The sequence below is a fragment of the Pontibacter sp. FD36 genome (genome assembly GCF_015686655.1).
Lineage (GTDB): Bacteria > Bacteroidota > Bacteroidia > Cytophagales > Hymenobacteraceae > Pontibacter.
Window position 1 is genome coordinate 57,672 of sequence record NZ_JADPMP010000004.1, and the last position, 230,686, is coordinate 288,357.

Genomic DNA, 230,686 nt, shown 5'->3' on the forward strand with positions numbered 1-230,686 from the left:
AAGACCACTTTGCGAAGTACCAGTCGGCTATCCAGTCCCTGCGAGGCTGTGTTGGTTCTAACTGGCTGCTGGCGCAGTTGCTCCCTTGCCTGCTGGGGTGGCTGGCTGTTGCCGGCCATGCCCTGGGACTCCCGCTGATGGCCGTTTGTACTCGCCAGCAGCTGCGCATCGGCATTGCCCCAGCCTTTGCTGATAGCCGCCAACCGGTAGCTGCGGCCCGGATGCGTGGCAGAGCTTCTTTCATCAGACAACACCTTCATGGCAGCCTGCGCCTCCTCCAAACTAGCTCCCATCTTGCGAAGCACAAAGCCGGAAAACTCGTCCGCCTCCAGTTCATCAGCGTGGTTGCTGCCCTGCCGCGACAAGGTATGGCCGTTGAGGTGATGCCCGATCTCGTGCGCCAAGATGCTCACGCCCGCCCAGTCGGTATGCACGGCATTGTTGATGGCATCCAGGAAATGTTCGTTATAAAGAATGTAGCGTTTGCCATTGTAGATTACAGCAGCGGCATTCTCGATATTGGCAGAACGCACCTCAAAGCGTGGCTTGAGCCCGATCACGTCAATGATCTCACCGATCACATCACGGGGCGCGGCTTTGGTAGCGGCATAAGGCTCCGGACCAGGCGCTGTTTCTGCCACTGCTGCCAGCAACGGAGTCAGGGCCAGCAGCAAGGCCAGGCTTATTCTATTCAATCGATTCATATTTTTTCCCTTTCTGTAGATGGATGAACACAGCATATCTAAAACGAAAAATGGGCAGAAGCTGGTATACCCTTCCATGCAAGTACTTTGCCAGACTTGAGTGTTACGGTCCTCCAAAAAGGGCATTTTGGCAGCTGCATGAATTATTCCTAATTTTACCCGACTGATTTAGAGGCATGCTGCTAATATTTGTGATCCTTTACCTGCTCTTCAACATGGGGGTGGGCTTCTGGGCATCAAGACGGGTACACAATACCAGCGATTTCCTACTGGCAGGCAGGAGTCTGCCTTTCTATATTTCTACTGCTGTGGTGTTTGCCACCTGGTTTGGCTCCGAAACCCTGCTGGGCGCTTCCTCGGAATTTGCATCACACGGACTGCTGGGCGTAATTGAAGACCCCTTTGGTGCTGCGCTTTGCCTGGTGCTGGTTGGCCTCTTCTTCGCAAAAAAACTCTACCGCCTCAACCTGCTCACCATTGGCGACTACTACCGCATCCGCTTCAACCGCACCACCGAGCAGATCGCCGCTTTCTTTATGGTCATCTCCTACTTCGGATGGATTGCGGCGCAGATGGTCGCCCTGGGCATTGTGATGAACCAGGTGTTCGGGGTTTCCACAGCCGCAGGCATTATCATTGGCAGTATGATCGTGGTCGGCTATACTTACATGGGTGGTATGTGGTCGGTTTCGATCACTGACTTCGTACAGACTGTGATGATCATCGGGGGACTTATCTTCATTACTTATACCTTGCTGCAGCACATGCCGCTGGAGCAGATCACGGCTACCCTGCCCGACGGCTTCTTCCGGATGACACCCCCTGACCGAAGCCCTACTTCCTGGCTTAACTATATTGCCCTCTGGATCACGATCGGGCTTGGCTCTATTCCGCAGCAGGATGTGTTCCAAAGGGTGATGTCGGCAAAGTCGGAGAAAGTGGCGGTGGCTGCTTCGCTGGGCGCCGGTCTGCTATACCTGACGGTGGCTTTTATGCCGCTGCTGCTGGCTCTCTACGCCCGCACACTGCATCCTGAACTGCTGCAGGAAGACGCCCAACTGCTTGTTCCCGGCCTGATCATGGGGCTGGACTCCATGCTGATCAAGGTGCTCTTTTTCGGAGCGCTGATCTCGGCCATCATCAGCACAGCCAGTGGCGGTATTCTGGCCCCGGCTGCTGTGCTGAGTGAGAACATGCTGCGCCCGCTACTCGGCCAGCGAAGCGACAAGCAAATGCTGTTGCTGTCGCGCATCAGCGTGCTCGTGGTAGCGGCTGTCTCGCTGGGAATGGCGCTGCTGCGCAGCAACATTTATGAACTGGTGAGCGAATCATCCGCCCTGAGTCTGGTCTCGCTGTTTGTGCCGCTGGTAGCAGGCCTGTATTGGAAACGCACCTCTGCGCTGGCTGCCAATGTGTCTATCCTCACAGGTATGGCCGGCTGGTTGCTTTGCCTATACCTGCAAACGACCGTCAACCCGATGCTCTATGGACTGGGTGCCAGCATAGCCGGATTGCTCTTCGGCCAATTGATATCCCATCTGCGGGCTGAACCTATACCTGCTGAACCATTGGCCATAAAAAAGCAGGTATAGCCCAAAGGCCATACCTGCTATACCTATCGCTCTATACCTTATTTAAAAAAAGCCACTATACCGGTCGGTTTGGTCACGGTGATATACGCGGGCGACTCTATGTTTCCTACCGGTGTTTTGATCGTCGGCTTGATCTTGAGCGTCACATGCTCCCGGATATCCGTACGCTGTCCCAGCAGAGTAATCAACCTGGACAGGCCTGTGTAGTTGGGCAAATCTCCATCCGAAACCAAGCCTACGGGTGTCGCGATCGGCAGCAGGTTCAGGCCCTCCTGCAGCTCCATGGTTTCCTCGATAACACCTGTCAAAGCCTCTTCGCCATCCACTTCCAACAGCCATTTCATGCGCGTGATGGTCAGGTGACGTGCTTCCTCGCTTTGCTCCTGCAGCGTGACGTGCAGGGCCAGCGTTGAACTAAACTCCAGCGAGTTACTGGTCACGGTAGCCAACAGGCTGTCGCGCTCTTCGTGCGAAAAGCCACGGCGCTCCTGTATGCGCTGCTCTACATCGATCCCGTTGAGCTTTATGTCCCGTACGCTTTGCAGGCTGTACTTTGCTTCTGTAAAGGCTTTTATATCCTGCGCCTGCTTACAGGAATAGATGACCATTGCCAGCATCAGCAGCAAGGCCATGCTCCATATCTTATTCATGCTAAGATGTCCTAAATATTATCTGCTTCAGATAACGCTCACGGTTGCCTAAAGTGTTTCAAACGAAGCTTTTATAATACTAATTTAGTAAAGTTGATGAAAAATTAAAGCTTCTATACATAAAAACCAGGTATAGCCTCGCTGCTATACCTGGTTTTACTTATGATTTACCCAGTGTTGCTATATCCTAGTTGGCTCCAAGCGGCTGTTTAGGCTTGTGCACGTCCTGCCCTGTCTCCATAAATCGCTTGAAGTAGCGCAGATCGTTCTCCACCATTTTCTTAAGCATCGGGTTGAGCATCTTCGCAGCCAGTCCGCCCACCGACCCTGCCGGCGGGCTATAAGAAATCACGGCCTGCACAATAGTCCCCTGCCCATCAGGGGAGTCAGAAAAGCGCACTTCACCGGCATTGTCAAGTTCCGAGTTTGGCAGGGAGCGCCAGGCAATCAGTTCGTTTTCTTTCTCATTGATGATATCCGCATCCCATTCAATGGTGCCGACACCACCCGGAATTTTGGCTACCCAGTGTGAGCGCTGCGGACCGTTGGACTGTACGCTTTCCAGATGCTCCATGAACTTGGGCAGGTTTTCGAGCATGCGCCAGAACTGGAAAACCTCTGAGCGCGGACGCTGCACTGTGATGGTCTTGATGATGTCCACTGAAATGTCCTCGTTTTCAGCAGTATCACGGCCTATCATTTGGTTCATAGGGCAGTAACCGGTAAAGCCTCTGAAAAGCAGCAGCCCCCCCGCCAGCGTGGACAGCAAACCGGCAGTTCCTGACTGTCGCAGCCCCACAAGGGCCAGTGCCGCTCCACCCACTGCCGAGAGCACACGCTCCGGCCGGCTCACATTGATATGGCTCGACCCGGAAGCAGGTGGAAAAATATGCTCCGTGTGAAGCATTTTGGAGTAATTAGGTTTGTATGTATCCATAGTTTATTTGTTTTGTTCTATTCTGTTTTAATGGATACGTGCTTTAGGGCTATTATAGTTGCTGTGCTTGTGCTCCCGTGTGGTTTGGTAGTATCTCGTCACACAAATGAGACCCTCCACACTCTTAATATTATCATACACTGAAAGTTATATCTTATCCTCAAATTAAACATCCCATAAACGTATACCTTATATACCCCTCCTTATAGGATCTTACCAGAGATCTGCTTCCTGATCAGTGCCATGGCATTGTTCTCCTGCTACAGCTGTATTCCAAGCTTTTACTTCTTCTCTAATGAAAACATCATTACTTATCACCATCCTGTTTCTATTTCAATTTTTCACTTCGGCACAGGCCCAGCGCCATAATCAGCTGGCAGACTGCCAGCGGCAACCCGCTCCGACTGCCCAAAGCACTGCACAGGCGGCATTGACTGAGAACAAAGTGGCGGTATACTATGTCGTGGCAAGTGACGAAACCTACAGCCAGGCTGAATACGACGCGATAAAGAAAGCCACCCGGGAGATACAGGCTTGGTTTCAGGTAAATACCGGCGGTCTTACCTATACCTTTGCCTATGCAGACACCGTCCTGTTTTACCAGGCGAAGGAAAGCACCAGCTATTACCGGGAGGACTGGTGGGGTCTGCTGTTGGCAGAGATGGAACAATTGGGACACCCGATCTGGGAACCGGGTTTTGTGGTGAGCCTCTGGATCAAGTCAGGTCGGCCAGAAGGATTGGGAGGAGGCGCCCAGTCTTGTAATGGCTATTGCGGCGTGGCCATCACCGCAGTGGAGAATTTCCCGGAGTTCAATGATTTTGGGATCTGCCCTACTGACCCAACAGGTCTGATGTGGCCCTGCGTGCCACACGGCACTATGGCCCACGAGCTGGGCCATGCCTTTGGTCTTCCCCACCCCTACGAAAACGAAAGCACCCGCGACGTCGCTTATCACAGCATCATGCAGACGCATTGGAGTTATCCTGACAAAGCACCTGATTCTGAAAGCCCCTGGGGACTTCTCACAGTGGAACGCACCGCACTTTGGAGCAATCCCTTTTTCTACCAGGATCTTTCGCTTCGTCAGATTTACGACTCCCCCATTGTCAACCTGCCAGTCACCGGAGAGGCACCGCTAGTCAGTTTCCGTAGTTCGACGAAAGGCCTTGCAGTTAACCTGACCAACGAAACCAGAGGCGCCTGGCTCTATTACTGGACCTTTGGAGACGGTAGCGTGAGCAATGCGACGTCCCCGAGCCATACCTACAGCCAACCGGGAACCTACACAATCACCCTGAGGGCTTCGAACGAAAACGGGATGATGGCCATGCAGCGCATGACAATGCAGGTGGCGGAAGAGAAAAAACCTGTGGGCAAGCCCATTTATGTGGGACCCATCAAAATATACCCTAACCCAAGCACAGATGGCCGGTTTACCATCAGTTTCCCACCGTTTCCTTTTCCGGTACACCTCTCGGTGCACAATGCGATGGGGCGTCCCATTATCCAACATACCTTTTCCAGTACGTCACGCAATCTGCATCTGGACCTGAGTGATTTCGGCCGGGGCATTTACTATGTCCGGATTCAGTTTAAGGGAGCGTCTTTCACGCACAGACTGTCCGTCCTTTAAAGTGCATTTTGCGGACCTGCCTGGCGTGCACATCGTGCTCCGGACTGGTCGTCTGAATTCCTTTCACTGTGAAGGATCACCTATAAAAACAAAGAGGGAGCCCCGTGTGAGGCTCCCTCTTTGTTTTAAACTTCTTTCTGCTTATTTACCTCCGAACAGATAAGCTACAGAAACACCTAACACACGGTTTCTGGATTTGCTTTCGCCGGACTCTACTTCGTACAGGCTGGTCAGACCCAATCCGTAGCGTACGTCCAGGTTAAGTGCACCTGCACCCAGATTGTAGCCTAAGCCCACGCCAAAGCTTGCACCCAGTTCCATTCTGTTGTCTTCGTCCTCAAACTCGTAGCTGTCACTGCCTTTATTACCATCATACTTCATTGACATTTTGCCACTTGCCAAATACCCTACAGTTGGGCCACCTGTCACAAAGCCTTTTACTTGCTCGGAGCCAAATGTAATCTTAGCCAAAACAGGCACCTCGATGTAGTTACTGGTACCTTTCAGGTAAGCGTCGCTGTCACCGAACTTATAGCCTTTTTGAATAAAAAGAAGTTCAGGCTGAATCGACAGTAGCTCACTTACATTGAAATTAGCAACTACACCTACCTGCAAACCTGGCGTGTACTTCAGTTCATCTTCCAGTTCGTCCCCATCTCCATCTGACAGGCTAACTTTTGAGAATGTAGCACCTACGCGTGGGCCGAAAGAAACAGATTGTGCCATTGATGTAAATGCCATACCTACAGCAAACAGCAGCGTGAGTAAAAATTTGATTTTCATAAAAAATGTTGGTTTAAAATATGCGCAAAGCACATTATAAATATTCAAGTTTCAAAGTATATAATAAAAACTATATAGAATCTCTCCTTCTGATTTCTTTCTGCTCTGTTGTTTGCTGCTGACTTTCAATTAATAAGGAACAGAACGAGCCATAAAAAAAAGCCCCGGCTGATGGCCGGGGCTTTTCAATACGCTATAATGGTATGACTTATTTAAATTTGCCTTTCAGCATGGCCAGTTTTGCCGCAAAATCATTGGCTGGCTCCTCTTCACGTTTAGCACCACCTTTTTTGCCGCCGCCACCTGCTGGGCGGGCTGCATTCGGATCGCCTTTCATGCTCAGTGAGATGCGCTTGCGCGGCACATCCACCTCCAGCACGGTTACGTCTACCTTCTGCCCTACCTTCACCACATCATGCGGGTTGCTCACGAAGCGGTCTGACAGGTGGCTCACGTGTACGAGTCCATCCTGGTGCACTCCTATGTCCACAAAGGCGCCGAAAGCCGTGATGTTTGTCACAAGACCAGGGAGCTTCATGCCTTCGCGCAGGTCCTTCATCTCGTTCACGCCTTCTGTGAAGCTAAACGCCTCAAAGGTCTGACGCGGGTCACGACCAGGCTTGGCCAGTTCGCTCAGGATGTCCTGCAGCGTCGGTAAACCTACTGTATCGGTCACGTAGTTTTTCAGGTTGATCTGCTTGCGCAGTTCGTCTTTCTGCATCAGATCCTGCACGGTTACGCCCAGGTCTTTAGCCATCTGCTCCACAATCGGGTAGCTTTCCGGGTGCACGGCCGAGGCGTCCAGTGGATTCTTCGCATCGCGTATTCTTAAGAAACCTGCCGCCTGCTCAAAGGCCTTATCACCCAGACGCGGTACTTTCTTCAGTTCAGTACGCGTGCGGAACGGTCCGTTTTGATTTCTGTATTCTACGATGTTCTGCGCAAGTGAAGGGCCCAAACCTGACACATAGGTCAGCAGTTGCTTGCTGGCCGTGTTTACCTCCACACCCACTGCGTTCACGCAGCTCATCACTACGTCATCTAGCGAGTGCTTCAGGGCAGTCTGGTCCACGTCGTGCTGGTACTGGCCTACTCCTATGGACTTCGGATCAATCTTCACCAGCTCAGCCAGCGGGTCCATGAGTCGGCGGCCAATGGAAACAGCGCCACGCACCGTCACGTCTTGATCCGGGAACTCTTCACGGGCTACGTCCGATGCAGAATAGATGGAGGCACCGCTTTCATTCACCATCACCACCTGCACCGAAGCAGGCAGTTTCAGGCTCTTCACGAAGGCCTCTGTTTCGCGGCTGGCTGTACCGTTGCCAATGGCAATGGCCTCTACCTCAAACCGCGTCACCATATACCTGACTGCCTGGGCGGCTTCGCTTTCCTTATGCTGACCCGTGTGCGGGTAGATCGTTTCGTTGTGCAGCAGCTTGCCCTGCTTGTCTAGCACCACCGACTTCACACCGGTTCTGAAACCCGGGTCAAGCGCCAGCACCGTCTTCTGACCGAGCGGCGATGAAAGCAACAGCTGGCGTAGGTTGTCAGCAAACACACGGATCGCTTCTTCATCGGCACGCTTCTTTGAGGTCAGGCGTACTTCTGTTTCCATGCTCAGTTTGAGCATACGCTTATAGCAATCCTTGGCGGCAAGTTTCACCTGCTCCGAGGCCGCATTGTTACCTTTCACGAACATACGCTCGAGTCTCTCGAGCGCTTCCTCTTCATCGGGCTGGGCGCTGAGCAGCAGTACCATTTCGGTTTCGCCGCGGCGCATGGCCAGTATGCGGTGCGAAGGCGCCTTTTCAATCGGCTCTTCCCACTCGAAGTAGTCTTTAAACTTCTGACCTTCCGCTTCCTTGCCCATCATCACGCGGCTCTTGAACGTGCCCTTCTTCTCGAAAAGCTGACGCATGGTCGCGCGTGCCTCGGCATTCTCGTTCATCCACTCGGCCATGATGTCGCGAGCACCAGCCAGTGCCTCTTCGGTATCCTTCACCTCTTTTTCTTCGGAGATGAAATTGGCAGCCTCAGCAGTCACATCGATATTCTCCTGTTCAAAAATACGCTGTGCCAAAGGCTCCAGTCCTTTTTCGCGGGCGATGGTGGCACGGGTGCGGCGCTTCGGCTTGTAAGGTAGGTAGATGTCCTCGAGCACGGCCATGGTTTCGGCGGCCATGATCTGAGCCTCCAGCTCCGGTGTCAGTTTCTCCTGATCACGGATGGACTTGAGGATGCTTTCGCGGCGCTTGTCGAGTTCACGCAACTGCTCCAGGCGGTCGCGCACGGCAGCTACCTGCACTTCGTCGAGCGAACCGGTGGCCTCTTTTCGGTAACGGGAGATGAAAGGTACCGTAGCACCTTCATCGAGCAAGGTTGCCGTGGCTTCCACCTGCTTAATGGTGATGGAAAGCTCAGTGGCAATCTTGATTAAATGGTCAACGTTTAATTCCATGTATTTGGGTAAAGAGTAATCTAAACTATCAGGCGGGAAAAGCGCAGCGGAAGGTATAAACTAAGCCCTGCATGATTCGCCCGCACAATTTCCCCTGTTACGGGGTATACCTTCTTGCTTAAGGAACGTCAAATTTAAACGATATTGCCAGAAAGCGAAACATCTGAGGCCTGTAAATTAACCTCCGCCCTTAAAAGGCTGTCGCACTGTTTGCTTAATATTTTTATACCTTCGTAAGCTTGAGATTCCTGAAACACGATAAGATCAGCTTGTTTGCGCTGCTCAGCCTGCTGCTTTGCACGATGCAGAGCTGTGTGGTGCAGCGCATTGACCATACCCCCTACGCAGAGACCAATTACTACCGCCATACCTTGCAGGCGCTCGAAGAACAGCCTCCAGTTGCCAGGGAGGGGGACTCGCTACAGGTTGGTTGGGCCAAAGTAAATATCACTCCTCCCGTGGGAAGTCCACTGGCTGGCTACGGCAAACGCAAAGGGCTCCGGTATAGCACAGTGCACGACTCAGTGTGGGTTCGCACCTTTGCTTTTGACAACGGCCAGGCAGAGGTCATTTTTGTGGCCCTGGATATGCTCATTGCTCCGATGACGGTGGCTGCTGCGTTGGAGGAGGAATATGCAGCGCTGGGACTCAGTCCCGGACAGGTATACCTGAGCGCCACCCATACGCATACTAGCTTCGGAGGCTGGGGACAAAAGCTGGTAGGCCGGCTCATGGCTGGCAGGTATAGCAGGCAACTGGTGCAGCAAACAACCGCCCATATTGTGCAGAGCATACAGCTGGCCAGGCAGAACAAGCAAGCCTCCCGACTCGGATACGGCATCGCTTATGCGCCCCACCTGGTACGCAACCGCCTGACAGGTTCTTTAACGGGAAGAGATACAACCATTCGTTTTTTCAAAATAGAGCAGACTTCCGGTAAAAGAGCCGTTCTGGCCACTTTCGCAGCACACCCCACCATCCTGCCCTCTATGGACCCGGTGCTCTCGCGAGACTATCCGGGAGAGTTGGTGGACCAGCTGGAAAAAAGTGTGGACTTTGCTGCTTTTGCAGCTGGCGCGGTTGGCAGTCAGGCCGTAGTGGCACCCCACGGCGACACCTACGAGAGTACGGCTACCGTCGGACAGCAGCTGGCAGCTGCCATAGTGGAGAAGCTGCCGGCAGTTAAGCTTAAACCCACTGCTCCGCTCGGTTACGGAAGACATACCCTCCTGCTGCCCCGGCCGCAGTGGCGTCTCAATGCCAACTACCGTTTTGCTCCATTTTTGTTTAATGGGCTGTTAGGCCAATACCCGACCTATATTAATAGTATGCTGCTTGGCGATGCAGTGCTGCTTGGCGTACCGGCTGACTATTCGGGCGAGCTTATACCTGAACTGGAGCAACAAGGTCGGCCTGTAGTCGTGACCGGGTTCAATGGCGGGTACATCGGCTATATAACACCTGACCGGCATTATCATTTAAAGAAATACGAGACCCGCTCCATGAACTTTTATGGTCCGCAAAGCGGAAGCTATCTGACAGAGATTCTGGAAAAGATAATGCGCAGTTATCAGCCAGATGACGGACGAAACAACTGATCCGTAAAAATGTTTAATTTTTTTTTCAAAGAATTTTAGTCCAATATTCCAGTTATAGAACAACGCTTTATAGATAGATTATATCCTATTCCTTATTTTTTATACCCAATCGGACTTTATAAAATAATACAATACTTAGCCGTAATATCTTTGTAAAATTATCCCCTCCCGACTTCTCATTCCTTCACTTTCGCCCTTCGTAACACTCAAAACGCTTTCAGAACTGGCAGTTTCATACAGCCTGGCAAATTCCCCAAACAGAATCTCCAAAAGGTGCAAAAAGGCATACAATCAGCTATACAACGATGTTATGACGCACAAATCCTGATATTATCCAGCATCGTAAATGCATCAATGTCAGCGAAAAGCAGGAAAATGCCTACTTAGATTCTCCTGCTTTCGACAGATCACCCATACTTATATAATACAAAGCACGACACCAAAATCCAATCTACAACACCTAGTAAAGAATACCTTATGTAGCATTTCTAATTCTAATCTCTCCTCTATGAAACTAAAATTAACGTGCAATCCCCTGTATCTACTGGGATTGATTCTGTTATTGGCATCGGGCAATGTACGTGCCCAGTCTCCCCTCGACGTCGCCCTGCGGCACATCGACCAAACCAAGGCGGACTACAAGCTCAATGCCGCCGACCTCTCCGACTATGTGGTCACTGACCAGTATACCTCCAAGCACAACGGCATCACGCACATTTACCTCCGCCAGCGCCACCAGGGCATTGAAGTGGTGGATGCGAACATCAACATCAACATCGACCGTGAGGGCAATGTGATCAACATGGGCAACCGCTTTATACCTAATCTGCGCGGTGCCATCAAGGGCAATGCGGCAGCCCTCTCTCCTGAACGGGCCGCCAACGCAGCCGCCGCCGCTCTCAAGCTCACACCTAAGCAGACGATCAAATTAAAAGAGCGCAAAGTCCCTACCCCTAAGCTACCTGCCGCCGCCAAGGCCGTGGTGCTGACCGATGGAGGAATTTCGCTGGAGCCTATACCTGCCAAGCTGGTGTACCAGCCCATGCCAAACGGTGATGTGCGCCTGGCCTGGGAAGTGGACATCTACAACACCGACGCTCAGCACTACTGGAACATGCGCATCGATGCTGCCACCGGGCAGGTACTGAAGCAGCAAGACCTCGTCATTCACGACAACTGGGGACTGCCTGTGGTAACGGACGACCCGCACCAGAAAATGGCCATTGTAAAGCAGAACAGACAGGGCCGCGTAGCGACGAAAGCTGAGCGCCTGAAAGCACAGCAGGACTTCTATACCCAGGCTTTCGCACCGCGTAGCGTGGCTGCTGCAGTTGCCTCCAGCGGTACTTACCGCGTATACGATGCACCTTTCGAGACACCAAGCCATGGCGACAGAACCCTGGTGTCCGGCAAGGAAAACCCGCTTGCCTCTCCATTAGGCTGGCACAACGACGGCCTGTTGTCTTACACCATCACCAAAGGCAACAACGTGCACGCCTACGAAGACCGCCTCGGCGCCAATGCCGGCACCAGCCCGGACGGCGGCTTCGGCCTTAACTTCGACTTTCCGCTTGACCTATCCAAAGAACCGGATACTTATGTAAAGGCAGCCACTACCAACCTGTTTTACTGGAACAACATCATCCATGACCTGTTTTACCTTTATGGTTTTGACGAAGCCAGTGGCAATTTTCAGCAGAAAAACTTCTCTGGTGAAGGTATGGGACTCGACGCTGTAATGGCGGAGGCACAGGATGGCGGCGGTACCAACAATGCCAACTTCCTGACGCTGCAGGACGGCATACCTGGCCGCATGCAGATGTACCTGTGGACCTCTTCCGTACCTGCCAAACTGCTTCACATCACAGCTCCTTCCTCGGTAGCGGGCTCTTATACCGGGGTGCAGGCGGCTTTTGGTCCGGCGATTGATGAAAAGGGCGTATCCGGCAAGATCGTGATGGCTGACCCGGCAAATGGCTGTAACGGTGCTCCTGAGCTGCCGGCTGGTTCTGTTCCTTTGCCATTCAACAACCAGGCGGAAATCACTGGTAATATTGCCCTGGTAGACCGCGGCGACTGTTCTTTCATCTCCAAGGCGCTCAATGCGCAGGCTTCGGGTGCCACGGGAGTTATCGTTGTGAACAACATAGACGGTCCGGCCATGTCGATGGGCGGCGATGAAACAGGTGCGCTTGTGCTGATACCTGCTATCATGATCAGCAAAGCCGACGGCGATAAACTGAAAGCAGCCCTGGCACAGGGTCTGACCGGCTCCCTCCGCCTGGAAGGTGGCGTACCTCCGATGCGTGACGGCGACCTGGACAACGGTATCATCGCCCACGAATACGGTCATGGTATCTCTACCCGCCTCACCGGTGGCCCGAGCACGCAGTGTCTGTCAGGTGCTGAGCAGGGCGGCGAAGGCTGGAGCGACTTCTTCGGCCTGATCATGACCATGCGCGATGGTGACACCGGTACGCAGCGCCGTGGCATCGGTACTTATGTAATGTCCGAGGGTACGGACGGCAACGGTATTCGCCCTGCCCCCTACAGCACCGACATGGGCATCAACCCTTATACCTACAAGATGATCGCCAACCCGGAGATCTCTGTGCCGCATGGTGTGGGCTTCATCTGGGCGACGATGCTTTGGGATATGACCTGGAACCTGATTGAGGAGTATGGCTATGACCCGAACCTGCACAATGGCAAAGGTGGCAACAACATTGCCCTGCAGCTGGTCATGGACGGCCTGAAACTGCAGCCTTGCAGCCCCGGTTTTATTGATGCCCGTGACGCCATCCTGGCTGCCGACCGCATCAACAACGGCGGCGCCAACCAGTGCCATATCTGGAGAGCTTTTGCCAAGCGCGGTTTAGGTTACAGCGCCACACAGGGCAGCAACAACGACCTCACCGACGGCACCGAAGCTTTTGACATGCCTCCGTCTTGCGAGCCGCAGTTTGCCATTAAGCTGCAGGCCACCCCTTCTCCGGTGACTGACGGGGCGGAACTGACTTACAAGATCACCGTGAAGAATGAAACGGAAGGCGCTGTGAATAATGTATCGATCACCAATCCGCTGCCAGAAGGTACTGTGTTTGTACAGGAGTCAGGCACAGACGCCCCTAAGCTGACAAAAGGTGTGGTTACTTTCAAATCGGTGAAGATGGCGCAGGGTGAGACACTGGAGCGTACTTTCAAGGTGCGCGTGAACAAAGGCACCGGCACGACCGTGTTCTTCCACGATGACATGGAAAGTGGCGGCGGTAAGTGGAAGACAACCCGCGGCATTGGCCTGAGTGATTGGAAACTGAGCACGAAGAACCCACACAGCGGCACGAGCTCCTGGTTTGCTGTGGACCCGGACGCCTTCAGCGATCAGTACCTGATCACGGCGCAACCGGTTGCTGTAGGCGAAAATGCACTGCTGCGCTTCTGGCACAGTTATGCCACCGAAGACGGATTCGACGGCGGCGTCGTCGAGATCAGTACCAACCGTGGCCTCACCTGGAGCAACCTGGGCAGTAAAATGATCCAAAACGGATACAACAGTGAAATCCCGCTGCTCAACGCCTCCACCATCGTGGGGCCGGCCTTTACGGGCAACAGCGACGGCTACATCCAAACCGTTGTGGACCTGAGTAGCTACAAAGGACAAAACGTGCTGATCCGCTTCCGCATGGGCTCCGATGTACTCACGGGTGCTACCGGCTGGTATGTGGATGACGTGGACATTGTGTCGAACCCGACTGTGGTAACCAGCACGGCCTACGTTACCTCCCGGTTTGGAGGAGATGCCAGTGCGACCACCGAAACGCTCGTGCTGAAAGCAGGCAGTCTGTCGCAGAGCAGTGTGCTCACGGCCAAAGCTGCTGAAACACGCGAAATACTGTTCCCGAACCCGGCTCAGAACAGAATCAGACTGAAGCTGGCGGAGAAAGCAGCTGGCCCTGTGCTGGTCACCGTTGCCAACGCCCTGGGACAGCAGGTGGCACAACACGAAATTGCAGCTGAAGACGCAGGTAGCGGAGCAACTATACCGCTGGAGGATCTGACAAATGGCATCTATTATTTCACGGTACTAAATGGTGACAAGAGCAGTACCCACAAGGTGATCATCAGAAAATAATATTATAAACCCCGAGCAAAAGCCATCCCTCCATGGGGGTGGCTTTTCTCCTTTTATACCATACCGGAAGAATAAATACAATATATCATTTCCATATCACCCATATTCATATCATTGTATTAGAATAGTTATAAACAAATCCATAGCTTTTCAGGTTTAATATAATGTAGGGGCTATGTTCCTCTTTATGTGATACTTAAATATTTGATAATGGAAACGATTTTGCCTGATATAGCTAGTTTACTCTTTTTTCTAACCTTTACCATTTACTCTTTACTGGTGATTTTTATGCTGGTGTGGACCTACCATGATGCGGAAAGCCGTGGTGTGATGGGATGGCTGGTAGTAGTTCCGACTTTCATGACGGGTACCCTGCTGGGTGTAATACTTTGGCTGGTGTTCAGACCAGCTCTCAAACCAGAGCCTGTATGGGTAAGGGTTCGAGAATAAAATTTTCAGTGTGATTTAACTTGAATAGCAGCCGGGCAAACACCCGGCTGCTTTCATTTTCTGCCCATCTCCATTCACTAATCTGCGTTTTATAGACTATCAACCGGATTAAGTTCGTTAATTTGCAGTATAGCCTATGAACCTATGAAGTCAATTCGCTTACTACTATACCTGTCCTTGTTCGGCGCTTCTCTGTGGCTTAGTTCCTGCAACGACTGCGAAACAAAAGTAGCGCAGTTTGAAAATGGCAATAGCAGCTGGACCGTGTACAATGCCCGGGACAGCCTCCTCATGGTTGACAGTAACACACCGGATACAATTCGCGTGTTTCTGAACACCCGGGTTAACTCCGATCCTATACCTGGCGACGGATTTGGCCCGGCTGATGTGTGCATAGAGCAGTACTATACCCGCCGCACCAGTGTCATGCAGCACAATAACCGTCGCTTTCCAGCTCTGACAGTTGTAGCCGTGCGCATGCCTGACTCTATACGTGTGAGCCTGGTAGTAGCCGGCAGAGCTGAGCTTCGCATACCAGATGTCAACACACCAGACCATGCCACCCTTCCCGTTGGCGGCGTAACTTACCAGGATGTGTTCGATCTGACAAATCCGGATAGCACGGCTACCGGCGTGCGCCGCATCCTGTTCAATCGCGAGTTTGGCTTTCTGCAGGTGGCTTATTTCAATGGCCGCACCTTTACCCGATACGCACCTTAAGCCCTGCTCACCCTACCAGCCAAGTTGTAACAATAATTTTTGTAGCGGCTTGCAACGCTTTGCCTCCAAAACGAATCTTACCATTAGGTATGGCTATACCTGATATGCGACAATTAAACATTTACCATTACAATCAAATTTCACCCTAATGAAACACAGTATTAAACTTTTCGGAGTATTTATTCTGGCAACACTTCTTTTTACCTCTTGCAAAGACTGCGACACCACTACTACCCAATTTGACGAAAAAGATGTGGAATGGCTGGTCTATGACCGCAATGACACCATCCGTTTTCTGAACGAAACAGGTGACACCGTTACGTATACTAACACAGCGCTGATAGCGGAGCAGGTACCAGGCGAAGGCTACAACATCTCCGATAATTGCATCGGTCACTTTGATGTGCAGGCTTACAGCGTGATGGAGGATATTGCCAGAAGCAACACGAATACGAACGCTAGCCCGGGCATTGCTACTTATTTTCTGAAGCGTGAAAACAGCATGGAGGTGTCGGTAGCGGTGAATGGACGCGGCGAGTACAAACTGAACCCGGGCCAGCCCACCTACCCATCAGTTGAGGTAAACGATGTGCTGTATACCGATGTGTATGAAGTGATAAACAACGACGCAAGCAAGGCGACAAACGTAAAACGCATCCTGTTCACCAAGGAGCGCGGCTTCCTGAGCGTGGAGTTTTACAATGACAAAAAGCTGGAACTGATATTCTAGCCCCCAAAAAAGAACATGCAAAAGGCCCGGTGCGAACAACACCGGGCCTTTTGGCTTTATTCAAGTGATACAAATAACTTAGGCGTACTGGGCTACGCTGTCGTGGTTTATGTCGTCCAATACGTCCAGTACCTGCTGCACGTGCTCAGCTGGCTTTGACAGCGAGTTGAACACATACTGCACCTCCCCTTTCTTGTCGATCACGTAGATGGCGCGGCCCGGCATGATACCGAACTTACGCGGCACCCCATACAGGTTCCGGATCTGAGCGTCACAGTCGCTTAGCAGGGTAAAAGGCAGACGATACACCCGCTCAAAGCGTTTGTGGGCGTCGGCCTTGTCGTAGCTGATGCACACAATCTCCGTTTCCAGATCCTGGAAGGTATCATAGTGATCCCTGAATTCACAGGCTTGCTTGGTGCAATCAGATGAACTGTCCTTCGGATAAAAGTACAGCACCACGTTTTTCTTCTTCAACAACTCGTAAAGTCGGAAAAACCCTCCATCCAATCGCTGCAATTCAAAATCAGGGGCTTTATCTCCAATCTTAACTACTTCTCTACTCATAATTTAAAAAAGCTACTCTCTAAAAACCTTTCTGATACCGGAAGGTTCAATTTGCAAAGTTAATACACTTCTTACTACAAAAGCCATACCTGACCTTCAATAGTTTAGCATATATTTTTTGCACAAATTTGCAGCATGCCCCGAATCAGCGTCATTATACCTGTCTACAACGAAGAAAAATCTATTGCACACGTAATCAGCGACATACCTACCGAACTGGTACAGGAAGTGATCGTGGTGAACAACAACTCCTCGGACAGCACCCCTGAAGTTGCCCGGGCCGCCGGTGCCACTGTGCTCCACGAGCCCCTACCCGGGTATGGCAATGCCTGTCTCAAAGGTATAGCTTACGCAGCCAACAAGCCCACTCAGGAGCAGCCAGACATCATCGTGTTCCTGGACGGCGACTACTCCGACTACCCCGGCGAGCTGCCGCAGGTGGTACAGCCTATTCTGGAGGGAAAGGCAGACCTGGTGATCGGCTCCCGGGTACTGGGGCAGCGGGAGGCGGGGTCTCTGATGCCGCAGCAGATCTTCGGCAATTGGCTGGCCACTACCCTGCTGCGCTGGCTCTATGGCGTCCGGTATACCGACCTCGGACCTTTCCGGGCCATCCGCTTCAGCACCTTGCAGCAGCTGGGCATGCGCGACCGCAACTACGGCTGCACAGTAGAGATGCAGGCGCGGGCTGCGAAGCAAAAGGTAAGGTATGCAGAAGTGCCTGTAAACTACCGTAAGCGCATCGGGGTGTCGAAGGTATCGGGTACGGTGAAGGGCTCTGTGCTGGCCGGGTATAAGATTATATTGACTATATTTAAGCTCCTGTAGCCTAAAACCAGCGCCACCGCATGACAATCCCTCAGCTTCTTCTTGTTGCCGTGTATGGTCTTTGCCTGGCCTTCATCTTCTGCTACAGCCTGGTGCAGCTGCACCTCACTTACCTCTACTGGACCCGCCGGAAAACTATACCTGCACCCGAGGCTATACCTGACGAAAGCTTTACCTGGCCTGCCGTGACGGTACAACTCCCGCTCTACAACGAACTCTACGTGGTAGAGCGCCTGATTGACGCCGTGGCCGCCCTCGACTATCCCCGCCATTTGCTGCAGATCCAACTGCTCGACGACTCCACTGACGACACCAGCCTGCTCATTCAACAGAAAATAGCCCACTACGCCAGCACGGGTCTGCGCCTGGAGCATGTGCGTCGCCCTGACCGCAGCGGCTACAAAGCCGGTGCCCTGCAGTATGGCCTCCAGCAAGCTACCGGCGACTTCATCGCCATATTCGATGCTGATTTTGTTCCGCAACCCGACTTTCTCAAGCGCACTATACCTGCTTTCAGTCACGAGCAGGTAGGGGTCGTGCAAACCCGCTGGGGCCATCTGAACCAGGACTACTCGCTACTCACCCGGCTGCAGGCTTTTGGGTTGGATGCGCACTTTACGGTAGAGCAGGTCGGGCGCAACAGTGGCGGGCACTTTATCAATTTCAACGGTACGGCCGGAGTATGGCGAAAAAGCTGCATCGTGGACGCCGGTGGCTGGCAGTCTGACACGCTGACCGAAGATCTGGACCTGAGCTACCGCGCCCAGTTGCGGGGCTGGCATTTCCGCTACCTACAGGGTGTAGAAGCCCCCGCAGAACTGCCTGCTGCCATGGGAGCACTTAAGTCGCAGCAGTACCGCTGGACCAAAGGCGCTGCCGAAACCGCCCGCAAACACCTGGGCAAAGTACTACACGCCTCCATCCCATTTTCTACCCGTATTCATGCGGTCTTTCACCTGCTCAACAGCAGCATATTCGTCTGCGTACTGCTCACCGCCCTGCTCAGCCTCCCGATGCTATACCTGAAACACAGTGTGCCGGGGCTCGAACTGCTTTTCGCACTGGGCTCCCTGCTGATCATCAGTCTGCTTGCCCTGCTGGCCTTTTACTGGACCTCCCTGTACCAGCGAACAGGCTCAGTATGGTACACCACCAGGCGCTTTATACCTGAGTTTTTCTTGTTTCTTTCGATGTCTATGGGGATGTCGCTGCACAATACGGTGGCAGTGCTGGAGGGCTATTTGGGCCGTAAAACGCCATTTATCCGCACACCCAAGCACAACCTGCAGCACCGCCACGACTCCTGGCGCCAGCACGCCTATGCCATTACCAGCCTCCATCCGGTTACTGTGCTCGAGGGGCTGCTGGCATTTTATTTCGGATACGGTGTCGTGATGGGATTTCAGCTGCAGGATTACGGTTTGCTGCCTTTTCATGTGATGCTGATGCTCGGTTTTGGTGCCGTTTTCGTATACTCGCTCAACCATAGCCGCCGCGCATGACCCTTGCCCGAAAGCACATAGCAACTTATTCCTTGCTGGGGATATCGGCCCTGGTATACCTGGCGCTGGGCTATGCAACGCCACGCGAGAACTTCACGCAGTTGCTCCTCCTCACTTTGCTGGCTTTCGGCATTTACGCCTATGTCACCAACCAGAAGTTGAACGTATGGCACGGCATCGGGGCCGGGCTGTTTTTCAGACTGCTGTTCTTGTTTGCTATACCTGCACTATCCGACGATTACTTCCGCTTCGTGTGGGACGGACGGTTACTGCTGGCCGGTGAGAACCCTTACTTATACCTGCCGGCACAGTTCGTAGGCGAAGAGGCCCCTGCTATACCTGGCCTTACGGCTGAACTGTTTTTGCAGCTCAATTCCCAGCATTACTTTTCGGTATACCCACCAGTGCTGCAAGGTGTATTCTGGCTGGCAGCCGCCCTCCCGCCAGATAGCCTGACGGGCAGCATCCTGGTGATGCGGGTAATCATCCTGGCTGCCGAGACAGGCTCCATATTGCTTTTGCTCCGCCTGTTGCGCCGCATGGCCCTGCCCGATCGCTACGTGCACATCTATGCGCTCAATCCATTGGTGATACTCGAGCTTACGGGAAACCTGCACATGGAGGCGCTGCTGATCTTTTTCCTGCTGCTCTTCCTGTACCAACTGCATTACCAGCGCTACCTCATCGCGGCGGTGCCTTTTGCCTTGGCCGTCGGCAGCAAGCTCCTGCCGCTGATGTTCCTGCCCTTTGTGTGGCGCAAGCTGGGTCTGAAGCGTTTTATCAGTTATGGTGTAGTGATGACTGTTGTTCTGTTGCTGCTCTTTCTGCCCTTGCTTTCGTGGGAGGTGCTGCACAATATCTGGCAGAGCATCGATCTTTATTTTCAGCGTTTTGAGTTCAATGCCAGCGTCTACTACCTGCTCCGCTGGCTTGGCTACCAGCTGACAGGCTACAATCAGATTGCTGTGATTGGGCCTCTGCTTTCGCTGGCAACATTTTTAGCTATTTTGTCGATGGCCGCGGTGAAGAAGCTGGGCTCGGTGCGCCGACTGGCCGGCTACATGGCGGCGGCCCTCACGGTATACCTGCTGCTGGCCACCACGGTGCACCCTTGGTACATCACGACGCTTGTTGCGCTGACCACCCTGAGCCACTTCCGCTATGCCACTGTCTGGAGCTGCCTGGCTATTTTCAGCTACTCCGCCTACCGCACCAGTGCCTATACTGAAAATCTGTGGCTTGTGGCCCTGGAGTATACCCTGGTCGAACTTTGGCTGCTGGCCGAGCTATACCTGTACCGCCAACAGAAAAAACACGCCAACCTGCCCCGGCAAAGTGTTGTGCAAACGAAGTGATCTTTAAGCCTGATACTATTCACCAGCATGGAAAAGCTCTACCAGTACTTCGAAAGCATACCTCGCAGCAGGACCAAGACCCTTGTACTGGTATTGGCAGGTATCCTATGCATCACTTCGCTGCTCAACTTACTCTTCCTGTCTGACAAGCTTCGTGACGTGCTCGATAATCAGCTATACTTTGTAGGGATGGTGCTAGTGGTATACCTGAGCTGGCTTGTGTTTCTTCACTTGATACAGAAACGGGACCCGGTACAACCTGAGCACCTGAGTCTGAGAGGCCGGGATATTGCCAGCGGGTTTGCAGTGGCGGCGTTCCTATACTTGGCCGTAACGGTTGCATTGGCAATCGGTGCTTTACTAGGAACGGATGGCTTAGCGGTTCATGCTAAATTTGCGACTATCGGAGCTACTGCCAGAACCTTAGGCGTTTTCACGTTCAACATCATGCTCAATGCCTTTGTAGAAGAGCTGCTGTTCAGGGTATACCTTATACCACAGGCTTACCTGCTGCTTCGGCAAAAAATAGCTTCCAGGTTTGTGGCCCTACTGCTCGCCGTACTTTCCACACAGTTACTGTTTGCTTTGATCCACCTCCCCAGAGATCTTTTCCGGTTTGACGTTGCCCTCGCTACCATGATCAGTACCCAGGCGCAACTGTTTATGAGCGGATTGCTACTGACTTTGGTATACCTGCGCACCCGAAACCTCCTTTTTCTAACCATGTTCCATGCCTTTCTGAACTATGGGCTGCCTTTGGTGAGCACTGATTCGGATTTTAAGCTCTACTACATGATCGCTGCTTTTGCCGTTACGATTTTCTGGAGCAAGATACCTGGCTTAGTCCCAGTAACGAAACAGCAGCTTCATAATCATCAACTGTACTGAGCAGCTGCTATACCTCCGCCAATGCTGAATAATCTTATAAAATTAGTTGTCCCTGCTCCTGCTCAAATATTAACCTATGACTGGAGTTATAAACACAATGCCTATAATTGTTTGTCCATGAAACCTTACCACCTGCTCCTGCTCATCTCCCTCCTCTCCTGCCAATCTCCTAAGTCAACTGACGAGCGGGCTGCTGCGGAAAAGATCAACTCAGGTATAGCCGCCAGCGACAGCCAGAGCTATACCTCCGAAACACTGGAAGTACAAAAGATAGCAGACCAGGTATACCAACACTTGTCCTTCCTGGAAACCCAGAGTTTCGGCAAAGTACCCTGCAACGGTATGGTGGTGATCGATCAGCAGGAAGCCATCATTTTTGACACGCCGCCAACAGACCAAGCTTCCCTGGAGCTAATCGACTGGGTGGAGCAAACCATGGGTTGCAAAGTAAAAGCGGTAGTCGCCACGCACTTTCACGACGACTGCCTGGGCGGTTTGCGGGCCTTTGAGCAAAGGGGCATTCCCTCCTACGCCAGCCATAGGACCATAGCTTTAGCTAAAACCCACGATACAGCCGTGCCAAAGCACGAATTCGAAGAAGAGCTGACTTTGCAAGTCGGAGATGAAAAAGTACTGGTTATATACCCTGGCAATGGACACACGCACGATAATGTAGTTGGCTACTTCCCGAAGGCGGAAACTATGTTTGGCGGCTGTCTGATCAAGGAACAGGGCGCTGGCAAAGGCAACCTGGCCGATGCCGACACGGTGGCATGGCCACAAACGGTGGCGAAGCTGAAAGTTTCTTTCCCACAAGTGAAGCATGTTATACCGGGCCACGGCAAAGCGGGGGGACAACAATTATTCGACTACACTATTCGTCTGTTTGAGCAAAAATGATATATTGCTAGAGTAATATACTTGCCTATTTCTTTTTTGCGCCATGGGAAATTAATGGCTCAGTACTCCTCGGTGTTCAACATTAAGCTTTCGAATGCCTGTAGGGTATAGCGTTACTATGCTGACTTTCCGCATTACACAGCAGGTTGGTGACTTAAGCATTTTTACATGGTTTGCAGCAAACTACAGGCATATATGGAGCATCGACCGCTATACCAAACATGGCTTTTTAGTTGTCTCTTGGCACTGAACGTTTTGATTAGTTGCCAATCTTCCAAAAGCACAGTTAGTACGAATCAAGTCCGTAAAGGAGAGCAGTTACAGCATGTTACCGAGCTGACAGTCGATCAGTTTTTTCAGGTGTGGATGGCCAATCACTATCCGGTTAAGCTTGATATTAACTGCAAAGAGCTATACAAGGACGATGCCTATACTTATTTTGGCAAAAACCATATTACTATCATAAGCACCAAACCCCGGCTGTTCAAGGTCCATAACGATTCGCTGGCCCTACGATTTAGGAAATACCAGCAAGTCGATGGGCAGTTGATCCGAATTGAATTTTGGAGAAAGGTACTTGCGCCGGTTGTTGCTGCCGAAAGCCCAAATACCCCTTGCCGTAACAGTTCCACCTCATCAGGGTTTAAGTACCAGCTGCACGGGGACTCGATCATCATCTCAAGCGACCTGAAATATAAGTGCAACGGAAAAACTCTGCTTCAGAAAAGCTTTAAAGGCTATTACGATCTAGGCACCATGACAATGACCTTGGAATAATTTGATATTTATGGAATCATCCAACTACATACTGCTTTATGGCCCGCGACAGGAAGATGTAGCTAGTGCTGTTCAACAACTGACTGATCTTTACGCTGAGTCTGGTTTTACCGACGGAATTACAGTAAAGAAGTCAACTGTCAAAGAGGATCTCTATATGCTGTATTTTTCAAATCAGCCTGATTTTGAGAGATTCAAATATTTCGTGAATTACCTGACATACCCCGAAGTTGATAATTTCAAAGCGAAGGTTCTTGGGTACTGGACCGTAACAGCCGAAGATAATCTACCCCAAAAGTATATTGGTCAAAGAGCTTTAGTCTATGTATCAGAGCAGGATACAGAGGGCGACAATGTGTGTGCAGTCTTCGAGGGACATGAAAGTGCCATCAAAATGGGCTTCGCTTCCGGTGAGGAGTATCAGGTTTTAGGTGAAAAGGAGTTTTCTTTTTATGAGCCTCAATTTGAAACACAAGACTTTTCTCCATTGAAAACTTTCACCCCTGACGGAAGTCATCATCAGGAAGCAACTAAGCCTGGCTGCTCCCTGATGCTAGCTACTTTTCTGGCATTTGGATTTTTTTTATTGTGGATGATAAAGTAAAAGAACTACTCTTCCCCAATATCCCTCAACGGTTCCCTGAGGAAATCATTGAAAGGCTTCACCGCTTTGAATCCCTCCAGCACCGTGTTCATAAAATCCTTGCTGAGCACCACTTTATCTGGTAGCGGCATGGTGGCATTCCAGCTTTTGAAGCGGAGGTACTCGATGGCGGGATTGTCTTTGTCGTAGCCTTTTGGCGTGGTCTTGAGCTGCTCCCCTTGTATGTTGCCGAAGCGCTCCTTAAACGATGGCGCCTGAATGATGCGTTCCAACTCCTCCACGTTGTAATCAATCTCCTGACGCACCGCCTTCAGATAATCAGCAGGTGGCATCCACAGACCTCCAGCCAGAAAGGAATTGTTGTTGGCAGCCAGGTGCAGGTAGTAGCCCGGCAAAATAGACTTTCGTCCGCCTTCGGCTATGTAGGCTCCAAAATGATCTTTGTACGGTCGCTTGTCGTTGGAGAAGCGCACGTCTCGATAAATCCGGAACACCAGGTCTTTGCCCTTCTGCCCGATCGCCACAGGCTCGAAAAGCGCCATCTCCTCCATCAGTTCATCCAGAAAGCCCAGGTAGTTTTTGCGGGCGGCTTCGTAGCGGGGCTTGTTCTCCTGAAACCACTCGCGGTTGTTGTTTTGTGTCAGATCGGCCAGAAAGGCCAGTGTAGTTTTGTCTATTGTTGTTGCCATGGGCTGGTTTCGTCGTGCTTTTAGCGATGCATTGGGCTATTATACAGCCCTTCCGTCGGCTTTGTTTATGGCCATGCCGGATAAGCCAATTTATACCTTTCCTGCAAGCAAACCAATCTATCCTGTAAGTTGTTAAAACAGAGAGGCTAGCGTCTTATTTTTACCGCTTGCGTACATTTTAATACCACCGCTTTCTTTACGCCCATGGCACGCCTGCTTTTCATTGTTTCGCTGTTTCTGTACTCACTCTCGGGTATAGCCAGCGACTCTACGGAGGTATGGCTGCTGGTGCCGGATCAGAAAGAGCAGCTCCGGCAGGCCATTGCGCATTACCAGGACCTGAGCAATCGCACCTGGCATACCTTCCCCGATAAGCTGCTGCTCCGCCCCGGTGACTCCAGCCGGCACACCCCAGACCTGCGCGCTAATCTGCTCCTGACCGGCGACCTGGCCAGCTCTGACACCGCCGATAGCACAACGCTCTATACCCCTAAGCTTGCAGCGGCCGTCGTGCGGTTTCAGGCAAGGCACGCACTCGAAGCCGACAGCATTGTAGGGCCTCGCACCGTGGCTGCGCTTAATGTGCCACCCCTGCAGCGACTGCGCCAATTGCAGAACAGCCTATACCGCTGGGAAGCCTTCAGCCGCGACCTCCCACAGCCCTACATTATTGTCAACATACCAGACTATACCTTGCGGCTGATCGACCAAAACAGCGTGCAGCTATACCTGCGCACTATTGTAGGCAAGCCAACGCTGCCCACCATCGTCAACCATACCAGGCTGCATACGATTGTTTTCAACCCCTACTGGTACATTCCTAACTCGATTGCTTCCAAAGAAATCCTGCCCCTCCTCAAACGCAATCCCGGCTACTTAGAGAGCCGTGACATGGAGCTTTTCAGGCCCAAGTCGCTGGGTGGGTGGCAAAAGATAAGTCCCTGGGATGTGGATTGGAGCACCATAAGCGCTGCTGATTTCAATTACCGGATCGTACAGGTAACGGGGCCGCATAACGAACTGGGGCAAATGAAGTTTCTTTTCGATACTCGCGTGAGCCAGTACTTGCACGACACTAAAGACAGACACCTGTTTTCTCTTGAGAAAAGAGCTTTCAGCCATGGCTGCATCCGGCTGCAAAACCCTGAAGACCTGGCGCTATACCTGCTGCAGGAACGAAGCGGGCTATCAGACCATCGCATCGAGAAGGTCCTGGCATCCGAAAAGGACGAGCAGTTCATTCGACTCAAAAAGCCTGTGCCGCTAATCATTGTTTACATGACAGCCTGGGCAGACGAGTTTTCGGTCATTCAGTTTCGGGAGGATATTTATGGGTATGATAGGCTGGAGGAAATTGGGCTGGGGCAGTAGTCTTTAACCCAGCTCCGGCCAGTTTTCCTGCAGGTCTTCCAGCTTGTCCACATCCGAAAGGTAGGGCAGCAAGGTATGGCTCAGGTGCAGCCGCTCAATGTCGTACAGGGTATCAGGAAAAACATGCTCTGTGCTCCAGCGCTTGTTCTCAAAAAACGCAGAATGCAAGTGCTTCATGCCGAGCAGGTAGTAACCACCGTCTAAGGCCGGACCAATGACTACTTCGTGCGTCTTCAATTCTTCAAATGCCTGGCTGATGATGTCTGAAGTAAGTTGCGGACAGTCGCTGCCGATGATGACCACCGAGGTATAGCCTTCGGCAAAAGCCGCTTCAAAGGCCAGTTTCATTTTCTCGCCCAAATCACCTTCGGAGTGTTGCAGCTTCTTTTGGTAGTGCCTGGTGGGCCAGAGGTCGTCCTGTTCCACTTTTTCGGAGTAGTACACTACTTTATCCATCGGCAGGTGCTGGGTGATGTCGCGGGTGTGACGGAGCAGGTGCAGGTAAATATCGAGCGCCGTTTCGGGTCCCACACTGGCTGCCAGGCGGGTTTTCACCTTGCCCAGCTCCGGATTGCGGACAAAGAGCATCAACAGGTTTTTCTCAGTCATATACTTTCTCTCCTTTGCGCAGCCATACGCCCCAGGCGCGGGTATAGCCATGCACTTTTGTGGTTTGTCCCTGCTTGTCATAAACAGGCAGTCCCTGATTCACCCAGCCAAATAAGCCGCCATGCAGATTTCGTACCTGGGCATAGCCTGCTACCTGCAACTGCTCTCCCACCTTTTCGCTGCGATAGCCGACCGAGCAATATACTACGAGGGGTGTATTTGGGGGTACGTCATTCAGGTCAGAAAGGTCAAAGTCTTCAAAGCCCACATACCTTGCACCGGGCAGGTGGCTCACCTGGTATTCACTTTCACTGCGGGTGTCGAGTAGCAGAGGCGCTATACCTTGCCTCAGTTGTTGCTGCACTTGTATAGCCGAAATGGTATCCACATTGTGGCTGTAGAGCTGCCGGAGCATCAGGTTGTAAGCCCCATCGGAAGGCTGTTTGCAGGCCGATAGCAGCAGGCAGAGCATTAAAATCAGGTATAGCCGATGATGCCAGGTATAGCGCATAGGCAGCATGTCAGACAGTAGATCCGCCACAACTGGAGCCAGCCCCGGCTGTGCAACCGTAGCAATGCTGGTTCAGCACGATCTGCCTTCCGTCGAGCTGGGTCAGGTTAAAGTCGCGGATGTGCTGCGGTGCACCGGACTGTACTTTGAGCTCCAGCATCTGGTTGAAGTCGCAGTCGTACAGTGCACCATCCCAGCCAACTGAAACGGTATTCCGGCACATCACATTAGCCGCCGCCACGGGGTTGAAGGCCGTCACCAGCTTCTCCATGTAGCTGCTATAGTTTCCGCTTTCTATTAGGTAATCGAGGTAGCGGCTTACCGGCAGGTTGGTGATGCAGAACAGGCTATTGAATTCGATGTCGTAAGCGCTCCTCAATCGCCGCTTAAACTCCGCCTCCAGCGATTTCTGACTGGCTGGCAGAAAAGCACCCGACGGATTGTAGACCAGGTTCAGCTCCAGTTCGCTTCCCTCCTGTCCGTAACCGACTTTGTTAAGCATTTGCAGCGCTTTGATGGATTTCTCAAACACGCCATCACCACGCTGAGCATCGGTGCGGGAAGCCGAGAAGTATGGCAAAGAGGAAACTACCTGTACCCGATGTTCCTTAAAAAACTCCGGCAGGTCGTGGTATTTGGGGTTGGCCAAGATGATGGTGAGGTTGCAGCGCACGATGACTTGCCGCCCCATCACAGACAGCTGCTCCACAAACCAACGAAAATCCGGGTTCATCTCCGGCGCACCGCCCGTCAAGTCCACGGTAGTGAGTTGCGAGGATTTGGCAAGCGCATCAAGGCAAAGCTGCATGGTGGCACGTGGCATGATCTCTTTGCGGTCCGGACCGGCGTCTACGTGACAGTGGCGGCAGGTCTGGTTGCACATCTTGCCTACGTTGACCTGCAGAATGGTGGTGCCAGTAGGTCGCAAAGGGTATAGCTCGTGCTCGAGCAACTTGGTTCCGAAAAGTGGAAAATCGCCTTCTTCCGTTCCCGCATGCTGCAGCACCTCCAGTTGAAAAGCCGGGTTGGCAAACTGGTGCTGCTGCGCCTTCAGCGATTTAACAGGTATAGGCATGGGCTACATCGTCAGGTCCTTGATCTTATTCATCATCTGCACACCGTGTACCAGCGCAGCACCTCCTTTTATAGCGGCGGCCACGTGCACGGCTTCCATCATCTGGTTTTCGTCGGCACCTTTCTCCAGACAGTCAGAGGTATAGGCATCAATGCAGTAAGGGCACTGCACGGCATGTGACACGGCCAGGGCAATCAGGGCTTTTTCACGCTCGGTCAGGGCGCCTTCTTTGAAAACTTCGCCGTAGTAGTCGAAAAACTTGCGGCCCATCTCTGGCTGCAACTCACTGATGTTCCCGAATTTCTTCAGGTCCGCCGGATTGTAATACGTATTATCCATAGAAAAATAAAGTCTTATTTACCTTAAAGGTAACAAGAAACCAAGACTCCTGTTTGGTTAGCTCAGAATAGCGCTGAGTTGCCTGTGCAGATGATGGTATACGGGGAGGATATTCAATTGGCGGGACAGGTCAGCTCCGCTGCCTGCTTCGGTCTTTTCGTCGAGTACCGTCAGGCTACCCATGCTGGCCTGCATGCGGTATCCATAGAGTACGAGTTCGTTCAGCAGTTCGTCGGTTTGCCAGTTGAGCATGGCCAGTACCTCGGGGTCGAAGCAGTCAATGTGCAGGCCCACCAGGTAAGCGCCACCGTTTGTACCCGGTCCCACGACCATCCGGCCTTCGCTAAGGGCATCCTGGGCCAGCAGCAGGTCTGCCGGGGTCAGGTCTACACAGTCAGCCCCAATGCAGATTACACGCTGGTAGCCCATCGAGTAAACTTCCTGAAAGGCATTTGCCAGGCGCTCCCCGAAATTGCTTCCCTCCTGCCGCTCCGGGTAGATCACTACCAGCGGAATACCGGAGCCCTTGGCCACAAACAGGGTATGCTGCAACAGCAGGTCAGCCGCTTGTTTGTTCAGTTCAGGGCCATGCTCCTGCGTGAACGTTTTATAGCGGATCTGCTGCTCAGGAGTCTGGGCAAACAGCAAAATGACGGTATCGTGTTGGAGCGTATTCAAAAGAAAAATTTAAAATAAAGAGTTTTTACGTCTGGAGTGAAATCCCTTAGAAACTCTAATGGAAGGCAATTTAGTAAGAAACAATCTATAAAAAAGGGAATATTTGCGAAAGAAGTAACAATATCCGCAAAACCCCGCAAATAGAACTTTAGCAACACTTTATTTAACCCTTTTTTTATCAGTTTATTGTCTCTGGCAGCATAAATAGTCTATCAACCGTATATTTACAGCACATCTTACCTAGAATCTGAAACAAATGGCGATACAAACAATAAATCCTGCAACTAACGAAGTTATCAAAACATTTGAGGAGCATACCTCCGATCAGGTGCAGCAGAAACTGAAAGCAGCCGACGAGGCATTTCAGCAATGGAAAAACACCGGTTTTGAGGAAAGAGCCCGCCTGATGAACCGCTGTGCTGACATTTTGGAGGAGGAAGCTGAAAAGTACGGGCGCATCATCACATTAGAGATGGGCAAGCCACTGAAGGATGCCATATCCGAAGTACAGAAATGCGCCAAGGTATGCCGCTACTACGCTGAACACGCTGCTGATTTCCTGAAAGACGAAGAAGTGGAGTCCGGAGCAAGCCGCAGCCTGATCGCTTACCAGCCACTGGGTGTGGTGTTAGCCGTCATGCCTTGGAACTTCCCTTTCTGGCAGGTTTTCCGCTTTCTGGCTCCTGCCCTGATGGCCGGCAACGCAGGTGTACTCAAACATGCCTCCAATGTGCCGCAATGCGCACTGGCCATTGAGGAGATCATCCACAAGGCAGGTTTTCCGAAGGATGTGTTCCATACCTTGCTCGTTGGCTCGAAGGCGGTAGATGCGATCATTGAAAACCCCATTGTGAAGGCCGTAACTCTGACCGGCAGCGAAGGCGCTGGCTCCAAAGTAGCCGAAAAAGCGGGTAGCGAGATCAAGAAGACCGTGCTCGAACTGGGCGGTAGCGATCCTTTTATCATCCTCGAAGATGCCGACCTCGAAGCCGCCGCCGCTACTGCCGTAAAATCGCGCATGGTCAATACGGGCCAGAGCTGCATTGCAGCGAAGCGCTTCATTGTGGTGGAAGGTATAGCCGATGCCTTTCTGAAGAAGATGAAGGAGAAAATGCAGGCTCTCCGCACCGGCGACCCACTCACAGAGGACTGCGATTACGGTCCGCTTGCCCGCCAAGACCTGGCTGAGGAGTTGGAGCAACAGGTACAGGAATCCATCCAAAAAGGCGCCAAAGTCGTGCTGGAAGGCGGTCACGAAAAAGACTCTGCATATTTCAAACCGATGATCATCCAGGATCCGAAGCCCGGTTCACCCGCCTACGAAGACGAACTGTTTGGGCCAGTTGCCATTGTGTTTGTGGTGAAAGACGAAGCAGAAGCCATCCGGATAGCCAATGACCACAAGTATGGACTGGCCGGTACTGTTTTCACCAGTGACCAGGAACGTGGTCTGCGGGTCGCCCGACAGGTAGAGACAGGCGCCATGTTCGTAAACGCCATGGTCGCCTCCAGCCCTGAAATGCCTTTTGGTGGCATCAAAAAGTCAGGCTACGGCCGAGAGCTCTCCTACATTGGCATCCGGGAATTCACGAACCAAAAGAGTATCTGGGTGGGGTAAATCACGCATACCCCACCACCTTGTAAATTACAAAGCCCGTCACTTCGTGGATGATGCGGTGCCAGAGCCGGAAGGCGTCAGGATTAGGTATGAGCAGCTCGTCTGGGGTATAGCGGATTTCGGAGGTATAGAAATCGGTTGGAAAAATATCGGTGGCTATACCTGCTTTGTCGAAACAGGCTTTGGAGCGGCGCATGTGGAAGGCGGATGTCACGAGCAGGCAGCGCTGCAACTCCGGGTGTTTCTGCAGCATGTCACCGGTAAAGATGGCGTTCTGGTAGGTATTGTCGCTGCGGGTCTCGATGATGATGTCTTCCTGCGGTACTCCGGCCAGCGACAGGATCTCCTGTAGCATCTCCGCCTCTGGTCTGCGGTCCAGGGCAACAGTACCTATACCTCCCGTGATCAGAAACTTGTCCACCTTGCCCATGCGATAGAGCTTGAGCGGATGCAGAAAGCGGTCCGCTCCTTTATTGGTATGCACCCGGTCATCAGCAAAACCTATGGCCTGGGTCACGCCCGTCAGAATGATGGCCACGTCGTAATTTTCCACCTGCTCCAGCGGTACTGCTTCCAACTCCCAGGCCCGCATGGTTACGTTCGCCAGAAATGGATTCGAGAAAACCAGCAGCAGCACCGCAGCCGTCATCAGCATGATGCGTCGCCACTTGGCTGATCGAAGGAAAACAGCCAGCAGGAGCAGCACCGCAATCCAGATAATGGGCATCAGGAAATACTGCAGCAACTTCGAAAGGACAAAAAACATAAGGGTTTCAGGTATAGCAGACGCCGCAAAGGTATAAAAGGCATGCCATCCCTGAAAGGCTATACCTTAAAAGAGCCGCTTGAAGATCCAGAGCAGCAAAGAGAGTAGAATACTCACCAGGATCATACTGGTAATGGGCATGTAAAATTTGAAACTCTCCCGCTCCACCCGAATATCACCGGGCAGATTGCCAAACCAGCCCAGTTTGTCGCCGGCCAGCCAGACGATAAGTCCGATCACTACAATCACGACCCCGATAATGATAATGTATTTCCCAATTGGCTGCATTTTCTGACGCTTAATGGTATAATGCCTTAGTTTACGACAAAGCAAGTTTAGGGATTTAGAGCCTAAAAGCGTAAATTTGAATGTTAGAGTCACCCTAAAATTACCCTATCCCTTGAAAGTTTGCATTGCTGAGAAACCGAGTGTTGCGCGTGAGATTGCCCAGGTAATTGGAGCCAAAACCCGTAAGGATGGCTATTACGAAGGCAACGGCTACCAGGTCACCTGGACGTTCGGCCACTTTTGCACGCTGCGCGAGCCCGACGACTACCGCCCCGAGTGGAAGCGCTGGAGTCTCTACGACCTGCCCATGCTACCCGAAAGGTATGGCATCAAGCTGATGCAGGATAAGGGCGTGGTACAGCAGTTCAACATCATCAAAAAGCTGCTCGACAATGCCGAAGAGGTAATCAACTGCGGTGACGCCGGTCAAGAGGGAGAAGTTATACAGCGCTGGGTACTCACCGAAGCGAACTACCGCAAGCCGTTCAAGCGCCTCTGGATCTCATCGCTTACCGAGGATGCCATCCGCCAGGGTTTCGCCCGACTGCGCGAAGGCTCTGAATTTGACTCGCTTTACCAGGCCGGCAAGAGCCGGGCCATCGGTGACTGGCTTCTGGGTCTGAATGCTACCCGACTCTTCACGCTCAAGTATGCGCAGGGTCGTCAGACGCTTTCTATCGGCCGGGTGCAGACCCCTACCCTGGCTATGATCGTGAATCGCCATCACGAGATCGCCAACTTTGTACCGCAGCCATTCTGGGAACTCAAGACCGTATACCGCGACACCACTTTTTCGAGCACCAATGGCCGCTTTCATAAAGAGGAAGAAGGCCAGCAGATATTGGAAGCCATTCAAAAAGATGAGCTCACCATCACGGATATCGAAACCAAGAAAGGTACCGAGAGTCCGCCCAAGTTGTTTGACCTGACCTCGCTGCAGATCGAGTGTAACAATAAACTGAGCTTGTCGGCCGACGAAACGCTCAAGACCATTCAGAGCCTCTATGAGAAAAAGGTAGTTTCTTACCCGCGTGTGGACACTGTGTTTCTTCCGGATGACATCTACCCGAAGATTCCAGGCATTCTACAGGGCCTGAGCGGCTACCAGCAGGAAGTGGCGCCGTTGCTGCAGAGCAAGATCCGGAAAAGCAAAAAAGTCTTCAACAACAACAAAGTAACCGATCACCACGCCATTATACCGACCGGTGCACAAGCCAGTCTGTATGGTCGCGAGGCGGATGTATACGACATCATCACGCGGCGCTTTCTGGCAGCTTTTTACCCGGATTGTATCGTGAGCAACACGACGGTCATGGCAGAGTCGGCTGGATATACCTTCCGGGTGCGTGGCAAGCAGATCCTGGAGCCGGGCTGGCGTGTGCTATATGGTGCTGATGATGTAAAGTCGGATAGCAGCACGGGCAAGGATGGGAATAAAGAGGAAGAGGAAACAGCTGGTATCCTGCCCAACTTCGAGAAAGGGGAGCACGGTCCGCATGCTCCGCTACTTGATAAAAAATGGACGAACCCGCCAAAGGAGTATACCGAAGCGACCCTGCTCCGTGCCATGGAAACAGCTGGTCGGCAGATAGACGATGAAGAACTGAAAGAGGCGCTGAAGGAAAACGGTATTGGGCGTCCTTCTACCCGGGCAGCTATCATCGAAACGCTGTTTAAACGCCAGTACATCCGCAAAGACAAAAAGAAGATTATACCTACCCAGATGGGCATCGACCTGATCGGAGTGATCCGCAACCAGACGCTGAAATCGGCTGAGATGACCGGGCAGTGGGAACGCAAGCTGCGTCAGATCGAAGGTGGTTCTTTTAAGGCCGAGGCTTTTCTGCAGGAGCTGCAGGACTTTGTGGTGAGTCTGGTACAGGAGGTAAAATACGACAAAGCCACTGTGACGATGGAGGCGCAGCCAGAGCCTGCCCCTGCTAAAGGAGGAACTGCCAAAACTGGCAAAGAAAAAGCCGCTGCAAAAAAAACGAAAGCCGCCACGGAGGCTATACCTGGCAAAGGCCTTGGCGCATGCCCGGCCTGCGGCGAAGGCCACATCCTGAAAGGCTCCAAGGCTTACGGCTGCATCCGTTTCAAGGAAGGCTGCCGCTTTTTGATCCCTATCGAACAACAGGGCAAAACCCTGACCGACAAACAGGTTACAGCCTTACTTAGCAAAGGCAAGACGCCAGTGATCAAAGGATTTAAAGACGAACAGGGGAACAGCTTTGATGCCACGCTCAAGTTGGATGGCAACAAGCAGGTAGTGTTGGAGAAAGCGGAGAAAACACCCGAGGTTGATCCCTTTGCGACATGCCCACGTTGCCAGCAGGGCAGCATGCTTAAAGGCAAGAGCGCTTACGGCTGCAGCCGTTTCCGGGAAGGCTGCCAGTTTGTGGTACCTTTCGAGATGGGTGGCAAGCAGCTTACTGATAAACAGATCGGCACCCTGCTTACCAAAGGCAAAACCGGTAAGATCAAAGGCTTCACCTCTGCCAAGACCGGCAACAGCTTTGACGCTGCGCTTACCATCAACGACAACTGGCAGGTCGTATACCTGCTGAACTAACCAGCACAATGGCTATAGGTATAGTCAGCAGGCATACCATTTACTTCACTGAAAACAGTACTTCGCCGGTAGAGACATTCGTCCGGAAGTCAGTGGCCTGAATCCATAGGGTATAGTCGCCCTGTGGCAGGTTGTTTGCGTTCAGCAGCGTATCGAATTCGAGTATCTTCTTATCTGGTAAGGTGGTAAAGTTGATGTGGTCTGCATCGCCACCAACTGCACGCACACGTACCTGCAACTCCTTCACTTTGTCTTTGTCAGAGGCTGTCAGCTTTACACGAAGTCCTGACGACTTTGATAACTTTTGGTTATTGGTTGGATTTCGGATCGTTAGAGCAGGCTTTGAACCATCCGGCTGCAGGCTCCCATCCTCAAACACATCTTCACAGGCTGTCAAAGAGACAACCATCACCGCTGAAGCCAGCAATTTTGTAAACTTCATAAGATAGTAAATAGAGAAAATAATCTAAAGGCCTGCAATTTACTAAATCAATATAATTTACAAAAATCATAAAATAAAAAATATTCAATTCAACAACTTCCAGCTCAACCACCTACACCGCCCCAAACAAGGCCCAATAGGCTGATTTTAAAACCTCTAAATAAACTCTACTCATTCAATAAAAATTAAGTCACTTCCAATAATTCAATTCTACCTATATAAATAGCCTTTATTTATTAATAATTAAATACAATTTATAATTCTACAAACATTACCCATATGCTATGTTATGCCCATGGCATTGGGGCGCACTCTTATCCGGCTTTTCCATCAATAACTTATGCGCACTATAGCCGTAAAAAATACCGGTATGCCTTTTTTGGCGTGCCTAAATATTGTTCTTTTTTCAAACCTAAAAATTAAGAAAAGCTATGAGAAGCTATGAAAATTTGGGTAGCAACCCATACAATGACAACTATAGGTCTGAGAGCAGAGGCTCAGGCAGAAATTATTATTCAGGAGATTATGATCCAACCAATCGCATAAGAGGCTCCTATGGTAGCGAGTCATCAGGCAGAAGCAGCGATTCTTCCCGCATGGGTGGTTTCGGTAGCGGCCGCGACAGCTACTCCTCATCAGGATATGGCGGCACCTCATCTTATGGCCGCTCCGCTGGTAGCTCCAACTACGGCTCAGGTTCTTCTAACTACGGTTCCGGCTCAAACCGCCGTTACGGCAGCAGCGACTGGGATTCTTCTAACCGCTCTGGCGACCGTGATACATGGGACCGCGGCAGCGACGAAGTAAGATCCTGGTTCGGCGATGATGATGCTGAGCGTAGAAGAAGAATGGATGATATGCGTGATCGTGGCAGCGATAGCTACCGTTCATCAAACCGCGGCTACAGTGGTTCCTCTAACTACGGTGGATCTAACTACGGCTCGGGTTCATCAAACTATGGCTCTGGCTACAGCAGCGGCAACTACGGTTCCGGCTCATCTAACTATGGCTCAGGCTCGTCTAATTACGGCTCGGGCTCATCCAACTATGGTTCTGGCAACTATGGCTCTGGTTCTTCCAATTACGGTTCAGGCAATTATGGCTCATCGAGCTATGGTTCTGGCTATGGCAGCGGCAGCAGCTATGGCTCTTCAGGCTACAGCAGCAACCGCGGCTCCAGCGACTGGGATCGTGACAGAGACAGAGACCACGACAGAGGTTTCTTTGACCGCGCCGGTGACGAAGTAAAGTCATGGTTCGGTGACGAAGAAGCAGAGCGCAGAAGAAGAATGGATGAAATGCGTGACAGAGATCACGACAGCGACTACAACAGCCGCCAAAGAACACATACCAGCTACGGTAACACCTACAGTGGACCTCCGTACTCTTATGGTTCATCCTCTCGCAGAGATTACGAATGGTAATATGAAGGCATACGGCTTATTAGTCGATGACCTGATATAAACCATACCAAGTTTAGAAAAGCCCGGCCAATACTGGCCGGGCTTTTTGCATGAGAAAAATAGTACAATTTATATATATCCTCCATTGACCTGTTTTCCCCTTCTCAGTAATTTCACCCTGATTAAACCAACCCATTTAAACAGGTATTTCCTATGAAAAGACTCTTACTGATTCTGTGCTGCTTTGCGCTTATGTCAGGCACTGGCTTCGCCCAACAACTTGGCTTTAAAGGCGGTGCAACCTACACAACATTTACCGGCGCTGACACCGACAATTACAAGTACCGGGTTGGGTATACAGGTGGTATATTTCTGCAAAAGCACATCAACAACATGATGGGGCTGCAACTGGAGGCTCTTTATACCTCCAAGGGAGCCCGCCGCGAAATCTACTCAGGCAGCAATCTTCAGACAGCCGAGGTATTTAAGCTGAACTATATCGACATCCCTTTGCTCTTCCACGTATCAGCCAGTGGGGTGTTTTTTGATCTTGGTCCGCAGGTATCCTTTATCTACAATGCCAGTCATGTGCACGAAGCGCACTCCAGCAATGGCGATAAGATTGTCACCACCAAGCACAACATTTCAGACAACCCTTACACCATCGACTTTGCTTATGTTGGTTCTGTGGGCTACCGTTCTACCAATGGCCTGGGCCTGGAAGTACGCTACACCGGCGGTTTGAAAAAGATAGATGATGAAGGTGCCTTCGCAAATCGTGAGCGTCGCAATGCCGGCTTCAGCCTGATGCTAAGCTACCTGCTCGGCGGACGCTAAATTAACTATACCTCATTTGAGAAGCTCTCCTCATTGGAGGGCTTTTTTTGTTAAAGAGATGTGGGATCAGACCCTTTCCGCAACTAAGAAAATTCGTTAAAAAGAGCACTTCTAACTCTATCCATCATCCTTGGTGATTAAACTGATGCTACTGATAAAGGTATAGGGCACCCCTTACAAGCAGCCTTCCAGAAGGATAAAGTTGTAGAATGCAACAGCTCTGACCAGGTGATGATCAGTTGTAAAACTCCCTGGCTTGCTTTTCAGATCGCCTCAAAAAAAAACAAAACCCTCGCAAATGCAAGGGTTTTGTCCAATGTAGTTAATAGAAAAAATCTAGGTAGTAGTGGTTTTTTTAATACGCTTAAGCATCTTGCTCCAGGCTGTAGATGTGCTCATAACGTTTCATGTAGTCGCTTTGCTCAAGCACGTTCAGGTCTCTCAGAAGTCCCTCGCTTAAATCGTATACCAGACCGTACAGTTTCGGAGGATTGTCAGACTGCATGGCATTCTGGATGATAGACGTTTTGGACAGATTAAGCACCTGCTCAATAATGTTTAACTCCACCAGACGACGGTGCCGCTGTTCCTCATCCTTGATGCTCAGAAGCTCTGGCTCGTGCAGGCGTATCACATCCTTGATATTGCGCAGCCAGTTATCGATCAGTCCAAACTGTTTGTTGCTGGCCGCAGCCGCCACACCGCCACAACCGTAATGGCCGCACACAATGATATCCTTTACTTTAAGCACCTCCACCGCATACTGTAGCACCGAGAGCAGGTTCATATCGGTATGTACCACCATGTTAGCGATGTTGCGGTGCACGAAAATCTCGCCCGGGCCTGTGCCGGTTACTTCATTTATAGGGATGCGGCTATCTGAACAGCCTATGTACAGGTAACGTGGGGTCTGACCCTTAGCCAATTTGTTAAAGTAATCCGGGTCTTCGTTGAGCTTAAGCTCCACCCACTTTTTATTATTCTCAAATATTTTTTCCATAGTTTTATTTATTCCTAGTGCATATCCAGCACCTGTACTTCTTCTACATTTAGCACTTCCACAAATATACCACGTTCGTGCGCTGTTTTCTTGAATTCGTGTATAGCCTCCAGCACATCGTAGTCAATATACTCAGAATTCGCCCCATCGATGATCACATGGCTGTTATCCGGCAGCTTCTCCAGCGTCAGCACAATGCTTGCTTTGTTCAGGAACGACACGTGCTCGCTCAGTTTGATGCGAATCGTTTCTTTATCGCGGTGCTCTTCTTTGTGGAAGAAGTAAGGCGACTTGTAATTGGCCTTCAGGATAAAGAATACCCCCACAGCCAGACCGATCAGGATACCTACCAGCAGGTCAGTAAACAGGATGGCCACGATCGTTACTACAAACGGAATAAACTGTTCATGCCCTAATTTAAGCTGCCCTTTGAACAGGGTTGGCTTCGTCAGCTTATAACCCACCATCAGAAGCACGGCGGCCAATGCTGAAAGCGGTACCTGGTTCAGGAAGCCAGCCAGGAACAGAACAGACAGCAACAGGAATATACCATGTATAAAGGCTGACATCTTGGTCTTGCCACCAGCGGCAACATTGGCAGAGCTCCGCACGATTACGGCAGTCATTGGGATACCGCCCAGCATACCTGCTATGATATTACCGACACCCTGTGCCTTCAGTTCGCGGTTGTTTGGAGTGCGGCGCTTATGTGGGTCAAGCTTATCGACAGCTTCCACACTCAACAAGGTCTCCAGACTGGCAATGATGGCAATCGTAAACGCTACCACGTAGAGCGAGGGATTCGTAAACTGATCAAATGCCGGCAAACGAAGCTCATTCTGCAGCGCTCCCATACTGGAAATATCAGGTAAATTAACTAAGTGGGTACCTGCTACAGCCAGCTCAGGGGAATAGTTGAGGAACAAATAGTTGATCCCGACAGAGCCAATCACCACGATCAGGGCACCCGGCACCAGCTTAAAGAGCTTGATGCGCTTCATAAATGGCTGCTCCCATAAGATCAGGATTGCCAGCGAGATAATACCAATGATCAGCGCACCTAGCTGTATAGCAGTGAAGGCATGAATTATTTCAGAGAAAGTATTGCGTCCATCCGGCTGTAAGAAGTTCATTTCACCAAAGAAGTCATCATCGGCACCCATAAAATGCGGAATCTGCTTCAGAATAAGGATCAGACCAATAGCGGCCAGCATACCTTTGATGACAGAGGAGGGAAAATAAAGACCAATGACACCGGCTTTCAGGAAACCAAGCGCAACCTGCAATACACCAGCCAATACAACGGCCAGCAAAAAGGCTTCATACGACTGCAGGGTTTCGATACCGTTAAGCACGATTACTGTCAGACCAGCTGCCGGACCACTCACACTTAGGTGAGACCCACTAAGCCAGGATACCACAAGACCACCTACTACGCCAGTAATAATACCAGCAACGAGTGGAGCCCCAGAGGCAAGTGATATACCTAAACAAAGTGGTAAGGCAACAAGGAAAACGACGAGGCCAGCAGGAATGTCTTTACCCAGACTGGCAAAATAATCTGGTTTGGAAGAGATGTTTTTCATAATAAGGTGGAGAGTAAATATTAGGCGAGCATGTAAATTAAAAGTCCCAACTCACATCCCTGCGCTGACCAACAGGCCAGCTGCAGGAACATAAGTCAGAATACTCACCTTATGTCTACAAAAGTACGGGGGAGGTATTAAGCCAGTATTAAAACGGCATTAAAATGAAATTAAAATGCGTTTTTGGCCGAAATAAATCCGATTGCCTGCGGTAAACGCAAGGTCACGACTGTCCCTTCGTTTACACGGGAATCTATCGAAATGGAGCCTTTGTGGAGTTTTATGATGCTCTCTGTCAAGGGCAGACCGATGCCATGACCCGTAATATTGCGTACATTGTTTGCCCTGAAAAATGGCACAAATACATGTCTTAGGTCGTGCGGTGCTATACCTACTCCCTTATCTGCAACCTGCAACACGACCTCCCGCCGGTCAGCGGAAAGCCGCACGGTGCTGTACTCTCCTTTCGGTGAGAACTTGGCGGCATTTTCCAACACATTGACAATGGCGATCAGCAGCAGCGCGTCGTTGCCTTTCACGATCAGGCGGTCCTCATCATCAGGCAGGTTGTCAAAATCTATGTTGAACAGCGCCCCCGGATGTCGCTTTAGCGCCTGCTCGTGCGCCATCCACAGCAACTCGTCGAAACGCAACTGGGAGAGCTTGATTTTAGAGGTATCCACGCTTGCCTGCGCTATCTGCAGCAGGCCGTTTGACAGTTCAGCCAGGAGCCGGGCATCTTCGAGGGTGGAAGCCAGCACCCGCTGATACTCTTCTTTCTCGCGGGATTTCATCAGCGCCACCTCCAACTCACCGATCATGGCTGTAAGCGGCGTGCGCAGTTCATGGGAGGCGTTGGATACAAAGGTGCTCTGCATTTCAAATGCCATCTCCAGCCGGTCCAGCATCTTGTTGAAGGTCTGTGCCAGGTGCGACAGCTCGTCCTTGCCGCCTGCACTGCTCAGGCGCAGGTGCAGGTCAGAGGCACTGATCTTCTCTACCTCGCTCACCACTTTGGTAATAGGACGCAGCGCTTCACGGGCAAAAGCCCAGCCCGCCAGCAGCACCACTACCATCGACCCCAAAAAGCCCACGATCAAGATGACCTTAAGGTGCTGCAGCTTGCGCAGACTATAGGCATCCACGGAAGAAGAGAGCACGATAAATTCGCCCTCATTGTCTTCGTACAGTATGCCCACGACCTGGCGTTCATCATGTGCGTACTGCACCATGCCCTCCTGTTTCACACGCTCCAGCACCTCTGGCTCCACATCCAGTTCTCCATCTCCGTCTGAGAAAAACAGGCTGCCGTCCAGCCGGTAAATGCTCACCTTTTCATAAGGTAGCACCCTGTAGTACCGGATCTGATTGCTGCGGCGTGCCCTTTCGCTCACTTCGTCAGCCTCCAGTATATGGGCGGCCGTGTCATAGGCCCGGCCCTCGATGCGCTTGTAAAAGTCATCCTGCCGGTAGAGGGAGGTGAAGTAATAGATCACCAGCGAGAACAGGACCAGGATCAGGGCAAATATACCTGCAAACTGCAGGGTCAGTTTACTGCGAATGGTCATGCGTCGTCCTCCTTGAGCACATAGCCCATGCCCACCAGGGTATGGATCAGTTTACCAGGAAAGCCTTTGTCTATCTTTTTGCGCAGGAAGTTGATGTATACATCGATCACGTTGCTGCCCGTGTCAAAAGAGGTTTCCCATACGTTCTCGGTGATATCGACGCGTGAAACGACGCGACCACGGTTGCGCAGCAGGTAATGGAGCAGGGCAAATTCCCGGGCCGTCAGGTTGATGGGCTTTCCGCCACGGATCACCGTCTTGCTGCTTAGGTCCATTTCAAGGTCTGCGATGGAGAGCTTCTCCCCTCCCCCATTGTCGCCTGACCGACGGGTAAGGGCACGCAGTCGGGCCAGCAACTCCTTGAACTCGAAAGGCTTGGTGAGGTAGTCATCCGCCCCGGCATCCAGCCCGATGATCTTATCGTCTGTGGAACCAAGCGCTGTGAGCATCAGGATCGGCACCTGTGATTTTTTCTTCCGGATGGCCTGGCAAACTTCCAGCCCGTTCATGTGCGGCAGAATAATGTCCAGTATAATGAGGTCATACTCGTTTTGCATGGCCATCTTCAGGCCAAAATTACCGTCATAGGCCTGCTCCACTTCATACGACTGTTCTTCCAGACCCTTTTTGATAAAGGAAGCTACTTTGGGTTCGTCTTCTACCAGCAGTATTCTCATATTCCAGTCACCGTTTACGTGTTTACCCGGACAAGATACGACTAAAACGCTACTGAGCCGTCCGGCAGCTTGCAGTTGCGCCAATATCTGTATATTTTAGATGAAGACAAACAGTTTATGGCACACGATCATCACCATCACGGAGGCCACGGCCATCACCATCACCACGGAGGCGACAACATCAAGGTGGCTTTCTTCCTGAATCTGGGCTTTACCGTGATCGAGATATTTGGCGGACTCTGGATCAACAGCATGGCCATCCTTTCGGATGCGCTGCATGACCTGGGCGATTCGCTTTCACTGGGCCTGGCCTGGTACTTTGACCGCCTCTCGCGCAAAGGCAGCGATCAGCAGTACTCTTACGGGTATAAACGTTTTTCGCTCCTGGGGGCTGTTATCAATTCGATCGTTCTATTAATTGGCTCAGGTATCGTGCTTTGGGTTTCGATCCCGCGCCTCTTTAACCCGGAGCCCGTGCATGCACCTGGTATGATCGGATTTGCCATACTGGGCGTGCTGGTGAACGGAGCCGCTGCCTTGCGTCTCAACAAGGGGGAGTCGCTGAACGAGCGGGTGGCCATGCTCCATCTGATGGAAGATGTGTTGGGCTGGGCGGCCGTGCTCGTAGGCGGTATTCTTCTTTATTTCTTTGACTGGCCCATTATCGACCCGCTGCTTTCGTTGCTCATCACCTGCTTTATACTCTACAATGTCGTGCGCAACCTGCGCAAAGGTCTCCAGATTCTGCTGCAGGGTACTCCTGCCAATATCAGTTTGCAGGAAGTGCGCCGACGGCTGCAACTTCTACCTGAAGTGCGCTCCGTGCATGACCTGCACCTATGGACGCTGGATGGCATGAGCCATGTACTGACCATGCACGCCGTCGTAAATCAAAACCTGAACTTAGAAGAAGCGCATGGTGTAAAGCAGCGTATACGCGATACCATGCAGGACGCGCACATAGACCACGTAACGGTGGAACTGGAAATGCCGGGGCAGGAATGTAGCCAGGAGCACTGTACCCCTGACCTGCCTAGTTCTGGTTAAGAAGCACCGCCTGGCGCACCAGGTCGCTGAAATATTCTTCGTCTATGTCCTCGAGCGTACGCAGCTTGATGTGCGGCAGCTGCCCATTGCGGCTTACCAGGCGCTTGTTGGGGTCATCTAGTTCTTTTCCGCGGAAAAAGCCGAAATGAAGTCCGCTTCGCGAAGAGGCGAAGTAGCATACGGGGCCGTAAAAGAAATAGCAGGGATTTTCCCAGCGCACACACTCTTCCAGATGAGCAGCCGTCTGGCTGATGATGCGGCGTACTGCTTGCGCTAATAGCTGTTTCTCAGGTGTAAGTTTGTCGATGTACTCATCGACCTGGTTGGTGGATATCTTGCTTCTCATACAGGGTATGTATCGGCCTGAGTGGCCTGAGCCGTTAATTTACAGCTAAATATACATATCTTTTAATATTGGAGCAAAAAATCTATCATTGCTTATACAAGGCACTTCTTATTCTGTTCCAGTACACTATGCAGTTCCGGGTAGATAAGCCTGTCTTTCACAAATACTTATACCTCAGGTATAGGGTCAGGCCATTTCCAGATGCTGTAATAACCTTTCTTCTAATTCATCGAGCTGGCAGAAGCCGCTGGCGAGCAGTTCCGGCCCCATGCCTCCTTCCATGTATACACTGGGCAGGTTTGTAACCCCTAGCATCTCGACAAACTCAAACTCCTTTTCGGTTGCATCAATGATTTCCTCAGCTTCAAACAAGGTATAGAACAGGTTTTCCTGGATACCAAAAGGGCGGACCACATGGGCGAGCACCTGCGGATCAGCCAGGTTCAGGCCATCGGCATAGAAAGCGGAGTGCATGGCCCGCAGTATCTCAAGCGTGAGAGCAGGCCTGAGGCGACGCACCACATGCAGGGCGCGGCAGGCGGGTTCCGTGTCGTACACAAAGTCTTCCTGCAGAAACAGGCTGTAGTTAAACGGCAGACTGGTACGCTCCTGCACCCGGTGCCAGCTTACCGCCAATCGCTCCCGCTGCTCACGCGAAATGGGCTCGCGGGCAAACGGATGAAGCCCTCCGGCCACCACCTCTACTGTCAGCCGACCATGCCACAAGGCGCGCAAGCGACGGATCACGTGCGTGAAACCGTAGCACCAGGCGCACATCGGGTCGGTCACATATAGCAGTACCGGGTTGTAAGGACTGTTGGTCATAGGCAATTTTTACACTTCCCTTTGGTTTTACCCCAATGCCTGCAGATAGGTTCAGGCATAAATCATCTTTATGGTCATGCCGCCGTCTATCACCAAATGCTGCCCCGTGATAAACCCAGCTTTGTCGGAGCACAAAAAGAGCGCTGCTTCGGCGATATCCTGCGGCTCCCCTACCCGGCCGGCCGGGTGCTGCTCCTTATCCTCGCGGGTATGCTGCGGCTCATAACGGTTCTTCTCTTTTTGCCAGGGTCCGGTTTCGATCCAGCCGGGAGCAATGGCATTGACCCGGATGCGGTCAGGCGCCAGACTCACGGCCAGGGAATGGGTGAGCGCCTCCAGTCCGCCTTTGGAAGCCGAGTAGGCGAAGGTATCGGGTTCTGACATGAAAGCGCGTGTGCTCGTGATATTCAGGATGGCAGGATGCGCTGACTTGCGCAACAGCGGCAAACCATATTTAGCACAAAGCATGGGCCCACGCAGGTTTACCGCCAGCACCCTATCGAATTCGGACATATGCATTTCATCCAGATTGCCAATAAAAGGATCGGCTATACCTGCATTGTTCACCAGCACGTCCAGCTGACCGTACTCCTCCTCCACTTTTTGCATCAGGGAAACCACCTCCTGCTCGGCGCTCACGTCGCAGGGTATAAAGCTGGCAGTCAGTTGCCGGGCCTGCAGTCGTTGCAGGGCTTCCTGTCCTGCTTCCTCGTCCGCATCGGTTAGCACGACGCGGGCCCCCGCCTGCCCAAAAGCCTGGGCTATACCCAAGCCTATACCTTGCGCTCCGCCGGTAACCAGTACTACTTTGTTTGTATAATTTGCTGTGGCCATACGTTCTGTTTTATGTTGCTATACCTGCCTGCACCCAAAGGCAAACCCGCTGCCGGGCAGGTACTATACCTGGCCACGCAGCGGGTTTGCCTTGCTGTGCCCCTCGGCTTATCTTTTCTCGAGCTGGCGCTTGAGTTTATCTTCTACGTTCTTCAGCAACTCATACCAATTGTCACCATTGTCTTCAGCAAATGCGTCGGTGCCGGGTATACCTACACGCATGCTCAGTTTCTTGGCATCGGTCGCGTGGTTCGACTCTTCTTTGAAGTACACGTCCACAGAGTCTATCTTCTTGGCGTGGCGCTTCAGTTTGGAGATGGTGTTGCGAATATGCTGCTGTACGTCATCTGATATCGAAATGTCTACAGCCTGTACGTCAATCTTGATTCCTTCGAAATTCTCTGTATAATTCATGTTCTGTCTTATAAGTATGGTGTAAAATGGGAGGCTTTGTTCAGAGCATCCCGGTGCTGAAATTAAACGGTCGCCTGCCATTAAAGTTTACGCTGACAAAGTGCCTTGCGAAGCAACATCGCCCCGGCGCCGTTCGTTTTTATGCATAATCACCCAAGGTTTACCGTTATGCAAAACTTACCTATCAATTGGCTGACAGAAGGATTGCTTGACTTTGAATACAAAAAATACCGCTTGCTGGCCTACCTGCAGGCCGTCCGGTCCGAGTTCGGGCAACAGCGCCTCTACCCTGTCTTTTCTGACCTGATCATGCACTACCGTAACCTGCAACAGGTGCGCGAACATAAGAAGCTGGTTTACGAAGCCTTTCCGCAGCAAATTACCCGCGCTGATTTTGAGAAGCTGGAGCTGGTATATGAAAAGATCGTGGAGGACGACGAAACCATGGCCCAGATTGAAGAGGTGATCCAGTATGCCGCACCGCTTTTTCAGGAGGCAGTGTACCAAGGCAAGGAGCTGTATGACTTTATAGAGCGCCACATCGAAATCAATCCGGTGGGCATTACGCCGATGTACTTCAACGAGGGCTATCTCTTCCTGGACGCCTTTCCGGGCAAGGAAACGCAGGTGTATGTATACCGCATCACCGTTTTTGAGAACACCTATGAGAAGTACCGGGGCATCAACACACAGTTGGTCCGCACAGTGCGCCGCGGGCTGGCCCAGACGCACGAAAACCTGAAGGTACAGCTGGTCAAAGAAAACCAGGAGCTCCCTAATCCCGCTACTTTTGTGGTAGTAGCTAAAGTACCCTGCCCCCTCGACAGCGCCCTGCTTCCCATAGCCAAACGATCGCTGGTGAAGTATGTGACGCGCCTGGCAGCCTAAGTCAGACTTGGTGCAAAGGGTATAAATTTATACCTTCGGACTTCAGAAAACGAGAAATACACCATGGAGATCAACCTCACCCGCGTAGACCAGGACTATCACTTCGAAGCCAGAGGCGCAGCCAATGTCGCCATTAACATAGATGCCAACCCCGAAATTGGGGGCCACAACGAGGGTGCCCGCCCGATGGAGCTCATGCTGATGGGCCTGGGCGGCTGCAGCGCCATCGATATTATCAGCATCCTCAAAAAGCAGCGTCAGTCCATCGAAAGCTTTGACATCAATGTGAAAGCAGAGCGCCAGAAGGTAGAGGAGTTTAATCTCTTCAGCACCATTCACATTCATTTCAAGATCGGCGGTGAGTTAGACGAGGACAAAGTACGCCGCGCGATTGAGCTCTCACTGGAGAAATACTGCTCTGTAGCTGCGATCCTCTACAAGACTGCCACGATCACGCACTCATTTGAGATTGTGTAGTCAACAACACCCTCTCCCTTCATAGAGGGCCCTTATCCCAGAGGGGAATTGGGAACGATTGTCATCCCCCTGCCACCTTCGAAGGGGGACTTTTCTGTATCTGTCACACAGCAGGTATAACGCTGTAGCTTGCATTTTACTGAACCGGGTCCAACCACCCCTACCCCTCCTTATCCTTTAAGAGGGCCCCTACCCCCAGGCGGGGGGCTTCTGCTACTGAACTTACAGGTATAAGCCTTGTAGCATCTGTCACGAAACACTGGCAGGTATAGCAAAACTAACTCGCACGCTCACTATGAAACAAGTAGCAGCGCCAGGTGCGCCAGAATGACTACCCACTGTTTGAGCGTTCAGCGAGTTTGGGGAGTCTTGATTTTTTTGCTTACTTTTTTCATCAAGGAAAAAAGTAAGGCCCGCCCGGCCAGGGCAAAAGTTGCCCGCCGCACAGGCGAGACTATAGGACAAGTCACGTTGCTATACCTGCAACAGCAGCAGCTATTCCTATACCTACACCTATACCTGGGCCAGAGGCCCCACCATAGTAGACACGAGCGAGGACGCTCGCGCCATAGGGCCTTGAAGCTATACAGCAACAGTCGCATGCCTGCAAAAGGTAACCGCACTATACCTAACAAACCACCTTTCCCTCCACCAACCTCCCCTATTTACCGACGAATGGCTTATAGGCTATATTCGGCTATTCATATAGAAATGCGACGCCTTGGTATATTCCGTTTTCAGGAGTCAAAAACCCGGTTTTTCTTTACATCAGCAAGAAATTACAGAAGACCGGAAATATGAAAAGAGAACGTATACACCAACTCGAAAAAACTATGAAAAAGAGCCTGCTGCTCGCCCTACTGGGACTGAGCACGGTGCCGGCTCTCGCACAGGCTCCGCAGGCTGCCCCACAGCAGCAGGCCGCCTCAGGTATGGCCGTGCCGCGCGGCAACGCCACCATCGTGGGTATTGTGCAGGATGCTGACACCAAAAAACCGGTAGAGTTCGCTACGGTTGCCCTGATCAGCCTGGCCACAGGCAAGCCGATCGATGGAGCCATGGCCGACGACAAGGGCCGCTTCACGATCAGCAAGGTAGGCGTGGGTAAGTACAGACTGCAGGTGAGCTTCCTGGGCTATCAGCAGAAGCTGGTGGAAGACGTGATGGTAACTTCTGACAATGCCAGCGTGAACGTAGGCGCCGTATCCATTGCCTCTGACGCCAAAAAGTTGAGTGAGGTGGTGATTACAGGTGAGAAGCCACTGGTGGAAGAGAAAATTGACCGCACGGTATACAACGCTGAAAAGGATATCACCAACTCGGGTGGCAATGCGGCGGATGTGCTGCAAAAAGTACCTGCCCTTTCCCTTGATACAGACGGCAACGTGCAGCTGCGCGGTAGCTCTAACGTGCGTGTACTCATCAACAACAAGCCATCAGCCATCATGGCGGGTAGCGTGGCCGACGCCCTCAAGCAGATCCCGGCAGACCAGATCAAATCTGTGGAGGTTATCACCAGCCCGTCTGCGAAGTATGATGCGGAAGGTACAGCTGGTATCATCAACATCATCACCAAAAAAGACGGTGGTCTGCAGGGTGTGACCGGTTCGGTAGCAGCTACTGCAGGCACCCGTAACAGCAATGCCAACGCCAGCCTCAACATCCGTCGTGGCAAGCTTGGCATCAACGGCACCTTCGGCGGCAACATGTTTTACAATCACGGCAACATGAGCAACACCATCCTGGCTGGCAACACCACCAGCTTTCAGTATGGCAAGACCCGCATCAACGGCTCGTTCATGAACGCTCTGATCGGTTTTGACTACGACCTCACTCCGAAGAACAACATCTCGGGCAGCATCCGCACCAACGGCGGTACCTTCCGGATGGAGAATGACCAGGAGGTGAACAGCCGCGAAGGCAATACCCTGATCCAGGACTTCCGTAACGAGATCCGTAACCGCAACGAGCGCATTGGCACGGACTATAACCTCGACTATACCCGCACGTTCAAGAAGCCAGGTCAGGAACTTGCGCTCCTGTCACTCTACTCAGTTACCAATACCGACAACGACATTCGTCAGGACTACCTGAACGAAAGCGAAAACCCCTACCTGCTGAAGCGCAACCTGAACGAAGGCGCCAACAAGGAGCTGACCTTCCAGGCGGATTATACCCATCCGTTTGCCAACAAAACGATGCTGGAACTGGGTGCGAAATCTATTTTCCGTGATGTGGAAAGTGACGCCCTGTACCGCGACATCCTGAGCTCAGGAAACGAAACGCGCCGCACCGATGCCTTCTTCTACGAGCAGGATGTGTACGCTACTTACATGACCTACGGCTTCATGCTGAAGAAAAAGCTGAACGTGAAAATGGGTGGCCGTTACGAGTATACCGACATCAACGCTGACCTGCAGGGTGACAACGACTACGCACTGAACTATGACAACTTTATTCCGAGTGTGGCCCTGTCGTACAACTTGAAGCAGAAGCATACTTTCCGCGCCAACTTCACGCAGCGTATACAGCGTCCTTCGCTGTTCTATCTGAACCCATACGTGCAGGAGCAGACCTCCAACACCCGCGTGCAGGGTAACCCGAACCTCGACGCCGAACTGACTGACCTGTTTGAACTGGGCTACAGCACCTTCTTCAAGACAACATCCCTCAGCGTAACCGGCTACATGCGCCAGACGGATAATGCAATCGAAACGGTGGCTACCATCGAAAGAGAGACAGACACCAACGGCCTGCCGGTGGACGTGACCACCCTAACGTTCGACAACATCGCCAAGAACAAAACCTACGGGGTGAGCTTATTCGGAAATACAAAGCCGACCAACAACTGGACGATCGGTGGTAGCTCCAACATCTATTATGTAGACCTGAATGGCAAGTATGCCAGCAACAGTGGCTGGATGTACAACATCAACGCCAACTCATCTTATACCTTCGGTAAAGGTATATCGGCACAGTTCAACGGTGGTTTCAACTCCCGCCGCATCCAGTTGCTGGGTGAGTTTGCTGCCTTCTCGTATCACACCATCGCCATCAAGAAAGACCTGTTCGACAAGAGAGGCGGTATCAGCCTGGGCCTGGATAACCCGTTCAGAGAGAGCATGCGCATGCGTAACGACGTGCGTGTGGAGGAATCGCCTACCAACCCAAGAGCCTATACCCAGCAGATCCGCATCAACAACTTCAACCGTGGGGTGCGTGTGAGCTTCAACTACAACTTCGGTAAGATGGAGCAGCAGCGTCCGCCTAAGCGCAAGAAGAGCATCCGCAACGACGACGCCAAGCAGGGCGATAGCAACGGCATGAACTAAAAATTAACCCTCCCTTTAACCCAGCAAAAAGCCTCTCCGCAATGGAGAGGCTTTTTCATTTCCTGGCTACAGTAGTTTCAGTTTATTGCAACTAAGTCTTCTTATTTTTTGAATTGTTCAAGCCACTCAACTGCTTCCGCTTTGTCCGTAAACATGCGGGTGGGGTTCTTCGGCTTGTTCACATGTATATAAATATTGGCAGCCATCTTTACCATTGGTGAAGCCACCAAAATAGCACTGGCTGAAACACCTGTATTACCTTCGTCGGCCAGGTAGTCGCGTGCTTCTTTGGTAGAGTGCTTTACTTGCGTAATATCAAACAAACTGGGGTATACCTGCTCACCAATGTAGTTTAGCCGGTCCTGCACACAGATACGGGCTTTTGCCAGATCAAGCTCTCTCACCTCATTATAAATACAGTACAAGATTCCCTCTCTCAAACAAAGTTCGAGGCAATCCGTTTTAATTGGACTCTTTTCGTATTCTTTTTCGAAATTTGCCATTCAAATTTGAATTGGATCTAATGTTTGCATGTTCGGCTAGAGCAATAATGCAGGCATAACAAAACACATGGCAAAGATACGACATAATAACATCATTGATACGGTTGATTCCGTACTTTCTGTTTCTAAAAAAAAGGGGATCATCCACCTGCATGCTGAAGACCAAAACCTTAGCGGCCAGCACTTAACGTTGCATGGCAAGCAGGTGCTACACTTTGGCACCTGTGGCTACCTGGGACTGGAGCACCACCCGCAGGTAAAGCGCGGCGCCATCGATGCCATCGAGCGCTACGGCACGCAGTTCCCGATGTCGCGCACCTACATCTCCAATCCTTTGTACCGCGAACTCGAGGCTCTGATTAAGCAGCTGTACAACGCACCGGTCGTTATCTCTAAAAATTGTACACTTTCGCACCTCACCGTTATACCTAGTATCATACGCCAGTCGGACCTGGTTATACTTGACCACCAGGTACATGCCAGTGTGCAGGAAGCGGTGAAGAAGTTACTCAGCCAAGGCGTTACTGTGGAGATGGTACGCCACAACAACCTGGAGATGCTCGAAGACCGCATCAAAAAGCAGCGCGGCAAGTTTGAGCGCATCTGGTACATGGCCGACAGCGTGTACTCCATGTACGGCGACTTCGCCCCGATCAAAGAGCTCATCGCTATGGCTGAAAAATACGAGCAGCTATACCTGTACGTGGACGATGCGCATGGCATGAGTTGGGCTGGCAAACATGGTACAGGCTATGCTATGAGCCAGATGCCGGATGGTCTCTACCGTAAAATGATCCTGACCGCCAATTTGGGCAAGGCCTTTGGTGCCTGCGGCGGACTGTCGCTCTTCCCTAATGAAGAATGGTATAACAGGGTCAACAACTTTGGCGGTCCCCTCACCTTTTCGGTACAGATAGAGCCTGCTACGCTAGGAGCTGCCATTGCATCGGCCAAAATCCACCTGAGCGATGAGATCTATACCTACCAGCGGGAACTGCAGCGCAAGATCGCCTATTTCAACCACCTGCTCAAGCAAACCGATCTGCCCCTTGTACACGAAAGCGAGAGCCCGATCTTCTACATCGGCACCGGCACCATGGAAATGGGCAACCACCTGGTACAGGCCTTGTTGCAGGATGGGGTGTACGTGAACCTGGCTACCTTCCCGGCTGTACCGGCCAAGAACATCGGGGTGCGCATCACCATCTCCCTCACCAATTCAGACGAAGACATCGAAGAATTGGTACGCAAGCTGCAGCTGCATTTCCACCTGGCCCTGACTGCGACTAACCAGACGCAGGAGAGTATCCGGAAGGCCTTTAAGATGGCGCCGCCTGCTCAGTCCCTTGCACCAGCAGTTGCTCAGCCAACTTCTGCCAGCGGCATCAGCCTGCAGCGCTATACTTCCATCACCCAGATCGAGGCGGGGCTCTGGAACAAGCACCTGGGCCACAGGGCTATGTTTGACTGGGAAGGCATGCGCTTTCTGGAAGATTCGTTCAGCAACAACCCTGAGAAGGAAAACAACTGGGATTTCCGCTACTATACCGTGCAGGACCCGGAGGGGGAAGTGGTATTGATGACCTTTGCTGCTATTGCTTTGCTTAAAGAGGACATGTTTTCGCAGGCCTCCATCTCCAAAGCACTGGAACGCGAACGGGAGGCCAACCCTTATTACCTCACCACCACCGGCATTGTACTGGGCAGTTTGTTCACCGAGGGCAACCACCTCTACCTGGACCGTAACAGCCTATACTGGAAAGAAGCTCTGAAGGCACTGTTATCGGAGCTGAGCAAAGAGCAGGAAGCAAACCAGGCCAGCAGCATCCTGCTCCGCGACCTCGACGATCAGGATCCGGAACTGGATGAATTTATGGTGGAGCAGGATTTCGTGAAAATGCACCTGCCGGAGTCTTGTGTGGTTGAGGATCTGAACTGGACAGATGAGGATGGCTTCAGAAAGACGCTCTCCAAGAAAGGACGCGAGAACTTTGTGCAGAAGATCAAGCGCAATGAGCACTTCTACGACGTGGTGATCAAAGACCGGCTCGACGCCGAAGAGCTGCAGCACGCCATGGCCTTGTTCCGCAATGTGAAAAACAACAACTTCGCCATCAATAACTTTTTGTTTCCGGAGAAGATGTTTCAGCAGCTCAACGAAAGCAAGGCTTGGGAATTTATCGTACTCTATATAAAAGAGGAGTACTCGATCAGCCGCAAGCCGGTAGCCGTTGCCTTCTGCCACAGAAATGTCGCGAATGTGTATAGCTTTATGCTGATCGGAATGGATTACGAATACCTGATGACTTACGGGGTATACAGGCAGACGCTTTACCAAGTAATAAAGCGCGCCAATGCCCTGCAGTGCACACAGGTAAACATGGGGATATCGGCCACCATCGAAAAGAAAAAAGTAGGCGCAACTCCTTATCCGAAAGTTGGCTATTACCAAAGTAAAGACAACTTTGCATTGGAGATGATGGGTGCCACCTTTGCCATTGAAAAAGAATAGGACAATAACACCGGAAGCGGTGAAAAAACGAAGCGAGTGAAAGTACTAAAAGAGCGAATAGAGGAGATCATGTCCCTGATCACCGAGGTTGCCAGCGGAAACTTCGACTACCAGATCGAGACATCCGAAACGGGTGACGAAATGGATGCCGTGATTGCGGGGATCAACATGCTGGGTCAGGAACTTAAAAGCTCCACCGTATCACGGGATTTCATGCAGAGCATCTACCGGGGCGTGGTGGACATGCTCCTGATTCTCAATCCTGACTTTACGATCCGGTCTGTAAACGAGTCGTTGGAAGAAGCCCTGGGTTACCGGGAAGACGAACTGCAAGGCAAGCATTTGTCGGTGCTGCTTCCCAAAGACCATGTGCCGACGCTGGTGTCGCTGATGGAACAGTGCCGCTCACAGGACAAGTGCCTGAACAAGGAGTTGCAATTCAAAACAAAGCAAAGCCAGCCAGTGCCGGTTTCCTGCTCTTTTTCCCACATCCGCAACAGCCACAAAGAAGTAGACGGTGTGCTGATCGTGGCCAAAGACATCACTGAACTGAAGCAGAACGAGAAGGCTCTGCGCAAGGCCAAACGCAAGGCAGAAGCGGCCAACGAGGCCAAAAGCAATTTCCTCTCCAGCATGAGCCACGAGATCCGGACGCCGCTCAATGGCATCATGGGCTTTACGGACCTGCTGCTGGGCACCGAGCTGAACGACACGCAAAAACAGTACATCAACCTGATCAAATCGTCGGGCACCACGCTCACCAAACTGCTCAACGACATACTGGACCTCCACCGAGTAGAGCAGAACAAAATCTACCTGGAGGCCATCCCGTTTGAACTGCGCGAAAACCTGGAGGCCAGCCTAGGCCCGTACCGGCACCTGGCCGAGAGCAAGGGGCTGCGCTTTGACTGCTCCTTTGATCCTACTGTGCCGCAGTGGGCAATCGGCGACCCTACCCGCATCAACCAGGTGGTGATCAACCTGGTGAGCAATGCCATTAAGTTTACAGAACAGGGCAGCATTGAGGTGCTGTTTAAGGCCGAGCAGCTGCCCGATGATGAGCTGTTGCTCTACTGCTCTGTGAGTGATACCGGCATTGGTATACCTGCCAACAAGCAGGCCCTAGTGTTTGAGTCTTTTACCCAGTCCGACCAGTCTACCTCCCGCAAGTACGGCGGCTCCGGGCTCGGCCTGGCTATCAGCAAGAAGTTAGCCCGGCTGCTGCAAGGCGACCTGCAGGTGATCAGCCCATTGCCCGGCCAGAAGCAGGGTTCATTGTTCTGGTTTACGATCCGGCTTAAGCGCATGCAGGTCAGGCAGCCTGTGAAGCAGGAAGTGGAGGACGACAGCAGTTACAGGGTGCCTGCAGGCAAGCACCTGCTGGTGGTAGATGACAACGAGATCAATGTGATGCTGCTAGAGACGGTGCTCGAAAACTTCGGGGCAAAGGTAACTGCTGCTTTCAGCGGACAAGAGGCCATCGACCTGGTACGCAAAGACAAGTTTGACCTCATCTTTATGGATGTGCAGATGCCCGGTATCAGTGGCCTGGAGGCAGCACGTACCCTGCGTCAGGAAAAAAACGATACGCCGATCATTGCCTTTTCGGCCAGCGCCTACAGCAGCGACATCGAAAACAGTCTGGCCTCGGGCATGAACGACTACCTCTGCAAACCCTTCGAGCAAAGCGACCTCGTTGGACTGCTCAGAAAGTGGGTATAGCCTCTCGTTTCAAACGTATGTCCTGTTTCACCCGTAAAACAAGGTATAAGATTTATATAAATTTAAAGTCTAAAATACGATGAACGAAACAGAATATAGAACCAGAGGAAACTGGAACGAAATGAAAGGCAAGATCAAGCAGAGCTACGGCGACCTGACCGATGATGACCTGACCTACGACGAAGGCAAGCAAGACGAGTGGCTCGGCAAATTGCAGCAGAAGACCGGTAAGGCGAAAGGCGAACTCAAAAAATGGATCGACTCGCTTTAAGCTGACGGCTTTTTGACAAGTAAAAACACCCCGCAAAGGCTACGGCCTGCTGCGGGGTGTTTTTTTATATCCGCACATTCGTGCATCATGTTATAACAAATATTGCTTTTATATTAATTAAATATATCCTATATTCAACGAAACTAACCTATTCACCTTTAAACTACATGTTGAATTATGGGAAAAAAACTACTATCCATCATTTTACCGCTTATGGTGCTCTGGTCCGCCAGCGCCTTTGCCCAGGACAGGGCAGTAAGCGGTAAAGTGACAGAAGCCTCGACAGGCAATGGCCTGCCCGGGGTGAGTGTTGCCGTCAAAGGTACAACCATCGGTACAGCAACAGACGCGGAAGGTAACTACCAGGTCCGGGTACCCGATGCCAATGCCACCCTCGTGTTCCGCTACCTGGGCTATACCACCCGTGAGGCAGCGGTGGGCAACCAGAGCACGATCAATGTGAGCCTCCAGACCGACGCCCGTCAGCTTGACGAGGTGGTGGTAACGGCCCTCGGCATCGAGCGTAGCGAGCGCTCCCTCGGCTATGCCACGCAGCAGGTGCAGGGCGATAATCTGACCTTCACCAAAGAGCAGAACGTTATTGGCTCGCTAGCCGGTAAAGTGGCCGGTGTGCAGGTACAGGGCTCTTCGGGCGCCAGCATGGGCGGTACCCAAAAGATCAAGATTCGTGGTGTGAACTCTGTTGCCGGCGTGGATCAGCCGCTGATCGTAGTGGACGGCACTCCGATCTCCAACTCCAACTTCGCCGGTGCCGACCAGGCTGACTACGGTAACCTGGCACAGGACATCAACCCAGAGGATATTGAGTCGGTGAACGTACTCAAAGGTCCTGCTGCCTCTGCCCTGTACGGTATTCGTGGACAGTATGGCGTGATCATGATCACCACTAAGAAAGGCCAGAAAGGCCCAAAGAAAGTAGGCGTGCAACTTAACTCGGCCTTCTCTGTTGAAAGAGCCGTGAATTTTATGCCGATGCAGAACATGTATGGCGGTGGCTCCAGTCAAACCTGGCGCACCCTGCCAAACGGCGACAAATATGTAGACATATCTGTTGACGAAAGTTGGGGCCCGCGCATGGATGGCACTCCCGTTCGCCAGATCTTCAGCTTCTACCCACAGGATCCGGAGTATGGCCAACTAACACCTTTCGTACCGCATCCTGACAACATCAAAGACTACTACGAAACAGGTTATAACCTGAACAATGGCGTGGTCATAACAGGAGGCAACGAGAACAGCACCTTCCGCCTGAGCGTAAACGATACCCGCGTAGAGGGTGTGGAACCGAACACCTGGCTCAACCGAAACAACGTGGGCGTGAGCGGTAGCCTGGACCTGTCTAAAAAGCTGACAGTGTCGACCAACATCAACTATGCCCGCAACAATGCCCAGCGTCCATCGCAGGGATCGGAGTACGGTGCCCGCTACATGGTGCAGTGGTTCCAGCGTAACATCGACATGAAGCGCATGAAAAACTATGTGTATCCGGACGGTACTTTCCTGAACTGGAACCTGCGCCGCCCAAGCACTGCTACCGGCGAAATCACCAACTTCAACCCGCTGTACTGGAACAACCCTTACTTTGAGGCATACGAGAACATCAGCAACGACAACCGTGAGCGTGTGTTCGGCGACGTGGGCCTAACCTATCAGATCCTGCCTGACCTGAAAGTGAGCGGCTTTGTGCGTAACGACAGCTATACCCAGAACATCGAGACGCGCCAGGCTTTCGGCGGCAGAAGAGTACCCCAGTTCACTACCGGCAAATACCAGGGTCGTGAAACCAACTACGAGTTGCTGGCGCAGTACACGAAGCAACTGGGTGACTTCTCGCTCAACGTGAATGCAGGCGGTAACATCTTCGACACCCGCTACACGGCGCTTTACATGGGCTCGGTAGGTGGACTAGCCACACCAGGCTTCTACCACATCGACGGCTCCATCGACCGTCCTACTACCAACCAGACACTTCGCCGCAAGCAGATCCGCAGTATGTACGGTATGGCCTCTGTAGGATACAAGGATACCTATTTCATCGACGCCTCCCTGCGTAATGACATTTCCTCTACCCTGCCGCCAGACAATAACTCATACTGGTACCCATCGGTATCCGGTAGCATGGTGTTCAGCGAGTTGATCGACTGGTCGCCGCTTTCGTTCGGTAAGATCCGCGCCAGCTACGCACAGGCAGGTTCTGACCTGACACCTTATCGCACCACGCCTTTCTTCATTTCAGGCACGGTATACGCGGGTTCTCCGACTGTAAACACGCTGTCCGTACCTGATAACCTGAATAACCCGAACGTAAGACCTTCGTTCGCGCACTCTTATGAAGCCGGTCTGGACCTGCGCTTCCTCAATGGTCGTCTGGGTCTCGACGTGACGCTATACCAGCAGAAGAACAAAGATCAGATTCTGGAACTGCCTATATCAGGCACCAGCGGGTATAGCAGCACCACAATCAATGCCGGTCTGATCCAGAACAAAGGTATAGAGTTCGTGCTCAGCGGTACGCCGATTCAGACGAGCAACTTCACCTGGAACACGGCCCTGAACGCGAACCGCAACCGCAACATGGTCGTGGAGCTCCACCCGGATATTGACGTGCTGACGCACTACTCTACTACTTACTCTTCTGTGACCTCCTATCTCAACTCGTATGAGGGCCAGCCTTTCGGTAGCCTCGTAGGCCAGGCTTACCAGCGCGACCCTGCCACCGGGCAGAAGCTGATCGGCGCCAACGGCATGCCGCTGTATACCGATGCGACACACAACTTCGGCACCGTGCAGCCTGATGCGACAGGTGGCTGGCAGAACATCTTCCGCCTCTGGAAGTTTGACCTCTCTGCCATGATCGACTACCAGTTCGGCGGTCAGTTCTTCAGCCGATCTAAAATGCTGGCAGTGCGTACCGGTCAGGACCCGATCACGGTGGCGACTAACGACCGCGGTGCGAACGTGCGTGATCCGCTGGAAGAAGGCGGTGGCGTGAAAGTGGAAGGCATCTACGCACCAGGCACTACCGTGGGTGGTGTGGATGTGAGCGGACAGCCGGCCTCTAACTACGTGAACGCCCAGTCTTACTACAACACCGTAGTGGGTCGCCGTGTGTACGAAGAGTGGCTCTATGATGCTTCTTACATCAAGCTGCGTGAACTGCGCCTGGGCTATACCCTGGACAAGTCTATGTTAGGCCGCCTGCCGTTCCAGAGCGTAGGTGTTGCCCTGATCTCCCGTAACGTGGCCCAGCTGTGGCAGAAAGCTCCTGAGGGCATCGATCCGTCTGAGATCTCAACCGGCTCTCAGTCCATCAGCTGGTACGAGTCAGGTATGACCAACTCTGTGCGCTCTTACGGCATTAACCTAAACATTACTTTATAAGGAAGATGAGAATGAAGAAAATATATGCAGTGCTATTGTCGTGCTTTATGCTGGCAAGCTGCGACAAGTTTGATGAAGACATCAACATCAACCCAAACCAACCGAGCAATGCTTCCGGCACCCAGCTGATCGCCAATGCGGCGCTTTCGCTGTCGAGCCTGAGCTCCTCGCCTTCGGCCCAGTTCCATGCCCAGTACCTGTCCGAAACACAGTACCCGGGCGCTTCCCTCTACCCGGAGGGCGGCACCAGCTTCTACTGGATCTACCAAGGGCCGCTGATGAACCTGGAAACAGTGCTGACCTCAGATAACCTGAGCGCTACGGAAGGCCCGGTAAACAACCAGCTGGCGGTGGCCCGTATTCTGAAGGCCTACTATTTCTGGCACGTGACCGACCGTTGGGGCGATGTGCCTTACACGGAGGCCCTGCGAGGTTCCGAAAACTTCACCCCGAAGTATGACACCCAGGAGTCGATCTACAACAGCTTGTTTGCACAACTGGAGCAGGCTAATAACGAGATCACGGCCGGCAACATCTCCAACGACATCATTTACAACGGTGATGTGAACAAGTGGAAGCGCCTGGCCAACACCATCCGCATGCTGATGGCCCTGCGTCTGTCTGAGGTAGACCCTGCCAAAGGAGCCGCTGAGTTTAAGAAGGCCCTGGAAGCCGGTATCATGACCTCCAATGCCGACAACCTCGCATTCCGTCACCTGGCCGACGCCAATAACCAGAACTACTGGTTTGGGCAGGTATCGAATCAGAACCGGGAATGGTGGGCGCTGACTGAGCGACTCGTAAACGAGCTGAAGCCGGTAGAAGACCCACGCCTGCAGGTATACGGTGCCCCCGCCCGTACCTCGGGTGAGTATGTGGGCTTGCCATACGGCCGCGTGGAAGGTCTGCCAAACGTGACCAATTACTCGCTGCTGGGTCAGGCCATCTGGAAGCAGGACGCGCACATACAGCTGGTGACTTATGCACAGGCGCTCTTCGCCAAGGCTGAGGCTGCCAAGCTTGGCTGGATTGCCGGTGGCGATGCCGAGGCTGAAGCCAATTACAACAAAGCCATTGAGCAATCGCTGCTGCAGTGGACGGGAAGCGCAGCAGGTGCCTCTGACCTGTTGAGCCAGGAAGGTATGGCCTACGACGCGGACAATGCCATTGAGCAGATCGCGACGCAGCGCTGGATCCACCTGTTCATGCACGGCTACGAAGCCTGGGCCGAATGGCGCCGCACCGGCTACCCTGCCAACCTGGAGGAGCCAGACGGAGGCCGTGCCGTGCCACGCCGCAACAGCTACCCGGCCAACGAAGCCTTTAACAACGCCGCCAGCTACAACGAGGCTGTGCAGCGTCAGTTCAGCGGTCAGGACAACCTGTATGGCCGCGTATGGTGGGATAAGTAAGTTTAGATTGTTTGAGTGTGTTACAAGACGCCGCTCTCCTGATGGGAGGCGGCGTTTTTGTTTAAGCTGCTTTCAGCCATTCCAGCCCTTCGCGCTCAATCAGGAAGTACTGGGTGTCAAAAAACGGGGTCTGTTCTTTTACTCTGCTGTCGAGCTTCTCGTTGGTATGCTGCTGAAAGAAATCGGTGGAAGAAATGATCGCCAGCTGTTTCAGCTTGCTCTGCGAGATCATCCTGATGGAGATAGACGCCAGCCACCCCTGGTCATCCATTGTTAGCACGCCCATGCGCTGGTTGTTCACGATCAGTTTCTCTAGTCCCAGTTCCAACAGCACACGACCTGTTTCCTCTATCCCAAAGCGGTATTCATGGCTCTGCACCGGTCGCAGCCATCGCACAAGCAGCATTGCATACAACGGGTTGTGTATGATCTCAACAAAATCGGTTGAAAGGCAACATACCTGCTGCAGGTTTTCGGGTGGTGTAATGGTATGATGTTTCATCGGAATTGCACCTGTCAGCCAGATCGCAGGGCCTTAAAAATACAAATATCACTTTTCAGCAACCCTCTCTTATTGCGCCGTCAATTATTTTCATTTTTTGACTTAGCCGGACAATTACCAGAGACTCCTGCAGCGCAAATTAAACCAAGCGCACTTATTTCCCTACTTTTTTTGCACTATTTTTTTAACCCCGAAGCTACTGTGTATTTATCTCGTATTAAATTGAAGATTTAAATATATACAAAATGCAATAAACATGAAGATACTCAGAATTGGAAGCAGGGACGATGATGTCCGGAAATGGCAGTATTTTTTGGTTGGGCAGGGATATGACCTAGGTATAGCAGATGGCATTTTCGGGGAGAAGACCAAAGCAGCCACCATCATTTTTCAGCTGGAGAATAGCCTGCAGCCCGATGGCATTGTGGGTAACAAAACAACAGGTATGGCCATGACGCTGGGCTTCGGGATATTGGCCGATGACCGCACAGGTATACTGAGTGCTCACTGGCCACCGCGTCCTCCATTCCGGCCACTGCTCAGCCATGCCGACCGGGCCAAGGTATTCGGCTATTTCAATTATCTCCCCCACCCTATACCTGGCAACCCCGAAAACATCCGCATCACCGATGGCTGGGACCGCCGTCATATTATACCCGTGCAAGTGCCGCAGCTTATACCTGTCAAAGGCAGCGCCACAGTCTATTTCCACCGCTTCGCCGCCGACCAGCTCGTGCAGCTCTGGCGCGACTGGGAGCGGGCCAATCTGCTGCACCTCGTCCATACCTGGGAAGGAGCCTACGTGCCGCGCTTCATCCGGGGCAGTCGCACGGTGCTCAGCAACCACGCCTTCGGCACGGCTTTCGACATTAACTACGCCTGGAACAAGCTAGGTACCCTACCGGCACTTGTCGGGCAGAAGGGATCAGTACGGCAGCTCGTGCAGATCGCGCATCAGAATGGGTTTTACTGGGGCGGGCATTTTACGAGGCAGGATGGGATGCATTTTGAAGTGGCTTGGGTGGGGTGATAGTTTGCAATTCGCGAATTGCAAATTAGACTAAGCTATACTTAAAAAAATGTACTCGCAGTAGAAGCAGATAAGATTCAAAAGTTTTTCACTTGAACTAAAATCAGTTCGATTAGCAAAATATCAGCTTCACCTAATGTTAAAATCAGCAAAAAGCTATATATTTCAAGACAATTAATGTGACAACACGATCTTGCCCTGAATCCAAGCTCTGCAAATGAACCAAAACCCTGAACAGATTGCCCGCGACCAGATTGACGATTTGCTGATTGCTTCTGGCTGGGTGATACAGGATAAGAACAAAGTGAACTTGGCAGCTGCTACAGGTATAGCCATTCGCGAATACCAGACGGATGTGGGGCCTGCCGACTATGTATTGTTTGTAGATACGAAGCCAGTAGGCATTATTGAGGCGAAGCGTGAGGAAGAAGGCCACAAACTGACGGTGCATGAAGATCAGTCTATTGCTTATGCCACCGCTAAGCTGAAGCATATCAATAACAATCCGCTGCCCTTTGTGTACGAAAGCACGGGTTTGGTGACCCGCTTTACCGATTACCGCGACCCGAAGCCCCGCTCCCGAGCTGTTTTTACCTTTCACAGACCAGAGACTTTTCAGAAATGGATAAAGGAAGACAAGACCTTACGTGCCCGCTTTTACGATATACCTGAACTGGCAAAGGATAGTTTACGCGATTGTCAGGTAGAGGCGATTACGAACCTTGAGCAGTCTTTTCGGGAAAATCGGCCAAAGGCGTTGATACAAATGGCGACAGGCTCGGGCAAGACATTTACGGCGATTACTTTTATTTACCGACTGCTCAAATTCGCCAAAGCCAAGCGGGTGCTTTTTCTGGTTGATACCAAAAACCTGGGCGAACAGGCCGAGCAGGAGTTTCGAAAATTTTTGCCGCAGGACGATAACCGACTTTTCCCGGAGCTGTACGGACTCACCCGACTCAGCAGCTCCTTTGTGCCGGACGACAGTCAGGTTTACATCAGTACCATCCAACGCCTTTACTCTATTTTGAAAGGCACGCCACTCGACGAAAGAGACGAAGAGGAAAACCCGAACGAGGGCAACAAGTGGCAGCCCAAAGAGCCGATGCCGGTGGTATACAATGAGAAAATCCCGATGGAGTTTTTTGACTTCGTGGTGATTGACGAGTGCCACCGCAGTATTTACAACCTCTGGAAGCAGGTGCTCGATTACTTCGACGCTTTCCAGATCGGTCTGACGGCCACACCGGATAACCGCACTTTCGGCTATTTCAACCAAAACCTGGTCTGCGACTATGGCTACCAGAAAGCTGTGGAAGATGGCGTGTTGGTGCCTTACAATGTGTTCGAGATTGTAACCAAAGTAACGCAGCAGGGCGCGAAAATAGAATTGGGTGAGTATGTCAGCTCACGCGAAAAAATGACCCGAAAAGAGTTCTGGAACCAGCTGGACGAAGAGGTGGAGTATACCAACAAGCAGCTCGACGACAAGGTGGTGAACGTGAACCAAATCAGACTGATCATTAAAGCTGTGCGGGATAACCTGCCCACCATGTTCCCTGACCGCTATGCAGGGGAAGGTCGCGACCTGACTGATTTCGAAGTGCCTAAAATGCTGATCTTCGCCAAGAGCGACAGCCATGCCGATGACATCATCAACATTGTGCGCGAAGAGTTTGCCGAAGAGAACAAGTTCTGCAAAAAGATAACCTACCGCACCGAAGACCCGAAAGGCGTACTCACGCAGTTCCGAAACAGCTACTACCCGCGTGTGGCCGTGACTGTGGACATGATCGCGACGGGCACCGACATTAAGCCTTTGGAGGTGTTGCTGTTTATGCGCGACGTGAAGAGCCGTAGCTATTACGAGCAAATGAAAGGCCGCGGTACGCGCACCCTGAGTCTGGAGGACCTGCGGGCTTCGGGCACCCCATCGGCTAAGCTTACCAAAGACCATTTTGTGATCATCGATGCCATTGGCGTGGAGAAAAGCCGAAAGACCGACAGCCGACCGCTGGAGAAGAAGCCAGGACTCTCGCTGAAGCAGGTGCTGGAAGGTATAGCGATGGGCAATACCGACGAGGCCATGCTGACCACGCTGGCCAATCGCCTGATCAGGCTCGACAAGCAGATAAGCGAAAAAGAGAAAATGGCTTTTGCCGAAAAGGCCAACGGCTATACCTTGAACCAGGTGGTGAAGCAGTTGCTGCACGCGCACGACCCAGATACCCTGGCAGGTATAACAGAGCAGGTAAAAGCCCAAAACCCAGGTGCTGCACCCGCTACTATTGAAACTAAGATACAGGAGCAGCACCAGCAACTGGTGGAGCAGGCGGTAGCTGTTTTCAACGACTACGAGCTGCGCAATTTTGTGGTGGATATCCGCCGGAAGTACGACCAGATCATCGACCACATCAACCCGGACGAACTGGTGAACATCGGATGGGTGAAGGACAACAAGGCAGAGGCGGAAAACCTGGTAAACCATTTCAGAAGCTGGATAGAAGAACACAAAACAGAAATCGTAGCTTTGCAGCTTTTTTACGGTCAGCCTTACCAAAGGCGCGAGCTCAATTACAAAATGTTGAAGGAACTGGTAGAGGCGTTGAAAGCCGACAAACCTGCCATGGCCCCGCTCAACATCTGGCGGGCTTACGAGCAGCTGGAAAAAGTAGAGGGAAAGCCGAAGAACGAGATGATGGCTTTGGTGGCGCTGATACGGCGGGTGAGCGGTCTGGACGAGAAACTGACGGCTTACGACAAAACCGTGGATCGCAATTTTCAGGATTGGGTATTCCGGAAACAGGCAGGTGCTTTGAAGTTTAGTGAAGAGCAAATGCAGTGGCTCCGCATGATAAAGGATTATGTAGCCAACAGTTTCCGGATTGAGCGCGATGACTTTGACCTGAGCCCTTTTAACGCACACGGTGGTTTGGGTAAAATGTGGTCTTTGTTTCAAGAGAAGACCGACGAAATTATGAATGAATTAAACGAGGAGTTAGCAGCGTAGCATGATTGATAAAAGTATACTTCCTGCACATTGGGAAGTGAAGAAGTTGGGTGAAGTAGTTCAGGTACTAGACAATTTAAGAAAACCTATAAATTCTACTGAGAGGCAAAAAAGAATTGCCGATAAGAAGCAAGAAGAGTTATTTCCATACTATGGTGCGACTGGACAGGTTGGATGGATTGACGATTTTTTAACTGAGGGGGAATTTATACTTATAGGGGAAGACGGAGCTCCTTTCTTAGATATCTTTAAATCCAAAGCTTACTTAATCAAAGGAAGAACTTGGGTTAACAATCATGCACATATTTTAAAAGAAAAAGACTCCGTTACTCTTAACAAGTATATACTTCACTTCCTTAACTCAATTAACTACAGAGAGTTTGTAAACGGTACTACAAGATTGAAATTAACAAAAGGAAGTTTAATTGAAATTCCTTTTGTTCTCCCTCCCCTTTCCGAGCAGCAGGAGATAGTTTCAAAAATAGAAGAACTGTTCAGCGAATTAGACAAAGGCAAAGAGCAATTAGAAACTGCCCTGAAACAACTCAAGGTATATCGTCAAGCCGTTTTGAAGTGGGCTTTTGAAGTTGACAAGAATAGATATACAGCAACAACTTTATCAGAAATATCTGACAAAATCCAAATTGGTCCATTTGGCACTCAGCTACATAAAGAAGATTACATTGAAGGTGGGATTCCATTAATTAATCCCATGCACATCGTAGCCGGATTGATTAAAGCTGATAGTTCATATAGTATCTCTGTTGCAAAACGAGACACTTTACCTAACTACATACTCCGAGAAGGAGATGTTATAATGGGAAGAAGGGGCGAAATGGGAAGATGTGCACTAGTTACATCCAAAGAAGATGGCTGGTTTTGTGGCACTGGTAGCTTATTCGTTAGACCCAACACAGAATTAGTTGATCCTGAATTCTTATACTTTTATTTAAGCAACGATACAGTTAAAAAGTATTTAGAACAAAATGCTGGCGGAACAACTATGGCTAATCTGAACTTAAAAATTGTAAACAATATTCCTGTTCATCTTCCTAACCTTGAAGAACAACATCAAATCGTTCAGGAAATAGAAAGCCGCTTGAGTGTTTGCGACAAAGTGGAAGAGACTATAACAAAAGGTATACAGCAAGCAGAGACATTGCGGCAGAGTATTTTGAAGAAGGCTTTTGAGGGGAAGTTGGTTAAAGTCAGGAAGTCAGAAGTTAAAATGGCTTAATAGTCCGAAAGATTCTAATATCATTAAGTATAAAAATTACCTATTCTCAATAATGTGATTTCAACCTTATAAAAAGAAAATATGGCTTCAGCATTGGAACAGCTTAAAGAATTAGCAAATAATCGTCGCCATTTGGCTGATTTGCTTTCGAAGAGTAATGATAATTCGCATAAAATAATTGCGGAGCAGCTCTACGACAAGCAAGCTCACTTTATTTTTGAGTTACTCCAAAATGCTGAAGACGAGAATGCTACAGAAGCACATTTTGATCTTACAGATAACGAACTTGTTTTTAAACATAATGGTAACCCGTTCACTTTTAATGATATAAAATCCGTTTCCAATTTTGGAGACAATAACTTAAAAAAGTTAAAAGCTAATGCAATTGGCCGGTTTGGAATCGGGTTTAAATCTGTTTACGCTATTACATCTTCTCCTCAAATTCAATCCGGCGATTTCCATATTGAGATTAAAGATTATATAGTTCCATCCATTTTATCTACTCCTGAACCGAGTAAAGAAACAAAAATCAAGTTACCCTTCAATCATAAAGAAAAAGCCAAAGAATCAACATTTGATTTGCTTAAGGAAGAACTAAAAAGTTTTGGGCCAAGTCATTTGCTTTTTCTTAAGCATCTTAAATCAATTACAATCAACCTTAATGGTTCTATCATTCATCTTGATAAAAAGACCATTAGAGAGAAAACAAAATCGAAAAGTCTTCAGGTTGAAAGAATAAAGCTTTTCGAGAATCATAAGGTTTTAGAATTCCTAGTAGCTAAACGGGCCATTACATTTGAAAATAAATCACTAGAGGTACAGTTAGCTTTTAACCTAACCGGTACAGGTAAGAAAAGAGCCATTACTAAATTAAATAGCTCACCACTATATGTTTATTTTCCTACTGGCAAGGAAACTAATTTAAGTTTTCTAATGCATGCTCCTTTTGCTACAACTCCAGCACGAGATAATATTCTTGATGGAGAAGAAGGCAACAAAAGGCTACAGGAAGCGGCAGCTCAGTTATTTGCTGATTTATTACCTGAACTAAAGGAAATGAACCTAATCAATGCGACTCTCTTAAATAATTTTCCTGTTAACAAGGAAGAATGTAGTCGTTCAGAAATCTATAAACATTTTTACAATGCACTTAAAAATGTTTTATTATCCAAAAATGAATTAATACCATTAACAAATGGGGGGTTTGCGTCTGCTAATGATGTACTTTTAACAGGTAGTGCAGACCTGGCGGAACTACTAAGTCCTGCACAGGCTAAAAAATTATTTGGCAGAAAATATTGGATTGACAAGAATATCACTGAAAACAAAACCAAAGTCCTCCGTGATTTCTTTAATCGGGATTTAAATGTTCCTGAACCAGATTTTACAAAGTTTGCCAACGAACTTACCACTGAGTTTCTATCAGCACAAACTGATAAATGGATGGTAGAATTTTATAAAACGATTCATAAGTCAAGATTACAGTGGAAAGACACGCCAAAACAAAAAAACAATGCGGCTTGGATTCTTCGAAATAAGGCTATTATTCGTGATGAATTCAATAATCAAGTTGTTCCTTTTAGTAACACTGGGAAGCCTAATATTTACCTTCCCACTAAAGACAGATCAGACTATCTGACTATAAAAAAACGTATATCAGCTGTTAAGGAGGCTTTAAACTTTTTTGAAGAGTTGGGCCTTACTGCTCCAAAACTTTTAGACGAGGTAAATGAGTTTGTCATACCAAAATTTGAAAATGCTGAACCAAAATATTATACCTCAAAAGAATACCTAGAAGATTTAATTAAGATTGTAACAGCTTATGAAAAAGCACCTTCGGATAAAAAAACAATTCTGATCCAAGATCTTAAAGCCACTAGTTTTTTACTAGTTCAAGATAGTTATTCGAAGGATTATGCTTTAACGATCCCTGCATTATCCTATCTCCCAGATCCTTTACTAATTAGCTATTTCGAGCACAGTTCAGTGGACTTTGTAGCTAAAGAAATTCTTGAGCTTGAGTTAAGCCATAAACTTAATATTAGAAGCTTTTTAACTGACTTAGGAGTTTCATCAGTGCCACGCAGATTACCTTTTAAGGCAAATTTTTCTAACGAAGAAAAGAAAAGATTAAGATCTGCTTACGATGGATGTACTTGGGATAAAGATCCAATTGATTACTCTTTAGACGGCTTAAATGACATTTTTGAGTCAGGAATCACCTTTGAAAAATCAATTATCATTTGGGAACTCCTTTGTAATTCATTAAAGTCTTACACAGGCTGGAATAAGGAACATTTCTTTAAGGGTATTTATGTATATAAATACTACGGAGAAAAATATATTTATTTTGACGCAGCGTTCTTTAATCTTTTGCATGAGACTGCATGGTTAATCACTGATCAGGGTGAGTTAAAAGCACCTAAGGATACAACGCTCGAGGAATTACCTGCCGATTACAAAAATGAGTTAGATATTACTAGCACTTTAGCTAATCTCCTTGGTTTCAAGTTAGATGAAGTTAAAATTTTTGAAGAAAAAACTGGCTGTAAAGTTTTATCTAAGGATGAGGTAAAGGAGTATGAAGAATTGAAAAAGTTTAAACAAGAATGGGATGAAAAGCAAGCTAATACAAATAAGGATTCCTATAAGTTTGAACCCGAAATTGAAGCTGGAACTAATGTAGAAGCAGCTATTCCGTTAAGTGAAGACTTTTTAGAAAGTACTTTTACACTTCCAAACAACTCCTCTAGCGCAGACGGCTCTACAATTAAATCAGAAGATTTAGGAGAAGATAGTGAATACCCATCAAACGATGAGGAGGATATCGATGATGTTGATATTAATATTTCGGCTAAAACCCTAAAAGAAATTGGTAATTGGGGTGAGAAAGATGTAGAACAAATGCTTATTGTAGAATTTGCCGGTCATTCTGGAGTAGAAATAATAAACCTCAATAAAAAAGGAACAGGCCGAGGTTATGATTTTATTGTTAAAGAAAATGGGGAAATCATAAGATATGTAGAGGTTAAAACCTCGGTAGGGTCCATCACTCAGAAACATATAATTTCAGGTACCCAGTGGGAAAGTGCTCGCCAATTACATGATAATGGTGAAGGAGATTTATACTGGGTTTATTGCATATTTAATGCTGGCAAACCTACCAAACACACCAAAATTATTAAAAATCCTATTAAGCTTTGGCACGAAGGAAAAATTATCGCTGATCCAATAAACTTTGTAGTCAATTTGAAAAAGGGAGCGGTAATTTCAGAAAATTTATAATTCAAAATCTGTTTACTAAAGTACCTAAAATGGTACTTCAGTCTTTCTTAAACATATGAGCAACAATAACTCCGCTATAGTTTCTAAAGTATGGTCCTTCTGTAACACTCTCCGCGACGACGGCGTGGGCTACGGCGACTATTTGGAACAGCTTACCTACCTGCTATTCCTTAAGATGGCAGATGAGTATACCAAGCCACCTCATAACCGCCAGATGCCTATACCTGCCGAATACAACTGGGAAAGCCTGGTTGATCTGAAAGGTGCTGAACTGGAAGCGCATTATACCATCATGCTGCGCGAACTAGGCAAAGAGAAAGGTATACTGGGCCAGATCTTCACCAAGAGCCAGAACAAAATACAGGACCCGGCCAAGCTCTCCAAGATCATCGCTATGATCAACAACGAGCAGTGGCTGATGATGGGCGTGAAAGACAAAGGCGACATTTACGAAGGCTTGCTGGAGAAAAACGCCGAAGACACCAAGAGCGGTGCCGGCCAGTACTTCACCCCCCGCGCCCTGATCAAAGCCATGGTGGAATGCGTGAACCCGCAGCCGATGAAGACCATTGCCGACCCGGCTTGCGGTACAGGTGGTTTCTTCCTGGCAGCTTACGATTACCTGGTGGAGCACCATCAGCTGGATCGGGAGCAACGGCAGTTCCTGAAGTATAATACCTTCTTCGGCAACGAGATTGTGGCCAGCACCCGCCGCCTAGCCCTGATGAACCTGTTCCTGCACAACATCGGCGACATTGATAGCGACAACTTCATCTCCCCTGCCGATGCGCTTATTGCAGATGCTGGTGTGCGCTACGACTATGTACTGGCGAACCCGCCTTTTGGTAAGAAGAGCAGCCAAACCTTTACCAATGCGGACGGTGAACAGGAGAAAGAAGACCTGACTTACAACCGTCAGGATTTCTGGGCCACCACCAGCAACAAACAGCTCAACTTCCTGCAGCACATCCGCAGCATGCTCAAAACCACAGGTATGGCCGCGGTGGTATTGCCAGACAATGTGCTGTTTGAAGGCGGTGCCGGTGAATCGGTTCGCAAGAAGCTACTCGAAACAACCGACATCCACACCATTCTGCGCCTACCGACAGGTATATTTTATGCACAGGGCGTGAAAGCCAACGTGGTGTTCTTCGATAACAAGCCGAGCAGCAAAGACCCTTGGACGAAGGAAATCTGGGTATACGACTACCGCACCAACGTGCACCATACCTTAAAGAAAAATCCGCTCAAACTGGAAGACCTGCGCAATTTCATCACGCTTTATAACCCAGAGAACCGCCACAAGCGCACCGAAACATACCACCCGGAAACAAACCCCGAAGGCCGCTGGCGCAAGTTCACTTACGAAGAGATCATCGCCCGCGACAAGACCAGTCTGGACATTACCTGGCTAAAAGATAAGTCGCTTGCTGACTTGGATAACCTGCCTGACCCAGATGTATTGGCGGAGGATATTATTGAGAATTTGGAAGCGGGATTGGAGAGTTTTAGAACGATTTTGGTGGCGTTGGAGAAGTAGGGTTATGAAATAGTGTACTTTTACCAATTTCTAAGTATCATAACTCTTTACAAAGTCTTTAAATAAAGAAGCTTAGCTTCAATTAGCTAAGCTTTTTTATTTAAAGACTTTGTGTTAATTCTGGATTATGATCTAAGACAACATCAACTGCTTTTTTCAAATAGCTATTGAATTCATTTTCCTCAACAAACTTTAAAGGTGCATTTGATCTTTCTATTATATCACGAGCCTTAAAGTAACTTCTTTCAAGATGCTTATCAGTTGGCTTTGTAAGAAGTATATCAAATTTGATATTTTCTTTCTCTGCAGGTTCTTTCAAGAAGTTAAGAATCGCATTCCAACGAAATGCTTTATTTTCAAAAGTTTGCTCTTGTGCTAGATCAAAACCGATAGGTGTTATGAGATTCAACTTACCGTTTAGCCATCCATAATCAAAGCTTTCAGTGAAGTTCCCATTGGGATCATTGATTACTTTATTTACCCTTAACTTCGATTCAATAACCGGAGAAAACCTATCCTTGATGATCGTCTTCACTTTATCAAGAATGTACTTTTCATTTTTTATTAGATGAGTTTCTTCCTCATAATTCCCAAGGTATAGATTATAGTAATGCTCAACTAGAGACTTATTGTCACTTATACTTACTCCTTGTTTCACTTCATCAAAGAACAACGAACCAGAGCTAATTGTCAAAAAATTATTATTTAGTAAGCTTTCAAAGCTCTCTTGATAAATAATATTTGCATTAGGCTTCTTTGATAATTTACTAGCTGTTGACTTAAAAGATGATAAGGTGTTCTTGACGAATGATGTTGGGAACTTTGGATACAAAGATGATATACGACTTAGCTTAGAAGGATAATGGAATTCTATTCTCCCATCTGCTAACAGGAAAAGAATACCAATATTCAACACTTCCCCTGCAATAAAGGAGTGTCGGTATTTAAGAACTGTATATTGGAATGTACCTGTCATTAAGATATTAAATCGTTCAGCAAATTATGAAACTTTTGTTTATTATTAATAACATCCTGAAGATATGCATTGGTTTCTTCAAAGTCTTCAGTATTCATATTGTTATCATTTAGTACATTAAAAGCTTTATCAAGACAAGATGTTCTAAAACTTCTTAACAAATCCATGAATAATGAGAAATCTACATTATTACTCTTTCTAAGAAAATCAAAAAAAACATGGCTTGTTGAGCTAGTACGAAAAGGACCCCAATCTTGGATGTCATACTTACTAAAAACCCGATTTACATACAAACTATGCTCATGATCAATACAATAGTAATCATTACCATTGATAATTAAATTTGGCTTTCTAGTCCTAGTGCGATCAAAATTCATGATCAACACGTCAAATGCAAACACTGTTTCAGGGCTTAATTCTTTAATTAAACTTGTCTTTATTGAAACAGGAAGATCTGAATAGCCTTCATAATATTTGCATCCAAATACAACCTTTACTGTTAGCTCTTCTATACGTAATCTGTCTTCACCCTTTAATGTTTGAATGAAGGCCTGATTAAGATTAATTAATGCATATTCTGGTGTAGGAATATCAAACTCTTCCGCAAGACATGCTGCATACAACTCTTTATTATGCAATGGGACCTGCATTAAGTTTCGATTATCGAATAGTTTTATCACATACTCTTCAAGCCTTCCATTGTTGTTTATAGTTACAATCCAAGGACGTGATGAGCCATGCAAATCTCGTTCAACCTTAATTAGAGCATCAAATACAGGAATCAATTTCTTTGATTGGGTATGTCTATAGATTAATTCAAAGGTAATAGTATATATATTATATTAAAAGAAATCATTGAATCTGCAATACTTTATACCCTATCAGGTATAAAAATAAAAAAAAGGAGGTAATTTATACCCGATAAGGTATAAAAAATGAGAATAGGTGAATTCGTAAAGCAGAAAAGAAAGCAGGCCAAATTAACCCAACCAGAATTGGCGCTAAAAGCAGGTGTAGGTCTTCGATTTGTCAGAGAATTAGAACAAGGTAAGGAAACACTGCGATTAGATAAGGTAAATCAGGTACTTCAACTCTTCGGCTATCAAGCAGGGCCTGTACTTATGAATCGCGAAGAGTAGCTACAAACAAAAAAAGCACTTACCTCTCTACGAGATAAGTGCTTGATTTTCTGTGGGCCCACCTGAACTCCAACAGTTATATTTCCCTATACACAACAACACCATAATACCCATTTAAACAGCCTTAAAGGGCAAATAGCTATGTAAACAAAGGTAAAGCGATATAAACAAAAGTGGTTTTAGTTTCAGTAAAAGTTTCAGTATATTTGACAAAGCAAAACTAATCCCATGAATACAACCTATAAGCCTATCCTAAACAACAAGCCAAAGGCAGATGGTACTTATACCATCATGATAAGAATCACTACTGCTAAAAAGCACAAGTATATTGCTGTAGGGCACTCAGTAAAGAAGCAGGATTGGAATGCTGCAACTCAAAATGGCAGGTATGTAAAATCATCTAACATCCTTCATAAGGTAATCAATACAGCTATTGATAATAAACTAATTGAGCTTAAAACGCTAGCATCAGAACTTTCAATATCTAACTCACAAACCATTAGAAAAGCTGCTAAAGGGCATATATCAGAAGACTTCTTTGTTTTCGCAGAACGCAACCTTCAACTACTTAAGGCGGCAAAACAAATATCAACTTACAAAAAGCGGAAAAGCGTTGTAGAGGGAATAAAAACGTACATGAATGGAAGAAAATTATTGTTTAAGGATATAACTGTAGAATTCCTCGAAGACTATAATAAGCATCTGCACACTAACACGCAGAACAAAATAAATACCATTAATACCAAGTTCAGAACTTTGAGAGCTATCGTCTACGAAGGCATAAGAAAGGATTTAATGAAGCAGGCCGACAACCCATTTTTTAAATTCAGTCTTGTAAGGGAGAAGACAAAAAAAGACAAGTTATCTGCTACTGAATTAAAATCTATAGAAGATTTGAGTTTAGAAGATGGTTCTGCGCTATGGCATATTAGAAATTACTTCATGTTTGCTTACTTAAACTTTGGCATGAGGTTTAGTGACTTTGCAAGCCTGAAGTGGGATAACATCCAAAATGAAAACAAAACCAAGAGGTTAGTTTACCAAATGGGCAAGACTGGTGAGTGGAAAAACATACTGTTAAACAAAAAATCCTTATCGATACTAGACAAATATCTAGCAAACAGGGACAGGACTAATCCATACATCTTCCCCTTACTACCAGCTAAGTTTGATTCTCTCAGTGAAGAGAAACAACATAACCTTATTTCATCCAAAAATGCAGTTGTAAATAAGCAATTAAAGACTCTTGCAACTCAGGCTCGTGTAAAAACCAATCTTACTTTTCATATCGCTCGTCATACTTTCGCAACTCTTGCTCGTGATAAGGGATTAAATATAGTTCATATACAGAAAGCCTTAGGACATTCAAGCTTGATTATTACTGAAACTTACTTGGAATCCTTAACAGACAAATCGTTGGATAGCTTCAATGACCTAGTATACAACGATTAAAGACTAATACGCTATGGAGCTAGAAGTAAACTACGAAAAGCTTGTCAAGCACTTTGAGGTTGTAGACATGCACCGATATAAGATTGAGACTGTCAATATATCTAAAGAGCATTATAGACAAGTAAAATCTCTCACCACCAGATTCCACATAGATGATATAACTAATGAAATGTGTTACATACTACAGCAGTATAGAACCATAAAACATTACACAAAAAATTATCCCACACGTTTCAAAGAAGATGTAGCTTTTGTTAATGATGTTGAGAAAGCAATTGCTTTATATGAACAGCTTGGTTCTGATGATTTCGAAATTAGTGAGCTTAGAATTAAGGTAAGAAATAACACCACGTCTGAGGTCATTACTGAAACTTTAAAGGCTAGCTCAACTCTAATGTTTTTTAAGAGTGATTTGAAAGCAGGTCACGAACTAACCATAGAGTATCTAAGACGAATGTTAGACTCCTTTGCTCCAAGGATAACTACTGGTGAGTTTGTGAATGACAATAAAAAACTAGCATCTAATACCTTTGGTTTCCTTAAAGAAAACACTGAACTCAGTAATAAAAATATCTATGAAGTCATTAGCGAAATTTATGTAATTAGTGGTATCCAAGATTTTTTCAGGAATCAATCTGAAATAACTGACTTGATTAAAAAATGGGTTTCAAGAGCCTAGTTTTTTATAGTGTACAAAACCTACCCTTATAGCTCCCATTAATACCTTATAGCATAAACTACCCTCCCCTTATGCTACAGAGAAAGTCTAATTAAACTTAATCTAACAGCAAAAACAAGCCATATCCTGCTACTAGGACGGCCTACCCCCCCACGGGCACAAACACGGGGCACCTGCTTTACATCGTTGACAAGCTTTTTTGATTTCTGCAGGGACAACTTTTAGAACAAAGCACAAAATCCTGTCCTTTATCCAGCCTGACTTAAAATGGAGCTTTGCATAAAATAATTATAAAATTTATGCACATCGAGGTAATAACAAAACAAGAACTAGAAACACTCAAGCTCGACTTGAGCAGGTTAATTGAGCAAGAATTTAAGAAGTTAAACAAGGCTCAGTCCATTGATTACTGTCTTACCACTAAAGAAGCTTGCAAGCTACTTAATGTAACAGCCAAAACTTTACAGTCTTATCGTGATTGTAAGCTAATTAGCTTTACACAGGTTGGCTCCAAGATATTTTATACAAAAACAGATATTGATGAATTTCTCGACCGATTCAAAATCAAATCAAGGCTTGAGGTAAAAAGTAATTGAGGGGCTTAGACATGGTTATGAACAACAAAACGCTAAGCTCTACTAATAAGGAAGAACAAAACTACGGAAGTAAGCTAAAATACATGCTCTGTAAAGACATGTTAATACTTAACCTTATACCAAAAGTAAAGGGAACTGTATTTAATTTCAATGTATTTGAAAAGGACTTTAAGCCCGACACCATGGGAGTTTATAATATTGGTAATTCATATACACTTCATCAAATTAGAATTCCTGATAGTGGTTACAATTACAGTTTAAGTATTAACCGAAGCGGTGAACACATCGGCATGATACACTTGAATGGAAGAGGTTATAGATATGGGCTAATCAAACTTGAATTTGCCAATGAAGGCTTTTACCACGATAGTTTTGGGTGGCATCAGCACCATTTAAATATATGCGAATTACTTGGACTTAAACTAGGTAACATCTCAGTTCTTCATATTGCATTAGACTCTACAGGACTATTTGAATGGTATGAAACGAAGTATTTTAAATCAACAATGAACCCAACACTTCAAAATCCTGAATATGAACCATTTGGCAATATAAAGCCATTAAATTTAGCTGGTGAGTTTATTGTTGGCAAGCAAACATCTGGTAAGGTCATTGCACTTTACGGGAAAAGTCCTGAGATAAAACACAGTGGTAAGGATTATGTAACCAAGGCACATTTATTAAATGGCTTAGATTTAGGTAAGGGTATTGACAGACTTGAGGCAAGGTTGGGGACTAAATGGCTAAATAGAAATGGTATTTCACTAGAAGACCTTACAACACAAGAGGGACTTGAAAGAATATTTGCAAAAGCTATAAGCAGCGTAGGTTTTAAAAATTTGCTATTGCCTAAGGTGCGAGACCGTAATGACCACTACGATTATGTCCGTTTGCCCCTAATTTGTCCTACTACTTTCGACACTCCCCCCCTTAACAAAATAGTGAAAGACAAAGGACAGACAGGTAAGAGAAGTGAACGAGCTATAACTAATAGGTTCAAAGGGTTATTTGATGATTATATTGAGACAGGCAGGCTGCAAGTATTAAACTTCATTAAATTCTACATGTCTTGTGAAGAGAATTTTTTAGTAACTCAAGATGATATTTATCACAATCGAGTATTCGATGCAAACGAGCTAAGTATGGCTAAATACAGGACTCTAGTTAGACGTTATGTAAAAAGCTATACCAAGGATAGGAAGGTAATAAATAATGCTCTCTTGGGCCGCTTAAAAGGCATAGAGGAGAAGTTATTTAAAATTGATAATAGTGAGTTGGCATCAGAGATTACAATAGATAACTGGAAAATTCTTAGTGCTACATCCCTTACCTCTATATCTACTTCAGTATAAAAAGCTTTAAGATGGGTACTAATAAAAAATCCTAGTAGGTTGTGACTGAATTAACGTTCACACAACCCACTAGGATTTCTAGTTTCAATAAGAGCTAGACTATAGATTAACTTGTCTATAAGGCTACAGGATGCTCTAAAGGCTTCGTCTTACCTCTATTACTCTTATTTGCTTTATGCTCAAACACACCAGTTTCTACTATTGCCTTTCCAATTATCTCAATCACTGGAACTGAAACGCTGTTACCTATTAGCTTCATCCACCTAGCACGACTTTCAGGCAAAATGTAATTTGCTGGAAAGCCCTGTATTAAACATGCCTCTTCCTTAGATATTCTACGGTATTCACCTGTTTTATAGATTTCATTAATAAACCGTTCTTTATATTCATCTTCATCATTTGCACTTATGACTTTAGTCGTGATAAAGTCATTTGTATCACTTGCAACTAATGTAGGAAAGATATTAGAAGTAGGAAGGAAAATTCTATTTACCCCAAATAAACCAGTGCTTATTTTGGTGTTTTTAAAGTCATACCTAATCTCGATACAGGAAATTGCTTCTTTATCAATTAGTTGTTTCAAGGTTTTAGAAATAGAAATCTTCTTCTTCTTTATCTCTCTATTTATTTTCAAACTATCTACAACCAACACGTCATTTGATGTTAAACTAAGCAGGAATTCTTCATCCTCTGTTAAATCATCAATTTTAGAATCATTAATTCTGAAAGAGTATTCTTCTGGTTTTAGAATACCTTTTGCCACCAATTCATCTATCTCATTTTTTGTAACTGAGCTATCTAACTTTTGAAAATGCTTCAGAGCTAATGGATTACCATCTAAGCACCCATAAGCACTTTTTCTCCTGTTTTTAAGTAAGAGATAACAGATTTCTTTTTCTCTGTCTGTTGTATCAATAATATCCCATGAATGAACAGTAGAATGACCATTTCTTAAATCGTTAAATAAGAAATAATCATTAAATCCATTTCTACTTGATAAGCTCATACTTCGCTTACCAACGATGTTACCAAACAAATCTCTCTGAGCTACATCTTCCTCAACATGAATAGAATTATCAAAGTCTGTAATTATATCGCCTAGTCTTATCTTCTTCTCTAGAGGCGCAGGCAGTTTAAAATTATCGGCAAATTTCTTTTCCCGAAAACCAATTATATAAATTCTTATTCGATTTTGAGGTACACCGTAATTAAACGAATTTAAGACATAGTAATTTGCGAAATAACCTGCTTCCTTTATCCTTTGTAATATATAAAGGAGAGCTTCTTTATTTCTAGGGTCGACCAAGCCCTTTACATTTTCGAATATAAAGGCATCTGGTTTTGACTGGTTTAACAAATAAATAGTATCGTTCCAAAGTTGGCCTCTATCATCATCAAAACCAAGATTTCTACCAGCTATAGACCAACTTTGACAAGGGACACCAGCGGTAAGCAGGTTATGTGATGGCAAAGCTTTTATTTTGGTTATATCACCTAAATTATGCTCGGCACCTTCATTGAAATTAGTACAATAGGTATTTATTGCATCATTATTAATTTCACTAAAATTTATACATTTCCCACCTAAATTATCAAGGGCCATTCTGAACCCTCCGATTCCTGCAAATAGGTCAATAAATGTAAATTTACTCTTGCTCATTTATTCTATTTAAGTAAAATATCATCTTCTTTTTCAGGTGGTTCTATTTCGAGAAACTCTTTATAGATACGCTCCCTATACTCCTTACCTAACTCGTTTACTTCTTTTATAAAATTACTGTATGTTCCTTCCCCTCCTATTAAATCCCAAAATTCATTCCCAATTAAAACAGATTCATCATTATGCATGTCAAACCACCTCATAGGAAAGCTCCAGTTATAATCTTCTTTTTTACCATATGGATTATAAGGAAGAGCATAATAAGCAAAATCTACCTGCTTTGGGGTCATTGCCAATAACTTGAACATTTTTTCTTTACTAACCTTTGTCTGGTCACTATTTGGCAAAGGGGCTTTTAATTCAAAGGCATATTTAGTATCTGTTTCTTCATTATGAATGAAAATATCGCAAGTAACACTGACAGGTATTAGCTCACCTCCACCAGCTTTAATATATGCTAATTCTTTTTCCCAATCAGGCTTTTCTTTCGCTTTACCCTTAGTTTTATGCTCTAACCCATTAAGAACTTCTTGTATTCTCCGTAGACTCTCGCTCCCAACAGTCCCACTCACACTATGCCCCATCAAACATCCCCCATGGGCTTCTATAGCAACAACTCTAGCTAACCTCTCCCAAACGTTGCCGAAAGGAGTTACAAACCTTCTTTCAAAATGAGAACCTTTAAAGATTTCATCAGGTACAAGAGCAGCATAAAGAGGTTTAGCTGAACGATGTTTCTCTTTAATAAACGGGTCGTTTACTAGTACATTATTCATTACCCTATCCATCAGAGTAGTCACTACTTCTTTTATCGCTAAGGCGACACGGTCTTTTTTATCCATTCAGATTAATTGATGCTAGAAGTGGAATTAACAAAAGTTAGAACTAGACATGGTTAACATATATCTGCAACGCAGCGGAATCCATTATCTGTAATACAAGCACCTATATTATGAAAAAACTAGATAGTTTCAGCATAGTTTCAGCAAACAATTTTTTAAATAAAAAAAAGTCCTCATAACCTATTAATAATCAGATGATTATATAAGATTATGAGGACTTCAATTGTGGGCCCACCTGGAATCGAACCAGGCACCTACTGATTATGAGTCAGTTGCTCTAACCGAATGAGCTATAGGCCCGTTCCCTTAAAAGAATGTGCTTCCTTTGATTTGGGAGTGCAATTCTACATATTTGTACTGACAATTTCAAATACCAGACCAAAAAATTTCGTGGACCTGACTAGCATCAAAAACATCATCTTCGACCTCGGCGGGGTCATCATCAACATAGATTATTTTAAAAGCATACGCGAGCTGGAGCAGTACTGTGCCGAGGGGCACACCATCGAGTACAGCCAACGCGCACAGTCTCACCTCTTTGACCTCTTCGAGACCGGCAACAGCAGCCCCGAGGAGTTTCGCCAGCACCTGCGCGAAGCCTACCACCTCAACGCTACCGACGAGCAGATCGACGATGCCTGGAACGCTATGCTGCTCGATATTCCGGCCGAAAGAATTGAGCTGCTCCGCGAGTTGGGCAAGAAATACCGCATCTTCCTGCTGAGTAATACAAACGCCATCCACCTGAAGCGCTTCAACGAAATGGTGGCCCACAGCTTTACCATGCCGAGCCTCGACTCGCTGTTTGAGCAGGCCTACTACTCGCACCTGATCGGGCAGCGCAAACCCGATGCCATCGTGTTTGAGCAGATCCTGCAGGAGAACGGCTTGAAGCGCGAAGAGACTCTCTTCATCGACGACAGCATCCAGCACATCGAGAGCGCCAACAAGGTTGGCCTGCAGACGCTCTTTCTGGAGCCGCCGCTCACCATCAACCAGGTGTTCAAGGATGAGGTTTCCTAAGCAGCAAAACAGGTATAGCCTGCACCTGCTGCTCTTTGTGCTCACTCTGACCACGACGACCATCGCCGGGGCCGAATGGCGCTTCGGTAAGTTGTTCTTCTGGGGAGCAGAGGGCTTTTCGTGGACGGGTACTTTTACCTGGGCCGAACTGGCAGCCGGGCTATACTTCTCTATTCCTTTTCTGGGCGTGCTCACGGTACATGAGTTCGGGCATTACTTCACTGCGAAGCGCTACCGGGCCAACGTTTCATTGCCCTATTATATTCCGCTGTGGTTTGGCATCACGTCCACCATTGGTACCATGGGGGCTTTTATCCGGATCAGGAGCCGCATCTTCTCCCGGCAGCAGTTCTTCGACATCGGCATTGCCGGTCCGCTGGCGGGCTTTGTAGTGGCTATACCTCTGTTGTGGTACGGCTTCACGCACCTACCCGACCCTGATTTTATCTTCACCGTTCACCCGGAATACCTGCAGTTCGGTCAGGACTATGCCCAGTATGTGTACCAGGGCGAAGGCAATTTTTCACTTGGCAAAAATCTGCTGTTTTTGTTTTTTGAAAGGTATGTGGCAGACCCGGCGCTGGTACCCAATGCTTATGAAGTGATTCATTACCCACTGCTTTTTGCGGGATACCTGGCCTTGTTCTTCACGGCGCTCAACCTGCTGCCTATCGGTCAGCTGGACGGCGGCCACGTGCTCTACGGCCTGATCGGGTACAGACGTTTCAACCAGCTCTCTCCGATCTTCTTTAGTTTTTTTATTCTGTATGCCGGTATGGGCATGATCTCGCCGCACCGTGAGCCGCTCTGGGACGACAGCCTGCTGGTAGTACTGGCGCCCTTTGTGTTCTTTGCCTTCCGGGGTATTTTGCACGACAACCGCCACGGCCTGCTGGCCGCGCTGGGGATGCTGCTGGCACAGTACAGCCTGGCCGAGACCTTCCCGGAACTGGCAGCTTACATTTGGGTATGGCCGCTATACGTGCTCTACCTGTTCTTCGTGCTGGAGCCCGCCACCCCAAAACTGAGCTTTACCGCCTACCTGGTACTGATCGTAGTAGTTGTACAAGTGCTGATTGCCTCGCTATACCCAACTGCAGACGGCTACAGCGGCTGGCTGGTATTCGGTCTGCTACTCTCACGCCTCATGGGCATCTTCCACCCTTCCTGCCCGAACGAAGCACCACTTACGCCGGGACGGAAAGTGCTAGGTATATTGGCCTTTTTGATCTTCCTGCTGTGCTTTAGTCCGACGCCTTTTGTGATTGAGTAACCTCCCCCAGCCCCCTCCTAAAAACAGGAGGGGGAGTGTGCACGATTGTCATCCCCCTGCCCCCTTCTTCTTAGAGGGCCCCTACCCCCAATGGGGAATTTCTGTAGCTGCCAGTTCTCAGGTATAGCTTCGTTGTTTCAGCGACAGACTACACATACCGCTGACAGGTATAGCAAAACTAACTCGCACAGAACCTACGCAGCAAATAGCAGCGCCAGGTGCGCCCAAACGACTACCCACTGTTCGAGCGTTCAGCGAGTTTGGGGAGTCTTGACTTTTTTGCCTACTTTTTGTGTCAAGACAAAAAGTAGGGCCCGCCCGGCCAGGGCATACCCTGCCCGCCGCAAAGGCGAAGCAATGAAACAATAAACATTGCTATACCTGAAACAGCCGCAACTATACCTGGGCCTGAGGCCCCACCATACCCGTCACGAGCGAGGACGCTCGCGCCATAAACACTACACAATAGAAAAAGGGGCCATAAAGGCCCCTCTATAGCAGACACAAGTGTAAAGATCCCGAATCAAATCCGAAATCTCCGACCCGCGCCATTTCCAAAAATCAAATTACCCCTGATACCCGGTAATCCCGCCAAGCAGGTTCCTCACCTGCTTAAACCCCTGCTGCTGCAGAAACGCTTTGGCAGAAGCAGAACGCATACCGGACTTGCAGTGTACGATCACCTCTAGGTCTTTGTAATCCTCTATATCATCCAGGCGCTGCGGCAATGCTCCGAGCGGGATGTTCTGTGCACCTTCAATTTTGGATTCCTGATGTTCCCAGTCCTCGCGAACATCGATGATAACGGGCGTTTCCCCCTTGGCCAATCGTTCCTTGAGTTCCTCGGCCGTAATGTCTGTTGTGATCATAAGTTTATTAGGATGCGTTTGGTAGTAAATGTATGATGGTCGGTTTCAATTCGGATAGTGTATAAGCCCGGCGAAAGCTTTGGGGGGCGTACCGGTTCTTGCCATACCGTTGCTTTATGACGCAAAATCTCCCTTCCGGTTACATCGTACATCGAAAAAGAACGGTAAGGTCCGGAGAAATGTAAAATGCCGTTGCTGGGGTTGGGGTATACCTGCAGGCCAGCGTCACGTGCTTCCTCCTCCAGACCCAGTGCCTGACCAGCCATTACGGGACGCAGCATCACAGCGCCAGCGTTCACGCTGTCCCGCTGCCAGCCACCTACCACGGTATTGTAAAACAAACGGCCTGTGGCACCGGCATTGCGGTCAAAGCCAATGTTCAGGTATAAGGTAGCAGGCTGACTGAAGCCGACATAAAAGGTGCCCTCCACCGGAACCGGCTGGCTCAGTTCTATTTCATAAAAGGTGTTGAGCCCCTCGTTCTGTTGCACCGGAAAGGATTGCTCGTGGAGGGTGCGGCCCGGTCGTCCGTTGTCGTCAGCCCAGATGCGGAAGACGATAGACACGTTGTTATGCCGTACGCCCACCTGCGGAAAATGCACCCGGAAAGCTCGCACCTGGTCTGCTGTTGCCAGTTCAAAGCGCTGCGCCACCTGGGTGTTGCCATAGGTATAGAGACTGCTGTAACCGGCCTCTGCCGTGCCATCGTCCAGGGCGAAGTAGTCGCTGAAGATGGTACGCTGCAAGGTACTGTCATTGGCGCGCTGCCGGGCGTTCTGCTCTTTGGTATCGAGCCAAAAACCGTGCTGTAGCACAAAGCCTTCCGGATTGAGGTTGAGGTTGCTGATGCGCGGTGTGGCCGTGATCTGACGTTGTCGGGCCTGACCAGGTATAAGGGCTTCTTCGCGCAGGAAGGTGTCGGCTGGCGAAACACCTACTTGCTGTATAAAAGCACGCCAGGCAATCGCTCCCGGCAGGTCACCAAGGTTGTTCAGACTGGCAGAAATCTCATCGCGCAGGTATAGCTCGGGGTTAGCCACAAACTGACGGGCAGGTACGGCACTGTAATCCATGAGAGGTGACACGCTTTCGCTAATGCCGATGTCGCGGGTCGTGTTTTGTCCACGGCGACGGTTGCGGTCCAGCTCTACGTAGTCGAGGTTCCAGATGTCGCGGATGGCATTGCGGGTGCCCTCTGTACGGAAGCGGAACTGAAACTCGTCGTGCATAAAGCGCTGCTCCCTTACAGCCACCCAGGCCTGGGCAAACTCCGTTACCTGGCCAGGGGCAGTCTGTTGCCATACCTGAGTCCAGGTGCCATTGCTTTCTTTGAACTCCAGCCGCAGCACACGCGGGTTGTTCGTGTTCCGCTCCGGCGCACTCCCCTGCCCACCCGACTGCCAGTAAAAGCTCAGATATACCGAGTCGGCTGGCGTGAGCCCTGCTAACCGAATAGGCTGCGAAGTTAATGTATCGGTTGGTCCGCCGATGTTGCTACCGTAGGGGTTACCCTGCGCATTGAGCCCATCAAACGTAGCCACGTTGCGGGTAAGCGGTCGTAGGGCAAAGCGGTTGTTTACGTAAGCCCCGCCATTGATCCAGTAAGCCGGATCGGGCGTGGTGGTGGTACCGGAAAAATCGTCGAAAAAAGGTAGGGACAGGTGATTGCTCTCTGTTCGGAGTTGGTAAGGACTGCCGGCAGGTATACGCTGCGGGTCCTGCTGCAAGGGCATCAGGACTCCCTGAGCCGAGGCAAAAGAGCCACAGCAGAGCAGTACTAGCGTAAACAGAAACTGTCTTGTACCCATACCTTTGTTATATAAAATACGCCCGCCACGGTGAGTAGCGGGCGCATCTGTTAGTCTATACCTTGCACTGGCTCTTCGCCGGCTACCCAAAGGTCCACCAGCTCGCCTGTCCTGATCATGGCTTTCACGTCGGCGATCGGACGCTGACGAATGATAGTGCCATCCGGCTTGCCGCTGCCTGACACATAGATGATGTTGCCCAGCTGTAACTTCTGGCCAACCAGCAACACCGAAGCTTCGTCGAGCGGCATACCTACCACGTCCGGCACCTCAAATTCAGTGTTACCAAGGCCGTCACCCACGTGCAGGTCTACCACTGCACCCTTTGGTACCTGGTCGCCCGGCTGCACCTCCTTGCCATTCACAAACTGCTTTAGCACAGCACCATGCTGCAGGTCAGGCACATTGGTGATCTTGCCACGACGCAGGTTATAGCTTTTGAGGATTAGCTCCGCATTTTTAACCGAACCATCAATCAGCTTAGGCATCTTGATCATCGGCGGGTTTTTCATGTTGATGCTGATATAGATCTTACGGTTTTCCTTTACTTTGGAGCCCGGTGCAGGATCTTGCGTCAGAATCTCGAAGGGCTTGTACTCCGGATGATAACTCGAGTCGTTTACGAAATAGCGCAGGTTCTGTTCTTCCAGAAACACCTCAGCATCCGGCAACTGCATACCTGTGATCTTCGGCACCGAAATCGTCTCGCCATGGTTCGTAGCCGACGGCAGGTACAGGTAGAAGAATCCGAAGACCAACGCGGCCACAATCACTCCCATCAAGGCCAGGTGTACCAGCACCCCCACAAATGAATTCGTCTTTAACATTTAATTTTTTCGATTGCTAATTGCTTGCCCCTGTGGGGGCTTTTTTATTTTTGAATTAATGATTTGATGAATTAGTGAGTTGGATCTATTCCATTTTACTCTCTAAATTACAGCACTCTGCATTACTGACATTTCGAACAAAGTGAGAAATCTGGATAACTTCATGGCTTCCACAATAACTCAGATTTCTCATTGCATTCGAAATGATAGTTAGTGAATGACTGCCTAACTTCAAATGTTCTTCGCCTTATACCCTTCCAGATCCTTGGCGCGCTCATTTCTTTCCACACCAAACGTCAGAATGCGGTCGATGAACTCGTAAGGCTTATAGCCGTTGATGGCGGTCTGGTGGAAGATGCAGGTTGCCGGGGTCATACCTGGCAGGGAGTTCACCTCGATGATGATCGTCTCCACCTCGTCGTTTTCCAGCACGCGCACAAAGGCATCGATACGGGCATACCCTTCTATGTTCAGGATTTGGGCTACACGCTCCAGGTCTTCCTTCACTTTGTCAGATATCTTCTGACGGCGCTCCGGGTCCTGTGCATAACGGGCCGGGGTAATGTTTTGCCCCTCCCCTGCCAAAAACTTCTCTTCAAGCGATAGCACTTCGCCTTCGGCCAAAGCTTCCGATGCTTCGAACACCTCGTACTCCACGGTACCATCCGGGTTGTATCGGGTCAGCAAACCACCGGTGATCTCGAGGAAGTGCTTCGCTCCGTTTTTGCTGATGAGCGTTTCTACCAGGAAACCCTGCTTGTTCGGGAATTCCTCTTTGAAGCCCAGCGACAGTGTTCTGGCACATTCCGTATCCAGCTCTTCCATCTCACGGAAAATCAGCGTCGTGAAAGCATCCAGTTCCGCGCGGTTCTTGATCTTTTTCACAGCCGAGCTGCAGCCATCGTCCGCTGGCTTGGCAATGAACGGATAGCGGAACTCGGTTTCAAGACTCTGGTAGAAGGCCTCTTTGTCTTTCATCCAATCGTCTTTCCAGGCCATGCGGTGATGCGCTACCGGCACGCCGTGTTTGGCGAGGATCTCGTTGGTGTCGTATTTGTTGATCGTGATCTGCGAAGAACTGATACCGGAACCGTTGTAAGGTATAGCCAGCTTCTCGAGTTCCTGCTGCAGGGCACCGTCCTCACCCGGACGGCCGTGCAAGGCGATGAACACCGCATCGACCATATTCTGCAACTGACTATAAGTGAGGCGCTGCGGCTCGTCTAGGCTCTTGCCTGTGTACTTGCGGGTAATGCTTTCGGCTTCGCTGATGATCTCCTGCAGCACCGGATGCGGTTTGCCGCCGTGCTCAAAATGCTGGATTTTTTCTTTGATGTCGTCGGCATTGTCCTTCAGCATGATGTTGATCGGAATGCTGTACAGACGGTGCTCCTCGTTGCTGCCCGTCAGGAAGATTGGAAGTGGCTCGTATTTGGTAGACGAAGAAAGCTTTTCGTAAATGTTACGACCGCTCTCCACGGAAATGTGTCTTTCAGAAGAATAACCACCCATGATCACCCCTACCCGGATCTTGTCGTGGCGGTGGGCGTTCTCTTCTTGGATGGCATTATCAAGTTTCTTTAGCAGCCTCGTGAGTGTCACGGTGTCTTTACCAGACTTGAGGCGCTCGGCCACCGAGGTACGGATGATGTAGGTCAGGAACTGCGAAGGGTTGAGTCCGATCTCAGCCGCCTGATGAAAGAAGAACGACGAAGGCAGCATACCCGACGTCGTGTTCGGGTCATTCAGGAAGATGTTTCCTTCTTCGGTGATAAAACCATCGAGACGGGCGTACACGTTGAAGCCCAGATTGATGAACAGCTTGCTGCAGGCCTTACGGATCTCCTGAATCTGCTCGCTTGGCAAATTGATCGGGGTGATCTTACGCGCCAGACCCGGCAGGTACTTCGAACGGTAGTCAAACACCTCGCTTCCCTTCACGATCTCGGTCGGCGGCAAGGCGATCGGAGCGCCAGTCTCGTCCTGCACTACAATGCAGGAGAACTCGCGTCCGTTGATGAAAGCCTCCACCAGCACCTGCTGCTCATGCTCGACACTGGTCAGCACGATTGTTTCGTTATCGGTTGTGGCGAAGGTATGGTTGATATGGTTCAACAGTTCTTCAGGGTGGTAGAGGATGGTGCCGTCTTCGAGCACGACCGGCATGCCGATGCCCTCGCGGATGTCCACGAGCTGCTTCATGCTGGCCACCTGCTTCTCCTCACCCAGCGCCTGCCATTGCGCTTTGTAAATATTCTTGGTAAAGAAACTACGGTCCATGCCCTGCTCGAACAGGTCGTAATTGTGCTCCTTCACGATGGAAACACCAATAGATGAGCCCTGATGCGGTGCCTTGAGCACCAACGGCAGACCAAGGTCAGCTACCAGCGACTCGAACAGCTGCTCGCGGTTGTTAACATCTTTCCACTCAGCATACTGCACCTTGCGGTAGTCCGGCGTTGGGAAGCCATGCTGCTTGAGCATCTCCTTCTGCGCGGCTTTGTCTATACCTATGGAAGAAGGCAAAATACCTGATCCGGAGTAAGGAATGTGGTACCACTCCAGCAAGCCTTGAATGCTGCCGTCTTCTCCATAAGGTCCGTGCAGGGCCAGAAATGCGAAGTCGAAGTGATTTTTGAACTCGTGCGACAACAGGCGCTTACCGGCTTTCGCGATGATGCGGTCCTGCTCCTCAATGCTCAGCTCGCCTAGCGACTCCAGATAGATCTGCAGTCCGTGCTCACTTTCCGGCAGGGCCTCTACCGGTGGATAGAAATCGCGGATGGTGCCTTTGTAGATGTACTGCCAGTCCAGCAAAATGAAATTGCCGAGGCTGTCGGCAAATACCGGAACGGCTTCAAAAAGGGCTTTATCAAGGTTGTCGTACACGGTGCGGCCACCTGCGAAAGAGATCTCACGCTCACGGGACGGTCCGCCAAATATTATTCCTACTCTCATGGTATGCAAAGGTAACAAATACACTCAGTATTTTAAGGGGCAAAAGATACAGGATGCAATTGGAAATACATAGCGAAATCGGGATTTATGATACCGCTTATTATGATAACGATGTGGTTTGGGAAAAATTCAATGTTTAACCGGTGGTTAAGGGATTTAGCCTTGCTGGCAGCTCGTTTGTTTTATGGCGCGAGCGTCCTCGCTCGTGACGGGTATGGTGGGGCCTCTGGCCCAGCGTAAGGTATAGCTTCAGCTTTTGCAGGTATGGCAACTAGCTTTGTTTTATAGCTTGGCTTGGCCAGCCGGGCCCTACTTTTTTCCTTGATGAAAAAAGTAGGCAAAAAAATCAAGACGCTCCAAACTCGCTGAACGCTCAAACAGTGGAGCGTCATTTTGTGCACATGGCACCGCTGCTTGTTTCATTGTGAGCGTGCAAGTTAGTCTCTCAATGCGTGCCAGTGGTCTGTGTGGTTTGTAGTAGAAGCTACAATGCCTATACCTTTTAAGATAGCAGTAGCAGAAGCTCCCCTCCTTGGATAAGGAGGGGCAGGGGTGGTTGAATCCGGAATCTGAGAAAATCCTGCTAATCCTTTAATCCTGTAAATCCTGATTCAGACACCCCCTCCTGTTTTTAGGAGGGGGTTGGGGGGAGGTAATTCATACCCTTTTCACTATATTTGTACACCCAATTACGCATACCGGAAACAAAAACTCCGTAAAAACGAAAAACGAGTAAGACTAACGAAAAAGACAAATCATGAGAACTGTAGACGCGTATAACTTTGCCGGCAAGAAGGCGCTGGTCCGGGTGGACTTTAACGTTCCGCTGGATGCTGACTACCGCATTACCGATGACACCCGTATCCGTGCGGCCGTGCCGACTATCCAGAAAATATTGAACGATGGCGGTGCTGTCATTCTCATGTCACACCTGGGTCGTCCAAAAGCCGGACCGGAAGAGAAATACTCCTTGCGCCACCTCGTGGACCGTCTTTCACAGGAATTCAACACCACTGTTAAGTTTGCTACTGACTGCATCGGCCCTGAGGCAGCACAACTAGCCCAAGATCTGCAGCCAGGTGAAATTCTGTTGCTCGAAAACCTCCGCTTCCATAAAGCTGAAGAGAAGGGTGATCCGGAATTTGCGCAACAACTGGCCAGCATAGCCGATGTGTATGTGAATGATGCGTTCGGCACGGCGCACCGCGAACACGCCTCTACAGCTGTGATCGCGCGCTACTTCCCGAATGACAAAGTGATGGGCTATGTAATGCATGCCGAATTAGACAATGCCCGTCGCGTGATGGACAATGCCGAGCGTCCTTATACCGCCATCATGGGTGGTGCCAAGATTTCTGACAAAATTCTGATCATTGAGAAGCTGATGGACCGCGTGGACAACCTGCTGATCGGTGGTGGCATGAGCTATACCTTCGTGAAGGCTGACGGTGGACAGATTGGTTCTTCGCTGGTGGAGGAAGATAAAGTAGAACTTGCTGCCCGCCTCATCGCGATGGCCAGAGAAAAAGGCGTGAACCTGATGATCCCTGTTGACTCCATCATCGCTGACGAATTCAGCAACGACGCCAATGTAGATACGTCACTCAGCCACCATATCAAGCCGATGTGGATGGGCCTCGACATTGGACCGAATGCCCGCGAGCAGTATGCCGATGTGATCCGCAACTCCAAGACTATCCTGTGGAATGGCCCGATGGGTGTGTTTGAAATGTCGAACTTCTCTGTCGGAACCGAAGCCGTGGCTGAAGCAGTGGTAGATGCAACCCGCCGTGGTGCTTACTCGCTGATCGGTGGTGGTGACTCTGCTGCTGCTGTCAACCAGCTGGGCTATGCCGACCGCGTGTCTTATGTGTCGACCGGTGGCGGTGCGCTGCTGGAGTACATGGAAGGCAAGACCCTGCCGGGTGTGGCCGCCATTGAGCGTGACGACTATTAATCTAATAAAACTAACGCGCTAGTTAAACCGTCCCCTGACACCCTCGCTCACGTCCCGCGAGTGTGAGGCATTTAGTGGCGTCCCGCCACTTGTGTCAGAGGAACTGACCTTAGCGGCCAGTTGAACTTCCCGAACACTTTCGGGAAGTCCGCCTAATAACTCACACTCGCAGGACGCGAGCGAGGGCAGTAGGTATAGAACAAGCGAGAACCCTAATTAACTCAAGAAATCCCCCGCTGCTTTTCTGTAGCGGGGGATTTTGCTAAACAGCAGACAGCATCTGATCTCACAGTGCTTGCTGTTTCCAATGAATTTATACCTGATCACATTGGTCCTTTTTAAGCTCTGAAGGCCCTATAAATTCGATAAGAGCCAGAGACTAAACATGAAAATTTATACCCTATTGCTGGCGCTTTTGCTGGCATGTCCAGTTGCAGCTGTTGCCCAGAATCAAGAAAGTAATCAGCCACTGTTCAACTTCAAACGCGGTGTTGGTATTGTAACTCCGGACAGCTCCTTCTCGATCAACATGCGGTTTCGTGTGCAAAGCCGGGCCATGTATAACTCCGTTGCAAAGGACGATTTCGGAGTGTCAGAATATGAAATGCGAGTGCGACGTCTTCGTCTTCGCTTCGAGGGTTTTATGTACTCCCCTAAACTGACCTATAACATACAGCTCTCTTTCTCGCGTGGCGACATGGACTGGAGCATGCGCGACCAATCCAACATCAACACCAGCCCGAATGTGGTGCGCGATGCCGTGGTGTACTACCGGCCTAACGATAACTGGCAATTCGCTTTCGGACAGACCAAACTGCCCGGCAACCGACAGCGTGTGATCTCTTCCGGTGATCAGCAATTCATCGACCGCTCCATCGTGAATGTGGCTTTCAACGTTGACCGTGATTTTGGTTTCCAGGCGGTGTATAGCAATCAGTTCGGCGGTTTTCACTACATGCTCAAAGGTGCACTCACAGCTGGTGAGGGTCGTAATGTGTTCTCTACTGACAAAGGTCTTGCCTATACCGGGCGTTTGGAGCTCCTCCCCTTTGGCAAGTTCACCAACGGAGGTGATTACTTTGAAGGAGACCTGGAGCGTGAACCGACCCCAAAACTTTCCCTGGCAGGTGGTATGAGCCATAACGAAGGTGCCCGCCGCACGGGTGGCCAGATCGGTCGTGACCTGTACGAGCAGTCGGACATGCAAACCTATATTTTTGATGGCCTTCTCAAGTACAGAGGTATGGCCCTTTATGCGGAGTACATAGCGCGAGAGGCAGACAACCCGATTACGCTTAATGCTGCAGGCGATCGACGCCACATCCTGACTGGTCGTGGGCAGAACTACCAGCTGAGCTATATCTTCCCGAATAATGTTGAATTGGCTGGCCGTTACTCCCGCATAACACCCAATCAGGAAGTGCGCTCTCTGGAAAACACCGAAGAGGCCTACCTGGCGGGCGTAACCAAATACCTGCGGGCGCACCGCCTTAAGCTGCAGGCCAATGTGGGCTACCACTCCTTCAATCCTTTCCTGCCCGTAAACAACGACTATCACTGGACGGCTGGCGTGCAGGTCGAACTGGGGATATAAGCCACGAACAGGTATAGCAGCCTTCGGCTAATTAAATTGCGTATTCAGGATAATGTATGGAACTTGCAAGCCCTAACACTTGCTTATGGAAGAACAGAAAAACAATCCCCTGCACGGCAAAACACTGGAGCGCATCCTGGTGCAGCTCGTAGACTATTATGGCTGGGAAGAGCTGGGTTATATGATCAACATCAACAGCTTCAACAACAACCCGAGCATCAACTCCAGTCTGAAGTTTTTGCGTAAAACACCCTGGGCAAGGCAGAAAGTAGAGGAGCTCTACATCAGAACCTTCAGCTAGGACCTTACGAAAGCGATCGAAATGAAAGACTACAAAAAATATTTTATCATACCGGCTGCCCCTGAGGAGGTGTATGTGGCCCTAACCAACCCCAGCACCATCCAATTGTGGACAGGTGATCCTGCAGAGATGTCGACCGAGCCTGGCTCAGAGTTTTCGCTTTTTGAGGGTAACATCGTAGGCAAAAACCTGGAGTTTGAGGAGGGCAAAATGATCGTGCAGGAGTGGTACTTTGGCGAACAGACAGACAAGTCGATTGTTACCATTAAGCTGCACCCACACAAACATGGCACCTCCGCCGAGCTGCGCCACCTTAACATTCCTGACGAGGACTATGATGACATCGTGGAAGGCTGGAACGAAGCGTACTTCGGTGCGCTGATAGAGTTTTACGAGGATGTGTTCTAGGCTTTGAGTTTCCTAGAAGTATCCGCAATCCATGTGCATGAAGACGGCCATACCGTGCTGCACGACATCAGCTTTGTGCAGGGCGAGTATGAGAAAATTGCGATAGCTGGTGAAACCGGGTCCGGCAAAAGCACGCTGCTGCAAACCATTGCCGGACTGGTACAGGCCAGTGCCGGTCAGATCACGTTTGAAGGCAAACGGGTGATTGGTCCGCACGATAAGTTGGTACCGGGTCATGAAGGGATCGCCTACTTGTCGCAGCACTACGATTTGCCGCAATTTTTAAGAGTAGAGCAGGTGCTCCGCTACGCCAATATGCTGCAGGGCGATGAAGCTGAAACCTTGTATGAGGTATGCCGCATCAGTCATCTGAAGCAGCGCAAGACCAACCAGCTTTCGGGTGGGGAGCGCCAGCGCATCGCTCTGGCCCGCCTGCTCAGCACATGGCCCAGTTTGCTACTGCTCGATGAGCCTTACTCTAACCTCGACAAAGGCCACAAGGAATTACTCAAAGAGGTCATCCATGACATCACCGAGCGGCTTGCCATTACCTGCATCCTCATTTCCCACGATCCGCACGACACCCTCTCTTGGGCCGACCGCATTCTGGTGATCAAAGGCGGCCGGATCATACAACAGGGCACACCCGAAGAGGTATACCGCCACCCCATTGATACGTACACAGCTGGTTTGTTTGGCAGTTATAACCTTATACCTGCCGAGGTAGCTTTAGTATTTGCGGCCGGGCTAGGAATAGAACCTCAGGGCCGCGACATACTGGTTCGCCCGGAACACTTTCGATTTGTGAGCGAAGGCACGGGCTCTTTAACTGGCACCGTGCAAAAAATCACTTTCTATGGTGGATTTTACGACGTGCAAATACAACTCTCAGGCACCAGCGTCAATGTAAGAACACAGGCTATACCTGCCGCTATAGGCAAGAAGGTATACCTGACAGTTGATCGGGAGCAAATTAGCTTTGTCTGATCAGGAATAGACTCAGTCTACCATATTCCCATTCGACATTTCCCGCTCGCGCAGCACCCGCGCTGTTACCAGCAGCTGCCCTACATGGCGCATGCTGTGTTCGGCGGCGTGAAAAAGCAGGCCCATCACCGTGGACTCTACCTGTGCACGTCCTACCCTTCTGCTTTCGGTCAGGCTGCTTTCGTCGGTGTGCCTTAATTGGTCCATCGCTTTGTCCACCTGCTCATTGAACTTCTGAACCAGTGTTTCAGATTGCTTGTCCTCCCCTACCGGTTTGCCTTCGGCGTACAGATAGGCTAACTGTTGCTCGCTCAATTGTTCGCCGCGGGCATAGGCAAAGAGGCGCTCCAGTATACCGGTAAGGTGCTGTAGGTGGTAACCCACTGAGGCTACTCCGGCAGGTCGCTCCCAGAGCAGTTCATCCGGGAAGTCCTGCATGAAACTTCCGACTTCTTCGCGGGCCTGCAGCAGCGCATGGGCTACTGGTTGTAACAAGGCAGGCACATCAGGCAGCGGACCGCGCAGCCATACTTCGAGGTTTTTGGTCTGTGTCATAAGATCAAGGGCTTGTACATGAGCGATGTACGCAATCAGCAGCGAAAAAGCCTAGCTATTTTGCTTTTTCAAGTTGAAATTGATGCATGCACCTACTCAAACTTCAGCTTGCACCATCCGCGGATTATACCTAATATGCAGCCATCCTATTATAAACCCATACTTAACTGATATGCCAGCTTATATTATTGTAGATGTGGAGGTGAACAATCCTGCCGCTTACGAAGATTATAAAAAACTGACACCAGGCTCTCTGGAGCCATTCGATGGCAAGTTCATTGTACGTGGTGGTGCAGCCCAGAACCTGGAAGGCGACTGGAACCCAAGCCGCATCGTTGTGCTCGAGTTCCCGACCATGGAGCAAGCCAAAGCTTGGTGGTCGTCTGACGAATATGCCCCAGCCAAAGCCCTGCGCCAGAGTGCTTCCAGCACCCGCATGATCGCGGTAGAGGGAGTTTAAAATTTCCTGTCATTTCGACATTTGGGAGAAATCTGAAACATTACTCAGGCTTTGAGTTAATTCAGATCTCTCCTATTGTCGAGATGACAGATCAAACAAATTGTTCCTTATACTGAAATTGGAGTTAGAGACAGATTACGAATCTAACTTCTTTTTATCCCGCCGGTTCAGGTAATCGAGCGCCTCTGTCACGGATATAAGGTCGTTGCGGTCATGGTAGCAGCAAATGCGCTCCATCTCACCGGCGATGAGTCCGGCGCGGGTGTCTTCGAGCTTGCCTTGCGAGTGGGTCACTTCCTCTTGCCAAGGCATGGGCTTACCGGGCAGACTGTAAATGTATAGCGACGGGTGCTCCCGCAGTGCAGCTGTAATGGCTGTCATAAAAGCACGTGGCTGTTGAAAAGGAGCTGCCGTTACCACCATGCTTTTATAGCCCTGCTCCCTGGCATAGCGCACTGCCGAAGTCGCTTCGATCAGGGTATGGAGCATCGCTGTATCTTCGGGCACGGGGGGAACAGGTATAAGCTGCTCCGCTCCTATTCCGAGTTTTGTCATTTCCTCTTTCCATACCTCAAATCCGGGGTAGCCGCTCATGGCTTTAGTGCCGAGGCAGAGCACCTTGCCGGTGCGGCCGCTTTGCAGAAAAGACCGGGCTGTTTCAAAGGCTGCCTGCTGGTTGTCTTCGGTCTGGCCGAACAGAAACAAACCGTCTACCGGCTCGTCAGGTATCGTATCGCAAAGTGCGCGAATGATGAGTTCTTCTATCATAGCTCCGCTTATACGCAATGTAATTGTGCAAGGTATATCCCCACAAAATTGCCTAATTTTGTGCATGATCAAAAAATACCTGCTACCTCTCACCATCCTTTTACTTAGCAGCATCCCTGCCATGAGCCAAAGCAAACCTGAAACGCCTGCCGTTGTGAAACCGGTGGAGTTGCAACTGAAAGGCTACAACAGCCGCGACATTGATCTGTTTGCCAGCGCCTTCAGCGACACCGTGAAGGTATACCGTCAGCCGGGCGTGCTTACCTACCAGGGTCGCGACGAGCTGCACAAGCGCTACGGCGCCATGTTCGCCAGCACCCCGGACCTGCACTGCGAGATCGTGAACCGCATCGTGGCAGGCGACGTGGTGATTGACCAAGAAAAGGTGCAGCGAAAAAAAGGAGAGCCGCGCACCGACGCCATAGCCGTATACCGCGTAAAGGATGGCTTAATCGTAGAGGTGATTTTTATACCGCCTTACAATACCCAATAAATGACGAACCAGATAGACAGTATCATATTTGACCTGGACGGCACCCTGTGGGATGCTGCCCAGACTGTGGCCAAAGCATGGAGTGCCGCCCGCCAGAAAGTTGACTTTGAGATACAGGAGATCACACCTGACAAAATCCGTTCCATCGCCGGCACACAGCATAACCTGATCTTTGATATGCTATTCCCGCACCTGGACCAGGCTCAGCGCCAGGAACTGATGGAAGTGAGTGGCAAAGAAGAAATGGCCCATATCCGTGCGCACGGAGGTGACCTGTACGAGGGACTGGAGGAAACGCTGCAGTACCTGCACAACAAGTACAAGCTCTTTATCGTGAGCAATTGCCAGGACGGCTACATCGAGGCTTTTCTGGAGCGGCACGACCTAGGCAGGTATTTCGGTGATTTTGAATGCTCCGGCCGTACCGGTGACCCGAAGGATGTGAACCTGAAAGCCATCGTGGAACGCAACAACCTACAGGCACCTGTGTATGTGGGCGACACCCCCGGCGATCTGGATGCCAGTAAGAAGGCTGGTGTACCCTTTATCCACGCCGGTTACGGCTACCGCGAAGTGGATGAGTACGAGCACCGCCTGGAGCGTATCAGCGATCTGACCACGCTTTTCTAGCAGCTCCGCTATGATCTTTGAAGCCCAGCCTGAGGATATTGATGAGTTCTACGAGCTCTGGTGCCTGCTGCTCGATATGCATCAGTCCCATCATGCTGTATTCCGCTTTAAGCCGGGCAGTGAGCAGGCTCTGAAGGCAGAGTTGCTCCACCGCCTCAAGGACAAAAGCACCCGGGTATTTGTGTACCAGGATGCGGATACCTGGGCAGGTATGCTGGTGGCCAGCCTACGGCCTGGCTCGGCAGGCTTCAAGCTATCCAACAAAGGATACATTGGCGAGACGGTGGTGCGTGCCGGATATCGGGGCAAAGGCATCGGCAAGGAATTGTTTGAGGCCGCCCGCAAGTGGCTTAGCGACCAGGGAGCCGATCACCTCGAGCTCCAGGTGTCGGTGCAAAACCCAAAGGCCATCCGCTTCTGGGAATCATTGGGCTTTACCCCCTCTACACAGCACATGGTGCTGCCTCTGCAGGAGCCGGAAAATTCGAGAAAAAACTAAGCCGGAACCGAAAACTGAAGCCGGGGTGCTCCGTACTGCTAAGTAGGCGACACCCCATGTCGCCTTCCCCCTAACAGCTTCTACTTACGATTATCATGGTTCTAAAATTACGCACCCTTGCGCCCTTTCTGGCGCTTTTGTTGTTGCTCACAAGCGGCTGCGACAAAGAAAAAGAAGAAGAAATGCCGATCCCTGAGTCCCCTGTGTACAACAAAGAGGTGGCCTTCAAAATTTTTACGGAAACAGATTACAGTGAAGCCCGCTGGCAGGATTCTAAATTGAACCTGACCCTCAGGTTGCGCCGCATCAGCACCACATTGCCCAAAGACGAGATCGTGCTGGACACTACCTTCGGTTGGATGCCATTCCAGGAGCTGCCCCTCAGGACTACGCCCCTGCAGCTGGACAAACAACTGCGGGAAATTCATAAAGAGCAGGACCAGCTGGTGCTGGACGTAACCAAAGTCGTATCCATCAACGGTTACGAAACAGTGTTTCACTACGACCAGACATTGGACCACGACAAGCGACAGGAGACAGTAGAAGTCAAACTCTAGTTACTGGCACTTTAGCGCCGCAGTTCATATACCTTGTCGTATAGGGTTTCCGCTACCTTACGGAAAACTGAAAAACCAGCTGCTGTGGATGCTCGGTGCAGTTCGTGCTCGTGTCCGTCAATACCGCGCTCTACCCGGTATATATGCTCTTCCAAAACAGGCAATACTTTGGAGGAGCGCAGACGCTGGTACTGCTCTTCGCTTACGATGTTGCTGTCCTTGGCTTCCGCTATCACCAGCACACCGTCTGCTTTAAGTACCTGATAACATTCAGAGAGCAGATCCTGTAAGCTGTCCCCCATGCAGTCCAAAGTTTCGATAAGCGTGATCAGGTCATACTCGTAAGCATACACCTGCTCTTCGGTGGCCCACTCAAAGTGCGCATTCACGATATGCTTCTCTTTGGCAAGCAGATTAGCTCGCTCTACAGAGGAGATATACCTGTCAAAACCCAGAAAGGTCGATTTAGGAAATACGCGAGCCATCACCAGCGTCGAAGCCCCGTGGCGACCGCAGCCCAGATCCGCTACCAGTATACCTGTTTCCAGTTTCTCAGAAAGCCCTTCCACAGCAGGAATCCAGTTATGCAGCAGACTAGCCAGGTACTCCTCACTGAAAAACCGGCCAGATACATCTTCAGGCAATAAGTTAAATCCTTTGGCATGGCTACTTCCTGTTGGCAGTGTCACATCATGGGGTTTGCCATGCTGGTCTCCATTTCCTTTCAGGAAGCGGTTACCTATGTAATGGGGGCTGGTTGGGTCGGTCAGCGCAATGGCATGCGCCTCGGGTAGACAGAAGGTGTCGGCTTCTGGTTCGTGCAGGAGGTAGCCATCCGCAGCCAGGCTGTCCGCCCATCGCTTGACCAGTTTGATGCTAGCTCCGGCGCTTCGGGCAATCTGACCTACAGTCATAGGTCCTGCATTGACCATTGCTTTGTAAAGCCCCAGTTGGCTGCCCAGAAAAGACATCCTGACTCGCTCGGCAGCACTCAGGTCTTCCAGCACGTGATGAGCAAAATCCTCTACCCGCTCCGGCCTGACCTGGTTTCGATGTATTGTATTCTCTTCCATAGTAGTAGTGTTTAGTTTGAGGATAACACTCTAAAATTAAAATACTTACAACATAAAGTATTGTATGAATTTCGGAATAATTTGTGCAGACTAGAAGTTTTTGCGAATCTCTAACGGAGTCTGTCCGGTTTTGCGCTTGATGAAGTGACTGAAATGGGACTGGTCCTCAAAATGCAACGCATAGGCTATCTCGGCCATACTCATTTTTGTATGGCTGAGCAGCGTGCGGGCTTCCTGTAAGAGCCGGTTTTGGATCATTTCGTGCGGGGGCTTGCCGGTAGTACTTTTTACAACGTCAGCCAGGTGCTTCGGTGTGATATTGAGTAAGCTGGCATATTGCTGCACCTCATGCATTTCGCGGAAGTGCTCGTCGACCAGGTGCTGGAAGCCGCTTGTCAATTGCACGGCACGAGTAGCTTTCTCTTTGATGTAGACCGTGTACCTGGCTTTGTAGCAGTCACGGATGAGCAAGAGCAGGATATGAATATAATTTCGGATCAGTTGTGTTTTCTCCCTCGAATGGCCATTGTATACTTCTATGATGTCCTCAAAAGACCGCTGCAACAGTTTGCTTTCATATGAGGTGAGGCTGATGACATGCTCGGCATCCAGATCAAAGAATGGAAATTGTTCTGACAGGGCTCCCTGCATGACTGGCTCCATGAACTCCGTTGTAAATTCTATACAGAAGCCCCTGCAGTCTTTGATGTTAGTGGAAGCGTAAAGCACATTGGCCGGCACAATCACCAGATCATGCGGCATGAGCCAGCGGTGCTTATCATCAAGGCGTACATCGTGGAGGCCATCGAGGAGGAGGTAAATCAGGTTAAAGTTTCTCCGCAAAGCTGGAATCCCCAGCTTTGGGTCAACATGTTGGTGCCTTTCCTCCATACGCCCTGGCAGGAACTGAAGGCCCGGATCATAGGGCCGTGTATCGTGGTTTATTTTTCTTTCAAAGGCAGCAATTGTTTCAAAGGTCAATATTTCATTTCTGGGCACAAATACCTTATTAAATTTCCCTACTTACCCTCCATCGTCTATTTCGCCCGTAATGTGAAGGATGCTCCCCCTGCCTATCGCTCTTTGTTCTCACTTGACTCTGTTGCTCACTAAAAACGGCAGGGTTCCTCTATTTATCATAACATTATTTCACCCAAAAAAGTAGCAATTTTTATACATTTAGTTAAAGCATAGATCCGCTTTTGGGTGAATCGCACTGAGACACTGATATAGGGCCATAAAGCGTAAGTTAACAAAACCTGTAGCAGAAAAGGGAGCAAATTAATTGCATCAGAATAGCGTCAGAGCGAGCCAGCCAAATGCGCCGGCCAGTGCTCCCGCCAGGAGCGTGGGCAGCATATTGGCAGCTAGGATGGCCTTGTAGTTCTGGATGTTTGCCACTGATGCCGCCGCGATAATGTTGAACAGGCAAATCGCATTGCCCAGTCCGGCACCACTCAGCTGCAGCGTCAGCAGCACATTGGGATTGAGCCCCAGCACGGCGGCCGTCTCGAGTTGCGAAGCCCCGAACACGACGTTGGAAATGGTGGTGCTACCTGTGATGAAAGCGCCCATAATGCCCACAAAAGGTGCAAACACCACATAGACAGGTCCCAGGCCGCTTAACATTTCAGAGATGTACCGAACCATGGAAGGCTGCGTGACACCTGAGTGGATCATCAGTTGGGCAATGGCGATGGAAGGGAAAAGCACGGCAAAGACGGCCAGCATCTTTTTGAGTGGCTCTGCCAGGTATAGGGACTTACTCCGGTACAGCATCGCAACCCCTAGTCCCACCGCCGCAAAGGGCAGCAAGGGGGAGGCAAGTGGCCTGATGGCAGCTCGTATACTTGTACCGAACATATTTTCAAAGGCCAACTCCCAACCCAGCCAACTCCGCAACAGAGGAGAGAGCTTTGGCAACAACAGCATAACTGCGAGCAGCGCATAAGGCAACCAGGGCTTCAAATTAATCTTTAAATTTTTCTGCCGCAGGTATAGCACTGACAACCCCAGCATGGTCAGGGCGGCCAGCACGGTGGCAAGCTCGGCAGCTAGCCAGGCCAGCAGCAGAAAAGGCAAGGCGATGAACAGGTATAGCAACAGCACTTGCCTGCGGTGCTGCAAGTCACCATGGCTGCGTGTCACCATCCGGAATACCAGCCAAAGGATCAGTAGGCCAACGAGCACATTGATTCCTGCTGCCATCCAGGCGATATCGCGTATGGCAGCATCAGACAGACCCAGAGGAACTTGCAGGCCTGTGAGCAAAGGTGTACCGACGGCTCCGAAAATAGCGAACAAGCCATCGAAGAGCAGTACTACCGCCACCGACAGCACGGCATCAAAACCCAGGGCGATCAGTATAAGTGGCACAATGGCACCCGGCGTACCGAACCCAGCCACTCCCTCAAAAAAAGCGGTCAGCCCGATAGCCAGCAGAAAAAAGCGTAACTCCTTGGAAGGGTGTAATTGATCGAGCGAATGGGTGATCTGGTTGATCAGACCATTCCGGGACATGATGTTGTAGAGAAACGTGGCCCCCAGTACAATCATCAGAATATTGATGGTCGTGAGCAGCGACGCCCCCATTGCGGCCAGAAAATGTGCTACCGAAGCGCCCCAGTAAAAGAACAGGACAGTCGTAAAGATCGCCCCAACCAGCACCGCCACTTTCACTCCTCTGGTAAGGGAGAGCACAACCAGCAGCAGAATAGGCAACAAGGAGAGCAGGTAGGGCATCTTGTCGATCGATAGCGAAGGTATAGAGGTATAGCTTAGGCCTTTACTTCATTTTCCAATTGCTTCCCTTGTTCAAAGTCAGCAATATTTTGCAAGGTAACACCTGCTATACTTTCAAGGGCATTGCTGGTGAAGAAGGCCTGGTGCCCCGTGATCAGCACGTTGTTGAACGAGAGCAACCGCATGAACACATCGTCCTGTATCACCCGATCTGACAGATCTTCGAAGAAAAGATCGGCTTCCTCTTCATACACATCGATGCCCAGATACTTGATATGCCCACTCTTGAGTGCGGAAATGACCGCTTTGGTATCCACGAGCGCTCCCCGGCTGGTGTTGATGAGCATCACACCTGGTTTCATTTGGGTGATGGTTTCTTTATTGATAATATGGTGGGTTTGCGGCGTGAGCGGACAGTGCAAGGAGATAATGTCGGAGTTGGCGTAAAGGCTACTCAAGTCGGTGAATTCTATACCTATCTCGTCAAATTCATCCCGCTTTTCAATGTCATAGCCCAGCACGCGGCAGCCAAAGCCTTTCAGTATTTTTGCTGTCACAAGCCCGATCTTTCCGAGTCCGATCAGGCCAACGGTCTTGCCGTTGAGGTCGAAGCCCATCAGGCCATTTAGCGCGAAGTTGCCTTCTTTCACGCGGTTGTAGGCGCGGTGTGTTTTGCGGTTGAGCGTCAGTATGAGTGCCAGGGTATGCTCTGCTACCGAGTAGGGCGAGTAGGCTGGCACACGCACCACTTTCATACCCAGTTCTGCAGCTGCACCAAGGTCTACGTTGTTGAAACCGGCACATCGGAGCGCGATCAATTTCACTCCCTGCTCTGCCAGCAACTGCAGCACTTCGGCATTGGCGGTGTCATTCACAAATATGCAGACAGCCCCATTACCTTTGGCCAGCACAGCGGTGTTCTTGTTAAGCGGTACCTCCAGATAGCTGAGTTTGTGCTGGTGCGATTTGTTTGCGGCATTAAAAAAAGTGCTGTCGTATACCTTGGAGCTGAAAAAGAGTACGTTCATATCGCGGCGGTTTTGATGAGCAGGTATAAGACTATACGCAAAACCTCCGGTGGGTTATACCTGTTCTGCCGCCAGGTATAGCTTGCCACTCTCGGCGTACTTGATAATGCCTGTGTCCAGGAGTTCACGCAGCAATTCGGTTACCGCTTCGCTGTGTTTGGTTTCAAATTGCTGCACGAGTTCTTTCGGCAGCAGATTTTTGCGCTGCACGGCCTCCAGCAACTTCTGCCGCAAAGCCAGCTGCTCCTGCCCTTCCCGCTCCTTCTTGCGCTGCGCCAGGCAGTAGTCACAGATGCGGCAGCTCTTGTCACTGACTTCGGCAAAGTACTCCAACAGCAACTGTGTGCGGCAGCGGTCAGTGGTCTCTACATAGTGCGCCATTTCCTGGGCCTGCTTCATGGCACGATCGCGGAGTTGGTCCAGCTTTTTGTGGTTGAGCGGCAGATTGGCGGCATCCAGACGGGGCGCTGTGAAAACCAGCTGTGGTGCATCGTGCTGTGGCTCGTACACCAGCACCTGTAGCTTGTGCAGGTACTCGAGCTTGCGGCGCACCTCCTGCTCCGGCTTCTTAAGCTGCTCGGCCAATTTGCGCTCCGATATCTTCACAAAGCCCGTGAAAGCCTCGCCGCCATACATGCGCAGGATCAGGCGGAGCAGGGCATCGTGCTCGGCATTGGCCACTTGAAACTCGTAAAGCGCCATGTTGTCGAGCAGCAGGTATAGCCGCGAAGGACTGTAATAAGCTTCGTTGAGTTGCACGTAGCCCTCCCCTTCCAGTCGCTTGATGGCGTGGTGCGTTTCGAGGGCCGACAGTTTGTAGTTTTTGGAAAAAGCAGCCAGGTCGAAATCGAAACTGCCCATGAAGCCGCTGCCCACCGCAATTTGGTAATAATTAGCCAGGCATTGGTATACCCGCCGGATCAGCTCCATTGGCGGATGCGCCTCATTCACTTTCTGCAGCAGATCCTTGGTGTCGCTCGGGCCGTAAAGCAGCGTGGCATAAGCGTACTTTTCATCACGGCCGGCGCGACCTGCTTCTTGGTAGTAAGCCTCCAGACTCTCCGGCAGATCGAGGTGCACCACCAGTCTTACATCGGGTTTATCGATGCCCATCCCGAAGGCATTGGTTGCCACCATTACCCGTACCTTGTCCTCGATCCAGGCCTGCTGTACCTTGTTGCGCTCATCAAACTTAAGCCCCGCATGGTAGGCCGCCGCAGGTATACGCCGGCTCTGCAGAAAGCGGGCTATCTCAACCGTTTGCCGACGGCTGCGCACGTATACGATGGACTGCCCCGGCATGCGTTGCAGGATCTCAAGCAGGCGACCCACTTTGTCTTCGGTGTACAGGCAGGAGTACGACAGATTGGCCCGGGCAAAGCTCTTGATAAACACGTTTGGCTTTTTGAAAGCCAGTTTCTCCTGTATGTCTACGCGCACCTGTTCGGTAGCCGTAGCCGTGAGGGCCAGCACAGGTATAGCCGGCAGTGTTTCGCGCAGGGCAGCCAGCTCAAGGTATGGCGGACGGAAGTCGTAGCCCCATTGCGAAATACAGTGCGCCTCATCCACAGCCAGCAGGCTGACCTTCATACGCTTTACCCGCTCCTGAAACAGCTCGGTTCGCAAACGCTCCGGCGACAGGTATAGAAACTTGACATTGCCATACACGCAGTTGTCCATGGCAATGTCGATCTCGCGTCGGTTCATCCCTGAGAAGATAGCCACGGCAGATATACCACGCTTCTTCAGCTGCTCTACCTGGTCTTTCATCAGCGCGATCAGCGGCGTGACCACAATACAGATTCCCTCCATGGCCATGGCTGGCACTTGAAAGCAGATCGACTTGCCCCCACCCGTCGGCAACAGCGCCAGCGTATCCTGCCCCGCCAGCACCGAGCGGATAATATCTTCCTGCAGCGGCCTGAATTGGTCGTAGCCCCAGTAGGTTTTGAGTATGTGGTGGATGTCTTGCAAGGGTGTGTGCTTTACAAAGGCGAAGATAAGGCATATCGGCTAAACTAGCTGCCCGGCTTAAGGCAGGACTTTGAAAAATATGCCGATAGGTATAGCCGGTAGGTATAGCCGGTAGGTATAGCCGATAGGTATAGCCGATAGGTATAAAAAAAGCCCGACTCTAAGGAGGCGGGCTTTTAAGTGCGGTAGTTTCAGATTAAGCGGCAGCAGACTGACCATCTTCACGGTCTTCGATCACTTTTTTCAGCTTTTCGATTGCCTGCGCAGCACGCTCTTCGTCAAATCTATTGATGTTAAGCAGCATCTTTGTTTTTTCCTGGCGTGTGATCACCGGGTTGTTCAGCAGTCGGATGATTTCCTCTTTCTGCTTGGCTGAGGCGTATCGCACTCCAGCTACCTGCTCATCAACCTCGGCTTTCTCAGCCACAGGAGTGGCAGACGCAGCTTTCATGGTTGCCTTCTTCTCTGTTGGCACAGCTGGTTTGGCTGACGATTCGTTGCCGCCATAGTCCATTTCCTCCACCGGAGTTGGCTCGTAACCAGCCGCACGGATGATCCAGGCCAGAATGTTACGATAAGCCTTACCTATCGCACGCGTCTGCGCCATCGAGGCGATCGCAAATTCCTGGTAGTACTTCTTGCCCTGCTCTTTGTTAGAGCAAATCGCAAAACCGGCACCCACCACCTGCTGACTACGCAGGTCTAGCAGGTTTACCTTCGCCTGGTATTTAATTTCCTCGTCGGTGCTGATGTTCACCACATGCTCCACCACCGGCAGGATACCCAGACGAGATCCGGCGTACTGCCAGCCTTCTACGTTCACATACTCTTTCCCTTGTATATTTTGATATAACCTGTTCTCTTTTATAAACTTAGCCAGGTCAACAGCTAAGTGAAGCGTCTCATCAGATTTAGCTATATCATAGCTCTCAACCTTCGGCTTTCTCTCCACTTTTGTTTCTTTATTCACTTGACTCATACTTTCGTTAGTTTTCATGTTTTAGTATATATATCAAACATACCTGCTCCTGAAATGGTGCAAAAAAACTAAAAAAATATCCATTATAATCACCTGGCAATCAGGCATTTATAAAATAATTTTAGTCAGGTATATTTCCCCGAAACCAGCCTCTATTTTTAGCACAAAAAGGCAAAGGGGGGATATATTGTACGTGAAAACTGCAATTGAGGTAGTCGGGTGAACCGGAAGGCCAGTCAAAACAGAAGGCATGGGAAATATTTGCCCAGGCGATAGTCGCTTATAGCACTGTAAACAGCGGATCAGGTATAGCTTAGGCCCTTACTTCCTGCACGATCAAGCCGTCTTTCATGATCAGGGTGCGGTCGGCCATGGTAGCCAGCTGCTCGTTGTGCGTCACGATCACGAAGGTCTGGTTGAACTCGTCGCGCAGCTTAAAGAAAATCTCGTGCAGCTCCTGGGCGTTTTTGGAGTCGAGGTTACCACTGGGCTCATCGGCGAAAATGATGCGGGGTGAGTTGATCAGAGCACGGGCCACTGCTGTGCGCTGCTGCTCGCCACCCGACATTTCGGAGGGCTTGTGGTGCATGCGGTGGCTCAGGTTGAGCATGCTCAGCAATTCGGCGGCCCGTTCAGTCACCTCCAACTCCGGACGACCGGCCAGAAAGCCCGGCAAGCAGGCATTCTCGAGGGCTGTAAACTCGGGCAGCAGGTTATGGAACTGGAAAATAAAGCCAATGTGCCGGTTACGGAAACGTGCCAGTTCAGTCGGATTGAGGCGGGAAATGTTCTTGTCATCGAACATCACGTCGCCGCTGTCAGCCGAGTCGAGTGTGCCCAGAATGTGCAGCAGCGTACTCTTGCCGGCACCGGAAGCACCTACAATAGAAACAACTTCTCCGGCATGAATGGTCAGATCAATGCCTTTTAGAACTTCTAGCGAACCGTATTTTTTGTGAACGTTGACTACCTGCAGCACAGCTTAACGAATTGGTTTGAAAGTGTTGGACCTTCCAAAGCTACAAAACAAAAGGTATAAGTGCGGTACCTGCTCCCCAAAATTTAGCTTCAGCCTCCCGGTACGACCGCATCTAGGAGCTTGCTGTTCCTGTGCCTGAACTGCCCCCGGCACCAGCTGCTTTAGTTGAATCAGGCCGTTCGAGCACATCCTTGATGTATACTTCCTGCACGATCACCATGACCACTGCCAGCAACGGTGCTGCCAGAAAAAGTCCCAGCCCACCCTGCACGATGCCCAGCAGCACCTGGAAGAACAGCAATAGCGCCGGAGGCAGTGCCACTGTTTTCTGAAAGATAAGAGGCGTCAGCACATAGCCCTCTATACCCTGAATGATACTGTAGACCAGGAGTACCTGCAGCGCCATCTGCGGACTGTCCAGCAAGCCCAGCAGGATGGGCGGCACGCCGGCTATGATAGGCCCTATGTTCGGAATAAAAGCAAAGAAGAAAGCCAGCAGCGCCATCAGAAGCGCCAGTTCCAGCCCTATGATCGTAAAGCCCAGCCATACCGTCCCCCCAATAAGGCACATAGCCAGAAACATGCCCCAAAGCCACTGTCGCAGGGTATCGTAGCACAGGCTGAGCACCTCGTATACCCGGTTGCGCCTCATAACCGGAAACAGCTTCACAAAGCCTTTGGTATAGAGCAGCGGGTTTGCCGCCAGAAATAAGCCTGTGATCAGAACGATCAGTAAGTCAGTAATAATGCTCAGCGTGGAAGTGAACATATTAGTGACGCGCGAAAAAATGGCTTTGGACTCCGGTATCATCTTGCCCGTTCCATTTTCCACCTCGTGGAGCACCTGCTCCCCCCATGTGGTCTCCCGCAGTTTATCTTTCAGATCTTCCCAGGCCTGGGGTATGGAATCGCCCATTTCATTGACCTGCTCCCCGACCGTGGGTGCCACAATGAAGCCCAGGCCGACCAGCATCCCAAAAAGCAAAATGGTTACAATGGTCAGGCTGAGTCCTCTTCCAAAGCCTGTTTTAGCGCTCACCCACTCTGACAGGCTCGTGAAAAGTACCGCCAGCAGTATACCTGCGAACACCAGCAGTAGAAAATGGGTGAGCTGTATAAGCAGGTAAAAGGCTGCCGCCACCAGAAAGAAAATAAAAGCGGCCAGTGCAATTCGGCGAGCATATGTGTAAATGTCTTGCATGTAGCGTTTCTGAGGAATGCAATGTATCCATATCGGATTATGTATATTACTCAGAAACTATATCCATCGTTGCAAAGCAATCATTTGGGAATCTTTATTTATGCACAAACCAGCATCGCTCACAATGGCAAAAACATTGCAATTATTTGTTCCCGATAAACGCAACTTTATTCATAGCATCATAATTTTCTAAGCAGAGTTATGGCAGCAACACGAGGTTTCTGATAAGGAAAAAGCTGCTAAACTGAGTTGATAAGTACTGCATCTTATAAAATCCGGCCTGCCACCCCTATCATCTTTGCCGATAAAAAAGGAGTTTCGTCTTTGATTGCTACAAGATATAAAGCACAAACAGTGAAAACTATAGTGATGATTATAAATGAATAGTTATATTTACATATTCTAATAGCTTTCACTGCCTTAGAGTACTTTGCCAAAAACTGGATGAACCTATCAGGTTGGCTAATTTCAGTTTACGCTTGCAATCGTTATCCTCTGTCTGCAGAGACCAGATAAGGTAAAGGAGATTTTACGAAGCAGTATACACTATACACGTTATACCTTATGCCTACTATCACATTAGAAACGGTTATCGATGCCCCAATATCTATCTGCTTCGACTTATCCAGAAGTATAGACCTGCACGCTATCTCGACTCGCCATTCCGGCCAGCAAGCCATTGCCGGTGTTACAACTGGTCTGATAGGCTACAATGAAACGGTTACCTGGAGAGCGAAGCATTTTTTCCTTTGGCTTAACATAAGCAGCCGGATCACGGTTTTTGATCAGCCCCGCTATTTCGCCGAAGAGATGGAAAAGCGTTCCTTTATAAAATTCAAGCACGAACGCTATTTTGAGGAAACTGCTGAAGGCTCCATCATGGTTGATGTCTTTAACTATACATCTCCTTTCGGGGCATTGGGAATCATGTTAGACAAGCTGTTTCTGCAAAAATATATTACCGCTCTGCTCCAGAAGAAAAATAGGGTAATTAAGCATTTTGCTGAGACAGGCAGGTGGAAATCTGTATTAAAAGGGTATTCCAGCACTCCCCGGTCTTATCAGCCTAAACCTGACAGGCTAGTGTTGGCGCATGCCTGATTCCAGGTACATACAAGTAGGATAATCCCTGCACGTTAGACACCTCACTTCATTTAGGCATGTAATTGCTAACAAGGCTGCACCTGAGGATCCCGTCTGATAGCATGTAGCGTCTTGGCCAGCTATAGCGCTGTGCACTCCCGTTTATATTTTAAAAACCTATTACTTGAATTTAAGCCGATAAACGATTACTTTCGTGCGACCATTAAATTGAAAGCATGAACATACACGAATATCAGGCTAAAGAAATTCTGAAAAGCTACGGCGTTCGCATACAGGAAGGCATCGTGGCAGAAACGCCAGACCAGGCTGTAAAAGCGGCAATGAAACTGACCGAGGAAACCGGTACAGGCTGGCACGTGATCAAAGCGCAAATTCATGCGGGTGGCCGTGGTAAAGGCGGTGGTGTGAAACTGGCGAAGAACCTGGATCAGGTGAAGCAGATCGCAAACGACATCCTGGGCATGACCCTTGTAACGCATCAAACTGGTCCTGAGGGCAAACTGGTACAGAAAGTATTAGTGGCGCAGGACGTATACTATCCTGGCGAATCTGATCCGAAGGAGTACTACCTGAGCATCCTGCTGGACCGCGCCAAAGGCCGCAACGTGATCATGGCATCTACTGAAGGTGGTATGGACATCGAGGAAGTGGCTGAGAAAACTCCAGAGAAGATCATCAAAGAGTGGATCGACCCGGCTATCGGCTTGCGTCCATTCCAGGCAAATAAAATTGCTTTTGCATTCGGTTTGCAAGGCGAGGCTTTCAAAGAAATGGTGAAATTCATCACTAACCTTTACAAAGCGTATGTAGAGACAGATTCTTCAATGTTCGAGATCAATCCTGTGTTGAAAACTTCAGACAACAAGATTCTGGCTGTAGACGCAAAAGTTGACCTGGATGACAACGCCCTGTTCCGTCACAAGAACCTGGCTGCCCTGCGCGACATCACGGAAGAAGATCCGTTGGAAGTAGAGGCAAGCGAGTCGAACCTGAACTATGTGAAGCTGGACGGTAACGTTGGCTGTATGGTAAACGGTGCCGGTCTTGCGATGGCAACTATGGACATCATCAAGCTTTCTGGCGGTGAGCCTGCTAACTTCCTGGACGTAGGGGGTGGGGCAAACGCGCAGACGGTTGAGGCTGGTTTCCGCATCATCCTGAAAGACCCGAATGTGAAGGCTATCCTGATCAACATCTTCGGCGGTATCGTTCGTTGCGACCGTGTTGCCAATGGTGTAGTGGAGGCTTACAAGAACATCGGTGACATCAGCGTGCCAATCATCGTTCGCCTGCAGGGAACAAACGCTGAAGAAGGCGCCCGCATCATCGACGAGTCTGGCCTGAAGGTATACTCTGCCGTAGCTTTGAAAGAAGCTGCTGAAAAAGTGAAGCAGGTATTGGCTGAAGTAGGAGCTTAATCCCTATAATTCATAAAAACAGAAAGGGCTGCCAGTGATGGCAGCCCTTTCTGTTTTTATACAATCTCTAATTCTACATTGATGTTACCCCGCGTACCGATTGAGTAGGGACATACCTCATGTGCTTCGTCCACGAGCTCTTTTGCTTTGTCCTTCTCAAGACCCTGCAAGTGCACCTCCAGCTTCACTCCCAGTCCGTATTTCCCGTCTTCTGACTTGAGCAGATCCACATGTGCTTTCACAGTAGATTCGGGATTAAGGCGGATGTGATGCTTACCGGCAACCAGCAGTAGAGCACTTTGGAAGCAGGCCGCATAGCCCGCCGCAAATAACTGCTCAGGGTTTGACTTCCCCTTCTCCCCTCCCAGGCCCTCAGGTAATGAGAGTGCCATATCAATAACTCCGTCAGACGACGTCACATGGCCTCGGCGGCCTCCTGTAGCAGTTACCTCTGCCGTATACACTTTCTCCATAGCTTTCTGATTCTGTTTGCTTGATTCTAAGTATTATTTAATAACTCTCTATTTATCCATATTGTTTTAGGTATGAACTAATTATGTACTTATATCAATGCTATACCTGCGGAATCTGCCTTTCTGAATTATAATTATTGATCCTAAAATTTCCTTTTTAGCACATTGTTCCTATTTTTGCAACACGGAAAGCACCCGTAGTTCAACTGGATAGAATATCGGATTTCGGCTCCGAGGGTTAGGGGTTCGAATCCTCTCGGGTGCACATTTAATCAAACATTAACGCTGGTTATCTGATTGATAATCAGCGTTTTGTGTTTAAAACAGAGCCTTTTAATCAAACAAATCCTGAAAATGTTTGATTAAAAGGCTCTGTTGTTTGATTAAATTTTATTGCTCATAATTCAAATTGTCATATCTAAGACATTATTTAAAACCAGTTTTAAAGACCTTTCAGAGCAGTTTTACTACATCAAACAGAGTAGTTATCGAATCAATCCTCCGATTTTGTTGCTCTACTGTATGCTTAAAGGTGTAAATTAGATTAGTCTATGAGGACACATGGTATGAATGTCCATTCTATTGAGAACGTGACTATATTGATAGTAGCGATTTTAGCCGTTATCAGACATCTTTACTACTATTCCCTACCCTTTCCTTATATTTAAGCTTCTATGCCCATCATACACCTCGAAACACCTATCAATGCACCAGTAAAAGTGTGCTTCGACTTATCCAGAAGCATCGACTTACATGTTATCTCGACCGAGCATACGGGTGAGCGTGCTGTTGCAGGGGTAACATCGGGGCTTATTGGTCTTGGCGAATCCGTAACGTGGAGGGCAAAGCATTTCGGGGTTTGGCAGCATCTTTCAAGCAAAATCACCGAATATGAACGCCCCTTCTATTTTGCCGATGAAATGGCAGAAGGTGCTTTCAAGCGTTTCAAACATGAACACCACTTCCAAGAATCTGGTAACGGCATAACCATAATGCGAGATGTGTTTGACTACACCTCCCCTTTCGGTATTTGCGGTATGCTCGCTGACAATCTTTTTCTTAAGAGGTATATGACCCAACTGCTGGTGGAGCGAAACAGCGTGATTAAACACTACGCTGAATCTGGAAAATGGGAAAGCTTGTTAAAAGTTGACAGATAGTTGGTCTTGCCCAACTACAATCATCAACACCAGCAATACCGACAATATCACCACCACTATGCTGCATATTATAAAACAAGTTATTATAATGGAGATAAGTTTTGTTATTCCATATTAGAAAACAGCTTATGTTGCTCCAATTAAATCTATTGTGAACTCCCTTCCATTCAGGAATCCATTCAATCTACTAAGGGTCTGCTCTCGGATTTGTAAATCCCCATAATCAAACTCTTTATGGTGATTAGGACAGAGAACAATCAAGTTGCCTAAAATGCTCTGCCCTCCTTCGTTCACAGGTTTCACATGAGCGACCTCAACGTAATTCTGACCTGACTTTGTTCTGACTTCTGAACAGCAATCTGGAAACTGGCACTGATAGTTTGCTACCTGTTTAAGCAGTGATACAATTGTCTGGTCCTTCCGCAGAGTTAGTTCTATAACAGATACCATCTTCTCTGGTGTAACGTGCTGCATGCGACTGTTTAACTCTTCAAGTGCAGTAAGCAGCAAGTCCTCAGTCTTTGCTTCTTTTAGTTGTGCAAGTTCTAAACTGGCATTATCTGTAAACTCAACAAGAAGCTTACAGAACTGATGCTTAGATATATTCTGAAAAGTAACAAAATTGGCGCAAGCACTTTTGAACTCGCTGAATCCAGGCAGTTCATTAAGCAGTATAGGCTGTTCAAAATTGAAACCTGTTCCAAAAGCATTGTAGCGGTTTCCAACTCTCTTAACGCTGTCAATTCTGAAGGACGACCACAGGTAAAAGTCTGACCTCCTACTTTTGCCTCTTACCCCTACTATCATAAAACAATTTTCACCGACAGCTTTATTCACCATATGCCTCTTGGTGAAGAAAAATAAGTTGTCACGGATTTCAGGCTTGAGCCTTATAGATTTCACATCTTGGCTATCTGCATCAGGTAGGTAGCCCATCTTGTCAGCATTATGATATTGAATATAATATTGCTTCATTCTTATAGATTCATGCAGGTTATTAACATATTACTTATTCCAGTTTTACTTAAATATATTTGCTAACTTATAGCGCATATTATATATATTAAGCATAACATACATAATATGTTTTAATTTTGTTTTTTTGTAACTAAAACCTGAAACTGATGCTAAAACCAATAACGTTAATCGGGGAGCAGAAGAGAGTATTATTCTTGCCACCTACTGAACCGATTCAAATCAAAGGTGTTGCTGGAAGCGGCAAGACAACAGTTGCCTTATACCGAGCCAAACACCTGATTGATACACAGAGCAATCTGTTTCAGGCTGCCAAAGTTGCAATCTTTACCTATAATAAAACACTTGCTGCTTATATCAGAGCATTGCGACCACATGTATCTGGTGGCTATCAAAGAGATTCAGACGTAATAAATGAAACAACCCCAAGGGGCTTGAACGTGGAGGTGACAAATTTTCACCGTTGGGCATACCATTTCCTTTATAATAGCGGCTACAAAACAGTAAGCAATACTATTAAAGGGTATGAGCAGATAGACCTTATTGATAAAATCACATCCAATATTTCAGGTACATCCAGCGTATTAAAAAAGAAGACTGAGTTTCTCGTTGAAGAAATATCATGGATGAAAGGGAAACTGTTTACTTCTTTGGGTGATTATCTTGACGCAAAAAGAACTGGCAGAGGCACTGGTGACCGTGTAACAAAAGCAGATAAGGAAGTTATCTGGCAAGTTTACACTGAATATAACAAAGAACTCAAGAGGTTAGGCAAGGTAGATTTTGATGATTATGCAATTCTGGCTATTCATGCAATAGATAATAACCCCAATTTTATTCCTCCTTTCACACATCTAATAATAGATGAAGCACAGGATTTGAATAAAGCACAGGTTGTTGCGATGTCTAAAATTGTTTCATCCGAAACAAAAAGCATTTCCCTTATTGCCGATGCTGCTCAGAGAATTTATAAGAGTGGGTTTACTTGGGGTGAAGTTGGTTTGAATGTGCGAGGAGGTAGAACGATAGAGTTCAAAAAGAACTACCGTAATACTGTCCAGATAGTAAGAGCAGCACTATCACTCCTTGAAAAAGAGCAGGACAAGGATGAATTTACCAAAGTCGAAACGGCTCGCAAAGGGGAAACAAAACCTGTCGTGGGTTATTTTCCTGACTGGAACAGGCAAATGGATTACCTTCATGGGGAACTGGTACAGCTTAAAAAGCAGTATAAGGGAATTGTTATTCTGCACAGAAGTAGAAGTGGAGTAAGAAATGTAGAGCAGTTTCTACGCTCTAAAAATCATGCGGTCGAAATAATATTCAATAATGAAATTGATTATCAAAGCGATGCAATCAAGCTTTGCACACTATCCTCAATCAAAGGTTTAGAGTTTGAAGTAGTAATCGTTGTTGACTGCAATAATGATGTCATTCCGTATCCTTCAGGCTTCAATGATGAAGATGATGAATTTCATATCTCAACCGAAAGGCGTCTGCTATATACATCCATGACAAGAGCAAGGGAGAGGCTATACCTGCTGAGTAGTGGTAAACCTACAAGGTACTTCTCTGAAATAGATGATAGTTTAGTTGATATAGTTGGCAATGCACCAGAGCCTGCAAAGTATGAATTAAAGAAGTGGTGGGAATCACTTGATGATAACTGGAAATCTATTTTCCAAGCTCATGTAGAGATTAGTGAGTATGGTGGTGATTTCAGAGGGCATTACTATACTGTTTTAAATTGGATGTTAGACAGTTATGAAGGTTTCGAATCAGTATTTAAGTTTTACGAACATGTATTCGAACGCCCATTCCTTTTAAATAATAATTTTGACAAATTAGATAAGATATTAAAATTAAGGCACTTAGACCTTTTAGACCTAAATTTAAGCGACTTAACACCTGTTAGCTTTTTAAGTGAGCTAAAATCAATTTGTGCTTTTGGGAATAGAATATCTGATTTAAGCCCTTTATCTAACCTTTCAAAGTTAGAAAATTTAGATGTAGCAGATAATGTTCTGTCTTCAATTGATGCTGTTGCGAATCTTAAATCACTCACAATGTTAAGTTTTGCATCAAATTTCATTACAAGTCTACAGCCAATCAAAAACCTTCACAACTTAATATTCTTAAATGCTATCAATAATGGATTGACCTCATTAGACTATATTGAAAATTTAAAATCACTGTCAATTTTATGGGCATATGAAAATCACATTGTTAATCTTGCTCCCTTACAAAATCTCTCAAACATTGGCGCCCTGTTGATATCTGATAATGAGATTAGAACTATCAAACCCATAATGGATTTACCATTATACTCACTCTGGATAAAAGGGAACCCAATAGATAGAGGTGAATTGTATAACTTCAAAACTAAGCATACCAAGTGTAAGGTTGACATATTTAGAGATGAACCTGATGACCTACCCTTCTAAGAAAATGGATACCAAAATAAATTATAGCAGTTTTGAAGAACAGATATCAATCAGAAAGATTGAATATTTAGTGCATTTTACTCCGACTATCAATTTACTAAGTATCATTGAAAATGGTTATTTGTACTCCCGTACATACCTTGAACATCTGGATATAGAGCAGACTGATATTCTCGATTTTGTGGAGTTTACGGATGAAGTCAGGTATGATGATAAGAACTATATCAACCTGTCGCTATCATTTCCAAACTATTTTCTTCTGAACAGATTCAGAGAGAAAACGGCAAATGAACCTCATATAAACTGGTGTATATTGAAAATCGACCCGAAGTACATCTATCAGCGAGACACTCTGTTTGCTGTAACGAATGCTGCTTCCAGATGTGCAAAACATCAATACGGCATCAGTGGTGATTTGGAGAAGTTCCAGACGCTCTTCAGAGACAGCCTGTCTATCAGTGCCTTCTCAGGCAACCGTATCGTGTCGAGGGGTAGCTTAAAAGCCAAATACCCCACCGATGTACAAGCAGAGATATTAGTGAAGGATAAAATTAATTATGAGGACGTGCTTGCGGTATGCTTCAGGAATGAAAACGACCTTGCATCTGCTAAAGCGGCAATGTCTTTTCTGGATACGAGTAAATTTACCGTTGACGCATCACTTTTTACATCTAACAGAATTTAATGAAGCCTGAAACAAAGTACAAGGGGAGCATAAAGCTGGCAGCTATCGGAGATGCTTTGGGCTGGATAACTGAGTTTGAAAAATCAGCCGAATCTCTTAGTAAAAAATACAGCACAGACCGTATTGAAAAGTTCTATGACTGGCAAAAGAATGTAGGTGGCAGATTCTTAGGCTACACGGATTTTATTAAAGCAGGCTCCTATTCTGATGATACGCAGCTTATGCTGTCTGTAGCAAGAAGTATAAAACAGGGTGGCACTGTAGACCAGCATTATTTTTCAAAAGTTGAGTTACCGAACTGGCTACACTACGCCAGGGGAGGCGGTAGAACGGTCAAGAACGCAGCGGTCAAGATTTCAAGAAAGTCAGCGAAATGGAACAGCAACTTCTATTCTTTCAAAGTCAAAGATACGCTGGTTGACTATAGGGATAGCGGAGCCAACGGTGCTGCTATGAGAATCTTGCCTATAGCGTTAGCTAATCTTGGAGATACTGAAAAGATAAAGGAAGAGATATTTGGAAACAGCATTATAACCCATGGTCACCCGAGAGCGTTACTCGGGGCAATGATATATGGTTATGCAATAAACCAGATACTGCTTTTCAGACCTGAGCATTTTAACCCCCAAAGTTTCATTACACAGATTGGGGCTGATTTTCATCATAAATTCTCATTGGAGTTTCTTAACAAGGCTGACTATCAGCAGTGGCTAAAGGAGTGGAATAAAAACGGTCGGAATTTTAAAACGGAGTATATTAAAATTCTTGACGAAAGCCAGCAGTATCTGAGGGATGTCTACTATGCGTTGCAAAAGGATGTACCTGTAAAGGATACACTAAAACAATTGGGTTGCTTATCTCCTGAGACCAAAGGTTCTGGTACATCAACTGTATTAGCAGGCATTTACTTAACATGCAGATACCATAGCAAGCCATCTGAAGCTATCGTTGAAGCAGTGAATGCACTCGGCACAGATACAGATAGTATTGCCGCATTTACAGGAGGACTTATAGGTGCATTACACGGTCAACAATGCATTCCGCAGAAATGGCGTAAGGTGCAGGATGAAATCTATCTTGAAGAAGTTGCTGACACTTTACTGAATATTTCAGAGAGTAAAGATGAAAGACCTGTAAACGGGATAAAGTTTGAAGTGCATAAAAGCCTCAATGAAATCTCCAATGATGATTTTCAGTTGGAAGAAGTTGTTTCATTTAACCCACTTGGCATTGGAACGATTAATAAGATTGACCGACAGAATACTTTAACCAACGGCAAGTATAACCTTATCCTGGATGTTGAGTTTACAATTGGTCAGACTTGTGTATTTTCAAAAGTATTCGATTCAAAAGTTATAAATCAAACAGACAATAAGGAGGTCGATTCAAAAATTGATATCCAACATGTACTTAAAGTCGCAAAGCATAAACTGAGCGATAAAGAGTACAAGTCATTACAGAGTTACTTGGTTAAAAGAAATGACAACGGGTCTGAACTGCTTGAACTACTTTTGCTATTAATAAACAGATAGAATGCTGCAAATTAGGTCTTTACAACAACAATCTTAGAAAACATATCATGCCAGCCCTGATTGTTTTTTGACCACACCATTGTCAATGGACCTATCAACAAGGTAACTGATGACAACAACATGAAAAGCAGTGCAGCAGCATAATTCAATTCTTTTACTTCGTTACTGAATGGCTGCAACAATAGAACAAAGACTCCTATTAACATCGGGGCTATTAGAAACAATGACCTTTTGTAAGTGTCTATAATTGTAGGATTCGTTCTTGATTCTATTAGAACGGGTTTGATACCTATAATCTGCTTCCCTATTGTTCCACCATTATATTCTAAAATAGGATAATATATTAAAAAGAAGAAGCACATCCCGAGGAAGTTTTGTGCTTGTTCAAATCTATAAACATAAGCTTCATCAAGTTCAGAAATTGCATTGTAGAAGAGAATAAAAAATACTAAACTCGATATCACTACATCAATAACTCTGGCTCCAACCCTTTGCCAGAAAGTCGCATATTTCTGGTTCAAGGTTCCCCTGCTGCTGTTTATTATTACGCCATTTTTAGCCTCGAATTTCTCCTTACAATTTGGGCAGGTTGCTATAATGTGTTTATCAGATGGTATTCGTAATCCATCATTACAACCAAAACACCTAACTACCTTTTTATCTGCTGTAAACATTGATGGGTTACATCTTAAAGTTAATTTTCTAATTAAAATTCCCGATAAACAGAGTTTATTATTTTCTCTGAATACTTATTATCTACTTAATCCCTAAAATTTTAATCAGTCGTTGGATTCCTTTTTATCATCATCTATGTTTTTTGAAGTTTCTCTAAACTTAGCAACAAGTTCTTTCAACTTTTTAATATGATAATCTTCTAAAGACTCTTTAATAATAGTTTCCTCTTCTTCAATCATTTCTTTGGTAACAGGAATTTCTACTAATTTGAAGGCGTAAGAAAGTTTATCAGTAAGTATAAGTTTTCTCCTTATACTGGTTCGCAATTTAAATTCTTGGCTTAACCAATCGTTTAAATAGGAGTTGTTATCATAAATGGCTCCATAATCAGAATCTCTTGTTACTATTATTATATTCTTTTGAGTAGTTTCAGCGCATCGCATTATCCATTCCCAATTTATTGCGTCTCCAATAGAATTGTCAGCAGACTTCCTCGGTGGATAACCGAGCATAAACCTTTTTAATGCCAATCTCCTAATAGCGAAACGTTGTTCATTCTCTCGATTAAGATTTAGAGTACTGTTATTTGAAAATACTTTTTGAAGAGATTTATAGACAGGGTCATTCGAATTTGGATTAGCAAAAATATTTTCAATTTTTTGTTTCAATTTTTTCTGGTAACCATCAATAGCTTTCTTATTCTTCTGAATCATTTCAACAGCTTTTTCATCTGACAATATCGCTGGTACACTTAATCCACTACTACTATTCTTTTTAACCTCCGCAATAGACTCTAAAATAGCACTTTGCCTATTCTTCTTAAACTCCATTTCAATTTGACTTGAAGTTATGATAATCTCTTTGTGTTTAATGATTTCTTCCAGATACTTTAATGAAATATCCGTTCTTCTAATCCTGTAGAAATCAAGAAAAATGTTAGTATCTATAAAAATATAAGCGTCAAGTTTCTCTACCTTTCGTGCCATTATTTATTTTGTTTAATGCATTGGTTTATAGCTTACAATATAATACTATCTAAGTATAGTTATCTTGGAATTGTTTTTTTTAATTTTCATCAACATCATCTCCAAGGGAAGTGTCCATTATATAGCTTTATATAGTCTATAATATCTAATATTAAATACTCGCATGCATGTGAATATTAGATTTGTGAAAAGTACCCCTATTTACCCAAAGTAATCAAAACGAATACTTTCTTTACTGCTCACGCTCAAAAACACCAACGCTTCTGGTTAAGCGTAAAGGCACATTAAAAAGTAAATAAACTCAGTAAGTTATTCAAAGTAAATTTTTATATTTGTATAACGAGATATTTAACTAACCTACTCTATATGTTAATAGGCTACGCCAGAATTTCAACAGTTCTTCAGAACGCAGACTTGCAACATGATGCTCTTGCTCAGGCTGGCTGTGAGAAAATCTTCACCGATAAGATTTCGGGTACGGTTTCCCAAAGACCAGCTTTGACAAAGGTGAAAGAAATGCTAAGGAGCGGAGATACGTTAGTAATCTGGCGTTTGGACAGATTAGGAAGGTCGCTCAAGGATTTAATCGAGTGGATGAACTACTTAGAGCAAGAAGGCATAGCTTTGAAAAGCTTACAGGAGAGCATTGATACCAGTACAGCCACGGGGAGGCTGGTCTTCCACATTTTTGCTTCAATGGCTGAGTTCGAGCGGAATCTTATTCAAGAGCGTACCCAAGCTGGTCTCGCAGCAGCAAGAGCAAGAGGTCGTGTCGGTGGTCGCCCCAAAAAAATGAGCAAAGACAAAATAAGATTAACGGTGAAGCTTTACCAAGAGAAGCAACATACAATTGATGAGATTTGCCAGATGATGGGCATCTCAAAACCTACACTCTATAGCTATGTCAAAGAAGTCGCTGCTTAACATCATTCATCAGCGACCTACTATTTAATTCCTGTTGCAGATTAGTCCAGGCTGCTGCATCAGACACCCAATTAAGCTACTGTAACAGGTAGCTTTTTTTGTTGCCCCTCTTATAAAACCACAGGTAGCCTTATTTTATACAACTTAATGATATACTATACTCACTATACTATCACACTATTCACCAGGCATAAACTATTTTTAGCCAAATAAAAAATTTATTTATGTCTAATTATAGCATCATTACTATATTAACTACCTGATAATCATCATTATTATGTTGTTGTGCAAATATATATAATATGTTTGTATCTGATAATCAGTAAGTTATGATTGCAAATGCTTTAAATTACTTATACATTTGCAGTATAGAAATCAATAAATATTTACACATAACTACTAAAAAGCACATAGTTTACACAATGACAGATTTTGAAATAGCCGAGTCTTATCTCATTAAAGAATATTTGGAAGACATAGAATGCGATTACTCAATCAATGATGAGGATGATGAAGTATTAATAGCTATATATTCAAATGATTATGATGGTTTAGATTCCTTTATAGCTGCTAAAGTAGGTATTAGTGTAGAAGAACCTGAAAACCAAGAAGATATAGAGGGGTTAAGAAGTGGATACTTATGGGATTATTACATAAAAACATCAAAAGCCGCAGAATTGTTAGAAAACGATTTTAAATGTGAACTTAGGGCTGATTGTTTAAGAGAAGATGCTGTTGATTTGCGGTTCACAATAAAAATAGCTGACATTAAACAGAAGTATCTAATAGAATTAAGAAAGGATATAATATCTGGCATATTAGCTGATGAATAAGATATACTACGAAGCATGCATATCAATCATGATAGTTATGGCATATCAATACTTATACTTTATAGCTATTTAACGAAAGTCAGACGTCAGCATCAGGAGGTTCTCAATGTTTGTATGTGTAGGTAACATGTCTGATGTTGCCTACACATACATATTAAAGCTTCTGCCTACTCAGAAGTTATCTGGTCAGTATCCTTTTTCTTTCTGCCTCTGTAGCCCCCACGTTTGCTTCTCTTCTCCACCTTACCTTCTTTTGCCTGTGTGATTAGCGTTTCAATTTCGTTGAGGACTATCTTCTGATTAATAACGAACTTCTCTAACTGGCTTACCATTGCATCGAGTAACTCCTTATTTTGCTGCGATTGCTGAAGTGTCTCAACGATTGCGTCTATGTCTGTACCTTTCGCCATTTCTTTGTTACTATATATTGCTTTGATTATTTTTGCAATTATAACATTATAATCTCAAATCTTGAACGTCCTAAGTTTATTTGATGGCATCAGTTGCGCTCGACTTGCACTCCAAGAAGCAGGAATTAGAGTCGACAAATACTATGCAAGTGAAATTGACAGTGCAGCAATTGAGGTGTCAAAAAACAACTTCCCCGATATCATTCACATAGGAGATGTGTCAAAAGTAAGTTTCAAAGAAAATCGTTTGATAACTGAAAATGGAATCTTTGATACGGGTCAAATAGATTTGGTAATTGGCGGTTCGCCTTGTCAATCATTTTCAAAACGTGGCAATCAAAGAAATTTTGATGATAGTAGAGGTCGATTAATTTATGAGTTTGAAAGACTTTTAAGCGAAACTGATGCGCCCTATTTTCTGCTGGAAAATGTTATGATGAATAAGAGGCATCAGGATGCTATCACTTCTATCTTTAATGTTGAACCAGTCGAGATAAACTCCGCTTTAGTGACCGCACAAAATAGGGTCAGGCTGTACTGGACTAATATAGATGGGGTGGAAGTACCTGAGGATAGAGGCGTATTGTTGCAGGATATACTTGAAAGTGGCTTTTCTGAAAGAGACAAAGCTTATTGTGTTACCGCTACATACTCTAATGCTACTGCTCAGAACTACTTCATTAACAGGGAACGGCAGCTAAAATTCAAACATCCTGTTGAGAAATCAGGAAATCGTTACAGGTTGCATGATGGTACAATTGTCGACATTTATCCCGAAGCTGGCTTAAACAGAAACTATTACAGTCTACAATTATTGAAGCCTTACCTGTCAAAGTTGACTCCTGAGGAAGTGGAAAAACTGCAAGGTATACCTATCGGCTATACAAAAAGTGTAGCTAATCACTTACGCTATAAGTTATTAGGCAACGGATGGACTGTTCCCGTGATTTCCCACATACTCAAAAGGTTAAAACCTGACCATACTCCTTATAATATAAAGCATCTTCCTGAGCAGAAACGTTAAGCTAATCAGCTATCCATTTGCCAGTCTTGGAAGGTCTTGACCTTTCTATTCATAGTAGAAGGAACATCAGCAAAAGCCTCATACTCTACTCTGCTGATGCTTACCTTAACCGCCAGGGTAACATGGAGCCTTAGTACCTCATCATAGTATAAAATAAGCACACCTGCTGTGGGCTTGGGTGAACTGCCTGTTTTTTTAATATACTCGCTCATCACGTAATCGTAATCCTCATAGCTGGTAATACAGTCAAACACATCATGCTCTCTGCTGATGCATTCTATCACAGTTACTTTATGGTCACAATTTTCCGTGTTGATAATTAAGTCATTTGGAATCTTTAACCTATAAGCCTCAATTTCGGTGTCATATACCATGGGATTTTGATAGCTATTCATTTCCATCGCTCTTCCCTTCCACAATAATACCCATGCGTTCCTCTAATGCCTTGATGGCACTGGTGATAACCTGTTTCTTACTCACGTTCCTTCTAAGCTGTTTTTTCAGAATCATCTGAATCTGTAAAATCCTCAAATCACTGTCTTCTGATATCTTCAAAGAATGACTCTGGTTCTTTTGACTATGCATAATTCAATATTACTTTCTCTTATATATTAAAAGCCAGACCCCGTTTTATCTTCTTTAATAGATAGCTACTTGACCACCACAGGGTTTTTGTTTTTGATATATACTTTAAACAGGAAGAGAAAAAATGGAACATATATTAAAGAACGAACTGCTTTATACAGACGATAACCAGGTGGAGATATACCTAACTTACAATAAGGATAAAAACGCCTATGGTCTATACAGGCAGTCATCAGAGGGCAGCAAGAAATTAGATGCAGGCTATGTGTTCATCCATCCCTATGAAGATGAAAGGGCTGCTGCTCTGAGACAAACAGGTGATTTTGTATGGATTGACACTCAGCTAAATGAAACGAAAATGGACACTCTGGACCGAGTTATTGTCGAAGCCCTTAAGGTCAAGAACAGTACTTGCAATTGCATACCGCATGGCAACTTTTTTGAGTGTGACCTGTGCTTGGGTGGGGTTATATTCAACCACTATAACTTTAAGCTTTTACATGCAGATAAAGGGCTGATACTGTATGAGTATGATACACAGGAAAGCACCTATCACATAAGACTAACGGAGTGGGAGGAATTCATAAGCCACAAAGTAAATTATGTGTGGGAGAAGGAGGAAGTTGCGCAGGAACTGAGGTGGATTATAGACACTTATGAACAGCAGTATGTTGAACTGGAAGACCAGTTCCTTATTTGTGTTCTGGAACGTTCAGAAGATTCGCTTTCTGTCAGATTGATTCCTTATAGTGTATCCATCGAAATGGTAAGCAATTCAACAATGCCCACAGATGCTGATAGTTCTGTTATGAAGTTTAATGATTTCAGAAACCAGGGAAGAAAATAGTTTTGTGGTATCCAATAAGCAGGTATAGAACATTACGGCTGTACATGCTTATTTTTTACTTCTAATCATCAAAGTATCCGCTATAGTCACCTCCAATCGGCACAACCCCGAACCCATAACAATTCCTGCAACCGTTGCAAGTACACGAAGGACAGCGGTCATTCTTATCCACAAACATCCAATCTTCCTCTGCTATCACCACATCATCTAATCTCTTGCCAGAATGGTCAATTAGAAAATAATGACCATTTTCCTTAGCCCAAATACTGTCCGTATGGCTGTGATATTGCAGTAGGTCAAAGACTGGCTCAACGAAGATATCATCTGTAAGATGATTGTATATCCCGTATTTTCCATTCGCAAGGAACTTGACCAGTTGCTTTTCCCTGCTCAGGTGGCTGTATTTTAGTATAAGCATGTCCTGTATCATTTTTACTTATATATAATGGCAAAGCTTCTCTGGTGAATCGTTAAAGTGCTGGTAACAAATTCAGCTTATCGGAAAGATGTGAGTGGTAGTACTTAGCGGTGAAATAATACGGACAATATAATATTGCTGATATTATTTAAGCTTGTTTTTCCCATTGTGGTTTAATCATTATCTCATGTGAAATTCAAATGTAATAATGGCATTTTGTATATTATTGTTACTATATTGTGCTTACAAGATGTTTAGACATCCTCAGCCGTGTAGAGCAGCCAATGCAATTCAACAAACTTAAATGACAAGGAAGAAGATAATCAGTTTTATCGCAGTAGCTGCTTTTATAGGAGCATCTGTTTATTACTTCTACCCTGAGCAGAAGCTTCCTGCTGGTACTAAAATAGACAAACTGTTGGTGCTGAAGTCAGAAAGGAAGTTATTGGCTTATGCTGATGGTCAGCTAATCAAAACCTACACAATTGCTTTGGGAAGAAGTCCAGTGGGTCACAAAGAGTACGAGGGCGATAAGAAGACACCACAAGGGCTGTATACTATTAACGACAAAAATCCCAACAGTGCCTACCATAAGAACTTAGGTATTTCCTACCCTAACACTGATGATATAAAACACGCAAGGACATTAGGTAAGTCTCCTGGCGGAGCAATAAAGATTCATGGCTTGCAGAATGGCACTGGTTTCATTTCGAAATTTCATAGATTTTTTAACTCATGGACACTCGGCTGCATAGCGGTTACAGACGAGGAAATGGATGAACTTTATGATGCTGTGCCAATCGGAACGCCTATTGAGATAAGACCTTAACATTTTTCATAATGGAGATAGATGGCTAAAATTCATACCCTAAAAATCAGCAATTTCAGGAGCATCAAAGATTTTGAGCAGGTGTTCGGTCAGTCAAGCTTTGTGTGCATCATAGGTCGAGGTGACTCAGGGAAAACCACAATCCTCGATGCAATTTCCTATGTCCTGTGCGGTAGCTGGAACCTATCTATTTACGATACTGACTTTTACGATTGTAATGTTGACGAGCCTATTGAGATTGAAGCAACTCTTTATGATTTACCTTCGAAGCTTTTACAGGAAAGCAAATTTGGATTGTACATCCGTGGTATTGATATGACCACAGGCACTGTGCATGATGCCTTAGAAGATTCTCATGTAGAAGCATTAACAATCAGACTTACCGTAGGACGAGACTTAGAGCCGAGGTGGTGCGTTACGAACACCAGGCAAGAGGATATCGAAATAAGGGCAAGTGACAGGGCAAGCCTGAATATGTTTTTTGTTTCGGATTATACAGACAGGCATTTCTCTTGGAGTAAAGGTAGTCCACTGTATTCTCTTCTAAAGCAGGATGTCAACGCTTCACAAGAGTATGGGAATCCTATCATTGATGCGCTGAGAGATGCAAAAAGCAAAATAGACGACTACTCGTTCACCCAACTCGATTCTGTAATGTCTCGAATCCAGTCTTCTGCTGCTGATTTAGGAATTGATATTCAACAGGCTAACTCCACAATTGATTTAAAAGACATCTATGTGAAAGAGGGCAAAGTGACCCTTCACGAAGACAACATTCCCTTTAGGCTAAAGGGCAAGGGTTCCAGAAGGCTTCTTTCTATTGCAATCCAAGTAGAGGTCTCAAAATCAGGAGGTGGCATCCTTCTTATAGATGAAATTGAGCAAGGGCTGGAACCTGACAGGGCGCAGCATCTTGCTAAGACTTTAATGGGAAGTGATATGGGGCAAGTCTTCATTACAACCCATTCACGTGATGTGCTGGTTGAATTAAGTGCTGGCAATTTGTTCAGAATGTCTAAGGGTGCAAAGAGTTTGTTTCAGTTCAATGCTTCTCTGCAAGCTGTACTTAGGGCTAATCCAGAGGCTTTCTTCGCTAAAAAGGTCTTAGTGTGCGAAGGCGAAACAGAAGTTGGTATTCTGAGAGCAATCAACAGTCATGGGGTTACCAACGGAAAGGGCAGTGCTTCATTGAAAGGTGTTCGTTTTGCAACTGGAAAAGGTTCAACACAATTTAGTTATGCAGAGGGGTTCCTACATGCAGGATATCCAGTCTGTGTTTTCTGTGATTCAGATGTTCAATCAACTAAGAGTCAGAAAGAAGAATTAGCAGGCAAGGGTGTAGTCGTGATTGACTGTGAAGAAGGTCTTTGTATTGAAAAGCAAATATTTAAAGACCTGCCTTGGGCTGGTGTTCAAGAGTTAGTCAATGCACAAATATCCATATTTAACGGCTCTGTTGTGGACAGTATAAAGAGTAGATATGTAACGCATGGCGAACTGAAACCAAATTGGATAGAGATTGATGATTTCAACCTACGGTCTGCAACAGGAGCAGCAGCAAGTAAAAATAAGTGGTATAAGAGTATCAGTAACGGTGAAGAATTGGGTCATGTATGCTGTTCATATTTAGAGAAGATAGGTGACAAAAGGTTAAAAAGCATTTTCACAGACCTCATTAACTGGATTGAAAATGCTTGATTATCAAGAGTTCACTGCCAAAGATAAGAGCCTGCTCATTGCGCCTGCTGGCTATGGCAAGACACATACAATTGCCGAATCAATAAAACATACCGAAGGGAAGCAACTTATACTTACCCACACACATGCAGGAGTTGCCTCTATAAAGGAAAAACTCAAGAAGTCAGGGATTGAGAGTGGCAGGTACAACGTTGAAACCATTACAAGCTTCGCCCAAAAGTACGTGTTCTCTTTTTGTGATGCTGCTCTGATTCCAAGCCAGGAGGATAATAAAAGTTATTACCCCTTTATAATAAATAAAGCAACACAACTCTTACAATTGAAGCCCATTAGAAAAGTTATTATTTGCACCTATAATGGGCTTTTCGTGGATGAGTATCAGGATTGCACAGTTGAGCATCATAATCTCATTCTTGGGTTGTCAGACATCTTAACGACAAGGCTTCTCGGTGACCATTTGCAGGGTATTTTTAAATTTGGAAGAGGCTCACTTGTTGACATGAATAATGCAGACATGATGGGAGGTTTCCATACCAATAGCTTTGCACTGTCAGTTCCTTGGAGATGGATGCAGGGCAACAAAGAGTTAGGAAGCGATTTAGACATAATAAGAAAACAGTTATTAAACTCAGCGCAAATCGACTTAAATAGCTTTAAATCTATTGAAAAGATTATAACCAGTGATGTCTATTCAGATAAGCCTACTTATTTCCGCATCTCAAACTTGTTAAATCAAGAGCAAAGCTTACTTATAATACATCCTGATTCTAAAAACTTAAAAAAGAGGGTACAGTTTATCCAAAGGTTCAATAACAGGTGTCGTCTTATTGAGTCGATTGATAATAAAGACTTTTATTCTCTGTCTCGAACGGCAGATACCATGACCTCGGAAAATGCAGTTGTAGTCGTACTCGAACTATGTAAAGCTGTTTTCAATAAAACTGGCATCAGCATCTGGTTTAACGATAGAGGTGTAAAAAAGAAAACTAAACAAACTGATAAACTCATTATTCTGCCTATCGCAGCACTTTTAGAGAACCTGAAGAAAACTGTGTCATTCTCTAACGTTGCAGAAATTCTTAAAATGATAAGAAAGCTGCCTAATATCACTTGCTATAGAAAAGAACTGCTTAGTACTCTATGTAAAGCATTGGAAGAGGCTGAGTACAACTCAACTTCTGTTTACGACTCCATGGTTAATAATAGGAACATTCTCCGTAGAGTAGGTCGAAAAATCTATGGAACATGTATTGGTACAACTTTACTTACAAAAGGGTTAGAGTTTGATACAGTAGTAGTGCTAAATGCTAATGAGTTCGATTGCCCCAAAAATCTATATGTGGCTTTATCACGAGCGACTAAAAAGCTAATCGTTATCAGTAGCAGCAGCACCCTTAATCCATATTGAGTACGGATTATAACACTTCAGATTAATCTTGCTCTGGCGATAATCCCTCTATTCTTATAATGCCACAAAGTATAGCATTTTGTATATTGAAGCCTCAAATACAATTTGCACATGCCTACATTAAACTGGATAGGAAAAGATAAAGTCGTTAACCATCACAAAGAAGTACCTTTCAGAGTTTTAGAGCCACAGTACACATTCACCAACGGTGAAGTAACCACTGGTGGAGGCTCTGAGAATAAAATCATACACGGTGACAACTTAGAGGCGTTGAAGGCACTGCTGCCTGAGTATGAGGGTAAGGTAAACTGCATCTACATAGACCCACCTTACAATACTGGCAACGAGGGATGGGTGTACAATGACAACGTAAATCATCCCAAGATAAAGAAATGGTTAGGTGAGGTAGTAGGTAAAGAAGGAGAAGATTTGAGTCGACACGATAAGTGGCTCTGCATGATGTATCCTCGCCTAAAGCTACTCCATAAGCTTTTAGCGGATGATGGGGTAATTTTTGTATCAATAGACAACTATGAATACAATTATCTCAGCATTGTTTTAGAAGAGATTTTTGGTCGTCAAAATTTAATTGAAACCCTGATTTGGAAGAAAAGCTATGGGGGTGGCGCAAAGTCTAAGCATGTGGTTAACCTGCATGAATACATCTTCTTTTATGCAAAGGACATAACTAAAATAAGCAAACTTGAACTTCCCCCTGATGATAGTATACTAAAGTACTACAAGTTTAAAGACGAAAAGTACGACACCAGAGGACCTTTTAGACTTCAACCTCTCGCCACTACAAGTATGGATGAACGCCCAAATCTGCGCTACCCCATTCTTTATGAAGGTGAGGAAATTATGCCTGAGAAGCAGTGGCAGTGGTCTAAAGAAAGGGTTTATACTGCTTTGAACAATAATGATTTAGTTATTGAGAAGAAGAAAGGAAAATGGTCTGTAAACTATAAACAGTACCTTAATAATGAAGATGGTGAGCAAAGAGGTCGTAAGTTGTTTTCCATAATAGATGGCTTCTATACCCAACACGGCACTAATGAAATCAAAAGGCTCTTTGGTGATGGCAAGGCATTTAACTTCCCAAAACCACCAAAATTAGTAGAAGAACTACTGCGGTTGGCAACAGATAAACACTCCCTTGTTCTTGATTCATTCGCTGGCTCAGGAACAACTGCCCAAGCAACCTTGAACTTAAACAGTAGTGATGATGGGAACAGGAAGTTTATTCTTGTCGAAATGGAAGAATATGCAGATAAAATCACTGCGGAGAGAATAAGAAAGGTAATCAATGAAGATAAGAGTGGTGACTTTACTTTTTACACTTTAGGTGAGCCACTATTCAACGCTGATAACGAGTTGAATGAGAATGTGCCATTGCAAAGGATACAGGAGTACATCTACTACACCGAAACAGGTGAGTTTCTGAAGCATGCTTCTGTTAGCGATTGCCATTACCTGGACACGCATAACGGCATCTCCTACTATTTCTATTACAGCAAAGATGAAATGACCACGCTTGACTTGGACTTCTTAGGCACTATCACCACCAAGGCAGACCAGTACGTGATTTATGCCGACAACTGCCTGCTGTCGCCAGAGTTTATGGCTAAGCACAGCATCATCTTCAAAAAGATTCCACGAGACATTACCAGATTCTAATATGGAACTGAAACCATACCAGCAGCAGGTATTGAATGACGTTGACACGTACTTTGAATACTTAGAGAAAACAAACGACATCGCTGACTCATTCAACCAGTTTTGGCAGGATAAGTACGGGGAGGAAATTCTGTTCCAAGCGAACGGTATCGAGGCGTACAAGAACACCATCACTAATGTGCCTCACCTGTGCGTGAAAGTGCCGACAGCAGGGGGCAAGACGTTTATCGCAGCCAATGCGCTGCATGTAATATTTAGCCACTATGATATAGACAAGCCAAAGGCAGTCGTGTGGCTCGTACCATCCATTACTATTCTGGAACAAACCATCCGCAACCTGTCGGATGTGAAGCACCCCTATCGCCAAAAGTTGAACGCACACTTCGGCAGCAAGGTGGAGGTGTATAAGAAAGAAGACTTGCTGCAAGGTGCTGGATTCGACCCAATATCGGTGAAAGACCAGCTAAACATCTTCGTACTAAGCTTCGACAGCCTGAGAACCAAGAACAAAGAAGGAAGAAAGTTCTACCAGGAGAACGGTGCGCTGGCATCCTTTGCGCAGTTGCTGCTCGATAAGGACAACATTCTGGAAGGAACGGATGAAACGGCACTTATCAACGTCATACGGCAGCTAAACCCTGTGGTAGTGGTGGACGAGAGCCATAACGCTGAGTCGGCTCTGAGCGTGGAGATGCTCAAGAACCTGAACCCATCGTTCATTTTTGACCTCACGGCAACGCCACGGAAGAACAGCAACATCATCTCCTACGTGGATGCGCTGGCTTTGAAGAAAGAGAACATGGTCAAGCTTCCCGTGATTGTCTACAACCACAAGAGCCGAACCGAGGTGATTGAGAGTGCCATCAACCTGCAACGCAAACTGGAAGCAGATGCCAAAGCGGAAGAGGCTGAGGGTGGCAGGTACATCAGACCCATCGTGCTGTTCCAGGCGCAGCCGAAGACCAATGACGACAACACCACGTTCGAGAAAATAAAGAAGCTGTTGCTTGAGTTGCAGATACCAGAAGCACAGATAAAGATAAAGACAGCCAACATCAATGAAATCAAGGGCATCGACCTGATGTCCAGAGACTGTGAGGTGCGCTACATCATCACCGTGGATGCGCTCAAAGAAGGATGGGATTGCCCGTTCGCCTACATCCTTGCTTCGCTTGCCGATAAGTCCAGTGCGGTGAGCGTGGAGCAGATACTCGGTAGGATTCTTCGCCAACCGCACGTGATGCGCCATAAGTATCCGCTATTAAATATGTCGTTCGTGCTGACCGCTTCCGCTAAGTTCTTGGAAACGCTCGATAACATTGTGGCTGGTCTGAACAGGGCTGGATTCAGTGCCAAAGACTATAAGGTAGCAGATAACGAACAGGAAATCACCGATGCGCCAGAGCAGGCGAAAGGTCAGCCATTGGAGTTGCTGTTGATGCAGTCCAGACAGGATACACCACACACTGGTGCGAAGGATGAAGAGCAGGACATCGAGATAGAGGTCGACACCAAAAGTATTCATCTTGTTAGTCCTGAAACTATAAAGCCAAATGCAAATAAGATAGATGATACGATAGATATCATCACCGCACAGGCGGTAACAGCAGACAGGGAGATGGAGAGTCAGGTGCAGCAGGCTGTTGAGAACCCAACCGAATCCATTCCATCAATCCTGAAAGATATCGTGAAAACATACCCGATAAAGGAAATCTTCCGTGAAGATGCAAACGGCTTGATACTGCCACAGTTTACCGTGAAAGCACCGCTAAGCGGAATATTCGGTGACGTTGAAAGCATCACGTTCCATAAGGATATGCTGCTGAAGAACTTCAAGCTGAGCCAAGCCGACAGCATGATAGACTTTGACAACCTGGACTCCGAAATCTATCAGGTAGATGTAGTAGCCACAGGAAAGGAAAACAGCCGAGCGGAGTTCCGCAAGGTGGCAGCAAGCTTTAAGGAGCCGTTGATGGAGTATATCGTGGCGCAGCCGAAGGACGTGCAAAGAGAACGTCTTACAGCCCGTATGATGCAGTTAATCGGCAACATGTACCCAATATCGGATGCCGAGGTGAAAGGGTATCTGAGGCGTGTATTTGACAGTTTTGATGCGGAACGTTCAACTGATATGCTGCGTAACGAACTCTCCTACCGAGATAAGATAAGAGAGAAGGTTCGTCTACTTACCGAAGAGTATGCCGAGAAGCAGTTCCAGAATCAGCTTGACACCGACAAGATTGGTTTGAACCAGCATTTTAAGCTGAAACCGCAGATATCCCCATCGCAGTTGGCACCAGCTATCACCAAGTCATTGTATGAGCGTGAGGGGCATATGAACGACTTTGAGCAGCGTGTAATCAACGAGGTGGCGAACCTTGAGAACATTGCTTTCTGGCACCGCAACATCGAAAAGAAGGGTTTTTACCTCAACGGGTTCATCAACCACTACCCTGACTTTATCGTGCTGACAAAATCAGGTAAGATGGTTGTAATCGAAACCAAAGGAGACCATTTGGATAATGATGATAGCCGTAAGAAACTGAGTCTCGGTCAAGCTTGGGCGAACAAGGCTGGTGACAGGTACAAGTACTTCATGGTGTTCAACACCAATCCGATTGCTGGCGCACGTAGTCAGGATGATTTCCTGAAAATCCTTAGGGAGATGTAATTGAGTCTTTTTATTAAAAGTATTAGAATTAAGTATTTGTCTGTACTGTAGGAGAAGCGGTTGGCTAACGCTTCTCCTTACTTTTATACCAGTTGTAACCTATCAATCTTACCCATGAGAGACATTGATGATATTCACTTGCCTAAAAGTTCTTCGAATGAAGAGCAGGAAACAGTATCACGGAAGAAGTTTGAGAGTCTGTTCGATGAGAAACGTTTCATTTTAAAAGGTGAAGTTATTGATAATGGGATAGATTACAGATGTGAGATTATCCATAACTCCCAAAAGTTAGGGTTTGGGTTCAACTTTCAGTTGAAGAGTAAAGGTACTGCTGATGGAAATGCTGATGGTAGCTATAGTAAGTCTATAGAGACCTCTAACATAGAATATCTGATTAACAATGGGCAGCCAGCTTTTTACGGCTTCTACTTGGCTGATGAGGATAAGTTCTACTATGAATACCTTAATTACTTTCTCGGCTTACTGAACAAAAAGAATCCAGATTGGGAAGAGCAGTTGAGCCACACTCTGAGGTTTTCTAAGCTTATGGATTCAAAGGCAGTTGATGAAATTTACTCCATTGCATTGAACCATGGAAAAATGATGCGTGGGTTGAACAGTCGACTTGCTACATTGCCTTCACTGGTCCATTCAAGTGATAAAGTTGTTATCGGGTTAAATCAGCATGTAATGGATGATTCCGAAATACGAAAAATTGTTGAGGTCATTGGTTTTGAACTGATAAATGAGGGAAGATGGAAGGATATCATCCATATTCACAAGCAGGCATCTGGAAATATAGCCACAACTGCGAAGTATAACTTTGCCTTAGGGTTAGCTAACTATTACAATGGCAACCTATTCGATGCTTTGTCCTTCTTTAAATCAGCTAAGCTTAAATCCGAAGAACTACCAGAGTATCTGACCAATTATTTAGTGTATTTCGATTCGGCAATCAAATATGCGTTGACCTTGATTAGCCAAGAGGATTTTGAGAAGATAGTTCGAAGTTTACAGGGGGAGGATGAGTTAGGACTGTACGTCAGGTTAGAAAAAGCACGGTACGACTACGTTTCTTCAGGGGATGGTGACGATGTTAAGTATGAGCAGTTCAAAAAAGAATTACAAAGTATCATTTCCCACCCAAATTCGTCTGGTAGCATCAGGCAAATGGCAAAATGCGAACTACTTCTTCATGAAGGATACGAATTCAATTTTAACTATATACAGGAGGTTTTAGCAATAAACCACCGTGAAGAACAAACGGGTCCTGATGTAACTGTCAGGCTGGCTGCTGCTAATCTATTAATCAATTCCCGAAATCTGTGGTCAAAGCAAATGCAGGAACTACAGCAGGAGTCAATTAGTGACAAGAACTTCTTTACCTACTACTGTACAATTTTTAACCATATTCGGATTGAGTATCAGTTCGATGTATACTCAAGATATATCAATGTAGAAAAAGAAATACCCAACCACCCCTTACCACCATCTTCTGATAAAAAAGCAAAGTATGACAGTATGTTTAGTCTTCTTGAAAAGGCAGTAATCTACTTTGCTCATGTCGGTCATACTGAAAACATAATTATTGTTCTTTCTATAAGGTACGAATTGGAGCATTACTTGAACAGGAAGGAGGATGCCTCTATAACCATGGTAGAGTTGGAACGACTAACTGCTACTACTGATTCTGGTGCGCTTAAAGAGAAAATAGGCTCATTAAAAAATGGAGGTACTACCCACGAACGGTTCAAAGATTTCATTAGTGGTATTCTTGGAAAAGCTGATGCAGAAAGAGAAGAGTATAACCGTATGATTGAGGATATGAAGCGAATGGATGATGAGGAAAGGAGAAACAGCCAGTCATCAAAGAACGTTTATACTATTCAGTTGTTCCCTATTGGGTACTTCCAGTTTCCTATTGATGGTACAGAAGAAGCTTTTAAAATTTTGAACATTGGTAATAACGCTACTCGCTCGACCATACTAAATATGTTTTCCCAAAACGTTGTACCTACAGTCAACATTTATCATAACCCAATCATGGTCGAGGGTTATGTTGATGGTAATAACGTTGAGCAAGGGCTGGTAAATCTGAGGCGTATCTACGAGGTCAGAAAGGCATTCTTTAAAATGAAGTTTTATAGGATTGATTTCACCCGTAATGGATGATGATAATAGACGTTACTCGTCATCATCATCCAGTGATGCATCCATTTCAATACTCTTTTTATAGATTTTAATTATCCTTTGGTATTCTTCCCAAGCATCATCGACCCAACCCTCATATTTGTTTGTTGGATGTGCGAATAGACTGTCAAATAAACCTTGTATATCAAAATGAGGTGACGTGTATATCTCATGTTGTGAGTTTGGATTGTATCTTCTAAAATTGCTTTCAGACTGTTTCATATCTTATGTAATGTTATTTTAAATTATATATCCAGAATATAACATTACATATACCAATCATTTCTGACTTCTACAGCACACCCATCTACTTCAATTTTATACAAGTTAATACTATACTATCATTAACATAGAATAATTGATGATTTAGTGATTGCTGATACATCAAGAATGTATAGTGAAATCTTTTTAGGCTCGTGGTTTGAGTTTTCGTGATTGTAGAACAGCGATTATACTATGAATTCCACTGGTCATAATTATCACACAACAACGGACAGCAACCTATGAACACCATAAGTATATCCGAAAGCTGGTGTTTCGCATCCGCTCACCACCAACTGTTTCACTCCGCTTCGCTACGTTCATGGCTGAACCATTAACTGCAAAGTTTTTGGTTTATTTAAACTTAAAGAGGTATGCCCAAAAAAATCTACATCATTATTGATAGTATAATGGTTGATATGTGGAGTGGATTGAATGGGAAAAATGGGAAAAGAAAGTAAATGAATTTATACAAGTTAATGATATAATATATCTTATAGATTTATAACAATCACAGTAAGTAAATTTAAACAACCCACACCATCACTTGGAACTGTTGTTGTGTCGTCAGACGCAAACAACAACAGTGAGTGAACAAGGTGAACAGGAATCATAAATCATAGGTTAAAAACTTAAAAGACAGATATATGCAACATGTTTGTAATAAATAAAAAATGTTAGAGAAAGACGTGAAATAGTAAGTCCATTCTTAAAACAAAGACCTTTCATTTTTATATATGTATTAAAATCCAACATATAGAAATGATTAAACATGGTCAAAGATGTCCAGTATGCAAATTGTACTGGAATGATAATACAAAGAAGTGGCTGAAGAAACCACCACGTGAATCCTCAAAAGGTTCACACAAAGGGAAGTCTTATCTTCATCAACTGAACCAGATTCAGGGTTCAGCATCAAAATGGAAGTCCTATGCATGGCTTCCCATCAACCTAACCGTTGAGCAGATTCTGTCCGATGCCGAAAAGCTATGGGATGATAAATCCGACTTCTGCCTGGACAGGGCGTTGAGCCTGTCATCGCTCCTTATCATAACCCGAACAAAGGACAGCGAAAAACATAAGTTTGGCTACAAGAACGGCTACATCAACGTTTATGCGGATGATATGAGGAAATGGGTGTACAGCCGTTATGAGGTGTACCTCAGGTTCTTTGAGAAAGCTGAGTATATCATGCCTTACTTAAAAGGTAAGAAAGGTTATATGGCTTCCAATCAGGTGCAGCAAGGCTACTCTAAACAATATAAGTTCAATCCACTGCTACTTGTAAAGCAGGGTGATAAAAGAAAATATCACAGAACGGAATATACCACACCTCGTCTTCTGGTGAAACTTCATAAGCACAAGGTCTCGAAGCAGAACCTGATTAAGAACCTTCAAGTCAGAAGCATCATGGTGGACAACGTTTACAAGATGATTGAAGCACTTGATTTTGAGGCTTTTGAAAAGTGGTGTCTGGATAACCCATCGGAGTTTAGCTCACCAGACATTATGAACGATATGGTTGTAATAGTGTCCGAGATTAAGGAGGGGAAGATATACATCAACCCAAAGGATGGTTACGGTTTCCGATTCCACTCTCCTTTCACCAATCTCAAGAAGGTGATTCGAAAGTTCATCATGATTGATGGCGCACCAGCATCCGAACTCGACATCAGGAACAGCCAGTTCTTCTTTCTTGCTTGCCTTACCCTTTATCCAGAAGCCTGCACGGACATTCTAAAAAGCAGTGTAAACACAAGGGAGTTGAGGACTATTCTCCACACTTTGAGATTCTTCTACTATACGTATCCAGATTTCAAGGACTTCATTGATGCATCCTTAGAAGGAACTGTATATGATTCACTGGTAGACAGACTCAACTTAACAGGAAAAAACTATAAGGTAAGAAGAAATAAAGCGAAGGATTTATGTTTCGGTGCCTTGTTTAGTAAAAAAGAGCAGTGTGAGAACCTGAAGTCTTTACTCGTGTGGGAGTTTCCCAACCTGATTAGGGTATGCGAAATCATTAACGGTGGTGAGTATCCGCTGCCGATGCTACTCCAACGAATAGAATCGCATATGATAGTTGATACGGTAGCTGTGACAGCAGCAGACAACGTTGATGGGATTTATACAACCGTACATGATTCGGTACTGTGTGGGGCGTCTGACCTGCCGATTTTCAAGGCTCTGATTAAAGATGCTTTCGACACCGCTGGTTTACCGCAACCCATGGTGTCTATAAAGAACAACGGCAGCCAGGTGGAACATGAGATAGTGACTGAGCAGAAGGCTACAGCAACTGCCGAATTACCCGACACAACGCCATTAGATAAGCTACAGCAGCGTTTCGAGGCACAGTTAGCAACAGATAGCTTATAGGAAGTCAATAGCTGTTGAAAAGCCTAAGATTGACTATAAAGTAAAGAAGCGCAAAAAAGCGGTTGGGTATGGAATCGAATGGTGATGATTCCTAAACAATATAGCGAAATAGCAAAGAACAGACTACTCATCTGTTGGCTTCTGATTGTTGCAAGCACATGCTATATCTTACATTGAAAATAATTTTGTATTTCTTTAATAATATAGAATTCACAATAAGTGTGAAGCTTATCGTGGCACATAAGGAAAGCAGACAATTATAAATCATATAATTGTCTGCTTTCCTTATGTCTAAAAGAACTTTTTAGCTACTTCTTCTCTGAAGCGTTGTTCTTGGTATTGCATCTTTCAAACAGATTCATTTTCGAATGAACATATGACTATACCAAGCCGTTTGATACCACAGATGAACATAATTAATTCACACAAAAACAAAATGAACAAAACGGAGCAGCAGATTTTACAGGAAAACATTGACGTGTTAGTAAACAACAAAGTAGGCAGTATTACTGCACGTGTTTTGAAGATACCAACCAAGCAATATGTAACAGTGCATATTAATGACTTTAATCAACACTTTGGTTTATGGGCTACTGATATTGAAAAAGGCAGAAAGTTTATGCTTTATAGAAACTACAACAATGGCTCAACTATTACTTTGGAATGGAAGATGATAGGGGGTAATTATTCAAAACTTACTGGTGTATATATGAGCAGCGAATCAGCAACTGCTTCTCTGCCTATACAAAGACCTGACATCATAAATACTGGATATGATATGTTGAAAACGTTTTACCATAGAAAGAGGAAAATCAGTGTTGCGTTGGCTTGATGAACAGACAGAGGTTTACCCTTAAATAATAATACCAGCAATACCGACAATATCTGCCATTTTGCACGTTGATAATTGCACTGAAAATCTATCAATCACTATATTGCAGCCTGATTATTTACGTTTACGCATACACCCACAGTGGAAGAAACATTAACAGAGGAAGTAAAAGAGGTTAAAAGAACCTTTGCCATCGCAGAGGACTTGTTTGAAAAATTAGAGAACCTGGCATATTGGGATAGGACTACACAAAAGGACATACTTAACGAGGCGTTGGAACAGTACTTCGCAGATAAGGACGTAAAACCCATACCCGAGAAAAACCGCAAAGGCAAGCGTGGCAGGAAGCCAGCATGAATGCGAGACCTCAACAACGGTGAACTGGAATTAAACAGAATCTATCATGGCGACTGCTTTGACTTCCTGCCACTAATGAAAGAGAAGTCTGTGGACATGATTTTCACTGACCTGCCTTTTGGTACAACTCAAGCAAAATGGGATAAGCCACTCGACCTGGATAAGCTGTGGAGCCAGTATGAGCGTGTCATAAAGGATAACGGGGCTATTCTACTGTTTGCACAGGCACCCTTTGACAAGGTGCTGGCAGCAAGCAATTTGGAGATGTTCAGGTATGAGTGGGTGTGGGAGAAGACCCATGCCACTGGTCATCTGAATTCGAAGAAGATGCCCATGAAGGCGCATGAGCAGGTATTGGTCTTCTACAAAAACTTACCTACCTACAACCCTCAGAAGACAAGCGGTCACAAGCTGAAGAGCGTTAAGGTCACGAGCAGAAAGTCCATAGAGTCCACTATCTACAACAAACATGACAGACATGTGGACTACGCATCGACTGAACGCTACCCACGTTCTGTCGTCAAGTTCGCATCGGATAGGCAGAAGCTAAGTCTGCACGAGACACAGAAGCCTGAAAAGCTGCTGGAATACTTCATAAGGACGTACAGCAATGAGGGGGAGGTGGTGCTGGACACGTGCGCTGGCAGTGGTAGTCTGGCTGCTGCATGCATTAATACGAACCGCAGGTTTATCTGCATGGAGAAGGACGAGCATTACTACAATGTGTCAGTTGAGCGCATTGGCAGGATGCACGCTAATAAAAGTCATTGAAGCTTATATGGAAAGCAATAATCTCTGGTTGTATTCTGATAATCATGAGCAGTACAAAGTAGCGAACTCCATGCTATCGTTCGGTGCCGAGCAGTTCATGTCAAGCAAGCTTGTTTCAGAGATAGATAAGCTTACGGATGTAATGGCTGAGTTCGGGTCAGGGAGCATACCCGTTCATGTCCAGAAGGAAGTCATTATGCCCTTTGCATTCTCATATCTGATTGACACAATCAAAATAATTCTCTTTTTTGAGAATTATATGAAGTCCGAATTGCTCATAAAGGGCTTCTTAATCCATAAAATCATCGGCAAAGACGAGTTCAAACCTTTACAGAAGCAGCAAGAAAAGCGACCTGTAAAGCTTATCGAATTAAATGAAATTGAGTGCTTCACTGTAAATGAAAGCGACAAACACATCAGCCACAGAGGTGTGGCAGCGGTGACCTTGGGATTCAATCAACTGATTCGAAGGGATGCCTATTGTCAACATTACAAGTTTGATGACAACGTTCGTAAAATATTGGTAAGGTTAAACGAAAACAGGAATAAGCTTCATCTCTATGAAAGCATTGACTTTACTCTTTCGACATCATTCATAGGGGATATAAAACATCTGATTGATTTCGTAAGAAGCGTAACCTCACCTAAATGAAACTTTAACTCTTATCAAACAAAATTTTATGTGCGGAAGATACTCAGTTTTACCGAAAGCGAAAGGCAATTCACGTGTCGCAGAGCTTCTTGAGAAATCTATGAAAGAAGCCCATTACAACGCTGCTCCTTCTCAATCACTACCAGTGGTTACTATTGACAAGCCAGATACCATTCAGTACTTCTCATGGGGCTTACAGCCGTTTTGGGCGAAGGACTCAAAGTCAATAAAGCGTTCAATCAACGCACGAGCAGAGACACTTAGAGAGAAGCCATCATTCCGCAGCTTATTGAAGTCCAAGAGGTGCTTGGTGCCAGCAGATGGGTTCTTTGAGTGGCAGGTGACACCACAGGGCAAAGTACCACATCGTATCCTACTGAAGAATGAAGAGTTGTTCAGCTTCGCAGGTCTTTGGGATGAGTTTATAGATAAGTCTACTGGTGAAATTCTTCATACTTATACCATCATCACAACCGATGCTAATGATTTGGTGAAGCCGATTCATGACCGCATGCCTGTGATACTCTCACCAGAGGCAGAGGAACTTTGGTTGGACGAGCATGAGACACAGGATGATTTGCTGTCGCTTCTCAAACCTTTTGAAGCTGACAAGATGAAAGAATATCCCGTGTCTACGCTGGTGAACTCTCCCAAAAACAATATGCCTGAGGTTCTTAATTCGCTTTGAAAAGGTAGCATGGGAAACATCATCAGAGCAGTATGTACATGCGGATTAGAGTCCGATGAAATCTACCAAGGCATAGGCATGAGATTCTATGAAACTGGTTCCAGAACGGAGCCAGCGTACTGCGATTCATGTGGTATAGTGGTCGGCAGAGACATGAGCAAAAGTTACTCCAAGTGTCCTATATGCCGTAGGAAGGTCAGGTTCTATAAGGAGGGTGTAGAAGAAAGTTATGTTGAAAAAATTCCAGGTTTAGCTACGGACGGCTATCTGAACGAAAAAGAACAATGGCACTGCCCAAGGTGCAAAAGAGACACTCTTAGGTTTGAAAGCATGGGTCTGTGGGATTAGCTTTGTAAAACTACTTGTTGATTTCAATACCTACCGCACACACAACCTTGTTTAACAGCAGCAGGAACTCTTCAAAATCATAGGGGTAGGCATTGGAGCCATAGGAATTGATGTTAATAGTATCACTTTTGACCTTCAACTCCCACTATGTGCCATCCAGTATTTCGCTATTGTACCTTCTTTTCCAACCGCAGCATGTTAAAAACCCAACCAGCCTATCCCAATCCTCATTCATATTTATAGAAACTGACTTATCATACTCTGGCATAGGTAAGCCAATGTAATCGGAAATGATTAGGCTGGCGTTCTTTAAAATGATGCGATAGCTGTGGTCACGTCCGTAGCCACCAAGGTAGAAGTCAAATTTCATTCAGATATCAGTAGTTAGAATTAAAGTAATATAGCTTACCTTTTGTTATTAGAAAAGGTATAACTTCATGTATCTTTAAATCCTATGTATAAAAATCAGTTAGTTTAAGAATGGCAAACGAAGCATCATTCAATAACATTGATATCAGGGAATATATTGAAATCATAGTCGGTAAGTATGACTGGCAGGTATATTCACTATATAAAGAAACGTTGAATAAAATAGGTTGGGAGATAGAAGTCTCGGTTTGTAAAGATAAAGGTTTGCCAGTAGGTGATATCATAGAAGAGAGACAGTTTTACTATGAAACAGAAGCCGAAATGAATGAAGACTTTAGACTTCTTGATTCAATCGCTGTATTTGATTAGTTATTCACCTTGCTCTACTTCAATACACTTCTATATCGCTGCTTACATCTACACATACTGCTGTGAATAAATAAAACTAATATATTTAGCTTTTATTATTCTTCTTTACGTATTTGCTAACTGTTTTAGTATTCAAGGCTAAGAGTTAGACGATATGTGCAGCGCAAAGATTATCCCCATAGACTCACATCTATTAGAGTCACTTGATTTTGACTATTTCGGAAGCATTGAATTGCCCCTATATGCTTCTTTTGTATCAGCAGGTTTTCCATCCCCTGCCGAAGATAGCCTTGAAGACAAGATTGACTTGGGTAAGTATCTCATCCAGAACCCCACATCTACTTTCATGATGCGAGTGAAAGGCTCTTCCATGGTCGATGCCAACATCCATGATGGCGATATACTGGTAATTGACAAATCCCTGAAAGCTTCGGATGGCATGCCAGTAGTATGTTTTCTGGATGGTGAGTTTACGGTAAAGACCTTTAAGAAAATTGGCAACAAAGCTTATCTGATGCCAGCCAATCCAGCTTATAAGCCCATAGAGGTGACTGAAGAGATGGATATGAGAGTATGGGGTGTGGTGGTGTGGATACTTCATAAACCAGTAAGGCAATGACTTCGCTATTCGCCTTATGTGATTGCAACAACTTCTACGCATCGTGTGAGCGAGTATTCGACCCATCGCTGAACGGTAAGCCAGTAGTGGTGCTGAGTAATAATGATGGATGTGTTATAGCCAGGAGCAATGAGGCTAAAGCCTTGGGTATTCCCATGGGGGAGCCTTATTTCAAAATCAGGAATCTGGTGGAAAGCGGATACTTATCAGCCTACTCTTCTAACTATGTTTTGTATGGCGACATGTCGGATAGGGTAATGCAGACCCTATCTAATTTTACACCAAACGTGGAAGTATACTCGATTGACGAGTGCTTCCTTGACCTTGGTGATTTCTACGACATCGACCTTTTTTCCTACGCCTGGAACATAAAGCGAACGGTACAGCAGTGGACTGGCATACCAGTCAGTTTAGGGGTGGCACCAACCAAGGCTCTTTCTAAGGTGGCTAACAGGCTCGCCAAGAAGTCCACTAAAGCGAATGGAGTTCTTGTATTGACAGACCCTTATCATATCCAGAAAGCATTAGAAGCCACCAAAATAGAGGATGTGTGGGGTATTGGCGGACAGTACGCCAAATTCTTGAAGAAGCGCAACATCAATACCGCACTTGACTTCACCAAGCTATCAGATAATTGGGTAAAGCAGAACATGACCATCGTAGGCGTTAGGCTGTTGAAAGAACTGCGAGGCGAGTCTTGCCTGGAACTGGACGAGGTCGCACCACCCAAAAAGAACATCTGTACATCCAGAAGCTTCGGCAAGAAAGTGAATTCTTTTGATGAGATACAGGAAGCTACGGCATCCTATGCAGCCAAATGCGCCAGAAAGCTGCGCCAGCAGAAGAGTTGCGCCAACCTAATCACCGTGTTCATCCATACAAACCGCTTTTCTGAGAACGACAAGCAGTACTATAATAGCAAAACCATCTGTTTGCCTGTTGCCTCCAACTCTGACATTGAACTAATCCACTACGCCAATATCGCACTAAAGGAAATCTATCGGGATGGGTACTCCTACAAAAAATCTGGTGTGATTGTATCTGGCATAATACCAGAGAACCAAGTGCAACTTGACCTACTGGATACAGTGGATAGGGATAAGCATGCACGGCTTATGGGTGTGATAGATGGCTTAACGAATAGATTCGGCAGAAGCAAGGTCAGGGTAGCTACCCAAGGAGTTGATAACACTTGGATGCTCAAAAGTGACTTTAAGTCACCATGCTACACGACTCGAATTGACGAAATCCAGAATGTGTATGTCAGATAGGATTTGAACTTAGAACTACTAAGATTGACCAGCATCCATGCTTAGCTATAGCACTATACAATCCATTATCAATTTAGTTGTGCCTCACTATTCGGAGCCACTTTTTGTTTCACTTTCTCATTTACCTTTCTCAATAAGTCCTCAGTAGAATTTCTAACGTACTTTCGCAACACATCATTAGATTTAGAGCCTAACATTAACAATATGTCTCGCTCAGACCAACCATCTTGCCATAATCTTGTACAAAAGCCTCTTCTGCTGGAATGACTGGCTATCAATTTATGTTTCAGATGATAAGTAATAAATTCATCTTTCAATTTGTAACGGCAAATTGGTATTGGGATTTGGTTAATCTCATTTTTCTTGAAAAGTTCGCCACAAATTATCTTGATGTACTTGTTAAACTTAACAGAAGAAACCAAGTTAAGATTGTAATTATATTTTTTCAGAATTTCTTCAATTCTACTATCAAGTTTCAGAGGTATCTGGTAATTCCCCTTCGTTTTCTTGGTTTTGCCTTGGAGAAAACCATTTTCTATTTTCCAGTAGCTACGCTTAATGTCTGAGTATCTTAAGCCTGTCAAATTACCGAAAACACAAAGGTCAATATACTTTACGAACGGTGCCTCAACCTCATTTCTATAATTCCAAAGTAGTTCGAGTTCTTCTGAGGTCAGGTAAATAATCTCGATTTCTTCCTTCAGAACTTTGTATTTTTTGTACCCCTTGTTGATTACAGTTACCCCTTTATCATCTTCGAGCCACTGCAAAAATGCTTTCAGTCTTTTCACATGATTCCCAAAATTATTATTATAATACTTGTGTTCACTGTCGTACATTAGGTACTTAGCGTAGGAATCATAAAATTTATAGTCAAATACATTATATGTTAATTGAGTATTTGTCTTCTCTGAAAATTCTAACAATACCTTTATCCATACTTTAATATGTGCCTTTGCTGATTTACTCTTTGAATTGAAGGTATCTGGATATTCAGCCAAATAATTTCTGAACTCCAACTCTTCCACGCTTTCGTTTTTATACCCTTTTTTGCTGAGTTCTCTTTGTTTAACGAGTAGTTCGTTTATCTTCTCCTGGTATTCCTTAATCTGCTGTGGTATCTCTTCAGCTTCAAAATGATTATATAAATCAGGAATTATCCTGTTATAGCGTTCCTGTTTCTTCTGTATATTCAACTCAGCAGTACGCTCAAGATAACCTTTTTTAACCTGCACAAATTCTGGAACCCGAAGGCTTGCCGCAACCTGCTCGATAAGCTTTTGAGCATCCCTGATAGCTGAATTAAGGGATTCTGCTTCGGGATACTTATTGTAAACTAAACCATTCTTAGAATCGAATTTATATTCCTCAATTTTTCTATCCAGGCTAATGGCATTCGTCTTTCGGTCATAAGTATATCTGATGTAGATACGCCCAATACCCTGTTTATCGGGCTTTTGAAGATATGCCTTAGTTGAGTACATATATCTTGGATAAATAACAAATCATAAATAGCTTATTCAAAGGTATATAAACCCTCATTTTTAATCAAACATTAATCAAACATTAGTTTTAAAAGTGCCTTAAAACATCAATTTAAGCGGTTATGTATCGGGTTCTAATTCTCTCGGGTGCACAAGTACAATTTAGAGCGCTAGCTACTGTAGAAGTGGCTAGCGCTTTTTTGTTAGTTACCTGCCTAAATTAAGCAAATACACGCTGCCTAAATTATTCATCACTGCTAACACTTTACTAATATAATTATATCCGAGCCGCATATCCATAACGCGTCTTACAATTGCAAGGCCACAACAAGTGTATAATAAATTTAGTATATTTGTAAAGGGCATGTCTTCACCTGCTTTGTGTACAGTTAACTGAATATCATGCGCATACAAGCTGTCGTTCGGAAAGGGCACATAAAAGAGATGGACGAGCGAGAGGACCTGCTCTACTGGCTTGATTGCTCCCCAAGAGAAAGGATGAAGGCAGTGACCTTCATCATCTCCAGTACCTCAAGCCGGGGCAAAGGATGGACAAAACCATTGTAACCAGAAGAAAGCTCTCCCGTGATCCTAGCTAGCGTTTTGAGGAGTTCATCAGCCTGCTGAACAAGCACAGGATAGAATACCAGGGAGAAGAGGCTGCTCCTTTGCCTTCCAACCGGCCTGTATAACACATATACGTCAAATCAACCTTCTGCCGCTGCTTAGCCCCTTTGTAGAACCCTGCTCCCCTGCTCTCGATTTTTATACCCTACTAAGTATAGGTTTCCTATTTTATCTTATAAAGATACCCGATAAGGTATAATAATGCTCTATTTTAATTGACTTATACCCGATCAGGTACAAATCAATTATTTTCATTATCTTTATACCCGATAAGGTATAGACCATGTTACTACAAGAGTTTGTGAAGGAACGCCGGAAAGCAGCCGGCCTCACCCAGCCTGAGCTGGCGGCAAAGGCCGGCGTCGGCCTCCGCTTCGTGCGCGACCTGGAGCAGGGGAAGGAGAGCCTGCGTCTGGACAAGGTGAACCAGGTGCTGCAGCTCTTTGGCCATCAGGTTGGCGCGTTGCCCATCGACCGAAACGAATTGCTCCGATGAGAAAAGCAGAAGTCAAATACAAGGACAAGACAGCCGGCCGCCTCACACAGGATGAAACCGGGTACCATTTCAGCTATGAGGCGGCCTACCTCCGGTCAAAAAACCCGGAGCCTGTCAGCCTGACCCTCCCCCTGCGGGAAAAGCCCTATACTGACCGGGTGCTGTTCCCTTTCTTCGACGGACTGATACCGGAGGGCTGGCTGCTGGACATAGCCGAAAAGAACTGGAAACTGAACCCAAGGGACCGGATGGGGCTGCTGCTGGCCTGTTGCAAGGACTGCATCGGCGCCGTAAGCATTCACCCTTTGGCAGAGGAGGACAATTCATGAACAGATGCTTATACTGTTATCAGCCCTTGCCGGGAGATGAAGCGGACTTCCACCCAACCTGTAGCAAAAAACTCTTTGACCAGGCTACTCCCCCTATCCTGCCTTACACCGAAGCGCAGATGGAGGAGTTGGCAAAGCAAACAATACGCAGCCAGATTGCAGTGACCGGCGTGCAGCCCAAGCTCTCGCTGGAACTGAGCCCTGCAGAGAGAGAAGGTGAGCCTAAGCGCCTCACAATCGTAGGGTTGTGGGGAGGCTATATCTTAAAGCCCCCAAGCCAGCACTACAGGGAACTGCCGGAGGTGGAGGACCTGACGATGCACCTGGCAGCGATCGCTGGCATCGCGGTGGTGCCACATAGCCTGATACGCCTGCAGTCTGGCAGCCTAGCCTACATCACCAAGCGCATTGACCGCACCCGGCAGGGCAAGCTACACATGGAGGACATGTGCCAGATCACCGAGCGGCTCACGGAGGATAAGTACCGGGGCTCCTATGAGCAAATCGCCAGGGCCATTCTCCGATACTCGGCCAACCCGGGTCTGGATGTGGTCAACTTCTACGAGCAGGTGCTGTTCTCCTTCCTGACGGGCAATGCCGATATGCACCTGAAGAACTTCTCCCTGCTACTCCATCCAAGACTGGGCCCGGTTCTTGCCCCGGCCTACGATCTGGTGGCCACGACGCTGGTGAACCCGGCAGACGATGAGGATTTGGCGCTGACGCTCAACGGTAAAAAGAAAAAAATCAACCGCAAAGACTTCACTGCGGCCTTTAGCACTGCCAGGCTCAGCGAAAAACAACAGGAGAACATCTTCGGTAAAATGAAGAAAGCAAAACCAAAATGGCTTGCCTTTATTGATCTCAGCTTTGTGAGCCGGGATCTTAAGTCCAGCTACAAAGCTGTGCTGAAGGAGCGGTTTTCCAGGCTTGGACTCGAAGAGTAGGCTGAAAGGGGAAGAAGTTTTCAAAGGTGCCAACTCAACAGGAGGCTCCTCAGACCCTATCCATCACAGGCAGCGCTCCCTCCACAGTGGCTGAACAGGACCCTTAGGCACTCAGCTTCCTCAAATCCTCCGTGAAATGGTTCGAAATTTGTCCATTCAAGAGCACAAGTACAATTTAAGGCGCTAGCTACTGTAGAAGTGGCTGGCGCTTTTTTGTTAGTTACACAATTAAGTACCGCTATAGGAAATAGCTATTTACAGAAGAGATAACAAGTGCGATGACATAGATCAGGAGCAACCATCTGAAAAGCCTCTTTCTGCTAATGTACCGCTTTAGGATTGGGTAAAATAAGAAGTAGGCAAAGCCTGTTACTACTAGTATATAGAGAAGCGCTTTTAACACTTTTTAAAGTAAAATGATGAGATCACGTTTGGAGTGATCAAAGAAAAACATAGAGTGCCAAAGTTAAGAAATCAATTTACCAATCTCTACTTTTATACCTGCCGTACCTGGGGCTATAAGCAGGCAATCTTTCTTTTTCAGGCCAAACTTGATTGGTTTAGGCAAAGTACAGCACTATAAATAAGAGCCTTTGTTTCAGCCATACTGCTGCATGCGGCTGTGTCGCTGGTAGCGGTAGGCATGATCGGTTTTACACTTCGGTTCATTTTCATAAGGTATACGATAAGTGATTTGCGTTAAAATACTTTTGAGCCCAGGTATAGCTCCTGGAAAAAAATCAAACTATAGTGCTTGAGACAGTATTGCAGCAATGCTGTGTTTTTGCTATGTTGCATAAAATTTTCGGGGTGTAGCGTAGCCTGGTATCGCGCCAGCATGGGGTGCTGGAGGTCGTGGGTTCGAATCCCGCCACTCCGACAAAAGAGAAGCCTTCTACATATTATAGAAGGCCTCTCTTTTTTAGTATAAGGTGAAGCTACTTAGGATGGAATTTCACCCACCAGCATTTCTATACCTTTCTCTATCTGCTCCCGCAATTTTTCAGGCTTATCAGAAATAACACGCTCGGCTGTACCCTGCCATACCAGTTCGTTCTGCACCGGATCAACCAGGTGTACCGATACCGTGCCTACGCTGTAGCGCCCGACTTCTACCTCCCTGCTCTGCCAGGTGTAGCGTCGCTGTCCTATGTAGCGGGGCGGGTCAGATATGATATCAGTTTCCCTGGTTTGTACCTGCCTGTCTACCACTATCCCCAGGTTGATGAGCAGGTCAGCTTCTTCTGTCGTCGGAGCTTGCTTCAGGCCGCGGAGTTCCAGCTGTCGGGCCAATTCCTGCTTCAGGAAGTGCACATGCCCCTGATAGTCGCGGCCAGTCTTCTCTAAGTCGGTATCTACATCCATGAAGGCAAACTGACGGTAAGTGCTCAAACCGAAGCCGGGTGCCGGCTCGGAATGGATACTGGTAGAAGAGCTGCAGGCCGTGAGCAGCCAGAGTAACAGACAAGCAGTACTTAATATTAGTTTTCTCATTTCCGAAAGTTCTTGGATCATCACACACAGGAAATAATCTATATACGTAAGCAGTAATCTGAGAAGTATGCGTTGATTGCGATTTTTATATTTAACTTAGCACCTAGCCTGCTACAAGAACTATTCCGCGATGTAAAATTTCAGCATCGTTTAAACCATACGTCCATAAGCTACGTTTTGCCCTCCATGAACACAACGGCACAAGTACTCGAAAAAAACAAGGAACGCATCCTGGAAAAGTGGATGCAAAATCAATTGTCGGATGCGTCACTCCGTGATGATCTGATGACAAGTGATGAACTGCAGCATCAGTCAAAAGAAATGCTCGACGGTCTGCTCAGAGCAGTTTCCAAAGGAAACTATGACAACATTTATGACACGGAGTTTGAGCAGGTAACTGATACGCTCCGCGACATTTCCATTACAAGAGCAAGACAGGGTTTCAGTCCGCGTGAAACAGGCGCGTATGTACTGAGCCTGAAGCAAGCCATCATGGAAGTACTGATTGAGCAGCGTAAAGATGACCCTGCTACCCTCTACCAGGAAATCATGCAGCTCAACAACCTGCTGGACAACCTGAGCATCGTTACCTTCGAGACTTTCATCAAAGGGCGCGAAGAGGTTATTCTTCGTCAGACAGATGAAATAAGCGAGATATCTACACCTGTGATCCGGGTATGGGATGGTATACTGGCCCTGCCTATCATCGGAACCCTGGACAGCGCACGTACTCAGGTTGTGATGGAAAACCTGCTGCAGGAAATTGTGAATACAGGCAGTAATATTGCGATCCTAGATATCTCTGGCGTACCTGCCGTTGACTCACTGGTAGCACAACACCTGATCAAAACTGTAAGTGCGACACGCCTGATGGGTGCCGAGTGTATCATCAGTGGTATACGTGCCGAAATAGCGCAAACCATTGTACACCTGGGCATTGACCTGTCGAACATCAAGACCAAGGCCAGCCTGGCCAGCGCACTGCAGCTTGCCTTTAGCATGACCAACCTGGAGGTGCGCCGTGTAGATAGGAACAAAGGTTTCAAACTAACCCGCTAATACGATGGAAAGGATACCAGTTTTAAAAATGGGGCCTTTCCTGTTGGTGACTATACAGGTAGACCTCTACGACAGGCTAGCCCTGACGCTGGAGAATGACCTGATCAACATGGTGAGCCAGACCGGAGCACGGGGCGTTTTGATAGATATCTCGGCAGTAAGCATCGTAGATTCATTTATGGGTCGCATTTTGGGCAACATTGCCTCTATGTCGCGCATTATGGATGCTGAAACCGTAGTAGTAGGTATGCAGCCCGCTGTGGCCATTACACTTGTGGAGCTAGGCCTAACGCTGCAAGGTGTACATACTGCCCTGAATGTAGAAAAGGGCATGGAATTACTTAACACTAAACTAGGCGATAACCTGGAACTAGACGACGAAGAGGAGGAAGACCAGGATGATCGTAATGACTAAAGATACGATGGAGATCGTGCGCGAGCAGGATGTGGTTCCCTTCCGCAACCGTGTGCGCGAATTTGGCACCCGTATAGGTATGAGTCTGGTCAACCAGACCAAGCTGATCACGGCTGCGAGCGAACTCGTGCGTAATATGCTCAAGTACGCCAGCGGAGGCAAAGTAATACTCGAAATTATCAGCCACAATGCCAAAACCGGCGTAAGACTAACCTTCAAAGACGAAGGCCCGGGTATAGCTGATATCGCCATGGCCATGCGCGATGGCTTCTCTACCGGCAGGAGCCTCGGCCTTGGTCTGCCCGGCGCCAAACGATTAGTCAACGAATTTGACCTCAAGAGCAATCCGGGAGAAGGCACAACAGTTACTGTCATCCACTGGAAACATGGACGTTAATCAACACTACCGCTTCGCGATACCCGACCGAAGCTATGCTAGTCTCACCAAAAAAGACATTACCCGACTTGCTGAAAGCTTCGCCCTATCGGAAGGAGCCGTGGGCAAGGTCAATATTATCGTGTCCGAAATGCTCTCCAACCTGGAGAAGCATACGACGCAGGGTGGCGAACTGCTGGTGAAAGCCATCGGTAAACCCATCCATGGCATTGAGATCATCAGCCTGGACAATGGGCCCGGCATGAACAACCCGGACCGGATGCTGGAGGACGGCGTGTCTACCTTTGGCTCTGCCGGTGAGGGACTCGGAGCGATCAAGAGACAGTCTGACGTTTTCGACCTTTACTCACATCCCCAGGTAGGTACCGTGATCGTGGCCCGAATATACAAGTCAGCACGCTCCATCCCTCCAAGCAGACGCTACGACATTGGCAACATCATGGTCCCCAAGCCGAAAGAAGTAGACTGCGGCGACGGGTATGCTATCGTACATCACGAACGGGGCGTCTACCTGCTGGCACTCGATGGGTTGGGCCATGGCATGCATGCACAGGAGGCATCCCAACTGGCCGTCAAGACCTATTGCGAGAATCCTATACCTGATCCGGCCATGGCGCTGCAGGTAATACATACAGGTATCCGGCGTACACGGGGTGCAGTGGGTTTTGCAGCTAACATCGACATCAGCCAGAACATATTCAGTTACTGTGGCATAGGCAACATAGCCGGCAAGTTATTCTCTATGGAGAGTGCGCTGGGCAACATGCCTTATAAGAATGTGATATCGTACAACGGTATACTAGGTCACAACATTCCGGGCAATTTCAACAACCAAAAGCTGGAATGGAACCGTAACAAATTGCTCATCGTGCACAGCGACGGATTGAAATCGCGCTGGGACCTGAGTCGTTACCCTAACCTGCATCGGCACTTACCCACTACCATCGCGGCAGTTCTTTACAAAGACCATAGTCGCCAATCAGATGATACACTCGTACTTGTTTGTAAAGCCAAAGTCTAGCTGATGCCAAGGAGTTTTCTCAAAATAAACATTGCAAACGAACTGGACGTGGTGCTTGCCTACAAGCGGGCCATGCAGCTATCAGAAAAAACAGGTATGGCACAGGCCAACCAGACCAAGTTCGCAACGGCCGTGTCGGAGATTTGCCGCAACGTTGTAGAGCATGTGGGCAATGGTACCATACAGTTTGGCATTATCGGAGAAGCTGGGCATAACTATCTGGAGGCGAAAGTGTCGGATCGGGGGCGTGGCATCGGAAATCTGGATCATATTTATGAACGGGCCAGTTATGGCAGCAGTGCTACAGGGCGCGGCATGGGCATTGTGAACTCCCGCAAACTGGTGGATTTCTTTGAGATCAAGACCGAGAGTGAACAAGGTACTATCGTGACCCTCCGCAAGCGCATCCCCACACAGTCCCCTGTATTTACGAAAAGTCTGCAGGAACTCTGGCTACGTGAGTTTAATGACGAAGAGGGAATATCGCCTTATGCAGAGATCAAAAGGCAGAACATGCAGCAGCTTGAGCTGCTCGAGAAACTGCGACTTCGCAACCTGGAGGCAGAGCAGCAACTGCAGGAGATCAGGAGACTAAACCTGCAGCTTCAGCAGTCCAACTTTGAAATACAGTCGCTCTCGGAGGAGCGCGAACGCCGGAACCTGGAACTGCAAAAAGCTAATGCCGACCTGGATGCATTTGCCCATACCGTTTCGCATGACCTGCGGGCTCCTTTGCAGAACATCGGAGGCATCATCAACTTCCTGGAAAACAGTTTGCAGAACGGCAATAGCGAAGATGCCGCTTCACTGCTGCCGATCCTTCGGGAGCAGGCCAGCAAGATGGACAAACTGATTACAGGTATACTGGCCTATTCGCTTGCCGGCCACCACAGCCTGCACCGCCAGATCGTATCTATCCGGTCTGTCCTTTACAAAGTACTGGAGTCGCTCTATATTCCATCCACTTTTAAAATCATACTGCCGGATGAGCTACCTACCCTCTACACACAGGAGATTTACTTGTACCAGATATTCAGTAACCTGCTCGGCAACGCTGTAAAGTACCATGACAGACCGGAACAAGCTGTGATAGAAGTGCAGTACAGCCTCCGATCTGGCCTCATCTATCTGGCTGTGCAGGACAACGGCCCAGGCATAGCACCCGAAGATCAGGAGCAGATCTTTAGCAAATATGAATCGCTCGGGCACAACCTGACGCGTGCCGACAGCTCAGGTTTGGGACTTGCCATCGTAAAGCGTATACTCGAAGAAAAGCAGGGTGATGTGTGGGTAGAGTCTGATGGGCGTGGCACCCGCTTTGTGTTTACGTGGCCAGCCACTGAAGTGGTCACGGAGTCAGAAGAGGCCGAATAAAGCACAAAGCCTGTATACCTCGCGGCATACAGGCTTTGTGCTTTATTAAACTAAATTTCCCTAGTTATTGCGCTTCTGGAAAAACTCAGCCAATATCTCTTTTACATCGTGGTTGGTCAGTGCCTTGGAGTAGTGTTTCTTCACTTTCTTGAAGCTCTTGATACGCTCCAAATCATAAAAGCTTGCCGAAGAGGTCAGCATCAGAATGATGACATGATCGCCGGCATCCAGCCCCTTGCGCTGGTACTCCTCCAGAAACTCAAAGCCATCCATGGTAGGCATTTTGATATCGAGAAAGATCAGATCAGGGCATTTAGTTGCACCCTCTGACGTTTCGCTGCAGGCTTTGCTCAGGTAGTCAATTGCTTCTTTACCGTTCTTAAGCACCAAAATCTCTTTGGCTACCTTCATATCGGTCAACAGGCGCTTATTCAAATAGTTTGTGGTGTCGTCATCGTCTACCAGCAGCACTAGGTCAAGCATTTCGGATGCTTCCTTCATAGTCAGTCTTGTTATCACTCTCAAATTAACGGTACAGTACAACTAATACCTGCGGATGCTTTGGTCCTCGGTTGAGCTACTAACACATTGTAAACAATTAATGTTCAATATTGCTGCTCTTTGTGGTGTATATCACCATAGCGGCGCAAAAATACATTTTTGATTTTTAAGTATAAAGCTAATTCAGCGGTTATCGTGCCTAATTTTTCAGGCCATCACACCACCCTTTACTTTCACATAGCCTCTCTTTTTCTTCTTTTTGCTTTTGCCCCGCCACATCACAATGCCAGTTACCCACAGCAAGGCTGGCATCAGCCCCAGAAAGAACCATAGTATCCGGGTGATCCAGCCCCCTATTTCCCCGAAATGGATCGGCACAAACCAATTGCGGGTAAGCTGCCGGCCCAGGGGAGCAGTGTGCGGATTGTAATCATACACGACGTCTCCTGTGTATTGGTTCAGGTATACCATCGGGCGGTCCTGGGAACCGGCTTCCAGATCAGATGAAGCCAGGTAAGTCATATTGAGCGTACCCAAACTATCGGGCGCCAGTGTGAGCGTTCGCCTGACGTAGCTAGGGTATAAGGCATCCATCCTGTCGAGCGCCTGGAACACAGTCAGCGGTGCTGTACCATCCGCTGGGTAAGCCGACTGCAATGCTTTTACGTAAGGTGTCGGTTCCTTAGCCAGCGTCAGCTTATCGACCACCGTTTGGGTCTTCTCCTGAAACCCAAAATACACTCCGGTAACTGCGGCCAGGAAAAGCGGTACACTGAAGTAGAAGCCAAACACATTGTGCAGATCAAAGTTGCGCCGCTTGAAGGATGCGTTGGCTTTGAGGCGCAAGCCATCTTTCAGATTTCGTTTCTTGCGCGGCATCCACAGGTATAGCCCCGTCGTGAGCAGCACAAAGGCCAGCAACAGCGCACTTAGACCTGTAATCAACGCTCCGGTGTCGCCCATTGTCAGGTGGCGGTGCAGGTCAAGCACTGTATCCATCACGCCACGACGCTTTTCCAGTTGCCCCACATAGTTGCCGGTTGCTGCATCAAAAAAGAGAAACTGCTTATTGCCTTTTACTTTGACAATGTAATTTTCCAGCTCCCGTACTGGAAAGAATATGCTGGTAACCGAAGCACCGAACTCCTTTTCGGCATTGCGGATAACCAGTCGTACATCTACTGGAGCTGTTCCTGGTTGTGAGCTTTTATAGTGATCAGGGTATAGCGCCACCGTCAGCTCAGGCTGAAAAACGTAGAGCGATCCCGTCAAGCCCACGAAGGCTAGTACGGCACCCGCTGTCAGGCCGATCCAAAGGTGTAGCTGAAGAAGGAATTTGCGCATGTACCTGAACTTGAAATCGGCGGCATCGCCCTTTTCAGGACAATGCCGCCGATATACTTATTATCTGTGTTTCTATCAATTAAAATCTCACACCGACTGTGCCCTGCACTGTAGTAGGCGCACCTGGCATGATCACGGTAGCTGACTGTGAGCCTTCGTAGTACTTCACGTTGGTCAGGTTCTTTACATTCAGGGCTGCGTGGAAACGCTTGCTGTTGTAGAACATGGTGGCGTCGTAACGGGTATAGCCCGGCAGCATAAAACTGTTGGCATCATCCACCGGACGATCTTCTACATACGTAAAGCCACCGCCGATGCCCAGGCCTTTCAGCAGGCCATCCTGCAGTTCGTAAGTCGTCCAAAGGCTGCTGTTGTTATACCCCACTCCTCTGAAGCGACGGCCCACGGTACGGCGTGGATCGTCGTTGCTGAGAGCGTCTTTAGTCACACGGGCATCCGTGTAAGTGTAAGTGGCGATCACGTTCAGGCCTGGCAGCACCTCCCCTGTGATATCGGTTTCTATACCTTTACTCTGCACCTCGCCCAGCTGCACGCTGGCGCCGCTTTGGGTCGGGTGCGGCACTACCACATTCTGGCGTGTGATATCGAAGTAAGCAGCTGTCAGGTTCACGCGGTCGTTCAGCAAACCGATTTTTGTACCAGCTTCATACTGCACAGAGGTGATTGGCTTGAATGCCTCGCCTTCCAGTGTCTGCCCTATACCTGGCTGAAAGCCCTTCGAGTAGTTAGCATACACCGATACCGGACCGTATACCTCATACAGCACGCCCAGTCTTGGGTTGAAAGCCTTGTTTTTTTGCTTGGCCGTTTCGTCCTTCATGCGGTTCTCCTTCTCCTGTTCCCAGAAGTCGTAGCGGCCGCCCAACAACACTTTCAGGCGCTGGTTTATTGTGATGAAGTCCTGCAGGTAGAAGCCCAAAACATTCACGCGGTCCTGGTAATCCTGTGAGTAAGTAAGCAGTGAGTAATCCTTTGGTTTGGTATTGTATTGCGGGTTCAAGATATCCAGCACATCATAAGGAGCACGCTTTACCCAGATGTCAAACACGGAGCTGGAAATTTCTATACCTCCTACCGCTTTGTGCTCCACTAATGCGCCGGTATTGAAGTTGGCGTACAATTCATTTTGCGTAGCGATGTTGCGGTCATAGGTATCCTGGTCCTGATGCTGACGGTTGATACGGAAAGAGCCGTCTTTCAGGACAGTAGTCTGCTCTACCACGTCACGTGTCTCAGTGGCATAGTTGTAGTTGAACGCATGACGGAAGCTCAGTGCCTCAGAGAACTTGTGCTGCAGGTTATACTGGGCCATGCGGTTCGTAAACTCACCGGTGTTGCTTGGCTCAATCAGCACGCGGCTTCTTGATACGGGCGCAATCTGACCATTGACAGAGAAGATGCCGCGATCAGAAGGCTGGTCGTGGTTCAGGAATTCAGTTTCTACCGTCAGGGAAGTCTTATCAGAGAAATCGTATGTGATGGCCGGAGCGACGAAAATACGCTTGGTCTTCACGAAATCGCGGTAGCTATCAGCACGCTCATATACAGCATTCAGTCTGTATTTGAACGTTTTGCTCTCGTTAAATGCACCGCCCAGATCGATAGCAGGTCTCACCAAGCCAAAGTTGTTAGCCGTGATCTGGATGTCCTGGAAGGTATGGGCTGTCGGTTTTTTGGTAGAGATGTTCACCATACCACCCGGATCGCTCACACCGTACAGCACTGAGGCGGGACCTTTCATCACCTCGATCTGCTGGATGTTGGCACTCTCGCGGTAGGTACGCACCGTGTTGCGGAAGCCGTTCTTGAACACACTCTGCATGTCGGTACGGAAACCACGGATCTGGAAAATATCGGAGCGACCACCGAAACCTGTCTCCATACTTACGCCGCTCACATTGCGCATGGCATCCTCCAGGCGAAGCACCTGCAACTGGTCCAACGCACGACGCGATACCACCTGTACCGACTGCGGCACCGACTTGATAGGTGCTTCCATCTTAGTGGCTGTTGTGGCGGTGCGCTGCAGGTATTCACCGCTGCGGTGTGCCGTCACCTGCACTTCTCCGAGTGAATGCGAAGAAGCAGCCAGGTCTACATTCACAAAGGAAGCCTTCCCTCCTGCCACTTCCAACAATTGCTTTTGCAAGGTATAGCCTATACCTGAGGCCACCAGTGTGTAGTTGCCGGCAGGTATGTTTCTGATCAGGAATTTGCCTTCGTCATCTGTCGTAGAGCCATAAGAAGTGCCTTCCAGCCCAACGCTGATACCGGCTATACCTTCTCCTCTTTCTGACTGAATACGACCTTCAATACGGCCTGTGGTTTGAGCGAATGCCTGCTGCGCCAGAAGCACAAAGACAAATATGATAGTGAGTATGCGTTGCATGTATCTTTATTTAGATTAATTCTAACAAGCGCTGCAAAAGTAAGCACCGGATACATAAGAGAAAAGAGTTATTTAGATATTTTCTAAATAAGTGATGTAAATCATCTACCGTCTCCACTATACCTCAGTCTGTACATCCTTTTTACCCTTTTTTGAGTATTTAGAGAAGATCGCTGCCAATGGCAGCATGACAGAAACTGAAAGACAAAACTGAGAAATATGGATACTTATAACCTGAAACCGGAGCATATGCGGGCTCCTGCTCATCTCACCCGTGAGGAGATACAGAAAAGTCTGGATGAGTTGGACAGCAAAATAAAAGTGCTGAAAGGCCGGGTAAACGCCACCGCCGCCGACTCGAATCATACCTACCACGAGCACATTGCGGCACTCGAAGCCAAGCGCGAACTGATCGCCAACAAACTGAGTGATCAGGAAGACAGCCAAAGTAAGTGGCAGGGCTTGAAAGATGGCCTTGACAACCTCAAAAAAGATATGGATAACCTGTTTAAATAAAACAAAAAGCCCCGGCACTGTGAGAGTACCGGGGCTTTTTGCTTTACAGGCTATACCTGGCTTAACCAGCTACAGGCTCACGGAAACCAACCCATGTAAAGCGCTTGATCACAAACTCAGGGTTTGTAAAAGATGCATTGCCAGCTGGATTGCCGCCTGTCACGTGGAAGTCAGAGAAAGCCGCGTTCTGGTTCACATAGATGCCACCCGTCAGGTTGAAGCTCACCGGCGTACCCGCCAGGCTCATCTCATCCATGATCTTCTCTTTTGTCTCCTCATCTGTGGTATAAGCACCGCAGGAGATCGCACCGTAGTTCATCGCCATCTCTTTTGCCAGTTCAATTGACTGGTCTGTATCCTTGGTTTTGATAACCAGCGCAATTGGGCCGAACAATTCGCGGCTGAAGCTCTCCTTCTCAGTTGCATCCACCTCGTAGATCACCGGCGTGCAGGTACGTGCGTTTTCGAACATCGGGTTGCTGAAGTCGCAAGTGCTCAACACCTCTTTGCCTTTCACGCTGGCTGCCTCTTTCACACGCTCTGATGTGGCCGGGTTTTGGATGGCCCCCAAAATGTGTGGACCGGCTTTTGGATTGTTCACCAAACCGGTTACGGCATCAGCCAGTTTCTTCACAACTTCATCATACGGCATCATCTCCTCTCCTACTTTCACGCCAGAGGCTGGCACGAAGAAGTTCTGCGGAGCGGTACACATTTGTCCGGAGTAAAGGCTCAGCGAGAAGGCCAAGTTCTGCGCCACTTTGCCGATGTCCTGCACTGAATCCAGTATGATCGAGTTCACACCTGTTTTCTCTGTGAAAGTCACCTTGCCCGGCAGACTCTCTACATAGTTACCAAACTCCGTTCCACCGGTATAATCGATCAGTTTTACCTTCGGATTCTCAGCCAGTTCTTTTGTGATCAGATGATCGTCCGCATCTACACCAAGTTGGCAGATGTATGGGCTCAGTCCGTTTTCTACCAGCACCTTCTGTACCTCTGCCACTACAATCGCAATCGGCAATACGGCTTTCGGGTGCGGCTTTACAATCACAGGGTTACCTGTTACCAAGCTGGCATACATGCCCGGCACTGTGTTCCAGGTCGGGAAAGTCGAGCAGCCGATCACCAGGCCTATACCTTTCGGTACGGCACGCCAGCTCTTATTCAGCTTTAGGTTATACTTGCCCATCGGCTTCTCCCACTCCATGTTTTCCGGAAAGCGGGTCTGCTCTTCGTAGCCCGCTGCTATGGCCTCCAGCGCACGGTCAGCTGCATGCGGTCCAGATGCCTGAAACGACATCATATAAGCCTGCCCGGTAGTGTGCATCGTAGCGTAGGCAATTTCGAAAAACCGCTCCTTCATGCGCTCCAATGACTCTACTAGAATCGCAGCACGATCAACTGGCTTTACCTTGCGCCACTGATGGAAAGCCTCGTCGGCACGCGACACCAGCGTTTCTGCACTGAAATAAGGGTACTTTATGCCTAGTGGCTGCTGCTCATAAGGTGATTCTTCCTGACCTGCCCAATTTTCAGCATTATCATGCACCAATTCTGTAAATTTGTTGTTAAGGTGCTGCTTATACCTCTCACGGCCTTCTTTATCAGCGGTTTCGCCATAAATATCAGGCATCGGGTTTTCAGGATATTGCGCAAAAAAACGTCGCTCATGCAGGGCTTTCACGGCGTTTTCTATGATGGAAAGATTTTTATTTTTCAAATCCGAGGTCATAGTATTTATTTTATATAATTAAACACATATATTAGAATCAATTGTTGGAAAGTTACGTATTTTTTTAATACGCACGGGAAGCATCTTTAAATTTCGCCGTGTACTATGCGCTTTTGCTCTATACCTCTGCCTGCTCAGCGAAGGTTGTATTCACCTAATAGTTTAATATGATTTAATGTTTACCCAAGGGCCAGTGGTTTACCGCTGCATACTTTCTTTACTGTTTATAGCCCTGAGTTCTTCCCTGCTTGCTGCGCAGCATTTGCCTGCTCCAAAAGGTATAGGAAACGCGACTAAACCTCATACCGTTGTCTATAAGCTGAAGCCTCAGTCAGGTAATCAGCTACGCATGGCTACTGGTAATCCTATGCAAAAAGCCTTGCAAAAGGTAGGAGCCAAATCGGTTGAACAGAAGTTCCCGGGTAAAGCCCCCTCTCCTTTTGCCCGCAAAGCCCACGTGGATCTCTCGCTTATCTACGAACTGTCATACGACCCTTCACATAACCTCGAAGCCGTGCAGCAGGCCCTGCTGGCAACCGGTATGGTGGAGTATGTGGAACCGCTCTACGAACGGGTACCACTCTATCAGCCCAATGACCCGGCCTCCGACTCAACAAAAACAACGCAAGCTTACCTAAAACTGATACAGGCCTATGGTGCCTGGGCTGTACAAAAGGGTGATACCAACATTGTCATAGGCGTGCTCGATTCCGGCTTCCGCTTTAGCCATGAAGACATCAAAAATAAGATCAAGTTTAATTACGACGACCCAATAGATGGGATTGATAATGACGGTGACGGTCTGATCGATAACTTCTACGGCTGGGACTTCGGTGACAGGGACAATAATCTAACAGATGATTCCCCTTATAGAGGGCACGGCACGAAGGTAGCAGGTGTCGCAATTAGTGAAGCCGACAATGGTCTAGGAATAGCAGGCACAGGTTTTAATACCAAGTTTATGCCCCTCAAGGTTTTTCCGTCCACTTCAGTTGGCAGCTTTGGCGGCTATGAGGCTATTGTATATGCTGCAGACAAAGGCTGTAGTATCATCAACTTATCCTGGGGTGGCATGGGTTCTTCTCAGTATGAGCAAGACATCATCAACTACGCTGTGCTGGAGAAGGACGTCGTTATTGTAGCAGCGGCTGGCAACACCAACGCTTTTGTAGACATTTATCCGGCGGCATACGAGAATGTGCTGTCAGTAGGTGGCATCCATAATGATGTGAAGACAAATGGGCATACCTGGAACTACAGGATAGGCTTGTCAGCACCAAGTCAGAGTGTATACAGCACTACTTACAGCCGTGACAACTCCTATGGCACCGATACAGGAACATCACTGGCTTCTCCAATTGTAGCTGGTGCTGCCGCTTTGTTGCGCTCTCAATTGCCGCACCTCAATGCGGTACAGGTCATCCAACGATTACGTGCTACATCTGACGATATTTATCAATTGCCTGGCAACTCCCCTTACCATGAACTTCTTGGCAAAGGTCGCCTCAATATGAAACGAGCACTTCGCGACAAACAGGTAAAATCAGTTCGCTGCACTTCATTTAGCGTTGTCGATAACAAGGTGGCGCAGATCGGGGATACTCTGTCACTACACCTTAGCCTCACTAATTACCTCGACCCCACAACTGCCCTGAAGCTAAGACTTACTTCAACCTCACCTTTTATCAAAGTGCTCGAGGAAGACCTGAGTATTGGTGCCATGGCTACTTTGGCTTCACGTAATAATCACAACAAGCCATTCCGTTTCGTAGTGCTCCCGGATGCCCCCCATAATGCCATGGCTACTTTCAGACTTGGTTTTACAGATGGGGAATACAAGGATTTCCAGTATTTTCAGTTACCTGTCAACCCGGATTATATCACCCTTACGGCTAACAACCTGCATATCACCCTGAACAGCAAAGGCAACCTGGGGTATAACGGGTATAATTTCAGACAAGGCATCGGCATCACGTATAAAGGCAGCTCTTCCATGTTATTCGAGGGCGGACTACTGGTGGCCACTGCCCCTGACCGCGTGTCGGACAATGTCCGCAACGCCAGCTGGCAAACAGACAACGACTTTGTTTCTGTAAACTCCGTGCGGCTCCGCCACAACACAGACGATGCAGACCAGGAGATCACCGGGATGATGCGTGACAAATTCCCTACGCCAACACAGGCGGGTGTGCAGGTTAGCTATAAAGGAATGGCTTGGAGCGATACTGAAAACGCTGACTACATCATACTAGAGTATCGCATCCGCAATATTACACCGGACACGATCAAAACTCTGCATGCCGGTTTGTTTGCTGATTGGAATATAACCGACGCTTACATGAACGTAGCAGATTGGGACGAAACACTCAAAATGGGCTACGTATATAACATGGGCCAGGCTTCACCTTATGCAGGTATAAGTTTGCTATCGGTGACACCGCCTTCTTACTACGCAATCGACAACCTTTCTGGGGGCTCATCTACTTTTGCGATAGCCGACGGCTTTAGTACGCAGGAAAAATACAGAACACTGTCGGGAGGCGTGGCTCGAAAAAAAGCATGGGGCAGTGGCTATGGCAATGACGTGGCGCATGTTGTGGGCACGACGGCAAAGGGACTGGCCCCGGGGCAAAGCCAGTTGGTTTCGTTTGCCATTGTCGCTGGCGATGATTTGGAACAGCTTCAGGAAAATGCAAAAGCCGCTCTTGTAAAATACCAGGTCATGAAAGCGGGGCCGCCTCCGCTGGCTATCAGTGATACAGTTTGCATTGGCTCTTCGGTTAGTCTTTCGCCGGAGGGTGGCAAGCAGTTTAAATTCTATGCTGACGAAACCAAAACAAAGCTTCTGGGCGCTGGCAATAATCTCGAGCTGGCTGCCCTCGACACAAGCACGGTGCTATATGTCTGCAACGCCGACTCATTGTTTGACAGTCCGTTGGTACCTTTCCGGATCGTGGTAGCAAACTCTCCTGTAGCCGGTTTCAGCATTGCACAGCAACCGGAAACTTTGGAGCCCGGCACGAGCATTGACTTCCGTAATGAAAGCGAACATGGCAATAGCTGGCGATGGGATTTTGGCAACGGCGACACTTCTACTGAACAGCACCCTACATATAGCTATGACTTGCCTGGCTCTTATGATGTGGCCCTGATTGTAGCGAATGCCTATAACTGTGCTGAAGACACCGTCACAAGGCGGATAGAGATTAAGCAAAGCGAAACGGTAATACCGCCACTAGAAGCTCCTCAACAATTTGTAGTATACCCTAACCCGGCCGTGTACGAACTGTATGTCGCAATGCCTACGGCTGATGCTGCTCTTACTTTGTTTATGACAGACGCCATGGGCCGTCGAGTTAGTCCTAAGTTACGCAGCCGCCTGCCGCACGAGGCTATCTATGACCTCAGCGGCCTGGCTGAAGGTCTCTATATTGTTCAGCTTACGTATGAGCAAAATACGGTCACGAAACGTTTGCTGATCATGAGACCTTAAATAAAGTTGTTCCATCCTCCCATAACCAAGCTCAGGTTAATTTTTGTCAGCCTGCACGGCCCATGGTAGCAAGTTGCATAGAAATAAATATACATCCTTACTAAAACAAAACGCCCCGCTCTTTCGAGCGGGGCGTTTTCATTATCGACAGCTAACTGCTTATTACGCGTTAGTTGACTGTTTCTGCTGCAAACGGATCAGGTTAAGCGCTGAACCAGCCTTGAACCACTCAATCTGACCTTCGTTGTAGGTATGGTTTACCATGAAGGCATCCTGAGAACCATCTTTGTGCGTCAACACCACTTTCAGCGGCTGACCTGGTGTGAAGTTCTCCAGACCCAGGATATCGATGGTATCGTTTTCCTCGATCAGGTCGTAGTCAGCCTTGTTGGCGAAAGTAAGGCCCAGCATACCCTGCTTTTTCAGGTTAGTCTCGTGGATACGCGCGAATGATTTCACGATTACAGCACGAACACCCAGGAAGCGTGGCTCCATGGCCGCGTGCTCACGTGATGAACCTTCACCGTAGTTCTCGTCACCAATTACAACGGTACCGATACCGGCAGCTTTGTAAGTACGTGCAGTGGCAGGTACGGTGTCATAACCACGGGTCATGTCGTTGTATACCTTGTTGGCTTCACCGTTGAACGCGTTGATCGCACCGATCAGCATGTTGTTGGAGATGTTATCCAGGTGGCCACGGTACTTCAACCAAGGACCAGCCATGGAGATGTGGTCAGTTGTACACTTGCCCTGTGCTTTGATGAGCAGCTTCAGACCTTTAAGGTCAGTGCCTTCCCATGGCTTAAAGCCTTCCAGCAATTGCAAACGATCAGACTTCGGATCAACCACTACCTCTACGCTGCTTCCGTCTTCAGCAGGAGCTACATAGCCCGCGTCTTCCACGGCGAAGCCCTGAGGTGGCAATTCAATACCTCTTGGTTCGTCCAGCATTACTTCTTCACCATCTGCGTTGATCAGCTTGTCAACCAATGGGTTAAAGGTCAGGTCTCCGGCGATAGCGAAAGCAGTTACGATTTCAGGCGATGCCACGAACGCGTGTGTGTTCGGGTTGCCATCGTTACGCTTGGCGAAGTTACGGTTAAAAGAAGTAATGATAGAGTTCTTGCGTGTAGGATCGTCTGTGTGACGAGCCCACTGCCCGATGCACGGACCGCAGGCGTTTGCCAATACCACACCACCCATTTGAGCGAAGGTATCCAACAAGCCGTCACGAGCAGTTGTGAAGCGTACCAGTTCAGAACCTGGTGTGATGGTAAACTCAGCCTGGGCTACCAGTTTTTTAGTAACAGCCTGCTCAGCGATAGAAGCTGAACGGGTAAGGTCTTCGTAAGAAGAGTTCGTACAAGAACCGATCAAACCTACTTCCAGTTTAGCTGGCCAGTTATGCTCTTTTACAACAGCAGCAAACTGAGAAATTGGCCAGGCTGCGTCCGGAGTAAATGGTCCGTTTACGTGTGGTTCCAGTGTAGAAAGGTCGATCTCGATTAGTTGATCATAGAAAGCAGCCGGGTCAGCGTATACCTCGTCATCGGCACGCAGTTGGTCAGCTACCTCATCGGCCATCTGTACCACTTCTTCGCGGTTTGTAGCGCGCAGGTAGGCACGCATGCTATCGTCGTAAGCAAATACCGAAGTAGTCGCGCCGATCTCAGCACCCATGTTACAGATTGTACCTTTACCAGTACAAGACATAGACTCAGCACCTTCGCCGAAGTATTCCACGATCGCACCGGTTCCGCCTTTTACGGTCAGGATACCAGCTACTTTCAGGATCACGTCTTTTGGTGAAGTCCAGCCGTTCATCTTGCCGGTCAGTTTCACACCGATCACTTTCGGGAACTTTAGCTCCCAGGCCATACCGGCCATTACGTCTACGGCATCAGCACCACCAACACCGATCGCTACCATACCCAGACCACCAGCGTTTGGTGTGTGGGAGTCAGTACCGATCATCATACCACCTGGGAAGGCGTAGTTCTCGAGCACTACCTGGTGGATGATACCTGCACCTGGCTTCCAGAAACCGATACCGTATTTATTCGAAACAGAGGCCAGGAAATCGTATACCTCTTTGTTTTCGCTGTAAGCGTCCTGCAAGTCCTGGTCAGCACCAACACGTGCCTGGATCAGGTGATCGCAATGCACGGTAGAAGGCACAGCCACCTGCGGCTTACCAGCCTGCATGAACTGAAGCAAGGCCATTTGGGCCGTGGCGTCCTGCATAGCTACCCTGTCCGGAGCGAAGTCTACGTAAGACTTTCCACGCTCAAAAGACTGTGTCGCGTTACCGTCATAGAGGTGCGCGTACAAGATTTTCTCTGTCAGGGTAAGCGGTCTGCCTACTGCGTTACGGGCAGCATTCACGCGCTCGGCCATCCCGGCATACACTGCCTTGATCATTCCTAAATCAAATGCCATAGTTTTGCTATTGTTATTATTTTTAATGCTTCGTTGTGAAGTTTACAAATGTACGAAATATGCGTGTTTTAGCACAACATTAGCAGATAGGAATATAACATTTCCATACCTGATGTTGCTATTTGGGCTAAGTTTCGCTTTTCACGAATTCATCTAGTAATTTCGTGGCATGAAACTTACTTGTTTTAATACCCCAATGAAGCTGATTTTGTTGTTGGCTCTGTCCTTCACACAGCTTTTAACATCCTGTGGTTCTTCTACATCTATCGATAACACCATACATCCTGGTCCATGGCGCGTTGTGCTGCAGGCTCAAGGCCAAGAGATTCCGTTTATCATGGAAGCAGAAGAGCAGAACGGCAAGACCGTGCTATACCTGGTGAATGCTGACGAACGCATTTTGGTGGACGAAATAACCGAAGAAGGCGACTCGCTTAAAATCAGGTTGCACATATTTGACGCCGACCTGATCGCGAAAGTAGACGGTGACAAGATGGCTGGCCGCTTTACCCGAAACGACCTGAGCAAGCGCTATTCCGTGCCTTTTACAGCCGAACATGGCAAGAACAACCGCTTTAAGGAGAATCCTGCTCCGGCTACCTTTGACTATTCCGGTAAGTGGGAAGTAACCTTCACAAAGGCAGATGGCAAAACCTATCCGGCGATCGGGGTGTTTGAGCAGCAGGATAACCGCGTAACCGGCACCTTCCTGACCAACACTGGTGACTACCGCTACCTGGAGGGGCAAGTGGAAGGTGATCAGTTGAAGCTCTCAACTTTTGACGGCAACCATGACTATTTGTTCACGGCGCAACCAACAGCTGAGGAAACGCTGAAGGGTGATTACTTTGCAGGCCTGTATGACTTCGAAACCTGGACAGCTAAACGCAACGAAAACGCACAATTGGCCAATGCCTCTGAGCTAACTTACCTGAAGCCTGGCTACGAGTCGCTGGAATTTACATTCCCTGATTTGAATGGCAAGCAAGTATCGCTGTCGGATGAGAAATACAAAGGCAAAGTAGTACTAGTGCAGTTGCTCGGTTCCTGGTGCCCGAACTGTATGGACGAAACGCAATTCCTGGCGCCTTATTACAGTAAGAACAAGGACCGCGGACTTGAGATTATCGGTTTAGGTTTTGAGCGCACCAAAGGCTACGAACAAGCCGTGCCACGTCTGACTAAAATGAAGGATCGCTTTGACATTGAGTATGACCTGCTCTATGCCGGTCCGGCCGACAAAGAAGCTGCCGCGCAGGCGCTCCCAGCCCTCAACCACGTGCTCTCCTTCCCTACTACGATCTTCATCGATCGCCAGGGCAAAGTGCGCAAGATTCACACCGGCTTCTCTGGTCCTGGTACCGGCAAGTACTACGAGGAGTGGGTAGCGGACTTTAACAAGACGATGGACGAGCTGCTAGCGGAGGAGATTTAATTGTTGATTATTAATTGCTGATTGTTAGATGATCGGCAGGTATAGCAAAGGCCGCTACTGGTGAAGTAGCGGCCTTTGTGTTTTTGTATCTCCGCCTAGCACTATCATTACTTTATAGGTCTTCCATACAGTAACTTCGGGCTACCATTCATCCTGGAGATCTATGCTTAGGCTTGTTTCCGAAGCCGCACAATCCTAAAAGTTCCCCCAAAAGCTGCTGGCTCATTCAATTCCACCTGCAGCGAGGTATGGCGCACGATCTTGCCAATGCTGCGGTTCACATCAGAAAATAGCGTGCTGGCGACTTGGTTGAAGAGGCGGCGCAGCAGCGAAGGCTTCTGTCCATCAGGCAGAAACTTATCGAAGACCATGACCGTGCCGCCTGGCTTCAGCACCCGCTCTACTTCCATAATGCAAGCGATAGGGTCAGGTATAACAGCGATGATCAGGTGCAGGATCACCGCATCGAAACTGTTATCTGCATAGGCAAGCTGCTGGCCGTTCATCACATGGGCCTCGACAGGTATACCTAATTTGTCAGCACGAACTTTCAATTTTGTGATCATGCCGGGGGTGATGTCGTTAGCGGTGATGCGTGTATAGCCTTGCAGGTATGGGAGGTCCAGTCCGGTGCCGGCACCGATGATCAAAATGGCATCGTCGGGTTTAGCTTGCAGCAGCTCGATGGAACGCTGGCGGTGCTTGCGGAAAATACGGTCAGCGATCAGGTCATATATCGGCAGGTACAGGGTATAGCGCAGCCGGTTCCAGGTGTTCGTATTGAGACTCATTTTTCATAGGTTATTTTGTACGGTTCAAAATTACCTGATGTGTATACCTGTAGACTTACAGTTTTAGAAAAGAAGTTTATAAATATTTCTGCTTCTAACCTCACAGTGTCTTCAAGACCTGTGAGTGTCTTATTTGCTACAAAGCAAGGTATAGGAGGCATTATAAATTCTTACAGATCTAGGGGTAAGGATCCTCATCTTAATCATCAGAACCCTTGGGACAGGAGCCCTAAGTATAGATTCAAGCAAGTATAGGCTGCGTAGGCAACAAGACCCTCACAGGTCTTGGAGACACTGTGGGGTCACAGCAATCTAACCATCAACAATTATTTCTCCCGCTCGATGGTATAGGCGATGAGCTGCTCCAGGGAGGTGCGGGATGGGGAGGCCGGGAAGGTATGGAGAATAGCGAGTGCCTCGGCATGGTACTGGTTCATGGCCTCGATGGTATACTGTATACCGCCGGAGGTTTTCACGTAGTCGATCACCTGCTGCACACGCTTGTTGTCGCCGTTGTTGTTTTTCACGTTGTAGATCACGCGACGGCGGGTCATCCAATCGGCTTCGCGCAGGGCGTGGATCAGCGGTAAGGTCATCTTCTTTTCCTTGATGTCTATACCTACCGGCTTGCCGATTTCAGCAGTGCCGTAGTCGAACAGGTCGTCTTTGATCTGGAAGGCAATGCCTACTTTCTCGCCGAAGAGTCGGGCTTTTTCTATATCTTCTTTAGAGGCGCCGGCAGAGGCAGCTCCCACCGCACAGCAGGAAGCAATCAGGGAGGCCGTCTTCTGTCGGATGATATCGAAGTACACGGACTCGTCAATGTCCAGGCGGCGGGCTTTTTCGATCTGTAAAAGTTCCCCTTCGCTCATTTCCTTCACAGCATTCGACACGATTTTGAGCAGTTCGTAATCGTCGTTTTGAAGCGAGAGCAGCAGGCCTTTGGATAGCAGGTAGTCGCCCACCAACACGGCAATCTTATTTTTCCAGAGGGCGTTTACAGAAAAGAAACCGCGGCGGTAGTTGGCCTCGTCCACCACGTCGTCGTGCACGAGGGTGGCGGTGTGCAGCAGCTCTATTAAGGCCGCACCACGGTAGGTGGCATCCCCGATAGCGTCGCCACGAAAGAGCTTGGCCATGAAAAACACAAACATCGGCCGCATCTGCTTGCCCTTGCGCTTTACGATGTAGCTCATGATCTTATCGAGAAGCAGCACCTTAGACTTCATCGAAGTCCTGAACTTTTTCTCGAACAGCTCCATTTCCTGCGCAATCGGCGCTTGTATTTCCTTTAGGCTAATGCTCATGCGATATTCCGCAATATTACTAGGTGTGGGGGTCGTTTCCAAACAAGTATAGCAAATCGGCGTTTAAATAATCTTAGATAAGCCAGGCGGTATACGTAACCAACAGCACAGCCTCGTGCTGGTTTGCCGCATGCCTAAAATAACTATATTGCCTTCTGATAACACAGCAGACCGTTATGGCAGACACACTCAAAGTAGACTTCGTGGTATACCCGGAGCACGAGCGTCCTTTCACCGCTGACGCCACTTATACCCAGGACGGAAACAAAAAGCCAGTCGTGCTTTATACCCATGGTTTCAAAGGCTTCAAAGATTGGGGGCATTTCAACCTACTGGCAAACTATTTTGCCGAGCACGGTTTTGTGTTCATCAAATTCAACTTCTCTCACAACGGCACCAGCATCGACAACGATTCCGATCTGCACGACATGGAGGCTTTTGGACGCAACAATTTCAGCATTGAGCTGGAGGATCTGAAGTCGCTTATCGACATGGTGCACGACGAGGAAGGCCCGCTGGCACAGAACGAATTAGATCTCGACCGGATTTACCTGATAGGCCACAGCCGTGGTGGCGGGTCTGTTATACTTAAAGCCGCTGAAGACACCCGTGTTCGTGGTGTGGCTACCTGGGCTGCCGTGAATAATTTTGACCAGCGCTGGGACGAACTGGAGCAGGAACAGTGGAAAAAAGAAGGGGTACAGTGGGTTACAAATTTCCGCACAGGTCAGCAAATGCCCTTGTACTACCAGATCGTGGAGGACTACCTGGCCAATGTCGAGCGACTGGAGATTCCGAAAGTGATCCAGAAAATGCAGCAGCCCTTGCTCATCCTGCATGGCGAAGAAGACGAGACATTGCCCGTGCAGATGGCCCACGACCTCCATACCTGGAAACCCGATGCGGAGCTGCACCTGCTACCCGGCGCCGATCACTCTTTCGGGGGACAACACCCTTACCAGCAGGAAGAATTACCACTTGCAGCCAAAGCCGCTGCCGACCTGAGTATCGCCTTTTTTAACAAACATGCCTAATTTATACCTGCTCCTGGGAGGTAACCTCGGTGACCGCACGCTATACCTGTCCCAAGCCCGCGAAAGCATTGCCGCACAGGTCGGCCCGATCCTGCAAGGGTCCTCTCTATACGAAACAGCTGCCTGGGGCAAGACAGATCAACCCGCTTTCCTGAACCAAGTATTGGAGGTACAGACTACTCTCAGTCCGGAGCAAGTGCTACAAACGATCAATCAGATAGAGCAGGACTTGGGCCGCATCAGGCACGAGCACTGGGGAGCACGCGTTATAGACATCGACATTTTGTTCTATGACGAACTTGTACTACAATCGCAGCGCCTAACCATCCCCCACCCGCAGCTACACCTGCGCCGGTTCACTCTCCTGCCCCTGAATGAGATAGCACCGCATCTGCAGCACCCTGTGCTCAACATGCAGGTAACACAGCTTCTACAAAATTGCCCGGACGAACTTCCGGTTCATTTGTATATTTCAAGTCAATAGCTTGTCAGTTACTGAGAAATTTCACTGAAAATGCCTTACTTTAGCGCAAGATGCAGCTAGCAAAGTGAAATTTTACTTATATTGTGAGATAACTATACTTGCGATTATGCATGATTTGATGCGCTTGTGGTTCGCTTCTCCAGAATAGCTTATGAACGACCTCCTCACCATCATCACAAACGAAAAAAGAAGCCTTATGCGAGGCTTCCTGGTTATGTTTATCTTGGTGCTTCCCTTTACTTTTATTCCTGTTCTGTTCACGCAGCGCTTTACTGCAGAAACATTTAGCCAGCAATTGCCAGAAAAGGCCTTGGTTGCAGCACTAATCGCCGCGGCTATTATTATCCTGTTGCTACTCAACAATTACGAAAAGTTGCTGCAGAAGAAGCGGCTGTATGACCTCCCTGCCTTTTCATCGCTTCATTTCAACGGAGCTGTTGAAAAATACAACGCGATTGTAAAAGAAATTTCAACCTACCTGTTCGGCAAGGTAGGCAATTACTTTTTCAGGGTGAATATCACCAACCCAAGGCAGCATAATATTCAGGTTGAGCTCTCACCCCTCATCTATGTCGGTCAAGACCATGAGTTACTGGAACGCCTCATGCAAGAGCTACAGCTAAAGGAAAATCTATACCTGTCACGCGTGATCAACCTGCCCGAAGAGGAACTGCAACACAGCGACATCATCAGAAACGAACTCTTGAAACTGTCGGACGAACTAAGCAGACTTGGCGTAACACCGATGGCCGTAGACGAGAATGGGCAGTAAGCCATACCTAAGCGTCATCATTAAGCCAACTACTACCCATAAAAAAAGACCATTGCAGCAGTCGCCACAATGGTCTTTTTATGTTCTGCTTTAAGGTTTTATTCCACTGAACTCACCTCAGCCGTACGTTCGATCTTTTTAACCAATCCCTGTAGTACCTTGCCAGGTCCGCACTCTACGAAATGCGTCGCGCCATCAGCTACCATTTGCTGTACTGATTGCGTCCAGCGTACCGGAGCTGTCAGCTGGCTGATCAGGTTCTGCTTGATTTCCTCCGGATCAGTGTGCGGCTGAGCGTCCACGTTCTGATAGATCGGGCAGATACCTTGGCTGAAGGTCGTTTCTTTAATGGCTTTGGCCAGCTCCTCTTCAGCCGGCTTCATCAGCGGGGAGTGGAAAGCACCGCCCACAGGTAGTGGCAAGGCACGCTTGGCACCGGCTTCCTTCATCTTCTCGCAGGCGATTTCTATGCCTTTGTTAGAACCAGAGATCACCAACTGCCCCGGGCAGTTGTAGTTAGCGGCTACTACTACTTCACCTTCTATTGAGGCACATACCTCTTCTACTTTCGCATCGTCCAGACCAAGTATAGCCGCCATGGTAGACGGATTGGCTTCGCAGGCTGCCTGCATCGCCATCGCTCTTTTATATACCAGTCTCAGGCCATCCTCAAAGCTCAGCACCTTGCTGGCTACCAAAGCCGAAAACTCACCCAGTGAGTGACCAGCGACCATATCCGGATTGAAATCCTGTGCTACAGCCGCCTGCGCCACAGAATGCAGGAAGATAGCCGGTTGTGTTACTCTGGTTTGCTTCAGCTCCTCTTCGGTGCCGCTAAACATGATCTCTGTAATGTTGAATCCCAGTATTTCGTTTGCTCTATCAAACAACTGACGGGCAGTCTCATGCTGCTCATACAGGTCCTTGCCCATACCCACAAACTGCGAACCCTGTCCCGGGAAAACGTATGCCTTTTTCATGCTGATATTTTTGTATTGTTGATTGCTGGTTGTTGATGGATAAAATTGTTGAATTGTTAAATGGCTGCTTGTAGTCTTTGTGGGTCTGGTATATAGCTGTATACCTGGCACCGAGGCAAAAATCTTAAACACAGCCACACCTTGTCATCAGGCAAAAGCCCAACAACAATTTGACCACCAACAATTTAACAATTTAATAAGCTACAAACCGGGCCCTCTCTTCGGGGCTGGGCAACATACAGGCTTCGTTGCGTCCTGCTATGCGGTAGCGGTGCTTCGCGATGAAGCGATACACAAAATTGCGGAAAGATAAGGGAATAAACCTAAAATAGTAAAGCACCGACCACGGAAAATTGAGATGACGGGCAATGCGAAGAGCGGCCTCAGACTCGGTATAGAGCTGGCCGTTTTCAAAGAAAAGAATAGAATCAGGAAGCGGGTCAGGAACAAGCTGCTGTGGTACCAGCTGCTCCACCAATCCGGATTGCAAAGCGGCAAAATGCAGGTTCTGCCGCGTGTTATACTTTAAAGCGATCTGTATGCTGGCCTGGCAAAAGCCGCAGGTGCCATCGTAAAATACAATGGGTAAACCCTGCAGCCGATCCAGTTCATCTTTTGTCATTAGCGTACTATTTCTACCCAGCCTTTATACTTACTGCGGCTGCGGTTCGGGTCAATGGATATAAACTCAACCTCGGCCTCGTAATAGTAAACCCCATCTGTGAGGCGCTTACCATCGTTATCGGTGCCTGGCCAGTTGATATACGCATCTGAGTTGCTTTCGTATACCTTCACGCCCCATCGGTTGAAGACTTTGAAGGTAGTGGAGCGAATAAACGCAGCCCTCGGGTCAGGTCTGAACACATCGTTCTTGCCATCAGCGTTAGGCGTAATAATGTTCGGCAGCTCGAAGAAGAAACAGTTGTCTTTGCACTCTTCGTTGCTTGGTTCGCTCTCCTCTCCTGCCAGACTGGTGGCCGTCACGTAGTAGCAAGCTGCAAAAGACTCCAGCCCAGTGTGGGTAAAGGTGGTCTCTTTCGTCGTGGCGATGGCGCGATACTCCGTTTCACCTGGTCCTCTAAAGTATACCGTATAGAAGTCGATCTCGTCCGTACATCCATTTTCGATCTGTGGCACCCAGTTCAGCACATTCTGGTAAGGTGGCCGGGTCGGATTTGCAAAGAAAGCCTCGCAGTTGAGCACATCCAAGGTCAGTTCAGGCGGACAGATCACCAGCGGTATCTCCACGCACACTTCCTGGCTCAGGTTCTGCAATGGCTCTGGCAGACCGTCTATCTGGTAAGTGCCCTGGGTGCGTACCACATAGCAGTAGGTCTGGCCTCGCTCCAGTGGGGCGGCGGCAGTGCCATTGTCTGTAAAGGTGCCGCTGCTAGCTGATGCTGTTACGCTGCCTACCTGCACCAATTCATCCCCCACTACCCGGAAGATCTGGTGCTCCAGCACTTCATTACGCCACGGCACATTATAGGTCCAGTTGAGTGTCACACCCAGTTCGTCGCCTGTACTTTGTGCTTCTGCAGCCAGTCGCACACTGGAGGCGGATGTCGAATCGCGCAGCATATCTGCTGAAGCACCACCTGGCGTAGTGGTGCTGTAAAACTCGAGTTTATATCGGTAAGCATTTTCCTCGGTATTCAACCCACTGTTCACATACACTGTGTCGCTCAGTCTACGGGAGGTAAATACCCGCTGATAGGCTCCGCCTGGCTCCTGCCCTGCCTTACGGTATAGGCGATACTCAAATGGTGGATTCAGACGTTCGATTCCCGGCCCCGGCTGCGTCCAGCGAACGGTGATCTGTCCGTTAGTCACATCGGTGCGGTCTACTGTTACATTCGTGATGTAAGGTATGTCACGCTCTATCACAACACAGGCCTCCAGCGAAGCGATACTTTGTCCGCCGGCCGGTCTTGGAAACTCAGCATAGATCACATAGCAATACTCTGCGCCTGCTGCCAGTCCTTGCCCATTATTATCGTCCAAAAACTCTGTCGCATCTTTGCCTACCTCGCCTATCAGCACATAGCCCGTACTGGCAGGCACGCCAGTTTCACACGGGCCTGGTGTCCAGCCAGAAGGTCCTTCGCGCCTGTAGATCCGGATGGTGGCGGCATTCTGGCAGATATAGCTGTCCCAGGTCAGCCGCACGGTACGGTCCTGTCCGGTTGCCAGCAGGTTTTGAGGTGGCGGACCAATGACTCTGATGCGATAGGGCTGCAAGTCAGCCAGCTGTCTGGATGGCGGCGGCGGGTTATCCTCCGCTCTGAAAATGACTTGGTATGGGTTGGCGCGGACATCGTTGCAGGATGTATTCCATACCAGCTGTCCTGCTGCACGGCCTGGCTGGTTAACGGTCACATTGAAGGTGGCAGGTGGCAGAACACCACCAGTACCTGGCGCAGTGAGCGTGATCAGGTGACCGTCAGGGTCAGTAGCTGTGATGGTTGTGCGCAGCGTTTCGCCAGCCACAATACAGGTGTCGCGTGGCACCAGCACCGGCGGACGGTTACGGGCATCTACCACCAGGATCTGCATGTCGCGCACCACGGTACTGATCAGCACAGGCGCGGCGCCCGTGACACGCCACTCCTCTACTACAAATGCTACGTTATACTCTCCCAATCTGCAGGGAGCATCCCATGTTAATTGTCCGGTGATGGGATCGAGGGTAAAAGTAGAAGGTCCGGTGTTTGAGGAATTGCGGCAGTTATCCACGGTATGCGGATCGCGATAGCCGGGCACGTTAGTGATCGTTCCGGTTCCCTGGTTGCGGTGCTGCGGTTGTATCAGTCTGTATGCCAGGCTGTCTCCATCGTCATCAATAGCTCCTGGGTTGTGTACCCAACGCTCACCAGCTGTCGCCTCGTCAATAGGTGCCACGGTGAGCACCGGTGTGCTGTTCAGGCCACGGAGGGGGTTGATTGAAACAGTGGTCGTAATGGAAAAGGTGAGCTGATCGGTTGGAGCAGCCATGTTCAGGATGCCCCCGTTGCGGTTTTCCCCTACCCATGTGACAGGATAGGTACCGTTAGCCGCATAAATATACTCCCACACAAATACTTCACGGTCAACATCCGGCTTTACTGGTGTTACAGACTGCCGATCCACCCTTACAGTATTACCATCTCCCATTGAAATAAACACAAAAGGGTCGTCGGCTGGAGAGGCGGTTTTGGTGTACATCACCATGGTGAAGAAGAACTTCCGGGGATTTGGGTTGGGACCAGTGTCCCTGCGGGCAGTAATATCTCCCGCCCTGATATGTGTTGCCTGCGCCTCGTATGCATACCCCAACAACAACATCAATACCAACAGCACAATGCGGCCAGGCAAGCAACAGCTCAAGCGTAAACTATTTGGCATAAGCGTAGAGTTAGGTTTGGCGCTGAACAAAGGTAAAATGAAAACTGAATTTTTACCTTTTTATTATCAACAATCACAAGAAAAGTGGGTTTATAATATATGGTTTTCAGTCCTACGCATTGCAATTTAGATTGATTCAAAATATGCTATTTAATTGTTTTATACGGGCTCCGCTTGTACCTTTGGGCATTAAAAAGCATTCATTACTTAACCTTCTAACAAATACAGATGAATTGGTTTACTAAAACGTTTTCCAGTACAATCGGCCGCAAGATCATCATGTCTATCACAGGTCTTTTCCTGTGTTCTTTCCTGGTAGTGCACCTGATAGGTAACTTAACGCTATTCAAAGGTGATGACGGCGTGACATTTAACCTGTACTCTCACTTCATGGCGAATAACCCGATCATCCGCACCATGGAGATTGTATTGGTTCTGGGATTTGTGTTTCACATCTACGATGCGCTTGTACTGACGCGTCGTAACAAAGCAGCCCGCCCTGTTGGATACGCAGAGAATCATCCACAGGAGAACAGCACGTGGTCTTCCCGTAACATGGGCCTTTTGGGTACTGTGATTCTGGTGTTCCTGATCATTCACCTTTGGAACTTCTTCGTTCCAGCTCGTTTTGGTGCCGCTGGGGGCCTGGAGGGTGTTGTGATTGAGAATGTAGACTATGACAACCTTTACCTGAAGGTAGTGCAGTCTTTCCAAATCTGGTGGTATGTGCTGATCTACGTAATTTCCATGATCGCTTTGGCTTATCACCTGATCCACGGCTTCCAGAGCGCCTTCCAGTCACTGGGCCTGACGCACAAAAAATACACCCCGTTCATTAAGACATTCGGTGTTGTATTCTCTATAGCGGTTTGCTTTGGCTTTGCCATCATTCCGATTTATTTCTTTTTCGCTGCATAACATAAACTTTCATTAGTTGCTATGATATTAGATTCAAAAATCCCGGAAGGCGCCTTAGCTGAAAAATGGGATAAGCATAAATTCAATGTGAAGCTGGTTAACCCAGCCAACAAGCGTAAATACGACATCATTGTAGTGGGTACTGGTCTTGCCGGTGCTTCTGCTGCTGCCACACTCGGCGAACTAGGCTACAACGTGAAAGCGTTTTGCTTCCAGGATTCCCCTCGCCGTGCGCACTCTATCGCTGCGCAGGGTGGTATCAACGCCGCTAAAAACTACCAGAACGACGGTGACTCTATCTTCCGTCTGTTCTACGACACCATCAAAGGTGGTGACTACCGCGCCCGTGAGGCAAATGTATACCGCCTTGCTCAGGTGTCAGTGAACATCATTGACCAGTGCGTGGCGCAGGGTGTTCCTTTCGCCCGTGAGTACGGCGGTCTGCTGGCTAACCGTTCATTCGGTGGTGCGCAGGTATCCCGTACCTTCTACGCCCGCGGCCAGACCGGACAGCAGCTGCTACTGGGTGCTTACTCTGCACTGAACCGTCAGATCGCTTACGGTAAAGTAAAGATGTACCCACGCACCGAGATGCTGGACCTCGTAATGGTGGACGGCAAAGCCCGTGGCATTGTGGTGCGTAACCTGATCACAGGTAAAATTGAGTCGCACAGTGCACATGCCGTGGTGCTGGCAACAGGTGGTTACGGCAACGTATTCTTCCTTTCTACTAACGCGATGGGCTCTAACGCTACGGCGGCCTGGAGAGCGCACAAGAAAGGGGCTTTGTTCGCTAACCCTTGCTTCACACAGATTCACCCAACCTGTATCCCTGTATCCGGTGAGTACCAGTCTAAACTGACGCTGATGTCAGAGTCCCTGCGTAACGACGGTCGTGTATGGGTACCTAAGACTGTGGAGATCGCTCAGCGCCTGCGCAAGGGTGAGATCACAGTAAACGATATCAAAGAAGAAGACCGCGATTACTATCTGGAGCGTAAGTACCCTGCCTTCGGTAACCTGGTACCACGTGACGTAGCATCGCGTAACGCAAAACTGATGTGCGACGAAGGACGTGGCGTGGGTGCCTCTGGCCTGGCCGTATACCTTGACTTTGCTGATGCAATCCGACGCGAGGGTCAACCAGCGATCGCTGCCAAGTATGGCAACCTGTTTGACATGTACGCCAAGATTACGGATGAAAACCCGTATGAAAAACCGATGCGCATTTACCCTGCCGTGCACTATACCATGGGTGGTCTGTGGGTTGACTACAACCTGATGACAAACATCCCTGGCTTATACGCTACAGGAGAGTGTAACTTCTCTGATCACGGTGCAAACCGCCTGGGTGCTTCAGCCCTGATGCAGGGACTGGCAGACGGTTACTTTGTGATTCCTTACACTATCGGTGACTACCTGGCACAAACGCCTTACGATAAAGTAAGTGTTGATCACCCTGCCTTCAAAGAAGCTGAGCAGAATGTAAAAGCCACTACTGATCGCTTACTAGCTATCAAAGGTAACCGCACAGTAGATGACTTCCATAAGGCGCTTGGTTTGCTTATGTGGGATTACTGCGGTATGGCCCGTAATGCTGAAGGACTACAGTTCGCGAAGCACGAAATCCGCAAGCTGCGTGACGAGTTCTGGCAGAACGTAAAAGTGACTGGCGTAAACGAAGAGCTGAACCAGACACTGGAAAAAGCGCACCGCGTAGCCGACTTCCTGGAACTGGGTGAGCTGATGGTAGACGACGCACTGAACAGAAACGAGTCGTGCGGTGGTCACTTCCGTGAAGAGTACCAAACACCAGAAAACGAAGCCCTGCGCGATGACGAGAACTATGCTTACGTAGCCGCCTGGGAGTTTACAGGTGTTGGCAACGAACCAGTCCTGCACAAGGAAGAGCTGAAGTTTGAAAACGTGAAGCTGACGCAGCGTAGCTATAAATAATGGATAATTAATAATTAAGAATGAGTAATAGATCTGGGAAACAGATGATTGAAGTTCTTAATTCGTAATTCTTAATTCGTAATTAATAAAGAAATGGCTGGAAGTAATCCAAATGCTAAACCAATGGACCTCACATTGAAGATTTGGCGCCAAAAAGATAGAAATACTGCAGGTCAGCTGGTAACCTATCCGCTTAAGAACATATCTCCGGATATGTCTTTCCTGGAAATGCTGGACGTGCTAAACGAAGAACTTCTGGTAAGAGGTGAAGAGCCTGTTGCCTTTGACCATGACTGCCGCGAAGGTATATGCGGTATGTGCAGCTTGTTCATCAACGGCCGTGCACACGGTCCGGAGCGCGGTACTACTACGTGCCAGTTGCACATGCGTCACTTTAACCACGGCGATACCATCACGATCGAGCCTTGGAGAGCAGCAGCTTTCCCAGTACACAAAGACCTGATCGTTGACCGTTCTGCCTTCGACCGCATTCAGCAGGCTGGTGGTTATGTATCCGTAAACACAGGTGGTGTACCTGACGCAAACGAGATTCCTATACCTAAAACTATCGCTGACAAAGCGTTTGACGCAGCAACCTGTATTGGTTGTGGTGCCTGTGTGGCGGCATGTAAGAACGCCTCTGCCATGCTGTTTGTAAGCGCGAAGGTATCACAGTTGGCTATGTTGCCACAGGGCAAAGTAGAAGCTAAAACCCGCGCGGAAAATATGGTAGCCCAGATGGACGTAGAAGGATTTGGTGCCTGCTCAAACACAGGTGCCTGTGCGGCTGAGTGTCCGGTAGGCATATCGCTTGACAACATTGCGATGTTGAACCGTGAGTATCTTGGCGCTAAAGCAAGCTCTGAGAACGTATAGTTAGCCTGATTCTATTGAGCTTAAAAGGCGAGACAGGAAACTGTTCTCGCCTTTTGCTTTTATATTCGCACAAATATTCTGACATCTATACTTTTCTGTAAACCGTAAAGACTAGCGTCTGTTTACAGGAAAACACCTACACGATACTATGATCACCATTATAACGGGCACAAACAGACCATCCTCCAACTCCAGAGCTGTAGCCAATCTGTACTCAAAACTGCTGGACGAACGCCAAATAGCTAACCAAATACTAGACTTAGCTGACCTTCCGGCTGACTTTACAACATCAGCTCTTTACGATAACATTGGCACAAACCAAGCCTTTAACGACCTGAGCGCTCTTATTGGTGATTCAGAAAAGTTTGTATTCATCGTGCCGGAGTACAACGGTTCATTCCCAGGCGTCCTCAAGGCTTTTATTGATGGTCTTTCCTACCCTAACACTTTTCGCAACAAAAAGGCAGCTTTGGTTGGCCTCTCATCCGGAGTACAAGGCAGTGGCCTGGCCATGAGCCACCTGACAGATATTTTCAATTACCTGGGCATGCACGTATTGGCGCTAAAACCGCGCTTGGCTCAAATTGAGAAGAACTTCGATGGAGCTGCTATCACAAACGAGCTATACCTGGAACTACTAAAACAGCAGATTGATCAATTCATCCATTTCTAATAGCCAAGCTATACTGTAAGTGTAGGTATAGGTATAAAAAAAGAGCCCGCTTTGACAGCGGGCTCTTCACATTATTAGAAAACAGGATTAAAAATTAGTCTACATTATCATGTAGAAAGCGGTTATCACCTAGTATCTCGTTGTCATCGTTTAGGTTGAAACGGGATATGTTGCGTTCAGAAGAGTGTGCAACTGAATCCAGGGCAACATTGCGGCGCAGGTAAGCCGGTACGTCCAGCTTCTCTTTCATCGCTTCGCTCGTGGTCATGTCGGCGCTGAGCATTTTCAGGCGCTCACGGCGCTCAATTGCTTTTTGCTTCATCAGCTCACGCTCAGCTTCAAGGCGCTTTGCTTCACGTGTGGCATAGTCTTCTTGTTGCTGCGCACCAAAGCCGTTGCTGAACTCCTGCGTAGCAGAACCCTCTAGGTTAAAAACACGGCGCTGCGGTTGCTGCTGTACAGGCTGCTGTGGCTGTGGGGCCTGCGGCTGCTGGTACTGCTGTTGCTGAGGCGCTTGTGGCTGAACTGGCTGTTGCGGCTGCTCCACCACCGGGCGACGAATTTCGAACTGCTGCTGCACTGGTTGCTGTGGTTGTGGTGTCACAACAGGCGCTACCACTGGCTCAGGCACAAAGTTCACCATTTTAGGTTGCTCTGGCTTGGCTGGCTCTGCTACTTCAATTTTTTTTTGGCTATCCAGGTCAAACACCGTTTTCTTTGGCTCAATGATAACCTCTGCATCACTGGCAAAACCAGTAGCAATTACGGTTACACGAATACTCTGACCAAGTGAAGAATCGATACCGTGACCAAAAATTACTTCAGCTTCCTGCCCGGCTTTATCCTGGATATATTCTGTGATTTCAGTCAATTCGTCCATTTCAAGCTCAGCCTGCTCACCAGACATAATTGAAAGGAGGATTCTCTGAGCACCGTGGATGTCGGTGTTATTCAGCAAAGGAGAAGAAAGCGCCTCTTCAGCAGCACGCAGGGCACGGCCCTCACCTTCTGTAGTTGCAGAACCCATCACTGCAGCTCCAGAGTCTTTCATTACAGTCTTCACGTCTTCAAAGTCAACGTTCACTTCGGCTGTAACGGTGATAATCTCAGCAATAGATTTAGCGGCTGTTGTCAACACGTTGTCAGCTTTGGAGAAAGCCTCACGAATGGTCAGGTTACCGAACATCTCGCGCAGCTTATCATTGAGGATAACAAGGATTGTGTCGCAATTTTCACTTAGTTCTTTGATACCGTTCTCAGCGGCAGTCTTTTTCTTCTTTCCTTCGAAAACGAAAGGAGCTGTAACAATACCCACTGTTAGGATACCGAGTTCTTTAGCCACCTTTGCGATAACCGGAGCTGCACCAGTACCTGTACCACCACCCATACCAGCCGTGATAAACACCATCTTGGTATCGTTGCTTAGTAACTCGCGTATCTCTTCCTTGCTCTCCAGCGCTGCATGCTTTCCTTTCTCAGGGTTGGCACCGGCGCCAAGACCTTCAGTCAGGTTCAAGCCTATTTGTAGTTTATTTGGAACACTGCTGCTTTTCAGCGCTTGCATATCTGTATTACAGATCACGAATTCCACATCTTTGATACCTTGGCTATACATGTGGTTAACCGCGTTGCTGCCACCGCCCCCGACGCCAATCACCTTGATGATGGACTTACCGCTTGCCGGCAGGTCAAAACTGTACATTGATGTCATACTAAAATCTCCTGCTATTATGGGTTTCTAATAATTATGCTTCTTACTAATCGATGTCGTCCGACAGAAGTCCTTTAATTCTGTCGAGCAATCCCTTGCCGCTGCTTTCTTTGCTGGCGGTCTTTGTTGTTACCACTCTGTTATACTCTTCGTGCTGCTGCACCTCCACATGCTTCTCTTCACGCTGGTCAAGTGACTGGTAGCCAGCCAACACCAGCCCCACACCCGTTGCGTGCATCGGGCTCTTTACAGCATCGATCTTCGACTTGCCCAGGTGCTCGTTCGGATAGCCAATGCGGGTATCCATACCGGTGATGTACTCTACCAGTTGCACCAGGTTCTGAAGCTGAGCGCCTCCGCCTGTGATCACGATACCGGCTGCCAGGCTGTTGCTATACCCTGAACGAACAATTTCCGAGTAGATCAGTTCCACGATCTCTTCCATTCTCGCCTCAATAATATAGGCCAGGTTCTTCAGAGAGATCTCTTTAGGCGTACGGTCACGCAAACCCGGGATCGAAACAATCTCATTATCAGATGCTTCATCAGCAATCGCCTTTCCAAACTTCACTTTCAGCTGCTCCGCCTGGTTCTGCATCACCATGCAGCCCTGCTTGATGTCTGACGTAATGATATTACCCCCGAAAGGTAAAACTGCCGTATGGCGGATAATATTGTCTTTGAAAATGGCCAGGTCCGTTGTACCTCCACCAATATCAACTAAGGCTACCCCGGCTTCCTTCTCTTCGTCGCTTAGGACCGACATGCTCGAAGCAAGAGGCTCCAAAATCAGATTATCAATCTCCAGACCGGCACGGGCGATGCATTTGTTAATATTGCTGATCGCGTTCGACTGCGCGGTGATAATGTGGAAGTTGCCCTCCAGACGCACCCCCGACATACCTACCGGATCGACTATACCTTCTTCGTAATCCACTTTATACTCCTGCGGCATTACGTGGATGATCTCACTCCCCGGAGGCGTTACCAGGCGGTACATGTCGTTCGTCAGGCGGTTCACATCCTCAACCGTGATCTCATCATCCGTCATTTGGCGGGTAATGCTGCCATTGTGCTGCAGGCTTTTGATGTGCTGCCCGGCAATTCCCACGTTGACCACCTTGATGTTGATACTCGCCTGATCTTCGGCCTGCTGAACGGCTTTTCTGATCGCCTCTACGGTTTTGTCGATGTTGCTGACAATACCACGTACCACCCCTTCCGAGATGGCTTTGCCCATCCCCAGGATTTCCAGCTTTCCATACTCATTCTTCCGACCAACAAGTGCGCAAACTTTGGTTGTGCCGATGTCCAAGCCTACTACTATTTTGTCGTTCTGCATATGCTGTATATGTTATTCACAAATAATCTGATCTTCGTACTCCACATTGACTCTCTTATATTTATCCCAGCCCATCACGGGCAGCACTTCTTTATAAAAGACCATCAACTTTTTAAATTTCTGTTCCATGTCATTTGGCTTCCCAAACTCAATGGTGTGTTCCCCTACCTGTGGCAGAAAAGAAACTTTGCCCTTTTCATCGATATGCATCTGGGCTAATTGGGCTTTCCAAAACTGATCGGTTTCAATGAAACGCAGCAAGGAAATATAGGCCTGGCCTGTAGAGTCCTGAAAGAAATCCCTGCAGAATGGTCTGCCGGATTGGGTCTTCGTAATGGGTATTACACGAGCGGTGTATCGGTCGGACAGGGGCAGCATATTACCCTCTGCGTCGATGTAGACATCTTGATCTGGTCGTATAATTCTAGCTATAGGCCTATTCTGTTTAATACTTACTTTGATGTTGCCGTCGAGACCTTTATAAACCTCTGCTTCCTTCACAAAGCTATGTGCTTCGATGCGTTTTTCAAGGTTTTTCAGATCGATCTGCTGGTTGGGCAAACCTTCTAATTTTCGTTCACCTTCTCGGGTAAGGAGGTCTCTTACTTCCTCTTCCCCAATAAAGTAATTGTTGTACTCATTATCAATATTTATTGACACTTTCTCACACTTTTTTTCATTTTGGCGAGAAGATGCAAATCCTGCAAGAGCGGCGATCGTAACCACGCTACAACATGCAAAAATTAAAGATTTTATTTTACTATTCAAGCCCATTTCAGTTATTTTCTAAAATATTTTTTATAGGCTTTACTAATGTATCGATATCACCGGCTCCAACTGTCGCCAATACCTCAAAATCAGTGTTTTCAGCTAAATAAGCCGCCACATTCTCTTTATGCAAAAGTCTCTTTTTCGGGCCATTTATCAAGCCTAAAATCATTTCTGAAGTTACACCTTCAATTGGCTTTTCCCGTGCTGGGTATATATCCAGCAAGATCAGCTCGTCAGCAGCACTCAAACTCTGTGCAAATTCGGTTGCAAAATCGCGGGTGCGGCTGAACAAATGCGGCTGAAACACTACGGTCAGCTTTTTGTCCGGGTAAATGGCACGCAAAGACGTCATGAACGCATCGATCTCTTTCGGGTGGTGCGCATAGTCGTCAATGTATACTTTGCCCTGACCTTCATATACCACTTCGAAGCGTCGCTTCACACCTCTGTAACTTGCCAATGCATCACGCAACTTGTCTTCTGACACGCCCATAATCTGACCCGCTATCAGCGCAGCCAAGGCATTTTCTACATTGTGATATCCAGGCAAAGCCAACACCAAACGTGCTATGTTACTGATGGGTGTTTCCGCATCAAAACAGAAGCTGTATCCCTGTATCTCAAGCTGTTGCACATGTGCTTCGCCTTCCTTTAAGCCGTAGCGAATCACTCGCACATCGTCCTGTACTTTTTCAAGCAGACGTGGATCAGTGTCGCTATGCAAAATCAGATAGCCGCCGGGCTTGACCTGACTGATGAACTTCTGAAAGGTCCTGATCAGTTCCTCTTTGTCACCATAAATATCCAAGTGATCGGGATCAGCCGACGTCACGATAGCGATGTCCGGATATAGGGTCAGGAAAGAGCGGTCGTACTCATCTGCTTCTACCACAATCGTCTCCTGTTCAGCCGTACCTTTTCCGATCAGCAAGTTCGAATTCAGGTTGGTAGCTATACCTCCCAGGAAAGCAGAGCAGTCCACGCCACCTTCGTGCAGCAAATGCGTCACGATCGACGAAGTAGTCGTTTTGCCATGCGTGCCGGCTACGGCCACGGTATAAGCCGAACCCGTAATAATGCCTAACACCTCCGAACGCTTCTTGATGGTATAGCCCTTCTCTTTCAGGTAGGCCCACTCCGTATGCTCGGCAGGTATAGCTGGCGTGAGCACCACTAAAGTGGACTCCTTGTTCTCCAGTATTTCTTTTGGCAACTGGTTTACATCATCTTCATAATGCACCCGGATACCCTCCTGCTCCAGCGCCTCAGTGAGTGGGGTGCGGGTCTTGTCATAGCCCCATACCGGAAGCTTCCGGGCATTGAACCAGCGGGCAATGGCACTCATGCCGATTCCGCCGATGCCAAGGAAATAGATATAGCTATAGTCTTCCAGTCTCACTTGATCAACTTTAACAGTTCGTTTACAATATCGACAGCGGCATTTGGCCGCGCCAGTTTCAGGATGTTCTGCGCCAGACGGTGCTGCTCTGCCTCGTTTCCGGCCAGCTCCAGCGCGGCAGGTATCAGTTTTTGCTGTGCTTCGCCGTCACGCACCAATAAGGCGGCCTGCTCCTGCACCAGCGACATGGCGTTTTTGGTTTGATGGTCTTCAGCTACATTAGGCGAAGGCACCAGTATCGAAGGCTTGCCAGCCAGACACAGTTCTGAAATCGAAAGTGCCCCGGCTCTGGATACCACCACATCAGCGGCGGCATAGGCCAGATCCATCTGACGGATGAAATCGAAGGCACGTATACCTGCATCGGCATAAGGCTTCTCCAATTCCTGCGCCTGCGGATAAAATGCTCTGCCCGTCTGCCAGATCAGTTGATAGCCCGCTTCGGCAATTTGCTGCAGGCCAGCGGCTATACTTTGGTTTATGGTTCTGGCACCAAGGCTTCCGCCTAGCACCAGTATGGTTTTCTTTTCAGAAGTCAGTCCGAAGTGCAGCAAGGCCTCGCGGCGTTTGCCTTCGAGTTCCATAATGTCCTTCCGAACCGGATTGCCTGTCATCACCAGCTTTTCGGCCGGGAAGAAGGCGTCCATGTTGTTGTAAGCCACACAGATTTTCTGCACCCGCTTGGCCAATAGTTTGTTGGTTATACCTGCATAAGAATTCTGCTCCTGCACAAGTGCTGGTATACCTTTAGAGGTAGCTGCATACAGCAATGGCCCACTGGCATAACCGCCTACACCTACCACGGCATCCGGCTTAAAATCACGGATGATCTTGTTCGACATCCGGATACTGGAGATCACTTTCCATGGGAAAGAGAGATTGTCCAGTGTAAGTCGACGCTGCAGTCCGCTGATCCAGAGACCAACAATCTTGTAGCCAGCTTCCGGCACGCGTGTCATTTCCATACGCCCGATCGCTCCTACAAACAGGATCTCAGCATCAGGGTGCACCACCTTGATCTGGTTGGCGATGGCAATAGCCGGGTAAATATGCCCGCCAGTGCCGCCACCGCTGATGATGAAGCGATATGGACGCTGCTGATTAGGCATTGGCCGTCACTTTTGCGGTTGAACTAAATGACTCTTCTCCTTTCACGGTACGACTCACGCTTAGGATAATCCCAATCGATATACCTGTGAAAATAAGCGACGTCCCCCCCATACTCAGAAGCGGCAACGGCAGACCCGTAATCGGACCAAGCCCAACGGCCACGCCCATGTTGATCATGCCCTGCAGCACCAGACTGAAACTCAGGCCGGCTGCCAGCAAGCCTCCAAAGGCACCGTTGCTTTTCGTAACGGTCACCAATCCTCTGTATAGCAAGGCTAGGTATAAGAACAGCACCAAGGCGCCGCCCAACAAACCGTATTCCTCTAGTATGATTGCATATATAAAGTCAGAATAAGGGTGCGGCAAAATATCACGCTGGTCGCTGTTACCCGGGCCTTTGCCTACCACACCGCCAGTTGCAATGGCGATATAAGATTGTTCAAGCTGGAAAGCCGTCTCGGATTCGTCGAAGAAAGCCTCTACCCTACTGATGGCCGTACCTAAACGCTGACCGGCTGCTAGACCTACTCCGCCCAACATGGCACCTGCTAACACGAAAACTGCTAACGATTTCATTGGCACACGCCCAATGAACATCAGCAAAAGACTGGTCAGGAACAGCAACACCGCTGTAGAAGTGTTCGTCAAGGCGATCAAGGCGCAGATAAAACCTGTCCAGGCAAAAATCGGGATCAAGTTGCGCTTCCAGTCATCGAGGTTGTTTTGCTTTTTCGAGAGCATACTGGCCAAGTATGAAATCAGCGCCAGCTTCGCCAAATCCGAAGGCTGAAAAGTCTGGTTGATCACTGGAATGGTGATCCAGCGGGATGCTTCGTTGATGTTCGAACCAAAGAAGAAGGTATAGAGCAAAAGCGGCACAGATAGGATAAGCGCCACCAGTGATAAGCGGGAATAGTAACGGTAATCGATCTTGTGCGCCAGCCACATAAAGGCCAGTCCGATGAAGATCAGCGACGAGTGCTTAAAGAGGAAGTACTCCGTATTACCGTCTTTTTGCTTGTACGCCAAGGTACCGGTAGCCGAATACACGACTGCCATGCTGATAAGCGAGAACATCAGCACGATGCCCCAAAGCACCGCGTCCCCTTTCAGGTTCCGCTGTAACCATTGCTTGATCATATTACCTTTGGCTAAAAATTAAAAATCTTACTTTTTCAAAACTATCTTCTCTACGGCCTCCTTGAAGCGTTGCCCTCGGTGCTCGTAATTGTTGAACAAATCGAAACTAGCGCAGGCCGGCGACAAGAGCACCACATCACCGGGTGTTGACAGCAAGCGGCCCATGCGCACGGCATACTCCATGGAAGTGGTTTCCACCATCACCGGCACAATGCGTCCGAATGCTTCTTTCAACTTATCGTTGTCCTTGCCCAGACAAACCAGCACTTTCACTTTCTCCTTGGCCAGCTCGGTCAGCACGCTGTAGTCGTTCCCTTTGTCCACGCCGCCCGCAATCCAGATGATCGGCTGCTTTATACCCTCTAGGGCATAGTACACAGCTTCCACGTTTGTCGCTTTCGAGTCGTTGATGTAGGTGACTTCCTTTGAAACTGTGATCACCTGCAAACGGTGCTCAGCATTCTCAAATGTCTCCAGCCCTTTTCCGATCTGGCTGTCCTCCACGCCCATCAGCTTGGCGACTGCCACGGCGGCCATCGTGTTGTACTGGTTGTGCTTGCCGATCAGGGCAGAGCGCGAAGCGTCAATGTCGCCTTCAAAGAACTTGACGTTGACTTTTACATGCGTCCCTTCACATAGTACTTTCGTACCCTCCGTGTTTTGGAGTGAGAATGGGATTGTGGTTCCGCCAAAAGACGCAGAATCGAACGCATTACGGATAATATCATCATCGTTGTTGTAGATAAAGTAGTCCGCGCCGCTCATGTTCTGCGCAATGCGCAACTTAGAGGCGGCGTACTTGTTTAGATCATAGCCATACCGGTCTAGGTGGTCTGGCGTAATATTTAACAGTACTCCAATATGTGCTTTAAACTGGTACATGTTGTCGAGCTGAAAACTGCTCAGCTCCACCACGTAGTACTCGTGTTTATTGTCAATTACTTTCTCAGCTAGACTTTCGCCGATGTTACCGGCCAGCCCTACATTTATACCTGCGCTCTTCAGCAAGTGGTAAGTGAGCAAGGTTGTCGTGGTCTTACCATTCGTACCGGTAATGCAAATGAACTTCGCATCAGTATACCTGCCTGCAAACTCGATCTCCGATATCACCGGAATCTCTTTCTTGATCGCCTCCTGAATGATGGCTGCCTTGTCAGGTATACCCGGACTTTTGACGATTTCGGTCGATCCTAAAATACGCTCAAAGGTATGGGTACCCTCTTCGTAAGGTATAGCCGCTGTTGCCAGCTTGGCTTTGTATACCTCCTTGATCTGCCCCATGTCGGACACGAACACATCCAGCCCTTTTGCCTTTGCCAGCAAAGCCGCTCCTACGCCACTTTCTCCCGCTCCGAGTATCGCTAGTTTCATGGTTTGTTTTCGTTAGGTTTTAGCGCAGTTTCAGGGTTGCCAATGTCAAAATTGCCAGCATGATGCCCACAATCCAGAACCTAGAAACGATCTTGGACTCGTGGTAGCCGTTTTTCTGGTAGTGGTGGTGCAGCGGCGACATCTTGAAGATGCGTCGGCCTTCCCCGTATTTCTTTTTGGTATACTTAAAGTAACTCACCTGCAGCATCACCGACAGGTTCTCAATCAGGAAGATGCCGCACAGGATAGGTATAAGCAGCTCTTTGCGCACAATTAGGGCCATCACTGCGATGATACCGCCAATGGCCAAGCTGCCTGTATCGCCCATGAACACTTGTGCCGGATACGAGTTATACCACAGAAAACCCACACAGGCTCCCACAAAGGCTAGGGCAAATATGGTCAGCTCACCCGAGTTCGGGATGAACATGATGTCGAGATAATCCGCAAAAATGGTGTTACCCGATACCCAGGCAAAGATCGCCAGCGTAAGGCCGATGATGGCCGAGGTACCAGCCGCCAGACCGTCGATACCGTCGGTGATGTTGGCACCGTTAGATACGGCCGTGATTACCAGAATCACGAACGGGATGTACAGGTAGCACGACCAGTCTGCGAAAAGCGGACCCGCGAAAGAAAACAGATTGCAGTAATCGAGTTCGTTATTTTTGCGGAAAGGTATAGTCGTAATCATGGATTTGATGTCCACCCACTTGCTCGTGGCGTTCACGGCGGAAGTAGAACCATCGGTGAAGATGTACTGCCTTACGACAACATCGTCACTAAAGTATAGGGTCAAACCTACAATAATTCCTAAGCCAATCTGACCCAGCACCTTAAATTTTCCGGCCAGTCCCTCTTTGTTCTTTTTGAACACTTTGATGTAGTCATCGAGGAAGCCGATCAAGCCCAACCAAATCGTCGAAACGATCATCAATAACACGTAAATGTTATCCAGACGGGCAAACAGCAAGGTGGGCACCAGTATAGCCAACAGGATGATCAGACCGCCCATAGTCGGGGTGCCTTTCTTCTCCATTTGGCCCTCCAGCCCGAGGTCACGAATGCTTTCGCCTACTTGTTTGCGCTGCAGTATTTTAATCAGTCGTCCGCCAAACATCATCGCGATCAGCAAAGACGTCAGCGTTGCCATACCCGCCCTGAAGGAGATGTACTGGAATACACCCGCCCCTAATAGGTCGTACTCACGGTCAAGGTATGTAAAGAGGTGGTAAAGCATTTAATCTGTAATCGTTTCTCCTTTGTTTTTCAGTTTGTTTTATTTGCCAAGCTGTTGCAGGGCTTCCTGTAGCACTTGTTTATCGTCGAATGGGTATTTCATGCCCTTTATCTCCTGATAAGTCTCATGGCCTTTGCCTGCCACCAGTATGATATCACCCTTACCCGCCAGCATGCAGGCCGTGCGAATCGCCTCTCTCCTATCCAGCACACTCAGGGTTTTCTTGAAATCCAGCGGCTTTACGCCTTTCTGCATGTCTTCCAGTATCACCTGTGGCTCTTCGAAACGCGGATTATCGGACGTTAAAATCACCTTGTCGCTCAGGCGACAGGCGATGTCGGCCATCACCGGGCGCTTAGCCGCGTCGCGGTTACCACCACAGCCAACTATTGTTATCACCGTTTGCAACGGCGTGCGTATTTGCTGAATCGTGTTAAGCACGTTTTCCAGTGCATCCGGCGTATGGGCATAGTCCACTATACCGGTGATTTGCTCCTGCTCCGACACTATGTAATCGAAGCGGCCAGCTGCTGTATCCAAGCTCGAGAGTATAGTGAGCGCTTCCATAGGATCTTCCTCTAGCAGCACTGCCACACCATAAGCACCAAGTAAGTTGTAGGCGTTGAACGCCCCGATTAGTTTGGCCCAAATCTCATGACCGTCGATTTCCAAATGCAAGCCCTGCAATGTGTTGTCGATCAGGCGTGCCTTAAAGTCAGTTACTTTGCGGAGCGAGAAATAGCGCACGTCCGCTTTGGTGTTCTGCACCATCACCGGACCGCGCTTGTCGTCGGCATTGATCAGGGCAAAAGCACCAGCCGGTAGCATATCAAAGAAGGACTTCTTCGCTTTGATATACTCGTCGAAGGTGCCGTGATAGTCTAAATGGTCATGGGTGATGTTGGTGAACACGCCGCCGGCAAAGGTTATACCTGCCACGCGTTGCTGCACCATGGCATGCGAACTCACTTCCATGAAAACATACCCGCAACCGGCCTTCACCATCTTATCCAACAGCGCATTCAGCGACACGGCGTCCGGCGTGGTGTGCGTCGACGGAATCACCTCTTCGTCAATCTGGTTCTGCACTGTGGAGATCATACCCACATGGTAGCCCAGTTCGCGGAACAGCTTGTGCAGCAAAGTCACCGAAGTGGTCTTACCGTTGGTGCCCGTTACGCCCACCAGTTTCAGTTTGCGGGACGGATGGCTGTAAAACGCAGAAGCCATCAAACCCAAGGCCTGACCGCTGTTTTTTACCTTGATATAAGTAACATCCTCGGCCAGTTCAGCCGGTAATTCTTCGCACACAATGGCAACGGTCTTCGCCTCCGCGGCTTTCGCCATGAAGTCGTGCCCGTCTACCTGCACGCCGCGCATAGCCACAAACAGCACGCCTTGCTGCACCTGGCGTGAGTCGAAGGTAATCGACTCAACCTGCACATCCAGCGGGCCGTGGCTTTCCAGCACGGTTACGTCTTTCAATATGTCCTGCAATAGCTGCATTAGCTCAATACAATCGTAATTTTAGTCTCTTTGTTAATTTCGGTGCCCGGCTGCACGGATTGCTTTTGCACCCGCTTGCCCATCCCTTCCACACTTACCTTCAGGTGCTGGTTGCCCAAAATGAACAGTGCGTCGCGCAGCGTCATACCAGTCACATCAGGCACCTGACCGCCTCTTACGGGGTTCGGCTCAAACTTCAGCGAGCGCATTTGCGGTGTCACACGCACCCACTCGTCATCGCTTGTCGCCGTGGAGTGGTTGCTTACGCCGATCTTGTTCAATATCAGGCCCAGATCATCCAAACTGCCGGCTTTCACCTGTGGCAAACTGTCTTTGTTCGGCACTACACGGGCACGAAGCGGCTGGTGCATGGCCAAGTCTCGGGCATAGGCTTTGTCAGCCACTTCCTTAAACACCGGCGCGGCCACATCGCCGCCGTACACGTTCACGCCTCTCGGACTGTCAATGATCACTATGCAGCTGTACTTCGGATTGTCAGCCGGGAAATAGCCGGCAAACGAAGTCGAGTATAGCTTCACGTACTTACCGTCTTTCACCTTGCGGGCGGTTCCGGTTTTACCGGCTACTTTATAGTCGGCGCTCTTGATGTTCTTGGCGGTACCATTCTGCACTACACCTTCCAGCATGGCACGCACCTTCTTAATCGTCTCTTCTGAAGCAATTCTCTCGTTCAGCACACGCGTCTGAAATGTCTGGATCACCTGATCAGCGCGACGGATCTCTTTCACGATGATCGGCTGTACCTTCACCCCATTGTTTGCCACAGCATTGTAAAGTGCCAGTGTCTGCAGCGGGGCCAGCTTCATTTCGTAGCCGATTGACATGGAGGTTAGCGTTGTGCCATACCATGTCTTGTCGCTCGTGTTCTTGATGTAAGGCCTTGCCTCACCATCCATTTGAAAGCCCAGTGTGCTGCTCAGTCCGAACTTGTGCAGGTAATCCACAAAGGCCTGCGGGTTGTCACTGAAGTTATCCTGAATCAGTTTGGCCACCCCGATATTGGACGACTTCTCGAACACCTCCTGTGCCGTGATCTTGCCGTAACCGCCGATTTTCACGTCAGTCATGGTCGTATTTTTAATGCGGTATCTGCCATCTCCTGTGTCTACCGTATCGGTCAGGTCCACATCAGAATGTTCAAACAAAGCCAGCATAGAAGCCAGTTTGAAAGTTGAACCTGGCTCCGTACGTCCCTGGTTACCAACCGCATAGTTATAGTCTTCGATGTAACCGCCCTTGGTTCTACCTAAGTTGGCCATCGCTTTGATCTCGCCTGTCTTCACCTCCATCAGGATCACGCAACCATAGTCAGCGTTTTTCTCTACCAGTGCCTTGTAGAGCGCATTCTCGGCCACGTCCTGCAGGTTGATATCGATGGTGGTTTTAATGTCGTAACCGTTCTGTGGCGCCACTTCCGTTCCGTCGTAGATCGGTTTGTTACCGCCCGCTATACGCTCAAAAAGGGCCTCCCCATCGGTGCCCGCCAAATCGCCGTTGAAGCTGTATTCCAGCCCCGCGCCGTTTTTGTCCTCGTTTATAAAGCCGATGGTACGCTCAGCCAGCATACCGAAAGGCTTGAAGCGCTTCTCCACTTTCTCGAAGATCACTCCGCCTTTGTTCTTTCCAGCCCGGAAGATCGGCCAGCTCGCCATCATCTTCTTCTCCTGGTAGTTGATCTGGCGGCTGTTCAGTCTTATGTACCTCCTGCCGGCATGTCGCGCATTTTTGATCTTGCGGCGATAATGTTCCGGCGACTGGTCTTTGTAGAAGCGTGACAACAGCATGGCCAGCGAGTCTATACCTGCGTTGAAAGTCTCGGCCTGGGCAATTGCCGGGTCAAACGCAACGCGGTAAAACGGCAGCGACGTGGCCAATATACTCTCGTTGTCAGAGTAGATATTGCCACGGGTAGCCGGAACTGGCTGGTAGCGTATGCGACGCTCCTTCGAGATCTGCTTCCACTTGGTACCATCCAGCACCTGTATCTGCACAATCTTGTACACGATCGCACAAGCAAAAAGGCAGACCAATAGGAACACGATCCGTACGCGCAGTACTATTTCCTTCTTAATATTCATCTGCCGCAACTTCTACTTGGTAAGGTGGAGATGAACTTTCAACAAGGCCCAGCGGTGCCACGTTGCGCGCCACTTCAGACTGTTTGCTGGCGCCCATATAATCAGACTTCAGGGTGGTGTAATCCGCCCGGAGGTCTTCTGTCTCTACTTTGATCTTGGCTATTTTGCGGATGGTCTTCTCGGCATAGTGGGTGTTGCCGATGTAGAAAAGCGTAATACCTGTCAGGAAAAGCACATGCGGCAGGTACTTGGTCGGCACGCCCTCCTGAAACAGAAAATCAACGTTCGTGTACTTATCCAGCCACTTGAACAGGCTGAACCCCTTCTTCTTAGTCTTCACCTCCGGCTTCACCTCTTCCTCTGGCTTCACGCGCAGCGTGTTGCCCTTGGGCGCGGCAGCTGTCTTAGTCATAAGGTTAGGAGCCATAGTTAAGTTTAGGTTACTACACTGTTGTTAATTCTATTTCTGCATTCGCTATCTCTTCTCTGCGATTCTTAGTTTGGCGCTGCGTGAGCGACTGTTCTCAAGCAATTCCTGTTCCGAGGGCACAATCGGCTTTCGGTTGACGGCGTCGAGTGGCTTTTTCTCGTTTCCGAACAGGTCTTTTTCCACCTCTCCGAAGAACTTGCCCTTGGCGATGAAGTTCTTCACGAGCCGGTCTTCGAGTGAGTGGTATGACATCACCACCAATCTACCGCCGGGCTTGAGCACTTCGGCCGCCTGCTCCAGCATTTCCTCGAGCGCCTTCAGCTCGTCGTTTACTTCTATGCGCAGCGCCTGAAACACTTGCGCCAGGTATTTATTCTCCTTTCCACGCGGGGTGCAGGAGCTGATCGCTTGTTTAAACTCCCCGATCGTCTCGATCGGGTTGCGGGCACGTTGCGATACGATCACACCGGCCAGTGTCTTGGCGTTTTTCACTTCGCCGTAAATTCCGAAGATCCTGTGCAGCTGCTCCTGGCTGTAGGTGTTCACCACCTCGCTGGCCGGCATACCTGATTCAGGATCCATGCGCATGTCAAGCGGACCATCGAAACGAGTCGAAAAACCGCGTTCGGCTTCGTTGAACTGGTGCGACGATACGCCTAAATCAGCCAGAATGCCATCCACTTCTTTCACCTTGTAGAGGCGCAGGTACTTTTTCAGGTCCCGGAAGTTGGCGCGCACAAACGTGAAAGCCGGGCTGTCGATTTTTTTCGACTGCTCCTCCGCGTCGCGGTCCTGGTCAAATGAGTAAAGCTGACCTGTCGTCAGCTTGCTGGCGATTACGCTAGAGTGACCACCGCCTCCAAACGTCACATCGACATACACGCCATCTGGTTTGATCGCCAGCGCGTCTATGCATTCCTGCAGCATAACCGGTCTGTGGTACTCCATTAAATCAAAGGCGCTTCCGCCGGTTTATCTCCTAAAAACTTCTCGGCCAGTTGTGAGAAACTCTGCTGGTCCTTGATGAGGAAGTCCTCATACTTGTCAGGGTTCCAGATCTCAACACGGTTTCCCAAGCCTACCACAATCGCCTCTTTCTCCAGATCGGCGAAACGGGCCATGGTGCGGGGCACGATGAAACGGCCGGTGCCGTCCAACTCGATCTCCGTGTTGCCACGGAAGAAGTTGCGCTGAAACTGGCGGTACTCCTCATTAAACTCATTTAGACCTGCCACCTTATCATAGATCGTCTTCCACTCCGATTTCGGGTAAAGCACGAGGCAAGGCTCGAAGCCTCGTGTCAGCACCACATGATTGCCAGACGCCTCCGGCAGGTTGGATTTTATCTTCGCAGGTAAAACCAACCTTCCCTTTGGATCAATCTTGCATTCGTATTCGCCAGACAGGAAGTTCATGTATATGACAGTTGAGTCCGTATAGTTTTCGGAGTATACAAATGTAACGATTCACCAAAACACCGCAACCACAATCTCCCACTTTTTACCACTTTGTGGATAAATTACGGTTATCCACCCCACTTATCCACATTATCCACATTTCGGACCTTCATTTTGCGGATAAGTTTATTTGCATAAAATATACTAGTTCGTTAATATACGAGAGACTATATATTATAAAACACTGTAAGACAAGACATTAACACAATAAGCAGACCTAAACTATTGCTCTCCGAAGGCATTTTTGTCAAAAGTGGGACAAAGTGGAGAATGTGGTAGAAAGTGGGACGATATCCCGAGAGTGGATAAAGTTTGTGGTAAAAGTGGGGAGTTTATCCGTATATTTGCACTGTGAATCAGACCATCCGCCATACGGTTACGCTACTCCTGACCCTGAGCATTTTGCTGGGCTCGTTTGGCGTGGCTTTGAGCGAACAACTCTGCCTGATGACTGGACTGAAAATGTCGGCCATGCAGGAGCAAGCGGATGGTTGCTGCCAAGAGCCTAACACACAGGAAGCTGCCGAAGATGATTGCTGTACAACAGAACTTTCCTTTGAAAAGCTGGAGCCGGTCTCTTCTATCAAAAGTCTATCGCTCGAGATTCCTGTTTTCTTTGCGGCTGCATTCACACCACTTTTTACCACTTGGGCGCCGGAGCCAGCCACCGACCAACGGATTCTTACTTACTCCGATAGTTCTCCCCCGCTCTACGGCATTCAACTACTCCATCGGCTACAAATTCTTATCGTCTAGGATTTCCGTTTGCATAAAATCCTGCATTGGCTAAAGGCCTATGCACAAACCTGCATTCAGAAATTTTAATCAATAAAGAATATGTATTCTAGCATACCTGTGCGAACTATCAGCCGAATCTTCGGCACGTTTGCACTCCTTATTACTATACTTATACCTGCCGCCGCCCAGCAACTGACGGGCACAGTGGTAGACCAATCCAGCAAAATACCTCTGATAGGCGCCAACGCCGTGTGGAAGGGAACGTCTAAAGGCACTGCTACTGATGCCAGCGGAAACTTCACACTGCAACTGACCGACGCCATTAGTCCCCAGATCATCGTGTCTTACCTGGGCTACAAGCCCGACACGATTGATGTCAGCGGCAAAACAGCTGTTATCGTGGCACTCACACCTACCAGTTCCTTAAGGGAGGTAGTGGTGGAAGGACAACAGACGCGCTACTCCGCCCTCACCCCCACCAATTCGCAGATCATCACAACACGTGACCTGGAAAAATCGGCCTGTTGCAACCTGGCGGAGAGCTTCGAAACAAATGCCTCCGTGGAAGTGACGACCACCGACGCGGTTTCGGGTGCCAAGCAAATCCAAATGCTCGGGCTGGACGGCTCCTATACCTTGCTGACCACAGACAACGTGCCGGCCCTGCGCGGCCTTTCAACCCCCTACCGTCTCAACTACCTGTCTGGCACTTACATTGAGTCTATTGACATCATAAAGGGAATGGGCTCGGTGCTAAACGGCTACGAATCGATTTCGGGGCAGGTGAACGTAAAATTGAAAGACCCTGAGAAAAGCGAACGGCTATACCTGAACCTGTATGGAAACAGCCTCGCTAAGTTCGACGCCAATCTGAACGTGTCGGCGCAGGTAAGCCCAAAGTGGAGCACGCTCCTGATGCTGCACTCCGACCACCTGGGCAACCGTGTGGACCGCAACAAGGACGGCTTTATGGACCTGGCACTTGGCACGCATCATAATGTATATAACAAGTGGAAGTATACCCATGGCGATTGGGTATCAGAGTTTGGGATAAATGCCCTGCGCGAGACGAAGCTAGGCGGACAGATGGACTATGAAAAAGGCGAAGCAATTGGACCTGAGCAAAACTATGGTACCGAATCCGAAACGGATCGTCTGTCCTTTTACAATAAGACCTCCTATACCTTCAAGGGCAAGCCTTACCAGAGTTTGGGTTTTATTTCATCAGGTGTACACCACAAGTTTAATTCACTCTATGGCCGCCGCACATACAATGGCGAACAGAACACAGGCGATCTGCGCTTCATTTTCCAGTCCATCATCGGGCATACGGGCCATACCTACAAGGTGGGTGCCAGCTTCCTTTACGACGACTATACCGAGCGACTGGAGCAAACCAGACTGAGCCGCACCGAACAAGTACCGGGTATTTTTGCAGAATACATCTTCAACAATTCCGAAAACCTAACTGTAGTGGCCGGCGCCCGCACCGACTTCCACAATCTCTACGGCACTGTATTTACGCCTCGCCTTAATGTAAAATACGACCTGACACAGAATACCATTTTCCGGTTAGCGGCAGGCAAGGGCTTCCGGGTTGCTAACCCTATTTCGGAGAACACGGCTGCGTTGGTCAGCAACCGCGCCTTCACCTTCCGGGAAGAACTGCAGCCGGAGAAGGCTTGGAACCTGGGTGGCTCCTTTACACAGTATTTTGAGTTGGGCAGTCGTCCGGGCGCTTTCATCACCGACTTCTATTACACCACTTTCCAGAATCAGGTAGTGGCTGACATGTACAGCAGCGCCAACCAGGTTGAGTTTTACAACCTGCAGGGCCGCTCCTTCTCTCGCAGCTTTCAGGCGGAGTTGCAATATGAGGTGCTGAAGGGCTTTGACGTAAAGACGGCCTATAAATACTACGACGTGCAGACCACCTACAACGGCGCGCTGCAGCAGCGCCCGATGATTCCGCAGCACCGCTTCTTCGTGAACCTCGGCTTTGCCACACCATTCGATAAATGGCGTGCCGATCTGACCACACAGTACTTCGGACAAATGCCATTAGCCTACATGGAAGGCCATAGCGGTACAGCGAACGTGCGCCAGTCCGATGCTTTCTATACCTTGAATGGGCAGGTGTCGCGAGCCTTCAAGCGCTGGGAACTATACCTGGGCGGTGAGAACCTGTTGAACTTCCGTCAACCAGATGCGATCAGAGGGGCAGATAATCCCTTTGGTGCCAACTTCGACGCCAGCATGGTGTGGGGGCCAATTACCGGCAGGGTCATCTATGCAGGTATGCGCTTCAAGATCGAATAGCGGCACATCATTTGCACTGCTCCAGCGGCTCTAATAGAAACCAAATCATTATCATACATCTAACTTTCACCAATAACAATTTCACATTATGAAAATCTTCAGAAACATCGGATTAGCACTTGTTATGTTCTTCGCTACGTTGAGCGCACAGGCCCAGAACGGCAATGAAAAAACAGTTCAAATTAAAACTTCAGCTGTGTGCGGCATGTGCAAGAAGAGCATAGAAAAAACGATGGCTTATGAGAAGGGCGTCAAAAAATCGAACCTGGACGTGGATTCCAAGATGCTGACTGTTACCTATGACCCGAAAAAGACCAACGAAGACAAAATCCGTAAGGCAGTGAACGACACAGGCTACGACGCCGACGACAAACCAGCCACGCCACGTGCCTACAACAAACTGGACGATTGCTGCCGCAAGGAAGCTGGCGCGCACTAAAAGCCGCCCATACCTTAAAATCAAAAAGGGTAGCTGACACCAAGTCGGCTACCCTTTTGCTTTATACAGCTGCCACCACGGTAGGTAGGGCTTGTCATGGTGCTCGTAGTGATAGCCGAAGAAGTAACAGCTCACAAAGGCCCACAGGTGGTTTTTGGCCTGTGTACCTGATTTGTGCTTGTTCTCGGGGGCATGCTCACCGCGATGCGGCAGGTAGGTTCCGAAGTAGAACAGCTGGAATGTAGCCAGTATAGCGGGCATCATCCAGAACATGATTACATTCTCGAGCAGAAAAAACAGCTGCAGCACATTATAGGTAATGGCCATCAGCACGATCTGCCACCATGTGATGTAGTTCTTCAGAAAACTGTAGTACCAGGGCCAGAAAGAGCCGTGGTGGTAGTCTGGGTCTTCCTCTGTGGCCACATGCCTGTGGTGCTGGTGATGCTTAGGCAGGAGCCGTGGGTACCAGTTATAGGCGAAGAGAAAAGCGGTGACAGTGCCGATCATGCGGTTCAGCTTTGGCCGGCCGGGAGCGACAACGCCATGCATGGCATCGTGGGCAGTAATAAAAAGGCCTGTGTACAAGTGCGTCTGCAGCAGCATGAACAGATATGGCAAAGGCGATGCAAAGTCAACCGGAAAGCGCAACAGGTATACGAGCAGGCCAGACCAGCACACCACAATAATGGCTGCGATGGTGACCCCTCTGTTGTCCCTATGGATTGTCTTTGCCATTTGATTATTTAAAGGCTGGATATTAGCTATACCTACATTGAACAGTCACGCTTCGGATATACCTGTTCTTTGCAGGCCATCCCTATACCTGATTATACCGCTTCCTTTAGTAAGGTATCGCGCACCTCCTCCATCAGCCACATGGGTGTAGAAGTTGCGCCGCAAATACCCACTTTGTCGCCGTCGGCAAACCACTCGGGCTGTATTTCTTCTACCTTCGAAACAAAATAAGTAGCCGGATTTGTGTCTTTGCATACCTGATAGAGCACTTTGCCATTGCTCGACTTGGTGCCCGACACGAAGATAATCTTATCAAACTGAGCGGCAAACTTGCGCAGGTCTTTGTCTCGGTTCGATACCTGCCGGCAGATGGTGTCGTTGGCGTCCACTTCGTAGCCCTTTTGCTCGAGCGTGTCCTTTATGTTGTAGAAGCTGTTGGTGCTTTTGGTGGTCTGGCTGTAAAGTGTGATTTTGGGCGGCAACTCATGTTGCATCAGTTCGTCCAGATTCTCGAACACCACCGCTTTGTTGCTCGTCTGCCCCAACAGGCCCATCACCTCAGCATGCCCGTGCTTGCCGTAGATAAAAATGCGCTCGTCTTTGTCGTAGGACGTTTTAATCCGGTTCTGCAGCTTGAGTACCACGGGACAGGAGGCATCGATCAGGGTCAGGTTATTCTGCAGGGCCACGTGATAAGTTGCAGGCGGTTCGCCATGGGCTCGAATCAGGACAGCCTCGTCGCGCAGCTTCCCCAACTGGCCATGGTCGATGATGCGCAGACCGCGCTTCTGCAGGCGCTCCACCTCCACGTCATTGTGCACGATATCACCCAGACAGTAAAGATACCCTTGCTCATCGAGCAGGTCCTCAGCCATCTGGATGGCATAGACCACGCCGAAGCAAAAGCCTGAGTTAGAATCGATCGTGACTTGAAGGTTCCGCATATACCTTTATACAGCCAAGCGTTGATATTGTTTAACGGCGAAGCGCTGTTTTAAGCCCTCGTACATCGAAATTGTCGACAAAAGCATCAGCATGGAGTACATCGAGTCCTCCACAGGTATAGACACAATGCGCAGATTCAGGTTGTGGCTGTTGTTATACCAAACTATCGGCAGGTAAGTCAAAACGCCATTTACAAGCAGGAACGGAACCAAGTGCACCATGTAAGCCAGGTAAAAGCGCCCGAGTCTTTCTGTGTTGAAATAGTAATAGTGCGCCCCCAGCATAGCGGCCAGCAAGGTAAAGGTGATGGAAGTATAGAGCTTTTCTAAATTAAAGACTGCTAGAAGTAAGAGCACAGGTATAAGCGCAAAGGTGATCGCCTTAGCATAAGGCTGCAGCAGGTCTTTGGTAATGTAAGCATTGAGACAGTCGTAGATAAAGACGCAGGCGTAAGGCACCGTGATGAAGAAAAGTACCTCCTCGAGCGGCAGGCTAAAGATGTAGATCCCTACCAGATACTCCGGGTTGAAGCCCCATACGCCAGCTTGCGTGAAGATTTCGTCCCAGATGATAAACAGGACAGCATTGATGATGATTGCCGGCCACAGGTATGGCCAGTTTTTATAAAATGCCACTTTCCTGTCGAAGGAGAGCAACAGCGGAAACAGGATGGTGAAGATGTTCAAGTACAGGTATAGCGGCATGTGGCTTATATAGGTATGCTTTTTATTTTTCGTTTTTCCTGCTCGGTGCAGTGGTCTTTTGTCAACATAAAATCCCGGATATCGCGGGCCATGTCATTAGACAGGCCGGACTTCGGATGGCGCTCCAGCCCAGCAATAATCTTTGCTTTGTCGTCTTCCAGGTTACTGCTCATATTCAGATAGCGTGGCACGTAATGCTCTACTGTGAAGCGCAGAAACCTGATTTCCGGATTGACTGCATCGAGTTGAACGGCCTGCTCAAATATCTCCGAAGAGCGCTGCAGGTGCTTCATTTTCATGTAAGGATTCCAGACATGTTTTGCCATAATGGCTTCCGAAACTGCCTTATAAGCCAGCACCACAGGGTTATTATCCTCATAGTCGCTCATCAGCTTGTGAAACTCCCTGCCAGCCTTGCTATTCTGACTAGCCTCCAGGAACTGCACACGCAAATCAGGCAACTTGTAAGACTTGGTGTTATCGGCCAGAGCCGTAATGTAAAAAAAGAGTAAAAAGGGTAATATCAGTAAGCTATTCTTCACGATTCAGATGGCGTTTAGTTGGTACCTGAGATAAGAGCCCAAAAGTAAGGCAAACTTTGTGTTATCAGGTACTCTTACGCGCTCATTCAAGATATGGGTTGCCGGCAGCCCTCTGATTTTGTGGAAAAGCTTGAGGTAATACACATAGGCAAGGTATACGCCCATACGGGCAGAACGCGGCAAACCGAGTATTCCGGCGTAAGCATCTTTGAAGTCCTGCGCAATGTCGGCTTCTATTTCTTCTTTGCTGGCGTTGTTGAACGTGCGGATATCGACAGCCGGAAAGTATACCCTCCCACGGTCCTTGAAATCACTCTGCATGTCGCGCAGGAAATTCACTTTCTGGAAGGCTGCTCCCAGACTACTTGCCGGTTTCTTCAGCCGCTCAAACATCTCCTGATCCCCTTCGCAGAACACCTTCAGGCACATCAGCCCCACCACTTCAGCCGATCCGTAGATGTACTCTTTATACAGCGCCGGGTCGTACACATGATCTTCGAGGTCCATGGCCATGCTGTTCAGAAAGGCTTCGATGTACTCCCGGTCAATCTTATACTCATTCACCACGCACTGAAAGGCATGCAATACCGGGTTCAGGCTTATACCTTGCTCAATGGCCTCAAAAGTCTGTTTGCGGAACTCGCTGAGCAGTTTGCGTTTGTCGAAGTCATGAAAGGTGTCCACAATCTCGTCGGCGCAGCGCACAAAGCCATAAATGGCATAGATAGGCTGATGGAATTTGCGGTGCAGTGTCTTGATACCGAGCGTAAAGGACGTGCTATACGCCTCCGTTATCAGTTTGCTGCAGTTCAGGCAGGTTTCTTTAAATAGATCCATAGTTTTATCTGGAGCGTTACTTACTCATTATTTCTTGTTTAGCCAGCGCGTATTCCTTCGCCACTTCTTTTGCCACCACCTGTCCTGAGATAAGCGACGGCGGCACTCCCGGGCCCGGTACCGTCAGCTGACCGGTGTAGTACAGATTTTTCACTTTTTTACTCTTTAGGCTAGGCTTGAGCAGGGCAGTCTGCATCAGCGTATTGGCTAAGCCATAGGCATTGCCTTTGAAGGCATTGTAGTCAGAAATAAAATCGCGGTGGGCGTAACTACGCTTGTATACCACAGCACCGCGCACATCCTGCCCGGTCAAATGCTCCAGGCGGTCCATGATGATGTTGTAGTAGCGTTCCCGCAGCTCTTCTGTGTCTTCGAGGTCAGGCGCCACAGGCATCAGCACAAACAAGTTCTCGCAGCCATCCGGGGCCACGCTGTCATCCGTAACTGACGGAGCCGACACGTAAAACAGTGGCTTGGCCGGCCATTTAGGATCTGTATAGATTTCGTGGGCATGGGGCCCGAAGTCTTCGTCAAAGAACAGGTTGTGATGCCGCAGGTTGCCAAGCCTTTTTCCTATGCCCAGGTAGAAAATCAGGCAGGAAGGTGCCATCACCCGCTTGTCCCAGTAGTCCTCTGTATAACTACGATAGGCCGGGGCTATAAGGTGGCGCTCCACGTGGTGGTAGTCGGCACTGGCCACCACCACTTCTGCCTCAAATGTGCCCGAAGCGGTGCGGACGCGACGGGCTATACCTTGTTCTACCTCTATTTCCTGCACATCCTGGTTGTACAGGAAAGACACACCTTTCTCCTCTGCCAGCTGCACCATCCCTTCGATGATCTTGTACATGCCACCCATCGGGTACCATGTTCCGAGGCTGATATCGGCGTAGTTCATCAGACTGTATAAGGCAGGTGTGTTTTGCGGCAGCGCACCTAAAAACAGCACCGGAAACTCCATCAGTTTGATAATCTTATCGTGGGAAAAGAAACGGCGGATGTGTGCGTGAATGGATTGGAACACATCCATGCGGAGCACATCCATTAGCAGCTGCAGGCTCATGAACTCACTCACCGAACGACCCGGTTTGTACACGAGTTGGTTTATACCGACTTCATATTTATAGGCAGCCTGCTCCAGAAATTTGTTTAGTCGGGTGGCACTTCCAGGCTCCCATCTCTCGAACAGGGCTTTTAATTCTTCAAGTGATGCAGGCACATCTACAAAATCATCTTCACCGAAGACCACGGTATAAGACGGGTCGAGGCGCACGAGATCATAGTAATCGGAAACGGATTTGCCAAATTTATTGAAGTACGACTCAAACACGCCGGGCATCCAGTACCAGCTCGGCCCCATGTCGAAGGTATAGCCTTCGGCCTCGAAGCTACGGGCACGGCCTCCCGGTGTGGTGTTTTTCTCCAGCACTGTTACTTCATAGCCTTGGTCAGCCAAACTAGTGGCGGCCGAAAGACCTGAGAAACCGGCACCGATCACGATTACTTTTTTTGACATCATTTAGAAATTTACTAAAAAAACTGGTTTAAGTTGTTTTTAGTCGCCATAAACCTGCAGCATCCTTTTCAGCTCCTTCCGGGCGATGTGGATGCGATTTTTCACCGTGCCGATCGGAATATTTAGTTTCTCGGCAATCTCGAGGTATTTGAACCCGATGTAATACATCATAAAAGGCGTACGGTGCTCTTCATTAAGCTTGGCAATGGCAGCCTTGATATCGCTCATGACGAAAGCGGCTGTGCCTTTGTTAACCGTCACAAAGCTATCATCAGTGTTCAGGTACTGCAGGTACTCTGTACTATCGATATTGCTGCTACGCTTCGTGATCTTGTTGTAGTTATTGATAAACGTATTGCGCATGATCGTGTAAAGCCATGCTTTCAGATTAGTGCCAGCGTTGAATTTCTCCCGGTTCGAGAGTGCCTTGAGCAACGTTTCCTGCACTAAGTCTTTCGCGTCGTCCGCATTGCGGGTAAGGTTCATGGCTACCGGCTTCAACGAACCAGCTGCCAACTGAATGTGATTGGAAAATTCTAACGCTGTCATGATGTTTAACTTTTTAATAAAATAACTAAACAATTATACGACTACAATTAATAAAGGTCAAATTTTGTTTAATATTTATTTTAAATACTTAAACAATAAACTCACCTCATATCAATCATAAATTGAACTTCTGAAAACAAAAAGGGCCAAACCCTTTCGGATTTGGCCCTTTTTGTTGAACAATAACAGCTATATTATTTTGTTTAACTCATTAGCTTTTCTGCGTCAACATGCGAATAAAATCTTCGATGCAACTGAGGCGGTGTGTGTTTTGGGGAAATGTCAGGAAATCGTGCTGCACCTGGTAGCCATACAGGTATATCTGCGTAGCCGGGAAGGTAGTAGCGAGTTTATCTATGTAGTCCTGCACCTGATCGCGCTCAGGTATGATCGTCATGACTGTACAGATAATATCAGGTTTCAGCTGATTATAGGTAAGCTGCAGATCCTTGAAAGGCAGATTCTGCCCAAGGTAGAGAACCTGCTGATGATGCGACCTGATCAGGTAATTCATATAGAGCAGTGCGATTTCGTGCAGTTCGCCTTCCGGCAGGTATAGCAGGTAAGTTGGCTCTCCCTCTTTGCGCTTCACCACCTGTCCGTCTATTGCCACGATCAGCTTCTGACGCACCAGGTTACTTACAAAGTGCTCATGCGCAGGTGTTATGTTATTTGTCTGCCACAGAATGCCGATTTTATGCAGAAAAGGATACACCACCTGCAGCATCGCCTGATGAAAACCTACCTGCAAAGTCACCGTGGAGAAGGATTTGTCAAACTGCTCTTCGTCCATGTCAATCATGGCCGTCACCATGTTGGTGATATGATGCGAAAGCGATGATGCCTCCTGTTCCGCCAATTGCTGCACCGTCAGCTTTAGCTGCTCAGGGCTCATCTTGGCGATTTTGGAGATTTTAAACCCTTGTTCGTTCAGGAGTGAAATATTGAGCAGGGTCTTCAGGTCGGCATCACTGTAGTAGCGAATGTTGGTGTCGGTACGTTGGGGACAAAGCACATTGTAGCGCTGTTCCCAGATGCGGATGGTATGAGCCTTGATGCCCGAAAGGTGCTCTAGCTCTTTGATGGTGTATTGCGCCACGTCTGTTCCCCTTGTTGTTGTTTCTGAATGATTGCGTATGCATCCCTGAAATACCTGGGCGCCACCCACAGCATGCCGTAAGACTCGGAGCCATCACGCCCTTTGTGCTTATGATGCACTTTGTGCGCCATGTTTAAGGCTTTCAGGTAAACATTAGACGTACTACCAAAAAGCCTGATGCGCCTGTGGATGAAAACATCGTGTATCAGGAAATAAGCTACACCATAGAGCGTAATCCCTGCTCCTATCCAAAAGCGGTAGTCAATGGGGTCGCTGCCGAACACAAAGAACAGCATCGCCAAGGTACCGTAATAGGCAAAAAACAGGTCATTCCACTCAAAAGCGTGCTTATGATGTGTATGATGGGACTTGTGCAGGAACCACAGAAAACCGTGCAGCACATACCTGTGCATGGCCCAGGCCACACCTTCCATTGCCACAAAAGTAATCAACATGATCCCAAGGCCCATCAGCATACTCATCAAACAACAAGTTTAACAAATGGTTTTGAAACTTTAACAGAAAATTACCAGGTCAGCTCCTCCTTATTCAAAAAGGCCGCTATACCGCGCTGGCAGTCTTCGCTGCCACGAGCCACGGCGTTCATTTCGGCCGCATACTGTAAGCCGTCCTCCAGTGACATCTCCTGCACCCGGGCGATCATCTCTTTGGTCACCTCCATGCTCTGGCGGGAGTTTTCTTTGCAGAGTTTCTGAGCGAAGCTAAACACACGCTCCTCCAGTTCATTGGCAGGCACCACGTAGTTTAGCAAACCGAAGTGCTGCGCTTCCTCCGCCGTGATCAGGTCGCCGGTGAGCAGCAGCTGCTTGGCGCGGGCCTCTCCTATCTTGCGAAGCAGGAACACCTTTACGATAGCAGGTATAAAACCGATTTTCACTTCGGTGTAGCCAAACTTAGCCTCCGGTACGGCAAAAGTGAAGTCGCAGATCGCCGCAAGACCGCAACCGCCTGCTATGGCATGACCATGCACCTGGGCTATTACTACCTTCTTTAAGGTATAGATCAGGCGAAAGAGCTCCATAAGGTGGGTGGAATCGGCCAGGTTGTCGTGGTAGTCGTATTGCTGCAGGCGCTGCAGGTACTCCAGGTCAGCACCGGCGCAGAATACTTTGCCTTCGGCCCGTAGCACGATCACTTTACAGGTTTCATCGTCTTCTGCGGCTGTGAAGGCTCGTTTGAGTTCCGAGACCATTTCAGCATTCAGCGCATTACGTTTCTCAGAACGGGCCAGGGTGATATATCCAACACGCTCCTTCACTTCGTAGTGCACAAAGTCCAGGGTTTGCGTGATAGGTGGTTGAGTCGTGTCAGTCATGATATAGTCTTCTAAATTATAATTCTACATACCGGTGTGCCGGTTTCAGATAATACGCGAGTTAATCGGTAATGCTCGAAAAAGATAAGCAAATTCAGTGAATGTCGCGACAAAATGAGCACAAATTCTTAGTTCTTACATTTCATTTATACTTGGTTATTTGTTGATCGATCGCATAACATAACAACTTCCTGATCCTAGTCTAACCGTCACTGACTGCCACACAACACAAATGCCGCAAACCCGTAAAATTAATTTGCTAACGAACGTTAGGTTGTTTACATTTGTTGTTATCTATATAAGGAGTATACTTTGAGCAGGAAAGAACAGATAGAGCAAACGGCTACGGCCTTATTCAAGACCAGAGGTTTTTCGGCCACGTCCATGCGCGACCTGGCTAATGCCTTGGGTATAGAGGCGGCTAGCATTTACTCCCATATCCGTTCGAAAGAAGAGATTCTGCAGCGGGTATGCTTCCGGATGGCAGACGAGTTTTTTGGAGCTATCGAGGCTGTGAAAGGCGATTCCACCAGCGCTACCGAACAGCTGAAGCGGGCCATTTCGGCTCATGTGCAGGTGCTGACCCGCAACACAGAAGCCTCTGCCGTGTTTTTGCAGGAGTGGCGTCACTTAAGCGAGCCATACCATACGGAGTTTCTGGCGCTGCGCGACCGGTACGAGAACTATTTCCGCGAGATCATCCGCCAAGGTATAGCCAGCGGAGAGTTTCAGGTGCCGGACGAGAAGTTTGCCGTACTCACTATTCTTTCTGGTCTTAACTGGATCCATACCTGGTACAAACCAGACGGGAAGATGAAGCCGGCCGAGATTGCCGAAAACCTATCAGCCATGTTGCTGAACGGTTTAAAGACGAACCTTAACTAGTTTACCTATACTAACCCTAGCCGGACTGTTCCACCTTAACAGTCCGGCGCTTTTACTGAACCTTAAAACTGAAAATATTATGTACGGAGGAGGAAACGTTTTCGAAGCTACCAAATTCGACGACCTGCAGACGGAAGATCCTGCAAAGCTGGCCGAATTTGAAGCACGCATTGCTCGTGGCGAGAAGATCGAGCCAAACGACTGGATGCCGCAACTATACCGCAAGCAGCTGATTCGCATGATCGAGCAGCATGCGCACTCTGAGATCATCGGCGCTTTGCCGGAAGGCACCTGGATTACCCGTGCCCCGGGCTTCCGTCGCAAGATGGCTCAGATGGCCAAGGTGCAGGACGAAGTAGGCCATGCACAATTACTCTACTCTGCGGCCGAGACTTTGGGCAAAACCCGTGAGCAGATGCTGACTGACCTAATCAACGGCAAGAGCAAGTACTCGAACGTGTTTAACTACCCGGCCTTCACGTGGGCTGATTCTAACATCATCTCTTGGCTGATTGACGCAGGTGCGATCGTAAACCAAATGGCAAACGCCAAAGGCTCTTACGGCCCTTACTCGCGTGCGCTGGAGCGTATCTGCGCCGAGGAAGCTTTCCACTTGAAGTACGGACACGACGCCGTGGTACACATGGCAACCGGCACTCCGAAGCAGCGTGAAATGATTCAGGCTGCCTTGAATCGCTGGTGGCCGCCGATCATGACGTTCTTCGGTCCGTCTGACAAAATGAGTACACACACCGAAACACTGATGCGCTGGAAAGTGAAGATGGCCTCTAACGACGAGTGCCGTCAGCAGTTCCTCGACATGTACGTGCCGAAGATCTGGGAGCTTGGCCTGACCGTGCCGGATCCTAACCTGAAGAAGAACATGGAAACTGGCCAGTGGGAATACACCGAGCCAGATTGGGATGAGTTTAAGCGCGTGATCAATGGCGATGGCCCTTGCAACGCCGAGCGTCTTGCCGTACGCCGCACCGCTGAAGAGCGCGGCGCATGGGTTCGCAGAGCCCTCCTCAACCCGAAAGCAAAGTATGTGAAACCGTTGGCATAGCCAATGAAAGTTTAACTAACAAAACTATGTCCCTGACATCACTAGACCCAAGAGTAACCCGACTGAACCTTCCGGAAGAGGCCCAGCCCATTGAGCCGAAACCGGAGTTGGATCAGTTTGAAACATACGAGGCCTTTCACCAAAAGAAAGAAGGCGCTGCCCATACCTATGTTGGTCCGGTACATGCTCCGAACGAGGATGTGGCTTTCCTGTTTGCCAAAGAGCAGTATAGTCGCCGCTTTGCTTGTGTGGGACTCTGGATTGCGCGTACTGAGCACATTCAGGTAACACCTTATGCCGGCGATGGTGAGAACGTGTATGAGATGATGCACGTGGAAGAGCCAGCAGAGCGCAGCGAAGAGGCGGAAGCTTACGAGATCTTCCATCTGAAGAAGCGCGGCAAAGCCCATACCCATGCCGGCCGTGTGATGGCGACTTCTTATCAGGGGGCGCTTCAGGAAGCACGCACCCAGTTTGGTGAGAAAGGCCCGATTGTAAACGTGTGGGTAGTGAAGTCGAAACATGTACTGCAGTCAGCGGAAGAAGACAAGGACATGTGGACCACCATACCTGAGAAGAAGTACCGCGAAGCCATTGACTACAAAGTGATGGACAAAATCACGAAGTATAAAGAAGAACACAAAACCACTGCGCAATAATGAACGAGCTAGCGATAAAAGACCTGTTATACAAACTAGCAGACGACCAACTGATACTTGGCCACCGCAACTCCGAGTGGACTGGCTTCGGCCCGATCCTCGAAGAGGACATTGCTTTCTCGTCGATGGCGCAGGACAAAATCGGCCATAGCCTTGCTTTCTATACCTTGTTGCAGGAGCTAGGTGAAGCTGATCCGGATACGGTTGCCTTTACCCGCAACGCCAACCAGTTTCATAATAGCCAACTGGTAGAGCTGCCCAACGGCGAATACGATTTCAGTTTGATCCGCCACTTCCTATACGACAATGCTGAGATTATCCGCTTTGAAATGCTGAGCCAGTCGAGCTATGAGCCGATTGCCAAAGTTGCCACCAAGCTGAAGGGCGAAGTGAAGTACCACGTACTGCATGCCAATACCTGGATAAAGAACCTGGGCTCGTCTACTGAAGAAGCTATCCTGCGTTTGCAGTCTTCCCTAAACGAAGCTATACCCTATGCACTGGGTATGTTCGAGCCGTCGCAGTACGAGCAGGAACTGATAGAGGCAGGCGTATACGCTGGCGAGGAGGCGGTGAAAGCAGAGTGGTTAAAGCGCATCCAAGCAGTTATTGAAAAGACAGATCTAAAGTTACCGGACCTTGCCACAGTAGAACCAAAACTGGGCGGCCGCTACGGCGAGCATACCGAGCATCTACAGCCACTACTGGATGAAATGGCGGAGGTGTTTAAGATCGACCCGACAGCAGAGTGGTAATATAATAATGGAGTTGACGAAAGAGAACATATTGACCCTGCTCGAGGAAGTGAAAGACCCTGAGATACCGGTATTGTCGCTGGTGGACCTGGGGGTGATCACGGGTGTGGACATTTCTGATGAAGACCATGTGACGGTGAACATGACTCCAACTTTCGCGGGTTGTCCTGCCATGGACTACATGAAGAAGGATGTCGAGCGTACACTGGAGAAGCATGGCATCACCAATCACACCGTCATTATGTCTTTCGACCAACCCTGGGATAGCAATAAGCTTTCAGAAAAAGGCCGTCGACATCTGAAAGAGTTTGGCCTGGCACCGCCTCCTAAGTATGATTTAATTCTGGACTTAGACATTCTGGAGCATGTGAAGTGTCCTTACTGCGATAGTGAAAACACTGATCTGCGCACACCTTTCGGCCCGACCCTCTGTCGCTCCATGCACTACTGCAACGACTGCCGGCAAATGTTTGAGCAATTCAAGCCGCTATAAAGATTTTACTTAGAAAATAGAAATGGCCTATCGAAAACGACAGGCCATTTCTATTTTGCTTGAATATTCAAATTAGACTTCTATCAAAAGGATTGCCGAGATTCTCCTCGCAGTGACTAAGCGATTGATCAGGCCGCGACCTGGCTTCACAATCATAATTCATATTAACTAATTCAGGATTTAACGCACGAATACTTACATCAACCCTACTCACCTCTCTTAAACATCATCACTCCTTTGCCGTCTAGTATCAGTTCCAGCCACTCTTCACTCACCTTATACCTTAGCTCCCTATCATTCAATAACTTCAACATCTGATTCTCTACCTCCATATCCGGACAAGCCATTCTAGTTGCGGCGATGGGGCCGAAGTTGATTCTGTCAGCAATCGGCTCAAGTGTGCCTGTTATTCTATTACATCCCGTACTCCCCGAAACCCTGCCCTCGGCAAGCGATATATCCAAGGTTGGCTGGTTCTGCCCGAAATCCTTTGGATTGATGGCTTTCGCCTGCAGTTCTGCCAGATGCCAGGTGCCATCAAGGCGGGAGTCCCGGAGGTACATACCACATCCTCTGTATTCCATGTCATCTTTCAGTACAGTTACGGTATAAGGAAGCTCTCGCCCTGACATCGTGTTAACGCAAGTTTCCTTGATCAGCCGGATTTCGAGATTGCCTGTAACAGTCTGTACCCTGTACACAACTCCCTCACCCGCTTCTGGCTCTTCAGCAACCGGAACTGGTGTCAGCACACTGCCATCCTCTTCGTCGAGCACCCTGAACTCAATCATTTTATCTAAGTCAACTTCCAGGGACCAAAACGGTTCGTTTCCAATGGCGGCAAATTCTATCCCACGTTCGTATTTCTCACGCCACAGTTTAGGACTGTCCTCTGGTTCATCCGGGTTTTTCCGGCGTAGGCGGTAGGCATCAGCAATTTGTGATTCTATGCGGTTGCCTTCGTTATCAAGCATAACCAGTGCTTCACCTTCTAAGGCAAACTGGTTGTTACCAGTGCCCTGCTTATTTAGCTGAACTCTCCCATTGCCTACACCCCAAGTACCAGACTGCACAAATGGCGTTGCGCTCCGGCCTTGGTACACGAGGCGTTCCCGATAGGTACTATCAGGGTTGAGATCCAGGGTATAGTCAATACCCGGACAGTCGGCACAAGGTATAGTTCCTACCCAGGAACCCACGGCTGCCTGCGCGACCTCAACGTTCGACATCTCCGCATTCGACTGCGAGACGGAAGTTGGGGCAGTTGAACAGGCAGCAACAATGCACAGCAAGAAAATCCCGATGGGGAGCAACAGTTTAATAGTGTTCATTATTCTTCTTGAACAGGTATAGAAATTTCTACGAGGAATAGTCCGGCACAGGTATAGGTGAAAACGCAAAAGCGCTTACGGAGCATTACACCTGCGAAACTACCAAATTTATCGGGAGTACATGAAAAAAGCCCCGTCGCTACCAGATTTGGTAACGACGGGGCTTCTGTACAGGTATAGCTATACCTTATATGTTGGCCATTTCGCCTTTTACAAAGTCTACCAGACTCTTGATGTACTCGGTGCTGAAGTCGAACTTAATGCCAGCGGCTTCATATACCTCGCCAATCGACACAGTGTAGCCTAAGCTAAGGGCACGCTTGTAGGCGGCCAGTCCTTCAGTAGGATTCTCTTTGTAGTTTTTCCAAACAGCAATAGCTCCCAACTGTGCCATAGCATACTCTACATAATAGAACGGCACTTCGTAGATGTGCAGCTGCTTCTGCCAGATGAATGGCTTATACTTCTCCAGTCCGCTCCAGTTCACTTCGAGGTGATTGAAACGTTCAAAAATGTTGAGCCATTCCTGATGACGTTCTTCCTGAGTATGGGTCGAGTTTTCATATAGCCAATGCTGGAATTTGTCCACGGTAGCTACCCACGGGAAGGTCTCGAGCACGCTCTCCAAATGAGTGCGCTTGGCGCGACGCAACTCGTCTTCGTCAGTAAAGAAAGTATCCCAGTAGTCCATCGAGATCAATTCCATCGACATGGAGGCCAGTTCGGCTACTTCTGATGGTGGGTGTTTGAAAGCGCCCAGCGTCAGGTCGCGCGTCAGGAAAGAGTGCACCGCATGGCCACCCTCGTGCAGCATCGTGATCACATCACGCAAACTGGAAGTGGCATTCATAAATATGAACGGTACGCCAATCTCGTCCAGCGGATAATTGTATCCACCCGGTGCTTTGCCTTTTCTTGACTCCAGATCCAGGTGGCCCATCTCGCGCATAGTAGCCAGGCAGTCACCCAAGTAGGTGTCGAGGTTGTAGAACACCTGGATTGTTTTCTCCAATAGCTCTTCACCAGACGTAAACGGTTCCAGCGGTGCTTTTCCGCTTGGGTCTACGTCAAGGTCCCATGGACGCAGATCGGCTATACCTAGTTTTTCTTTGCGCTCACGGTCTATACCTGTCAGCACGGGCACGATCGTTTCCTCAATGGACTTGTGGAAATCAAAGCAACCCTGTGGGGTATAGTCGAAGCGGCCCATGGCAGCGAACATGTAATCGCGGTAGTTGTCAAAGTCGGCGTTTTTGGCCAGCTGTGTGCGCAGTTTCAACAGCTCGTCGAAGAGGTCATCGAGTTTCTGACGATCCTGTGTGCGGCGCTCCTGTATGGCACGCCACGCTTCTTCACGCACTGCACGCTCGTTGCGCTTTAGTCGGTCTGCGGCTCGTTGCAGGGTCATCTCCTCCCCGTCCAGCGTTACGGTCATGGCGCCTGTTATGGCGGCATACTGTTGCTGCTTGGTACTGATTTCGGTGTTCAGCGGAATATTTTCTTCACGGAAGATCTCCAGGGCACGCTCCACACCACGCAGGTAGATACGGTATTTATCTTTGTCGAGACCGGCCACATAAGGCGAGTGCATCAACTTGAGGTTGAGCTCGTGGTCGTAAGGGGCTATTTGGGGTTCTATCTCTGATACGAAATACTGAAAGGCTTTCGTGATATCCTCGTTCTGTGTGTCGCAGGTCATGCGGATGTAGCGCCAGCCAAGGTCTTCGGAGAGCACGCTCTCGAGTTCGCTGCGGTCTTTCATCCACTTTTCCAGCTCCTCCACCGAGTTGATGGCACGGCTTTTCAGTTCTTCAAAATATGGCTGTATGGTTTCCCAAGTATCTATTTTAAAGTCTTCGGACAGGTAAACCCGCTTCTTTCGTTCGGGCACTTGTATCATAGCTTCTGTTTTACTCATTGATGGTTCTGTATAAGAAAAGGTAATATATACACTTCTCCTGAAAGTGCAAAAAAAAGCTGCACTATATCTTTATTAAAGATAGTGCAGCCTTACTGAAGTTATAACAGGTATTATTATCCTATTTCGATGACCACATTGGCAGTCAGCGGATGGCCTACGCAATTGAGCACATAACCTTCGTCCAACTCAGCGTCAGAAAGGCCTTCGCGTTCGTCCAGATGCACTTTTCCGCTCAGGCATTTGCCGCGGCAGGCGGTGCACAATCCGGCCTGGCAGGAGTATGGCAAATCCACGTCCTGGTCAAGCGCCGCTTCCAGAATGGTCTGGTCTGGCTCCACAGTCACGCTGTACTCGGCGCCTTCATAAATGATGGTTACGGTCTGGGTGGTTATCTCACCGTCGTCATCTGAAGAGGATACGTCGCCGTGGTGCTCCTGCTCGTGTTGCTCTACCAGTTTGTTACTCACAAAGCTCTCCCGGAAAATGCGATCAGAAGGTACGTGCAGCACGTTTAAGGCCTTGCGCACCTCTTCCATCATCCCCTCAGGTCCGCACATATAGTAGAGGGCGTCAGCTGACTTAGCCAGTTGCCGGCGCTCCAGTATTTTGAGTATCACACTTTGGTTCATGCGGCCGCGGTAGTCGCAGGCATGTTTTGGCTGACTGTAGATATACTCCACGTGCAGGCGCTCAGGGTGTGCGGCCTGGAGTTCCTGCAGCTGCTGCTTGAAAATCACGGAGTCTTCATCGCGGTTACCGTACAGCAAAGTCACCTTCGTGTTCGGCTCCTCGCGCAGGGTTGCTCTGAGCATAGACATCAGCGGGGTAATACCGCTGCCTGCCCCGAACAGGATAATATGGCGGCTCTTATCTGCCTCTGGCACCAGGTTAAAATTACCAAGCGGCTCCATTACCTCGATTTCTTGCCCAACTTCCAGATTATCAAGCAAATAATTGGAAACCAGACCGCCTTCTACACGTTTAACAGTAACTGACAGGCGACTGCCCTCATTCGGAGCGCAGCACAGTGAGTATGAACGGCGGACTTTCTTTCCGTCTATCGGAATGATAAGTGTCAGGAATTGCCCTGCCTTGAATGGAATCGGTTTTTTATCGGGATGTTCTAAGTGTATCGTAATCGCATCTGAGGTTTCGCGGGTTATCTCCACGACCTTCAGCGTGAAATAGGGGCTACTCATATCGTTTTATTAATAGTCTTTTAGGGGGAAACATGGTTTCAAACTGAAAGTTACGACAATCTGGGCTGTTGCGTGAAAATTTAGGCGAATTTTTAAAACCGATTTCACGAATCACGTATTATAACCAAATCATTAACAGAATGAACGGTGAATGAAAAAAAAGCTGCACATTTGTAACATAGTACATACAAGTGCCGTGGCCGGGAAATAACTAACCCCCACATTCCGTTCTTTACCATACAATTACTGAAAACACCAATGCTCTACAAACTAACTCTCAAAAACTGTGAAAAAACCGTAATGGTGGATGACCGCACTTACGAGTATATTCAAAACAATGCCTACCTGCAGCAGATTGAGTTTCTGAAGCACCTGCGTATTCACTCCAATGGTTATGCCTTCTTTCAGAAGAACTGGCCGTTGAAAAATGGCAAGTACCGCAACGAAACCATTTACCTGCACAAAATGATCGGCGAACAGCTGATCGAGAAGCCGGAAAGCAATATCAAGCTTTATGTGCACTTCAAGAACGGCAACAAACTCGACTGCCGCCTCGAAAACCTGGAGTGGGCTCCGCTTTGCAAGATCGTGCGTAACACATCCAAAACGGAGAACAAGTTGGGTGTACGCGGTGTGCACAAAGAGGCACAGAAATACCGCGCCATCATTCACCATAACAAGCAACGCATCAACCTCGGCACCTTCGACACGCTGCAGGAAGCTGCGCAGGCTTACAGCAAAAAGTCAGAAGAGCTTTTTGGCAAGACCAAAAGCCTGAAGACACTCTCCAAGTATGTAGAAGAAGTAGCATAATTCTTCTTATACTTGCATGACGGTATACCCACCGTCATGTTTACTCATGCTGAATACCGAAAAGAAACTTAGCGACATTCTAAGACGGCACACTGTTGCTTTTGGGCCCGTACTCGATGCGGACCTGAACGGCGAACACGTGTGCCGTCTTGATTTTACGGCGACCAACAAACTGTTGGAGCAAACTGACCTGCGCAACACTGGGGCTTTTAACGAAGCCGTGAACCAGATGCTGCAGGAACAGAAAGCCACCATCGGCGTGGGCGGCTACATGGAAAACCGCTTTATCTACCGCCGCAGTCAGCACTTTGATGTGGCTGAAGAGAGTCGCGACCTGCACTTAGGTATAGATGTTTGGCTACCCGCCGGTACCGCCGTGTTTGCCCCGCTTGATGGCAGGGTGCACAGCTTCGCCGACAATGCTAACTTCGGCGACTACGGCCCGACTATCATTCTGGAGCACGAACTCGAGGGCGTGACATTCTATACCTTGTATGGCCACCTCAATGTGTCTTGTTTAGCGGGATTGACGGTAGGACAAGAAGTCCGCAAAGGCGACAAGATTGCCGAAGTGGGGCCATACCCTGAGAACGGTGACTGGCCTCCGCACCTGCACTTTCAGGTGATGTGCTCCATGGACGGAAAGCAAGGAGATTATCCGGGTGTGGCACGGCTCTCGGAAAGAGCTGTGTATGAAGGCCTTTGTCCTGACCCCAACCTGATTCTGAACTGCCGCCATCTGGCTTAGTTTTGGCTTTGCCCCGGAAATTAACCAAATTTGAACTCTGGCACCTTCTTATAGGTGCCAGAGTTTTACTTTTTAACACAAATCTCTCCGCATGTTTGACCTTTTTAATTTTGAAGCTTACAGCGCCAACATCACCAATTTTGTCATGCTTTATGGCATGCGTCTGGTGGCTGCCATCATTACCCTTTTAATCGGCCTTTGGGTTATCAATTGGCTTAATCGAATGGTATTTAACCTGATGGTGAAGAAAGATGTGGACGTATCGCTGCGTCCGTTCCTGAAGAGTGTGCTTGCCGTAGTCATGCGCGTACTCTTGATCATTCTGGTGATTGCGCAACTGGGTGTCGAGATGACTTCGTTTATCGCCATACTTGGCTCAGCAGGCCTGGCCATCGGTCTGGCTTTGCAGGGTAGCCTTTCTAACTTTGCGGGCGGTGTGCTGATTCTTACCATCAAGCCTTTCCGTGTAGGCGACTACATTGAAGCGCAGGGACAGGGAGGCACCGTGGACATGATCAATATTTTCAACACAGTATTGAAGACGCCTGACAACAAAACGATTTTCATACCCAATGGTCCTTTGGCAAACAGTGTGGTCGTGAACTTTACCATTGAGAAGACCCGCCGCGTGGAGCTCAAGTTTGCCGTCTCGGTGAACAACGATATCGGTAAAGTGCGCCAGATTCTGCAGGACCTGATTTCAGCAGATGAACGCGTACTACCCGACCCAGCGCCCGTTATTGTCGTAACCGATTTTGCCGAGCATTCCCTGACATTAAGCGTGCGTACGTGGGTAAACAAAGAGAATTTTTGGGCCTTCTTCTGGGACATGAACGAACGGGCCAAGTCAGCGTTTGAAGAGCAAGGTATCCAAATGCCAGTACCTCGTAGAGAGATGGTGGGAGGCAGCTCAAACAATGGGCAGGCTCCGAAGGCTGTGCCGCAGGTATAGTTTAGGTATAGGTTTTTGAAAATGGAAACGGCAGCTCTGAGATGGGCTGCCGTTTTTGTTATATATACTAAGCTGCTTTTTGCTAGACTAAATATTTAATAAGCATTTCTTTTAATCAAATTTGATCGCCCTTACCGGCTTAATGCGCGCAACCATAGCAGCAGGGATCAGGATGGCAAGCATGGTCATTACGAGGGTGATAACGTTGAGGGCGATAATGATGGCAAAGTTCCAGCTAATAGGGACAGTGTCCATGTAGTAATTTTCGGGGTCAAGCGGAATGACCTGGAAATAGTATTGGATAACGCAGAAGCCCAATCCAATGACATTACCCCAGAGCATACCTTTGAGCGTCAGGCTGAGGCCTCGGAAATAGAAGATTTGCCGTATCTGAGCGTCAGTGGCGCCGATGGCTTTGAGCACACCAATCATGCTGATGCGCTCGATGATCATGATGAACACCGTGGACACCATATTGAACGTTGCCACGAAAATAATCAGCACCAGAAAAATGACCACGTTTTTGCGCAAGAGTTGTAGCCAGTCGAACAGCTGGGCGTGCCGGTCGGTAATTTTTTCGAGCTGTAAGTCATAGTTCATCTGGTCGAACACCTGGTCGGCTACCAGGTCAATCTGTTCAAAATCTTTGAGCAGAATCTCTACGCCCCCCACCAAAGTATCGGGCCAGTTATTAAGCTCGCGAATCAGTTGCAAGTCACCAATGACAAACACCTCGTCAAACTCTTCCAGTCCTGTATTGAATACCCCCGCTACTTTGAGTTTTCGGGCTCGGGGCGGGTTTTGAATGAAATAGAAAATCGCCTCGTTCCCCACTTTCAGGCGGAGTTTGTTGGCAATTTTCCGACTGAGCATGACGTCCTTGGAGGAGGCAGTGTCTGAGAAAGAAACTACACCTCCTTCGTCCAGGTTAGCCTGCATAGCACTCAAGTCATAGTCTTCGCCCACGCCTTTCATCACAACGCCCAACACCTCGTCTTCGGTTTTGATGATAGCCGTTTTGCGGGCGAAACCCTGAATGTGCTGTATACCCGCTATTTCTTCGGTGCTGTTTATACCTGTGGCCGTGCTGATCGGAGCACCTTCAAAGGAATTGTTCGTGTCGTACTTGCTGATTTGCAGATGCGCCCCGAAGCTGAAAATCTTATTTCTGATCTCGTCACGGAAGCCTTCCAAAATCGCAAATGACACAATCATGATGGCAATGCCTGCAGCTATGCTTATAATTGCTATTTTTGTCACAGACGTGGTGAAAGAACCAGCCTGTACTTCGGAAATCTTATCAGATATGAATTTGGATACGTTCACTCGCTTGCGTCTAAACTGCCTTAAAGATAGGTATGAATTTTGACTTAGAGCCTGTTAAAGTTTCGTTTTTGCGAGCGAATCTCCAAACACGGCCCTGAAAAAAGAACACTGATGATACAACCACTTGCTATACTTTGCAGTGCCCTGTTGCTCAGCTTCAATAGCTGCACACCCAAACAGGCACCTGCCACCGCCGCTGAGCAAAACGCCCCGGCCACTGAAGAACCCTCTCAAGTTCCAGCCAGAAAACCATTAGCCTTGGGTGCCGAACAACTCGACCGCTACCTGAAACACCTCGAAGGCAAAAGAGTAGGTATGGTCGTGAACCAAACCTCTATGGTGGGCAACACCCATCTCGTAGACACGCTGATTAGCCGCGGCGTGGAAGTGACCACCATTTTTGCGCCAGAGCACGGTTTCCGTGGGGAGGCTGATGCAGGTGCGCACATCAAAGACGCAAAAGACACCAAAACGGGTCTGCCGATTATCTCGCTTTACGGAAGCAACAAGAAGCCATCGAAAGCTCAAATGCAGAACCTTGATGTGCTGGTATTCGATATTCAGGACGTGGGCACGCGCTTTTATACCTACATCAGCACCATGCATTATGCCATGGAGGCCTGCGCCGAAAACGGCAAAAAGATGCTCGTACTGGACCGCCCGAACCCGAACGGCCATTACGTAGATGGGCCTGTTTTGGAGATGGAGCACAAATCCTTTGTGGGCATGCACCCGATTCCAATTGTGCACGGCCTCACGGTGGGCGAGCTGGCCGAAATGATTAACGGCGAGAAATGGTTGGAGGGCGAAAGAAGCTGTGACCTGACTGTGATCAAGATGGAGAACTACGACCACACAATGGCATATGACCTGCCGGTGCGTCCTTCCCCGAATCTGCCGAATGCCCAGTCCATCGCGCTATATCCTTCCATCTGTTTCTTCGAAGGCACGAACGTGAGCGTGGGCCGTGGCACGCCTACTCCGTTTCAGGTGATAGGGTCACCTTTCTACCAGAAGAAAGATTACTCGTTTACCCCTGTGAGTACCCCAGGCGCCACTGATCCACCGCACAAAGGCGTGAAGTGCTACGGTATGGATTTGACTGACGTATCGCATGCACAGCCGTTCACGTTGAAGTACCTTTTGGAGATGTACAACAACTCATCGAACAAGGAGAAGTTCTTCAACAACTTCTTTGAGAAACTGACAGGCACCTCTGAGCTGCGCAAACAGGTAATTGCAGGCAAAACCGAAACAGAGATAAGAGCGAGCTGGGAACCAGAACTGTCAGACTACAAGGTGCTCCGCAAAAACTATTTGCTATACCCTGATTTTGAATAGAACCATGCCTGAATTACGCATTGTCTTCATGGGTACGCCCGATTTTGCGGTGCCTACCCTGCAAGCACTCGTTGAACACCAGTATAGTGTGGTAGCCGTAGTTACTGCTCCTGACAAACCAGCGGGTCGCGGCCAGAAGATACAGCAATCGCCTGTGAAGGAGTATGCTATGTCGCAAGGTATACCTGTCCTTCAGCCGACCAACTTGAAGTCGGAGGCTTTTCTGGAAGAACTGCGCAGCTACCGAGCCAATCTTCAAATTATCGTGGCCTTCCGAATGCTACCCGAAGTGGTGTGGGCTATGCCGGAGCTGGGCTCATTCAATATACATGGCTCCCTGCTACCGCAGTACCGCGGTGCCGCGCCTATCAACTGGGCCATCATTAACGGCGAGAAAGAAACGGGCGTGACTTCTTTCTTCCTGAAGCATGAAATCGACACCGGCGACCTGATTTTTCAGGACCGAATGCCGATTCTGGAAGAAGACGATTTCGGCAGCATGTACGAAAAGCTGAAGTACAAGGGCGCTGAACTAGCCGTGCGCACCGTGCAAGCCATCGAACACGGCGAAGTGAAGCCCCAGCCTCAGCAAACAACTGACGAAACGAAGCACGCTCCGAAAATCTTCAAAGAGACCTGCGAGATCAATTGGAATCAACCTGCCCATCAGGTGCGCAACTTCATCCGTGGCCTCTCCCCTTATCCTGCAGCGTGGACTCGCTTAGATGGCAAGACATTCAAAATTTTCAAAACAGAAGTACTGGAAAACTCCGCTTATACGGATGCGCCTGGGCAAATTATGACTGATAACAAAACATACCTGCATGTGCAAACCGCCGATGGTGCTCTGACTATTTTGGACCTACAGATGGAGGGTAAGAAGCGCATGCCGGTGCAGGATTTGTTGCGGGGCTATAACTTTAAAACAGAGCAAGCATGATTGCCATTGTCGTCGCCATAGCCGAAAATAACGTTATCGGTAAGGACAACCAACTGATCTGGCACCTCCCCGCCGACCTACGCCATTTTAAGCAAAAAACCATGGGCCATCCTATGATCATGGGCCGCAAGACCTTTGAATCCATCGGCAAGCCCCTCCCCGGCCGCACAACCATCATTGTAACGCGTCAGGAAGACTATCAGGCAGAAGGCTGTATCGTAGTGAACTCGGTAGAGGAAGCTCTTACTAAAGGCAAAGAGCTGGACAGCGAACAAGTGAGCATAGTTGGCGGTGCTGAAATCTATAAGCAAGCCTTGCCCTACGTGGATACGATCTACCTGACTGAGGTGCACCATACCTTTAATGGGGACACTTTTTTTCCTGACTTGAAGAAAGAGGAGTGGCAGGAAGTTAGTGCGGAGAGTCACGAGCCTGATGAGAAGAACAAGTATGCCTATACCTTTAAAGAGCTACGCCGCACAGGTATAGCCGCACAGGTATAGCCGCACAGGTATAGCCGCACAGGTATAGCCGCACAGGTATAGCCGCACAAAAAAGGAGCGCCTTCTAGCGCTCCTTTTTTGTGATGAGACTAAGTTAGAACTTAGCGCAGAATGTAAATCTTGCCATAACCGTTAACGAAGCCCTTATCTCCTTTTTTCCAGATGTGCTTCATCTCCTCAGTGTCTTTAGGCATTACCACTCGGTACAGGTACACACCATTGGCTAGCTTGTCGCCATACATGTCGGTACCATCCCAAGCATATTCGGTTTTATTATTACCGATACGAATCGGCCCGATTTCTTCCCGCATAATCTCCTTTACCACTTTACCAGTCACAGTCATGATCTGGATTTTGAACTGATCTGGAATTACGCCACCTGTCAACGTGAAGATAAACTGCGTTTTGGTGGAGAAAGGGTTCGGGTATGGGTAGAAGTTGGTAATTTTTGACTCGTTCTCTACTTCGAAATTGATTCGGTAAGGCGAAACTCCTGAGGCTTTACCTGTCACGTCCTTACCCCTTACCTCCAAAGTGTAGATACCATTTTCTAAATGTTCTGGCTTATACTCAAATCGAAAATCATTCTTCTGGTCGGCTGGAAAAACACGCAACTCGCTTGACTTTGCAGTTTCTTTTATATCTAACGATACGCCTGTTGCATTGTTAGTTAAATACACTTCCATTGCATCTGCGTTCTCAAGATAGATATGCTTGTTCTCGTCCTTCACAGTAATACTAATAAGCGGGCTTGGAGCTACAAGTTCTCCATCCATAATGTGTACGCCGTCAAAGGCTACGTCCATGATTGGATGAAGCTTTGACTGTACAGCGAAGTTCACTTCATAAATGTTGTTCTGAAACTGCTGCTCCGGCTGCAAACGAGGATTCACATACATGCTCAGTTTATAATTACCATCAAGTTCAAGAGATGACATAGTATAGTTGAACATGGCCGTCTTATTCCCTTCCAATGCTTCAATTTTGAACTGTGATATTCTTGGCTCTATCCCTTCTCCTGTTAAGGTTACTTCCACAGTGATTGAGTCGCGGAAAGCATACGGCGTGACATTTTGGAAAGCCATCGGTACATTAATGGTACCTCTTTCAGCCTGTGCTGTTATAATTTCCTCACTTACTTTAACTAAATCTGGCCTGATCACACCTTCTGGAGCAGCTTGGTAATAAACCATCCATTGTTTGAGCTGTGGTGCCGTACGGTCCTCAATGTCTGTCAATTGAGCTTGTAATTGTAAGTATGGATACTTTGTTGCACTTACTTGGCTAAGATCAAACATTTTTGATGTTACTGCATCATTTAATAGTTCTCGATTACCTTCCTCATCAAAACCATACACGCTCAGTTTATATTTATCGTCGCCTAACCTATTCTTCTCTATATTATGGTGCAGGCTACTCCAGCTTAAGGCAGGCCCTATAGTTGTAGAAGTGATATAGCCTTGCGTATTTGTTGTTTCCATCAAGTAACGTAAAGCAATCCCTTGTGCAGTCGGAGGTATATCACTGCTTAAATCGGCTCCTAATTCTTGAATGGACCCAATAGCAGCCCCCTTTTGGCCTATTATGGCTAATGGGTAACCTGTTTTTATATCATCAATTAGCTTAGACCCTATATTACTGAAAGCTGCTTTCAGTTCAGGAGTAAATAAGTCGAAAGGAACCTTATTTACAGTAACAGCTACTACATATTGCCCCTCAGGAATAGCATTCAAAAAACGTAGCATATTTGCCCTGATTGTAGGATTGTTGAGATCTCCAAATTGGTAAAGATTCCACATGAATTTGCAAGGTGAAAATCCCGGAACTGTCACATGGTTCAGATTCTTACTATCAAGTACAAAGAAAAACATTCTTGGTACAGATGAAGCTTTGAAATTACCACAAGCTGCGTCTATTTCAGATACTCCATTTATATAGATTCCATGTGGAGGCATATCAAACCTTACATCCCCTCCTACAGTTCTAATTTCAAAATTTTTAGTAATAGGGCTGAACTCGATTTTGTCTTGTGAATTTAAACGAAGCCCATCCATCTCTGCTTCCTTATACTGACCTGCATGGCTCTGAGACCACCCTTCCTCATTGCCTTTTATGTACCTAAAAGAACCATTTACCCAGACAGTGTCCTCTCCCTGCTCAAATTGGTCAAATCGAGCACGCCAAAAGAAAACAGTGCTGTCGGCGCCAGAATTCTGAATTGGAAGATTTACCTCCCATGCAGGAATTACGCCAGGACTTGCCTGGTGCGTTAGCTTCATATTTGATTTAAAATTGTCGGCGGTATCTAGTTCAAAATAGACTCCTTTAGGCTCTGTTCTTAGTTGTGTTGACTGAACTACTAAGTTAACACTCGGACTATTCACGATTGAGTAATTCATCGGTGCCAGTAATGAAATTCCTGAGCGTGGTAGGAAATGTGATATCACTAGCACATTGTTACTTTCATTCAACTCATCAATTAGACCTGTGTCGTCAAGAGTTACCTCAAACCTGTTCATGCCTGCCCCGGTTGAATCTGTGTTAGGAATTGACAACTCGAATTTCTCTTTGTAATAAATAGGTTTAACTTTGATAGAAACAGGATCTTGTGCAGTGCCATTTGGCAGAATACGTTTTACACCAATGCTAACCGAGTCATTAATAGCTTTCCCGAGATTGATGGTATTCACACTAAGTACAAATTTCTCAGACACGGCTATCGCAATTTCACCGGTTTGATCCTTAACTGTAGCAGCGTTATTTGCAAATGCATAATCAGGTTTGCTCGGTGTATACAATCTTACTGCAGGATCTCCCTGGAGCACCATTTGTGTCATGGTGGCTACATGATCCCCCCTTTGATAAAGGGAACTTGATGTGATATAACTTTTAATAGTTTCTTTATGAACATCCCCAATTGTACGTCCATAAAACTGGTTATCGGCAAAAGCAATCTGATAGAATCTATTAGAAAATTCATTCAGAGGCCCATCACCCCCAATGTAAGACTGTGCCATAAATGATATTGCCCCCCGGTCTGGAGTAATCAACCAGTCTTCGCCAAAAGATATCTTGTTATGAATAAATGCATCTCCGCTGTAACAACCATTCATTATGATAGCGGGGTACTTACCTTTATTTCTATATCCATTAAGATTAGACGATGCGAAGCCTATCTCAATGTCGGTAACATCTATCGCACTATGTCCGAAAAAAGTAAGTAGTGATAAACCAGCATTCACTTCATCAGAAACATTGACGTAAGTAGTGTAATCTCTAAAATCTCTTCTGTACTTTTCAATTACATTAGCTCCTAATAGTGGACCTTCTGCAATAAGCCTATAATTCGTCAGCCAATTTGCATATTTGTTTTGCTGTACTTCATTCGCTCCCCCACCAAGTTGTAAAATATTTTTTCTCCAAGCTAAACCATCTGATAAGGCCTCGTGCTCCTTTACTTTATTCAGATATGCTATTATATTTTCAGGCGTTGTGGCAGACAAACGTCCTGTAGGAACCCGAGGTTCATATCGATTATTCCTAAAGTCAGATGAAAAGAACACATCAGATGAAGGAATCATGCCTGTTGGCACTAAATCCATTTCATGCACGTTTGGGTGCCGGTCTCCTATATGGTAAAAGCTGTATTTATTGTTATGAATACTTCTATAGTCATCCCAAGCGTACTTCAGGCCTTTCCCAATAATAAAAAGCTGTTTTTCCCGATCCGAGGTAAGCATATAGGTCATAAACTTACGAACAGCATTGGACGAGAATTCACCGTAGTGAAATTGATCTACAACTTGATCCACATGAACCAAGAGCGTATCATACCCTCCACCAACAGCAGATGCTCTGTAGGCAGCATATTCAACTGGAGCTGGCCTGGATGTTCCTCCAGCCTTCATTAAACGTTTATTCGTCAGAATAATGTAGTTATGCGCATTCGCATCAATATTCCTAAAACGCATCGCCTCAGCTTTACCCACTGCTTTGAAAGCCTTAGCAGTGTTTGCTAGCAACACTTGCCGAGTTTTGTTTTCCGTAGGAATTATTACTCCTTTCGCCCCGCCATTTATATGACCTTCTATACGAATCGGATTATAAGGATCAGTAACATCATACGCAACGGTTGACGCTAGGCTACCACTAAGTAGATAAAAGGGGTTAGCTGAACGTGTAGAGTCCGTATGAAATAGCATAGAATTACCTGTCACTATACTTTTCTGTGCAAACGTCACGGTTACATAAGACAGCGTTACATCGTTTGTCTGTGTGGCGTCAGGTAAAGTCTGCACCCTAATTTTGCCATCTGCGTAAATATCACTGTACTCAATATTGCCTTTAACTTTTTGAAAATTGTCCCCTGTTATCTCAAAACGAGTCAAGGCTCTGGTGGCCCCCGAGGGCGTCACAATATTTAATACTCCTCCATGCAAGTTAGCATTAACACCTCCAATTACAGCTTCAAAACTCGGCTTAGGCCCTGACGCTTCTGAATTGGTAAGCGAAGGAATATCATAATTTTTAGCAACTCTGGCAGCAACTGAGGTATAACCCTCGCCCTCGTCCATCCAAGCTAGCAGCGCATTGATTGTACCATGCTTTTTCCCATAGTAGTATCTATCCACAAAATATCGTGTCACCTTCCGCAACACATACGGCTCAGGCGTCTTCCCTGCCGGCGAAGGGTTGACCTGTTGCATGCGCTTCCCACCAGCAGAATTCACTGTCAAGAAATAAGCGGCCGTATCGGTATAAAGACTATATAGCTGATGCGGCTGATGCGCAGGGTTCTTGTACAGGTCCTGATCTAACCTACCGTCATTGCGCTCACCGTAGAATTCGATGAAGTCCTGCGTATCGAGGCGGCCATCAGCCTCACCGGCTACGTGGATGGCGACCTCTTTTCCTCTTCTGAAAAGTTGGAAGTGCTGTGGACTGGTGCCAGCTAGGCCCAAACTATCCAGAAATCCATAGCTTAAGCGATGAAGTCCTGTGTTAACAACTTTCAGCTTATAGTAAGTTTTGTTATAATCAATCCATTCGTTGCCGTAAGGTGTTGGGGACTGTGCAAATGCTACAGACTGCAGGCCTACTACGAAGGTGCATACAAACAAAAACTGCTTAATGAGTCTACTTATATTCATCGGCTGTAATACTTAAAACCGTATATTTTTAATTGAAAGAATAACCTAAAGAGATGATGATGGAATAAAGCCCGTTTGCATTGGCTGTGTTTCCATCGTTACCGCTCACGCGTGATAGAGCCAAGTCTATGTTTAAACCGTTGTTCTCAAAGCCCACACCGAAGTTTGGCTGTACTTTAGAGGACATGCTTCCATTGAAATTGCGGAACTGCTGGTAGTTATTAATGCCTCCCCGCACGAATACTGTATTGGCATAGGCGAGTTCCATGCCCACATGCGGGTCCACGGAGGCGAAGTCAGACTTGAGCAGCACGTTACGCTTGCCATCAAAAGTGAAGTCAATGTCAGTGGCCAGTAAACCTGTAAACTTATCAGAGAAAGTGAAGTTCTTGGCAACTCCCAGCACTAAGCGGGGCAGCGTAAGTTCGGCCGTACTTTCAGGCAGGTCATTACCTGTCTGCTGATAGGTTGCTTCCAGTGCTTCTACATTATGGGTCCAGGCCGTGAAGGTAGTGGTTACGTCTTTGGCCATCACACCAAATTGCCATGTACCGCGGCGCAACTGGGCGCCCGCATCAAAACCGAAGCCCCAGGCATTGGCAAACTCCCCCACATTTCGGTAGATAATCTTGGCGTTTACTCCCAGTGTTAAGCCTTGTATCAGGTTACTTTTACGAGCATAGGATAACAGCATGGCATAGTCCGCCACCGAAAAAAAGCGAATGCTGTCGTATTGGATGTAGCCGTACTCGTTTTGAAGGCGACGGGTGTCCACAATGTCGTCTACGCCAAGGCGGATAACTGAGACAGCAAGGGCACTACTCGAGTCGATGGGCATGGCAAAGCTGCCGAAGTCATTCTTGGCGATGCCTGCGAAGAGTTCTGAGTGCATCAGGGCGATGTTGTACTTATTGCGCAGTTGCAGCAAACCCGCTGGATTCCAGAATCCGGCTGTGGCATCATCAGCAACTGCGACCTGCACATTACCCATGCCAAGGGCCCGAGCCCCCACCCCGATATTTAAAAATTCATTACTATACTTTGGAGTAGCTACCTGCGCCTGGGCAACACCGCTCACAAAACATAGCACTAGCAATAGAACCGAAAGGGTAAATCTGGTCATAGGCACAGGAATACAATCTCAAATGGGCTTTTAAGAACTATTAAAAAAAATTCAGGCTTAGTTTACTACCCGATCAATGGAAGCAGTTTTGCCTCCTAACACCATGAAAAGCGAATAAGTTGATTTAAAACGACATATTTTCGCATTCAAAAATAATCATTTTTATCCACAATTAGCTGCCGCTTAAACCCTTTGAAAAAACTTTCGTAATTATTTTTAAACAGTACCTTGTTTTACATAGTACCTTTTAATAACTTTGCTTCAACATTAAACGGAATCATCATGAAAGTAGAAAACACACAAGTGCAGATGCGGAAGGGAATTCTGGAGTTCTGCATACTGGAGATTATCTCTCGTGGTGAGGTATATGCGTCCGATATGTTGGAGGAGCTGACAGCTGCCAAGATGATAGTAGTGGAGGGAACTCTTTATCCTCTCCTTACTCGCCTCAAGAACGCGGGGCTTCTCGACTACAGTTGGGTCGAATCTACCTCTGGGCCACCCCGCAAGTATTACACACTTACCGAGACCGGGCGCTCTTTTCTGGATCAACTCCGGGAAACATGGGGCGAACTGGTAGCTTCCACCGAATTCATCATCCACAACAAGAAAGCGCAGCAATCATGAAAAAGAACATAAACGTCAACCTGCAAGGCATTATCTTCCACATTGAGGAAGATGGGTATGAGCAACTTAGCCGCTATCTTGCTTCTATTCGCCACTACTTTTCGAGCTACGAAGGACACGAGGAAATTGTAGCTGATATCGAGGCACGCATAGCGGAGATTTTTTCAACGCGTCTTTCTCCTGGCAAACAGGTCATCACTATAGAGGATGTACAATCACTGATTGCTCAAATGGGCGATGTGACCGACTTCGAAATACTGGAGCCAATGGAAGAGGAAATGCCGCATGCCAAACAAGCATACAGAGCCGGCGCTCCTGAACCGGAGTACGCCGAAGCTGGAGGAGCGGCAGCCGCTGCTGCAACTGCCCGTCCAAAGCGCCTGTACCGCGATGCAAGCCGCAAAGTTATCAGCGGTGTATCTTCAGGTATAGCGAATTATCTGAACGTAGACCCGGTATGGATTCGCCTGATCTTCGTGTTCCTGGTAATCGGTACGCCTATTACTGATGGTATCTCAGGTTCCTTTGGTCTGATCCTGTACATCATCCTTTGGATCGCACTGCCAGTAAACTACTCCCTGCCTGAGATCACAGTCAAAAAACTGTTCCGTGACCCGGATGACAAGAAACTGGCAGGTGTGGCCAGCGGAATTGCCAAGTATTTTGGTGTTGATGTGGCAGTTATTCGCATCCTGTTCCTGGCCCTGATTTTTGCGGGTGGTTTTGGTATACTGGCTTACATTATCCTCTGGGTAGCGGTCCCGGAGGCGGCCAGCCTGACCGAACGTATGCAAATGCAGGGAAATCCGGTTACGCTGGCCAGTATTGAGCACACCCTGAAAGAGAACCTCAACATGAAGGACCATGATGGAGAGGAAAGCACTGCCGCCAAGGTATTGCTCCTTCCTTTTCGCATCATCTCACAGATAATCAACTGGCTAGGCAGAGCATTAGGCCCTATTCTAGCGGTACTTATCACACTGATCAGAGTGGCTGCCGGTATCACGTTGTTGTTTATTTCGCTAGGCCTTACTGTGGCTCTCTTCACTTCCCTTTTTGTGTCTTTGGGCATAGTAGATGGCGACACGGCGTTCATGATGGGTGATTTTCCGGCCTCCGTTCTTTTGGAGGGCTTTCCCCGGCTCGGATTGGTGGCTGGTTTTTTTGTAGGACTTATCCCAATACTATTTCTGATCCTGCTGGCAATCGGCCTTTTGGCGAAGCGCTTCTTTATGCGCCCACTGGTGGGTTGGTCTTTGTTCGGCATCTGGCTGATCAGCTTGTTTACCATGATCGCATTCATCGCGGCTCATGCTGAAAACTTCCGTCGCTCAGGTGAAGTGGTAACAACTCAGTCCTTCCCAGTTGGGCCATACCCTACGATCACGCTGGATGGGTATAACACGAACTCTTCTTATGAAAACCGCATCTATTTCGATGTGCAGGGACACACTGGTTCGAATCTGGAAGTGCAGCAACGCCTGCAGGCCAAAGGCAAGACGGAGGCTGAAGCACAGGAAAATGCACGCATGGTAACCTACCGCGTGGTACAAACCGACTCTACACTCCGTTTCGACGACAGCTTCGAGTTTGCTTCCGGGGCGGCTTACCGCAGCCAGCGCATGGACGTGACCTTGCTTATACCGCAAGATAAGCAGCTACGCCTGACCAGCAACTTCCTGCGTATGGTGCCAAGCAGCGCCTTCGAAGAAGAGTATAGCCGAGAAAAGACCCTGCGCAACCTGTGGCAGGTAAAAGGCAACCTGCTTGCCTGTATCACCTGCGCATCCGACACGCTAGACGTAGCCGACAGCGATTTCACTTACAATGCAGCCGCTACGATGGGTGCTGGCGGAAGCGTGCTGA

Annotated in this window: 205 protein-coding genes and 3 tRNA genes (2 of these 208 only partly in view); 113 read left to right on the plus strand and 95 right to left on the minus strand. The window is 48.0% G+C overall.

The window, feature by feature from the left end:
- Positions 1-704 carry the 5' portion of a membrane-binding protein gene (locus I0P70_RS06530; protein WP_230392039.1) on the minus strand. 214 nt of this gene lie to the left of the window's left edge, so only the first 704 of its 918 coding nucleotides appear in the window; its start codon is at positions 702-704; the stop codon falls past the left edge of the window.
- Between the two features lie 176 nt (positions 705-880).
- Between I0P70_RS06530 and I0P70_RS06535 the strand changes: the two genes are divergently transcribed.
- Complete coding sequence (locus I0P70_RS06535) at positions 881-2,296, plus strand: sodium:solute symporter family protein (RefSeq protein ID WP_196115777.1); 1,416 nt, start codon at positions 881-883, stop codon at positions 2,294-2,296.
- 38 nt (positions 2,297-2,334) lie between these two features.
- Here the strand turns inward: I0P70_RS06535 and I0P70_RS06540 are convergent, their stop codons facing one another.
- On the minus strand, positions 2,335-2,946 hold the full coding sequence (locus I0P70_RS06540; protein ID WP_230392040.1) for a hypothetical protein: 612 nt from the start codon (positions 2,944-2,946) through the stop codon (positions 2,335-2,337).
- A gap of 187 nt (positions 2,947-3,133) precedes the next feature.
- Positions 3,134-3,883 (minus strand): YgaP-like transmembrane domain, encoded by a 750-nt coding sequence (locus I0P70_RS06545; protein ID WP_196115780.1) that lies wholly within the window; start codon positions 3,881-3,883, stop codon positions 3,134-3,136.
- 295 nt (positions 3,884-4,178) lie between these two features.
- Here I0P70_RS06545 and I0P70_RS06550 point away from each other — a divergent pair, with 295 nt between their 5' ends.
- Positions 4,179-5,519, plus strand: coding sequence for a PKD domain-containing protein (locus tag I0P70_RS06550; RefSeq protein WP_196115782.1), 1,341 nt, complete (start codon positions 4,179-4,181; stop codon positions 5,517-5,519).
- 141 nt (positions 5,520-5,660) lie between these two features.
- Here the strand turns inward: I0P70_RS06550 and I0P70_RS06555 are convergent, their stop codons facing one another.
- Positions 5,661-6,302 (minus strand): porin family protein, encoded by a 642-nt coding sequence (locus I0P70_RS06555; RefSeq protein ID WP_196115784.1) that lies wholly within the window; start codon positions 6,300-6,302, stop codon positions 5,661-5,663.
- Between the two features lie 208 nt (positions 6,303-6,510).
- Entirely contained in the window at positions 6,511-8,763 is a 2,253-nt protein-coding gene (locus I0P70_RS06560) for a Tex family protein (protein WP_196115787.1), read from the minus strand.
- Between the two features lie 239 nt (positions 8,764-9,002).
- Here I0P70_RS06560 and I0P70_RS06565 point away from each other — a divergent pair, with 239 nt between their 5' ends.
- The 5 genes from I0P70_RS06565 (at position 9,003) to I0P70_RS06585 (ending at position 16,393) form a co-directional block, all read left to right on the plus strand.
- Positions 9,003-10,361, plus strand: coding sequence for a neutral/alkaline non-lysosomal ceramidase N-terminal domain-containing protein (locus tag I0P70_RS06565; RefSeq protein ID WP_196115797.1), 1,359 nt, complete (start codon positions 9,003-9,005; stop codon positions 10,359-10,361).
- A 508-nt stretch (positions 10,362-10,869) separates the two neighbouring features.
- Positions 10,870-14,493 (plus strand): T9SS-dependent M36 family metallopeptidase, encoded by a 3,624-nt coding sequence (locus I0P70_RS06570; protein ID WP_196115801.1) that lies wholly within the window; start codon positions 10,870-10,872, stop codon positions 14,491-14,493.
- A gap of 210 nt (positions 14,494-14,703) precedes the next feature.
- A complete protein-coding gene (locus tag I0P70_RS06575) occupies positions 14,704-14,943 on the plus strand; it encodes a hypothetical protein (RefSeq protein ID WP_196115804.1) in 240 nt (79 codons plus the stop codon).
- A 144-nt stretch (positions 14,944-15,087) separates the two neighbouring features.
- Positions 15,088-15,663: a hypothetical protein gene (locus tag I0P70_RS06580; RefSeq protein WP_230392041.1), complete on the plus strand. Its 576-nt coding sequence runs from the start codon at positions 15,088-15,090 to the stop codon at positions 15,661-15,663.
- A gap of 148 nt (positions 15,664-15,811) precedes the next feature.
- Positions 15,812-16,393 carry a hypothetical protein gene (locus tag I0P70_RS06585; RefSeq protein ID WP_230392042.1) on the plus strand — a complete coding sequence of 194 codons (582 nt, stop codon included), beginning with the start codon at positions 15,812-15,814 and terminating at the stop codon, positions 16,391-16,393.
- Positions 16,394-16,471: 78 nt separating this feature from the next.
- Here I0P70_RS06585 and I0P70_RS06590 read toward each other — a convergent pair whose 3' ends face one another.
- Positions 16,472-16,960, minus strand: a complete 489-nt coding sequence (locus I0P70_RS06590; protein WP_196115807.1) for a peroxiredoxin — start codon at positions 16,958-16,960, stop codon at positions 16,472-16,474.
- A 135-nt stretch (positions 16,961-17,095) separates the two neighbouring features.
- Between I0P70_RS06590 and I0P70_RS06595 the strand changes: the two genes are divergently transcribed.
- The 7 genes from I0P70_RS06595 to I0P70_RS06625 all read left to right on the plus strand — a co-directional run bounded on the left by I0P70_RS06595 (position 17,096) and on the right by I0P70_RS06625 (position 23,814).
- A complete protein-coding gene (locus I0P70_RS06595; protein ID WP_196115809.1) occupies positions 17,096-17,788 on the plus strand; it encodes a glycosyltransferase family 2 protein in 693 nt (230 codons plus the stop codon).
- A 20-nt stretch (positions 17,789-17,808) separates the two neighbouring features.
- Positions 17,809-19,290 (plus strand): cellulose synthase family protein, encoded by a 1,482-nt coding sequence (locus tag I0P70_RS06600; RefSeq protein ID WP_196115812.1) that lies wholly within the window; start codon positions 17,809-17,811, stop codon positions 19,288-19,290.
- Entirely contained in the window at positions 19,287-20,645 is a 1,359-nt protein-coding gene (locus I0P70_RS06605) for a hypothetical protein (RefSeq protein ID WP_196115814.1), read from the plus strand. The genes I0P70_RS06600 and I0P70_RS06605 overlap by 4 nt, the downstream gene beginning before the upstream one ends.
- Before the next feature lie 27 nt (positions 20,646-20,672).
- Positions 20,673-21,533, plus strand: a complete 861-nt coding sequence (locus I0P70_RS06610; RefSeq protein WP_196115816.1) for a CPBP family intramembrane glutamic endopeptidase — start codon at positions 20,673-20,675, stop codon at positions 21,531-21,533.
- Positions 21,534-21,650: 117 nt separating this feature from the next.
- Positions 21,651-22,433: a subclass B1 metallo-beta-lactamase gene (gene bla, locus I0P70_RS06615; RefSeq protein WP_230392043.1), complete on the plus strand. Its 783-nt coding sequence runs from the start codon at positions 21,651-21,653 to the stop codon at positions 22,431-22,433.
- 240 nt (positions 22,434-22,673) lie between these two features.
- A complete protein-coding gene (locus I0P70_RS06620) occupies positions 22,674-23,210 on the plus strand; it encodes a hypothetical protein (protein WP_196115818.1) in 537 nt (178 codons plus the stop codon).
- A 10-nt stretch (positions 23,211-23,220) separates the two neighbouring features.
- A complete protein-coding gene (locus tag I0P70_RS06625) occupies positions 23,221-23,814 on the plus strand; it encodes a hypothetical protein (protein ID WP_196115820.1) in 594 nt (197 codons plus the stop codon).
- A gap of 5 nt (positions 23,815-23,819) precedes the next feature.
- Here the strand turns inward: I0P70_RS06625 and I0P70_RS06630 are convergent, their stop codons facing one another.
- The gene (locus I0P70_RS06630) at positions 23,820-24,503 is read right to left on the minus strand and encodes a DUF2461 domain-containing protein (protein ID WP_196115821.1); all 684 of its coding nucleotides are present in this window, start codon (positions 24,501-24,503) and stop codon (positions 23,820-23,822) included.
- A 204-nt stretch (positions 24,504-24,707) separates the two neighbouring features.
- Here I0P70_RS06630 and I0P70_RS06635 point away from each other — a divergent pair, with 204 nt between their 5' ends.
- Positions 24,708-25,874 carry a murein L,D-transpeptidase gene (locus I0P70_RS06635; protein WP_196115822.1) on the plus strand — a complete coding sequence of 389 codons (1,167 nt, stop codon included), beginning with the start codon at positions 24,708-24,710 and terminating at the stop codon, positions 25,872-25,874.
- 3 nt (positions 25,875-25,877) lie between these two features.
- Here the strand turns inward: I0P70_RS06635 and I0P70_RS06640 are convergent, their stop codons facing one another.
- Genes I0P70_RS06640 through I0P70_RS06660 form a run of 5 tightly spaced genes read right to left on the minus strand, consistent with a single transcriptional unit; the run spans position 25,878 to position 29,086 of the window.
- Positions 25,878-26,483, minus strand: coding sequence for a TIGR04282 family arsenosugar biosynthesis glycosyltransferase (locus tag I0P70_RS06640; protein ID WP_196115823.1), 606 nt, complete (start codon positions 26,481-26,483; stop codon positions 25,878-25,880).
- Positions 26,476-27,024 (minus strand): rhodanese-like domain-containing protein, encoded by a 549-nt coding sequence (locus tag I0P70_RS06645; RefSeq protein ID WP_370583185.1) that lies wholly within the window; start codon positions 27,022-27,024, stop codon positions 26,476-26,478. Before I0P70_RS06645 ends, I0P70_RS06640 begins: the two co-directional genes overlap by 8 nt.
- Positions 27,005-28,069, minus strand: coding sequence for an arsenosugar biosynthesis radical SAM (seleno)protein ArsS (arsS, locus tag I0P70_RS06650; RefSeq protein WP_196115824.1), 1,065 nt, complete (start codon positions 28,067-28,069; stop codon positions 27,005-27,007). The genes I0P70_RS06645 and arsS overlap by 20 nt, the downstream gene beginning before the upstream one ends.
- A gap of 3 nt (positions 28,070-28,072) precedes the next feature.
- On the minus strand, positions 28,073-28,408 hold the full coding sequence (locus I0P70_RS06655; protein WP_076422597.1) for an arsenosugar biosynthesis-associated peroxidase-like protein: 336 nt from the start codon (positions 28,406-28,408) through the stop codon (positions 28,073-28,075).
- Between the two features lie 57 nt (positions 28,409-28,465).
- Complete coding sequence (locus tag I0P70_RS06660; protein ID WP_196115825.1) at positions 28,466-29,086, minus strand: DUF2064 domain-containing protein; 621 nt, start codon at positions 29,084-29,086, stop codon at positions 28,466-28,468.
- Between the two features lie 256 nt (positions 29,087-29,342).
- On the opposite strand from I0P70_RS06660, the gene I0P70_RS06665 reads away from it, so the two are divergent.
- Positions 29,343-30,704, plus strand: coding sequence for an NAD-dependent succinate-semialdehyde dehydrogenase (locus tag I0P70_RS06665; RefSeq protein ID WP_196115826.1), 1,362 nt, complete (start codon positions 29,343-29,345; stop codon positions 30,702-30,704).
- Position 30,705: 1 nt separating this feature from the next.
- On the opposite strand, the gene I0P70_RS06670 is transcribed toward I0P70_RS06665, so the two are convergent.
- Positions 30,706-31,470, minus strand: a complete 765-nt coding sequence (locus I0P70_RS06670) for a YdcF family protein (RefSeq protein ID WP_196115827.1) — start codon at positions 31,468-31,470, stop codon at positions 30,706-30,708.
- Between the two features lie 66 nt (positions 31,471-31,536).
- Positions 31,537-31,758 (minus strand): DUF2905 domain-containing protein, encoded by a 222-nt coding sequence (locus I0P70_RS06675; RefSeq protein WP_196115829.1) that lies wholly within the window; start codon positions 31,756-31,758, stop codon positions 31,537-31,539.
- A gap of 112 nt (positions 31,759-31,870) precedes the next feature.
- On the opposite strand from I0P70_RS06675, the gene I0P70_RS06680 reads away from it, so the two are divergent.
- On the plus strand, positions 31,871-34,330 hold the full coding sequence (locus tag I0P70_RS06680; protein WP_196115831.1) for a type IA DNA topoisomerase: 2,460 nt from the start codon (positions 31,871-31,873) through the stop codon (positions 34,328-34,330).
- 40 nt (positions 34,331-34,370) lie between these two features.
- On the opposite strand, the gene I0P70_RS06685 is transcribed toward I0P70_RS06680, so the two are convergent.
- Entirely contained in the window at positions 34,371-34,772 is a 402-nt protein-coding gene (locus I0P70_RS06685; protein ID WP_196115832.1) for a hypothetical protein, read from the minus strand.
- 431 nt (positions 34,773-35,203) lie between these two features.
- On the opposite strand from I0P70_RS06685, the gene I0P70_RS06690 reads away from it, so the two are divergent.
- Together I0P70_RS06690 and I0P70_RS06695 are read left to right on the plus strand one after the other, a co-directional pair.
- Positions 35,204-36,196 (plus strand): SWFGD domain-containing protein, encoded by a 993-nt coding sequence (locus I0P70_RS06690; protein ID WP_196115833.1) that lies wholly within the window; start codon positions 35,204-35,206, stop codon positions 36,194-36,196.
- Between the two features lie 192 nt (positions 36,197-36,388).
- The gene (locus tag I0P70_RS06695) at positions 36,389-37,012 is read left to right on the plus strand and encodes a porin family protein (protein ID WP_196115834.1); all 624 of its coding nucleotides are present in this window, start codon (positions 36,389-36,391) and stop codon (positions 37,010-37,012) included.
- Positions 37,013-37,376: 364 nt separating this feature from the next.
- Here the strand turns inward: I0P70_RS06695 and I0P70_RS06700 are convergent, their stop codons facing one another.
- From I0P70_RS06700 to I0P70_RS06715, 4 genes are all read right to left on the minus strand, one after another.
- Positions 37,377-38,012 (minus strand): carbonic anhydrase, encoded by a 636-nt coding sequence (locus I0P70_RS06700; protein ID WP_196115835.1) that lies wholly within the window; start codon positions 38,010-38,012, stop codon positions 37,377-37,379.
- Positions 38,013-38,026: 14 nt separating this feature from the next.
- Positions 38,027-39,598: a SulP family inorganic anion transporter gene (locus I0P70_RS06705; protein ID WP_196115836.1), complete on the minus strand. Its 1,572-nt coding sequence runs from the start codon at positions 39,596-39,598 to the stop codon at positions 38,027-38,029.
- Positions 39,599-39,768: 170 nt separating this feature from the next.
- The gene (locus I0P70_RS06710) at positions 39,769-41,166 is read right to left on the minus strand and encodes an ATP-binding protein (protein WP_196115837.1); all 1,398 of its coding nucleotides are present in this window, start codon (positions 41,164-41,166) and stop codon (positions 39,769-39,771) included.
- The gene (locus I0P70_RS06715) at positions 41,163-41,843 is read right to left on the minus strand and encodes a response regulator transcription factor (protein WP_196115838.1); all 681 of its coding nucleotides are present in this window, start codon (positions 41,841-41,843) and stop codon (positions 41,163-41,165) included. Before I0P70_RS06715 ends, I0P70_RS06710 begins: the two co-directional genes overlap by 4 nt.
- Before the next feature lie 117 nt (positions 41,844-41,960).
- Here I0P70_RS06715 and I0P70_RS06720 point away from each other — a divergent pair, with 117 nt between their 5' ends.
- Entirely contained in the window at positions 41,961-42,890 is a 930-nt protein-coding gene (locus I0P70_RS06720; protein WP_196115839.1) for a cation diffusion facilitator family transporter, read from the plus strand.
- Here the strand turns inward: I0P70_RS06720 and I0P70_RS06725 are convergent.
- The 4 genes from I0P70_RS06725 to hpf form a co-directional block, all read right to left on the minus strand.
- A complete protein-coding gene (locus tag I0P70_RS06725) occupies positions 42,877-43,236 on the minus strand; it encodes a DUF1801 domain-containing protein (RefSeq protein WP_196115841.1) in 360 nt (119 codons plus the stop codon). The genes I0P70_RS06720 and I0P70_RS06725 overlap by 14 nt on opposite strands.
- 186 nt (positions 43,237-43,422) lie before the next feature.
- On the minus strand, positions 43,423-44,061 hold the full coding sequence (locus I0P70_RS06730; protein WP_196115843.1) for a DsbA family protein: 639 nt from the start codon (positions 44,059-44,061) through the stop codon (positions 43,423-43,425).
- 51 nt (positions 44,062-44,112) lie between these two features.
- The gene (locus I0P70_RS06735; RefSeq protein WP_196115845.1) at positions 44,113-44,895 is read right to left on the minus strand and encodes an SDR family NAD(P)-dependent oxidoreductase; all 783 of its coding nucleotides are present in this window, start codon (positions 44,893-44,895) and stop codon (positions 44,113-44,115) included.
- Between the two features lie 108 nt (positions 44,896-45,003).
- Positions 45,004-45,309 (minus strand): ribosome hibernation-promoting factor, HPF/YfiA family, encoded by a 306-nt coding sequence (gene hpf, locus I0P70_RS06740; RefSeq protein ID WP_196115847.1) that lies wholly within the window; start codon positions 45,307-45,309, stop codon positions 45,004-45,006.
- A 168-nt stretch (positions 45,310-45,477) separates the two neighbouring features.
- On the opposite strand from hpf, the gene I0P70_RS06745 reads away from it, so the two are divergent.
- The 3 genes from I0P70_RS06745 (at position 45,478) to I0P70_RS06755 (ending at position 50,006) form a co-directional block, all read left to right on the plus strand.
- Entirely contained in the window at positions 45,478-46,197 is a 720-nt protein-coding gene (locus I0P70_RS06745; RefSeq protein ID WP_196115849.1) for a hypothetical protein, read from the plus strand.
- 63 nt (positions 46,198-46,260) lie between these two features.
- Entirely contained in the window at positions 46,261-46,674 is a 414-nt protein-coding gene (locus tag I0P70_RS06750) for an OsmC family protein (RefSeq protein WP_196115850.1), read from the plus strand.
- A gap of 833 nt (positions 46,675-47,507) precedes the next feature.
- Positions 47,508-50,006, plus strand: coding sequence for an outer membrane beta-barrel family protein (locus tag I0P70_RS06755; RefSeq protein WP_196115853.1), 2,499 nt, complete (start codon positions 47,508-47,510; stop codon positions 50,004-50,006).
- Positions 50,007-50,107: 101 nt separating this feature from the next.
- Here I0P70_RS06755 and I0P70_RS06760 read toward each other — a convergent pair whose 3' ends face one another.
- Positions 50,108-50,410, minus strand: a complete 303-nt coding sequence (locus tag I0P70_RS06760; RefSeq protein WP_196115855.1) for a hypothetical protein — start codon at positions 50,408-50,410, stop codon at positions 50,108-50,110.
- Between the two features lie 166 nt (positions 50,411-50,576).
- On the opposite strand from I0P70_RS06760, the gene I0P70_RS06765 reads away from it, so the two are divergent.
- The 5 genes from I0P70_RS06765 (at position 50,577) to I0P70_RS06785 (ending at position 59,828) form a co-directional block, all read left to right on the plus strand.
- Entirely contained in the window at positions 50,577-53,021 is a 2,445-nt protein-coding gene (locus I0P70_RS06765; RefSeq protein ID WP_196115857.1) for a bifunctional aminotransferase class I/II-fold pyridoxal phosphate-dependent enzyme/GNAT family N-acetyltransferase, read from the plus strand.
- 36 nt (positions 53,022-53,057) lie between these two features.
- Positions 53,058-54,743, plus strand: a complete 1,686-nt coding sequence (locus tag I0P70_RS06770; protein WP_196115860.1) for a response regulator — start codon at positions 53,058-53,060, stop codon at positions 54,741-54,743.
- A 79-nt stretch (positions 54,744-54,822) separates the two neighbouring features.
- A complete protein-coding gene (locus I0P70_RS06775) occupies positions 54,823-55,014 on the plus strand; it encodes a CsbD family protein (RefSeq protein ID WP_007652002.1) in 192 nt (63 codons plus the stop codon).
- A gap of 177 nt (positions 55,015-55,191) precedes the next feature.
- The gene (locus I0P70_RS06780; RefSeq protein WP_196115862.1) at positions 55,192-58,416 is read left to right on the plus strand and encodes a SusC/RagA family TonB-linked outer membrane protein; all 3,225 of its coding nucleotides are present in this window, start codon (positions 55,192-55,194) and stop codon (positions 58,414-58,416) included.
- A gap of 11 nt (positions 58,417-58,427) precedes the next feature.
- Positions 58,428-59,828 carry a SusD/RagB family nutrient-binding outer membrane lipoprotein gene (locus I0P70_RS06785; protein WP_196115863.1) on the plus strand — a complete coding sequence of 467 codons (1,401 nt, stop codon included), beginning with the start codon at positions 58,428-58,430 and terminating at the stop codon, positions 59,826-59,828.
- Between the two features lie 61 nt (positions 59,829-59,889).
- On the opposite strand, the gene I0P70_RS06790 is transcribed toward I0P70_RS06785, so the two are convergent.
- A complete protein-coding gene (locus I0P70_RS06790; RefSeq protein ID WP_196115865.1) occupies positions 59,890-60,330 on the minus strand; it encodes a hypothetical protein in 441 nt (146 codons plus the stop codon).
- A 256-nt stretch (positions 60,331-60,586) separates the two neighbouring features.
- On the opposite strand from I0P70_RS06790, the gene I0P70_RS06795 reads away from it, so the two are divergent.
- The 5 genes from I0P70_RS06795 (at position 60,587) to I0P70_RS06815 (ending at position 70,432) form a co-directional block, all read left to right on the plus strand.
- Positions 60,587-61,360: a M15 family metallopeptidase gene (locus I0P70_RS06795; RefSeq protein WP_196115867.1), complete on the plus strand. Its 774-nt coding sequence runs from the start codon at positions 60,587-60,589 to the stop codon at positions 61,358-61,360.
- Positions 61,361-61,577: 217 nt separating this feature from the next.
- Complete coding sequence (locus I0P70_RS06800; RefSeq protein WP_196115870.1) at positions 61,578-64,370, plus strand: DEAD/DEAH box helicase family protein; 2,793 nt, start codon at positions 61,578-61,580, stop codon at positions 64,368-64,370.
- A gap of 1 nt (position 64,371) precedes the next feature.
- Positions 64,372-65,607 carry a restriction endonuclease subunit S gene (locus tag I0P70_RS06805; protein ID WP_196115872.1) on the plus strand — a complete coding sequence of 412 codons (1,236 nt, stop codon included), beginning with the start codon at positions 64,372-64,374 and terminating at the stop codon, positions 65,605-65,607.
- Between the two features lie 81 nt (positions 65,608-65,688).
- Positions 65,689-68,892, plus strand: a complete 3,204-nt coding sequence (locus I0P70_RS06810) for a sacsin N-terminal ATP-binding-like domain-containing protein (RefSeq protein WP_196115875.1) — start codon at positions 65,689-65,691, stop codon at positions 68,890-68,892.
- 55 nt (positions 68,893-68,947) lie between these two features.
- A complete protein-coding gene (locus I0P70_RS06815; protein ID WP_196115878.1) occupies positions 68,948-70,432 on the plus strand; it encodes a class I SAM-dependent DNA methyltransferase in 1,485 nt (494 codons plus the stop codon).
- A 100-nt stretch (positions 70,433-70,532) separates the two neighbouring features.
- Here I0P70_RS06815 and I0P70_RS06820 read toward each other — a convergent pair whose 3' ends face one another.
- Both I0P70_RS06820 and I0P70_RS06825 read right to left on the minus strand, forming a co-directional pair.
- A complete protein-coding gene (locus tag I0P70_RS06820) occupies positions 70,533-71,408 on the minus strand; it encodes a DUF3037 domain-containing protein (protein WP_196115879.1) in 876 nt (291 codons plus the stop codon).
- Positions 71,408-72,193: a HipA family kinase gene (locus tag I0P70_RS06825; protein ID WP_196115881.1), complete on the minus strand. Its 786-nt coding sequence runs from the start codon at positions 72,191-72,193 to the stop codon at positions 71,408-71,410. Before I0P70_RS06825 ends, I0P70_RS06820 begins: the two co-directional genes overlap by 1 nt.
- Before the next feature lie 150 nt (positions 72,194-72,343).
- Here I0P70_RS06825 and I0P70_RS06830 point away from each other — a divergent pair, with 150 nt between their 5' ends.
- From I0P70_RS06830 to I0P70_RS06850, 5 genes are all read left to right on the plus strand, one after another.
- Positions 72,344-72,547, plus strand: coding sequence for a helix-turn-helix transcriptional regulator (locus tag I0P70_RS06830; protein ID WP_196115883.1), 204 nt, complete (start codon positions 72,344-72,346; stop codon positions 72,545-72,547).
- 228 nt (positions 72,548-72,775) lie between these two features.
- Positions 72,776-73,999: a site-specific integrase gene (locus I0P70_RS06835; RefSeq protein WP_196115884.1), complete on the plus strand. Its 1,224-nt coding sequence runs from the start codon at positions 72,776-72,778 to the stop codon at positions 73,997-73,999.
- A 13-nt stretch (positions 74,000-74,012) separates the two neighbouring features.
- A complete protein-coding gene (locus tag I0P70_RS06840; RefSeq protein ID WP_196115886.1) occupies positions 74,013-74,678 on the plus strand; it encodes a hypothetical protein in 666 nt (221 codons plus the stop codon).
- Positions 74,679-74,977: 299 nt separating this feature from the next.
- On the plus strand, positions 74,978-75,274 hold the full coding sequence (locus I0P70_RS21585) for a helix-turn-helix domain-containing protein (RefSeq protein WP_196115888.1): 297 nt from the start codon (positions 74,978-74,980) through the stop codon (positions 75,272-75,274).
- 17 nt (positions 75,275-75,291) lie between these two features.
- Entirely contained in the window at positions 75,292-76,626 is a 1,335-nt protein-coding gene (locus tag I0P70_RS06850; protein ID WP_196115890.1) for a hypothetical protein, read from the plus strand.
- Between the two features lie 115 nt (positions 76,627-76,741).
- Here the strand turns inward: I0P70_RS06850 and I0P70_RS06855 are convergent, their stop codons facing one another.
- The 3 genes from I0P70_RS06855 to I0P70_RS06865 all read right to left on the minus strand — a co-directional run bounded on the left by I0P70_RS06855 (position 76,742) and on the right by I0P70_RS06865 (position 79,428).
- Positions 76,742-78,286: a DNA cytosine methyltransferase gene (locus I0P70_RS06855; RefSeq protein WP_196115892.1), complete on the minus strand. Its 1,545-nt coding sequence runs from the start codon at positions 78,284-78,286 to the stop codon at positions 76,742-76,744.
- A gap of 5 nt (positions 78,287-78,291) precedes the next feature.
- A complete protein-coding gene (locus tag I0P70_RS06860) occupies positions 78,292-79,128 on the minus strand; it encodes a TdeIII family type II restriction endonuclease (RefSeq protein ID WP_196115894.1) in 837 nt (278 codons plus the stop codon).
- Between the two features lie 226 nt (positions 79,129-79,354).
- Positions 79,355-79,428 (minus strand) — tRNA-Ile (locus tag I0P70_RS06865).
- Between the two features lie 90 nt (positions 79,429-79,518).
- Here I0P70_RS06865 and I0P70_RS06870 point away from each other — a divergent pair.
- Together I0P70_RS06870 and I0P70_RS06875 are read left to right on the plus strand one after the other, a co-directional pair.
- Positions 79,519-80,151 carry an HAD family phosphatase gene (locus I0P70_RS06870; protein ID WP_196115896.1) on the plus strand — a complete coding sequence of 211 codons (633 nt, stop codon included), beginning with the start codon at positions 79,519-79,521 and terminating at the stop codon, positions 80,149-80,151.
- Positions 80,138-81,424 (plus strand): site-2 protease family protein, encoded by a 1,287-nt coding sequence (locus I0P70_RS06875; RefSeq protein WP_230392044.1) that lies wholly within the window; start codon positions 80,138-80,140, stop codon positions 81,422-81,424. The genes I0P70_RS06870 and I0P70_RS06875 overlap by 14 nt, the downstream gene beginning before the upstream one ends.
- Positions 81,425-81,990: 566 nt before the next feature.
- On the opposite strand, the gene I0P70_RS06880 is transcribed toward I0P70_RS06875, so the two are convergent.
- The 4 genes from I0P70_RS06880 to I0P70_RS06895 all read right to left on the minus strand — a co-directional run bounded on the left by I0P70_RS06880 (position 81,991) and on the right by I0P70_RS06895 (position 87,886).
- Entirely contained in the window at positions 81,991-82,293 is a 303-nt protein-coding gene (locus I0P70_RS06880; protein WP_007654834.1) for a rhodanese-like domain-containing protein, read from the minus strand.
- On the minus strand, positions 82,290-84,101 hold the full coding sequence (locus I0P70_RS06885) for a T9SS type A sorting domain-containing protein (RefSeq protein ID WP_196115898.1): 1,812 nt from the start codon (positions 84,099-84,101) through the stop codon (positions 82,290-82,292). Before I0P70_RS06885 ends, I0P70_RS06880 begins: the two co-directional genes overlap by 4 nt.
- 50 nt (positions 84,102-84,151) lie before the next feature.
- Positions 84,152-84,928: a PASTA domain-containing protein gene (locus tag I0P70_RS06890; protein WP_196115900.1), complete on the minus strand. Its 777-nt coding sequence runs from the start codon at positions 84,926-84,928 to the stop codon at positions 84,152-84,154.
- Positions 84,929-85,159: 231 nt separating this feature from the next.
- Positions 85,160-87,886 carry a D-alanine--D-alanine ligase gene (locus I0P70_RS06895; RefSeq protein WP_196115902.1) on the minus strand — a complete coding sequence of 909 codons (2,727 nt, stop codon included), beginning with the start codon at positions 87,884-87,886 and terminating at the stop codon, positions 85,160-85,162.
- Between the two features lie 757 nt (positions 87,887-88,643).
- Here I0P70_RS06895 and pgk point away from each other — a divergent pair.
- The 5 genes from pgk to I0P70_RS06920 all read left to right on the plus strand — a co-directional run bounded on the left by pgk (position 88,644) and on the right by I0P70_RS06920 (position 93,133).
- The gene (pgk, locus tag I0P70_RS06900; protein WP_196115904.1) at positions 88,644-89,843 is read left to right on the plus strand and encodes a phosphoglycerate kinase; all 1,200 of its coding nucleotides are present in this window, start codon (positions 88,644-88,646) and stop codon (positions 89,841-89,843) included.
- A 385-nt stretch (positions 89,844-90,228) separates the two neighbouring features.
- Complete coding sequence (locus I0P70_RS06905; protein WP_196115906.1) at positions 90,229-91,437, plus strand: porin; 1,209 nt, start codon at positions 90,229-90,231, stop codon at positions 91,435-91,437.
- 85 nt (positions 91,438-91,522) lie between these two features.
- A complete protein-coding gene (locus I0P70_RS06910; protein WP_196115908.1) occupies positions 91,523-91,738 on the plus strand; it encodes a VF530 family DNA-binding protein in 216 nt (71 codons plus the stop codon).
- Positions 91,739-91,759: 21 nt separating this feature from the next.
- Positions 91,760-92,146 (plus strand): SRPBCC domain-containing protein, encoded by a 387-nt coding sequence (locus I0P70_RS06915; protein ID WP_196115910.1) that lies wholly within the window; start codon positions 91,760-91,762, stop codon positions 92,144-92,146.
- 3 nt (positions 92,147-92,149) lie between these two features.
- Positions 92,150-93,133, plus strand: a complete 984-nt coding sequence (locus I0P70_RS06920; protein WP_196115912.1) for an ABC transporter ATP-binding protein — start codon at positions 92,150-92,152, stop codon at positions 93,131-93,133.
- 12 nt (positions 93,134-93,145) lie between these two features.
- Here I0P70_RS06920 and I0P70_RS06925 read toward each other — a convergent pair whose 3' ends face one another.
- Positions 93,146-93,688 (minus strand): DinB family protein, encoded by a 543-nt coding sequence (locus tag I0P70_RS06925; protein ID WP_196115914.1) that lies wholly within the window; start codon positions 93,686-93,688, stop codon positions 93,146-93,148.
- A 172-nt stretch (positions 93,689-93,860) separates the two neighbouring features.
- Between I0P70_RS06925 and I0P70_RS06930 the strand changes: the two genes are divergently transcribed.
- Positions 93,861-94,148 carry a DUF1330 domain-containing protein gene (locus I0P70_RS06930; protein WP_196115916.1) on the plus strand — a complete coding sequence of 96 codons (288 nt, stop codon included), beginning with the start codon at positions 93,861-93,863 and terminating at the stop codon, positions 94,146-94,148.
- Between the two features lie 135 nt (positions 94,149-94,283).
- Here I0P70_RS06930 and I0P70_RS06935 read toward each other — a convergent pair whose 3' ends face one another.
- The gene (locus tag I0P70_RS06935) at positions 94,284-94,916 is read right to left on the minus strand and encodes a YdcF family protein (RefSeq protein WP_196115918.1); all 633 of its coding nucleotides are present in this window, start codon (positions 94,914-94,916) and stop codon (positions 94,284-94,286) included.
- 121 nt (positions 94,917-95,037) lie between these two features.
- Between I0P70_RS06935 and I0P70_RS06940 the strand changes: the two genes are divergently transcribed.
- The 4 genes from I0P70_RS06940 (at position 95,038) to I0P70_RS06955 (ending at position 97,095) form a co-directional block, all read left to right on the plus strand.
- Positions 95,038-95,409, plus strand: a complete 372-nt coding sequence (locus tag I0P70_RS06940; protein ID WP_230392045.1) for a nuclear transport factor 2 family protein — start codon at positions 95,038-95,040, stop codon at positions 95,407-95,409.
- Positions 95,410-96,039: an HAD family hydrolase gene (locus tag I0P70_RS06945; RefSeq protein ID WP_196115922.1), complete on the plus strand. Its 630-nt coding sequence runs from the start codon at positions 95,410-95,412 to the stop codon at positions 96,037-96,039.
- 10 nt (positions 96,040-96,049) lie between these two features.
- A complete protein-coding gene (locus I0P70_RS06950; RefSeq protein WP_196115924.1) occupies positions 96,050-96,538 on the plus strand; it encodes a GNAT family N-acetyltransferase in 489 nt (162 codons plus the stop codon).
- A gap of 95 nt (positions 96,539-96,633) precedes the next feature.
- Positions 96,634-97,095: a hypothetical protein gene (locus I0P70_RS06955; protein WP_196115926.1), complete on the plus strand. Its 462-nt coding sequence runs from the start codon at positions 96,634-96,636 to the stop codon at positions 97,093-97,095.
- Positions 97,096-97,106: 11 nt separating this feature from the next.
- Here the strand turns inward: I0P70_RS06955 and I0P70_RS06960 are convergent, their stop codons facing one another.
- From I0P70_RS06960 to I0P70_RS07000, 9 genes are all read right to left on the minus strand, one after another.
- Positions 97,107-98,168 (minus strand): methyltransferase domain-containing protein, encoded by a 1,062-nt coding sequence (locus I0P70_RS06960; protein ID WP_196115928.1) that lies wholly within the window; start codon positions 98,166-98,168, stop codon positions 97,107-97,109.
- 90 nt (positions 98,169-98,258) lie between these two features.
- Positions 98,259-99,011 carry an AraC family transcriptional regulator gene (locus I0P70_RS06965; RefSeq protein ID WP_230392046.1) on the minus strand — a complete coding sequence of 251 codons (753 nt, stop codon included), beginning with the start codon at positions 99,009-99,011 and terminating at the stop codon, positions 98,259-98,261.
- Between the two features lie 447 nt (positions 99,012-99,458).
- Positions 99,459-100,910, minus strand: coding sequence for an L-lactate permease (locus tag I0P70_RS06970; protein WP_196115931.1), 1,452 nt, complete (start codon positions 100,908-100,910; stop codon positions 99,459-99,461).
- A 35-nt stretch (positions 100,911-100,945) separates the two neighbouring features.
- Entirely contained in the window at positions 100,946-101,938 is a 993-nt protein-coding gene (locus I0P70_RS06975) for a 2-hydroxyacid dehydrogenase (RefSeq protein ID WP_196115934.1), read from the minus strand.
- Between the two features lie 54 nt (positions 101,939-101,992).
- Positions 101,993-103,912 carry an ATP-dependent DNA helicase RecQ gene (locus I0P70_RS06980; protein ID WP_196115936.1) on the minus strand — a complete coding sequence of 640 codons (1,920 nt, stop codon included), beginning with the start codon at positions 103,910-103,912 and terminating at the stop codon, positions 101,993-101,995.
- A 57-nt stretch (positions 103,913-103,969) separates the two neighbouring features.
- Positions 103,970-104,131 (minus strand): hypothetical protein, encoded by a 162-nt coding sequence (locus tag I0P70_RS06985; RefSeq protein WP_196116313.1) that lies wholly within the window; start codon positions 104,129-104,131, stop codon positions 103,970-103,972.
- Complete coding sequence (locus I0P70_RS06990) at positions 104,109-104,909, minus strand: hypothetical protein (RefSeq protein ID WP_230392047.1); 801 nt, start codon at positions 104,907-104,909, stop codon at positions 104,109-104,111. The genes I0P70_RS06985 and I0P70_RS06990 overlap by 23 nt, the downstream gene beginning before the upstream one ends.
- Positions 104,910-105,204: 295 nt before the next feature.
- Positions 105,205-105,870, minus strand: coding sequence for an ABC transporter ATP-binding protein (locus tag I0P70_RS06995; protein ID WP_196115939.1), 666 nt, complete (start codon positions 105,868-105,870; stop codon positions 105,205-105,207).
- 112 nt (positions 105,871-105,982) lie between these two features.
- On the minus strand, positions 105,983-107,071 hold the full coding sequence (locus tag I0P70_RS07000; protein WP_196115941.1) for an AI-2E family transporter: 1,089 nt from the start codon (positions 107,069-107,071) through the stop codon (positions 105,983-105,985).
- 564 nt (positions 107,072-107,635) lie between these two features.
- On the opposite strand from I0P70_RS07000, the gene I0P70_RS07005 reads away from it, so the two are divergent.
- Both I0P70_RS07005 and sucC read left to right on the plus strand, forming a co-directional pair.
- A complete protein-coding gene (locus tag I0P70_RS07005; RefSeq protein ID WP_196115945.1) occupies positions 107,636-108,172 on the plus strand; it encodes an SRPBCC family protein in 537 nt (178 codons plus the stop codon).
- Between the two features lie 218 nt (positions 108,173-108,390).
- Positions 108,391-109,593 carry an ADP-forming succinate--CoA ligase subunit beta gene (gene sucC, locus I0P70_RS07010; protein WP_196115947.1) on the plus strand — a complete coding sequence of 401 codons (1,203 nt, stop codon included), beginning with the start codon at positions 108,391-108,393 and terminating at the stop codon, positions 109,591-109,593.
- Positions 109,594-109,649: 56 nt separating this feature from the next.
- Here sucC and I0P70_RS07015 read toward each other — a convergent pair whose 3' ends face one another.
- Positions 109,650-110,066 carry an organic hydroperoxide resistance protein gene (locus tag I0P70_RS07015; protein ID WP_196115950.1) on the minus strand — a complete coding sequence of 139 codons (417 nt, stop codon included), beginning with the start codon at positions 110,064-110,066 and terminating at the stop codon, positions 109,650-109,652.
- 191 nt (positions 110,067-110,257) lie between these two features.
- Here I0P70_RS07015 and I0P70_RS07020 point away from each other — a divergent pair.
- Both I0P70_RS07020 and I0P70_RS07025 read left to right on the plus strand, forming a co-directional pair.
- Positions 110,258-110,331: transfer RNA gene (locus I0P70_RS07020), tRNA-Arg, on the plus strand.
- Positions 110,332-110,740: 409 nt separating this feature from the next.
- Positions 110,741-111,226, plus strand: a complete 486-nt coding sequence (locus I0P70_RS07025; RefSeq protein ID WP_196115953.1) for an SRPBCC family protein — start codon at positions 110,741-110,743, stop codon at positions 111,224-111,226.
- Positions 111,227-111,352: 126 nt separating this feature from the next.
- Here the strand turns inward: I0P70_RS07025 and I0P70_RS07030 are convergent, their stop codons facing one another.
- Entirely contained in the window at positions 111,353-112,201 is an 849-nt protein-coding gene (locus I0P70_RS07030; RefSeq protein WP_196115956.1) for an HNH endonuclease, read from the minus strand.
- Positions 112,202-112,350: 149 nt separating this feature from the next.
- Here I0P70_RS07030 and I0P70_RS07035 point away from each other — a divergent pair, with 149 nt between their 5' ends.
- Genes I0P70_RS07035 through I0P70_RS07045 form a run of 3 tightly spaced genes read left to right on the plus strand, consistent with a single transcriptional unit; the run spans position 112,351 to position 116,862 of the window.
- Positions 112,351-114,645, plus strand: coding sequence for a UvrD-helicase domain-containing protein (locus I0P70_RS07035; protein ID WP_196115958.1), 2,295 nt, complete (start codon positions 112,351-112,353; stop codon positions 114,643-114,645).
- Positions 114,620-115,330 carry a DarT ssDNA thymidine ADP-ribosyltransferase family protein gene (locus I0P70_RS07040; protein WP_230392048.1) on the plus strand — a complete coding sequence of 237 codons (711 nt, stop codon included), beginning with the start codon at positions 114,620-114,622 and terminating at the stop codon, positions 115,328-115,330. The genes I0P70_RS07035 and I0P70_RS07040 overlap by 26 nt, the downstream gene beginning before the upstream one ends.
- A complete protein-coding gene (locus tag I0P70_RS07045; RefSeq protein WP_196115960.1) occupies positions 115,330-116,862 on the plus strand; it encodes an ADP-ribosylglycohydrolase family protein in 1,533 nt (510 codons plus the stop codon). Before I0P70_RS07040 ends, I0P70_RS07045 begins: the two co-directional genes overlap by 1 nt.
- 11 nt (positions 116,863-116,873) lie before the next feature.
- On the opposite strand, the gene I0P70_RS07050 is transcribed toward I0P70_RS07045, so the two are convergent.
- A complete protein-coding gene (locus I0P70_RS07050; protein ID WP_196115962.1) occupies positions 116,874-117,536 on the minus strand; it encodes an RDD family protein in 663 nt (220 codons plus the stop codon).
- A 105-nt stretch (positions 117,537-117,641) separates the two neighbouring features.
- Complete coding sequence (locus I0P70_RS07055; RefSeq protein WP_196115964.1) at positions 117,642-118,523, minus strand: PIN domain-containing protein; 882 nt, start codon at positions 118,521-118,523, stop codon at positions 117,642-117,644.
- Between the two features lie 366 nt (positions 118,524-118,889).
- Here I0P70_RS07055 and I0P70_RS07060 point away from each other — a divergent pair, with 366 nt between their 5' ends.
- Together I0P70_RS07060 and I0P70_RS07065 are read left to right on the plus strand one after the other, a co-directional pair.
- Positions 118,890-119,447 carry a recombinase family protein gene (locus tag I0P70_RS07060; protein WP_196115965.1) on the plus strand — a complete coding sequence of 186 codons (558 nt, stop codon included), beginning with the start codon at positions 118,890-118,892 and terminating at the stop codon, positions 119,445-119,447.
- A 329-nt stretch (positions 119,448-119,776) separates the two neighbouring features.
- The gene (locus tag I0P70_RS07065; protein ID WP_196115968.1) at positions 119,777-120,280 is read left to right on the plus strand and encodes a hypothetical protein; all 504 of its coding nucleotides are present in this window, start codon (positions 119,777-119,779) and stop codon (positions 120,278-120,280) included.
- 167 nt (positions 120,281-120,447) lie between these two features.
- Here I0P70_RS07065 and I0P70_RS07070 read toward each other — a convergent pair whose 3' ends face one another.
- Entirely contained in the window at positions 120,448-120,690 is a 243-nt protein-coding gene (locus I0P70_RS07070; RefSeq protein ID WP_196115969.1) for a hypothetical protein, read from the minus strand.
- A 61-nt stretch (positions 120,691-120,751) separates the two neighbouring features.
- Between I0P70_RS07070 and I0P70_RS07075 the strand changes: the two genes are divergently transcribed.
- Positions 120,752-121,714: a DNA cytosine methyltransferase gene (locus tag I0P70_RS07075; protein WP_196115971.1), complete on the plus strand. Its 963-nt coding sequence runs from the start codon at positions 120,752-120,754 to the stop codon at positions 121,712-121,714.
- Between the two features lie 5 nt (positions 121,715-121,719).
- Here I0P70_RS07075 and I0P70_RS07080 read toward each other — a convergent pair whose 3' ends face one another.
- Positions 121,720-122,115, minus strand: a complete 396-nt coding sequence (locus tag I0P70_RS07080; protein WP_196115973.1) for a hypothetical protein — start codon at positions 122,113-122,115, stop codon at positions 121,720-121,722.
- Positions 122,102-122,269 carry a hypothetical protein gene (locus I0P70_RS07085; RefSeq protein WP_196115975.1) on the minus strand — a complete coding sequence of 56 codons (168 nt, stop codon included), beginning with the start codon at positions 122,267-122,269 and terminating at the stop codon, positions 122,102-122,104. The genes I0P70_RS07080 and I0P70_RS07085 overlap by 14 nt, the downstream gene beginning before the upstream one ends.
- A gap of 154 nt (positions 122,270-122,423) precedes the next feature.
- Between I0P70_RS07085 and I0P70_RS07090 the strand changes: the two genes are divergently transcribed.
- Positions 122,424-123,146 carry a hypothetical protein gene (locus I0P70_RS07090; protein WP_196115977.1) on the plus strand — a complete coding sequence of 241 codons (723 nt, stop codon included), beginning with the start codon at positions 122,424-122,426 and terminating at the stop codon, positions 123,144-123,146.
- A gap of 61 nt (positions 123,147-123,207) precedes the next feature.
- On the opposite strand, the gene I0P70_RS21335 is transcribed toward I0P70_RS07090, so the two are convergent.
- The gene (locus I0P70_RS21335; RefSeq protein WP_230392049.1) at positions 123,208-123,576 is read right to left on the minus strand and encodes a hypothetical protein; all 369 of its coding nucleotides are present in this window, start codon (positions 123,574-123,576) and stop codon (positions 123,208-123,210) included.
- A gap of 292 nt (positions 123,577-123,868) precedes the next feature.
- On the opposite strand from I0P70_RS21335, the gene I0P70_RS07095 reads away from it, so the two are divergent.
- The 6 genes from I0P70_RS07095 to I0P70_RS07120 all read left to right on the plus strand — a co-directional run bounded on the left by I0P70_RS07095 (position 123,869) and on the right by I0P70_RS07120 (position 134,019).
- Positions 123,869-124,393: a murein L,D-transpeptidase family protein gene (locus I0P70_RS07095; protein ID WP_196115979.1), complete on the plus strand. Its 525-nt coding sequence runs from the start codon at positions 123,869-123,871 to the stop codon at positions 124,391-124,393.
- A 21-nt stretch (positions 124,394-124,414) separates the two neighbouring features.
- Positions 124,415-126,091 carry an ATP-dependent endonuclease gene (locus tag I0P70_RS07100; protein WP_196115982.1) on the plus strand — a complete coding sequence of 559 codons (1,677 nt, stop codon included), beginning with the start codon at positions 124,415-124,417 and terminating at the stop codon, positions 126,089-126,091.
- Positions 126,084-127,499 carry an AAA family ATPase gene (locus I0P70_RS07105; protein WP_196115984.1) on the plus strand — a complete coding sequence of 472 codons (1,416 nt, stop codon included), beginning with the start codon at positions 126,084-126,086 and terminating at the stop codon, positions 127,497-127,499. The genes I0P70_RS07100 and I0P70_RS07105 overlap by 8 nt, the downstream gene beginning before the upstream one ends.
- A 111-nt stretch (positions 127,500-127,610) precedes the next feature.
- Positions 127,611-129,176, plus strand: a complete 1,566-nt coding sequence (locus I0P70_RS07110) for a site-specific DNA-methyltransferase (RefSeq protein ID WP_196115986.1) — start codon at positions 127,611-127,613, stop codon at positions 129,174-129,176.
- Position 129,177: 1 nt separating this feature from the next.
- Positions 129,178-131,847: a DEAD/DEAH box helicase gene (locus tag I0P70_RS07115; RefSeq protein ID WP_196115987.1), complete on the plus strand. Its 2,670-nt coding sequence runs from the start codon at positions 129,178-129,180 to the stop codon at positions 131,845-131,847.
- A gap of 114 nt (positions 131,848-131,961) precedes the next feature.
- Positions 131,962-134,019 carry a DUF4365 domain-containing protein gene (locus I0P70_RS07120; protein ID WP_196115989.1) on the plus strand — a complete coding sequence of 686 codons (2,058 nt, stop codon included), beginning with the start codon at positions 131,962-131,964 and terminating at the stop codon, positions 134,017-134,019.
- A 12-nt stretch (positions 134,020-134,031) separates the two neighbouring features.
- Here the strand turns inward: I0P70_RS07120 and I0P70_RS07125 are convergent, their stop codons facing one another.
- The gene (locus I0P70_RS07125) at positions 134,032-134,259 is read right to left on the minus strand and encodes a hypothetical protein (RefSeq protein WP_196115991.1); all 228 of its coding nucleotides are present in this window, start codon (positions 134,257-134,259) and stop codon (positions 134,032-134,034) included.
- A gap of 801 nt (positions 134,260-135,060) precedes the next feature.
- Between I0P70_RS07125 and I0P70_RS07130 the strand changes: the two genes are divergently transcribed.
- From I0P70_RS07130 to I0P70_RS07175, 10 genes are all read left to right on the plus strand, one after another.
- Positions 135,061-136,680: a hypothetical protein gene (locus tag I0P70_RS07130; RefSeq protein WP_196115994.1), complete on the plus strand. Its 1,620-nt coding sequence runs from the start codon at positions 135,061-135,063 to the stop codon at positions 136,678-136,680.
- Positions 136,681-137,116: 436 nt separating this feature from the next.
- Positions 137,117-137,512 carry a hypothetical protein gene (locus I0P70_RS07135; protein ID WP_196115996.1) on the plus strand — a complete coding sequence of 132 codons (396 nt, stop codon included), beginning with the start codon at positions 137,117-137,119 and terminating at the stop codon, positions 137,510-137,512.
- A 141-nt stretch (positions 137,513-137,653) separates the two neighbouring features.
- Complete coding sequence (locus tag I0P70_RS07140; RefSeq protein ID WP_196115999.1) at positions 137,654-137,869, plus strand: hypothetical protein; 216 nt, start codon at positions 137,654-137,656, stop codon at positions 137,867-137,869.
- Positions 137,870-138,640 carry a site-specific DNA-methyltransferase gene (locus tag I0P70_RS07145; protein ID WP_196116001.1) on the plus strand — a complete coding sequence of 257 codons (771 nt, stop codon included), beginning with the start codon at positions 137,870-137,872 and terminating at the stop codon, positions 138,638-138,640.
- 7 nt (positions 138,641-138,647) lie between these two features.
- The gene (locus tag I0P70_RS07150) at positions 138,648-139,292 is read left to right on the plus strand and encodes a hypothetical protein (protein WP_196116003.1); all 645 of its coding nucleotides are present in this window, start codon (positions 138,648-138,650) and stop codon (positions 139,290-139,292) included.
- Between the two features lie 28 nt (positions 139,293-139,320).
- The gene (locus I0P70_RS07155) at positions 139,321-139,980 is read left to right on the plus strand and encodes an SOS response-associated peptidase (protein ID WP_196116006.1); all 660 of its coding nucleotides are present in this window, start codon (positions 139,321-139,323) and stop codon (positions 139,978-139,980) included.
- A 9-nt stretch (positions 139,981-139,989) separates the two neighbouring features.
- Positions 139,990-140,328 carry a hypothetical protein gene (locus tag I0P70_RS07160; RefSeq protein ID WP_196116008.1) on the plus strand — a complete coding sequence of 113 codons (339 nt, stop codon included), beginning with the start codon at positions 139,990-139,992 and terminating at the stop codon, positions 140,326-140,328.
- Positions 140,329-140,808: 480 nt separating this feature from the next.
- On the plus strand, positions 140,809-141,066 hold the full coding sequence (locus I0P70_RS07165; RefSeq protein ID WP_196116010.1) for a hypothetical protein: 258 nt from the start codon (positions 140,809-140,811) through the stop codon (positions 141,064-141,066).
- Positions 141,067-141,220: 154 nt separating this feature from the next.
- Positions 141,221-141,685, plus strand: a complete 465-nt coding sequence (locus tag I0P70_RS07170; protein ID WP_196116012.1) for a LexA family transcriptional regulator — start codon at positions 141,221-141,223, stop codon at positions 141,683-141,685.
- The gene (locus I0P70_RS07175; protein WP_196116014.1) at positions 141,682-142,956 is read left to right on the plus strand and encodes a Y-family DNA polymerase; all 1,275 of its coding nucleotides are present in this window, start codon (positions 141,682-141,684) and stop codon (positions 142,954-142,956) included. The genes I0P70_RS07170 and I0P70_RS07175 overlap by 4 nt, the downstream gene beginning before the upstream one ends.
- 68 nt (positions 142,957-143,024) lie before the next feature.
- Here I0P70_RS07175 and I0P70_RS07180 read toward each other — a convergent pair whose 3' ends face one another.
- The gene (locus tag I0P70_RS07180) at positions 143,025-144,440 is read right to left on the minus strand and encodes a hypothetical protein (protein ID WP_196116016.1); all 1,416 of its coding nucleotides are present in this window, start codon (positions 144,438-144,440) and stop codon (positions 143,025-143,027) included.
- Between the two features lie 402 nt (positions 144,441-144,842).
- Between I0P70_RS07180 and I0P70_RS07185 the strand changes: the two genes are divergently transcribed.
- The 5 genes from I0P70_RS07185 (at position 144,843) to I0P70_RS07205 (ending at position 147,719) form a co-directional block, all read left to right on the plus strand.
- Positions 144,843-145,007: a hypothetical protein gene (locus I0P70_RS07185; RefSeq protein WP_196116019.1), complete on the plus strand. Its 165-nt coding sequence runs from the start codon at positions 144,843-144,845 to the stop codon at positions 145,005-145,007.
- Between the two features lie 343 nt (positions 145,008-145,350).
- Positions 145,351-145,563 carry a helix-turn-helix transcriptional regulator gene (locus tag I0P70_RS07190; RefSeq protein ID WP_196116022.1) on the plus strand — a complete coding sequence of 71 codons (213 nt, stop codon included), beginning with the start codon at positions 145,351-145,353 and terminating at the stop codon, positions 145,561-145,563.
- Positions 145,560-145,892, plus strand: a complete 333-nt coding sequence (locus I0P70_RS07195; protein WP_196116024.1) for a HipA N-terminal domain-containing protein — start codon at positions 145,560-145,562, stop codon at positions 145,890-145,892. Before I0P70_RS07190 ends, I0P70_RS07195 begins: the two co-directional genes overlap by 4 nt.
- Positions 145,889-146,839 (plus strand): HipA domain-containing protein, encoded by a 951-nt coding sequence (locus I0P70_RS07200; RefSeq protein WP_196116026.1) that lies wholly within the window; start codon positions 145,889-145,891, stop codon positions 146,837-146,839. Before I0P70_RS07195 ends, I0P70_RS07200 begins: the two co-directional genes overlap by 4 nt.
- An 806-nt stretch (positions 146,840-147,645) precedes the next feature.
- Positions 147,646-147,719: transfer RNA gene (locus I0P70_RS07205), tRNA-Pro, on the plus strand.
- Positions 147,720-147,781: 62 nt separating this feature from the next.
- Here I0P70_RS07205 and I0P70_RS07210 read toward each other — a convergent pair.
- Positions 147,782-148,333: a DUF4136 domain-containing protein gene (locus I0P70_RS07210; RefSeq protein ID WP_196116028.1), complete on the minus strand. Its 552-nt coding sequence runs from the start codon at positions 148,331-148,333 to the stop codon at positions 147,782-147,784.
- A 186-nt stretch (positions 148,334-148,519) separates the two neighbouring features.
- Between I0P70_RS07210 and I0P70_RS07215 the strand changes: the two genes are divergently transcribed.
- From I0P70_RS07215 to I0P70_RS07235, 5 genes are read left to right on the plus strand one after another with little or no spacing between them, the layout of a single operon-like run.
- Positions 148,520-149,392 (plus strand): STAS domain-containing protein, encoded by an 873-nt coding sequence (locus I0P70_RS07215; protein WP_196116030.1) that lies wholly within the window; start codon positions 148,520-148,522, stop codon positions 149,390-149,392.
- Positions 149,393-149,396: 4 nt separating this feature from the next.
- Positions 149,397-149,807 (plus strand): STAS domain-containing protein, encoded by a 411-nt coding sequence (locus tag I0P70_RS07220; protein ID WP_196116032.1) that lies wholly within the window; start codon positions 149,397-149,399, stop codon positions 149,805-149,807.
- The gene (locus I0P70_RS07225; RefSeq protein ID WP_196116034.1) at positions 149,800-150,204 is read left to right on the plus strand and encodes an anti-sigma regulatory factor; all 405 of its coding nucleotides are present in this window, start codon (positions 149,800-149,802) and stop codon (positions 150,202-150,204) included. Before I0P70_RS07220 ends, I0P70_RS07225 begins: the two co-directional genes overlap by 8 nt.
- A complete protein-coding gene (locus I0P70_RS07230) occupies positions 150,194-151,225 on the plus strand; it encodes a stage II sporulation protein E (RefSeq protein WP_196116036.1) in 1,032 nt (343 codons plus the stop codon). The genes I0P70_RS07225 and I0P70_RS07230 overlap by 11 nt, the downstream gene beginning before the upstream one ends.
- Before the next feature lie 3 nt (positions 151,226-151,228).
- The gene (locus I0P70_RS07235) at positions 151,229-152,599 is read left to right on the plus strand and encodes an ATP-binding protein (protein ID WP_196116038.1); all 1,371 of its coding nucleotides are present in this window, start codon (positions 151,229-151,231) and stop codon (positions 152,597-152,599) included.
- Between the two features lie 60 nt (positions 152,600-152,659).
- Here the strand turns inward: I0P70_RS07235 and I0P70_RS07240 are convergent, their stop codons facing one another.
- From I0P70_RS07240 to I0P70_RS07250, 3 genes are all read right to left on the minus strand, one after another.
- Complete coding sequence (locus I0P70_RS07240) at positions 152,660-153,100, minus strand: response regulator (RefSeq protein WP_196116040.1); 441 nt, start codon at positions 153,098-153,100, stop codon at positions 152,660-152,662.
- 207 nt (positions 153,101-153,307) lie between these two features.
- The gene (locus I0P70_RS07245) at positions 153,308-154,444 is read right to left on the minus strand and encodes a PepSY domain-containing protein (protein ID WP_196116042.1); all 1,137 of its coding nucleotides are present in this window, start codon (positions 154,442-154,444) and stop codon (positions 153,308-153,310) included.
- 79 nt (positions 154,445-154,523) lie between these two features.
- Complete coding sequence (locus tag I0P70_RS07250; protein WP_196116044.1) at positions 154,524-156,854, minus strand: TonB-dependent receptor; 2,331 nt, start codon at positions 156,852-156,854, stop codon at positions 154,524-154,526.
- 219 nt (positions 156,855-157,073) lie between these two features.
- On the opposite strand from I0P70_RS07250, the gene I0P70_RS07255 reads away from it, so the two are divergent.
- On the plus strand, positions 157,074-157,370 hold the full coding sequence (locus I0P70_RS07255; RefSeq protein ID WP_196116046.1) for a hypothetical protein: 297 nt from the start codon (positions 157,074-157,076) through the stop codon (positions 157,368-157,370).
- A gap of 61 nt (positions 157,371-157,431) precedes the next feature.
- On the opposite strand, the gene paaN is transcribed toward I0P70_RS07255, so the two are convergent.
- On the minus strand, positions 157,432-159,105 hold the full coding sequence (paaN, locus tag I0P70_RS07260; protein ID WP_196116048.1) for a phenylacetic acid degradation protein PaaN: 1,674 nt from the start codon (positions 159,103-159,105) through the stop codon (positions 157,432-157,434).
- A gap of 367 nt (positions 159,106-159,472) precedes the next feature.
- Between paaN and I0P70_RS07265 the strand changes: the two genes are divergently transcribed.
- Positions 159,473-162,598 (plus strand): S8 family serine peptidase, encoded by a 3,126-nt coding sequence (locus I0P70_RS07265; RefSeq protein WP_230392050.1) that lies wholly within the window; start codon positions 159,473-159,475, stop codon positions 162,596-162,598.
- A gap of 162 nt (positions 162,599-162,760) precedes the next feature.
- Here I0P70_RS07265 and I0P70_RS07270 read toward each other — a convergent pair whose 3' ends face one another.
- The gene (locus I0P70_RS07270) at positions 162,761-165,040 is read right to left on the minus strand and encodes an aconitate hydratase (protein ID WP_007652448.1); all 2,280 of its coding nucleotides are present in this window, start codon (positions 165,038-165,040) and stop codon (positions 162,761-162,763) included.
- Positions 165,041-165,236: 196 nt separating this feature from the next.
- Between I0P70_RS07270 and I0P70_RS07275 the strand changes: the two genes are divergently transcribed.
- Positions 165,237-166,475, plus strand: a complete 1,239-nt coding sequence (locus tag I0P70_RS07275) for a peroxiredoxin (protein ID WP_196116050.1) — start codon at positions 165,237-165,239, stop codon at positions 166,473-166,475.
- Positions 166,476-166,642: 167 nt separating this feature from the next.
- Here I0P70_RS07275 and I0P70_RS07280 read toward each other — a convergent pair whose 3' ends face one another.
- Complete coding sequence (locus tag I0P70_RS07280) at positions 166,643-167,266, minus strand: class I SAM-dependent methyltransferase (RefSeq protein WP_196116053.1); 624 nt, start codon at positions 167,264-167,266, stop codon at positions 166,643-166,645.
- A 326-nt stretch (positions 167,267-167,592) separates the two neighbouring features.
- Positions 167,593-168,573, minus strand: a complete 981-nt coding sequence (locus tag I0P70_RS07285) for a polyprenyl synthetase family protein (RefSeq protein WP_196116055.1) — start codon at positions 168,571-168,573, stop codon at positions 167,593-167,595.
- A gap of 176 nt (positions 168,574-168,749) precedes the next feature.
- Between I0P70_RS07285 and I0P70_RS07290 the strand changes: the two genes are divergently transcribed.
- The 3 genes from I0P70_RS07290 to I0P70_RS07300 all read left to right on the plus strand — a co-directional run bounded on the left by I0P70_RS07290 (position 168,750) and on the right by I0P70_RS07300 (position 170,863).
- Positions 168,750-169,607, plus strand: a complete 858-nt coding sequence (locus I0P70_RS07290; protein WP_196116058.1) for a S9 family peptidase — start codon at positions 168,750-168,752, stop codon at positions 169,605-169,607.
- Positions 169,600-170,091, plus strand: a complete 492-nt coding sequence (gene folK / locus I0P70_RS07295) for a 2-amino-4-hydroxy-6-hydroxymethyldihydropteridine diphosphokinase (protein ID WP_196116060.1) — start codon at positions 169,600-169,602, stop codon at positions 170,089-170,091. The genes I0P70_RS07290 and folK overlap by 8 nt, the downstream gene beginning before the upstream one ends.
- 151 nt (positions 170,092-170,242) lie before the next feature.
- A complete protein-coding gene (locus I0P70_RS07300; protein WP_196116063.1) occupies positions 170,243-170,863 on the plus strand; it encodes a hypothetical protein in 621 nt (206 codons plus the stop codon).
- A gap of 98 nt (positions 170,864-170,961) precedes the next feature.
- On the opposite strand, the gene fabD is transcribed toward I0P70_RS07300, so the two are convergent.
- From fabD to I0P70_RS07315, 3 genes are all read right to left on the minus strand, one after another.
- Positions 170,962-171,843, minus strand: a complete 882-nt coding sequence (fabD, locus tag I0P70_RS07305; protein WP_196116065.1) for an ACP S-malonyltransferase — start codon at positions 171,841-171,843, stop codon at positions 170,962-170,964.
- A 193-nt stretch (positions 171,844-172,036) separates the two neighbouring features.
- Entirely contained in the window at positions 172,037-172,465 is a 429-nt protein-coding gene (locus I0P70_RS07310) for a thiol-disulfide oxidoreductase DCC family protein (RefSeq protein ID WP_196116067.1), read from the minus strand.
- The gene (locus tag I0P70_RS07315) at positions 172,465-175,227 is read right to left on the minus strand and encodes a gliding motility-associated C-terminal domain-containing protein (RefSeq protein ID WP_230392051.1); all 2,763 of its coding nucleotides are present in this window, start codon (positions 175,225-175,227) and stop codon (positions 172,465-172,467) included. Before I0P70_RS07315 ends, I0P70_RS07310 begins: the two co-directional genes overlap by 1 nt.
- A 228-nt stretch (positions 175,228-175,455) precedes the next feature.
- Here I0P70_RS07315 and I0P70_RS07320 point away from each other — a divergent pair, with 228 nt between their 5' ends.
- The 4 genes from I0P70_RS07320 to I0P70_RS07335 all read left to right on the plus strand — a co-directional run bounded on the left by I0P70_RS07320 (position 175,456) and on the right by I0P70_RS07335 (position 179,650).
- Positions 175,456-176,145, plus strand: a complete 690-nt coding sequence (locus I0P70_RS07320) for a succinate dehydrogenase cytochrome b subunit (RefSeq protein ID WP_007652458.1) — start codon at positions 175,456-175,458, stop codon at positions 176,143-176,145.
- Positions 176,146-176,166: 21 nt separating this feature from the next.
- Positions 176,167-178,101 carry a fumarate reductase/succinate dehydrogenase flavoprotein subunit gene (locus I0P70_RS07325; protein ID WP_196116069.1) on the plus strand — a complete coding sequence of 645 codons (1,935 nt, stop codon included), beginning with the start codon at positions 176,167-176,169 and terminating at the stop codon, positions 178,099-178,101.
- Between the two features lie 123 nt (positions 178,102-178,224).
- Positions 178,225-178,977, plus strand: a complete 753-nt coding sequence (locus I0P70_RS07330) for a succinate dehydrogenase/fumarate reductase iron-sulfur subunit (protein WP_196116072.1) — start codon at positions 178,225-178,227, stop codon at positions 178,975-178,977.
- Positions 178,978-179,125: 148 nt separating this feature from the next.
- Positions 179,126-179,650 carry an NADPH-dependent FMN reductase gene (locus tag I0P70_RS07335; RefSeq protein WP_196116074.1) on the plus strand — a complete coding sequence of 175 codons (525 nt, stop codon included), beginning with the start codon at positions 179,126-179,128 and terminating at the stop codon, positions 179,648-179,650.
- Positions 179,651-179,744: 94 nt separating this feature from the next.
- Here I0P70_RS07335 and ftsZ read toward each other — a convergent pair whose 3' ends face one another.
- The 13 genes from ftsZ to mraZ form a co-directional block, all read right to left on the minus strand.
- The gene (gene ftsZ / locus I0P70_RS07340; RefSeq protein WP_196116076.1) at positions 179,745-181,361 is read right to left on the minus strand and encodes a cell division protein FtsZ; all 1,617 of its coding nucleotides are present in this window, start codon (positions 181,359-181,361) and stop codon (positions 179,745-179,747) included.
- Positions 181,362-181,407: 46 nt separating this feature from the next.
- Positions 181,408-182,703 carry a cell division protein FtsA gene (gene ftsA / locus I0P70_RS07345; protein ID WP_007652463.1) on the minus strand — a complete coding sequence of 432 codons (1,296 nt, stop codon included), beginning with the start codon at positions 182,701-182,703 and terminating at the stop codon, positions 181,408-181,410.
- A gap of 12 nt (positions 182,704-182,715) precedes the next feature.
- Positions 182,716-183,477, minus strand: a complete 762-nt coding sequence (locus I0P70_RS07350; RefSeq protein ID WP_196116078.1) for a cell division protein FtsQ/DivIB — start codon at positions 183,475-183,477, stop codon at positions 182,716-182,718.
- Between the two features lies 1 nt (position 183,478).
- Positions 183,479-184,873: a UDP-N-acetylmuramate--L-alanine ligase gene (gene murC, locus I0P70_RS07355; protein WP_196116080.1), complete on the minus strand. Its 1,395-nt coding sequence runs from the start codon at positions 184,871-184,873 to the stop codon at positions 183,479-183,481.
- Complete coding sequence (gene murG, locus I0P70_RS07360; protein WP_196116083.1) at positions 184,870-185,982, minus strand: undecaprenyldiphospho-muramoylpentapeptide beta-N-acetylglucosaminyltransferase; 1,113 nt, start codon at positions 185,980-185,982, stop codon at positions 184,870-184,872. Before murG ends, murC begins: the two co-directional genes overlap by 4 nt.
- Positions 185,975-187,123 (minus strand): FtsW/RodA/SpoVE family cell cycle protein, encoded by a 1,149-nt coding sequence (locus tag I0P70_RS07365; protein WP_196116085.1) that lies wholly within the window; start codon positions 187,121-187,123, stop codon positions 185,975-185,977. Before I0P70_RS07365 ends, murG begins: the two co-directional genes overlap by 8 nt.
- 27 nt (positions 187,124-187,150) lie before the next feature.
- Entirely contained in the window at positions 187,151-188,494 is a 1,344-nt protein-coding gene (gene murD / locus I0P70_RS07370; RefSeq protein ID WP_196116086.1) for a UDP-N-acetylmuramoyl-L-alanine--D-glutamate ligase, read from the minus strand.
- Positions 188,495-188,513: 19 nt separating this feature from the next.
- On the minus strand, positions 188,514-189,734 hold the full coding sequence (gene mraY / locus I0P70_RS07375; RefSeq protein WP_007652469.1) for a phospho-N-acetylmuramoyl-pentapeptide-transferase: 1,221 nt from the start codon (positions 189,732-189,734) through the stop codon (positions 188,514-188,516).
- 39 nt (positions 189,735-189,773) lie between these two features.
- Positions 189,774-191,240: a UDP-N-acetylmuramoyl-L-alanyl-D-glutamate--2,6-diaminopimelate ligase gene (locus I0P70_RS07380; RefSeq protein WP_196116087.1), complete on the minus strand. Its 1,467-nt coding sequence runs from the start codon at positions 191,238-191,240 to the stop codon at positions 189,774-189,776.
- The gene (locus I0P70_RS07385) at positions 191,240-193,339 is read right to left on the minus strand and encodes a penicillin-binding protein (RefSeq protein WP_196116088.1); all 2,100 of its coding nucleotides are present in this window, start codon (positions 193,337-193,339) and stop codon (positions 191,240-191,242) included. The genes I0P70_RS07380 and I0P70_RS07385 overlap by 1 nt, the downstream gene beginning before the upstream one ends.
- Positions 193,329-193,751 (minus strand): FtsL-like putative cell division protein, encoded by a 423-nt coding sequence (locus I0P70_RS07390; protein ID WP_370583187.1) that lies wholly within the window; start codon positions 193,749-193,751, stop codon positions 193,329-193,331. Before I0P70_RS07390 ends, I0P70_RS07385 begins: the two co-directional genes overlap by 11 nt.
- A gap of 63 nt (positions 193,752-193,814) precedes the next feature.
- A complete protein-coding gene (gene rsmH / locus I0P70_RS07395; protein WP_196116090.1) occupies positions 193,815-194,717 on the minus strand; it encodes a 16S rRNA (cytosine(1402)-N(4))-methyltransferase RsmH in 903 nt (300 codons plus the stop codon).
- The gene (gene mraZ / locus I0P70_RS07400) at positions 194,717-195,184 is read right to left on the minus strand and encodes a division/cell wall cluster transcriptional repressor MraZ (protein ID WP_007652473.1); all 468 of its coding nucleotides are present in this window, start codon (positions 195,182-195,184) and stop codon (positions 194,717-194,719) included. The genes rsmH and mraZ overlap by 1 nt, the downstream gene beginning before the upstream one ends.
- 393 nt (positions 195,185-195,577) lie before the next feature.
- On the opposite strand from mraZ, the gene I0P70_RS07405 reads away from it, so the two are divergent.
- The 3 genes from I0P70_RS07405 to I0P70_RS07415 all read left to right on the plus strand — a co-directional run bounded on the left by I0P70_RS07405 (position 195,578) and on the right by I0P70_RS07415 (position 198,722).
- Entirely contained in the window at positions 195,578-195,982 is a 405-nt protein-coding gene (locus I0P70_RS07405; protein WP_370583188.1) for a hypothetical protein, read from the plus strand.
- Positions 195,983-196,081: 99 nt separating this feature from the next.
- Entirely contained in the window at positions 196,082-198,283 is a 2,202-nt protein-coding gene (locus I0P70_RS07410; protein ID WP_370583189.1) for a TonB-dependent receptor domain-containing protein, read from the plus strand.
- Between the two features lie 88 nt (positions 198,284-198,371).
- Positions 198,372-198,722 (plus strand): heavy-metal-associated domain-containing protein, encoded by a 351-nt coding sequence (locus I0P70_RS07415; protein WP_196116092.1) that lies wholly within the window; start codon positions 198,372-198,374, stop codon positions 198,720-198,722.
- 48 nt (positions 198,723-198,770) lie between these two features.
- Here the strand turns inward: I0P70_RS07415 and I0P70_RS07420 are convergent, their stop codons facing one another.
- From I0P70_RS07420 to I0P70_RS07465, 10 genes are all read right to left on the minus strand, one after another.
- Positions 198,771-199,460 (minus strand): fatty acid desaturase, encoded by a 690-nt coding sequence (locus I0P70_RS07420; RefSeq protein WP_196116095.1) that lies wholly within the window; start codon positions 199,458-199,460, stop codon positions 198,771-198,773.
- Between the two features lie 92 nt (positions 199,461-199,552).
- Complete coding sequence (locus I0P70_RS07425; protein WP_196116097.1) at positions 199,553-200,404, minus strand: 4-hydroxy-3-methylbut-2-enyl diphosphate reductase; 852 nt, start codon at positions 200,402-200,404, stop codon at positions 199,553-199,555.
- Positions 200,405-200,410: 6 nt separating this feature from the next.
- Complete coding sequence (locus I0P70_RS07430; protein WP_196116099.1) at positions 200,411-201,109, minus strand: lycopene cyclase domain-containing protein; 699 nt, start codon at positions 201,107-201,109, stop codon at positions 200,411-200,413.
- A gap of 5 nt (positions 201,110-201,114) precedes the next feature.
- On the minus strand, positions 201,115-201,651 hold the full coding sequence (locus I0P70_RS07435; protein WP_196116101.1) for a hypothetical protein: 537 nt from the start codon (positions 201,649-201,651) through the stop codon (positions 201,115-201,117).
- 3 nt (positions 201,652-201,654) lie between these two features.
- On the minus strand, positions 201,655-202,488 hold the full coding sequence (locus tag I0P70_RS07440) for a phytoene/squalene synthase family protein (protein ID WP_196116103.1): 834 nt from the start codon (positions 202,486-202,488) through the stop codon (positions 201,655-201,657).
- Between the two features lie 16 nt (positions 202,489-202,504).
- Entirely contained in the window at positions 202,505-204,007 is a 1,503-nt protein-coding gene (locus tag I0P70_RS07445; RefSeq protein WP_196116105.1) for an NAD(P)/FAD-dependent oxidoreductase, read from the minus strand.
- 36 nt (positions 204,008-204,043) lie between these two features.
- Positions 204,044-204,553: an RNA polymerase sigma factor gene (locus tag I0P70_RS07450; protein ID WP_196116107.1), complete on the minus strand. Its 510-nt coding sequence runs from the start codon at positions 204,551-204,553 to the stop codon at positions 204,044-204,046.
- 211 nt (positions 204,554-204,764) lie between these two features.
- Positions 204,765-205,652, minus strand: a complete 888-nt coding sequence (locus tag I0P70_RS07455) for a MerR family transcriptional regulator (RefSeq protein ID WP_196116109.1) — start codon at positions 205,650-205,652, stop codon at positions 204,765-204,767.
- A complete protein-coding gene (locus I0P70_RS07460) occupies positions 205,625-206,134 on the minus strand; it encodes a sterol desaturase family protein (protein WP_196116120.1) in 510 nt (169 codons plus the stop codon). Before I0P70_RS07460 ends, I0P70_RS07455 begins: the two co-directional genes overlap by 28 nt.
- A 44-nt stretch (positions 206,135-206,178) precedes the next feature.
- Positions 206,179-206,988, minus strand: coding sequence for an enoyl-CoA hydratase/isomerase family protein (locus I0P70_RS07465; RefSeq protein WP_196116123.1), 810 nt, complete (start codon positions 206,986-206,988; stop codon positions 206,179-206,181).
- Between the two features lie 312 nt (positions 206,989-207,300).
- Between I0P70_RS07465 and I0P70_RS07470 the strand changes: the two genes are divergently transcribed.
- From I0P70_RS07470 to paaD, 5 genes are all read left to right on the plus strand, one after another.
- Positions 207,301-207,873: a TetR/AcrR family transcriptional regulator gene (locus tag I0P70_RS07470; protein WP_196116125.1), complete on the plus strand. Its 573-nt coding sequence runs from the start codon at positions 207,301-207,303 to the stop codon at positions 207,871-207,873.
- A 79-nt stretch (positions 207,874-207,952) separates the two neighbouring features.
- A complete protein-coding gene (gene paaA / locus I0P70_RS07475; RefSeq protein WP_083674181.1) occupies positions 207,953-208,939 on the plus strand; it encodes a 1,2-phenylacetyl-CoA epoxidase subunit PaaA in 987 nt (328 codons plus the stop codon).
- A gap of 26 nt (positions 208,940-208,965) precedes the next feature.
- On the plus strand, positions 208,966-209,598 hold the full coding sequence (locus tag I0P70_RS07480; protein WP_196116128.1) for a phenylacetic acid degradation b: 633 nt from the start codon (positions 208,966-208,968) through the stop codon (positions 209,596-209,598).
- Complete coding sequence (paaC, locus tag I0P70_RS07485; protein WP_196116138.1) at positions 209,598-210,353, plus strand: 1,2-phenylacetyl-CoA epoxidase subunit PaaC; 756 nt, start codon at positions 209,598-209,600, stop codon at positions 210,351-210,353. The genes I0P70_RS07480 and paaC overlap by 1 nt, the downstream gene beginning before the upstream one ends.
- Positions 210,354-210,360: 7 nt before the next feature.
- Positions 210,361-210,846 (plus strand): 1,2-phenylacetyl-CoA epoxidase subunit PaaD, encoded by a 486-nt coding sequence (gene paaD, locus I0P70_RS07490; protein WP_196116140.1) that lies wholly within the window; start codon positions 210,361-210,363, stop codon positions 210,844-210,846.
- A 206-nt stretch (positions 210,847-211,052) separates the two neighbouring features.
- Here paaD and I0P70_RS07495 read toward each other — a convergent pair whose 3' ends face one another.
- The 3 genes from I0P70_RS07495 to I0P70_RS07505 all read right to left on the minus strand — a co-directional run bounded on the left by I0P70_RS07495 (position 211,053) and on the right by I0P70_RS07505 (position 215,297).
- Positions 211,053-212,177, minus strand: coding sequence for a copper resistance protein NlpE N-terminal domain-containing protein (locus I0P70_RS07495; protein WP_196116142.1), 1,125 nt, complete (start codon positions 212,175-212,177; stop codon positions 211,053-211,055).
- Positions 212,178-212,364: 187 nt separating this feature from the next.
- On the minus strand, positions 212,365-214,095 hold the full coding sequence (locus I0P70_RS07500) for a M3 family oligoendopeptidase (protein WP_196116145.1): 1,731 nt from the start codon (positions 214,093-214,095) through the stop codon (positions 212,365-212,367).
- Positions 214,096-214,211: 116 nt separating this feature from the next.
- Entirely contained in the window at positions 214,212-215,297 is a 1,086-nt protein-coding gene (locus tag I0P70_RS07505) for a ferredoxin--NADP reductase (RefSeq protein ID WP_196116147.1), read from the minus strand.
- A gap of 258 nt (positions 215,298-215,555) precedes the next feature.
- Here I0P70_RS07505 and I0P70_RS07510 point away from each other — a divergent pair, with 258 nt between their 5' ends.
- From I0P70_RS07510 to I0P70_RS07520, 3 genes are all read left to right on the plus strand, one after another.
- Positions 215,556-216,110 carry an HNH endonuclease gene (locus I0P70_RS07510; protein ID WP_040573668.1) on the plus strand — a complete coding sequence of 185 codons (555 nt, stop codon included), beginning with the start codon at positions 215,556-215,558 and terminating at the stop codon, positions 216,108-216,110.
- 46 nt (positions 216,111-216,156) lie between these two features.
- On the plus strand, positions 216,157-216,858 hold the full coding sequence (locus tag I0P70_RS07515; protein ID WP_196116149.1) for a peptidoglycan DD-metalloendopeptidase family protein: 702 nt from the start codon (positions 216,157-216,159) through the stop codon (positions 216,856-216,858).
- 91 nt (positions 216,859-216,949) lie between these two features.
- Entirely contained in the window at positions 216,950-217,810 is an 861-nt protein-coding gene (locus tag I0P70_RS07520) for a mechanosensitive ion channel family protein (RefSeq protein ID WP_196116151.1), read from the plus strand.
- A 111-nt stretch (positions 217,811-217,921) separates the two neighbouring features.
- Here I0P70_RS07520 and I0P70_RS21590 read toward each other — a convergent pair whose 3' ends face one another.
- Complete coding sequence (locus I0P70_RS21590; protein ID WP_196116153.1) at positions 217,922-219,136, minus strand: FtsX-like permease family protein; 1,215 nt, start codon at positions 219,134-219,136, stop codon at positions 217,922-217,924.
- 111 nt (positions 219,137-219,247) lie between these two features.
- On the opposite strand from I0P70_RS21590, the gene I0P70_RS07530 reads away from it, so the two are divergent.
- The 3 genes from I0P70_RS07530 to I0P70_RS07540 are packed head-to-tail and all read left to right on the plus strand — an operon-like array spanning position 219,248 to position 221,920.
- Positions 219,248-220,477 (plus strand): exo-beta-N-acetylmuramidase NamZ domain-containing protein, encoded by a 1,230-nt coding sequence (locus I0P70_RS07530; protein WP_196116155.1) that lies wholly within the window; start codon positions 219,248-219,250, stop codon positions 220,475-220,477.
- A gap of 4 nt (positions 220,478-220,481) precedes the next feature.
- The gene (gene fmt, locus I0P70_RS07535; protein ID WP_196116157.1) at positions 220,482-221,417 is read left to right on the plus strand and encodes a methionyl-tRNA formyltransferase; all 936 of its coding nucleotides are present in this window, start codon (positions 220,482-220,484) and stop codon (positions 221,415-221,417) included.
- Positions 221,414-221,920, plus strand: a complete 507-nt coding sequence (locus tag I0P70_RS07540; RefSeq protein WP_196116160.1) for a dihydrofolate reductase — start codon at positions 221,414-221,416, stop codon at positions 221,918-221,920. The genes fmt and I0P70_RS07540 overlap by 4 nt, the downstream gene beginning before the upstream one ends.
- A 101-nt stretch (positions 221,921-222,021) precedes the next feature.
- On the opposite strand, the gene I0P70_RS07545 is transcribed toward I0P70_RS07540, so the two are convergent.
- Together I0P70_RS07545 and I0P70_RS07550 are read right to left on the minus strand one after the other, a co-directional pair.
- Positions 222,022-227,070 carry a C25 family cysteine peptidase gene (locus tag I0P70_RS07545; protein ID WP_196116162.1) on the minus strand — a complete coding sequence of 1,683 codons (5,049 nt, stop codon included), beginning with the start codon at positions 227,068-227,070 and terminating at the stop codon, positions 222,022-222,024.
- Between the two features lie 28 nt (positions 227,071-227,098).
- Entirely contained in the window at positions 227,099-228,193 is a 1,095-nt protein-coding gene (locus tag I0P70_RS07550) for a PorV/PorQ family protein (protein WP_196116163.1), read from the minus strand.
- A gap of 282 nt (positions 228,194-228,475) precedes the next feature.
- Between I0P70_RS07550 and I0P70_RS07555 the strand changes: the two genes are divergently transcribed.
- Together I0P70_RS07555 and I0P70_RS07560 are read left to right on the plus strand one after the other, a co-directional pair.
- Positions 228,476-228,820 carry a PadR family transcriptional regulator gene (locus tag I0P70_RS07555; protein ID WP_196116165.1) on the plus strand — a complete coding sequence of 115 codons (345 nt, stop codon included), beginning with the start codon at positions 228,476-228,478 and terminating at the stop codon, positions 228,818-228,820.
- On the plus strand, positions 228,817-230,686 hold the 5' portion of the coding sequence (locus I0P70_RS07560; protein WP_196116167.1) for a PspC domain-containing protein. It continues 650 nt past the right edge of the window; 1,870 of the gene's 2,520 nt are visible here — the first part of the coding sequence; it begins with the start codon at positions 228,817-228,819; its stop codon lies off the right edge, out of view. The genes I0P70_RS07555 and I0P70_RS07560 overlap by 4 nt, the downstream gene beginning before the upstream one ends.

Bases quoted from the DNA above. Each gene is read 5' to 3' on its own strand.
- I0P70_RS06535 (WP_196115777.1), top strand. From the start codon at position 881: ATGCTGCTAATATTTGTGATCCTTTACCTGCTCTTCAACATGGGGGTG.
- I0P70_RS06540 (WP_230392040.1), bottom strand. From the start codon at position 2,946: ATGAATAAGATATGGAGCATGGCCTTGCTGCTGATGCTGGCAATGGTC.
- I0P70_RS06545 (WP_196115780.1), bottom strand. From the start codon at position 3,883: ATGGATACATACAAACCTAATTACTCCAAAATGCTTCACACGGAGCAT.
- I0P70_RS06550 (WP_196115782.1), top strand. From the start codon at position 4,179: ATGAAAACATCATTACTTATCACCATCCTGTTTCTATTTCAATTTTTC.
- I0P70_RS06555 (WP_196115784.1), bottom strand. From the start codon at position 6,302: ATGAAAATCAAATTTTTACTCACGCTGCTGTTTGCTGTAGGTATGGCA.
- I0P70_RS06560 (WP_196115787.1), bottom strand. From the start codon at position 8,763: ATGGAATTAAACGTTGACCATTTAATCAAGATTGCCACTGAGCTTTCC.
- I0P70_RS06570 (WP_196115801.1), top strand. From the start codon at position 10,870: ATGAAACTAAAATTAACGTGCAATCCCCTGTATCTACTGGGATTGATT.
- I0P70_RS06575 (WP_196115804.1), top strand. From the start codon at position 14,704: ATGGAAACGATTTTGCCTGATATAGCTAGTTTACTCTTTTTTCTAACC.
- I0P70_RS06580 (WP_230392041.1), top strand. From the start codon at position 15,088: ATGAAGTCAATTCGCTTACTACTATACCTGTCCTTGTTCGGCGCTTCT.
- I0P70_RS06585 (WP_230392042.1), top strand. From the start codon at position 15,812: ATGAAACACAGTATTAAACTTTTCGGAGTATTTATTCTGGCAACACTT.
- I0P70_RS06590 (WP_196115807.1), bottom strand. From the start codon at position 16,960: ATGAGTAGAGAAGTAGTTAAGATTGGAGATAAAGCCCCTGATTTTGAA.
- I0P70_RS06595 (WP_196115809.1), top strand. From the start codon at position 17,096: ATGCCCCGAATCAGCGTCATTATACCTGTCTACAACGAAGAAAAATCT.
- I0P70_RS06600 (WP_196115812.1), top strand. From the start codon at position 17,809: ATGACAATCCCTCAGCTTCTTCTTGTTGCCGTGTATGGTCTTTGCCTG.
- I0P70_RS06605 (WP_196115814.1), top strand. From the start codon at position 19,287: ATGACCCTTGCCCGAAAGCACATAGCAACTTATTCCTTGCTGGGGATA.
- I0P70_RS06610 (WP_196115816.1), top strand. From the start codon at position 20,673: ATGGAAAAGCTCTACCAGTACTTCGAAAGCATACCTCGCAGCAGGACC.
- bla (WP_230392043.1), top strand. From the start codon at position 21,651: ATGAAACCTTACCACCTGCTCCTGCTCATCTCCCTCCTCTCCTGCCAA.
- I0P70_RS06625 (WP_196115820.1), top strand. From the start codon at position 23,221: ATGGAATCATCCAACTACATACTGCTTTATGGCCCGCGACAGGAAGAT.
- I0P70_RS06630 (WP_196115821.1), bottom strand. From the start codon at position 24,503: ATGGCAACAACAATAGACAAAACTACACTGGCCTTTCTGGCCGATCTG.
- I0P70_RS06635 (WP_196115822.1), top strand. From the start codon at position 24,708: ATGGCACGCCTGCTTTTCATTGTTTCGCTGTTTCTGTACTCACTCTCG.
- I0P70_RS06640 (WP_196115823.1), bottom strand. From the start codon at position 26,483: ATGACTGAGAAAAACCTGTTGATGCTCTTTGTCCGCAATCCGGAGCTG.
- arsS (WP_196115824.1), bottom strand. From the start codon at position 28,069: ATGCCTATACCTGTTAAATCGCTGAAGGCGCAGCAGCACCAGTTTGCC.
- I0P70_RS06655 (WP_076422597.1), bottom strand. From the start codon at position 28,408: ATGGATAATACGTATTACAATCCGGCGGACCTGAAGAAATTCGGGAAC.
- I0P70_RS06665 (WP_196115826.1), top strand. From the start codon at position 29,343: ATGGCGATACAAACAATAAATCCTGCAACTAACGAAGTTATCAAAACA.
- I0P70_RS06670 (WP_196115827.1), bottom strand. From the start codon at position 31,470: ATGTTTTTTGTCCTTTCGAAGTTGCTGCAGTATTTCCTGATGCCCATT.
- I0P70_RS06675 (WP_196115829.1), bottom strand. From the start codon at position 31,758: ATGCAGCCAATTGGGAAATACATTATCATTATCGGGGTCGTGATTGTA.
- I0P70_RS06685 (WP_196115832.1), bottom strand. From the start codon at position 34,772: ATGAAGTTTACAAAATTGCTGGCTTCAGCGGTGATGGTTGTCTCTTTG.
- I0P70_RS06690 (WP_196115833.1), top strand. From the start codon at position 35,204: ATGAGAAGCTATGAAAATTTGGGTAGCAACCCATACAATGACAACTAT.
- I0P70_RS06695 (WP_196115834.1), top strand. From the start codon at position 36,389: ATGAAAAGACTCTTACTGATTCTGTGCTGCTTTGCGCTTATGTCAGGC.
- I0P70_RS06700 (WP_196115835.1), bottom strand. From the start codon at position 38,012: ATGGAAAAAATATTTGAGAATAATAAAAAGTGGGTGGAGCTTAAGCTC.
- I0P70_RS06705 (WP_196115836.1), bottom strand. From the start codon at position 39,598: ATGAAAAACATCTCTTCCAAACCAGATTATTTTGCCAGTCTGGGTAAA.
- I0P70_RS06710 (WP_196115837.1), bottom strand. From the start codon at position 41,166: ATGACCATTCGCAGTAAACTGACCCTGCAGTTTGCAGGTATATTTGCC.
- I0P70_RS06715 (WP_196115838.1), bottom strand. From the start codon at position 41,843: ATGAGAATACTGCTGGTAGAAGACGAACCCAAAGTAGCTTCCTTTATC.
- I0P70_RS06720 (WP_196115839.1), top strand. From the start codon at position 41,961: ATGGCACACGATCATCACCATCACGGAGGCCACGGCCATCACCATCAC.
- I0P70_RS06725 (WP_196115841.1), bottom strand. From the start codon at position 43,236: ATGAGAAGCAAGATATCCACCAACCAGGTCGATGAGTACATCGACAAA.
- I0P70_RS06730 (WP_196115843.1), bottom strand. From the start codon at position 44,061: ATGACCAACAGTCCTTACAACCCGGTACTGCTATATGTGACCGACCCG.
- I0P70_RS06735 (WP_196115845.1), bottom strand. From the start codon at position 44,895: ATGGCCACAGCAAATTATACAAACAAAGTAGTACTGGTTACCGGCGGA.
- hpf (WP_196115847.1), bottom strand. From the start codon at position 45,309: ATGAATTATACAGAGAATTTCGAAGGAATCAAGATTGACGTACAGGCT.
- I0P70_RS06745 (WP_196115849.1), top strand. From the start codon at position 45,478: ATGCAAAACTTACCTATCAATTGGCTGACAGAAGGATTGCTTGACTTT.
- I0P70_RS06750 (WP_196115850.1), top strand. From the start codon at position 46,261: ATGGAGATCAACCTCACCCGCGTAGACCAGGACTATCACTTCGAAGCC.
- I0P70_RS06755 (WP_196115853.1), top strand. From the start codon at position 47,508: ATGAAAAAGAGCCTGCTGCTCGCCCTACTGGGACTGAGCACGGTGCCG.
- I0P70_RS06765 (WP_196115857.1), top strand. From the start codon at position 50,577: ATGGCAAAGATACGACATAATAACATCATTGATACGGTTGATTCCGTA.
- I0P70_RS06775 (WP_007652002.1), top strand. From the start codon at position 54,823: ATGAACGAAACAGAATATAGAACCAGAGGAAACTGGAACGAAATGAAA.
- I0P70_RS06780 (WP_196115862.1), top strand. From the start codon at position 55,192: ATGGGAAAAAAACTACTATCCATCATTTTACCGCTTATGGTGCTCTGG.
- I0P70_RS06785 (WP_196115863.1), top strand. From the start codon at position 58,428: ATGAAGAAAATATATGCAGTGCTATTGTCGTGCTTTATGCTGGCAAGC.
- I0P70_RS06790 (WP_196115865.1), bottom strand. From the start codon at position 60,330: ATGAAACATCATACCATTACACCACCCGAAAACCTGCAGCAGGTATGT.
- I0P70_RS06795 (WP_196115867.1), top strand. From the start codon at position 60,587: ATGAAGATACTCAGAATTGGAAGCAGGGACGATGATGTCCGGAAATGG.
- I0P70_RS06800 (WP_196115870.1), top strand. From the start codon at position 61,578: ATGAACCAAAACCCTGAACAGATTGCCCGCGACCAGATTGACGATTTG.
- I0P70_RS06805 (WP_196115872.1), top strand. From the start codon at position 64,372: ATGATTGATAAAAGTATACTTCCTGCACATTGGGAAGTGAAGAAGTTG.
- I0P70_RS06810 (WP_196115875.1), top strand. From the start codon at position 65,689: ATGGCTTCAGCATTGGAACAGCTTAAAGAATTAGCAAATAATCGTCGC.
- I0P70_RS06815 (WP_196115878.1), top strand. From the start codon at position 68,948: ATGAGCAACAATAACTCCGCTATAGTTTCTAAAGTATGGTCCTTCTGT.
- I0P70_RS06820 (WP_196115879.1), bottom strand. From the start codon at position 71,408: ATGACAGGTACATTCCAATATACAGTTCTTAAATACCGACACTCCTTT.
- I0P70_RS06830 (WP_196115883.1), top strand. From the start codon at position 72,344: ATGAGAATAGGTGAATTCGTAAAGCAGAAAAGAAAGCAGGCCAAATTA.
- I0P70_RS06835 (WP_196115884.1), top strand. From the start codon at position 72,776: ATGAATACAACCTATAAGCCTATCCTAAACAACAAGCCAAAGGCAGAT.
- I0P70_RS06840 (WP_196115886.1), top strand. From the start codon at position 74,013: ATGGAGCTAGAAGTAAACTACGAAAAGCTTGTCAAGCACTTTGAGGTT.
- I0P70_RS21585 (WP_196115888.1), top strand. From the start codon at position 74,978: ATGCACATCGAGGTAATAACAAAACAAGAACTAGAAACACTCAAGCTC.
- I0P70_RS06850 (WP_196115890.1), top strand. From the start codon at position 75,292: ATGAACAACAAAACGCTAAGCTCTACTAATAAGGAAGAACAAAACTAC.
- I0P70_RS06855 (WP_196115892.1), bottom strand. From the start codon at position 78,286: ATGAGCAAGAGTAAATTTACATTTATTGACCTATTTGCAGGAATCGGA.
- I0P70_RS06860 (WP_196115894.1), bottom strand. From the start codon at position 79,128: ATGGATAAAAAAGACCGTGTCGCCTTAGCGATAAAAGAAGTAGTGACT.
- I0P70_RS06875 (WP_230392044.1), top strand. From the start codon at position 80,138: ATGAGGTTTCCTAAGCAGCAAAACAGGTATAGCCTGCACCTGCTGCTC.
- I0P70_RS06880 (WP_007654834.1), bottom strand. From the start codon at position 82,293: ATGATCACAACAGACATTACGGCCGAGGAACTCAAGGAACGATTGGCC.
- I0P70_RS06885 (WP_196115898.1), bottom strand. From the start codon at position 84,101: ATGGGTACAAGACAGTTTCTGTTTACGCTAGTACTGCTCTGCTGTGGC.
- I0P70_RS06890 (WP_196115900.1), bottom strand. From the start codon at position 84,928: ATGTTAAAGACGAATTCATTTGTGGGGGTGCTGGTACACCTGGCCTTG.
- I0P70_RS06895 (WP_196115902.1), bottom strand. From the start codon at position 87,886: ATGAGAGTAGGAATAATATTTGGCGGACCGTCCCGTGAGCGTGAGATC.
- pgk (WP_196115904.1), top strand. From the start codon at position 88,644: ATGAGAACTGTAGACGCGTATAACTTTGCCGGCAAGAAGGCGCTGGTC.
- I0P70_RS06905 (WP_196115906.1), top strand. From the start codon at position 90,229: ATGAAAATTTATACCCTATTGCTGGCGCTTTTGCTGGCATGTCCAGTT.
- I0P70_RS06910 (WP_196115908.1), top strand. From the start codon at position 91,523: ATGGAAGAACAGAAAAACAATCCCCTGCACGGCAAAACACTGGAGCGC.
- I0P70_RS06915 (WP_196115910.1), top strand. From the start codon at position 91,760: ATGAAAGACTACAAAAAATATTTTATCATACCGGCTGCCCCTGAGGAG.
- I0P70_RS06925 (WP_196115914.1), bottom strand. From the start codon at position 93,688: ATGACACAGACCAAAAACCTCGAAGTATGGCTGCGCGGTCCGCTGCCT.
- I0P70_RS06930 (WP_196115916.1), top strand. From the start codon at position 93,861: ATGCCAGCTTATATTATTGTAGATGTGGAGGTGAACAATCCTGCCGCT.
- I0P70_RS06935 (WP_196115918.1), bottom strand. From the start codon at position 94,916: ATGATAGAAGAACTCATCATTCGCGCACTTTGCGATACGATACCTGAC.
- I0P70_RS06940 (WP_230392045.1), top strand. From the start codon at position 95,038: ATGAGCCAAAGCAAACCTGAAACGCCTGCCGTTGTGAAACCGGTGGAG.
- I0P70_RS06945 (WP_196115922.1), top strand. From the start codon at position 95,410: ATGACGAACCAGATAGACAGTATCATATTTGACCTGGACGGCACCCTG.
- I0P70_RS06950 (WP_196115924.1), top strand. From the start codon at position 96,050: ATGATCTTTGAAGCCCAGCCTGAGGATATTGATGAGTTCTACGAGCTC.
- I0P70_RS06955 (WP_196115926.1), top strand. From the start codon at position 96,634: ATGGTTCTAAAATTACGCACCCTTGCGCCCTTTCTGGCGCTTTTGTTG.
- I0P70_RS06960 (WP_196115928.1), bottom strand. From the start codon at position 98,168: ATGGAAGAGAATACAATACATCGAAACCAGGTCAGGCCGGAGCGGGTA.
- I0P70_RS06970 (WP_196115931.1), bottom strand. From the start codon at position 100,910: ATGCCCTACCTGCTCTCCTTGTTGCCTATTCTGCTGCTGGTTGTGCTC.
- I0P70_RS06975 (WP_196115934.1), bottom strand. From the start codon at position 101,938: ATGAACGTACTCTTTTTCAGCTCCAAGGTATACGACAGCACTTTTTTT.
- I0P70_RS06985 (WP_196116313.1), bottom strand. From the start codon at position 104,131: ATGGTCAGTCTGCTGCCGCTTAATCTGAAACTACCGCACTTAAAAGCC.
- I0P70_RS06990 (WP_230392047.1), bottom strand. From the start codon at position 104,909: ATGAAAACTAACGAAAGTATGAGTCAAGTGAATAAAGAAACAAAAGTG.
- I0P70_RS07000 (WP_196115941.1), bottom strand. From the start codon at position 107,071: ATGCAAGACATTTACACATATGCTCGCCGAATTGCACTGGCCGCTTTT.
- I0P70_RS07005 (WP_196115945.1), top strand. From the start codon at position 107,636: ATGCCTACTATCACATTAGAAACGGTTATCGATGCCCCAATATCTATC.
- sucC (WP_196115947.1), top strand. From the start codon at position 108,391: ATGAACATACACGAATATCAGGCTAAAGAAATTCTGAAAAGCTACGGC.
- I0P70_RS07015 (WP_196115950.1), bottom strand. From the start codon at position 110,066: ATGGAGAAAGTGTATACGGCAGAGGTAACTGCTACAGGAGGCCGCCGA.
- I0P70_RS07025 (WP_196115953.1), top strand. From the start codon at position 110,741: ATGCCCATCATACACCTCGAAACACCTATCAATGCACCAGTAAAAGTG.
- I0P70_RS07030 (WP_196115956.1), bottom strand. From the start codon at position 112,201: ATGAAGCAATATTATATTCAATATCATAATGCTGACAAGATGGGCTAC.
- I0P70_RS07035 (WP_196115958.1), top strand. From the start codon at position 112,351: ATGCTAAAACCAATAACGTTAATCGGGGAGCAGAAGAGAGTATTATTC.
- I0P70_RS07040 (WP_230392048.1), top strand. From the start codon at position 114,620: ATGAACCTGATGACCTACCCTTCTAAGAAAATGGATACCAAAATAAAT.
- I0P70_RS07045 (WP_196115960.1), top strand. From the start codon at position 115,330: ATGAAGCCTGAAACAAAGTACAAGGGGAGCATAAAGCTGGCAGCTATC.
- I0P70_RS07050 (WP_196115962.1), bottom strand. From the start codon at position 117,536: ATGTTTACAGCAGATAAAAAGGTAGTTAGGTGTTTTGGTTGTAATGAT.
- I0P70_RS07055 (WP_196115964.1), bottom strand. From the start codon at position 118,523: ATGGCACGAAAGGTAGAGAAACTTGACGCTTATATTTTTATAGATACT.
- I0P70_RS07060 (WP_196115965.1), top strand. From the start codon at position 118,890: ATGTTAATAGGCTACGCCAGAATTTCAACAGTTCTTCAGAACGCAGAC.
- I0P70_RS07065 (WP_196115968.1), top strand. From the start codon at position 119,777: ATGATTGCAAATGCTTTAAATTACTTATACATTTGCAGTATAGAAATC.
- I0P70_RS07070 (WP_196115969.1), bottom strand. From the start codon at position 120,690: ATGGCGAAAGGTACAGACATAGACGCAATCGTTGAGACACTTCAGCAA.
- I0P70_RS07080 (WP_196115973.1), bottom strand. From the start codon at position 122,115: ATGGAAATGAATAGCTATCAAAATCCCATGGTATATGACACCGAAATT.
- I0P70_RS07090 (WP_196115977.1), top strand. From the start codon at position 122,424: ATGGAACATATATTAAAGAACGAACTGCTTTATACAGACGATAACCAG.
- I0P70_RS21335 (WP_230392049.1), bottom strand. From the start codon at position 123,576: ATGATACAGGACATGCTTATACTAAAATACAGCCACCTGAGCAGGGAA.
- I0P70_RS07095 (WP_196115979.1), top strand. From the start codon at position 123,869: ATGACAAGGAAGAAGATAATCAGTTTTATCGCAGTAGCTGCTTTTATA.
- I0P70_RS07100 (WP_196115982.1), top strand. From the start codon at position 124,415: ATGGCTAAAATTCATACCCTAAAAATCAGCAATTTCAGGAGCATCAAA.
- I0P70_RS07105 (WP_196115984.1), top strand. From the start codon at position 126,084: ATGCTTGATTATCAAGAGTTCACTGCCAAAGATAAGAGCCTGCTCATT.
- I0P70_RS07110 (WP_196115986.1), top strand. From the start codon at position 127,611: ATGCCTACATTAAACTGGATAGGAAAAGATAAAGTCGTTAACCATCAC.
- I0P70_RS07115 (WP_196115987.1), top strand. From the start codon at position 129,178: ATGGAACTGAAACCATACCAGCAGCAGGTATTGAATGACGTTGACACG.
- I0P70_RS07120 (WP_196115989.1), top strand. From the start codon at position 131,962: ATGAGAGACATTGATGATATTCACTTGCCTAAAAGTTCTTCGAATGAA.
- I0P70_RS07125 (WP_196115991.1), bottom strand. From the start codon at position 134,259: ATGAAACAGTCTGAAAGCAATTTTAGAAGATACAATCCAAACTCACAA.
- I0P70_RS07130 (WP_196115994.1), top strand. From the start codon at position 135,061: ATGATTAAACATGGTCAAAGATGTCCAGTATGCAAATTGTACTGGAAT.
- I0P70_RS07135 (WP_196115996.1), top strand. From the start codon at position 137,117: ATGAACAAAACGGAGCAGCAGATTTTACAGGAAAACATTGACGTGTTA.
- I0P70_RS07145 (WP_196116001.1), top strand. From the start codon at position 137,870: ATGCGAGACCTCAACAACGGTGAACTGGAATTAAACAGAATCTATCAT.
- I0P70_RS07150 (WP_196116003.1), top strand. From the start codon at position 138,648: ATGGAAAGCAATAATCTCTGGTTGTATTCTGATAATCATGAGCAGTAC.
- I0P70_RS07155 (WP_196116006.1), top strand. From the start codon at position 139,321: ATGTGCGGAAGATACTCAGTTTTACCGAAAGCGAAAGGCAATTCACGT.
- I0P70_RS07160 (WP_196116008.1), top strand. From the start codon at position 139,990: ATGGGAAACATCATCAGAGCAGTATGTACATGCGGATTAGAGTCCGAT.
- I0P70_RS07165 (WP_196116010.1), top strand. From the start codon at position 140,809: ATGGCAAACGAAGCATCATTCAATAACATTGATATCAGGGAATATATT.
- I0P70_RS07170 (WP_196116012.1), top strand. From the start codon at position 141,221: ATGTGCAGCGCAAAGATTATCCCCATAGACTCACATCTATTAGAGTCA.
- I0P70_RS07175 (WP_196116014.1), top strand. From the start codon at position 141,682: ATGACTTCGCTATTCGCCTTATGTGATTGCAACAACTTCTACGCATCG.
- I0P70_RS07180 (WP_196116016.1), bottom strand. From the start codon at position 144,440: ATGTACTCAACTAAGGCATATCTTCAAAAGCCCGATAAACAGGGTATT.
- I0P70_RS07185 (WP_196116019.1), top strand. From the start codon at position 144,843: ATGCGCATACAAGCTGTCGTTCGGAAAGGGCACATAAAAGAGATGGAC.
- I0P70_RS07190 (WP_196116022.1), top strand. From the start codon at position 145,351: ATGTTACTACAAGAGTTTGTGAAGGAACGCCGGAAAGCAGCCGGCCTC.
- I0P70_RS07195 (WP_196116024.1), top strand. From the start codon at position 145,560: ATGAGAAAAGCAGAAGTCAAATACAAGGACAAGACAGCCGGCCGCCTC.
- I0P70_RS07200 (WP_196116026.1), top strand. From the start codon at position 145,889: ATGAACAGATGCTTATACTGTTATCAGCCCTTGCCGGGAGATGAAGCG.
- I0P70_RS07210 (WP_196116028.1), bottom strand. From the start codon at position 148,333: ATGAGAAAACTAATATTAAGTACTGCTTGTCTGTTACTCTGGCTGCTC.
- I0P70_RS07215 (WP_196116030.1), top strand. From the start codon at position 148,520: ATGAACACAACGGCACAAGTACTCGAAAAAAACAAGGAACGCATCCTG.
- I0P70_RS07220 (WP_196116032.1), top strand. From the start codon at position 149,397: ATGGAAAGGATACCAGTTTTAAAAATGGGGCCTTTCCTGTTGGTGACT.
- I0P70_RS07225 (WP_196116034.1), top strand. From the start codon at position 149,800: ATGACTAAAGATACGATGGAGATCGTGCGCGAGCAGGATGTGGTTCCC.
- I0P70_RS07230 (WP_196116036.1), top strand. From the start codon at position 150,194: ATGGACGTTAATCAACACTACCGCTTCGCGATACCCGACCGAAGCTAT.
- I0P70_RS07235 (WP_196116038.1), top strand. From the start codon at position 151,229: ATGCCAAGGAGTTTTCTCAAAATAAACATTGCAAACGAACTGGACGTG.
- I0P70_RS07240 (WP_196116040.1), bottom strand. From the start codon at position 153,100: ATGAAGGAAGCATCCGAAATGCTTGACCTAGTGCTGCTGGTAGACGAT.
- I0P70_RS07245 (WP_196116042.1), bottom strand. From the start codon at position 154,444: ATGCGCAAATTCCTTCTTCAGCTACACCTTTGGATCGGCCTGACAGCG.
- I0P70_RS07250 (WP_196116044.1), bottom strand. From the start codon at position 156,854: ATGCAACGCATACTCACTATCATATTTGTCTTTGTGCTTCTGGCGCAG.
- I0P70_RS07255 (WP_196116046.1), top strand. From the start codon at position 157,074: ATGGATACTTATAACCTGAAACCGGAGCATATGCGGGCTCCTGCTCAT.
- paaN (WP_196116048.1), bottom strand. From the start codon at position 159,105: ATGACCTCGGATTTGAAAAATAAAAATCTTTCCATCATAGAAAACGCC.
- I0P70_RS07265 (WP_230392050.1), top strand. From the start codon at position 159,473: ATGCAAAAAGCCTTGCAAAAGGTAGGAGCCAAATCGGTTGAACAGAAG.
- I0P70_RS07270 (WP_007652448.1), bottom strand. From the start codon at position 165,040: ATGGCATTTGATTTAGGAATGATCAAGGCAGTGTATGCCGGGATGGCC.
- I0P70_RS07275 (WP_196116050.1), top strand. From the start codon at position 165,237: ATGAAGCTGATTTTGTTGTTGGCTCTGTCCTTCACACAGCTTTTAACA.
- I0P70_RS07280 (WP_196116053.1), bottom strand. From the start codon at position 167,266: ATGAGTCTCAATACGAACACCTGGAACCGGCTGCGCTATACCCTGTAC.
- I0P70_RS07285 (WP_196116055.1), bottom strand. From the start codon at position 168,573: ATGAGCATTAGCCTAAAGGAAATACAAGCGCCGATTGCGCAGGAAATG.
- I0P70_RS07290 (WP_196116058.1), top strand. From the start codon at position 168,750: ATGGCAGACACACTCAAAGTAGACTTCGTGGTATACCCGGAGCACGAG.
- folK (WP_196116060.1), top strand. From the start codon at position 169,600: ATGCCTAATTTATACCTGCTCCTGGGAGGTAACCTCGGTGACCGCACG.
- I0P70_RS07300 (WP_196116063.1), top strand. From the start codon at position 170,243: ATGAACGACCTCCTCACCATCATCACAAACGAAAAAAGAAGCCTTATG.
- fabD (WP_196116065.1), bottom strand. From the start codon at position 171,843: ATGAAAAAGGCATACGTTTTCCCGGGACAGGGTTCGCAGTTTGTGGGT.
- I0P70_RS07310 (WP_196116067.1), bottom strand. From the start codon at position 172,465: ATGACAAAAGATGAACTGGATCGGCTGCAGGGTTTACCCATTGTATTT.
- I0P70_RS07315 (WP_230392051.1), bottom strand. From the start codon at position 175,227: ATGCCAAATAGTTTACGCTTGAGCTGTTGCTTGCCTGGCCGCATTGTG.
- I0P70_RS07320 (WP_007652458.1), top strand. From the start codon at position 175,456: ATGAATTGGTTTACTAAAACGTTTTCCAGTACAATCGGCCGCAAGATC.
- I0P70_RS07325 (WP_196116069.1), top strand. From the start codon at position 176,167: ATGATATTAGATTCAAAAATCCCGGAAGGCGCCTTAGCTGAAAAATGG.
- I0P70_RS07330 (WP_196116072.1), top strand. From the start codon at position 178,225: ATGGACCTCACATTGAAGATTTGGCGCCAAAAAGATAGAAATACTGCA.
- I0P70_RS07335 (WP_196116074.1), top strand. From the start codon at position 179,126: ATGATCACCATTATAACGGGCACAAACAGACCATCCTCCAACTCCAGA.
- ftsZ (WP_196116076.1), bottom strand. From the start codon at position 181,361: ATGACATCAATGTACAGTTTTGACCTGCCGGCAAGCGGTAAGTCCATC.
- ftsA (WP_007652463.1), bottom strand. From the start codon at position 182,703: ATGCAGAACGACAAAATAGTAGTAGGCTTGGACATCGGCACAACCAAA.
- I0P70_RS07350 (WP_196116078.1), bottom strand. From the start codon at position 183,477: ATGGGCTTGAATAGTAAAATAAAATCTTTAATTTTTGCATGTTGTAGC.
- murG (WP_196116083.1), bottom strand. From the start codon at position 185,982: ATGCCTAATCAGCAGCGTCCATATCGCTTCATCATCAGCGGTGGCGGC.
- I0P70_RS07365 (WP_196116085.1), bottom strand. From the start codon at position 187,123: ATGATCAAGCAATGGTTACAGCGGAACCTGAAAGGGGACGCGGTGCTT.
- murD (WP_196116086.1), bottom strand. From the start codon at position 188,494: ATGAAACTAGCGATACTCGGAGCGGGAGAAAGTGGCGTAGGAGCGGCT.
- mraY (WP_007652469.1), bottom strand. From the start codon at position 189,734: ATGCTTTACCACCTCTTTACATACCTTGACCGTGAGTACGACCTATTA.
- I0P70_RS07380 (WP_196116087.1), bottom strand. From the start codon at position 191,240: ATGCAGCTATTGCAGGACATATTGAAAGACGTAACCGTGCTGGAAAGC.
- I0P70_RS07385 (WP_196116088.1), bottom strand. From the start codon at position 193,339: ATGAATATTAAGAAGGAAATAGTACTGCGCGTACGGATCGTGTTCCTA.
- I0P70_RS07390 (WP_370583187.1), bottom strand. From the start codon at position 193,751: ATGACTAAGACAGCTGCCGCGCCCAAGGGCAACACGCTGCGCGTGAAG.
- rsmH (WP_196116090.1), bottom strand. From the start codon at position 194,717: ATGGAGTACCACAGACCGGTTATGCTGCAGGAATGCATAGACGCGCTG.
- mraZ (WP_007652473.1), bottom strand. From the start codon at position 195,184: ATGAACTTCCTGTCTGGCGAATACGAATGCAAGATTGATCCAAAGGGA.
- I0P70_RS07415 (WP_196116092.1), top strand. From the start codon at position 198,372: ATGAAAATCTTCAGAAACATCGGATTAGCACTTGTTATGTTCTTCGCT.
- I0P70_RS07420 (WP_196116095.1), bottom strand. From the start codon at position 199,460: ATGGCAAAGACAATCCATAGGGACAACAGAGGGGTCACCATCGCAGCC.
- I0P70_RS07425 (WP_196116097.1), bottom strand. From the start codon at position 200,404: ATGCGGAACCTTCAAGTCACGATCGATTCTAACTCAGGCTTTTGCTTC.
- I0P70_RS07430 (WP_196116099.1), bottom strand. From the start codon at position 201,109: ATGCCGCTATACCTGTACTTGAACATCTTCACCATCCTGTTTCCGCTG.
- I0P70_RS07440 (WP_196116103.1), bottom strand. From the start codon at position 202,488: ATGGATCTATTTAAAGAAACCTGCCTGAACTGCAGCAAACTGATAACG.
- I0P70_RS07445 (WP_196116105.1), bottom strand. From the start codon at position 204,007: ATGATGTCAAAAAAAGTAATCGTGATCGGTGCCGGTTTCTCAGGTCTT.
- I0P70_RS07450 (WP_196116107.1), bottom strand. From the start codon at position 204,553: ATGACAGCGTTAGAATTTTCCAATCACATTCAGTTGGCAGCTGGTTCG.
- I0P70_RS07460 (WP_196116120.1), bottom strand. From the start codon at position 206,134: ATGAGTATGCTGATGGGCCTTGGGATCATGTTGATTACTTTTGTGGCA.
- I0P70_RS07465 (WP_196116123.1), bottom strand. From the start codon at position 206,988: ATGACTGACACGACTCAACCACCTATCACGCAAACCCTGGACTTTGTG.
- paaA (WP_083674181.1), top strand. From the start codon at position 207,953: ATGTACGGAGGAGGAAACGTTTTCGAAGCTACCAAATTCGACGACCTG.
- I0P70_RS07480 (WP_196116128.1), top strand. From the start codon at position 208,966: ATGTCCCTGACATCACTAGACCCAAGAGTAACCCGACTGAACCTTCCG.
- paaC (WP_196116138.1), top strand. From the start codon at position 209,598: ATGAACGAGCTAGCGATAAAAGACCTGTTATACAAACTAGCAGACGAC.
- paaD (WP_196116140.1), top strand. From the start codon at position 210,361: ATGGAGTTGACGAAAGAGAACATATTGACCCTGCTCGAGGAAGTGAAA.
- I0P70_RS07495 (WP_196116142.1), bottom strand. From the start codon at position 212,177: ATGAACACTATTAAACTGTTGCTCCCCATCGGGATTTTCTTGCTGTGC.
- I0P70_RS07500 (WP_196116145.1), bottom strand. From the start codon at position 214,095: ATGAGTAAAACAGAAGCTATGATACAAGTGCCCGAACGAAAGAAGCGG.
- I0P70_RS07505 (WP_196116147.1), bottom strand. From the start codon at position 215,297: ATGAGTAGCCCCTATTTCACGCTGAAGGTCGTGGAGATAACCCGCGAA.
- I0P70_RS07510 (WP_040573668.1), top strand. From the start codon at position 215,556: ATGCTCTACAAACTAACTCTCAAAAACTGTGAAAAAACCGTAATGGTG.
- I0P70_RS07515 (WP_196116149.1), top strand. From the start codon at position 216,157: ATGCTGAATACCGAAAAGAAACTTAGCGACATTCTAAGACGGCACACT.
- I0P70_RS07520 (WP_196116151.1), top strand. From the start codon at position 216,950: ATGTTTGACCTTTTTAATTTTGAAGCTTACAGCGCCAACATCACCAAT.
- I0P70_RS07530 (WP_196116155.1), top strand. From the start codon at position 219,248: ATGATACAACCACTTGCTATACTTTGCAGTGCCCTGTTGCTCAGCTTC.
- fmt (WP_196116157.1), top strand. From the start codon at position 220,482: ATGCCTGAATTACGCATTGTCTTCATGGGTACGCCCGATTTTGCGGTG.
- I0P70_RS07540 (WP_196116160.1), top strand. From the start codon at position 221,414: ATGATTGCCATTGTCGTCGCCATAGCCGAAAATAACGTTATCGGTAAG.
- I0P70_RS07545 (WP_196116162.1), bottom strand. From the start codon at position 227,070: ATGAATATAAGTAGACTCATTAAGCAGTTTTTGTTTGTATGCACCTTC.
- I0P70_RS07550 (WP_196116163.1), bottom strand. From the start codon at position 228,193: ATGACCAGATTTACCCTTTCGGTTCTATTGCTAGTGCTATGTTTTGTG.
- I0P70_RS07555 (WP_196116165.1), top strand. From the start codon at position 228,476: ATGAAAGTAGAAAACACACAAGTGCAGATGCGGAAGGGAATTCTGGAG.